Origin of the sequence: Halopseudomonas yangmingensis (genome assembly GCF_900114825.1) — a bacterium.
In the GTDB taxonomy this organism is placed as follows: Bacteria; Pseudomonadota; Gammaproteobacteria; order Pseudomonadales; family Pseudomonadaceae; genus Halopseudomonas; species Halopseudomonas yangmingensis.
This window is the reverse complement of the sequence record NZ_FOUI01000003.1, coordinates 1-230686: the sequence shown is the minus strand read 5'-3', so window position 1 is coordinate 230686 and position 230686 is coordinate 1. Positions and strand designations below refer to the sequence as shown.

The following is a 230686-nucleotide window of genomic DNA, read 5'->3' as shown; positions in this document are numbered from 1 at the left end:
TTTGCCAGGTCACTCATGCCGATCCACCAGCCCCATTCCCCTGCCCTGTTGCGTGGCCGCCCCCTGTGGCTGCTGGCTGCCACTCTGCTGCTGACCGGCTGCGCCGGCCAATCGACACAGGCTCTGGCCAGTGCCCAGCCGGCGGCACAACCAGCCGTCATTCAGACACCTGCCAGTCAGCCGACTCAGGCTGTTGCAGTAATCCCCGTGGAACAGAGCATGCAGGACTGGTTGTCTGCCTTGCGTGGCGATGCCCTGGCAGCAGGCATTGATGCCGCACTGTTCGATCGCGTGACCGGCGGCCTGGAACCTGACCCGGTGGTGCTGCGCGCCGACCGCAGTCAGCCGGAGTTTACCCGCCCGGTGTGGGAGTACCTGGACGGAGCGCTGTCAGCGCACCGGGTAAATCGCGGTCGCCAGCTGCTCGGCAACCATGCACAGACACTCGGGGCAATTGAGCAGCGCTACGGGGTGGACCGGCATATTCTGGTTGCCATCTGGGGGCTGGAAAGCAATTTCGGCAGCCATATGGGCAACCATTCGGTAGTCCGCTCATTGGCCACGCTGGGCCATCAGGGCCGGCGCCCCGAGTTTGCCCGCAGCCAATTGCTGGCGGCACTCGACATCTTGCAACGCGGTGATATCAGCCCCGAGCGCATGCTTGGCTCCTGGGCCGGCGCCATGGGCCAGACGCAGTTCATCCCGACCACCTACAACTCCCATGCGGTGGATTTTGACGGCGATGGCCGACGGGATATCTGGCAGTCATCCGCTGATGCCCTGGCCTCGGCAGCCAATTACCTGACTGCCAACAACTGGCGCAGCAGTCAGCCGTGGGGCATCGAAGTGCGACTGCCAGACAGCTTTGATTATTCGCGTGCTGACATGTCGATCCGGCTTCCCTTGAATCAGTGGCAGACACTGGGCGTTCGCAGCGCCAGCAATATGTCCATGCCCGGCGATGGCGAGCTTGAAGCCAGCCTGTTACTGCCCGCCGGCCATCAGGGACCGGCGTTTCTGGTATTCGGCAACTTCCGCAGCATCCTGCGCTACAACAATTCCACCAGCTATGCACTGGCCATCGGCCTGCTCAGCGAACGCCTCCAGGGCGGTGGCCAGATCCATGCCAGCTGGCCAATGAACGAGCGACCACTGTCACGCTCCGAGCGGGTAGAGCTGCAGGAACGCCTGCATCAGGCAGGCTTTGACCCCGGTGGCATCGACGGCATCATAGGTGCGAATACCCGACACGCCGTTCGCGATCTGCAACAACACCTGGGCAAACCGGCTGACGGCTATCCGTCGGCCACCCTGCTCGAACAACTGCGCGGACTCTGACCGGGACCGCTGCTGTGCTAGAATCCGGCGCGCCAGCCCCGCGGCGCCCGCCGCGTATTGCCGAGGAGCCCTGCAACCATGTCCGATACTCCGCGCAAACCCGCCAGCGGCGAGAAATTCCGCACAGCCGAAGGCATTACCGCGATCAAGGACGGACAAAAGCGCCGCGCCGGCAGCGAGGCGCCCAAGACCTTCGAACCCAAGCCCAGGTGGCTACGGGTCAAGGCCGCAGGCGGTGAGCGCTTCGAGGCTGTAAAGCGCAATGTGGCAGAGCATCGGCTGAGTACTGTCTGTGCTGAATCACACTGCCCGAACATGGGCGAATGCTGGTCCAGCGGCACGGCCACCATCATGCTGATGGGCTCGGTATGCACCCGCGCCTGCCGTTTCTGTGCGGTGGATACCGGCAATCCGAATGGCTGGCTGGACCTTGAGGAACCGCAAAATACGGCCCGTTCGGTGGAACTGATGGGGCTACGCTATGTGGTACTGACCTCGGTCGACCGTGACGATCTGGATGATGGTGGTGCCGCCCACTATGCAGCCTGCATCCGTGCCATAAAGCAGAACACCCCGCAGGTAGTGGTGGAGGCGCTGACGCCGGACTTTGATGCTGATCCGGCGGCGGTTGAACAGGTGGTGGATTCAGGGCTTGAGGTATTTGCGCAGAATGTCGAAACCGTCGAGCGCCTGACCCATGAGGTGCGTGATCCGCGGGCCGGCTACGGCAAGACCCTGCAGGTACTGGCGCATGCCAAGCGCCATCGCCCCGAGGTATTGACCAAGACCAGCCTGATGCTCGGACTCGGGGAAACTGATGATGAGGTACTGCAGACCTTCCGCGACCTGCGTGCGATTGGGGTGGACATTGTGACCCTCGGCCAGTACCTGCAACCGACCCGCAACCACCTGCCGGTGCAACGCTGGGTCAGCCCCGAGGAATTCAACCGGTTGCGTGACATTGGCCTGCAGATGGGCTTTATGGAGGTGGCTGCCGGACCGCTGGTGCGCTCCAGCTACCGGGCCGACCGGGTATTCGAAAAAAACAACCTGGGACTGGCTGCTCCGGCCGTAGTGCCCGGGCAAGTCGTGGAAGTGCAGCCGAAGCTTATTCCACTGCACGCCCTGGATCAGGACAACGGATAACCAAGCTGGCGGCGCAGGGCCTGCTCCAGACGCCGGCTGACCTCTTGCATGTCAACCGGTTGCGCTGTCTGGTCACACAGACGGGTCATCTGCAGTCCGCTGTAGCCACAGGGATTGATACGGCTGAAGGGTGACAGGTCCATATCCACGTTCAGCGCCAGGCCGTGAAACGAGCACCCCCGGCGCACGCGCAATCCTAGCGAGGCAATCTTGGCATTGCCGACATACACACCGGGCGCATCGGCCCGCGCCGCCGCCTTGACCCCGTAGCTGTCCAACAGTTCTACCAGCGCCTGTTCGAGTGCCGTGACCAGCTCGCGCACGCCAATCCCCAGCCGGCGCAGATCCAGCAACACATAGCCGACCAGCTGGCCCGGACCGTGGTAGGTCACCTGCCCACCGCGCTCCACCTGCACCACAGGAATATCACCCGGTGCCAGCAGATGCTCCGCCTTGCCAGCCTGCCCTTGGGTAAATACCGGCGGATGCTGCAACAGCCAGATCTGGTCTGGTGTCTCGGCATCGCGCTCGGCGGTGTAGGTGCGCATCGCCTCCAGAGTCGGCAGATAATCCACCAGGCCAAGACGACGCACGTCAAGGGCCGGCATCAGAGCACCATATGCACGCGGCCAGTGGCCTTGAGTTCTGCATGCAGCGCCTGCAACTGCTCGGCGCCAGTGGCATGTATCTCCATCCGCAGCGACAGAAACCGGCCGTTGCTGCTGTCACGCACATCGATACAGGTCGCATCAAAACCGGGCGCATGTCGCTCGACAATCGACACCACCAGTTCGGTAAAGCCCTCGCCAGCCGAGCCAATCACCTTGATAGGGTACTGGCAGGGAAACTCGATCTTCGGCGCTTCGGGGGTCTGTATAGCCATGCCTGGACCTCAGTTGAACAGGTTATGGAAGAACAGCCGGATGCTGTCCCACAGCCGACCAAAGAAACCAGCCGCCGGCACCTCGTTCAGCGCCACGACCGGTGCACTGTGCAATACCTGGTTGCCATTACGCACTTCGACTGTGCCCAGCCTGGCACCTGCTGCAATCGGGGCCTTCAGCGCCTTGTCCAGCTCGATTGTCGCTTCCAGGTTGTCAAACTGGCCGCGCTGCAGGGTCAGGATCAGGCCATCGGCAAGCCCTACATCAACCTGCATGCTCTCGCCTCCCCATACCCGCGCCGAGGACAATACCTGACCAGGCTGGTAGAAACGCCGGGTTTCATGGAAACGAAAACCCCAGGTCAGCAGCTTCTGGGTTTCTGCGGTGCGCACGGCATCACTGCTGGCGCCCATCACTACCGAGATAAGACGCATCCCCTCACGCTCGGCGGAAGCCACCAGACAATAGCCGGCCGCTTCGGTGTGGCCGGTTTTCAGGCCATCAACGCTGGAGTCGCGCCACAGCATGCGGTTGCGGTTGGACTGGGTGATGCCGTTCCAGGTGTATTCCTTTTCCTTGTAGATCGGGTAGTAGTCGACATCATCGCGAATGATCGCCTGGGCCAGGATCGCCATGTCGCGGGCGCTGGAGTACATATTGTCATCCGGCCAGCCGGTGGCATTGGTGAAATGGCTATTGCGCAGACCGAGCCGCTCGGCGTGGCGGTTCATCATGTCGGCAAAGGCATCTTCGCTGCCGGCCACATGCTCGGCCAAAGCGATGCTGGCATCGTTGCCGGACTGGATGATAATGCCGCGCTTCAGGTCGATGAAGGGCACCCGGTCACCGACCTTGACGAACATCTTCGAGCCGCCCTTGCGCCAGGCCGTTTCACTGATCAGTACGCCATCCTGCTCATTGATGCGCCCCTCGATCAGCTCCAGGCTACCGATATAGCTGGTCATCATCTTGGTCAGGCTGGCCGGCGGCAGACGCTCGTCGGCATTATGCTCGACCAGCACGGCGCCACTGCTGGCATCCATCAGAATATAGCTGCTGGCGGCAATCTGCGGCGGCGCCGGCACCGCCGGCTGGATCATCGCCGGCGTCGGCTGCGGAACAGGTGTGGGCGTCTGCGCTACGGACAGCGAAGCCAGCATCAGGGTACAGCCCACAACAGCGGTTTTGCACAGGGATTTCAGCATGTCACTCTCTGGCTATCAAAGATCATCAGAAGACCATACGCCACGGCATACGGCCACAGGGTGTTCAGTTTCGGGTTACCAGTACCGGTGTTCCCAGGTTAGCCAGTCGCAGGGCTTCGATCAGCTGCTCTGCTTCGGCCTGGCTGTTGATCGGCCCCAGGCGGACGCGATGCAGCGTTTGCGCGTCGCCCTGTGTCGGTGACACAAACACGCTGGCCTGAACCATTGACTGCAAGCGCTGGCGCAACTGCTCGGCAGCCTGCGGCGAGGCGAAGGCGCCGGCCTGTAGATACAGGTTCTGACCAGACGACACGGCTACCGGTGCGGGTGCGGGTGCACGCGCGACCTGTCGCTGCGTCGGCGCGCCGCGATTTTCGCGCTGCCAGGCCACCGGATCAATACCCTCAACCCTGACTCTGGCTGTGCCGCTTTCGGCAAAGCCGAGTTTTTTCGCGCCGGCATAGGACAGATCGATAATCCGGTTCGAATGGAACGGGCCACGGTCGTTGACCCGCACAATAATCTGCCGACCGTTATCCAGATTGGTCACACGCACATAGCTCGGCAATGGCAGTGTCTTGTGTGCGGCTGTCATGCCGTACAAATCATAGGCTTCGCCATTGGCCGTGAGCTGGCCGTGGAACTTGGTGCCATACCAGGACGCCAGACCTGTCTCGCGATAATTGCGACCATCCTGCATCGGCACATAACGCACACCGAACACTTGATAGGGGCTGGCCTTGTAGGGACCGTTATGCGGAGTGGGCACGGCATCCGGAATTTTTGACACATCAATCTGGTGCAACGGAGGGCCATCGCGGTCAGGGCGAGTCTGCATACCGGCAGGCGGAAGACTGCCGACTCCCTGCTTCGGTGCTTTCGAAGAGCATCCACTCAGCAGCAGGCTGGCAGCCGCCAGCACCACCATCAATAGTTGCAGGGATTGCCGATTGATCACTGTCGCGCCTCTTTGAGCAGCTCCGCCAGTTGATGCACCACCATCGCGTACATCACGCTGCGGTTGTATCGGGTTATCACGTACAGGTTATCCAGTCCCAGCCAGTATTGCATCCCGTCGCCTGCATCGAACTCAAAGGCCATGACCTCCTGCGAGTCCGCCAGCTCGACCTGAGGCTGCCAGCCCAAGGCTCGCAGCTCGCCGAGGCTACGCCGGGCTTCCAGTCCGTCCGGCACGGTCACACCCTCGGCAAAGCGCTCGCCAGCCACCTCGGCAGCGACTGCCACTGTGGCGCCATGCTGCCAGTTGTGCTCGCGGAAATAATTGGCCACGCTGCCGATGGCATCGGCCGGGTTGTTCCAGATATCGACCTTGCCATCGTCGTCAAAATCCACGGCAAAGGCCTGATAACTGCTGGGAATGAACTGCGGATAGCCCATGGCGCCGGCGTAGGAGCCGGTTAACGCCAGCGGGTCCATCTGCTGCTCGCGGGTCAGCACCAGAAACGACTTGAGCTGGCGACGAAAGAACTCGGCCCTTGGCGGATAGTCAAACCCCAGGGTGGTCAGCGCATCAATCACCCGGTGACTACCCTTGATACGGCCGTAGAAAGTCTCCACACCGAGAATCGCCAGAATCACCTCAGCCTCGACACCGTACTCGGCTTCGGCACGCGCCAGGGTCTCGGTGTGCGCGTCCCAGAACGCCAGCCCCTCTCGGATGCGCTGGTCGGTAATAAAGATAGCGCGGTACTCATGCCAGGGGCGCACACGCTCAGCCGGACGCGAAATGGCATCCAGAATGGGTTGGCGACGCTCGGCATTGGCCAATAGCGAGCGCACGTACTCCTGACTGAACCCGTGCTCCTGTTGCATTTCCTGCACAAAGGGCTGCACCTCAGGGTGCTCATCCGTGTAGTTCTGTGCCAGGGCCAAGGGGCTGCACAGCAGCGCGCCCATCCACCATCCATGCCATGCGCCGGTTTTCAATCGAACTGCTCCTCGCCGCTGCCTCAGACAGTCGGACTCATCCATTTGCGGTGGGTATGCACGGACATCAGGATACCGAACCCGCACAACAGGGTTACCAGTGATGTGCCGCCATAGCTGATCAGTGGCAAGGGTACCCCGACCACCGGTAACAGGCCACTGACCATACCTATGTTGACAAAAACATATACAAAGAAGGTCAGGGTAATGCTGCCGGCCAGCAACTTTCCGAAGCTGTCCTGGGCTTGCAGGGTAATATACAGGCCGCGGGCTATTACCAGCACATAGACCATCAACAGCAGCGCAACGCCAATCAGACCAAACTCCTCGGCCAATACCGCGATAATAAAGTCGGTATGCCCCTCTGGCAGGAAGTCCAGGTGGGACTGGGTGCCATGCAGCCAGCCCTTGCCATAGACCCCGCCAGAGCCTATCGCTGCTTTCGACTGGATGATGTTCCAACCGGCACCCAGCGGATCACTCTCAGGGTTCAAAAAGGTCAGCACCCGTTGTTTCTGGTAGCCGTGCAGCACAAACATCCACATAGCCACGGCCGCCGGCACCAAAGCCACCAATGCGCCCAGAATGTAACGCCAACGCAGTCCTGCCAGCAGCAAGACGAAAATACCGGACGCAGCGATCAGCAGTGAGGTGCCCAGATCAGGCTGCTTCAGAATCAGCAGCACCGGCAGGGCGAGAATTAGCAGCGTCCCGCAAACATGTTTGAAGCTCGGCGGCATGCTGCGACTTCCCAGGTACCAGGCAACCGCCATTGGCATTACCAGCTTCATCAATTCTGACGGCTGGAAACGCATGACCCCGGGAATGGTCAGCCAGCGCTGGGCGCCCTTGGCTTCGGTGCCAACCAGCAGCACCGCCAATAACAGCAAGGTCCCGCCCAGGTAGGCCAGCGGTGTCCAGCGCTGCATGAAGCGCGGCTGGAACTGGGCAATCACCAGCATCGCGGCCAGGCCTACGGCCCAGGCCGCGGACTGCCGGTACAGCATGCCCATATCCTTGCTGCTGGCAGAATACAACACCACTCCGGCGACCACCGCCAGCAGCAACACCAGCAGCAGCAACCAGGGATCCACATGGATACGCTGCCACAGGGGCATGCGACGACGCAGCGGGTCAGTGCTGCCCGCCGTGATACGGCTCAACAGGTTCATGGCTGTATCTCCCAGTAGAGTTCCGGCTCGTCTTCTTCCGGCTCCAGCAACCAGGCATCAAACACCTCTCGCGCCACCGGCGCTGCCACCCGTCCACCGGACTCGCCATTCTCCACCATCACTGCCACGGCAATTTTCGGATCATCTGCCGGGGCAAAGCCGACAAACAAGGCATGGTCGCGGTGACGCTCCTGCAAGGCGGCCGAATCGTATTTGGCCCCCTGGGCAATCCCTACCACCTGGGCTGTACCTGTCTTGCCGGCAATCCGGTAGGCTGCGCCCTGGGCCGCAGCACGGGCCGTGCCACGCTCGCCATGCATGACATCCGCCATGGCGTCGATAATGAACTCCCAATCGGCGGGGTTCTTCAGCACAATATTCTCCGGGGTACCGCTTTCGTCCGGCTCCAGCCCGTCAGCTTCCTTGAGCAGCCGCGGTCGTTTCCAGACGCCGCGATTGGCAATCAGCGCGGTTGACTGCGCCAGTTGCAACGGCGTTGCCAGCATGTAGCCCTGTCCGATACCGGCAATAAGGGTTTCACCGGGGTACCAGGGCTGACGACGGTTGATGCGTTTCCATTCCCGCGACGGCATCAATCCAGCCGACTCCTCGAACATGTCCAGGGACACCCGGGTGCCGATACCGAAGCGGGTCATATAGTCATGCAATCGGTCGATGCCCAGCTTGTGTGCCAGATCGTAGAAGTAGGTGTCATTGGAACGCACAATAGCCAGCCGCATATCCACCCAACCGTCGCCGGTCCGGTTCCAGTTGCGGTATTTGTGACTATGGTTGGGTAACTGATAGAAACCGGGGTCGAATACCCGGCTGCTGCGGGTTACTGCGCCGCTATCCAGGCCGGCCAGTGCGACCATCTGCTTGATGGTTGAGCCCGGCGGATATAATCCGCGCAGCACCCGGTTAAACAGCGGCTGATCCAGCGAGTCACGCAATTCGGCATAGTCGGCAAAGCTGATCCCGGTGACGAACAGATTGGGATCAAAGCCTGGCTGACTGACAAAGGCCAATACGCCCCCTGTCGCCGGCTCTATGGCAACTACTGCACCCCGTCGCCCACCCAGCGCCCGCTCGGCGGCAGCCTGCAGGCGCACATCCAGGTGCAGGGTAAGATCACGTCCGGCTACCGGATCAGTGCGTTTGAGCACCCGCAGTACCCGACCCCGGGCATTGGTCTCGACCTCTTCATAGCCGACCGTACCGTGCAGCCAGTCCTCGTAGTGACGCTCCACGCCGGTCTTGCCGATGTAGTGGGTGCCCGCATAGGCCACGGTATCGATACGCCGCAGGTCCTGTTCGTTGATCCGCCCGACATAACCGACAGCGTGGGCAAAGTGCTCGGCATGCGGGTACCAGCGTACAAAACTGGCCTGCACCTCGACACCCGGCAAACGGAACTGGTTGACCGCTATTCGGGCAATCTGCTCCTCGCTCAACTCGGCCATCACCGGCACCGCCTCGAACGGCCGTCGCGGCTGTTTCAGACGCCGTTCGAAACGCTCCAGCGCCTCATCATCCAGTTCCAGTAACTGACGCAGCAACTGCAGATTGGCCTGCATGTCGGGCACCCGTTCGCGGGTAATCGTCAGACTGAAGCTCGGACGGTTCTCGGCCAGCACTTCACCGTTACGGTCGTGGATACGCCCACGTGGTGGTGGCACCGGCTGCACATGGCGGCGGTTGTTTTCTGACAGGGTCGAGTGATATTCGTGTTGCACTACCTGCAGAAAATACATGCGCGCCAGCAAACCACTGATCAACATCAACATGCAAAACGCAGCCAGCAACAGGCGTCGCTGGATAATGCGGCTGTCGTTGGTATGGTCACGAATATGCAGCGGAGCGGGCATGTATCACTTATGGTAAGGATGGCGATTAAGAATGGTCCAGGCCCGGTAGAGCTGCTCGGCCAACAGGATGCGTACCAACGGATGCGGCAAGGTCAACGGGCTGAGCGACCAGCGCTGCTCGCTGCGCGCGCAGACTTCCTCGGGCAATCCTTCAGGACCGCCCACCATCAGGTTGACGGTGCGGGCCTCAAGCCGCCAACGCTCCAGTTGCTCAGCGAGTTGCTCGGTTGACCAGGCACGACCATTGACCTCGAGGGTAACGATTCGTTCCCCCGGCTGCACCGCAGCCAGCATCTGTTCGCCCTCGCGGCGAATCAGCCGGGACACATCGGCATTCTTGCCGCGGGTATTCAACGGAATTTCCAGCAACTCCAGTGGTAGCTCCGGCGGCATGCGCCGGGCATACTCCTGATAGCCTTCCTCGACCCAGCGCGGCATGCGTGACGCCACGCTGATCAGGCGCAGTTTCACCCGACCTCAGTCCTGCGGCTGCTGCAGCTGCGCACGGCGCGACTCGGCGCTCTGCCACAGTCGCTCCAGGTCATAGAACTCACGGGTGGCCGGCTGCATGATATGTACTACCACGCTGCCCAGATCGACCAGTACCCACTCGCCACCTTCCTTGCCTTCCACGCCCAGCGGCTGCACACCGGCTTCCTTGGCCTTTTCCACCAGATTGTTGCTGAGTGCCACCACCTGACGGTTCGAGGTGCCGCTGGCAACCACCATATAGTCGGTAACACTGGTCTGCTCACGCACATCCATGACCACCAGATCCTTGGCCTTGAGTTCAGCCAGGGCATTTTCGACCAGTTGCAGCAGTTGTTGATTTTCCATGAAGATTTCCGAGTGATTCACGGCCGATAGAGGCCATGTTGATTGATATAGTCGAGTATCGCGTCCGGCAACAGATAGCGCACACTGCGCCCGCTGCCCAACAACTCGCGAATTCGCGTGGCAGATATTGCCAGCGGTGTTTGTGCCAGACAGATGATCTGGCCATGACTGGCGTCGGCTACCGCCGCTTCGGTTGTACGCGCCGCCAACAGATCCTTGAGCACCTCCGGCAGGTCCAGATCACAATCCGGGCGCTGCAACACCACCAGATTGGCCAGTTCCAGCAACTGTTCCCAGCGTGACCAACCGGGCAGTCCGCAGAAAGCATCCCAGCCCAGCACCAGAAAGATCGCTGGCTGCTGCCCCAGTTCCTCACGCAGCGAGTGCAGGGTATCCACTGTCCAGGACGGCGTCTCTCGCCGCAGCTCACGGTCGTCCACCTGCAACCCTGACGCACCCTGAATCGCCAGCCGGACCATCTGCAGGCGCTGTTCGGCGCTGCACCCAGGCTGGCCGCGATGCGGCGGACGGGCACTGGGCAGCAGCCGCAATTCGTCGAGGGCCAGCGCCTCGTGCACCTCAATGGCGCTGCGCAGGTGGCCGAAATGCACGGGATCGAAGGTGCCGCCAAGCACCCCTATGCGTTGTTTCACCGGCACATCACTGGCGCACGTGGCCGTCACCGAACACCACATATTTCTCGCTGGTCAGCCCTTCCAGACCAACCGGACCACGGGCATGAATCTTGTCCGTAGAGATGCCAATCTCGGCACCCAAGCCATACTCGAAACCATCGGCAAAGCGGGTCGAGGCATTGATCATCACCGAACTGGAATCCACCTCGGCGAGGAAGCGTCTGGCGCGCGTGTAATCCTCGCTGACCATCGCATCGGTATGCTGCGAGCTATAGCAGTTGATGTGCTCGATCGCGGCGTCCATGTCGTCCACCACACGCACCGACAGAATCGGCGCCAGATATTCGGTGTGCCAGTCCTCTTCGCTGGCTACAAGCGCCTGCGGCAGAATCGCCCGGGTCGTCTCGCAGCCACGCAGTTCGACGCCCTTCTCGGCATAGCGGCCAGCCAGTCGGGGCAGCAGTGCGGCGGCGACACTACGGTGCACCAGCAGGGTTTCCATGGCATTGCAGACGCCGTAGCGATGGGTCTTGGCGTTCACGCAGATGGCTTCGGCCTTGTCCAGGTCGGCACGATCATCCACATAGACATGGCAAATGCCGTCCAGATGCTTGATCACCGGCACCCGGGCATCCCGGCTGATACGCTCGATCAGGCCCTTGCCGCCACGCGGCACTATCACATCGACAAACTCCGGCATGGCAATCAGGCTGCCCACCGCCGCCCGGTCAGTGGTTTCCACCACCTGCACCACCTCGGCCGGCAGGCCGGCGGCGGCCAGCCCCTGCTGCAGGCAGGCGGCAATCGCCCGATTCGAGTGGATCGACTCGGAGCCACCGCGCAGAATACAGGCATTGCCTGATTTCAGGCACAGACTGGCAGCCTCGACCGTCACATTCGGACGCGACTCGTAAATGATGCCGATCACCCCGAGCGGCACGCGCATGCGCCCGACCTGGATGCCCGAGGGCATGAATTTCATGTCGCGGATGGTGCCGACCGGATCATCCAGCGCCGCCACCTGGCGCAGCCCCTCGAGCATCGTCTCGATACGTGCCGGGGTCAGTGCCAGGCGATCCAGCATCGCCTCGTCCAGGCCGTTCTCGCGACCAGCCTGCAAATCCAGGGCATTGGCCACCTGCAACTGCTCACTGGCCGCCTGCAGGGCCTCGGCCGTGGCCAGCAAGGCACGGTTCTTCTGCGCCGTACTGGCCCGGGCAATAACCCGCGAAGCGCTACGCGCCTGCTGCCCGAGCCCGATCATGTATTGGTGAATCTGCGCCTCACTCATCCGGTCATCCGCCGTTAACGCAAAAGGCGCCATTATAGCGATCCGGCCGGTCACTTGACAGCGCAGCAGCCTGCTATCATCCCGGCATGTTCAACGCAGTCTATCGGCCTTTGCCCGATCTCCCGGATAACGCATGGAAGAATTGCTGAGCGGCCCCCTGCTGGCATGGCTTGAGCAACACCGGCACTGGACAGGTGCGGTGATCTTTGCCATTGCCATGCTCGAATCCGTCGCCATTGCCGGCCTGCTGGTCCCCGGCGTAGTCCTGCTGTTTGCTGCAGCGGCACTGGCCGGCAGCCAACAGATGGGGCTGATTGAAATTCTGGCCTTTGCCTTTGCCGGCGCCGTCTGTGGAGACCTGCTGAGCTTTGCTCTGGGCCGTTGGCTGCATCAGGACATCCGACGCATCTGGCCGCTGCGTCGCTATCCGGAATGGGTCGACCGCGGCGAGGTATTTTTCCGCAGGCACGGCATGCTGAGCATTCTGATAGGGCGTTTCGTCGGCCCGGTACGGCCTGTAATACCCCTGGTTGCCGGCATGTTCGACATGCCGTTCTGGCGCTTCCTGCTGGTCAATCTATTCTCGGCCCTGCTCTGGGCACCCGTTTATATTTTGCCCGGTTATGCCACCGGCAGCGCCCTGCACTGGCCGGTACCCGAGCATTTCTGGAATGCCGCCGGCGTACTGCTGATCGAATTACTGGCTATCGGCATCGGTTGTTTCTGGTTGCTGGCCCGCCGGCAACGCTGGAGCCCCCTGGCCAGCGCCGCCCTGTTGCTGGCCAGCGCCGGCGCACTGCAGTTCACCCTGCCATTACAACAGGTACTTGACCACACACTGGCCAACTGGCTGAACGGCATGCAGCCGTGGCCAGTACCTGCCGCAATGGGCACTCTGTGGCTGCTGGCCGGTCTGCTGCCAACCCTTGGCAGGTCACCTCGCCCTGCGCTGCTGATGCTGCTGGCCGCCCTGCTGAGCAGCGCCACCCTGTGGCTTGCTGCACACGACACCTCCACCCTGCTACTCGGCAGTATTCTGGCGTGGCTGCTGGCCGCACTGGTCAATGCCACCCGCGACCTGCAGTTGCACTGGCAAGCACTGGCACTGTTCTGGCTTGTCCCTGCGGCGGCGGTCTGGGTAAAACTGCTGGCATTGCCGGCCGACTTCCCGCTAAGGGCTTTGCTACTGCCCTTGCTGCATGCCGCCGCCGGGTGTGCGCTGGCCAGCTGGTTGCTGCAACGCAGCGCCCCGCTGCCGCCCCTCAATGCCTACCGACGCCTTGGGCTGCTACTTATCCCGCTGGTGCCTCTGGCCAGTTTGCTGCTGCCACGCTGAACACTGATGAGCATGCGCCAGCATTCAGCTCGGCAATACAGCAGCCCAACGCATTGACCCGCAGCGAGACACTTGGAAACATGCTGGCCAGTACCCTGTGATGCAGGTATAAACACTGCAAAGGGCCAGGGAAGCAACTTGCGACAGGCCCACTACAACGACAACAACCGCACTGGAGAATCCCATGAGCGCAACCGTACCCGCCAGCGAGCTATCGTCCTTTATTGGCAAGGACCTCGGCCACTCCGACTGGATGACTATCGATCAGGAACGCGTCAACCAGTTTGCCGAATGCACCGGCGACCACCAGTTCATCCATATCGATGAAGAAAAAGCCAAGCTGACCCCGTTCGGCGGCACCATTGCCCATGGTTTCCTGTCGCTGTCACTGCTGCCGGTATTGTCGGCCGGCCTGCTGGTCAAGCCGCAGGGCCTGAAGATGGCAGTCAACTATGGTCTCGACAGCGTGCGCTTTATCCAGCCGGTACGTGTTGGCTCGCGAGTGCGCCTGCAAGTAACAGTGCTTGACGTGACCGAAAAGAAACCCGGCCAGTGGCTGCTCAAGGCACGCTCCACTCTGGAAATTGAAGGCAGCGACAAACCGGCCTTCATTGCTGAAAACCTCAGCCTATATTTCGTCTGATCCGTTGCATTGAATACGCGAAGACTCTGTTCCGGGGTCTTCGTGCAGACGCCGACAGGCCAGAGGCTGTACCAGCAGAATCAACAGAACGGCTTACAGCCTGACCCCGACATTCACCATCAGTGCTGCTGCGCCAAGAAATACCAGGTCAGCCCCAACCCGCTGGTAACTGACACCCACCGACGGAATGATCACCGGCGCCACGCCAAGCTGGTTCAACGGAATTTTGTCCCGGTACTCCCCCCGATAGCCCTGCAACAAACCGCCAGTCAATTTGGCATTGAACGGAGTGCCACCAAAGCCGAAACGCTTGCCAACATAAACATAGTTGGCCCGCTCGCTGAACGAATGCCGGAAGGTGGCCGCACCCCACAGGTAACTGTCATCGCGCCACCGCTCGACACTGATCAGATCCTGATTGTTGTTGTGGTCCGGCTCGGGACTGTAATGGCTGGTCCAGACACTGGTCTGCACGTACCAACCGTCTTGCGCCGGCTCCGGGCCAAACAACTGCAGGGTGGTATCACGGGCATGCTGCCAGCCGCGCTGCAAGCTGCCATCGGCAGGCGTGTCGTCGGCCAGCACAGGCGCGACCAGCGCCCCCAGTAGAAAAGCAAGTAAGGTTTTAGTCATTGATATTCCATAAATTGCGACTGGCTCACTCACCCCAGCGAGCCAGCAATTGCTGTTCAATACCCAGCTGATCGAGGATACGCGCCACCACGAAATCGACCAGATCAGCGATGCTGCGCGGCTGGTGGTAGAACCCCGGACTGGCCGGCAGTATCAGCGCACCCAGGCGGCTCAGCTTGAGCATGTTTTCCAGATGGATCTGCGAATAGGGTGATTCACGCGGCACCAGTATCAGTTGCCGGCGCTCTTTCAGCGCCACATCGGCGGCCCGTTCAATCAGATTATTGCTGGCACCACAGGCAATCGCCGACAGGGTTCCGGTGGAACAGGGACACACCACCATGGCCGACGGCGCGCCCGAGCCCGAGGCCGGCGGCGCCATCCAGTCCTGTTTGCCATAGACCCGCAGTTGACCCTCGGGCACGGCAAAATGTTCCGCGAGAAAAGCCTGCAGCGCCTGCGGCTTGGGCGGCAGTTGCCAGTCGGTTTCGGTGGCCATGACCAACTGCGCCGCCTGGGAAATCATCAGGCTGACCTCAACATCGGCACGCAGCAGGCACTCCAGCAGGCGCATGCCGTACTGCGCACCCGAGGCCCCGGTGATGGCCAGGGTAACCCGCCGACGTTCAGGCATGACGTGCCTCCAGAGCCTGCAGCAACTTGCCGTGAATACCGCCAAACCCGCCATTGCTCATGATCACCACCCGGGTCCCGGGGGTGGCACGGGCCAGCACCGCATCGATAACTGCATCAATACTGCCCTGCAATGACGCCGGCACCGGACTCTGGGCGACGGTGTCCTGCAGCGACCAGTCGAGCCCCTCCGGCTGGTACCAGACCACCTCGCTGGCATCCGCCACGCAGCCGGCCAGCGCTGCCTTGTGACTGCCAAGGCGCATGGTATTCGAGCGCGGCTCGATCACTGCCAACAGCGGAGCATCACCGATCTGTGCGCGCAAACCGGCCAGGGTGGTGGCAATCGCCGTCGGATGGTGAGCGAAATCGTCATACAGACGAATACCATTGACCTCGCCGAGCAGCTCCATGCGCCGCTTGACGCTGGCAAAGCTGCCCAGCGCAGCAATCCCCTGCGCCGGAGCAACGCCAACATGCCGGGCGGCAGCCAGTGCCACCAACGCATTGGCCACGCTGTGCGCCCCGGTCTGGGCCCACTCGACCACGCCCTGCAGTTCTCCAGCAAGCCATACCTCGAAACGTGACCCATCGGCGGACAACAGCCGCGCCTGCCAGTCGCCGCCCTCCCCGGTGGTCTGCCGCGGTGTCCAGCAGCCCATGCTGACCACCCGCTGCAGGGCGACATCGGCCTGCGGATGGATGATCAATCCGGAACCCGGCACCGTCCGCACAAGGTGATGGAACTGCCGCTCAATGGCGGCCAGATCAGGAAAGATATCCGCATGGTCAAACTCGAGATTGTTCAGGATGGCGGTGCGTGGGCGGTAATGCACAAACTTCGAACGCTTGTCGAAGAAGGCGCTGTCGTATTCGTCGGCCTCAACCACAAAGAAAGGCGTCTCGCCCAACCGTGCGGAAATCCCGAAGTTCTGCGGCACCCCGCCAATCAGAAAGCCCGGCGCCATGCCAGCCTGCTCAAGAATCCACGCCAGCAGACTGGAGGTAGTGGTCTTGCCATGGGTGCCAGCCACCGCCAGCACCCAGCGCCCCTGCAGCACATGATCAGCCAGCCACTGCGGCCCGGAGACATAGGGCAAACCCTGATCCAGCACATACTCCACCGCCGGATTGCCGCGCGACAGGGCATTGCCGATCACCACCAGATCCGGCGCCGGTTGCAGGTGAGCAGGGTCATAGCCCTCCATCAACTCGATCCCCTGCGCCTGCAGCTGGGTACTCATTGGCGGATAGACATTGGCATCCGAGCCGGTCACCCGATGCCCGAGCTCCCGCGCCAGCAACGCCAGCGAGCCCATAAAGGTGCCGCAGATACCGAGAATATGCAGATGCAACGAAAGAACTCCTGTTCACTGATTAGGGTTCAGGCGAAAACCGCCGCTCCAGCTTTCCAGCTTTCAGCAGCTTTTATAAACCCGGGATCTTAGCACGCCCGTCCGCTGCCCATGCAAAGCGTCCGGCTTTCGGCTATCATGCGCGCCATTGTTGGCCCCGACAGATTTCGGGGCCTGTTCCATTTGCCTTCCGTGGAGTCCGCATGACCGTCAAGAATGCCTTTTATGCCCAGTCCGGTGGTGTCACCGCCGTGATCAACGCTTCCGCCGCCGGCGTCATCGAAACTGCCCGCCAGCATCCGGATCGTATCGGCAAGGTATTTGCCGGCCGCAACGGCATCATTGGTGCGCTGACCGAAGACCTGATCGACACCAGCCTGGAATCGGCAGAGAACATTGCTGCCCTGCGCCACACACCGTCCGGCGCCTTCGGCTCCTGCCGCTACAAGCTGAAGAGCCTGGAAGCCAACCGCGCCGAGTACGAGCGACTGATCGAGGTGTTCAAAGCGCACAATATCGGCTACTTCTTCTACAACGGCGGCGGCGACTCCGCCGACACCTGCCTGAAGGTCTCGCAGCTGGCGGAAACCATGGGTTATCCGATCCAGGCCATCCATGTTCCCAAGACCGTCGACAACGACCTGCCGATCACCGACTGCTGCCCGGGCTTTGGCTCGGTGGCCAAGTACGTCGCCACCTCGATCCGCGAGGCCGGTTTCGACGTCGCCTCGATGGGCGCCACCTCAACCAAGGTATTCATCCTTGAGGTGATGGGCCGCCACGCCGGCTGGATCACTGCCGCCTGCGGCCTGGCCAGCGAAGGTGAAGGCCAGCCGCCACACATCCTGCTGTTCCCCGAGGTGCAGTTTGACCAGGCCAAATTCCTCGCCCGGGTCGATGAATGCGTCAAGACCTACGGCTACTGCGTGATTGGCGTCTCCGAGGGCATCAAGAACAGCGACGGCAAGTTCCTCTCGGAAACCGGCCTGACTGACGCCTTCGGCCATGCCCAGCTGGGCGGCGTGGCACCGACCGTAGCCAAGCTGGTCAAGGATGCGTTGGGCTACAAATACCACTGGGCAGTGGCTGACTACCTGCAGCGCGCCGCCCGCCACATCGCCTCCAAAGTCGATGTCGAGCAGGCCTATGCACTGGGCCAGGCAGCGGTGAACATCGCCCTGCAAGGCAAGAACTCGGTAATGCCAGCGATCCGCCGTTTGCAGGATGCACCCTACCAGTGGGACATCATCGAGGCTCCGCTGAAGGACGTGGCCAACGTTGAGAAGTTCATGCCGCGCGACTTTATTACCGAGGACGGCTTCCATATCACCGACGCCTGCCGTACCTACCTGTCGCCGCTGATCCAGGGTGAGGACTACCCGCCGTTCAAGAACGGTCTGCCCGACTATGTGCGTCTGGGCAACCACAGCATCGAGCGCAAGCTGCCGCCCTTCTCTGTGTAATCTTGCTCTACTCTGGCCGGGAACCTCCGGCCAGAGCTATCCATCGACCCACTCCCGCATTCAGCGCCACTGCTTGCTGCTTGAAGAATGTCTCGCGCTGAGGCACGATTTGTCATGTCTGACTGCTATAACGGCATCAGACACACTCTGACTGAAAATGAGGAAAGCGTATGCGTATTGTGCAGGCCGGTGCTGAGCGCCTTGACGAAATCACTCCGCTGTTCATCAAGTACCGCGAATTCTACGGCCAACTGCCCAAGCCCGAGGCATCCCGTCGCTTTCTTGAAGACCGCCTGAAGCACGAACAGGCCATCATTCTGGTCGCCGAAGACGAGACCAGTGGCAAGGTGCTGGGCTTCTGCCAATTCATCCCCAGCTTTTCGGCACTGACACTGGCACCCAGCTGGGTGCTCAAGGGCATCTATGTGATCGAGGAAGCCCGCCGCCAATTGGTCGGTGACAACCTGATCAATCATGCCAAAGACATGGCCCGTGCCGCCGGCATCAAGCGCATGACGGTGATGACCGGTGAAACCAACGATGTTGCCCAGAGCCTGTACCGCTCACTGGGCTTTACCGACGACGTGGACTTCCGCTACTTCGCCCTGAAGCTCTGAGCCCTCTCCGGCGGAGCGCAGCCGGGCTGCGCTACAGCACACCCCACACCACCCGCAGCGCCAGGCCCAGCAAGACCACCCCGGTCAGGCGCTGCAGCCAGTGTGCCTGGCGCCGTACCAACGGCAGAATGCGAGAATTGGACAGCGTCAGCGCCACCAGCACGTACCAGCTGGCATCAATCAGCATGGCGGTCAGCACGATGATCAGCTTGCCGGCCAGTCCCAGATCCGGAGTGACGAACTGGCTGAGCAGGGCAACAAAGAACACCACCAGCTTGGGGTTGCCAAAGGCCACCAGCAGCCCATCGCGGGCAGCGCGCAGCCTGGCCGTGGCCTGTTGCTGCGGCTCGATGAACTCACCCGGACGGCTGCGCAGCGCCTGGATTCCCAGCCAGGCCAGATAGGCCGCGCCGGCCCAACTGATCAGCTGGAACAGCAGCGGCTGACGGGCCATCAGTGCGCCCAGACCCCAGACCGTCAACAGCGCATAAACGCCTACACCGAAGGCATGCGCGACCCCGGCGCTGACACCGCTGGCGCGGCCGCCACCCAGTGTGTGCCGCAGCACCAGCGCCAGACTCGGGCCGGGTGACATCGCCCCGAGGGCACAGACTGCCACCAGCGACAACCACAGACTCAGACTCACGGACAATCCCCTCGACAAAATGCATGGCGCCGGTCAGCGGAACTGACCGGCGCCATCATACGGGTCGGACAACAGATTCAGATGATACGCGAGAAGCGCTGCTGGTTGTCCGCTGCCAGGTAGGCATCAAACACCATGCACACCGAACGCACCAGCAAGCGGCCAGCCGGTAGCACTTCGATACCCTGCTGATCCAGACGGATCAGGCCGTCGCGGTGCATCTGCTCAAGCAGCGGCCAGGCATCGGCGAAGTAGCTGCGAAAATCGATGGCAAATCGCTGCTCGATATCGGCAAAGGCCAGCCGGAAATTGCAGATCAGCTGGGTGATCACCGCGCGCCGCAGGCGGTCATCGGCGTTGCGGATCAACCCGCGGCGTACTGCCAGCTGGCCGTTGTCGACGGTTTCCTGGTACAGGTTGACGTCGGCGGTGTTCTGGCAGAACAGATCACCCACCTGACTGATCGAAGACACGCCCATGCCCAGCAGATCGCAATGATCGTGGGTGGTGTAGCCCTGGAAGTTGCGTTGCAGCTCGCCATTGTCCTGGGCCTGACTGAGCAGGTCGTCGGGTAGCGCGAAGTGATCCATGCCGATATAGCGATAACCGGCTTCGGCCATCTGGCGGATGCTGTTCTCGAACATCAGCAGCTTGTCTGCCGGGCTTGGCAGATCCTCGGCGTTGATCCGCCGCTGCGGCTTGAAGCGCTCCGGCAGGTGCGCGTAGTTGAAGATCGACAGGCGATCGGGGCGCAGGGCGATGATCGCCTCCAGGGTTTTCGCAAAGCCCGCCGGCGTCTGCTTCGGCAGGCCATAGATCAGATCGATATTGATCGAGCGGAAGCCCAGTTGACGCGCCGCCTTCATCACCGCCTCGGTCTGCTCGAAACTTTGCAGCCGATTGACCGCGCGCTGCACCTCGGGGTCCAGATCCTGCACGCCGAAACTGACGCGGTTGAAACCGATTTCACGCAGCACGCCCATGGTCGCCCAGTCGGCCTCGCGTGGATCGATTTCGATGCTGTAGTCGCCACCGTCATCGCTGCGCAGGCTGAAGGATTCGCGCAACTTCAGCAGCAGTTCACGCAACTGCTCATTGCTCAGGAAGGTCGGCGTGCCGCCACCCAAATGCAACTGCTCAACCTGCTGTTCGGGGCTGACGTGCGACTTGAGCAGGTCGATCTCACGGTACAGGCTATCCAGATACGGCTGTGAACGGCTGCGATCCTTGGTGATCACCTTGTTGCACGCGCAGTAGTAGCAAATGTTCGCGCAAAACGGGATGTGGATATACAGCGACAGCGGGGTGCGCTGCTCGCAAGATTTATCCAGCGCCGCCAGCAGGTCGGACGGGGTAATGCCGTCATGGAACTGCACAGCGGTCGGGTAGGAGGTATATCGGGGACCGGCCTTGTCGTAGCGACGGATAAGCTCGGCATCCCACTGAATCGGATTGAACATGGTCATGACTCCGCAAAAAGGCTGTTAAAAACTGGCAGGCGTCTGGTGGCCGCTGCCGGTTCCATCGCCGGCGGCACTGCGTCTGTTCGAATGGGCCAAGTCTGCTGACAGAGTGGCCTGGGTACTTTGATGCACATCAACGTATAGGGTTTTGGCTGCGTGATCATTTGATTGCCAACCTGCGCGCCAACTTGTGCAGGTTACTGGAATCCACGTCCAGCAAACGCGCTGCCGAGGCCCAGTTGCCCTCGGCCTGCTCCAGAGCCAGTACGATCTGCTCACGCTGACAGGCATCCACTGCTTGGCGCAACGGCATCAGCGGACGTGGCGCGAGGGCGACCGGCGCTGCAACAGCCATCCCTTCAGGCTGGGCGACAGCACTAATATCCAAATGCGAGCTGTCGAGCGTCAGAATCGCCTGACGCTGGCCATGCCGGCCAATCGCCTTGAGTGCCGCACGGCTGATCACATGCTCCAGCTCGCGCACGTTGCCCGGCCAGCTGTAACCGAGCAGCAATTGCTCGGCGTCTGCTGACAGGCGCAGGCTGCGCACACCCAGCCGACTTCTGTTAAGTTCCATAAAATGTCCGGCCAGCAACAGAATGTCGTTGCCGCGCGCACGCAATGGCGGGATGGGCACAGGATACACCGACAGGCGGTGATACAGGTCGGCGCGAAAATCACCACTGGCAACACTGTCGGCCAGATTACGATTGGTCGCCGCCACAATGCGGACATCCACGCGCAGCGGTTTGTCAGCCCCCAAACGCTGGATTTCTCCGTTCTGCAGGGCACGCAGCAGTTTGGCCTGTACGCTCAAGGGTAACTCGCCCACCTCGTCCAGAAACAGGGTGCCACCGTTGGCCGCATCAAAGCGCCCACTGCGATCCGTGTTGGCACCGGAGAAGGCGCCACGCACATGGCCGAACAGCTCGCTTTCCGCCAGGCTCTCGGGCAGGGCCGCACAGTTCACATGCACCAGCGGCTTGGCGGAACGTCGGGAATTGCGGTGCAACCAGCGGGCAAACAACTCCTTGCCGACGCCTGTCTCACCGGATAACAGCACCGGCAGGTCTGACTCTGCCACTACTCTCAACTCATCCAGCAGGGTAGTAATCACCTTGCTGCGACCGATGATGCCCTGCTCGTCTACCTCGACAGGCGCCTCGCCTTCGTGGCTGCGCGACAGCCGCAGGCTGCGGTTTTCCTGCTCCAGACGGGTAACCCGTACAAAGGCTTCGACCATAGGCACCAGCCGCTGCAACTCCAGGCGTGCTGCTTCGTCAAAGGTTCCTGCCTCCAGCGCATCCAGTGTCAGCGCCCCCCAGATCCGGCCTTCCACGTACAGGCTGACGCCCATGCAGTCATGCACTGGCAGCGGCTCCCCGGGCGAGTCATCGAGCAACCCGTCGTAGGGGTCGGGTAACGGACTGCCCGGGTCAAACCAGGTCGGCTCACGACGTGACAGCAAGGCAGCCAGCCGCGGGTGGCGGGCGGTCTCAAAGCGCCGACCCAGAGCCTCCTGCACCAGCCCCACGGCTGCCAGCGGACGCAGGCAGTCATCTCCATGCTGCAGCAGCACCACGGCGCCGCAACGAAAATGGTTGCGCAGGCTATGCACCAGCCGCTGCAAACGCACGGCAGCTGGCAATTCAGCAACAAGGTCTGCCATCAGCAGGGTTTCAAGCATGGTATAAAAAACCCTTTAAAGGTATCTCTGACCCGAAATCCTACGGGTAGATTAAACCCATGTAAAGCCTGAACAGAAAACCAGACTTGATGAAACCCGGCTTGCCGGAAGCTGGCAGGAGCCCCTTGATGAGCGGCAAGCCAGGCGGGCAAAGGCCCGCAGCAGAGCCATAGCGACCAGATGTCGCAGGATTCGGTCACAACACACCTATCTGCCTCTGCTTTCCACGCTGGCACGCTGCTTGCTGTGTAGAGAGCAGCCCTGTCATCCAACGACCTACACTGGAAGCTTTTGCATGCACATCGATTACCTGAAAAGCAGCCTTGGCACCCTCGCCACCCAAATTCCCGGTGCTACCGGTGTTTTCCACCAGCACAATCTGAACTTCTGTTGTGGTGGCCATCACAGCCTCGCCGAAGCCGCCGCTGAAAAGGGTCTGGATCCCCAACAGATCATCAAACAGCTGCAATCACTGGAACAGCAGCCCGGCAGCGGTCGCGACTGGACCCAAGCCAGCGAAAGCGAACTGATCGAGCACCTGCTGCAACGCTATCACGACCGCCATCGCGAGCAGCTACCGGAACTAATCCGTCTGGCACGCAAGGTCGAGCAGGTACATAACGATCACCCGGCATGCCCGCACGGGCTGGCCGATCACCTCAGCGACATGCTGCAGGAACTGGAAAGCCATATGCTCAAGGAGGAACAGATTCTGTTTCCGATGCTCGCTCGTGGCCAGATCGCCATGGCCGGCGGCCCCATCAGCGTGATGCGTTTCGAGCATGACCAACACGGGGAAGCACTGGCACAACTGCAACGCCTGAGCAACGATGCCTGTCCGCCCGAAGGGGCCTGCCGCACCTGGCAGGCGCTCTATCTCGGATTACAGGAACTGCGCCAGGACCTGATGGATCATATCCATCTAGAAAACAACATCCTGTTTGCCAGCAGCCCTCGTCCGTCCTGGAGCTGATCTGTGCTGCGGTGGCGGGGATAACCCGCCACCCGAGGTCAAAGTACGAACATCGCCTTGGCGCACACCACCAGCAGCACGGCATGCAGGAGCAGACTCAGATTGATCAGACGCATACCACGCTCACCTGCCGCATTGCGCATGCGCAACACAATCAGCAGCACGTAATGCCCGACAATCAGCACGGCCAGCAGAATCTTCAGGCTCAACAACAGCGCGAAATTACTGGCAAAGGGATCGTTCAACAACTGCCGGTAAGGCCACACCAGCAGGATGCCGCAGCCGTACAGCACCAGGGCCACAATATGGATGACATGTCTGGCGCGCTTGCCCAACGCCTGCGACAGGCGCGTCCTGTCTGACTCATCCAGGGCGTGACGGGAAGCACCGAGTATCGCCACCTGAAAGAACAGCGTACCGATAAAAGCGATAGCTGCCAGCAGGTGCAGCGTTTTGATCAACAGATAGGACATGCTCACCTCGGACCCGCAAAAGTGTCAGAATACCCGATAACGACCTGTGCAGCAGCGCCCGTGCGCGGCTGAAATACGGATCGCAAACACCCACAGGGCTCATGCCGAGCCACCCGTGCCGGAGTTCCGGCTGCTGGAGTAGACCATGCACGCTTCATCCAAACCTGCTGCCCTGCTGCAATTGGGTTTCAGGCCATTCTTTCTCGGCGGCGCCCTCTATGCTGCCCTTGCCATTCCGCTATGGATTGCCGGTTTTTTTGGTCATCTTGGCGGTCTGCAACCAGCCGGTGGCTGGCTGATCTGGCATCAGCATGAAATGCTGTTCGGCTTTGGTGGCGCTATTGTTGCCGGTTTTTTGCTGACCGCCGTGCAAAACTGGACCGGCGTACCCGGGCTGGCTGGCCGCCCCCTGGCGTTGCTGGCGGGTATCTGGCTGGCGGCACGTCTGGCCTGGCTGCTGAATGCTCCGCTTTGGCTGCTGATCCCGCTGGATCTGGCATTTTTCCCGGCAGTTGCCATTTCCATGGCGATCAGCCTGGGCAAGGTCAAACAGACCCGCAATTACCCCATAGTACTGGTGCTGGCACTGCTGGCCGTAGCCAACCTGGTGGCACTGATCGGCCTGCAACAGGGCGACTACAGCCTGCTGCGCCAGGGTTCGCAAGGCGCCCTGTGGCTGGTGGTGGCGCTGATGAGCCTGATTGGCGGCCGAGTGATTCCCTTCTTCACCTCTCGCGGGCTGGGACGCAACACACAACCCCAACCGATAGAATGGCTGGACAACGCCCTGCTGGTTGGCAGCATAGTACTGTCTCTGCTGATGCTGTCCGGCTTTGGCCTCAAGCAACAGCTTTGGCAAGCCCCGCTGTACGCCCTGCTGGCTGCCGGACATGGCGTACGCCTGCTGCGCTGGCATGATCGCGGCCTGTGGCAGGTACCCCTGCTATGGTCACTGCATCTGGCCTACGCCTGGCTGGTGATTGCACTGCTGGCCATGACCTGCTGGCATCTTGGCTGGTCAATCGGCTTCAGTCAGGCCACCCATCTGCTGGCAATCGGCAGCATGAGCGGGCTGATTCTGGCAATGACTGCACGGGTCACCCTGGGCCATACCGGCCGACCCCTGCAACCCCCTGCCAGCATGTCGGTGGCATTCCTGTTCATTAACCTGGCCGTACCGGCACGTGTCTGGCTGACCAGCGTCTGGCCCCAGCCCGGTTACTGGGTAGCTGCCATCTGCTGGGGCATTGCTTTCGGTCTGTTCCTCTGGCATTACGCCCCGATGCTGACGCGCATGCGCATTGATGGCCGCCCGGGATAAACCACACAATATTGCTGCGTATTGTCGCAGCCAGCCTTCTGCACGACGGACCGTGCTAGGCTTGGCGTAGCGGCAATCGCAGACGGTGTGGACCTGATTTCGTCGCAGCGCTGGACGAAATTTCGGGCCATCTCTAGGATGTGCTTGACGGACATCAAAACCACAATCATGAAGACGCACACGGGCCTTAACATGACCCTCAGCAAGGAACAACGCACGCAAGTCCTGATGCATCCGATGTTCTCCGGTTTCAGCACGGAGATACAGGATGAGCTGCTCTCGGAAGCGCAGTACCGGGAACATCACCCTCAACACCTGATTCTGCGCCAGGGCGACACCGCCGAGCGTTTTTTTCTGGTGCTGGAGGGCAAGGTCAAACTCTTCCGGATTTCTGCTGACGGCAAGGAAAAGGTCGTCGAAATCATCCAGCCCGGGCACACCTTCGCCGAGGCGGTGATGTTCATGAACAAGCCGCTGTATCCAGTGTGCGCCGAGTCACTGGATGCAGTGAAACTGATCAGCTTTTCCAACCGCATGATGCTGGATTATCTGGAACGCTATCCGAAAATCTGCCTGCATCTGCTTGGCCATCTGAGCATTCGCCTTCACCAACGTCTGGATGAGCTGGAAAACCTCACGCTGCAGAACGCCACCCAACGTTTTGCCCTGTATCTGGTCAGCCAGATCAAGGATCGCACCGAGGATTGCGTGGAGATGGACCTGATGCTGCCAAAGGGCCTGATCGCCGCCCGTCTGTCGATCAAGCCGGAAACCCTGTCCCGCGTGATGGCTACCCTGCGCGGTGATGGATTGATTGAAAGCCGTGGCCGGCACATCACCATTCCCAGTGTAAGCCGGCTGCTCAGCGAGTTTTCTGCTGAGGCTTAAGGCTACCCGATAGCCGGGAGTGACGCATGCTGATACGACTCTTGTGGCGCGCGCTGGCTTCACTGTCACTGGGGCTCGGCGCGCTGGGCGTATTGCTGCCTGGCCTGCCGACTACCCCCTTCCTGCTGGTCGCTGCCTGGGCCGGCTCACGCGGCTGGCCCAGCCTGGAAGCCCGTCTGCTGGCACACCCGACCTATGGCCCGAGCATCCATCACTGGCGCACCAGCCGGGCGGTGCCACGCCAGGCCAAATGGCTGGCCAGCGCGCTGATGGCCAGCAGCCTGCTGATGATCTGGCTACTGCCTGCCCCGCACTGGCTGCGTATCGCCCTCAGCCTGTTCCTGCCACTAGTCGCCCTCTGGCTGTGGCGCCGCCCGGAAGCCTGAACACAACAAGCATCACGCAACGACACCTATCAGCACAGCCCGGTATCCGCTGGCGGATAGCGGGCTGTGCACGGCACTCGAGCTGATCAGGCCTTATCTGACAGATCAACCGGCAAGCCCTGCTGAAAAATCGACAATACCCGCATAAAGCTCTCCTCTGGCGCGGCTCGCAACTGCATCGGCTGCCCGGTGTGCGGATGTACGAAGCCCATACCGGTGGCCGCCAGCATCAGCCGGCCGCCGCCGAAACGCTCGGCAAAATAGTGGTTGTGGCGAGTCCTCCCGTAATTGGTATCACCAATAATCGGATGACTGATGTGTTGCATATGCCGGCGCAACTGGTGCTTGCGCCCGCTGTGCGGGGTCAGCGCCAGCAGGCTGTAGCGGCTGCACGGATAACCCTCGATAGCCACCGGCAGCTCAGTGGTCGCCAGCCGCCGGAAGCTGGTACTGGCCTCGCGCAGTGGCTGCGGATCCTCCTTGCAACGCCGGTCAACCGCCTGCTCACGCAGGGCGTGCTCGATAAGCCCTTGCTCCGCCGGCCAGCCGCGCACCAGCGCCAGGTACTCCTTGTGTACCTCGCCGGCCATAAATGCCTTGCCGAGCAGACTGGCGGTCTGCGCATCGCGGGCAAACAGCAGCAGCCCGGAGGTCGGACGATCCAGTCGGTGTAACGGATAGACATGCGCCCCGCCATTCAGCGTCCGGGCATATTGCAAGGCAAACTCGGTCTCGTGCCGATCAATCGGGCTGCAGTGCAGCAGCAAGCCGGCCGGCTTGTGCACCGCCAGCAACCAGCCATCACGGAAAATTTCGCGCAGTGGATTGGCCAACGTCTCAGTCATCGCCAGCCTGCTCAGCCGCCGCAATGCAGACCGCACACAGGCAGGCACAGCCGCGCTGCTGCTCCGGCACGCTCTGCAGCAGCGCCGTCTCAACCTTGACCTGGCGGCACCAGCAATCGACCTCGAAACTCCCGGCCAGGGCCGGGGCACACTGATTCGGCTGACCGCACAGCGGGCAGTGCAACGCAGACTGTGGCTTCATGGAACTGCCTTCCGATTGATCATGATCTGCGCGGCATTTTGCAATCAGATGGCTTTCAATTCAACGAAGCAACGGAAGATACCATGCACCTGAAAAAAACGGGCCGCAGCAGCGGCCCAAAGGGAGAGATAGTGGTTGGCAGCGGCCTCAGCCGCCACTGGCATTCATGAAACGCACCACCTGCACTTCGTTGACATCGAACTCATGGCGCGCCGGCTTGCGTTGCAGGGCGGCCTGCAGGGCCTCCAGCACCGGGGTGTCAGTGGTCGGATGACGGCGCAACAGGCCGCGCATGTCGATCGAATTCTCATGCCCAAGGCACAGCAGCAGCCGGCCCTCGGCGGTCACCCGTACGCGGTTGCAGGTGCTGCAGAAATTGTGCGAGTGCGGTGAAATAAAACCGATGCGGCTGTCCGGATAGCCTTCAACACGCATATAACGGGCCGGGCCACCGCTCTGTTCGGCACTGTCGATCAGTACATGCGAGCGGCGGATGATCTCGCGTACCTCGTCGCTCGAACAAAACGCCTCGGCACGCGAACGACCGACATGGCCGAGCGGCATTTCCTCGATAAAACTGATATCCAGACCACGCTGCAGGGCATAGTCGACCAGTGCCGGCACCTCATCGGCATTGCGCCCCTTCATCACCACCACATTCAGCTTGATGCGCTGGAAACCGGCTTCGCGTGCCGCCTCGATGCCATCCAGCACCTGCTGCAACTCGCCGGTACGGGTAATGGCGCGAAAGCGTTCGGCATCCAGGCTGTCGAGGCTGATATTCAGCCGCTTGACGCCTGCCTCGGCCAGCGGCCTGGCCAGCTTGACCAATTGCGAGCCGTTACTGGTCATCACCAGTTCACGCAGCCCCGGCAGCGCACTGATGCGCGAACACAGGTCAACTATGCCCTGACGCACCAGCGGCTCGCCGCCGGTCAGGCGGATTTTCTTCACACCCTGAGCCACCAGAATACCGGCCAGTCGCTCGATTTCCTCCAGCGTCAGCACCTGCTGACGCGGCAGGAAAGTCATGTCCTCGGCCATGCAATAGACACAACGGAAATCACAACGGTCGGTCACCGACAGGCGCACATAATCAATGCGCCGCCCCAGTCCGTCGATCAGCTGTTGTTCGGCCATGGCCATCTCCTCGTTATTGCACCAGCGGTGAATCGGCGGCACGCAACTGGATACCCTTGATATCAGCCTCACCGATAAGGGTTTCCAGATACTGCACCACAGCTTTCTGCCATACGCGTCCATCCAGCTCTTCAGAAATGGCATCACGCACCATCTCGAAGGGCAACTGACGGCCGTCAATACGCTGATCGACAAACACTATGTGTAGCCCGTAGCGGGATTCCAGCGGACGCTCGCACAGGCCTTCTTCAAGACGCAGCAACTGTCGCTCGAACTCTGGAACCGTCTGGCCCTTGCTGATCTGGCCCAGTGCGCCACCCTGCTCCTTCGACGGGCAGCCGGAATGACGCTTCGCCAGATCAGCAAAGCGATCCGGATTGGCTTTCAATTGCTGGATGATTTCTGCCGCGGCCTCACCCAAACGGCTGCGCTCGATCTCGTCATCCGGAGCCGCCGCCAGCAGTATATGCCGGGCCGCCACTAGTGGTGCGGTCTGGTAACGCGCCTGATTGGCCTGATAGAAACGCTGCAGGCTGTCTTCGTCAGCCAGCGGGATCTGCACCTCGCGCTCCAGCAGGCAGCGTACCAGCGCGTCGTGTTCAGTTTCCCCTTCGTGACATTCAACATTCAGGCCCAGGGCTGAAGCCCGTTGTTCCAACAGGGTCTGGATCACCAGTGCCTGGGCAGCCAGATACACCGCATCGTCACGGTTCTCGGCGGGGTGGTACTGCATTTCCCTGGCAATCGCCTGCGGATCGAGCGCTACGCCATTGACCCGTACGTCGGGCCACTCCGGGCGTTCACTGGTGGCGATGATGGCTGAGTTGTTCATGGGGGAATCCTGTATTGCGAAAATTAGGGATATTCTAAAGAAAGCCGTGAATCGTCACTCCCGCGAAGGCGAGAGCCCAGGTAATTCGAAAACTCTGGATTCCCGCCTGCGCGGGAATGACGGCATTTTCAGAAATTCCTTTGTGCGCCAGCGTCCGATCGAGATAGCTCCCCGACCGGACGCAAACGGCTCAGCCCTTCTGGCGGACAATCTGGTAACGGCGTCCCAGATACCATACCGGAGCACTGATGATGTGCACCAGACGGGTGAACGGGAACAGTACGAACAGCGTCAGGCCAAGGAATACATGCAGCTTGTAGACCAGGCTGACCGGCTCGATCGACGCCGCCGCCATCACCGGCTGGAAGGTTACGGTGTACTGGGCCCAGTTGGCCAGCATCACCATCACCGAGCCATCCATATGACCGGCAGAAGCCGGAATGGTAGCCAGCCCCAGCAGCAACTGCGCCAGCAGAACCCAGAGGATCATGATGTCGGAGAAGCTCGACTGGGCACGTACGCGCGGGTTGGTCAGCCGGCGATGCAGCAGCATGACCAGACCCACCAGACACATCAGGCCAGCGATACCACCAACGATCATCGCTACCAGCTGCTTGCCGGAAGTGCTGATGACATGGTGATAGATCGACTCGGGCACCAGCAGACCAACAAAGTGACCGCCCAGAATCAGCAGAATGCCGACATGAAACAGGTTGCTGGCCATGCGCATGCCCTGGGTCTGCATCAACTGGCTGGAATGCGCCTTCCAGGTGTATTGCGACAGGTCAAAACGCGCCCAGCTGCCGATAATGCAGACAGCCAGAGCGATATAGGGATAAACCCCGTACAGAAGAAAATTGAAGTTGGACATCACTGCCTCCTACGCCTTGCTCGCCGGCACGGCGCTGTTGTTGAAATCTACCCAGTGCACAGGAACAGCACTTTCTTCGCGGGCCTTGCCGGGGCTACGCGAAACGCCGCAGTCACCCTGGCTGTCGCCATTCAGGAAAGTTACCTGCTCCTCTTCCCATTCCTTGTCCAGCGCCTCAAGGCTGTTGTCCGGCACCTCGGCGGCCACCTTCTCGCGCAACTCGCCCAGGGCTTGCTGCGGATCGGCTCCGGCAATCTGCAGCAGCGCCGTAAAACAGGCCGCGTAAGGACTCTCACGCTCCTGCAAACGGGCTGCCAGCAGGGCCAGCAGGTGCTCGACATCGGCCAGGCCTTCGCGCGCTTCGATATCCTCACGACTGGCCAGATACTCCAGATACAGCGGGATATAGTCAGGCAGCTCCTTGACACCAATGGCAAAGCCGGCTTCTTCGTACTGGGCCATCAGGTCAACCATGGCCTGGCCACGATCACGCGATTCGCCATGCACATGCTCGAACAGCAGCAGTGACAGATAGCGGCCGCGCTCGAACAGCTCGGTGTAGTTTTCCTGAACGTCCATCAGCTCGCCACGGGACAGGTACTGAAGCAGCTCGCCAAGGGCCTGACGCTGCTCAGGACTGATCTCGCGCGCCGCGTCAATCGCCGCGGCGAGCTCGTCCCGGGCCGCCACAAGGGCGGCCTCGGGGTAATCCATCAACAGCGATATCACCTTGAGAATGCGCATGCTCATTCCTCCCAGAGCTGGACGGTCTTCAGCACATCACGACGAGTGGCCTTCTTGCCACCGAACATGTTGACGTCGGAAGAGCCACTGCAGCCGCTGCCGAAGCTGAAGCCGCAGCCATTACGCTCGGCAAAGGCTTCGCTCATGGCTTCTTCACGGTGCGCACTGGGGATCACGTAGCGGTCCTCATAGTTGGCAATGGCCAGGTAGCGGTACATGTCCTCGGCCAACGCCCTGGTCAGGCCCACCTCTTCCAGTGCCTTGAGGTTTTCCACGCCATCCACCTGCTGCGAACGCTTGTAGACACGCATCGCCAGCAAACGCTTGAGGGCCAGTTTGACAGGCTCTTCATCACCGGCAGTCAGCATGTTGGCCAGATAGCGCAGCGGAATCCGCAGGCTGTCAACGTCCGGCAGAATGCCGTTCATGCCCACCTTGCCAGCCTCGGCAGCGTTCTGGATCGGCGACAGCGGCGGCACGTACCAGACCATCGGCAGGGTGCGATATTCCGGGTGCAGCGGCAGCGCCAGCTTCCAGTCAACCGCCATCTTGTATACCGGCGACTGCTTGGCCGCCTCGATCACGGACATCGGCACGCCATCGGCCAGCGCCTGCTTGACCACCTTGGGGTCATGCGGGTCGAGGAAGATTTCCAGCTGCTTCAGGTACAGATCCTTCTCGTTCGGGGTGCTCGCCACCTCATGGATGCGGTCGGCATCATAGAGCAGCACGCCGAGGTAGCGGATACGACCTACGCAGGTTTCCGAGCACACGGTGGGCATGCCGGCTTCGATACGCGGGTAGCAGAAAATGCACTTCTCGGACTTGCCGCTCTTCCAGTTGAAGTAGATCTTCTTGTACGGGCAGCCGCTGATACACATGCGCCAGCCGCGGCACTTTTCCTGGTCGATCAGGACGATACCGTCTTCTTCACGCTTGTAAATCGCACCGCTTGGGCAGGCTGCAGCACAGGCCGGGTTCAGGCAGTGCTCGCACAGGCGCGGCAGGTACATCATGAAGGTGTTTTCGTACTGGCCGTAGATATCTGCCTGTACGGCGTCGAAGTTCTTGTCCTTGCGGCGCTTGGCAAACTCGGTACCGAGAATCTCTTCCCAGTTCGGGCCCCACTCGATCTTCTCCATGCGCTTGCCGGAAACCGCCGAACGCGGACGGGCAACCGGCTGGTGCTGACTGATCGGCGCGGTATGCAGGTTCTGGTAGTCGAAGTCGAACGGCTCGTAATAGTCGTCGATGGTCGGCATATCCGGGTTGGCGAAGATATTCGCCAACACGCGGAACTTGCCACCAATCTTCGGATTGATCGAGCCATCCTTGTTGCGGACCCAGCCGCCCTTCCACTTGTCCTGGTTTTCCCACTCTTTCGGGTAGCCGATACCGGGTTTGGTCTCGACGTTGTTGAACCACGCATATTCCATGCCTTCACGGCTGGTCCACACGTTCTTGCAGGTGATCGAGCAGGTATGGCAGCCGATGCACTTGTCCAGATTCAGCACCATGCCCACTTGTGAACGAATTTTCATGGCTGTCTCCTCAATCGATATCCTGGGGCAAAGGCTGCGGCAGAGCGTCCCCGTTGGGGCCGTCGAGCCAGTCAACCTTGCTCATTTTGCGCACCACCACGAACTCGTCGCGGTTGCAGCCGACGGTGCCGTAGTAGTTGAAGCCATAGGACTGCTGCGCATAGCTACCGATCATGTGAGTCGGCTTGAGCACTACCCGGGTAACCGAGTTGTGGTGACCACCACGGGTACCGGTGGTCTCGCTGCCAGGCACGTTCACGATACGTTCCTGGGCGTGGTACATCATGACCATGCCTTCCTTGACCCGCTGACTGACTACCGCGCGGGCGGTCAGGGCACCGTTGGCGTTGAAGCACTCAACCCAGTCGTTATCTTCAATGCCGGCCTTCTTGGCATCGATTTCCGACAACCAGATGATCGGACCACCACGACTCAGGGTGAGCATGATCAGGTTGTCCGAGTAGGTGCTGTGAATACCCCACTTCTGGTGCGGAGTGATCCAGTTCAACACGATCTCGGTATTGCCGTTGGGCTTCTTGCCTTTGACGTAACCGATGGAGCGGGTGTCGATCGGCGGACGGTAGCTCATCAGCTGCTCACCGAAGGCCTGCATCCACGGGTGATCCTGATAGAACTGCTGACGACCGGTGATGGTGCGCCACGGAATGTACTCGTGAACGTTGGTGTAGCCGGCGTTGTAGCTGACATTCTCGTCTTCCAGGCCTGACCAGGTCGGGCTGGAGATGATCTTGCGCGGCTGCGCCTGGATGTCACGGAAGCGGATTGCCTCGTGCTCCTTGCTGGTAGCCAGGTGTGTGTGATCAAGACCGGTCATCTTCGACAGTGCGCCCCAGGCCTTGACTGCCACGTGACCATTGGTCTCCGGTGCCAGACTGAGAATCACTTCTGCCGCATCGATCGCCGAGTTGATCCGCGGACGGCCCTGGCTGACACCCTCATCCTGCTCCAGATAGTTCAGCTTGCCGAGGAACTCGACTTCATGGTCGGTGTTCCAGGTAATGCCCTTGCCGCCGTTGCCGAGTTTTTCCAGCAGCGGACCCAGCGAGGTGAACTTCTTGTAGGTATTCGGGTAATCGCGCTCGACCACCGCCATGTTCGGGAAGTTCTTGCCCGGAACAGGCGCTTCACCAGCGGTTTTCCAGTCGCTGCCACCAAAGGGCTGCGCCAGTTCGCCGGGGGTGTCGTGCTGGGTCGGCACGGTGACCAGATCCTGCTCCACGCCGAGCACGCCCTCGGAGACTTCCGAGAACTTCTTGGCGATCAGCTTGTAGATCTCCCAATCCGACTTGGCTTCCCAGGCCGGATCAATGGCTTGCGACAGCGGGTGAATGAAGGGGTGCATGTCCGAGGTGTTCATGTCGTCCTTCTCGTACCAGGTCGCGGTCGGCAGCACGATATCCGAGTACACGCAGGTCGAGGACATGCGGAAGTCCAGGGTAGTCACCAGGTCTACCTTGCCGGTAGCACCGTCATCCACCCACTCGGCTTCCTGCGGCTTGAGACCGTCGCGCTTGCCCACATCCTCGTTCATCACGCCATGCTTCTCGGCACCCAGCAGGTACTTGAGCATGTATTCATGGCCCTTGCCGGAGGAGCCCAGCAGGTTGGAACGCCAGATGAACATGTTGCGCGGGAAGTTGGCCGGGTTGTCCGGCTGTTCGCAGGCATACTTCAGGCTACCGTCCTGCATCGACTGCAGTACATAATCCTTCGGATCCATGCCCTTGGCAGCCGCTTCGCGGCAGATCTGCAGCGGGTTACGCGCCAGCTGAGGGGCGCTCGGCAACCAACCGGCACGCTCGGCACGGATGTTGTAGTCGAGCATGTGCTCGGGCATCTGCGACTTGTCAGCCAGCGGCGACAGCACCTCGTGGATGCTCATCTTCTCGTGACGCCACTGCGAACTGTGGTTGTAGAAGAAGCTGGTGCCGTTCATCTGGCGCGGCGGACGGCTCCAGTCCAGACCAAAGGCCAGCGGCAGCCAGCCGCACTGCGGACGCAGTTTCTCCTGACCGACATAGTGTGCCCAGCCACCACCGCTCTGACCCACGCAGCCACACAGCATCAGCATGTTGATCAGACCACGGTAGTTCATGTCCATGTGGTACCAGTGGTTCATCGCCGCACCAACGATGATCATCGACTTGCCACGGGTCTTGTCGGCGTTGTCGGCGAACTCGCGGGCCACCTGGATGACTTTCTCGCGGGATACACCGGTAATCGCTTCCTGCCAGGCCGGCGTACCCGGAACGCTGGCGTCGTCGTAGGTGCTGGCAACGTTCTTGCCGCCCAGACCACGATCGATACCCAGACCGGCAGCCTGGATGTCGAACACGGTGGCGACTTTGACCTGACTGCCATCGGCCAGGGTCAGGCTGCGCGCCGGTACGCGACGGAACTGGATTTCCTCGCCTTCGACGTGCTGGAAGTGCTCGTGCAGTTGACCACCGAAGTACGGGTAGGCAACTTCAACGGCCTCACCGGCTTCAATCTGCGACAGTTGCAACTCGACATCGCGGCCTTCGCGGCCTTCGCGGGCCTCGATATTCCACTTGCCGGATTCGCCCCAGCGATAGCCAATCGAACCCAGCGGCGACACCAGCTCGCCACTCTTGCTGTCGACGGCAACGGTCTTCCACTCGGGATTGTTATCCTGACCCAGCTTGTCGCTGAGGTCGGAAGCGCGCAGGAAGCGGGTCGGCTTGAAGCCGCCATCGAAGTCTTCCAACATCACCAGCATCGGCAGGTCGGTATAACGACGCACGTAGTCGGTGAAGTAGGCGCTCGGCTTCTCCAGGTGGAATTCCTTGAAGATCACGTGGTTGAACGCCTGAGCCAGCGCCGCATCGGTGCCCTGCTTGGGGTTCAGCCAGAGATCGGTGAGCTTGGAGACTTCCGCATAGTCCGGGGTAACCGAGACGGTCTTGGCACCCTTGTAACGGACTTCGGTGAAAAAGTGCGCATCCGGGGTACGGGTCTGCGGAACGTTGGAACCCCAGGCAATGATGTAGTTGGAGTTGTACCAGTCGGCCGATTCCGGCACGTCGGTCTGCTCACCCCATACCTGCGGAGAGGCGGGCGGCAGGTCACAGTACCAGTCGTAGAACGACAGGCAGACACCACCGATCAGCGACAGGTAACGGCTGCCGGCAGCATAGCTGACCATCGACATGGCCGGGATCGGTGAGAAGCCGATGACCCGGTCCGGACCGTACTGCTTCACGGTATAGACGTTGGCTGCGGCGATGATCTCGGTCACTTCATCCCAGCTGGAGCGAATGAAACCACCCAGACCGCGCTTGCTCTTGTAGGAATCGGCCTTGGCCTTGTCCTCGACGATGCTGGCCCAGGCATCGACCGGGCTCATGCTGGCCCGCGCCTCACGCCACAGCTTGAGCAGCGGCTTGCGTACCTTGGGGTACTTCAGACGGTTGGCGCTGTAGATGTACCAGCTGTAGCTGGCACCGCGCGGGCAACCACGCGGCTCGTGGTTGGGCAGGTCCGGGCGGGTACGCGGATAGTCGGTCTGCTGGGTTTCCCAGGTGATCAGGCCGTTTTTCACGTAGATCTTCCAGGAACAGGATCCGGTGCAGTTCACCCCGTGGGTGGAACGCACGATCTTGTCGTACTGCCAGCGGGCACGGTAAACGTTCTCCCAGTCACGGGACTCCTGGCGGGTCTCGCCGTGACCATCGGCGAATTCACCCTGCTTCTTCTTGAAGAAGCGCAGTTGATCGAGCAGGTGGCTCATGGTTTCTCTCCTCATTCCGGTTTGACGCAGGGTCTGACCGGGTGGCTGTCAAGTCGTTGGCCGCCGGCCCCACGGTGGGCCGGCAGGCAAAAATAATTTCAGGTCGCTTGCTGTCTTTGTGCCTCCAGTTCCCGATCCACCGAGGACACGTAATATTCTTCGGAGAACGCACCTTCGGGTTCCTTCAGCCAGACAAAGCACAGGGCGAAGCTGATAAAGGCCCCGGCAGCAATGATCATGAAAAACTGTGAGGGTGTGACAAAGGTGTACAGGGTCAGGTAGCAGACCGCGCCGACGTTGCCATAGGCCCCGGCCATACCGGAGATCTGCCCGGTAATGCGCCGCTTGATTGACGGAATGATGCCGAAGGTGGCGCCTTCTGCACCCTGCACAAACACCGAGCAGGCGACGGTGACAGCCACAGCAATCAACAGCGGCCACTTCTCGTTCATCAGGCTCATCATCAGGAAGCCCACACCGATGCCGAACATATAAGCCAGCATGACAAAGCGGCGGTTACCCATACGATCGGACACCAATCCACCCATCGGGCGCGCCACCAGATTGACGAAAGCAAAGGACGCGGCAATCAGACCAGCAGTGGTCGGCGTCAGACCCCAGGTCAACTCGAAGAACATCGGCAGCATGGAAACTACCGCCAGTTCCGCACCGAAGTTGGCGAAGTAGGTTGAATTCAGCGCCGCCACGGTATTGAAAGGATACTTGTCATCCTCGGGCACACCCTTTTTCAGGATCGGAATATTCACCCGCAGGATCTGTACCACCTGATAGGTCACTACCAGTGCAATGGCTAGGTAGCAGATCAGGGCTCCGGTAGCACTGAGATAACCCATGCCCTCAATACGCCAGACCAGCACCGCCAGCACCCCGACCATCGGGATGGTCCAGAGGATCAGTTTGATCATGTCAGCCCAGCTGCTGACCTCCATGGCGCTGGCCTTCTTCGGCTTGTGATGTACGGTGCCGGGCGGGCCATCGGTCAGGGCAAACCAGTAATAAACGCCATAGACGGCCATGATGATCGCCGAACTGGCAACTGCCCAACGCCAGCCCTCGGGGCCACCGAAGATATGGATAGCAATAGCCGGCAAGCTCATGGCAGCGGCGGCTGAACCGAAGTTGCCCCAGCCGGCATAGAAGCCCTCGGCAAAGCCGATATCCTTGGGCTTGAACCACATGGCGGTCATATGGATGCCGACCACGAAGCTGGCACCGATCGAGCTGAGTACCAGACGCGACACCAGCAACTGCGTGCGGCTGTCACCAAAGGCAAAGAAGAAGGCCGGCAAGGCCATGACCACCATCAGCACCGAGAACACCCGGCGCGGACCCCAGCGATCCAGCGCCATACCGACAATGATGCGTGCCGGAATGGTCAATGCCACGTTGCAGATGGCGAACAGCTTGAGGTCATCCGGAGTCAACCAGTCGACGCTCTTCAGCATGCTGGAGGCCAATGGAGCCATGCCAAACCAGACAAAGAAGCAAATGTAGAATGCCAACCAGGTCAGGTGCAGCGCCCTGATCTCCGGATTACTCCACTTGAACACGTCCGATACTTTCACTTGTCTCTACTCCGTAAAGCCGGGTCAGGGGCAGGACTGGATCAACACCGGGCACGAAGCCCGGCGCGCCAGAAATGCACTGACACTGCCGAAGGTCATGTAGTCGAGCTCGTCAACCAGCAGGTTGAGCGAGCGTGAAATAAAACCACCGTCGGGCTCGTTACTGTGGCGGGCAATCACCAGCAGATCCGGCTTCTTGTTTTCCGAGGCTTTCAGAAGCATCTTGCGTGCATCACCCTCGGCGAGAATGACATCCACATCCAGCCCTTCGGCCGCGACCTGGTCCGCCGCCTCACGCAAGAACCGGCGGAACTCGCTCTTCTGTGCCTCATGTAAATCGTTACTGGAGTCGCTGCTGTCCAGCGAGCCCTCAACCACACCGACCAGCATGATCAACGGCTTCAGCGGCTTGAACATCTCCAGCGTGGCCCCCAGGGCCTTGCGTGCGTTGCGCGATCCGTCGTAGGCGATCATGATTTTCATGGCTGTGCTCCCGTTGTGTCAGGGGTTCTTCACGTAGGCATTGCTACGCAGGTAGAACCACCAGTTGAGTACCAGACAAAGAGCATAGAACACCGCAAAACCATACATGGCTATTTCAGGGGTGCCGGCACGCACCTGCTCACCAATCACGATAGGCGCAACAAAGGAGCCGTAGGCGCCCACAGCCGAGGTCCAACCGAGCACCGGGCCTGCCTGTTCGCGGTTGTAGATCACGCCAATCGAGCGGAAGGTTGAACCGTTACCGATACCACTGGCAGCGAAGAGCACCAGGAAGATCAACAGGAAGCTGAAGAAAAACTGCTCGGGCTGTTCCGCCACATAGGCCTGCTGCATCACATAACCGGCAGCAATAGAAGCCAGCACCATGACCACCGAAATCACCTGGGTCACGATGGAGCCGCCAACCTTGTCGGAAACCCAGCCGCCCAGCGGACGGATCAGCGCACCGATAAAGGGTCCGATCCAGGCATAGGTCAGGGCGCTCGGGGCATTCGGGTTGGCTACACGGGTTACCGTGCCATCCGCTGCCACTTCATTCATGAAGCCGAAGATCACCGTAATCGACAGCGGGAGTGCCATCGAGAAACCGATAAAGGAACCAAAGGTCAGGATGTACAGCACGGTCATCGACCAGGTGTGCTTGTCACTGAAAATGGCGAACTGACGCTTGATGTTCGGCTTGATGCTGCCCGGCAGCATACGCAGCATGCCAAGGGTCAGACCGATGGTCAGCAACATCACCAGCCACATATTGATCACACCCAGGCCGGTCGGCGCTGGCAGGTACAGATACAAACCGATAGCTGCCGCGATAAAACCGACACCGTACAGACCAAGGATCTTGCCAAAAGCACCCATGGCATTACCCGGATTTGGGGTAATCGGCAGCAGGTTGTTCATGCCGAACCAGCCGGCGAAGGCCAGCGGCACCAGAAACAGCAGCCAGACAAAACCGGCGTTCTGGATCCAGGTATCAGTGCCGGCGAGGATTCGGCCGATCAGGGTTCCGCTGTCCTGAACCAGCACCATGGAGCCACCGGCAAAGGCACCGAATACGCCGGCAGTCATCACCAGCGGAATCAGGATCTGCATGGTGGTCACACCGAAGTTGCCAAGACCGGCATTCAGACCAAGCGCCAGTCCCTGCTGGTTTTTCGGAAAGAAGGTGCTGATATTGCTCATCGAGCAGGCAAAGTTACCGCCACCGATACCGGAGAGGAAAGCCAGCAACTGGAATACCCACAGCGGCGTATCAGTGCTCTGCAACGCCAGACCGGCACCAAAAGCCGGTATCATCAGCATGGCGGTGGTGAGGAAGATGGTGTTGCGGCCACCGGCGATGCGGATCATGAAGGAGGCCGGAATCCGCAAGGTCGCACCGGTCAGACCGGCAATTGCAGTCAGGGTAAACAGGTCTGCCTGGGCAAAGGGAAAGCCAAGGTTGATCATCTGTACAGTGATGATCCCCCACATCAGCCAGATGGCAAAGCCCATCAGCAGACTGGGGATGGATATCCACAGGTTACGGTTGGCAATTTTCTTGCCGGTGGACTCCCAGAACGACGGGTCTTCCACATCCCATTTCTTGATGTCGCTCATGCTGTTTCATTCCTCACTGGAGACTGTTCGGCCTGCCACGTACAGCAATGGCAGGCTCCATGGCTGTAACGCTATAGCTCAGAGGCGCGACGATGGTTGATCCAAGTCAACTTTTCCAGTTCAGCTTTGTGACAGAAAGCCGTCCAATACCACTTACTGAGTACTTATATTTATAAAATTTTTCCTTTTAAAACATAAGCTTAAATCAGAACAAAGAGACACCCCTGAAAGCTTCTGACAGAAGCAATGCATTGGGGTATTCCCCTGACGACTAGGCAAAAACAACCGGGGCCGTCACACTGGCAAAACCTGACCTGCCCGATCGGATAATCGTCAGTAATGGCGCCGTAAAGGTGCAGCTTTTCCATTTGCAGCGAGCCAGTCAGACATGGCGCAAACACTCCACGACAATCTCACACCCCGTCACTCGGTTGTCTTCAATACCCTGCTGGCTTTTGTGGTCATCATCAGCGTGTCCCTGCTTAGCATGCTTGGCAGCCTGTACATGGCCGATGCCCTACAGGGTGACGCGGCAGCCCTGAACCAGGCTGGCAGTCTGCGCATGCAGTCCTATCGACTGGCAATGACCGCCCGTAGCGGCGACATGCAACAACTTGACCGACATATCGCCAAACTTGAAGAAACCCTGGTCGCCCCTGCCTTGCAGTCCGCCCTGAGCCGCCATAGCCGCACCGAACTCCCGGCGCGCTACACGCTGGCAGTCGAGCACTGGAAAGAGGTCATGCACCCACTGATCAGCGTCCGCCCACCACGTATTGACGACTACCGCGAAGAAGTAGGCAGCTTCGTTGATGAGCTGGATGCACTGGTCAAATCACTTCAGGAAGCCTCCGAGAGCCGGCTTGAGGTGATACGCGGCCTGCAGGTCGGCACCCTGTTTATCATCGTGATCATTGCCTTCCTGCTGATCTACGGGCTGCACAACAACCTGGCAACGCCGCTGCGCACCCTGACAGCCATAGCCCGGGACATTGGGCGCGGGCAATTCAACCGACATATCCGGGTAGACGGTGATACCGAGCTCAGCCTGCTGGCGCGCACCATCAATCAGATGAGTCAGGAGCTGGCCGGCCTGTACGCGGATATGGAAGACAAGGTGCATGCCAAGACGCTGGAATTGCAGCACAGCAATTCCAGCCTGCAATTGCTTTTCGATAGCGCGCGAATGCTATACGGACAACCCGATGACCCTAGCCAGATCATGGGTCACATGCTGGCCAAGGTACAAGGTGTGCTGGGCTGCGGTCCTATTACGCTGTGTCTTAACCAGCCTTCCGAAGCCGGCAGCCATACTGCCATGACCTCCCAGGACATGTTGCCGCCCAATTACTGCAACCTGCCCAAATGCGACAGCTGTCCTGCCCTGCAGGATAATGGTCAACTTCCCGACGGCCGCCAGTTGCTCAGTTTCAGCCTGCGCTCGGGACCAACCGAGCTGGGCAGCCTGCGGGTAGAACAGCGGCGCGGCCATGAACTCGACAGCTGGCAGAAACAGCTTCTTGAAACCCTCGCCGACCTGTTCGCCGCCTCGCTGAGCCTCTCCCACCAGTCGCGCCAGCAAGCCAGCCTGGCGCTGATGGAAGAGCGCGCAGTGATTGCCCGTGAACTGCATGATTCGCTGGCGCAAGCGCTGTCGGCACAGAAACTGCAACTGGCACGCCTGCGCCGACAGATGCTTAAGGATTGCAGCAGCGAGGAGCTGGGCGCCACCCTGGAGCAGATCGAGCAGGGGCTGAATGCCGCCTACCGGCAGTTGCGCGAGCTGCTCACCACCTTCCGCATCCAGGTCAATGCCCCCGGTCTCAAGCCGGCGCTGCTGGCCACCGTGCAGGAATTCAGCCAGCACTCGGGCGTAGCCATTGAACTGGACTACCGGCTGGATCACTGCCCGCTGACCCCCAACGAGGAAATCCACTGCCTGCAGATTATCCGCGAGGCCCTCAGCAATGTGATCAAGCATGCACAGGCGAGCCGCTGCAATATCCAGCTGCAGCAGGACAGCCATGGCACCATCGATATCCGCATCGAGGATGACGGCATCGGCATCGGCGAAGCCATCAGTCCTGGCGGCCACTATGGTCTGAGCATACTGCACGAGCGCGCCGCCAGCCTGCACGGCACGCTGGCCATCAGCAACCGCAATGTACGCGGTACTCGCGTCTGGCTGCGCTTCCCGCCACAATACCGGCACATTCCCCTGGTACAGGAGACCACCCCATGACCGACGCGGAGATCACCCGCATACTGCTGGTGGATGATCACCCGATGATGCGCCGCGGCCTGCGCGACCTGCTGGAGCTGGAAGACGACCTGAAGCCGGTCGGCGAGGCTGGCAGTGGCGAACAGGCGCTGGAGCTGGCCGACAGCCTGGAACCGGACCTGATTCTGATGGACCTGAACATGCCCGGCATGGACGGTCTGGAAACCGTGCGCTGCCTGCGTCAGCGCGGTGTGGATGCACGCATTATCATGTTCACCGTCTCGGATGATCAGGGGCACGTGCTCGAGGCCCTGCGTAACGGAGCCGATGGCTACCTGCTCAAGGATATGGATGCCGAACAGCTGGTCGAACATATCCGCCTGGCCGCCCATGGCAAACTGGCACTGAGCCCCGAGCTGACCATGGTGCTGGCGCAAGCCATTCGAGAGCGCCCCAAGTCCGCCCAGCAAAACCAGGCAGTCGCTCTGACCAAACGCGAAAAGGACGTGCTCAAACTGATCGCCAAGGGCTACAGCAACAAGATGATTGCCCGGCGTCTGGATATCACCGAAGGCACCGTCAAGGTCCACGTCAAGCGCCTGCTCAACAAGCTGGGGATGCGCTCGCGAACCGAAGCGGCAGTCTGGGTTGTCGAGAACAATCTGCAATAAAAAACGGGCGCTGTCACCAGCGCCCGAATACCTGAGATTTTCCCATGAAACGGGAGCGCCACAAGGCACTCCCCAGCCCGGTTACAGGCTGTACTGCAGTTGCAGCCAGAGTTTGTCGGTATCCACTGTGCGACCGGCCACAGCATTACCCTGCTTGCTGTCGTAGCTGGCATACTTGACCAGCGCCTGAAGCCCTTTAACGCCAGGCACTGCCCTGCCCCAACCAAGGTTCACTTCGTTGCCATAACGCTGGCTGCCCTTGTCAGCACGGAAATCGTGATACCACGCCTGCAGGCGACCACCGAGCACCGGGTAGCTACCGCCAATCCAGGCATCGGTAATACCTGCTGCCGGTGTGGTAAGGAACACATCAGCCCAGCCCTGGAACATATGCCTGGTGGCCAGCGGGGTCTGGAAGGCACGGTTGCCCGTACGGTTATCACCGCCCAGCACCTCATAGCCGGCCTTGACCGCCAGATCGGCAAAATTGGTACCGGCTTCAACCAGATAGTACTTGCTGCTGAGGTTCAGCGGATTGTCCGCCCAGTCACGCTGACGCGCATACTCGGCAGCGTAGTCCCAGCCCTGCACCTTGCCGGCCACCCGCACACCGGTGGTCTTGCTGGATTGTGCTCCATTCTGCAGATTATCCAGCCCCAGGCGGTACTGGTACAGGGTCACTGTAGCCTCAGGGCGCAGCTGGTAGCTGGCATTCAGCAGGTGGCTGTGGCCTTCGATATTCGCCGGGTTATTAGGGAAGTTGTTGGTGCCATCCGGACCAAAAATACTGTTGACCTGATCGATATAGCCATAGGTCAGGGTCAGTCCGTCCAGCGGCTTCAGTGCCAGCAGCGCACCGTCGTAGGTCTGTTCGTTCTGCCGCCAGGCCACACCACCGACAAAACGCTGGTTGTCCAGGTTGATGCGCTGGCGGCCCACAGTAGCCTGACCCAGTTCATGGGTATAACGCAGCAACGCCTGATTGATCTCAGTACCATCCGGGTCAGCCACCACGGAGTATTGTCCCTGGCGGTTGCGGGTAGAGTTGTACTTCATATCGCCAATACGGCTGACATTGTCTGCCTCAATCAGCGCGGAGAAACCGGCAAAGCTACCGGTCTGGTAACCGATCCGGGTACGCAGGGTCTGGGCATTGGCATTGTTCAGGGCATTATTCTGGTCTACATGCTCATAGCGATAGCGCATATCCAGGGAAGCTTTGCCATCGGCGAACAGCTGCGACGGTGATTCGGCGGCCAGGGCCGGCACGGCAAGACTGCAGCCCATCAGGGCAAGGGTCAGTTTACGCATCAGGCATACCTCGGTGTGGTTGGCTTGGGTGAGCCACCGATACATGCCTGGTGGCTCGTCAGTCTATTGACTGCTTCTCGTTGAGGGTGTCGACAATCCGCAACAGCTCGGCTTCCAGTTCATCAATCTGGGCTTCGCTGCAATCCTCGCCGTAACGCTTGCGTACACCGAAATCGCTCAAGGTCAGATGCACATCCGCCTGCACCTCACAGCCTTCCAGACAGGCCTTGGCACAATGCAACATGCATCCATCGATGGCGATAATCCGGCGGCCGGATTTCGCGTCCTTCACCAGCTTTGGCACCTTGCCACCAACTCCGGCAATACAGGACATCTCTGCCTTGCCGGCGCGGTCCAGACGTACTGCCAGCGTGTTGGCCAGTTGCGCCACGTTGGAGCAACCGGAGCAGGAGTAGATCAACGGCAAGTCCTTGCGGACCATGGCAACCCCCTTGCGTTCAAGTCTCGTTGCAGCCTGATGATCAGGCCTTGATGACTGTCAATATTCTGTAACACTTGGCTGTCGCAATTTGTCGCACCCTCAGAGCACAAACTCAGCAGTACGCTGCTGCAGTGTCTGCATACTGCCAATGATGCCCTGACTGCTTTGCTCCACCTGCTGGGTCGCGGCAACGGCCTTGTGCGACACTTGGGCAATCCGGCTGAGCGACTGGTTCATATCCTCGGCCACCTGCGACTGCTCCTCTGCCGCAGTGGCTATTTGTGTCGCCATACCACGGATTGACTGTACCGCATCGACAATTGGGAGGTCGCCAGCATTTCATTCATCGCCGTGGCGACCTGATCAATTTCCGCCTGCTGCCCCTGCACGTCACTGGCACTGCGGGCAGCCGCCTTGCCCATCTCGGCACTTTGTTGGCCGGCTTCATCGGCCGCCAGACGCACCGCACGGATCATGCTGCCGACCTGCTCCAGCAACTGGTTGTAGGCCAGCGTGATCTGGCCCATTTCATTGTCGGGATAACGTGCCTGCAGGGAGCGGGAAAAGTCCCCACGACTGACATCCTCCAGCCGGTGACGCAGCTCATCGATCTGTTTCATCAGCCAGCTCATGCCACACACCCGACTGAGAACCACCAGCAGCAGTATACTCAGGGTTGCCAGCAGCGATACCCAGCGCTGGATCGCCGCCAGGCGGTTGTTCTCCGCCGCCATCAGGGTGACTGCCGCATGCATTTCACTGAGCAGGGCCTCGGACTCGCTGCTGACCTGGCCCAGTCGTCCCAGCTCACCCCCGGCCAATGCCAGTACCGCCGGCCGGTAGCTTTGCCAGAGCCGATCCACCGCCTGCAGGTGCGCCAATGCCTGCGGCTTGCTGACCGCCGGTTGCCCGGTGGCGGCATCGCCCTGCAACAACTGCCGGTGTACCTGATCAAAACGCTGCACGGTCGCCTGCAGGGTCGTCACCGGCATCAGCCCCTGCTGCACCAGCAGACTTTCCTTGGCCATTTTCTGGCTGAGCATGCGCTGGGCGCCAGCCCGATCAATCTGCCCGGCATCGCGCTCCAGCAAAAACAGCACACCGACCGTAGTCGCAGCACAGACAAAAATCAGGCTATAGGAAAAAAATGAACTGCATGTTGATGCTGCGCAAGCCAAGCAAACGCAGCAGCTTTTGTATCAACGAGGCCAGAGCATCCATCATGGTGCAACTCCTTCAACCAACTAACGAATGTCGGCTGGCCCCATCGCTGTTGCCGCCGACGCTTTAGCCAGCCCTTGGCTTGAGGGCCTGGCTGGATTGTTTGGCACGCTGTGCCGTTACCTCTTCGCGGGCGGCCTGCCCCAAGCAGGGTCAGCAGCTGCCACAGGCGTGGCGGTAGCTGATCCGGGTCCAGACTGTCCATCAGGTTCTTTACCGCCAGCCCCAGATCAGTGTCGCCCTCGATCACCAGCCGGCGCCGGAAGAACAGCGTATCCGGATCTTCCTGACGGCTGGCCAGCAGCAGAAACTCGCGCCAGTTGCCCTTGATGCAGACATCCACCGGTGCCTGTTTTGCCAGGCGCAGGCCACGCAGATCACGGGTTACGCACCAGGCCAGACCAAGATCCAACACCTCCAGACGCAACCAGCGGCCCTGCAATACATCAAACTCACCCTCCTTCAACGGCTGGGCAAACAGATGCGCCATCACCCGCTCCAGCACCACACGCTGCAACAGGAAGGGTACGTGCTGCCCCAGTGGCAGCAAGGGATCACCGGCACGTAACGCCAGTTTGGCAAGCTTCAGCATAGACCAGCCTCCTCAACACGCAGCATTCCGGGTTTGCCATGCCAGTAACCGTTACAGCCATCCACCGCCAGCGGTGCCGGTTGACCACGGCGTACCTGATCAAAGGCCTGAACTACCGACTGCATGTCCTCGGCCCGCGGGCTCAGGCGCAGCAGGTCGATACCCAGCGCCTCGATGCGCGGGTACTCGGCCAGCAGGTTGCAGGCATCCGCTGACATGGTCTGGATGCCATTGATGGTGAACAGCGGCTGGTTTTCCTGACTGTGCAGGGGCAACCCGTCCGGGTAATCCTGACAGATGAAACCGCAGTCATCCTTTGGCCGGTTTTCCGCCCGTGCGGTAAAGCAGCGTGCCGAGTAGGCCAGCGGCAACTTGCCCCAGGCAAACAGCTCGATTTCCGGCAGTGTGATACCTGCTTCGCGGGCCTGCTCGATCAGGTGTCCGATCAACTCACCGGAGCATTCCACCGGCGGTACCCAGCGGCGCATGCCAGCCTCGCAAAGCTCCTGCATGGCATAGGCGTTGTAGATATTCAGTGCCGGACCGCCAACAAAGCTGACACCATTCTGACTGAGGCGCTGAATCGCACCCATGTCGTTGGCTTCAACGGTGATCTCGCCGTTGTCGCACAGTCGGCGCAGACTCGACAGCTCGGACGCCGCCTCGATCAGCGCCAGTCCGGACACCACCACCTCTCGCTCAGGGTTCATCTGCCGCAGTTCGCGGGCCAGCCCCAGCCAGTCGTCCAGCGACAGCGCCCGGCGCTTGGAGCACACGGTTTCACCCAGGTAGATGACGTCCAGTGGCTGCTCCGCCATGTCGGCGTAGAAATCCATGATTTTCTGCCGGTCCCAATAGAACAGGATGGGACCCATAGTCAGTTTCAACATATCAGGCCCTCACTGCCAGGCACGGTGGTAGGCACCCAGGGTGGTCTGGCTGCCCTCGGAGACATTTGCCAGCACATCACTCCAGGCCGGATCAACGGCAAAGCGTTGCGGGTTGGCCTTGTAGCTGTCCAGCGCCTTGCGCCAGGCCCCGGTGACCTGCTCGACATAGGCCGGACTGCGCTGACGGCCTTCAATCTTCACCGCTACCACACCTACCGCATCCAGTTGCGGAATCAGGTCCATGGTATTCAGACTGGTCGGCTCTTCCAGCGCATGGAAGCGCTTGCCATTGACCATAAAGCGGCCCTTGCACAGGGTCGGATAACCGGCCGCCTCGCCATCTTCGTAACTGTCAATCAGCACTTCGTTGAGACGTGAGGTGAGCCGGCCCGGCTCCTCCTGCCAGCGCACCGCACTGGCCGGCGAGCAGACACCGCAGAGGTTCGGCGACTCGCCGGTAACATAGGACGACAGGTGGCAACGCCCCTCGGCCATGATGCACAGGCTGCCGAAGGCAAACACTTCGATTTCCACCGGACTGCCAGCGGCTACCTGGCGCACCTGGTTCATCGACAGCACACGCGGCAGTACCGCGCGCTGAATGCCATAGCGCTCATGATAGAACGCCAGCGCTCCGGCATTGGTCGCCGAGCCCTGTACCGACAGGTGCAGGCGCAGGTCTGGATGATGCTTGCTGGCATAGGCGAGCACACCGGGATCGGCACAGATCAGCGCATCCACACCCAGATCGGCGGCACGGTCGACCGCCCGCTGCCAGCGCTTCCAGCCATCCGGCAGGGCGTAGGTATTCACCGCGATATAGAGTTTGCGGCCCTTTTCACGCACCAGTTGCAGCCCCTGTTCAAGCTGCTGGTCGGTAAAATTCAGGCCGGCGAAATGACGGGCATTGGTGTCGTCACGAAAGCCGGTGTAGATGGCATCCGCACCCTGGCGTACGGCGGATTTGAGGGCAGGCAGGCTGCCTGCGGGACACACCAGTTGCATGGGGACTCCTCACTCGGGATGTACAGGACAGCCGGGTAGTCTGCCGCAGGGCGCCCGGCAGTTCCTTGACCGTCATCAATGCCCGGGTCTGCCGGCCGCATCGACAACCACTATCCGGCCCCCAGCATGCGCCGCTGACGACGGCAGTCCCATTCCCCCTTGGGGGTAGCCGAACGGGGCATTGGTGGGCCGCAGGCAAGAAAAAACCCGGCACCTTGCGGTACCGGGTTTTTCCGGGTCACTGGTGTGACGGGCTGCTTACATCATGCCGCCCATGCCACCCATACCACCCATGCCGCCCATGTCCGGCATGGCCGGCTTCTCTTCCGGCAGCTCGGCGATCATCGCCTCGGTGGTGATCATCAGGCTGGCCACGGAAGCGGCGGCCTGCAGCGCGCTACGGGTGACCTTGGCCGGATCGAGGATACCCATCTCGATCATGTCGCCATACTCACCGGTCGCCGCGTTGTAACCGAAGTTGCCTTCGCCGGCCTTGACCCGCTCCAGCACCACGGCCGCTTCTTCACCGGCATTGGTGACGATCTGGCGCAGCGGCGACTCGATGGCACGACGCAGCAACTTGATACCAACATTCTGGTCTTCGTTGTCACCCTTCAGGCCTTCCAGCGCCGCCAGGGTACGTACCAAGGCAACACCACCGCCAGGTACCACGCCCTCTTCCACCGCCGCACGGGTCGCGTGCAGAGCGTCTTCAACGCGGTGCTTCTTCTCTTTCATTTCCACTTCGGTGGCCGCACCGACCTTGATTACCGCAACACCGCCAGCCAGCTTGGCCAGACGCTCCTGCAGCTTCTCCTTGTCGTAATCCGACGTGGTCTCTTCGACCTGCTTGCGGATCTGCGCCACACGGGCTTCGATGTCGGTTTGCGCGCCGGCACCGTCGATCACGGTGGAATTGTCCTTGTTAATCTGTACCCGCTTGGCCTGACCCAGGTGCTCAAGGCCGGCGCTTTCCAGACTCAGACCAACTTCTTCGCTGATCACGGTACCGCCGGTGAGAATGGCGATGTCCTGCAGCATGGCCTTGCGACGGTCACCAAAGCCCGGGGCCTTGACCGCAGCGACCTTGACGATGCCACGCATGTTGTTGACCACCAGGGTAGCCAGGGCTTCGCCTTCGACGTCCTCGGCAACGATCATCAGCGGACGGCCGGACTTGGCGACAGCTTCCAGAACCGGCAGCAGCTCACGGATGTTGGAGATTTTCTTGTCGACCAGCAGGATGAACGGGTTGTCCAGCTCGGCGGACATGGTTTCCGGCTTATTGACGAAGTACGGAGACAGGTAGCCACGGTCGAACTGCATGCCTTCAACCACCGACAGTTCGTTGTCCAGACCGGAACCTTCCTCAACGGTGATCACGCCTTCCTTGCCCACGCGGTCCATGGCTTCGGCAATGATCTTGCCGATGGAGTCGTCGGAGTTGGCGGAAATGGTGCCAACCTGGGCAATCGCCTTGGAATCGGCGCAGGGCTTGGACAGGTTCTTCAGCTCGGCAACCACGGCCGCAGTGGCCTTGTCGATGCCACGCTTCAGGTCCATCGGGTTCATACCGGCGGCAACCGCCTTCAGGCCTTCGGTAACAATCGCCTGGGCCAGAACGGTAGCAGTAGTGGTACCGTCACCGGCGTCGTCGTTGGCACGCGAGGCAACGTCCTTGACCAGCTGGGCGCCCATGTTCTCGAACTTGTCCTTCAGCTCGATTTCCTTGGCTACGGACACGCCGTCCTTGGTGATCATCGGCGCACCGAAGCTGCGCTCGATCAACACGTTACGGCCCTTCGGACCCAGGGTAGCCTTGACCGCATTGGCCAGGGTGTTGACGCCGTCGAGCATCTTGTTGCGACCGGAAATACCGAATTTGACTTCTTTGGCAGCCATCTTTGCTTTCCTTCAATGAATTCGTTCGTTGGGATCTGGTGCGGAAACGGCTCAGCCTTCGAGGATGCCGTAGATTTCCGACTCGCTCATCATCAGCAGCTCTTCGCCATCGATCTTGATGGTGCTGCTGCCGGAATACGGGCCAAATACCACCTTGTCGCCTTCCTTAACGGCCAGTGCGCGCACCTCACCGTTATCCAGCAGACGCCCGGTACCCACAGCAATCACCACGCCGGTGTTGGGCTTTTCTGCGGCAGAGCCCGGCAGAACGATACCGCCAGCGGTCTTGGTCTCTTCTTCGCTGCGACGAACGACTACGCGATCGTGTAACGGACGGATTTTCATCGTTATGAGTCTCCCACTGTGAATGTCATTGGCCGGCAACGCCGGCATTTCGTTGATAAAGGGGTCTTGCGACCCGAGGACCGGCCCGCAGGCCGCGTCACTGTCCTGTGCAGCCCGCCGTGGCGAGCCCGCTGATGAACAAGTGAGGCCTAGATGGGGCTGGCCGGATGCATTTCAAGGGCCGGATGAAAAAAATTTCAGTCGCGATCGATGCGCGGGCCTGACGAATCACGCGGCTCGGCGCTGCGCCATTCACCCTCGATAATGGTGTGCTCGCCGCGCTGCCAGACCTGCGGCCCGCCCGGCTCACCCGGGCCTGGCCGGTTGCGATTGCGCCAGGCCAGCAGCAGACAGGGCAACGCCAGCGCATCGGTGATCAGCCCGGGAAACAGCAACAGCAACCCGGCCAGCACGCCCCACAACCCGGCCTGCAAAATGCCGAACGGCGAACGCTCCTGGGCCATGCGCTGCTGCACCTGCTGCAACATGCTCCAGCCCTGGCGCTGGATGATCAGCACCCCGAGCAGACCGCTGGCCAGCACCCACAACAGAGTCCAGGCCACCCCGACCCGCTGCCCCAGCAGAATCAGCGTGGCCAGCTCGATCAGCGGCAACAGCAGCAGCAAAAAACGCACAAAGGCCATGGGCACCTCAACGGTATTGGCAAAATCCCTAGATGGGGGAAGCCCCGCGACTTTTCAACCCCGAAAACCAGTCAAAAGGTGACCAATAACGCGTGACGGGCCTTCTCAACAACCATCACTCTGTTGCAAGCTTGCGCCCCGACGCATTTGTTCAACCGTGGCTATGAGGAGTGCCCAGCAATGCAACTGAAAGACAGCGTGATCATCATCACCGGCGGCGGACAGGGCCTTGGCCGCGCCATGGCCGAATACCTGGCTGGCCGTGGCGCCCGCCTGGCACTGGTCGATCTTGGCCAGGAACGCCTCGACGACGCGGTTGCCGCCTGCCAGGCCGCCGGCAGCGACGCCCGCGCCTATGTTTGCAACGTAGCCGACGAAGAGCAGGTCAGCCATATGGTTGCACAGGTCGCCAGCGACTTCGGCGCCATCAACGGCCTGATCAACAACGCTGGCATCCTGCGCGACGGCCTGCTGCTGAAGAGCAAGGACGGCGAGATCCAGAAAATGAGCCTGGCCCAGTGGCAATCGGTGATCGACGTCAACCTGACCGGCGTATTCCTGTGCACCCGCGAAGTCGGTGCAAAGATGATCGAGCTGGGCAACCAGGGCCTGATTATCAATATTTCCTCGATCTCCCGCGCCGGCAACATGGGCCAGTCAAACTACTCCGCCGCCAAGGCCGGGGTTGCCGCGATGACCGTGGTCTGGGCCAAGGAACTGGCACGCTACGGCATCCGCGTGGCCGGCATCGCCCCCGGCTTTATCGAGACCGAGATGACCGGCAGCATGAAGCCCGAAGCGCTGGAAAAGATGTGCGCCGGCATACCGCTCAAGCGCATGGGCAAGCCCGCCGAAATCGCCCACTCGGCCGCCTACCTGTTCGAGAACGACTACTACACCGGTCGCATTCTGGAACTCGATGGCGGCCTGCGGCTTTAAGGCAACGCTGATCAAACAGGAATTGTGACAACGCGAGAAGCGCCGACCTGTTCTGGACACGCTGTAAATACATCCTTGTACGCTCGGCGATGCCCATCCAGGGCATCGACGGTCCAGAACAGGTCGGCGCTTCTCGCGTTTCGACGCAGTTATGCGACCCGACTACCAGTTGATTCCCATGCCCAGCCGATAGCGGCGATAGTTGATATCGCTACCATCGGTGGCATTCAGGTAATCCCAGTCGGCAATCAGGCTCAGGGATGCCCAGCTGTTAAGTAGATAGCGCAGGCCCAGCTCGGCATCCACCGACCAGCGAATCTCGCTGGCATCGGGTATCAGTGTCTCCGCCGTGTGGTACAGCTCGAAGCGCTTGCCGAACAGAAAGCGCCGATAATCCCATTCCAGCGCCAGCGCGCTGGCATGCCAGGCGGAGCCGTCTCGCCGATCCAGCCGCAAATGTCCAAGCCGTGCCGCCGTTTCAAAGTGGCCCAGACTGTTGTTCCACCACTCATAACCCGGCCCCACACCCAGCTGTCGACGGCGTGCCACCTCTTCCAGAAAATCACGCCGGTAGCCCAGACTGGTCTGCCAGAACCACTTGTCCGCAAAAAACCAGCTCAGATCGTACTCTGCTTCCCAGACATGCCGGCTTTTCTGCTCGTTACGAAAATCCCGCTCGAACTCGTAGCCCAACTCATGCCGCCAGTCGCCATGCCGCGCCTTGGTATCGACAGAAATATCCAGATCACGGGTATCGCTATCCGCCTGCTTTACATCCAGCGCCGCTGCTGCCTTGCCGCTCCACTGCCAGTCCTCGATCAGCGGACGCGGCTCAAGCAACTGACGAATATCGCGCAGGGCCAGCGATTGCACGGCGCCGTTCACCAGCAACACCTCGCCAGGGGTCTCGCTGGCACGTAGCGAGAGCGCCCGTTCAGCGTGATCATGTGTTTTTATCAGCAAGCCGCGATCACTCTCCAGGGTCCGGATACGACTGACACTGACAGTCACGGTACCAGCCAGCTCGGTGGCCATCACCAGACGACCGCCCTCGATCAACTCGATACGGCCGCTCAGACGATCCCCATTGTCCAGCCACACGGTATCGGCGAGACTGTGGCCGCTGAACAGACAGATCAATATGAAAAACCAGGAACGCAACAGCATGTTTACCCCCAAACGGCTAGCGCCGGCCATTATCCATGCCGCAAAGCCCCTTGTCAGTGCCAACCGTTGAGGCGGCTGACCAGCCACAGCAGCGTTTTATGCTGGTGCTGTCACAGATACCACCCGGACGCGTGTGCAGTTACGGGCGTCTGGCCGAGTTGGCCGGACTCGGGCGTGGTGCCCGACTGGTGGCGCGCTGGCTTGGCCAGTTGCCGGCGGGCAGCCGCCTGCCCTGGCACCGCGTGGTGAATGCCCAGGGTCGCATCAGTCTGCCCGCCGATCACCCATCCCATGCGGAACAACTGCAGCGTTTGCAGGACGAAGGCATAGTGCTGCGCAATGGCCGTATCGACCTGCGTCGCCATGGCTGGCCCGACACCCACTGATTGAATTGCCACGGAAGCTCCTGATGCACGATAGCGCCACTCCCCATGCCCGCCCCGAAGGCCTGCGCGTTTACCTGCGTCCGCGGGTGATCGGCATGCTGTTCCTTGGCTTCTCCGCCGGCCTGCCGCTACTGCTGGTGGGCGGCACCTTCAGTGCCTGGCTGCGCAGCCTGGGTATCGAACTGGCGGCTATCGGCTTTCTCAGCTGGGTCGGCATGGCGCATTCGATCAAGGTGCTCTGGGCACCACTGGTCGACCGCGCGCCACTGCCACTATTGAGCCGCTGGCTGGGTCGCCGGCGCAGCTGGATGCTGCTGGCCCAGCTGTGCATAGGCACGGCCCTGCTCGGCATGGCACTCACCGACCCACGTGACAACCTGACTCTGGTAGCGGTATTCGCGGTGCTGGCGGCCTTCGGTTCGGCAACCCAGGACATCGCCATCGACGCCTACCGGGTCGAAGCCGAGGCGCGTCATCGTCAGGCCGCGATGGCTGCTACCTACGTTGCCGGCTACCGGGTTGCGGTGCTGGCTGCCGGTGCCGGCGCCCTGCATCTGGCACACATCCAGGACTGGGGTCTGGCCTACGGGGTAATGGCGCTGCTGATGGGTGTCGGCGTACTAACCACCCTGCTGATTAGCGAGCCCGAGGTGCATGTCAGCCAGACCACTGCGCGGCTGGAGCAACGGGTTACCGATTATCTGGCCAGCACGGCACATGCCGGCTGGCGCCGTTCCCTGACCGCCTGGTTTATTGGTGCGGTGGTCTGCCCGTTTGCCGAGTTCCTGCAGCGTTACGGCAAGGCCGCCATCATCATCCTGCTGTTTATCGGCTGCTTCCGGGTCAGTGACATCTTTATGGGGGTGATGGCCAATCCGTTCTACCTGGACCTGGGCTTCACCAAGGCACAAATCGCCAATATTGCCGCCGCCTTCGGCCTGGCCATGACCTTGGCCGGTGCCGCCATTGGTGGCGTGCTGGTAGCGCGCTTCGGCATTGCGCCTATCCTGCTGTTTACTGCTTTTATGGCCCCGGCGACCAACCTGACCTTTGCCTGGCTGGCCGGTATCGGCGCTGAACAATACGGACTGGTAATCGCCATCATCGCCGACAACATCACCGGCGGGCTGGCGATCTCGGTGTTTATTGCCTATCTGTCGAGCCTGACCAACAGCGCCTACACCGCCACTCAATACGCCCTGTTCAGCTCGCTGATGACCCTGCCCGGCCAGTTTGCCGCCGGCTTTACCGGCGTACTGGCCGAGCATGTGGGCTGGGAGATGTTCTTCGTGGTCACTGCCGCCACCGGACTGCCGGCAATCCTTCTGGCCTTCCTGCTGCTGAAGGTGGCCCACCCGGACCACACACAGCGGCCCGGGATTCAAGGCTGAACCTGTCAGTCCTGGTGTTGTACCAGATGCACGGTCCGCTGCGGGAAGGGAATGGTAATGCCGTTGGCATCGAAGCTTTCCTTGGCCTGCTCCTGAATATCCCAGAACACACCCCAGAAGTCCTCGGTCCGGGCCCACATGCGCAACGACAGGTTCACCGAGTTGTCGCCCAGCGAAGCCAGCCAGACTACCGGCTCCGGGTCCTTGAGCACACGCGAGTCAGCCTGGGCAAGCGCCAGCAACAGCGAGCGTGCCTGCTTGACGTCGTCGCCATAGTCAATCCCAAGATTGATATCGACGCGGCGGGTCGGCTGGCGTGAATAGTTAACGATATTGCCATTCGACAGGCTGCCGTTGGGCACTATCACGGTCTTGTTGTCCGGGGTTTTCAGTACCGTGTGGAAAATCGAGATGGTATCCACGGTACCAGCCACACCCTGGGCCTCGATGTACTCCCCAGCCTTGAACGGACGCAGGAACAGGATCAACACGCCGCCGGCAAAGTTCGCCAGACTGCCCTGCAAGGCCAGGCCAATCGCCAGACCGGCGGCACCCAGCACGGCAATGAACGAGGTGGTCTGCACACCGACCATGCCGGCCACACTGATCAGCAGCAGCACCTTCAGGCCCATGCCCAGCAGGTTGCCGACGAAGCCGTGCAGGGTGCGATCAATATTGCGCTTTTCCATAAGCGCCAGCGCCCTTCCAGTGATACGGCCGATGATCCACCAACCGACCAGCAATGTCAGCAACGCCAGCAGCAACTGGCTACCGTATTGCAGGATTAATGGCAGCCAGGCGTCCTGCAACTGCTCTACCTGAGTTATCAGATCGTCCATCGTCTTTCCTCCGGATTATCGCCCTGAAAAAGAAAAGGGCGGACAAGTCCGCCCCTTTCAACACGGGCATTTTGCGAGTTCATTCGCGAAAATTATCGAACTGCAGCGGCATGCCCAGTTCTGCACCACGAAGCAGGGCAATAACCTCCTGCAGCTCGTCACGTTTTTTCCCGGTGACCCGTACCTGGTCCCCCTGGATTGCCGCCTGCACCTTGATTTTCGACTCTTTGATCAAGGCCACGACCTTCTTTGCCAGCTCCTTGTCGATCCCCTCACGCATCAGCACATCCTGCTTGACCACCTTGCCGGAAGCAAAATGCGGTTTGATCTCCAGACATTGAATGTCTATCTTGCGTTTGATCAGATTGTTACGCAGGATCTCAAGCATTTGCTCAAGCTGGAATTCGACCTCTGCCGTCATCTGCACGGTCAACTCCTTGTCCTTGAACTCGAAGCTGCCCTTGCCGCGAAGATCGTAGCGACGGTCGAGCTCCTTGATCGCATTGTCGACCGCATTGGTTACTTCGTGACGGTCAAGTTCGGATACCACATCGAAAGATGGCATGGAATTACCTCAAAAAACGATTTGTCTGGTCCCAATCGACCAATAAGCGTTTAAGCTTGGCATTATAACGATATTGCCCGTAAAGCGAAAAACGGGCCCCCTGGCAAGCCGGAGCCTTGCAATGCTCAACCCACAACTCAGTATTCTGGTTGTTGACGACACTAAATTCAGCAGCGCAGTCATCGGGCACACCCTGACCCAGGCAGGCTACCGCAACATACGCTTTGCCGCCTCGGCCATGGCAGCGCTTGAAATGCATGCCCAGCAACCGGCCGGCATCATGATTGCCGACTGGCTGATGCCTGAAATGGATGGTCTGCAACTGACCCAGCGCATCCGCCAGAACGACGAGCAAAGCAGCCACTACACCTATGTCATCCTGCTTACCGCCCGCGAAGGCAACAACGCCTTGCGGGAAGCCTTTGATCGCGGCGTCGACGACTTCATCAGCAAGTCAGCCATGAGCGAGCAACTGCTACCGCGCATCTATGCTGCCGACCGCACCTCGCTGCTGATCAACCGTCTGCTGGATGACAACCGGCACCTGACTGAAAGCCTGGCACTGTTAGAAGACAACAACCTGATCGATCCGGTAACCGGGCTTGGTAATCGTCGCTACCTTCTGCAACGTCTGGATAGCGCGCTTCGCAGCGTGGATTCGCGCGGCGGCGCCTGCAGCCTGCTGTTGATTGGCCTGCAGAACCTTCCTGAACTGGATGAACGGCACAGCCAGGGTGTTATTGAAGAATTGCTCAAGGGTGTCACCCGACGCATACAGCAACTGCTGCGCCCCTGCGACGTAATCACCCGCATCAACAACGACACCTTTGCCCTGCTGGCAATCGCAGACAATACCGAAGAGCTCAAGCCCGGCAGTTTTCGCCGATTGCATGACGGCATCAACCTGAAAGCCTTCAAGACCAGCGAGGGCTATCTGACCCTGCGAACCGGCTTGGCGCTGTGCAACCTGCCCGGCAACAGCGAAATAGCGGATACCTCCCGCTTGCTGGCATCCCTCGAAGACCAGCTGAAAGAGGCCTATAGCACCGGGCTGATTAGCGAACTGCGCTGGCCGCCGGCACCTGCCTTGCAGGCATGATCTACATTCTCGGGGCTGGCAGCCTCGGCTTGCTGTGGGCGGCACGGCTGGCTCGCAAAGGCCAGTCTGTGACCCTGCTTGTGCGTGACGCCCGACAACAGCGCCTGTGGCAGGCAGCAGGCAACCGGCTGGAACTTCAGCAGAACGGCCAAACGCAATCCTTCCAGGTAATTACAGAGCACCTGTCCGGGCACCAACCGATTGATTATCTGCTGGTCTGCACCAAGGCCACCGACAGTCTGGCGGCAGTCCAGAGTTTGCGTCCCCGTCTTGCTCCCGATTGCGAAATACTCCTCATGCAGAATGGTCTGGGCAGCCAGCAGGCAATCAGCCGTCTGCTGGCGCCGCACCGTGTTCTCTGGGCCAGCGTAACCGATGGTGCCTGGCGAAACGGCAGACACCGGGTGGTCTGGGCAGGAGCTGGCCAGACACTGATCGGTGACCCGCAGCAAGGCCCGCCTGCTGGCTGGCTGAGGCAGTTCGACGGCAGCATCGACTGGCTATGGGTGGATGACATAGAGCAGCGTCTGTGGCTGAAGCTCGCTGTCAATTGTGCTATCAACCCTTACACAGTGCTGTTTGACTGCCATAACGGCGAGGTTCCCCTGCACGCCGGCGCCGAACTAGACGCTGTGATCCTTGAACTGCAGAGCCTGTTGCAGCATCAGGGTCTGTCGCTGACGCCCGCCGCACTCGGCGAGCTGGTTCACAGCGTGATAGTCAAAACCGCCGCCAACAGCTCATCCATGCGCCAGGATGTGCATGCCGGTCGACAAACCGAGATCGACTACATTCTTGGCCATGCGCTGCGCCAGGCCCGCCAGCACGGATTGCGCACGCCCTTGCTGGCCGACCTGCATTCCCGGCTCCGTACACACCTGCAACAGGCCGGCATCCCGACAGGATAAGAACAGGCTGTCACCACGAGGATTTTCCGGCTAGTCTTGCACGCCAACGCAAGAACTGGAGAGCATCATGGGGTTCAGAGTAAGCAAGGTATACACCCGCACCGGTGACCGCGGCGAGACCGGGCTGGCAGATGGCAGCCGGATCGCCAAGCAGCATCCGCGCATCGAGGCCATGGGCGATGTTGATGAACTGAACAGCCAGCTTGGCATGCTGCTGGCCGAGATGAACGAACAGGGACTCTCCGAGCTGGCCGAAGCGCTTCAACCTGTCCAGCACCGGTTGTTTGATCTGGGTGGCGAGCTGGCCATCCCCGGGTACGTCACACTGGGCGAGCAGGACAGCAACGATCTGGAAAACCTGATTGACGACTGGAACGGTGAACTGGAGCCACTGCGCGACTTCATTCTACCCGGCGGCTCGCGCATCATCGCCCAGGCCCACCTGGCCCGCAGCCTGTGCCGCCGCGCCGAACGCCGGCTACTGGCAGTGGCTGCAGATGCAACGCAACAGATCAATCCGGCAGCCTGTATCTACCTCAACCGCCTCTCGGACCTGCTGTTTGTAGCAGCCCGCCTGATCGGCAAGCGTCTGGGCACCCCGGAAGTACTCTGGGCTCCGCGTCGCAATACAGAGCCCAAAAGCTGATCACACCTTGAAGGCGCTGATGATTTCCTGCAGCTGGCGAACACGCTCACTCATCTGCTGACTGGACTGCTCGGCACGCAGGGCACCCTCGGCAGTCTGCTCGCCAGCCTGGTTGATCTCGACAATATTCTGGTCAATATCATTGCTCACTGCGGTTTGCTCTTCGGCCGCGGTAGCAATTTGCTGACTCTGGTCAACGATCTGCCCGACTGCTGCCAGAATGCGCTGCAGCGCCTCCTGAACGCGGTGTGACTGATCCACCGAAGCGCCGGTCAGATCATGGCTGGCACCCATCGCCTTTACGGCAGCACCGACGCCGGACTGCAGGCGGCCGATCATCTGCTCGATCTCCTCGGTTGACTTGTGGGTGCGCTGGGCAAGCGTGCGAACCTCATCAGCCACCACGGCAAAGCCTCGACCCTGCTCACCGGCTCGCGCCGCCTCGATAGCTGCATTGAGCGCCAGCAGGTTGGTCTGCTCCGCCACCCCCTTGATCACATCCAGTACCTGGCTGATCGAGGCACTGTCAGCCTTCAACTGGTTGATCACCTGCACCGAGTTCTCGATCTCGCTGGCCAGCCGGTTGATGCCACTCACCGAAGACTCGACCAACCGTTGGCCATCCAGTGTCTGGTCATTCACTTCACCGGCACTGGACACCGCCATTGCGGCACTGCGTGCGACCTCCTGGGAGGTTGCCGACATCTCGTTCATGGCAGCCGCAACCTGCTCGATCCGGCTGAGCTGGGCGGAAACAGCCTCGCTACTGCTGGTGGAAATGCTCTGCACTTGCTGCGCCTGCTCACCCACCTCAATGACCGTCTGGCTGGCCTGGGCAATCAGGTTGCGGATACGCGCCACAGTGTTGTTGAAATGGCTCGCCAGATCGCCCAACTCGTCACGGCTGTCAACCTCAATATTGACGCGCATATCCCCGGCAGCCACTTGCTCCATCAGCACAGAGAGTCGGCTGAGGGTTCGCCGTGTAGCCATGTAGAAACCGGCATACAGATAGATAATCAACAAGGTTACCAGTGACAAGGCGAGGATCAGTAGCGTCATGGCGCGCGTGTTTTGGGCCAGGCGCTGCTGCAGCAAACCATCAAGCACACTGAGGATGTCACGATTCATCACATAGGTCTGGTCGATCTGCCCGGTGACTCGCTGGAAGAACTGATCCCAGGTACCTTCCAAGGTGTCAGCCATGACCACTTCGTCCTCAAACATCATCGCTGCTGTAGCCAGTGTTTCAAGGCTGGCATTAGCCACACCCTGCAAGGATGAGAGCCGCTGATCAGAAAAGGTTGCATTCAGTACCTGGGCATAATCGGTAGACAGCGCCTGCAGAGCTTCAATGAGATCATCCATCTCACGACTGGCATCGGAATTCAGGTAACCCACACCTGTCGAGTAGGCGCCTACCGCTCGGCCATGGCCGAGCGTAGAAGTAACCCGTGGCGTGACATTGATCAGCAGATCGGAAAGCTGGCGTACATTGCGGTCGAAGTCTTGCGGTAATCCGGCGAAGGCAGCACCGAAGGTGTAGAGGGAAGTCATCTCGTTGTAGGCCTGGACAGACATCGGCGCACGGTTGCGGGAAGACTCTTTGCCGATTCTCTGCTGTGTTTCCAGCAAGGTATCACGCAAGGCCAGCAAGTCAGCCTGGCCAGCATCGCCTACATCCAGCGGCAGGGCTTGCAGGGACGCGACAACATGCTCGCGCAATTGCTGGCTCTGGCGCTCGATGGTCTCGGCGTACTCACCCTGACCGAGAATGAAAAGCACTGCATCAAGATCGCGCAGCGTCTCGGCATCACGCACCAGCTCCATGCCCTGACGCACCAGCTCCATACCGTCCAGGGCGCGCTGGGTAACCTGTACACGCTCCCATGATTGCTGCACCAGCATGGCGCTGATAATCCCCAGAGGGACGAAGAACAACACACTGATCAAACTGAACTTCATGCCATAGGACAGTCGGTTCATCAGCGCAATAGCCGGTGCCAGAATTGTCTTCACGTGGTTACCCCTGAGAGCTGCAAGGCGCACATCCCGGCCGGACAAGGCAACGCTGCCGGACGACGCTGTATTTTTATAGTGATGCCACCCTGGCGTAGTTCGGCCTCCAAAGCCGTCATCAGTCATTATCGGCGCACCGAACAAGGACTTGACCGATTGTAAACCGGCCAGCCGCTTATGTGTGCATTACGGAAATACATTACCACCAATGAGTTCAACCCAACACGGCAATGAATGCCAACACCACCGCCCATACCAGTAATGCCTTGAGCAGCAGCCGACGGCCGGCCAGTGGCCCCGCCACCGGCTCCGCACCCTGTTCAGCCGCTGCAGCAGCTTGCGCCAGCAGTTCGGCACTGTCGATATCCCAGTCCAGCATATAGCGGCGCAGCACCGCCAGCACAGCATCGAAGTTGCCGGTCAACGCCAGACTCAACACCAGCAAACGCGCCGGCAGCCAGGCCAGCGCATGTACCAGCATGCCAGCCAGACGTGCACCTGACGCCTGCGGATAAGCTGTCAGACGGGTACAGAGTGCTGCTGCCAGTGCAGCCAAAGGTCCCAGCAGCAGGTACCAGAACAACGGCAGCAGATAACCTTGCAGCGATTCCAGCAGCACGCGGTCTCGCACACGGTCCAGCAACATTACGGGATCATCGGCAACCACTCCGATATCACGCTCAGCCAGCAAGGCGGCCGCCTGATGATCGCCACGCCACCAGGCATGGGCAAACCCCTCGATCAGGCTGCGCAACGGGTCGCGTGGCGTCAGTGCCAGCAACAGCAACAACAGGTGCATCAACAACACCGGAAATGCCCAGAAACGCTGGTCAGCCCAGTTCAACAGCCACCACAGCGGCACCAAGGGTAACAACAGCAGCAGCACCTGACGCCATCCAGGGGCCGCTGCTGTGCGCTGCAGCACCGCGTCACACCAGCGCTGTAGCGGCTGCAGGGGCACACCATGGCGCAAGGGTGTCCAGATCAGCAGCGCAGCTGCCAGCAGCACAACCAGAAATTGCATGAAAACCCCTTGTCCCGATCAGTCGAACCGGCCGCATTCAGCCGCCAGCGCCGCAAAATACCTTTGCCAGTCAAACGCAGGCCCCGGATCTGTCTTGCGCCCCGGCGCAATATGCTCATGGCCGGTGATACGCCAGGTGTGCAGGGCCGGATAGACCTTTTGCAGGGCCATGGTCAGTTCAACCAGCGTCCGGTATTGCTGATCACTGTAGGGAAGCTCATCTGTCCCTTCAAGCTCGATACCAATGGAAAAGTCGTTACAAGCCTCACGCCCTGCATAGCGGGAACGACCAGCGTGCCATGCACGATCATTACAGGAAACAAATTGACTGGGCGCGCCATCACGCTCGATGAAAAAATGCGATGAAACCCGCATGCCGGCAATGCCGGCGAAATAAGGATCAGCCGACGGATCCAGCTTGCCGGCAAAAAAGCGCTGCACATCTCCCGTGGCAAAACGCCCGGGAGGCAGACTGATATTGTGGATTACCAGCAGGGATATTTCGGTATCCGATGGTCGCGCATCAAAATGCGGCGAGTGACAGATAGTGGCCTGGTCAAGCCACCCACTGCGGGGATTGAGCTGCATGCATTGCCTCGGCAAAGGGATCAGGTACAGGGCCTAGGCTCCATGCCACACCACCCAGCGTCAAGGCCCGATCCGACACTAAATCAGTGACGCTGCTCATGCAGGCTGCGCAAATTGCCAATGACCGACTGCAACGCCCTGTCGAACAGCAGGTTATCGTCCAGCTGGCGAATCAGCCCCCGGTCAAACAGGCGTGTCAGGTCATCACTCAGGTATTCAGCCACCTTGATGCCGGTCCGGTTAACGAATACGTGTTTGCCGCTGAAACTGATAATGGCTACCAGCTTGCAACGAATCGGCGGCTCACCCTGCTCAAGGGTCAATTCAAACCAGGAGCCTGCCCGCAACCCTGTTAACCAATGCTGGGCGGCTGTACTGGGAAGATCCTCGACCGTTTGCGCTTGCGCAGCCTGACCCGGCACCTCCAGCAAGGGTGCTTCGATAGTAACTTCCTGGAGCACCTGCGAAACTGCTGGTGGTTCTGCAGGCCCGACCTCCGAGCCTGCAGCCATGTCATCCAGCGTTTCTGCAGCGACATCAGACACACGCACGTCCGAAGGCGCAGCGGCCAGCAACACCCGCTGCAGTTCCTGCATGCCGTCAAGCAACCGCTCTCGCTCGGCCAGATCCATTCCGATGCGTTCAAAGCCCTTGGCCAGAGCAGTCAGCAACGCTGCATTCAAACGCACACGCAGCTCCCTGTCAGCCTCGGTACGCAGCGGTGTCATGCTGTCGAGCAACCTGCGTGCAACCTCACAGACCGATCGCCAGGCATCCGACTCACTGCCTTCACGCAACCAGGCTGCCTGCATCACCTGGGTCCAGCCATTGCGCAGCAGATCCACCACGAATACCGGCAGGGTCTTGCCCAGCAGCATGGTGTTCATTTCGGCAGCCACCGCAGCGCGCGCAGCCTCCAGGCGCGCCCTGCCTTCCTCGGTATCACAGGTACGCTGCTCGATTCGCTCCGCGCGGCGCTGTTCCTGCTGCACACGCTCACTGAGCTCGGCATGCAACCCGGCAAAAAGTTCAGCTGTTGGGTGAGCCTCCTCAAGCAGGCGCTGTACCTGCCCCTCCAGCACAGCGTACAACTGGTCGCGCCCCGGATCATCCTGGTCATTCCAGCCCATGGCCGCCCGCGCCAGCTCGTTCAGCAATCGACGGGCCGGGTGACCGCTGTGACTGAACATCGCCTTGTCACTGATTGCCACACGCAATATCGGCAGTTGCATGCGGGCAATCAGTGCCTTCAGTGCAACCGGCAGCTGGGGATCATCCAGAATAAAATCAAACAACATGGAAACCAGACTGATCACATCGTCATCGCCACGCTCAAGACTGTGACGGTGACCCGTCATCTGCTGGCGATGTTGCAAATGCTGCTGTATCTGACCGCGCAGGGCTGCCACTGTCTGGCCGGACTGTCCCTGGGTTTGCATGGGCATATCTGCCAGCAGATCAAGCAGTTCGTCACTGGCAATCGAGCGAGCCGACGAGGCATCCAGCAATGACATGGCAGCATCGCCACTGGCTTCGCGCCACTTGCCAAGCAGACTGCTGAACAAGCCGAGCACCTGGTGCTCGGCAATGCCCTCTTCCCGACTTGCCCCGGTCAACCGCCCTTCGCCGCCGACAGCCCCTGAATCTCCCCGCGAAGGGCGCACAACGGAGCGGCGACGCCCTGCAGCGCCCAGATCGGGCAACACGCCTGCCTCGGCCAGCAGCTCATTGGCCTGCTGGTAAAGCTCATCGACCGGATTGAACACATAGCGCTCGAAGAGCTTGAACATGATCAGGCGGACGCGGATATCCATGTCCAACGGCGTTACCGCATCAATGAATATGTCAGCCAGGACTGCCGGAGCCAGGGGGTTATCGCCGGCTTCGACCTGACGCTTGACCATGCTGTTGATGCGGGTTGCCAGCTGCGCCAGAGGCTCGTCGTTGCGCTCGGCCACACGCTTCACCATGGACTCCACCGCAACCGTCTGCTCCAGCTCATCCGGCTGCACCAGCGACAGAGTATCGAGATGATAGCCAGCGAAGGTCTCCGGCGTTACCGGCAGATTGAGCTTCTCCAATCGTTGAGCAAGCCCGTTGCAGCAGTCGCTGATGATACGCTCGCGCTCAAGACGGATATTGCGCAGGGTATCGAAATACAGGTTCTGTTCGGCATTGGTGGCAGCACGACCAGCCAGCTCGAACAGTGAGTCGTCGGTATTGTCGAACAGCCGGGACAGACTGACCTTGAAAAACCCCAGCGCGCGCTTGCGAACCGCCTGCATCGGGTAAGGCAAGCTGCTTTGCTGCGCAGACTCCGAAGCCGGCGCAGCCGTCTTGTCGATCATCGGCTTGATCGGAACTACTTTGGGATCCTGCGCCATGATGAATATTCTCCGGACAATAAATGGGGAGGGTGCAACGTCACCGGAGCCTGCCTGCTAAAAATTCCCTGAACGACTTTTTATTGACGCCAATTTGCTGATTTTAAGTATACCCTAATGCTTTTTACAGCATCAGGATTCACTCGAATCCATGACGAAGTTCACAAAATCCCGGAAATTTATGCCAACACCGCTCCAAAAAAAAACGGCGAGCGACACGCATTCGCATACGCAAGGTGCTGATGTGTGGTTTATGCTTCGCCTGTCAAAAAAACAGATGTACTCATCATAATAACGCACTGCGCGCCTGCCCGAGCACCGGACGACAGCGCGCCATCTGAACACTCAGGAGCTTTCGATGGATTCCATCATTTCCGCAATCAATACAATCAACGGCGTGGTCTGGGGGCCACCCATGCTGATATTGCTGGCCGGTACCGGCCTGTTCCTGACCTTCGGTCTGAAGCTGATACCGCAACGCAAGCTGGGTTACGGTTTCAAGATGCTATGGAGCGGCCGCAAGAGCAAGGAAGAAGGCGATATCAGCCCGTTCAATGCGCTGATGACGGCTCTCTCTGCCACCGTTGGCACCGGGAATATCGCCGGCGTTGCCACCGCCGTATTCCTCGGTGGCCCGGGTGCGCTGTTCTGGATGTGGGCGATTGCCGTGGTCGGCATGGCCACCAAGTTCTCCGAGGCGGTCTTGGCAGTACATTTTCGCGAGAAGGACGCGCTCGGCAACCATGTTGGCGGCCCGATGTACTACATCAAGAACGGCCTCGGTGAAAAGTGGAAATGGCTGGGCATTCTGTTTGCCATCTTCGGCATGCTGGCCGGCTTCGGTATCGGCAACACCATCCAGTCCAACTCGGTAGCTGGCGCGCTGGAAAGCACCTTTGGCGTTCACCCACTGGTCACCGGCATCATCATCGCGGTACTTGTGGCACTGGTGCTGATCGGCGGCATTCGCCGCATCGGCGAGGTGGCTGGCAAGCTGGTGCCACTGATGGCGCTGTTTTATGTTGGAGGTGGCCTGATCATCCTGATTACCCATGCCGAGAAACTGCCGGAAGCCTTCGGCATGATTTTCTACTACGCCTTCAACCCGATTGCCGCCAGTGGCGGCTTTGCCGGCGCTGCGGTATGGGCCGCCATGCGCTTCGGTATTGCCCGCGGCGTATTCTCCAACGAGGCAGGCCTGGGCAGCGCGCCGATCGCCCATGCTGCCGCGCAGACCAACAACCCGATCCGCCAGGGCACGGTGGCCATGCTCGGCACCTTTATCGACACCATCATCATCTGCTCTATTACCGGCTTGGTAATCATGGTTACCGGCGTCTGGGACAGCGGCGCCAACGGCGCTCCGCTGTCGGCCATGGCCTTCAATGCCGGCCTGCCGGGTGGCTGGGGCCAGTACATCGTCAGCATCGGACTGGCGGTCTTCGCCTTCACCACCATCATCGGCTGGAGCTTCTATGGGGAAAAATGTACCCAGTTCCTGTTCGGCGAGCGCTCCAACGTGCCCTTCCGCCTGCTCTGGGTACTGGCCATTCCACTCGGCACCCTGCCCGGCGTCGACCTAAACAGCCTGTGGCTGGTTGCCGACACGCTCAACGCCATGATGGCACTTCCCAACCTGATCGCCCTGCTGCTGTTGAGTCCGGTAGTGTTCAAACTGACCAGGGACTATTTCAGCAAGCAGTAACTGCAATGGCCGGAGCGCCTGCGGGCGCTCCGGCTGCCGACCATTCGGGTATACTTGCGGCCTTTTCCACGCCCACCGGAGAGGCCGCATGCCCAACCTGCAACTCGACAGTCTGCGCGACAGCATCAGCCAGGACGTCACCCGCGCACTGGCCGAGGACATCGGCAGTGGCGACATCACCGCGCAACTGATCGACGCCGAACAAACCGCCAGCGCGACCATCATCACCCGCGATCAGGCAGTGTTTTGCGGCCGCGCCTGGGCCGACGAAGTATTCCGCCAGATCGACCCGCGCGTGCATATCGACTGGCAGGTCGAAGATAGCCAGCCAATCAGCCCCAACCAGCTGCTCTGCACTCTGCAGGGGCCGGCGCGGGCACTGCTAAGCGGCGAACGCAGCGCGCTGAACTTTCTGCAGACGCTGTCTGCCACCGCCACCCGCAGCCGACAACTGGCCAATCTGGTGGCCGACCTCCCGGTGCGCTTGCTGGATACCCGCAAGACCCTGCCCGGCCTGCGTCTGGCACAGAAATATGCGGTGACCTGTGGCGGCTGTGACAACCACCGCATCGGCCTGTACGACGCCTTTCTGATCAAGGAAAACCACATAGCCGCGCGCGGCGGTATTGCTGCCGCTGTGTCAACCGCCCGGCAACTGGCGCCGGGCAAGCCGGTGGAAGTCGAAGTGGAGAATCTGCAGGAACTGCATCAGGCCCTGGAAGCCGGTGCCGACATCATCATGCTCGATGAGCTGAGTGACGCCGACATGCGTACTGCGGTGCAACTGGCCCACGGCAAGGCCAGGCTGGAGGCCTCCGGCGGTATCAATGAGCAGAGCCTGCGCCGGGTCGCGCAGACCGGGGTCGACTATATATCGATCGGCAGCCTGACCAAGGACATCAAGGCGGTCGATCTGTCGATGCGCCTGCGTATGGATTGAACTCAGCGGCGTAGCGCTGGCTCGAAACGCTGGCGCGCCTCCTCAAGAACGCGCAGCAACGGCAACATATGCGGCTGCAGCAGCCAGCCACCGGCCTCGGTCTGGTTCAATCGCCCTTGCAGACGCAGCATCTCGTAGTGGCTGCATTGCTCGGCCAGCAACAGCCGCCTTGCTGTCCGCTCGCCAAGCTGGCGTGCCTCATCAGCCAGTGCCTGCAACTGGTCAAGTACCGCTGCCGGCAACTCCCAATTGCCGACCACCACTGCACTGAGTTGGCGGGCCAGCAAATACCACTCCAGATGGAACTGTTGCGAGCAAGGCGTATGGGTGCCATCAAACAATTCATCGAGCACCCGACAGCCAACCAGCAAACCCAGATTGCTGCTGATGCCTGCCAGGTAGGCCGTGAACTCGTCTTCGCCATCGCTGCGTGCCAGCCCCGCAGCAAGCAATGCAGTCAGCTCGGCCTGCTCCCACAGCATCTGCCCGGCCAATTTGCTGAAATGCCCTGTCCGGGCACTGAACAACGGGCGCATCAGCAGATTGGCCACCACTTGGCGCAAGCCGCGCTGCCCCAGAACAAGTACCGCCTGTTCCAGACTCTCGACCGGTTTGCTGCGTCGGTAGTAGGGCGTATTGGCCAGGCGTACCACTTCGGCCACCGACACCAGATCGCGGCCTATCAGCTCCGCCAGATCACGGCTGGTCGCCATGGGATCGCGAAAACTGCTGAGCAGTTTGGGCAGCACACTGGGCATGCGCGGCACCAGTGTGGATACCTTGTGCTCATCCTCCAGCAGCCGCCCCAACCGCTTGAGGGCATGCCGCTCAAAGGGGTTGGACGGAAGCTCCAGAGGCGAGTTGACGCCGAGCAACATGCCGATCCAGGCATCACGCAGACGCCCGGCCATCGCACCGCTTTCCTCGGTAAAGGCCGGCTCGAGTAAAGGAACCCCTGAAACAAGCGACCCGGAATGCTGGCGACGTGATGGAAACAGCAGACTGCGCAGGCGACTCAGCATGGATCTCTCCGTGACTGGAATGTGATGACAGCCAGGACCGCACGGCAGCCGGGTACCAGATAACACGTGTCGGAAAGTGTATCAGTTGCCTGCCAGAATAGTGTCAAGCAAATGCGAGCAATCCTGCCTGTGCCAATCTGCCAGCGCCGGCCAGAGGTTCTGCCCGGCCAGCAGGCAGGTACGGCAGCCAGCGGCGCGACCAGCCTCCAGGTCAAAGCGGTAATCACCAACCATGATCGCCTGCGGCGGCGCCAGCGACCACTGCCCGAGCACCTGCAGCAGACCCTGCGGGTGCGGCTTGGGCAAGGCCTGTTCACGGCCGATTACTGCCGCCTCGGCAAAGCAGTCCCGCACCCCCAGGGTATCCAGCGTGTGTAGCGCAACGGCGCGGAGGTTGCGCGTAACAATACCCAGCGGCAGTTGCTGGCGCTGCAGCCAGCGCAGCAGCTCGACCGCCCCCGGTGCAGCCTGCACCGAGGCGGCCAGATCATGCTCGATAGCATCCAGCTGCCGGGTCAGTCGCTGGCGTTCGGCAACCGGCCGGGCTGCAATGAAGTCGAGAATATCCTCCTCGGCAGGGATCTCCAGCTCCCGGCGGATCGCAGCAAAATCATGCTGCGCCAGGGTCAGGGTGCCGTCAAGGTCGAAGATCCAGCCCTGCGGCAAGTTCATCTCAAACCTTGCGCATCAGCGATTCCTGGGTCACCGAGGCCACCAGTTCGCCCTGACGATTGAATATCTGCCCACGCGACAGACCGCGCGAGCCGCAGGCGGTTGGGCTCTCCATGGCATACAGTAACCAGTCATCCATGCGCAGCGGACGGTGATACCAGAGTGCATGATCAAGGCTGGCAATCTGCATCGAGGGCGTCCAGGCCGACACCGCATGCGGCAGCAGCGCGGTACCCAGCAGATGGAAATCGGAGGCATAGGCCAGCATGTAGCGGTGCACCTGCGGATCATCCGGCAGACTGCCGGCAGCGCGGAACCACATATAACGGCGCGGATCGGCCGGCTGCGGATTGAACGGATTGAAACGCCCCACCGGGCGAATCTCGATCGGCTTGCCCACCAGCACCTTGTCACGCACCGCCTCAGGAATCAGGTGACTGTTGCGCTCGGCCAGCTCCTCTTCACTGGGCAGCTCGTCGGGACCCGCCACTTCCGGCATCTGGCACTGGTGCTCAAAGCCTTCCTCGTCACCCTGAAAGGACGCGCTCATGGCAAAGATCGGCTTGCCCTTCTGGATTGCCTGTACCCGACGCGTAGTGAAGCTGCCGCCATCGCGCAACATGTCAACCTGATAGACGATCGGCAGGGTGGCATCTCCGGGACGCAGGAAATAGCCATGCACCGAATGCACATGGCGCTCGCTGGGCACCGTGCGGCTGGCCGCCGACAGTGCCTGCCCGAGCACCTGACCGCCGAACAGCTGACGGAAGCCAAGGTCCTGGCTGTTGCCGCGAAACAGGTTTTCCTCGATCTTTTCCAGCGCCAGCAGGCGCACCAGATCATCCAGCACTTTGGTCATGCACGTCTCCGCAAAAACCCTTGACTCTGCGACCCGATGTCGCAGTCATGAGACGCCAAGTGTAACCCGATACAGCCCGACCCGCAGCACCAGCCTGCCCGACATCAACGCCATGAATGGCAACAGGCCGCTTGCCTGCAGCGTCACCGCGGCAATTGTGGCAGGATGGCGACTGATTCCCGACCAGCTCCAGGAAACCTGCGTGCCCAGCAGCCCTCCCACTCCCATCCTGATCATCGGCGCCGGCCCGGCCGGCCTGATGGCCGCCGAAACCCTCGCCACTGCCGGCTGGCCGGTGGAAATCTGCGATGCCATGCCCAGCGTCGGCCGCAAGTTCCTGCTGGCCGGCGTCGGCGGCATGAACCTGACCCATAGCGAGCCCGCCACTGCCTTTCGCAGTCGTTACCGCGAAGCCCGGGACTGGGTGGGCGACTGGCTCGAGCAACTGGATGCCGATCAGTTGCGTGAATGGGCGCAGGGGCTGGGCATCGACACCTTTGTCGGCAGTTCCGGCCGGGTATTCCCGCGCGACATGAAGGCCGCCCCATTGCTGCGCGCCTGGCTGCGCCGACTGCGCGCCCTCGGCGTACAGATCCACACCCGCCAGCGCTGGCTCGGCTGGAGCGATGACGGCCAGTTGCGCTTTAGTGGCCCCGGTGGCGACAGCCTGCGCCAGCCACGCGCCACCCTGCTGGCGCTTGGCGGCGGCAGCTGGGCTCGGCTGGGCTCGGACGGCAGCTGGGTCGCCCTGCTGCGAGAACGGGGCGTTGAGGTTCGCGACTTGCTGCCAGCCAACTGCGGCTTTCTCTGCAACTGGAGCGAGCACCTGCGCCAGCACTGCGCCGGCCAGCCGCTGAAAAGTGTCGAAGTGCATCTGCACAACAACCAGGGCCAGCCCCTGCAGCGCCGTGGCGAGTTCATGCTCAGTCAGGATGGCGTCGAGGGCAGCCTGATCTACGCCGTATCTGCCGAGCTGCGCGAGCAACTGCTGCGCGAGGGTCAGGCCCGATTATGGCTGGACCTTACCCCGGACCGCAGCCAGGCACAGCTGCAACAATGGCTGGAGGCGCCGCGCAACGGCCGCAGCCTGGGCAAGCTGCTGCGCGGCAAACCCGGTCTGGACGCCAGCAAGATTGCCCTGCTGCACGAACTGACCAGCGCGGCCCAGCGCAGTGACCCGGCGCAACTGGCGGCCTGCATCAAACGCCTGCCACTGACCCTGACCGGCCTGCGCCCGCTGGATGAAGCCATCAGCAGCGCCGGTGGCATCTGCCGCCACGCACTGACCGACGGCCTGATGCTGAAAGCCCTGCCCGGGGTCTTCTGCGCCGGCGAGATGCTCGACTGGGAGGCGCCCACCGGCGGCTACCTGCTGACCGCCTGTTTTGCCAGCGGCAAGCACGCCGCGCTGGGCATGCTTGACTGGCTCAACGACTCGACTTGATCCCGGACAGGCGTGGCACCATCCAGCGCTCGAACAGGCGCGGGAACAACCGCGCCAGCAGCCGTGCCCGCCAGTCGACATTCGACAGCACCAGTTGCCGGCGTCGGCGCACAGCTCCCTGATAAACCGCATCGGCGACATCCGCCGCCGCCGCCACCTTGAACGGGGCCGCCGGGCTCTGCTGGATAATCGAGCCATCGCCCTTGAGCGCATTCTTGCGGATATCCGTGGCGGTATAACCGGGGCTTACCAGCATCACATTCACTCCGCTGTCCTGCAGCTCCAGCCGCAGCGTCTGAAACAACCCGTGCAACGCATGCTTGCTGGCGTTGTACGCGCTGCGATAGAGCAAGGGGGCAAAGCTCGACAGCGAACTCATCACGATAATCTGCCCCTTGCGCTGCACCAGACTGTCGAGCGCCGGGCGGGTACAGTGCAGCGCGCCGAAGTAGTTGACGCCCATGATACGTTCGAACACCTTCAGCTCGGTCTCGGCAAAGGCGCTGCGATGGGTAATCGCGGCATTGTTGATCAGCACGTCAATCCCGCCAAAGTGCTCGATCACATGGCCGATGGCCTGTTCGCACTGCTGGTGATCGGCGACATCACAGGGCAATGCCAGTACCTCGACATTCAGTTTGCTCTGCAGTTGCTGACGGAAGGCCTCCAGCGCCTCACACTGAATATCCAGCAGCGCCAGCCGTGCCCCGGCCTGGGCAAAGCGCAGGGCCAGCGCCCGTCCGATGCCGGCACAACCGCCGGTAATCACCACCACCTTCTGCTGAAATGCACTGCGCGCCATGCGTTTCTCCGTATTCGGGTCCTGCCTTGCAGAAATAAATCGACTCCTGCCCTGAGTGCAAGCATAGCCGTCTTTCCTGACTCACAGCCGCGAAGCACAGAACTAACTGATGCGTACCCGGGGTCAGCCCCCTCGCGGCTTGGCCCGCCGGGTCGGCTCGGCCTGCAGCGGGTCATCCGGCCAGTAGTGTTTCGGGTAGCGGCCCTTCATATCCTTCTTCACCTCGGCATAGCTGCCACGCCAGAAACCGGCCAGATCACTGGTGACCTGCAGGGGGCGCTGCGCCGGCGACAGCAGGTGCAGTTTCAGCGTAACCCGGCCATCGGCAATACGCGGCGACTCGGCACTGCCGAACAGCTCCTGCAAGCGTACCGCCAGCACCGGTGGCGACTCGGCATAGTCGATGCGGATGCGCGAACCGGTGGGCACCGTCCAGTGGGTGGGCGCCAGCTCATCCAGCCGTTGCGGCAGCGGCCAGGGCAGCAGCGCAGTGAGAATCGCCGGCAGATCCAGACTGGCGAAGTGGCTGAGCCGGGTGACCCGTTCCAGATAGGGCGCCAACCACTGCTCCAGCGAATCCAGCAAGGTCTGATCGGACAAATCCGGCCAGTCACTCGCCTGCCCGGCCTGCAGGTCCAGCCCGCGCAACAGGGCAATTCGCGCCTGCCACTGACGCAGTGCCGGAGTCCAGGGCAACAGAGTCAGGCCCTGTTTGCGCACCACTGCACAGAGCGCCCGGCTGCGCTGCGCCGGGTCAATCGAGGCCAGCGGTTCGCGCGCCAGTACCAGCGCACCCAGGCGCAACTGTCGCTCGGCCAGCAGGGTTTCCGAGCGCGGGTCCCACGCCAGGGCATCCTCGCTGCTCAGCAGTTCGGACAGATGACTGCGAATCAGCCCCTCGTCCAGCGCCGCCGCCAGAAAGATCCGCGCCTGACGCTGCGCGGCATGCCCGCCCAGACTGGCCACCACCAGCCAGCGCTGCTGGCGCAGTGCATCAACCTCGGCAAAGGCCGCCGCACGACCATTCGCCAGCCGATAGTCACTGCCGGGGTCACCGCGCCGCTGCGCCACCCGGTCCGGATAGGCCAGCGCCAGCAACACCCCGATCCAGTGTTCCGCCGCAGGATCCGGCACCGCCTGGTGCACCGGCAGGCCGTCGATCAGCCGTTGCCACTGCCCGGCCAGTTGCCGCGCACGTTGCAGGGCGCCGCGATCAACTGCCGCCTCAGCACGCGGATCATCAAACAGCGCCAGCCGGCGCTGGATATCCGCATCCGCCACGCCGCGCAGCAGGTCACGCTCGCCCAGCAGCGCCGCCAGCCGGCAGGCCTGCCGACCCAGCCCGAGCGCCTGACCACGCAGCAGCATATGCGCCAGCCGGGGGTGCATCGGCAGGCCGAGCATGGCCTGGCCGTGCTCGCTCAACTGCCAGCCACGGGCATCCTGCTGCAGGGCACCGAGACGCTGCAGCAGCTCACGCCCCTGGGCCAGTGCTGCCGCTGGCGGCTGATCCAGCCAGGCCAGTTCGCTCGACTGCTGGATACCCCACTGCGCCAGCTGCAGGGCCAGCGGCGCCAAATCGGCCTGAAGGATTTCCGCCTCGGCACGCGGCGCCAGCTGCTCATGCTGGCTGGCTGACCACAGCCGATAGCACACCCCCGGCTGCAAACGCCCGGCCCGCCCGGCGCGCTGCTCGGCGGAGGCACGCGATACCCGGCGCGTCTGCAGCCGGCTCATGCCGCTCTGCGGATCAAAGGCCGCCTCACGCGCCAGCCCGGCATCCACCACCACGCGGATGCCCTCGATGGTCAGGCTGGTTTCAGCAATATTGGTTGCCAGTACCAGCTTGCGTCGGCCGTCCGCCGCCGGACTGATTGCCCGGCGCTGCTCGGCCAGCGTCAGATCGCCATACAGCGGCGCCAGCACTATGTCGGGGCGCTGCTGCAGCCGTTCAGACAAGTGTTCGTGTACCCGGCGGATTTCTGCGGTGCCGGGCAGAAACACCAGCAGGCTGCCCGGCTCCTCGTCCAGCGCCTGCATCACCGTCTGCAGCACCCGTGACTCGATCCGTTCACCGGTCTGCCAGGGCGCGCCCCAGCGCACCTCCACCGGGTACTGGCGACCGTCGCTGCGCACCAGCGGCGCCTCCCCCAGCAGGGCGCAGACCGCTGCGCTATCCAGCGTCGCCGACATCACCAGCAGTTTCAGTGGCGGCGAATCGCGCAGGTACTGCTGGGTTTGCAGGCACAGCGCCAGCCCCAGATCGGCATCCAGACTGCGCTCATGGAACTCATCGAAGATCACCAGCCCCACCCCGGGCAGCTCCGGATCGGCCTGCAGCAGGCGCTGCAGGATGCCCTCGGTGACCACCTCGATGCGCGTCTGCGCGCTGATGCGGCTTTCCAGACGAATGCGATAGCCAACCGTCTGCCCGACCTCCTCGCCGAGCAACTGTGCCAGGCGTTCCGCCGCCGCGCGTGCGGCCAGCCGGCGAGGCTCGAGCAGGATGATTTTCTGCCCGGCCAGCCAGTCGGCCTGCAGCAGCGCCAGCGGCACCAGGGTGGTCTTCCCGGCGCCCGGCGGCGCCTGCAGCACCACCGACGGATGCGCCGCCAGCTGCTGCTGCAACGCCGGAATGACCTGACTGACCGGAAGATCCTGCATGCCTGCTACACCCAATTGAAAGACGCGGCATTATACTCTGTGCCTGGAGCCTGTCCGATTGAGTTCCCCAAGGAGAATCCCATGCGTCTCAAACCCCTTGCCAGCCTGCTGCTGAGCGCCACCCTGATCACCCAGCTGAGCGCCTGTGGCACGGTGTTCTACCCCGAGCGTCGCGGCCAGATCAGCGGCGAGATTGATCCCGGTGTGGCCATTCTGAATGGCATCGGCTTGCTGTTCTATCTGGTGCCTGGCATCGTCGCCTTCGCCGTGGATTTCGCCACCGGCGCCATTTACCTGCCGGATGCCCGCTTTTCAGTCGCCCCGCAACAACTGCAACAGGCGCTGGATGCCAACGGCGAGGTCGATCTGCAAAAACTGCAGGCAATCCTCGAGCAGCATACCGGCCAGCAACTGCCGCTGGAGCAGGCCCACGCCTGTGGTGAGCAGGTACGCCAGCGTATTGAACAACGCTTCCCGCAGGCCGATGTGCTGGTACACAAGGATCCGGCCTGAAACGAACAGGGCCGACGCATAGCGCCGGCCCTGTTCGTGGTGTCCGCTGTCGATCGTATGGATCGCTGCCTGCTCCGCGGCCTTGTGGGCTGCAGTGACCGGCTGGTGTGGCACCCGGTAGGGTGTGTAACCCCGGACCGCCTGGTGGGCGGGCCGGCTGGACTGCCGGTCGTGACGTTGTTCGATGGTTGATATCTTATAAAGAATCGCTGGACATTTCTTGTCTTTTATTGCACATATAAACCATCAAAGCGCAACAATTAACCAAATATATAGACAAATGAGCAATTAATGACAGAGCACACCCTGGATCGCCACGATCTGAAGATTCTTGCCGCACTGCAACACGATGCCAGCATCAGCAATCAGGATCTGGCCGAACGTATCGGCCTGTCACCCTCGCCCTGCTCACGACGGGTCAAGCAGCTTGAAGAAAGCGGCTATATCCGCCGCCAGGTGGCGCTGCTGGAGCCGGCCAGACTCGGCCTTACGCTCACCGCCTTTGTCATGATCGGCATGGACAAGCACACCCCCGAGCGTTTTGCCGGCTTCGAGGCAGTGATCAAAGGCTGCCCGGAAGTGCTCGACTGCTGTCTGGTCACCGGCATGGAGGCCGACTATCACCTGCGCGTCGTAGTGCCGGACATGGCCCATTACCAGCAATTTCTGCTCGGCACCCTGACCCGGATTGAAGGCGTTTCCAGCGTGCGCTCCAGCTTCGTGCTGAATCAGGTGGTCGCCAGCACCGAACTACCCCTGACACACCTCAAGCCCTGACCCCCGGCAACGTCTGCGCTATAATCGCCACCCATTTACCTCAGGAGGCACGGGATGGACTACGAACAGTTCGAAGCCTTGGCCATGCCGATCATGATCTTCGCTCTGGTCGCCTTTATGGGCTATATCGTCTGGGACCTCGCCAAGCAGTCCAAGGCTGGCCGCTACGGCACTCTGGTGCTGTTTTTTGCGCTGGGTCTGGGCGTGCTGGGCTTCGTCATCAAGGCCCTGATTGTCGGGCAGATTGACAACTGATGGTTTACCGGGTCACCGAAGCTCGCCTGCAACGGGATCGTGTACTGCGCGAACGCATCCTCGACTGCGCCCTGCAGCAGGTCGCCGAAGCCGGCTTCGCCAGCCTGGCAATGACCAGCCTGGCGCGTAGCGCCGGCGTTGCCACCGGTAGCCTGTACCGGCACTTTTCCGGCAAGGACGAAATTGCCCGGGAAATCTTTACCCGCGCTACCGATCTCGAAGTCAGCCAGTTGCGCCAGCAATTGCAGGCACCCGGCACTGCCGCTGAACGCCTGCACAGAGGCATACGCACCTTTGCCGCGCGTGCCTGGCATAGCCGTCAACTGGCCTTTGCATTGATTGCCGAACCGGTGCCGGGTGAAGTCGACGCCTGCCGCCTGCACTACCGGGAAATCTATGCCGAACTCTTCAGCCAGCTGCTGGAACAGGGTAACCGTGATGGCAGCCTGCAGGTCGGCAATATCCCGCTGACAGCTGCCTGCCTGGTCGGCGCGACTGCCGAAGCACTGGTAGGCCCGCTTTCTCCGCAAGCAATCAAATCAAGAGCTGAAGGAGATTCCGCAGCCGACTTTGAACAGGTCTGCAGCGCCCTGCTGGAGTTTTGCCTGCGCGCCGTCGCCGCCCGTCTCGACTGACTTAGCCCAAGACAATCTCGCGCCACTGGCCCGGCTGCAGATCATCCAGCGCCCAGTCGCCAATCCGCACCCGCACCAGCCGCAAGGTCGGCAATCCCACCGCAGCGGTCATCCGTCGAACCTGACGGTTGCGCCCTTCACGCAGGGTAATCGCCAGCCAGCTGGTGGGAATCTGCCGGCGAAAACGCACCGGCGGATCTCGCGGCCACAAATCCGGCTCGGCAATCCGCTCGACCTGTGCCGGCCTGGTCGGTCCGTCATTCAACACCGGGCCGTCGCGCAACTGCTGCAGTTGCGTCTCGCTCGGCTCACCCTCGACCTGCACCCAGTAGATCTTTGCCAGCTTGTGCTGCGGGTCGGTAATGCGCGCCTGCAGGCGGCCATCGTTGGTCAGCAGCAGCAGGCCCTCGCTGTCGCGGTCCAGCCGCCCTGCCGGATACACGCCCGGCAGCGCAATAAAGTCAGCCAGGGTGGCGCGGCCATCGGCATCGGTGAACTGGGTCAGCACATCGAACGGCTTGTTGAAGGCAATCAGCCGTGGCTGTGCCGGCGGCGGGGCTGGCTGGCGCCGTGGGCGAAAGGTCTTGCCGGCAGCAGGTCGGTGACGCATGCGCACTCCGCAAACAACACAACGCCGGCCAGCGCCGGCGTTGCCAGGATGGATATCGGGCCGCCGAAGCGGCCCGCACTCAGGCGCTGAACACCAGTGCCTCGCCCTCGACCTCGGCGTGGATCTGCGCCCCCGGCGCAAAATCGCCGGACAGAATCCGCTGCGCCAGCGGGTTCTCGATCCAGCGCTGGATCGCCCGTTTCAGCGGGCGGGCACCATACACCGGGTCGTAGCCCACGGCAATCAGCTTTTCCAGCGCCGCCGGCGACAGCTCCAGATTCAGCTCGCGCTCGGCCAGACGCTGGCGCAGACGTTGCAGCTGGATCTGTGCAATGCCGCCGATCTGCTCCTTGCCCAGCGGATCGAATACCACCACCTCGTCGACCCGGTTGATGAACTCCGGCCGGAAATGTCCGTGCAGCGCATCCATCACCGCCGCCTTCTGCGCCTCCGGATCGCCGACCAGCTCCTGGATCTGCGTAGAACCGAGGTTCGAGGTCATCACCACCACGCTGTTGCGAAAATCCACGGTACGCCCCTGACTGTCAGTCAGGCGACCATCCTCCAACACCTGCAGCAGCACGTTGAACACATCCGGGTGGGCCTTCTCCACCTCGTCCAGCAGGATCACCGAATAGGGTTTGCGGCGCACTGCCTCGGTCAGGTAACCGCCCTCCTCGTAGCCGACATAGCCGGGCGGCGCGCCGATCAGCCGGGCCACCGAATGCTTCTCCATAAACTCCGACATATCGATGCGCACCATCGCCTCTTCGGTGTCGAACAGGAATTCGGCCAGCGCCTTGCACAGCTCGGTCTTGCCCACCCCGGTCGGGCCAAGGAACAGGAAGGAGCCGCTCGGCCGATTCGGGTCACTCAGGCCGGCACGTGAACGGCGCACCGCATTGGCCACCGCCACCACCGCCTCGTGCTGACCCACCACCCGCTTGTGCAGGGCGTCCTCCATGCGCAGCAGCTTGTCGCGCTCGCCCTCAAGCATCTTGCTCACCGGAATGCCGGTCCACTTGGACACCACCTCGGCGATTTCCTCGTCAGTCACCTTGTTGCGCAGCAGCTGGTTCTCGCTCTTGCCGTGCTGATCAACCATCTGCAGGCTGCGCTCCAGATCCGGAATGATGCCGTACTGCAGCTCGGCCATGCGGTTCAGGTCACCACGACGGCGCGCCTGCTCCAGCTCGGCACGCGCCTGCTCGATCTTCTGCTGGATCTGTGCCGAGCCCTGCACCTCGGCCTTCTCGGATTTCCAGATCTCTTCCAGATCGGCGTATTCCTTCTCCAGCCGGACGATGTCCTCCTTGAGCTTTTCCAGCCGCTTCAGGGCCGCATCGTCGTCTTCCTTCTTCAGCGCCTCGCGCTCGATCTTCAGCTGGATCAGCCGGCGTTCCAGCCGGTCCAGCGCCTCCGGCTTGGAGTCAATCTCCATGCGAATGCGGCTGGCCGCCTCGTCGATCAGGTCGATTGCCTTGTCCGGCAACTGGCGATCGGTGATATAGCGGTGACTGAGCTTGGCGGCAGCAATGATCGCGCCGTCGGTGATGGTCACCCCGTGGTGCACCTCGTAGCGCTCCTTCAGACCGCGCAGGATGGCAATGGTGTCCTCCTCGCTGGGCTCATCCACCAGCACCTTCTGGAAGCGCCGCTCCAGCGCCGCGTCCTTCTCGATGTACTGGCGGTATTCGTCGAGGGTGGTAGCGCCGACGCAGTGCAACTCGCCACGCGCCAGCGCCGGCTTCAGCATATTGCCGGCATCCATCGCGCCCTCGGCCTTGCCGGCGCCGACCATGGTGTGCAGTTCGTCGATAAACAGAATGATCCGCCCTTCCTGCTTGCCCAGCTCGTTGAGCACCGCCTTCAGGCGCTCCTCGAACTCGCCACGGAACTTCGCCCCGGCAATCAGCGAGCCCATATCCAGCGCCAGCAGGCGCTTGTCCTTCAGGCCGTCCGGCACCTCGCCATTGATGATGCGCTGGGCCAGCCCCTCGACAATGGCGGTCTTGCCGACCCCCGGCTCACCGATCAGCACCGGGTTGTTCTTGGTGCGCCGCTGCAGCACCTGAATGGTCCGGCGAATCTCGTCATCCCGGCCGATCACCGGATCCAGCTTGCCCTCCTCGGCACGCTTGGTCATGTCGACGCAGTACTTGTCCAGCGCCTGACGTGACTCCTCGGCATTCGGATCATTCACCGCCTCGCCACCACGCAGGTTGTTGATGGCGTTCTCCAGCGCCTTCTGCGAGACACCCTGTCCCAGCAACAGCTTGCCCAGCGCGGTGCTGTCATCCATTGCCGCCAGCAGCACCAGCTCGCTGGAAATGAACTGGTCACCCCGCTTCTGCGCCAGCGCATCGGCCTTGTTCAGCAGGCGCGCCAGCTCCTGCGACAGGCTGACATCGCCGGTCGGACTGCTGACGGTGGCCAGCTTGTCCAGCGCCGTGGACAGCGCCTGCTTGAGTTGATTGATATCGAAGCCGGTCTGCATCAACAGCGGGCGCACCGAGCCACCCTGCTGGTCAATCAGGGACAGCATCAGGTGCAACGGGTCGATCTGGTTATGGTCGCGACCGACAGCCAGGGACTGGGCATCGGACAGGGCAACCTGAAGCTTGCTGGTAAGGCGGTCTATACGCATGGAGTTCGATCCTGTCTGGCAGGCCGGCACAGGGCCGGCACTGATTCATGTGACTATGAACGCTAGATGGGATCGATTATTGCCCTTTCAAGGGCGAAGGCGTTGATGCCGATCAAGAATCCTGGCGGCTGTCAAGCCAGATCAGGCTGGCCATGCGCCCGGTCTGCTCGCCATCGCGGCGGTAGGAATAAAAACGCGCGGCATCAGCATGGGTGCACAAGCCACCGCCATACAGGTGCTGCACGCCGACACGCTTGAGGCGCAGGCGTGCCAGCTGGTACAGATCGGCCATGAAGTGCGCCTCACGCGCTGCCGGCTCGAAGGCCTGGTCAGCATAGTCATCGTGATCCAGAAAAGCCTGCATCACCTCTTCGCCCACCTCGAAAGCCTGCGGGCCGATGGCCGGACCAAACCACACCAACAGCTCGGCGGGGTCGGTATCCATAGCCGCCACCGTCTGCTCAAGAATCCCATCGGCCAGTCCGCGCCAGCCGGCATGCGCTGCGGCTACGCGGGTGCCCGCGCGGTCACAGAGCAGCACCGGCAGGCAATCAGCAGTCAGTACCGCACAGGCAATCCCGGGCTGATCAGTCCAGCTGGCGTCAGCATCGGCAAGCTGCTGCGGATCGGCCTGCACCACCCGCGTGCTGTGGGTCTGCTGCAACCAGGTCGGCTGGCACCCGAGCTGCTGCTGCAACAGCTCGCGGTTGGCTGCTACCGCCGCGGCATCATCCCCGACATGGGTAGCCAGATTAAAGCTATCCCAGGGCGCCTTGCTCAGGCCCCCGGCACGGGTAGTCACACAGGTTCTTACATGGGCAAGGGCAGGCCACTTGGCCGTCAGCCAGTCACGAGTCATTCGTCGATTTCTCCGTCTTCCTTGAGCAGAGCCAGCAGCTCAAGCATGTCCTCAGGAAGAGGAACTTCCCAGTTCATGCGCCTGCCGTCAAGAGGGTGCAACAATTCAAGACGCCGGGCATGCAACGCCTGGCGTGGAAATTCGCGCAGCAGACGAATCAGTTCGGGGCTGGCCCCGGCCGGAATGCGCAAGCGGCCACCATAGGTTGCATCACCCACCAGCGGGAAGTGGATATGACTCATGTGCACGCGAATCTGGTGGGTACGCCCGGTTTCCAGGTTGACGCGCACATGGGTATGCGCACGGAAACGCCGCAGCACGCGATAATGGCTGACCGCTGTCTTGCCCTCGGCAACCACCGCCATCTTCTGGCGGTTGACACCGTGCCGGGAAATCGGCGCATCCACCTTGCCACCGGCAGTCATCACCCCGACCACCACACACTCGTATTCACGGGTCACGCTGCGCGCCTGCAACTGCTTGACCAGATCGGTCTGCGCCTCCAGGGTCTTGGCTACCACCATCAGCCCGGTGGTGTCCTTGTCCAGTCGGTGCACGATACCGGCACGCGGCACTGTGGCCAGTTGCGGCGCATGATGCAGCAAGGCATTCAGCAGGGTGCCATCCTGATGCCCGGCAGCCGGATGCACCACCAGACCGGCCGGCTTGTTGATCACCAGCAGGCTGTCATCCTCGTACACCACATTCAAATCAATCGCCTGCGGCTGCCAATCGCCCTGCACATCACGCTCGGCCTCCAGTTCCAGATGCTCGCCACCGTACAGGCTGTCGCGCGGCCGCAAGGTCTTGCCGTCAACGGTCAGCCGCCCATCCTTGATCCAGCCCTGCAAACGTGACCGAGAGTGGTCCGGGAACATTTGCGCAGCAATCTGGTCAAGACGCTGACCACCCAGCTCGACGGGGACCCGGGCGGACAATCGAATGGTTTCTGACATGCGGAACTCGCTGAGGCAGGCAGTGACCAGAAAGGATTCCCTTTTGGTTTCAGCACCGCGCTGTGGTTAAATACGGCTTCGCTGTCTGCGCAACGGCCGGGATCGGCGGGGCAGGCAGCGCTGTTGAGCGCCAACTATAACAGGACGCCCCAGTGCGCAACAGCACAGGGCAACCCCTTCGGAATCATGCTATGCCGCTGAAACATCTTCTGCTGGTCGCCCTGCTGTCCCTGCTTGCCGCCTGCTCCAGCAAAACCCTGGACGAGTCGCTCAGCGAGTCGGAAATCTATGTAATGGCCCAAAAGGACCTGGACGCCAAAAGCTACGGTGCTGCCGTAGAAAAACTGCGCGCACTGGAGTCCCGCTATCCGTTCGGCCGTTTTGCCGAACAGGCGCAACTCGAACTCATCTATGCCTACTACCAAAACTTCGAGCCGGAAGCCGCGCGTGCTGCTGCCGACCGCTTTATCCGCCTGCACCCGCAGCACCCTGATGTCGACTACGCTTACTACATGCGTGGTATGGCCTCCTTCACCCGTGACCGTGGCATTTTCGAACGTTTCCTGCCACTGGACATGACCCGTCGTGACCCCGGTGCCGCTCGCGACTCCTTCAACGAATTCGCCCAGCTGGTCAGCCGCTACCCGAACAGTCGCTACGCTGAAGATGCTCGCCTGCGCATGGTCTACCTGCGCAACCTGCTGGCTGCCTATGACGCCCACGTCGGTCACTTCTACCTCAAGCGTGGCGCCTACGTCGCCGCTGCCAACCGTGGCCGCTATATCGTCGAGAACTACCAGCAGACACCGTCGGTAGGTGACGGACTGGCGCTGATGGTCGAAGCCTATACCCGCCTGGCGATGGATGATCTGGCCGAGTCAGCCCTGCTGACCTTGCAAGCCAACTATCCCGAGCATCCCAGCCTGACTCGCGGCAGCTTCCGCCATCACGTTGAACCTGCCCAGCGTGATGCCCGCTGGTTCGAGCGCATGACCGTCGGCGCACTGGACAAGGTCTTGGCACCGCCACAGAGCATGGGCAGCACCCAGATGGAACGCGAGATCCGCCAGCAGCACGACAACCTGCGTGCCGCCCTGCCTCGCGAGATCCGCTCGCCACAGCAGCCCAAGCGCTCGTTCTGGAGTCGCCTGACGTTCGGCTTGCTTGACTGACAACACACCCACAAAAAAACCGGCCTGGCCGGTTTTTTTGTGCCTGACCGATAGTCCCGCCTTAGCCGGCAGTTGTCACCCTGGCAGCTCGTGCTGCATGCAGCTTGTGGTAACTGGCCAGCAGACGCTGGTGCCGGTCCAACCCCTCCAGCTGCAGGCTGCTGGGCGTCAGGCCATGAAAGCGCAGCTCACCACGCACCGAAGCAATCACCTCATTCAGCGTCTGCACCCCAAACATGCGTCCCAGATTGAACTCGAAGTCAGCCAATTCCAGCTCTTCGTCCAGCTCGATTTCCAGCACGGCTCTCACCGCCTGATAGAACAACCCACGCTGCACAGTGTTGTCGTTGTACTGCAGGAACATTTCCACCAGCTCCAGTGCCGCCTCAAGCTGCCCCAGCGCCAGATTCAGCAGCAACTTCAGTTCAAGAATAGTCAGCTGACCCCAGGCAGTATTCTCGTCAAACTCGATACCGGTCAGAGTGGTGATGCTCATATGCTCGTCAAGCTGACTGTCTTCCAGGCGCTCTAGCAGGTCAGCCAGCGCCGCGTCATCCAGCGCATGCACACCGAGAATGTCGGCGCGGAACGCCAGCGCCACGTTGGTGTTGTCCCAGATCAGGTCTTCCACCGGATAGACCTCGGAATATCCCGGCACCAGAATACGGCAGGCCGGTGCGCCCAGATCCTCACGCACCATCATGTACACCTCGTGGCCCATCTCATCAAGAATGCCCATCAGGGTCGCCGCTTCCTCCTCATTACTGCCGGAGAAGTCCCACTCGCAGAAGTCCACATCCGCACGCGAACTGAAAAAGCGCCAGGAAATCACCCCGGACGAATCAATAAAATGCTCAACGAAATTGTTCGGCTCGGACACCGCCAGCGAATTGAAGGTAGGTGGCTGCAGATCATTCAGCCCCTCGAAGCTACGCCCTTGCAGCAACTCGGTAAGGCTACGCTCAAGCGCCACCTCCAGCCGTGGATGCGCGCCGAAAGAGGCAAACACCCCACCGGTACGCGGATTCATCAGCGTCACGCACATCACCGGAAACTGTCCGCCCAGCGAAGCGTCCTTGACCAGCACCGGGAACCCCTGTGCTTCCAGCGCCTGAATGCCCTCGACAATCGCCGGATAGCGCTGCAACACCTGCGGTGGCACATCAGGCAGAACCAGCTCTTCCTCAATGATCTGCTTCTTCACCGCACGCTCGAAGATTTCCGAGAGGCACTGCACCTGCGCCTCGCACAAGGTATTGCCCGCACTCATGCCATTGCTCAGATACAGGTTCTCGATCAGATTGGACGGGAAATACACCGTCTGACCATCCGACTGGCGGACAAAGGGCAAAGCCACGATGCCACGATCTGCCCGACCGGAATTGGTGTCGATCAGATGCGAGGCACGCAACTCACCTTCGGGGTCAAAGATCGCCAGGCAATGCGCATCCAGAATACCTTCCGGCAAGGCATCCTCCGGACCTGACTGGAACCAGCGCTCCTCGGGGTAATGCACAAAGTCCCGGTCAGCGATCTGCGGCCCGAAATACTGGTCGTTGTAAAAGAAATTGAAATTCAACCGCTCGATAAACTCGCCGAGTGCCGAGCACAGCGCACTTTCTTTGGTGGCACCCTTGCCGTTGGTAAAACACATCGGCGACGCGGCATCGCGCAAATGCAGTGACCAGACATGCGGTACCAGATTTCGCCAGGAGGCGATCTCGATTTTCATCCCCAGCCCGGCGAGGATACCGGTCAGGTTGGCGATCGTTTGTTCCAGCGGCAGATCCTTGCCCTCGATCCAGGTCGCCCCGTCTCCAGCCGGACTACCCAGCAGCAACGCCTGGGCATCATCGTCGATACTGTCAACCACCTCGATGACAAACTCCGGCCCGGCCTGCACCACCTTCTTCACCGTGCAGCGGTCAATCGAGCGCAGAATACCCAGGCGGTCGCGCTCGGAAATATCCTCAGGCAGTTCCACCTGTATCCGGAAGGTCTGGCGGTAGCGGTTTTCCGGGTCGACAATATTGTTCTGTGCCAGCCGGATGTTCTCGGTCGGAATATTGCGCGCGTTGCAATAGACCTTGACGAAATAGGCGGCACACATCGCCGAGGAAGCCAGAAAATAGTCAAAGGGCCCCGGCGCCGAGCCATCCCCCTTGTAGCGGACCGGCTGGTCGGAGATGACCTTGAAGTCGTCGAAACAGGCCTCCAGACGGAGGTTGTCGAGATAGTTGACCTTGATTTCCATTAAGAGATACCGAAGCGTGGCGTAGGCAAAGCCGGTGATTATCCCGTATTTGCTGCCAGCTGTCTGTGACCGACCTGCAAGCGCAAACCGGCAGCAGTTGCGATGGAACGGCAACAGCCCCTAGGATGAAGCCATCCGGAACAACAACCACGGCCACCCATTGACGTCACCGAGCAACCAGACCCCATATCGCCGACACCCGGTTCGCTGGCTGGGCGTACTGGCGATCCTGCTGGGCAGCCTGCCAGCACTTGCCAGCCAGTCGCTCACACTGCGGCTCGGTGCCTTGAACAACGTCGACTACCTGGCCGAACTCCTGACCCGGGTTCTACAGGACGACGGCCTTGTCGTGGACGTCATCACAATTCCGGGGATTCCCACCACACGTCTTGAACGCATGCTTGAGCAAGGAGCCATCAGCGCCATGCTGCTGGGAGAAACCCCGGCACGCAACCAGCGCCTGCTGCCGATATACGTGGAAATGACCGACAACCTGATGAACCAGCGCATCCTGTTTATTCCACGCGGCCAGCAGGAGCGCTACAGCAGAGTGCATACGCTCGAGGATTTTCGTGCACTGGGTGTCGTTGCCGGCATGGGTAGCGACTGGCGCGACCTGCAAATCTGGCAGGCCAACAACCTGCCGGTAACCAGCATCAGCGGTGACTGGCGACGCCTATACGAGATGTTGGCCAGCGGCGGCCGAGGAATCGACTATCTGCCACGGGGAGCCATGGAGATGGCCGGAGAATGGTCACTCCATCGCAAGCTGCAGATGGAAGAGAAGCTGGTGCTGGTCTATCCGCACGACCATATTCTGTACATCTCGCCACAACACCCCGAACTGCACGCCAGGCTGGCCCGGTTACTGCCTCAGGCACACGCCAGCGGACTGATTCGCCAACTGGCACACAAACACTTCCAGGCCGTGTTCAAGGCGCCAGTCAATCTGCAGCAACGCCGGGTTATTCATCTGACGGAATAACGCTGCCCTGGCGCAGCCTGGGCTATCGCCCGAATCAATACCCGCCCTGGCGCTCAACGCAGTAGACAAACGAGCGACCGGGATCACGGGGATCGGCAACCAGCGAAGGGGCCTCGCCAGCCAGTGCCGGTACCGATAACGCAAAATCAATCCCGAAACGCGCCGTCAGCACCGGCTTGGCCTCAGTTGCCGGCACATCAAACACGGCCATATGGAAATTCTGGGTTCCCGGCACCACCAACTCTACCACCGGCAACCCAAAGAGCTGCTCCTGCACGTGAAAATGGTACAACCCGTCACGCTCCTTGTAGGGCTTGAGACCACGTTCAGAAAAAAAGCTGTGGGACGGGTTTCTGTCAGGCTCGTCATAGTAGAAAAAATCAAACTGGCAAACATCCAGCCCGGCAAACAACTGGTCAAGATCAGCAGCTCCCACCGGGGAGGCAAGCAGCAAACCGGCCAGTGCGGCTTTATGGACAGATCCTTTCATTGGCCCTCCAGGGCAGACACAGTATTTTTCATCGCTGGACACAGTCGCCACAGGAGTGTGGCGACTGTTTCAGTCCGAACTCAGGGACACACTGATCCAATCAGACAGCTGCAAACACGTCACCTTATGGCAAGCGTTCCGGATTTCCCGCAGACACAGTAAAGACAGAGGTTACCTGGCTGTTATCAAGATCGAGCAACTGGTAATGGTCGCCGGCATCAAGAACCTGATAACACTTTCGCATGCCACGGCGAGTCTGCCGATACTGGTTGCAGAACTCACCTTGCGCAGCAATTTCCCACTCACCGGTATCAATATTCCCCTCGAAGTTACGAATGGTAAGCGTACCGTCAGCCTTGACATAGATCGTAAAGGTACGCACTTCCTCGCGTTCAAAACGCGCCAGGCGCGTTTCGCTGTGAAGTGTGTTTCCGGCAATCAGCTGCTCTATCTGACCGGCGTTCAGCGCCGGGCCAGGTTGAGCGGCGTGCGCTGTGCCGGTCACAGCTATCAGGATTAAAGTGATGGCAAGGGTTACTCTGATCATCATGACATCTCGACGGTAATTGGATAAAAATACTGCCCACAGGGCCTGCAAATAAACTGGTATGACCTGTGCATCATCACATCCTGACAGGGCACGCGTACAGGGTTGATGTGATGCCCCCCCCAGGGCATCCGGAAAACACCCTGGGTCGCGGTTCAGTCATCCATGCGCCAGCCGGATGTGATCGGATAGCGGCGATCCCGGCCAAAGCCACGCTGGGTAATGCGTGTACCCACAGCAGCCTGGCGGCGCTTGTATTCATTCAGGTCGACCAGCCGCACCACCTTGCGCACCATATCGGGGTCATGGCCAGCGGCAATGATGGCACTGGCCGAGAGATCCTGCTCCACATAGAGCCGGAGAATGTCGTCCAGCACCGGGTAGGCCGGCAGCGAGTCCTCGTCCTTCTGGTCGGGTGCCAGTTCGGCTGACGGCGGCCGTTCGATAACCCGTTGCGGGATCGCCGCTGACAGCGTGTTGCGGAACTCAGAAAGGCGGAACACCAGCGTCTTGGGGACATCCTTGAGCACATCAAAACCACCGGCCATGTCGCCGTACAGCGTGCAATAGCCGACCGCCACCTCGCTCTTGTTACCGGTGGTCAGCACCAATGCACCGGTCTTGTTCGAGATGGCCATCAGCAGGGTGCCCCGGCAGCGTGCTTGCAGGTTTTCTTCGGTAGTATCACGTCCGCGCCCTGCAAACACCGGTGCCAGGGTCTGCATAAAGGACTCGACCATGGGAGCGATCGGCAATACCCGGTAGTGCACGCCAAGCAACCTGGCCTGCGCCTCGGCATCTTCCAGGCTCATGCCGGACGTGTAGTGATAGGGCATCATCACCGCCTCAACACGATCCGCGCCCAGGGCATCTACTGCAATTGCCAGAGTCAACGCCGAGTCGATCCCGCCGGACAACCCCAGCAGCACACCCGGAAAACCGTTCTTGCCAACATAGTCGCGCACACCCATGACCAGTGCCTGATAAACGCTGGCCTCCAACTCCGGCAACTCTGCCACGCCACCCTGGCGGAGTTCGACTTGCTGCTCATCCCAATGCACATCAACCGGATACAGTCCCTCAGCACAGGCCGGCGCCCTGACCGCCAACCGGCCATCGGCATTCATTGCCAGCGAACCACCGTCGAACACCAGCTCATCCTGCCCCCCTACCTGGTTAACGTAGATCACCGGCATGCCACCTTCGACACAACGCTGGCGAACTACCGCCTCACGCTCGTTCTGCTTGTCCATGTGGAAGGGCGAGGCGTTCAGGTTAAGCATCAGGCGCGCACCGGCGGTACGGGCCTGCGCCATGGGGGCCGGGTGCCAGATATCCTCACAGATGCTCAGGGCGACTGGCAGGCCGTCTATCTCGACCACGCAGGCGTCGCTACCGGGGGTGAAATAGCGTTTTTCATCAAACACCTGGTAATTGGGCAACTGCTGTTTGGCATAACTGGCAAGCAGACTGCCGTCGGCCAGCACGGCAGCCATGTTGTAGCGCTGGCCGTCCTGTTGCCAGGCGTAGCCAACCACCATATGTATGCCACTGACTGTGCTGGCCAGTTGCTGCAAGGCACGTTCCGTTCGCGCCTGCATGCTTGAACGCAGCAGCAGGTCTTCCGGCGGGTAGCCGCACAGCGAGAGCTCGGAAAACAGGATGATGCGCGCATCCATTTCGTCACGGGCATGCCGGGCGGCTTCGACCATGCGCTCCAGGTTGCCGGCAATATCGCCGACCCGCAGGTTCAGTTGGGCCATGACGATCCGCAAGGTGGCACTCATCACATATTCTCCGGCTGGGCAATCGGCCTATTGTCAGGGATGCCGGCGTTCGCGGCAATCATCGCCCGGCTGCTTTGGTGCTGGCGGGTCGATAAGCTACACTGCCCCTTTGATTTACCGGGAGCCTCTGGCCATGGGTCTGATTCGTCTGGTCTTGTTACTGCTGCTGGTGTTTGCCGCGATCACCCTGTGGAAGCGTTTCAAGCTCTGGCAACAGCAACGCAATACGTCACAGGATAGCGAGCAGCCTGCCTTGATGGTCCGCTGTGCGCACTGCCGGGTGCACCTGCCGGCCGATCAGGCGTTTCCGGGTAACGGCCGCCACTATTGCTGCCCGGAGCACCGGGATGCCGATCAGCAGCCCTGAAGCAGGCCTGACGCTGCACGAACGTGTGCTGCGCCTGTTCAATCTGTATCGCGTGGTGCTGGGCTTCGGTCTGGCCCTGCTGACCAGTCCGCGTCTGCGCGAAGGGCTGCTCAGCCTGCATGATCCGGATCTGTATGAGGCCGCGAGCTGGATCTACCTGTTTATCGGCCTGATGACCGCGCTGATGCGCCATGACGGCAGCCGCGACATCCATCTGCTGGTACTGGCCAGTGTCGATATTTTTTTGCTGGGACTGGTGTTCTATGCCGTTGGCGGCGTCAGCAGCGGTTTTGGCAGTCTGCTGCTGATCCCGGTGGCGGCCGGCAACATCCTGCTGCACGGGCGTACCGGTCTGTTGCTGCCAGCCTTTGCCAGTCTGCTGCTGATCTATCTGACCTTCTTTCTCAGCCTCAACGACAGCAACAGCGGACAGAACTACCTGCAGGCTGGCGTGCTGGGCAGCATCCTGTTTGCTGTTGCCCTCTTCGTTCAATGGCTGAGCCGACGCCTGCGCCAGTCGGAATCACTGGCCGAGCGCCAGGCCGTCAGTCTGGCCAGCCTTGAACAGCTTAATCAGGCAGTGATCCAGCGTATGCGTACCGGCATTCTGGTACTCAACCCGCTGCAGCAGGTACATCTGTTCAACGAGGCCGCCGCACAATTGCTGGGACGAACCATTATCCCCGGCATTCGACTGGCCGAGCTGTCGGATACGCTGGCTGATCGCCTGCACAGCTGGCAGGACAACCCGCAAAGCCGACTGGGCAGTTTTCGCAACCAGAGCAACGGCCTGGACATCATGCCCAGTTTCAAGCCGCTGCCGCTCGGTGAAAGCAGCAACCTGCTGGTGTTTCTGGAAGACAACAGCCATCTGGCCCAACAGGCACAGCAACTCAAGCTCGCCTCGCTTGGCCGCCTGACGGCAAGCATCGCCCACGAAATCCGCAACCCGCTGGGTGCCATCAGCCATGCCGCGCAACTGCTTGGCGAGGGCAGCGCACTGGATGCCCAGGACCGCCGCCTGGTACAGATCATCCAGCAGCACTCAAAGCGCATGAACCGTGTGATCGAAACGGTGCTGGAGTTATCACGCCGACGCCCGAGCGAGCCGCAACTGATCGACCTGGGCATGTGGCTGCAACATTTCCGTGAGGATTTCCTGCACGGCTGCGCCGAGGGCGACGAGCTGATCCTGCATCTGCCCGAGGAAGAACTACTGACCCGCTGCGACCCTCAACAACTGACCCAGGTGGTTGGCAATCTCTGCCAGAACAGCCTGCGTCACAGCGGGGCGGCAGGTGAAGCCCGCCGCGTTTGGCTACGACTGTCCCGTCAAGCCGAGACAGAGTTGCCACAACTGGAGGTAATTGATCAGGGCGGAGGTATTGCTGCAGAGCATCTGGAGCAGATCTTCGAGCCTTTCTACACCACTGAAAGCAGTGGCACCGGACTTGGACTGTATATTTCACGCGAGCTGTGCGAGAGCAACCAGGCGCAGCTGCAATGCCTGCCTGCAGAAAACGGCTGTTGCATGCGGATCACCTTTGCCCACCCGAAACGGCTGGTATGATGTAGCGATTTTCTGCCTGAATGGATCACCATGAGCAAACCTCTGGCCCTCATCATTGATGACGAACCCGACATTCTCGAACTGCTGGACATGACGCTGGCACGGATGAATCTGCAGTGCCGACGCGCCGGCACACTGCAACAGGCGTTGCAGTTGCTCGACAGCGAAGAGTTCGATCTGTGCCTGACCGACATGCGCCTGCCTGACGGTGACGGATTGCAGATTGTGCGCCACATCCAGCAGCAGCACCCGCGCCTTCCGGTGGCGATGATCACCGCCTATGGCAGCCTGGATACCGCCATCAGCGCACTCAAGGCCGGCGCCTTCGACTTCCTGACCAAACCGGTGGATTTGCAGCGACTGCGCGAACTGGTCAACCAGGCACTGCGGCTAGGGCAAACCGACAACGACAGCCAGCATGCCGAACAGGACGACCAGTTACTCGGCATATCGCCACCCATGCAACACCTTCGCCGACAGATCGACAAGCTGGCGCGCAGTCAGGCACCCATCTATATCAGTGGCGAGTCCGGTAGCGGCAAGGAACTGGTCGCCCGCCGCATTCACCAACTGGGGCCGCGACGCAGCCAACCCTTTGTACCGGTAAATTGCGGTGCAATACCTGCCGAGTTGATGGAAAGCGAGTTTTTCGGCCACCGCCGGGGCAGCTTCAGTGGTGCCGTAGCGGACAAACCCGGCCTGTTCCAGGCTGCCGAGGGTGGCACGCTGTTCCTCGACGAAGTCGCCGATTTGCCCTTGCACATGCAAGTCAAGCTATTGCGGGCAATCCAGGAAAAGGCCGTACGGCCGGTTGGCAGCCAGCAGGAACAACCGGTGGATGTCCGGTTGCTATGCGCCACCCACAAGGATCTGGCAGAGCAGGTAGCCAACGGGCATTTCCGGCAGGATCTGTTTTACCGGCTGAACGTCATCGAATTACGCGTCCCGCCACTGCGCGAGCGCCGCGAGGACCTGCCACTGCTGTGCGACAGTATTCTGTCCCGCCTGGCCGAGCGCAGCGACATGACGCCACCTCGCCTGACACCGGCTGCCGTGGAAAAACTTGCCAATTACCGCTTCCCCGGCAACGTGCGCGAACTGGAAAACATACTGGAACGCGCCTTTACCCTGTGCGAAGGCTCACTGGTTGATGGCCAGGATTTGCAACTGGAGCAGTTGAGCCCATCGACAGGGGACAGTGACAACCTGACCCACATCGATTCACTGGAAGACTATCTGAACGATATCGAGCGTCGGGCCATCACCCAGGCACTGGAGGAAACCCGCTGGAACCGCACCGCAGCCGCCAAGCGGCTGGGCCTGAGTTTCCGTTCACTGCGTTACCGGCTGAAAAAGCTCGGCCTGGACGACTAGGGACTGTACCCGGCGTGCCGCTCAAGCGGCACTGCCAATACCCCGTGTGGCCGGATTGTAGGGTGCCGCATCCAACTCAGCGGGCTGGCCATCCATCAGCGCCGCCAACAGGTGGCAGGACGCTGGCGCCAGTACCAGACCATTGCGGAAATGTCCGCAGTTCAGCCACAGCCCCTGAACCTGCGGCAACTCGCCGATCCACGGCACGCCATCCGGCGAGCCTGGCCGCAAGCCTGCCCACTGCATGACCGGCTCGATGCCGGCCAGTGCCGGCAGCATACGTTCGGCGGCGGTCTTCAGGGTTGCCAATGCCTGATCATCGGTAGTTTTGTCAAAACCACTGTATTCCAGGGTACTGCCCACCACGATATGACCGTCACGACGGGGAATGGCGTAGCGGCCGTCGTACATCACCATGCATTCCAGCCAGCCCGGCGGCATCTTGTACAACAGCATCTGGCCCTTGACCGGTTCTACCGGCAGTTCCACACCCAGCGGCTGCAGCAGCCCGGCACTCCAGGCACCGGCAGCCAGCACAACGGCATCGGCAGTAAAGGTTTGCGGTCCGCTGCGGACCCCCACACAACGCCCCTGCTCGACCAGCAGACTGCTGACCGGGCAATGTTCCTGCAACTCGAAACCGGCAAACTGGCGCAAGCGGGCACGCAGCGCCTGCATCATCCGCGGGTTACGCAGGTTTGCCAGATCAGCCTGCCACAACGCACCGGAAAAGCCCGGCGCCAACTGTGCCACCCGCGAGTACAGCTCGGGCTGTTCCAAAGCCTGCAAATCACGCTCATTGCGCTGCGCCCAGTCCAGCGCCAGATCGCGCTCCTCGGCATCCAGCCACATCAACCCGCAAGCGGTCAGCTCCGGGTCAATACCGGTAGCCTCAGCCAGGGACGCGGCCAGTTGTGGATAAGCACGCTGCGACCAGTTGGCCAGCGCACTGATGGCCGTGCAGTAATGCCAGGGATATAAGGGAGTAACCAGTCCGCCTGCAGCCCAGGAGGCTTCACGGCCGGTTTCCCCGGCCTCCAGCAGGGTTACCTGCCAGCCACGCTGCAACAACTCCAGCGCACTCAGGCAACCCATTACACCACCACCCACCACTATCGCCTGTCGCATCCGCACTCCCCGCATCGAAGCTGATGACGTACCGGCCGAACGGTCGGCACCGAAAAACGTATGACAATAACCCAGGCACCGAATATCCCGCCATGACCAAAAGCATGGAAAATCCTGTCAGAACCTGCATCAGACGCGACTTTCGTACCCCTGTCGACAGAGTGCCTCACCGACCGGAAAGGAGTATCATTGCCGGCAGTTTCACCCAAGAGGCGACATGTTAATGACAGCAAAAGATATCGACGTATTGCTGGTCGGTGGTGGCGTCATGAGCGCTACCCTGGGAATGTTGCTCAAACAGCTCGATCCAAACATGACCATTACCCTGGTCGAACGCCTGGATCACGTTGCCCACGAGAGCACCGATGGCTGGAACAACGCGGGTACCGGCCATGCCGGCTACTGCGAGTTGAACTACACACCGGAAAATGCCGACGGCAGCATCAGCATTGATCGTGCACTGGCGATCAATGCGGCCTTTGAGTCCTCCCTGCAGCTGTGGTCCTGGCTGGTCGAACAGAACATCCTTCCGCAGCCGCACAACTTCATCAACCAGACACCGCACCAGAGTTTTGTCTGGGGCGAGAAGGACGTGGCTTTCCTGCGCAAGCGGCATGAACTGCTGAGCGCCCACCACCTGTTTGCCGGCATGCAGTACAGCGAGTCACCCGACACCCTGGCTGAATGGATGCCGCTGGTGATGGAGCAGCGCAAACCCGGCACGCCGATCGCCGCCACCCGTGTTGATCACGGTGCCGACGTCGACTTCGGCTCACTGACCCGCAGCATGATCGACTGGCTTCAGCAGCAGGACAACTTCGAACTGCTGCTGTGCCATTCCGTGGACAGCCTGCACAAGAGCTCAAAGGGCTACTGGAAGGTCAAGGTCGAGGATGACCGTGAGGGTGAGCACAAGCTGTTCAATGCGCGGTTCGTGTTTATCGGTGCCGGTGGTGGTTCACTGCCGTTGCTGCAGAAATCGGATATCGACGAGAGTCAGGGATACGGCGGCTTTCCGGTCAGCGGCCAATGGCTGGTGTGCCAAAATGAAGAGATCGTCGAGCGTCACCATTCCAAGGTGTATGGCAAAGCTCCGGTCGGTGCTCCGCCCATGTCGGTACCACATCTGGACACACGCATCATCAACGGCAAACCGGCACTACTGTTTGGTCCCTTTGCCGGGTTCACCACCAAGTTCCTGAAAAAGGGCTCGGTGTTTGACCTGTTCTCTTCGGTGCGTGCACAGAACATTCGCCCGATGATGTCGGTCGGCATGGACAACATGGACCTGACCCGCTATCTGATTGCCGAGTCATTCCAGTCGCACAAGGACCGGGTAGCGTCCCTGAGCAACTTCTGCCCCCAGGCTCGCGAAGAAGACTGGCGCCTGCAGGACGCCGGCATGCGCGTGCAGATCATCAAAAAGGATGCCAACGGTCAGGGCAAGCTGGAATTCGGCACCGAAATCGTTGCGGCAAAGGATGGCAGCCTGGCTGCCCTGCTGGGTGCCTCACCGGGCGCCTCGACCGCCGTGCAGGCCATGCTCGATGTGCTGCAGCGCTGCTTCCCGCAGCGCCTCGCCAGTCCCGAGTGGCAGGCGCGCCTGCGCGAACTGGTGCCGGCCTACGGTCAATCGCTGATCGAGGATGCCGACCTGCTCGAGAAGGTACGCAGCCGCACACTCGATACCTTAGGCCTCAAGCGTAAGGCCTGAGTATCAACGGCGGCAACTCGGGTTGCCGCCGCTTTTTCCGACTCACCCCCACCACCTTGTTGCCCGCACTGGCCAGACCTGTTCAGGGCCGGGCCTGCTCCTCAGCCTGCTCAAAGCGTCGAATACGTTCACCGGTGGACGGATGGGTAGACAGCAGCATTTTCAGGCCACGCCCAGCTTCCTGATCAGTATCTGGCGGATCAAGCCGGCGCATGATGTTGCTGAAATGCACCGGCGAAATACCCTGCTGTAGCAAGTACTGGAGAGCGAAATCGTCCGCTTCACGCTCCATATCCCGTGAATAGCCGAGCTGACTAAGCGCCAGTGGCAAGGCGGCAGCAATTTCCGAGGCAGCCGACAGGTCACCGGTTACGGAAATCATCAACCAGGCCACCAGCGAGGTCTGGATAATGCCGCGCAGGTTGTGCCGGTGCACCACATGCCCCACTTCGTGGGCAAGGATTGCCAGCAACTCGTCATCGTGCCCGGCAAGGGCCACCAGCTCATCGGTAAAAATCACAACACCAGCCGGAAGAGCCAGTGCATTAGCCCCAATGCCGCTCTCACCGGAGCGGAACAACAACTCAATGCCATGCCCAGGGTAGGATGCCGACAACAGCTCCAGGTGCTCCGCAAAATAGGCACGGATTGCCTGTTCGCGCTGAGGGTCCAGCTGACTGGGCTTCAGCCAGAATCGATCCAGTGCCGACAGCGTCTCGCGACCCAGATAAGTCTCGACCTCGACCGGCAGAGCGTGGGCAATCATCCTGGAAGCCCAGGGCACGCCCCAGAACACCCCGCCCAGCAGCAAGCCGACCAGCAGCACCACACTGAACAGGATCAGCCGCAGATTGGACTCCAAACGGCGCAACAAGCCTGCCCCGTGGTACCCGGGCAGCCCTTGCAGGACGTCGCCCAGGCCGGGCTGGTCAGCGCACTCGAATACGGCTCCATCCGGCAGGTGCAGGTAGTAACGGCCACTGCCTACCTGCATACCATGCCTGATCTGCTGCAACTCAAGTCGCCGCTGAATACCATCCACTTCAAGCAGCAGAACAGCACCCAGACGACGTATAGAGGCGGCTTTCGGGAGGCTGCTGCGGCCGTCCAGAAAACTGCCTTGCACATACTGATCAGACGCCAAGGACGCCGACATCGAAGGCCTCGCCCAATTCCATGCCCAGCGCCCTCTGCTGGCGTTGCTCAGCCGCCAGGAACTGGTCCAGATCGCCATTCACCAGCACATCGGTGCAACTGGCACGGTACCGGGCCATACGCACCTTGGCCCAGGGAGTGAACAGCCCCAGTGTGAGCACAATAAACAGGGTGTTGCTAAAAAATATCCAGACCATGCGACGCTTGCCCAGACGCGACTCAAAACCATGCGTACCCAGTTTCAGGCTCCTGTAAACCATGTTTGGCAGTGCCGCCATAAAATAACCGAACGCCAGAAGGTAGGCGGCAAATATCAGCAACCCGCCAAGCGGGCCAATCACCGGCACCAGCATGAACAAGGAACCACCAATGACCAACAACAGCACCATACCCAGCATTTTCAGCACAAACAGGTAATAGTCACCGGCCGTCAGCTGCAGGCTGAACGGGGTGGTACCGAAACGGGTGTTATCCAGCACAAACTTCTGGCTGCGATACATGCTGTAGGGCACCAGCAGACCCAGCGTCAGGATGCTCAGCAGCGGCCAGACATAAAGCACCATAAAAGCTTGCCAGTAGCTGCCATCAAAGCCGAAGCGGATATTGCGCCAGGCACTGTTGTGCATATTGAAGCGCAACGCTGCCACAACCACCCAAGGTGCCAGAGGAATAAACAGCAGCATCAGGACCAGCGCACCCACCATGCTCAGGTTGGACACCACAACCCAGACAATCAGTGCGACCAGCGCGATCAAACGTCCGCGAAAAATCACCCAGGGATCAGCCAGATACTGGAAGCTTGAGCCTTCAACGCTGGTATGGCCGTAGAAATACTGGTTATTGCGCACCTTGGCCCAGGGCGCATAGAAACCCAGTGTGAGTACCATCAGAATGATATTGACGATCCAGATACCGAAATACTCGGCACCCTGACCGCTGAATTGCACTGGCGACACCCGCTGGGCAGAGTCAACAGCATCCTTTACGGGTGGCGTCGAAGATACGACAGGTGCGACTTCAGCGGGCTGCTCGGCCTGACTGGTCTGCTCGACCAGCTCAACCACCAACCCTGCTCCGCGCAGTCGCTCGGCCCACTGCTCGGCTTGCGCCAGACTCAGGCCGCTACGCAGCACCGCAGAACGGGATTGTAGTAACTGGCGCGCCTTGTCGGCGGGCATACCGAGCTTTTCAAGCGCGGCAACAATCTGGTCGGATGAAAAACCTTCGACGGTGTCGCCACTGAAGCGCACCTTGAAAAAAGTGGTCTGCATGACTGGCATCCCTGTGTTGTTGTGGCGGGCCGTCCCCCGACGACCCTTTTGAACTTCCCTGACCGTCACTTCTGATGGCAAAGCTGTTGCCCTGCGCCGAACAAAACCGCAAGCCTGACGGATCAACGGTCATTCAAACAGTCACCACCGAGCATTGCAAGTTACTCCACCAGATCTTCCCAGCGGTAGCGCAAATCGAGTGATTCGCCCCGCTGATGCAGCCTCACCCAGGCCGCATCCAGATCATCACGCAACTGTTCGGCTCGCGGCGAGTGCCTAGAGATCAGCAGTCGCATACGCTCACTGGATACAATTTGCAGGGGAAGCATCGGCATGCCGCGCGCCTGCAACAAAGGGCCAACCTGGGCAACATACTGCAGCAGATAGTCGCCCCGGCCACGCAGCAACATCTCAAGGGCGCCAGCATGCGAGTTGCTGTGATGTCGCAACAGGCCGTCAACGCCCGCCAAGGCATTCAGCAGCGGCTCGGTATAGGTGTAATTGGTGATGGTGATCAGCGAACTGCCTTCAAGTCCGGCAGGCCAGTCAACGGCGGGTGTTCCCGGCCGCCGCAGCAGGGCTATCTCGATCAACCCGAGATCGCCGCGAGTTACCAGTGTGTGCTCTTCAAGGAAGGGCTTGTTGAGCATGCCCGGCCAGATCTCCACACTGCCGTCAGCCAGTCCACCCAGCACGCGTGCCGGTGGTAGCAGGCGAACCTCATAGTCGTAGCCTGCCTCTTCAAGCAGTCGCACTACAATATCAACACCGGCACCGGTTGCCTGGCCAGCTGCGCCCATCTCGGCATAACCGGCAAACGGCATCATGCCCACCCGAACCGGATCGGGTTGGGCATGGGTACTACTGCAAGCCGTGATCAACAGCAGATACAACAAAACTCTCTGCATACTCACCCCCGTTCAGCACAATGCGGGTGAGCCGGCGAATGGCTCGTGACCACCCGCCGCAGCCACTGCACTGTCAGTCGCGGTATACCGGATGACGCGCACAGATCGCCTCGACCTGCCCACGCACACGCTCGATTACCGACTCGTCACCCATGTTCCCGAGAATATCGCAGATCCAGCCAGCCAGGTCACGGCAGTCCTGCTCGACAAAACCGCGGGTAGTCACCGCCGGAGTGCCGATACGCAGGCCCGAGGTCACGAAGGGTGAACGCGGATCGTTAGGCACGGCGTTCTTGTTCACCGTGATATGCGCACGACCAAGGGCGGCATCCGCATCCTTGCCGGTAATGTCCTGTTTGATCAGCGACAGCAGGAACAGGTGGTTCTCGGTGCCGCCAGACACAACGTCAAAGCCACGGCTGATGAATACCTCGGCCATGGCCTTGGCGTTCTTCACCACCTGCTGCTGGTAGACCTTGAACTCGGGAGTCAGGGCTTCCTTGAAGCAGATCGCCTTGGCCGCGATCACATGCATCAACGGGCCACCCTGGCCACCGGGAAATACCGCCGAATTGAGCTTCTTCTCCAGCTCTTCGTTGGCACGCGCCAGGATCAGGCCGCCACGCGGACCACGCAGGGTCTTGTGGGTGGTGGTGGTAACCACATCGGCGAACGGCACCGGGTTCGGGTAGACACCGGCCGCCACCAGACCGGCAACGTGGGCCATGTCGACAAACAACCAGGCGCCAACCTTGTCGGCGATGGCACGGAAGCGGGCAAAGTCCAGCACCTGTGAGTAGGCGGAGAAACCGGCAATGATCATCTTCGGCTTGTGCTCGACGGCCAGACGCTCGATCTCGTCATAGTCGATCAAGCCAGTGTCGGGGTTCAGACCGTACTGCACAGCGTGGTACTGCTTGCCGGAGAAGTTCACCGAGGCGCCGTGGGTCAGGTGTCCACCGTGTGCCAGGCTCATGCCGAGGATGGTGTCGCCGGGGGTCAGCAGCGCCTGGAACACCGCAGCATTGGCCTGGGAGCCGGCATGCGGCTGCACGTTGGCATAATCGGCACCGAACAGCTGCTTGGCGCGGTCGATGGCCAGTTGCTCGGCGATATCGACATATTCACAGCCGCCGTAGTAACGCTTGCCCGGATAGCCTTCGGCATACTTGTTGGTCAGCACACTGCCCTGAGCCTGCATGACCGCCGGACTGGTGTAGTTTTCCGAAGCGATCAGTTCGATGTGCGCTTCCTGACGCTGCGCCTCCTGCTGCATGGCAGCCCAGAGATCGGCATCAACACTGGCAATATCATTGGAACGGCTGAACATGTCACGGCCCCCTGTCAGGACGGTATAAGGCAAAAATGAGGCGTGCATTCTACCTCATGCGAATGCGGCTGGCACATGAAATGCGCTCACTCACCGGATGAACGCGACAGCAACGCAGCCAGTGTTGCCGCCGGCATCGGCCGACCCAGCCAATACCCCTGCACCTCGTCGCAGCCAAAGCTTGCCAGCAATTCGAACTGTTCAGCGTCTTCCACACCTTCTGCCAGAACCCGCACACCCAGACCGTGAGCCATGACGACCATGGTCTGGGTCAACTGCGCATCACGTCCACCGGCGGTCATTGCCTGAATAAAACTGCGATCGATTTTCAGGGTATCGATCGGCAACAGCTTGAGGTAACTGAGCGAGGAATAACCGGTTCCGAAATCATCGATAGCCAGACTGACACCCAGCTTTTTGAGTGACTGCAAGGTATCCCTTGAACTGTCGATATCCTTTAACAGGGTTGACTCGGTAAGCTCCAGCTCGATCTGCGACGGATCCAGTTGATGGCGTTGCAGCGCTTGCCGGAGTTGTGACACCAAACGCTGGTCAGCCAGCTGCCGGGCGGACAGATTGATCGCCAGCCGTGGCATGTGCAGACCCCGCGCCTGCCATTCCGCCAACTGGGCGCATGCACGCTCCAACACCCAGTCACCGAGCACACCGACCAATCCGAGTTCTTCGGCCATGGGCACGAAATCCGCCGGCGATACTGCACCACGCTGGGGGTGCTGCCAGCGCACCAGCACCTCGGCACCCGTCAACTGGCGGTCGGCACAACTGAACTGAGGCTGGAAGTTGAGATGCAGCCCACCCTCCTGCAGGGTACGACGCAAATCATTCTCCAGACTGAGTCGTGCCATGGCGCTGGCATTCATGCCGTCATGAAAAAACTGGAAGGTATCCTTGCCCTGCCCCTTGGCGTGATACATGGCCGTATCCGCATGCTGCAGCAGTTCTGACTCGTTACCGCCGTCCTCAGGGTACAGCGCAATCCCGATACTGGCGCTGATATAGCACTCCCTGCCCTGCAATACGAAAGAAGGCGCCAGCCCCACCAGCACTTTTTCCGCGACATGCGCTGCCACCGACATGGCGCTGTCACGCCCAGCCAGATTCCCCAGCAACAGGGTGAACTCGTCCCCGCCCATCCGCGCAACCGTATCGGTATCACGCACGCAGGACTGCAGCCGCTGCGCCACCTCGCGCAGCATGGCGTCACCGGCCGCATGCCCCAGGGTGTCGTTGATCGGCTTGAAGCGATCCAGATCGACAAACAACACCGCCAGCCAGCTCTGGTCCCGCGCTGCCTGGCGCAACGCCGCCGCCAGCCGATCCTGGAACAAAGAGCGATTCGGCAATCCGGTCAGCACATCGTAGTAGGCCAGACTTTCGATGCGCTGCTCACTGGCCTTGCGCTCGCTGATATCGACAAAGAACCAGACGTAGCTAACCAGATCGCCTTCGCTGTCACGTACCGCAGTAATACCGGTCCATGCTGGAAACTCTTCACCATCTCGACGCCGCAACCACAACTCCGCTTCCCAGCGCCCCTGCCTCAGGAGCTGCTCGTGCAGCCCGGCAAACCAGTTCACATCATGCACGCTACTGGCCAGCATTTCAGGCTTTTGGTCCACCACCTGATCAGCGCTGTACTGGGTTATCTGACTGAAGTTTTCGTTGACCTGGACTACATAGCCGGCCGGATCGGTGACCATGATCGCGCCTGTGGTGTTCTCGAACACCGTGGCCGCCATGCGCAGGCGGTTTTCCGTACGCCGCTGCTCGGTTATGTCGCGGGCAATTCCAAGCAGACCAAGGAACTGACCGTAGGCATCCCACATCAACGAAACCCTTAACTCCAGGGGGCAACGATGACCGTCGGCTTTGACGCAGTCGAAACTGATTTCACGATAAAAACCATGCCGACGCAGACGTGCAGATGCCTCGTTATCAACGACCCGATGGCGTAATTCACGAATCAGATCAACCATGAAGGTACGGTACCGGTCACCGGCAACAAAATCGGCAAAGCCCCGCTCAATCACCTGATCGGGGGTATAGCCCAACGTGTGTCGTACCGAGGGGCTGACATAGTCCAGGCGGAAGTCACTGCCGGTAGACCAAATAACATCAGAAATATTTTCTGCCAGCAAACGATAGCGCTGTTCGCTTGTCGTCAGCCGCAAAGAGCTCTCGACATGCTGATGAATATCCCGCACCAGGCCTATCACCAGCTTCGGCCTTCCGCCGGCATCCCGCGACATTATCCGGCAGCGGATACTGAACCAGCGCCAGCTTCCGCTCTGATGACGCCAGCGCACCCGCCACTCGTGCTCTCGCTCCCCCAGTACCTGCAACAGGTTCTGGTTGATCGTCATGTACTCCTGGTCATCGGGGTGCAGCAAACGGAACACATAATCTTGCGGCAGTTTTTTCTGCTCCTCAGCGGTATAGCCAAGTACCCGGGCAAGATGGCGGTTAAAGAAGGTATAGCGCCGTTGCTGAAGATCCTGGATATACAGAATATCCGGCACCTCACGCAGCACTTCACTCCAGAACTGTTCACGCTGCATCAGCGTCAGCTCAACCTGCCTACGGGTGCTGATATCACTGATACTGAGGGTGACAGCCGAGTAATCTTCGAGCTGCTCCGGCAGCTTCATTACCACCCAGATATGCCGCATACCACCGCCGGGCGAAGGCAGCGGAGTTTCCAGCTCCAGCCGTTGCGTGCGGTCAGCCACCGCACACAACAGTCGATAGCGCGCCCCACCAGGTCGCAAAGGGCGAACGCTGTGAAGCAGATCCTCAATCTGGCTACAGCTATCAACACCAAGCATCTGCAGCAGCTCAGGATTGGCATCCAGAACATGCAAGGTACTCACCAATAGCTGCTCTCTCTCTGGATGCCCTTGCAACCACTGCTGCAACGCCTCGGCATCGTGGATCTGCAAACGGTCCAATAGCTCACGCAAACGCCGCAAATCCAGCAAACCCACGGCAATGCCAACCCCGGAAAAAATATCGTGGTAGCGCCTCTCGCTGTCACGCAAACTCAGCAGCGAACGCTGGCTGCTATGTTGCAGGTTGCGGTTGATACGCATCAGCAAGGTAATCAGCCAAATGCCGGCCAGCATCAACAAAATAAAGCCAATCACCACCACCAACTTGCTGCGCATCAGTTGCAACCGGTAGCTGTCGAGAAATCGCTCGTCAGCCAACGCATGAATCTGCCAGAGCGTTCCAGACAACGGTGCGCTGACTCGCACCCTGGATCGCATTGCAGCATCCAGCCCCATATCCCTTGGATACTCCAGCAACTCACCTTGCTGAATCACCAGCACACGCCCCTTGCCACTGTCCTCAACCATCCACAAAAAGCCGCTCCCAGGCTGGACGGGCAAGAGTTCATCCAGGAAACGCACATCCAATTGCAACACCCAAACATGCCCGATACGCTGACTGGGCAACAGCCAGTAAAGCACCGGTGCATTGAAGGAATGTTCCAGATAATGACCGTAACCTTGCAGCACCAACAGGCGCGCCGCCGGCAGCCACTCCCAGGTCATCAGAGGATCAGGGTCAGTGACATCCACCAGCTGCAGCTGCTGTAACTCCGGGCGTAATGTCTGCACCAGCTCGAACATGCCTTTTTCATCTGTCATGACGGCAAGCTCATCAAGCAGCAATTGCAGGCTGAGTGCACGCGCACCCAGACTTCCATCCGCCTGATCAGCCAGCAACCAGACGCTCTCCTCCATCTGCTGCTGGTGGCGTTCGGTGAACAGGCGCAAATCGGTAGCCATCTGCCAGGCCATCAGCAATGAGAGCAATAATGTGGCGCACAGCGTCAACATTAAACCGTGACGCGCACGAAACTGCATCTGCCGGGTATTCGGCAAATCTTCAAAGCCTGTCGTCAATCGCTCTTGATGTTTGGTACTCAAAGGGCTGCGTGCTCCCGTCATACTACGCTGGCCTTATCGGGTAGTTTGTCCGGGCAAGCGTTTGCCCTTGCCTGCCAGTTCAGCTAGCCTAACCGGCATTTGCCGTCTGCCACCCATGGCGGTTACATCCGGCAAGAAAATCCCTGCTTACTTTACTCGTCATACAGGTTCGCCACCATGGCTCAATACGTTTACAGCATGCATCGGCTCAGCAAGGTAGTACCGCCGAAGCGTGAAATCCTGAAGAACATCTCGTTGTCGTTTTTTCCTGGTGCCAAAATCGGCGTACTGGGCCTGAACGGCGCAGGTAAATCCACCCTGTTGCGCATCATGGCCGGTGTCGACAAGGAGTTCGACGGCGAAGCTCGCCCTATGCCCGGCATCAAGGTCGGCTACCTGCCACAAGAGCCTGAGCTGGACCCGAGTAAAACAGTGCGCGAGATTGTCGAGGAAGCTGTCGGCGAGATCAAGGACGCCCAGGCGCGCCTGGATCAGGTGTACGCCGCCTACGCCGAGCCTGACGCCGATTTTGATGCACTGGCCGCCGAGCAAGCCAAACTGGAGGCAATTCTGCAGGCTGCCGATGGCCACAACCTAGAGCGTCAGCTGGAAGTCGCTGCCGATGCGCTGCGCCTGCCGCCGTGGGATGCGCAGATCGAACACCTGTCTGGCGGCGAGAAGCGCCGCGTGGCGCTCTGCCGCCTGCTACTGTCGGCCCCGGACATGCTGCTGCTGGACGAACCGACCAACCACCTGGATGCCGATTCGGTAGCCTGGCTGGAGCGCTTCCTGCACGACTTCCCCGGCACCGTGGTAGCGATCACCCACGACCGCTACTTCCTCGACAATGTGGCCGGCTGGATCCTCGAACTGGACCGCGGCCACGGCATTCCGTTCGAGGGCAACTACTCGCAGTGGCTGGAATCCAAGGCCGCACGCCTGGACCAGGAAGCCAAGCAGGAAGCAGCCCACAGCAAGGCAATGAAGGCCGAACTGGAATGGGTACGCAAGGGTGCCAAGGCTCGCCAGGCCAAATCCAAGGCGCGTCTGGCACGCTTCGAGGAAATGCAGTCGCAGGAGTTCCAGAAGCGCAGCGAAACCAACGAAATCTATATACCGGCCGGTCCGCGCCTGGGCGACAAGGTCATCGAGTTCCACAACGTGTGCAAGTCCTTTGGCGACCGCGTGCTGATCGACAACCTGACGTTCAGCGTACCCAAGGGTGCGATTGTCGGGGTGATCGGTGGCAACGGCGCCGGCAAGTCGACCCTGCTGCGCATGATCACCGGCAAGGAGCAGCCTGACACTGGCAACATCGTCATCGGTGATACCGTACAGGTAGCCAGTGTCGACCAGAGCCGGGATAACCTCGACGGCAGCAAGACCGTCTGGCAGCAGGTATCCGACGGCTTCGACATGATCAAGGTCGGTGGTTACGAAGTGCCCTCACGCGGCTATGTCGGACGCTTCAACTTCAAGGGCGCCGACCAGCAGAAGTTCGTCAAGGACCTGTCCGGTGGTGAGCGTGGTCGCCTGCACCTGGCGCTGACCCTGAAACAGGGCGCCAACGTGCTGCTGCTCGACGAACCCTCCAACGACCTTGACGTGGAGACCCTGCGCGCCCTGGAAGAGGCGCTGCTGGACTTCCCCGGCTCGGCCATCGTGATCTCCCACGACCGCTGGTTCCTCGACCGTATTGCCACCCACATCCTGTCCTACGAGGATGATGGCCAGGTGACCTTCTTCGAGGGCAACTACACCGAGTTCGAGGAAGACCGCCGCAAGCGACTCGGTGAAGCCGCTGCCCAGCCGCACCGGGTACGCTACAAAAAGCTTGCCTGAGCCTGACAAGCTGCGCCCCATGATGGGGCGCAGCCATGACCAAAACCTTAACGCACGGCATTTTTCACACAGGCGACATTGCACCATAAAAGTGCGACACCTGTTTTTCTTGCTTCGCGACTTTGTGTCACACCCGCTAAAACCCCCGCAAAGCCTGCAATTTCCAAGCCCGCACCAGATTTGTGCGCTCATTTTTTTGTCAAGCACTATTTCGAAGCAACAAATCCTCTGTTAGAGTTGCGCCAATTCGTCGCAAACTTGCAAAAAAGAGACCTATCCAAATGACCGATACACTTGGCGCCTGCCTCGCTCATCTGAAACTGCGTGACCCGGACCAGCCTGAATTCCATCAGGCGGCCGAAGAGGTCCTGTCCAGTCTGTGGCCGTTCCTCGAAGCCAACCCCAAGTACCTGAAAAGCGGCATCATCGAGCGCCTGGTCGAGCCCGAGCGGGTCATTCTGTTCCGCGTGCCGTGGGTCGATGACAAAGGTCAGGTACACGTCAACCGCGGCTACCGCGTACAGATGAGCAGCGCCATTGGCCCCTACAAGGGCGGCCTGCGCTTCCATCCGTCGGTCAACCTCGGTGTGCTCAAGTTTCTGGCCTTCGAGCAGGTCTTCAAGAATGCTCTGACCACCCTGCCGATGGGCGGTGGCAAGGGCGGCTCCGACTTCGACCCGAAAGGCAAGAGCGATGCCGAAGTAATGCGCTTCTGCCAGTCGTTCATGACCGAATTGTCGCGCCATATCGGTGCTGACCTTGACGTTCCGGCTGGTGATATCGGTGTCGGCGGCCGCGAAATCGGTTACATGTATGGCCAGTACAAGCGTCTGCGCAACGAGTTCACCTCGGTACTCACCGGCAAGGGCATGACCTACGGCGGCAGCCTGATCCGCCCGGAAGCTACCGGCTACGGCTGCGTGTACTTCGCCGAGGAAATGCTCAAGGAACGCGGCGACAGCTTCAATGGCAAGCGCGTAACCATCTCCGGCTCGGGCAACGTAGCCCAGTATGCCGCGCAGAAAGTCATGGAACTGGGCGGTCTGGTTATCTCGGTATCCGACTCCGGCGGCACCCTGTACTTCCCGCAGGGCATGAGCGAACAGCAGTGGCATCAGTTGATGGAACTGAAGAATGAAAAGCGCGGCCGCCTGCAGGAAATGACCGGCGACAACGCCGAGTTCCAGGCCGGCAAGACGCCGTGGCACCTGGCCTGCGACATCGCCCTGCCCTGCGCCACCCAGAACGAACTGAACGAACAGGACGCCAAAACCCTGGTCGCCAATGGATGCTTCTGTGTCGCCGAGGGCGCCAACATGCCGTCGACCCTGGAAGCCGTCGATGTATTTATCGAGAAGCGCATCCTGTTTGCGCCGGGCAAGGCAGCCAACGCCGGCGGTGTTGCCGTCAGCGGCCTGGAGATGAGCCAGAACGCCATGCGCATGCTGTGGACAGCCGGTGAAGTGGACGAAAAACTGCACAGCATCATGCAGTCGATCCATGCCGCCTGCGAGCGCTACGGCAAGGAAGAAGACGGCTTCATCAACTACGTCAAGGGCGCCAACATCGCCGGCTTCGTCAAGGTTGCCGACGCCATGCTGGCCCAGGGCATCGTTTGATAACCGGGCAGTAAAGACGGGTAAAAGGCGCTATAGTGCAGATCAGTCACTAACCGATTGCACAGGAGCACAGGCAGATGAGTGACGATCGACGCCGTTTCAGTCGCATCCCCTTTGATGCCCCCGTCATGCTGTCTGGCGACAACTGGCATTGCCAGGCTCGCCTGCTCGACATTTCCCTGCGCGGCCTGCTGGTTATCCGGCCGGCCGACTGGAACCCTGCTTACGGCAAAGCTCTTGTGGAAGCACGAATAGAGCTGTCTCCCGGCTGCCAGATTGTTATGCAAATCCGCCTGGCACACGCCGAAGACGACATGCTCGGTTTTCTCTGCGAACACATCGACCTCGATTCGATCAGCCACCTGCGTCGTCTGGTTGCCCTCAACCTCGGTGATGAAGCCCTGCTGGAGCGTGAACTGGGCGCACTGCTGTAGCTACTCGAAGATCGCCGACAGCGCCTGATCCAGCCTGGTAACCGGCACCACCGTCATGCCCTTCGGCGCCTCCTTGGGCGCATTCGCCGCCGGCACTATAGCGCGCTTGAAGCCGTGCTTGGCAGCCTCCTTCAGACGCTCCTGACCACTTGGTACCGGGCGTATCTCGCCGGACAGCCCTAGCTCGCCAAACACCATCAGATCCATCGGCAGCGGCCGGCTGCGCAGGCTCGACATCACCGCCGCCAGCAACGCCAGATCCGAGGCGGTTTCCAGCACCTTGACCCCGCCGACCACGTTGACGAACACATCCTGGTCGTAAGTCGCCACCCCGCCATGCCGGTGCAGCACCGCCAGCAGCATCGCCAGTCGGTTCTGATCAAGACCCAGAGTCACCCGCCGCGGATTGCCCAGATGACTGCTGTCGACCAGCGCCTGCACCTCCACCAGCATCGGCCGCGACCCTTCCCAGGTGGACATCACCACGCTGCCGGGAATCGGCGTTTCATAGCGCGACAGGAAGATCGCCGAAGGGTTGGCGACCTCCTTGAGACCCTTGTCGGTCATGGCGAATACGCCCAGCTCGTTGACTGCGCCAAAACGGTTTTTCACCGCCCGCAACAGCCGTAGCCGGCCGTCCGACTCGCCCTCGAAATACAACACGGTATCAACCATGTGCTCGAGTACCCGCGGGCCGGCCAGCGCGCCCTCCTTGGTCACATGCCCGACCAGAAAGATTGCCGTGCCACTCTGCTTGGCATAACGCACCAGCAGCGCGGCACTCTCGCGTACCTGGGCCACCCCGCCGGGTGCCGATTGCAACTGCTCGGTAAAGATGGTCTGGATCGAGTCCACCACCATCACCTTCGGCTGTTCCTGCCGGGCGGTGGCGATGATCGACTCGATACAGGTCTCGGTCATCACCTTCAAGCTATCCTCCGGCAGCCCCAGCCGTCGGGCGCGCATTGCCACCTGCTGCTGCGATTCCTCTCCGGTGACATACAGTGCCGGCATCGTCTGCGCCAGGCGACACAGGGTCTGCAGAAGGATGGTTGACTTGCCGATCCCGGGATCACCGCCAATCAGCACCACCGAGCCGGCCACCAGACCACCGCCGAGCACCCGATCCAGCTCCGACGAGCCGCTCGGCTGACGTGGCATTTCCTCGGTGGACACTTCGGCGAGGGTCTTCACTGTGGCTTGCTGGCCTGTCCAGCCGGCGGCCCGGGCTCCCGGACTACCGCCAGTCGGCGTAAGGTCAACGACTGTTTCCACCAGCGTGTTCCAGGCCTGGCATTCACTGCACTGACCCGCCCATTTGCTGAAAGTGGCCCCGCATTCCGTGCAACCGTAGAGTCGTTTCTGTCTGGCCATGCCCTGTGCTTCCAATAGAAAACGGCAACCATATTCATAGCCATGATTGCCTGATGACAGCATTCGCTTTGATCTATACTGCAGCCACTATTTTGCCCTCGGGAATCTCCACTGATGACTCCAGAAGATCTCAACATTCCACCCTGCAGCGCTTGCCAGAGCAGTGAGCCGCTCGGCTTCGAATTCAGCATGGCGTTCCAGCCGATCATTGACCTGCGCGACAACAGTCTGTTTGCCTGCGAGGCACTGGTACGGGGTACCGATGGCAGTGGCGCGGCGAGCATTCTGGCACAGGTCAACGCTGATAACCGCTACAAGTTCGACCAATCCTGCCGCGTCAAGGCGGTGGAGCTGGCCGCGCAACTGGGCATTGATAGCCATGTCAGTATCAACTTCCTGCCGAATGCGGTGTATCAGGCCGCCACTTGCATCCGTGCCACCCTGGAGGCAGCCCGCCGCTTCAACTTCCCGACCAGCCGTCTGATCTTCGAGATCACCGAAAACGAGAAACTGGTCGACAAGCAGCACCTGAAAAACATCATCGAGGAATACCGCCGGCAGGGCTTCAAGACCGCCATCGATGATTTCGGCGCCGGCTATTCCGGGCTAAATCTGCTGGCCGAGTTCCAGCCGGACATCATCAAGCTGGACATGGCGCTGATTCGTGACATCCACAAGGATCGGGTACGCCAGGCGATTCTCTTGGGCATTCTCGGCGTGTGTCGCACCCTTGACATCGAAGTGATCGCCGAGGGCATCGAAACCGTCGAGGAACTGGATTTTCTGCGCGACCAGGGTATCTATCTGATGCAGGGCTACCTGTTTGCCAAACCGGCCTTCGAGCAAGTCCCACCGGTAGCCTGGCCAGCCGCCGATGACTGAGGAAGACAAGGCATCCAACAAACAACGCAAGGCCGAACGCGAGCAGCTGCGCGAGGAACTGCTGGAAGCCCAGTTCGAGCTGAATCGCCAGCAAAAGGGGCCGGTGCTGCTGCTGATCAGCGGCAACGACTTCGCCGGCAAGGCTGAGGTCATCCACAGCTTTTATGAGTGGCTGGACAATCGTTACCTGCACACCCGTGCCTTTAGTCTGCCGCAAGGTATCGAGCGACGCATGCCGCGACTGTGGCGCTACTGGCGCACCCTGCCGCCCAGCGGCGAGCTGGGTTTCTATCTTGGCTCCTGGTATCACCAGCCGCTGATGCAGCTGAGTCGTGGCAAGCTGAGCAACAACCGTTTCCAGTCACAGATGCAGGACATAGCGCGTTTTGAACAGCTGCTCTGCGATGGCGGTGCTGCTGTACTGAAAATCTGGCTGCACCTGACCGACGACCAGCAGGACAAGCACCAACCGCCAGCACCGGCACTGCTTCGGCAAACGGTGGCAATGCGCGAGTGGGGTGATTTCAGCGCCGCCGACTATGAAAAGGTACGTGCCGGCGCCCGTCTGATGAGCGAGCTGACATCCACCGAGCGCGCGCCCTGGGTCAGGGTATCCGCCAGCGACCCGCATCAGCGAGACATGGAGATTGGCCAACTGGTACTGCAGACCATCCAGCACCACCTGCAATCAAAGGCTGCCGAGCCCGTGCCTGCAACATGGCGCAGTGCCGTCGACAATCGGCTGCAGCAACTGGATTACCAGCAAACGCTGGACAAGGCAGAATACCAGCGCCAACTGCAATACTGGCAAACCCGCCTGCGCAACCTGATGCAACACCCGCGATTTGCCCGGCGCAGCCTGTTGCTGGTGTTCGAAGGCAGCGATGCCGCCGGCAAGGGCGGCACCATCCGCCGGATCACCCAATGCATCGACCCGCGCCTGCTACGCGTACACGGTACCCGAGCACCGACCGACGAAGAACGGCGCATGCCCTACCTGTGGCGTTTCTGGCGACGCATACCGGCCCCCGGCAATGTCGTGGTATTCGATCGCAGCTATTACGGCCGGGTGCTGGTAGAGCGGGTCGAGGGCTTCTGCAGCGATGCGGACTGGCAACGCGCCTATGGTGAAATCAACGACTTCGAGCGCCAGCTCAGTGACAGCGGCACCCTGGTGATCAAGTTCTGGCTGGCAATCAGTGAAGAAGAACAGCTCAAGCGCTTCCAGGAACGCGAAGACTCCGCCGTGAAGCGCTACAAGCTGACCGAGGAAGACTGGCGCAACCGCAAGCGCTGGCCCGCCTATGTCGAGGCGATGAATGACATGCTGGAGAATACTTCCAGCGTTGACGTCCCATGGCATCTGGTGGTTTCCGAGGACAAGCGGCATGCACGCATCGAAACCCTGAAAATTCTCTGCCGGCAACTGGCCAGGGCGCTTGAATAAACACCCGGAAATAATTGGTTGCATTTATCCGAAAACGGCTATGATCGTCTGCACACCATGTGGTGTTGATCAACAAGGATAACCCGATGAAACTTCTGGATGAATTCAAGGCGTTCGCCATGCGCGGCAATGTCATCGACATGGCCGTGGGCATCATAATCGGTGCTGCCTTCGGCAAGGTGGTATCGAGCTTCGTCGCCAATATCATCATGCCGCCGCTGGGGCTACTGATCGGCGGCGTCGACTTCAGCGACTTGCGTGTGATCCTCAAGGAAGCCGAGGGCGAACTGGCTGCAGTCACGCTGGACTACGGCATTTTCATCCAGACGCTGGTGGACTTCCTGATCATTGCCTGGGCCATCTTCATTGCCATCAAGGTCATGAACAGCCTCAAGCGCAAGGAAGAAGCCGCACCGCCAGCACCGCCGCCTGGCCCGAGCAACGAGGAGCAACTGCTCGGCGAAATCCGCGACCTGCTCAAGCAGCGCAACGGCTGAGCCAGAGAACCCCGGTGCCCTGACCCCCTTGGATCAGGGCACCGGGTGGCATTCTGACGCACTCACTACGGCTGCTGGACAAACTGCTATGATTGCCGCAGGGATGAGCGGGCCATGGTGGCCGGCCAGCAGACGGATGCGGGCATTTCTATGAACACCAGTAATACTCCCGATTCGGCCTACTGCATTGCCCTGCAGCCTATCTGCGATGCACAGTTACGGCATGTGGCCGACGAAATGCTGTATCGCAGCCATGCCGGTGCAAGCCAGGCGATTATTGACAATCCCGTTACCAGCTCTGCCAGAGTTTGGAATACCGCATTCCACGAAATCGGCCTGGAAGCGCTGGTCGGTCAACGTGACCTTTACTTCAATGCACCCCGTGAGTGGCTGCTGGACCCTGACCTGCTACCCGCCGGCAGCGAGCAGCTGGTTATCGAGGTGCTGGAAAACATCAGTGTCGACCAGCCGCTACTGGAATCCCTGCAACGCTTGCGTACCGCCGGCTTCCGTATCGCGCTGGATGATTTCTGCCTGGATGATCAAAGCCGGCCCCTGCTGGCCCATGCCGATATCGTCAAGCTCGACATGCTGCAACCAGGCTGGGAAAACTGGCTTCCCGAAATCCGCGATCATGGCGTCACACTGCTGGCAGAAAAAGTTGAGCAGCCTGAGCTGTTCGAGCGTTGCCGCGATCTGGGTTTCTCGCTGTTTCAAGGCTATTTTTACGCTCGCCCGCAGGTTCAGGGAGACAGCCAGCGCAAACGCGCCAGCAACCACTCAGCCCAGATCCAGCTGCTATCCGCCCTCTATCAGGAAACCCCCGATCTGCAACAGCTGGAACGTCTGCTGGTTCAAGATCCACAACTCTGTATCTCCCTGCTGCGTCTGAGCAACTCGGCAGCCTTTCGTCGCTCGCGGGAGATATCCAGCATTCGCCAGGCATTGCAATTGCTCGGCACTCTGCGTCTTCGCAGCCTGGTGCTTACCCTGATGCTGGCCCAAAACGGCCCCGCCAGCCTGCTGATGCTGCCGAACCTGCTGATTCGTGCCGCTATGTGTGAAGACCTGGCCGGCTCGTTGACTGATGCAGACCCACATGCGGCGTTCACAGTAGGTGCTTTTTCGATGCTTGACCAACTGCTCGATGATGATCTGCCAAGCTTGCTGCAGAGCGCATCGCTTAGTGCCGAAATACGTACTGCCGTCCTGCAACAAACCGGCAAACTGGGCAAGATCCTCAAGCTGGTGCTAACGCACGAACAGGGACTGGCGAACCGTTTGTCCGCCAGTCTGCTGGAACGGGTCAATCACAGCTATCTGGTTTCGGCCAGCTGGGCTAACCGGCTGCTGGGCAGCCTCTGAGCATATGCTGTCTGACGGCCTTTAGGTGACAGATAAGCCAGGATTGATGCGCATCATGGCCTGTCCTGTTAAAAAACCGTCCAATACAAGCCGGTCATTGTTGATGGATGCCTTGCAATGCGCGCTATTCGCTTGTCCTTGTGGTTGATCATTGGCCTGCCTGTGTTGCTCTGGCTGCCCTTCGAGCAGATCCAGGGGCAGGGGTTCTTTGCCCTGCGTGGTTCAGTGGTGCAGCTGACCGGCCTGCTTGCACTCAGCTGCATGGCCGCGGCGCTGCTGCTGGCAATTCGGCCCCGCTGGCTGGAGCGGCCACTGAGTGGGCTGGACCGCATGTACCGGCTGCACAAATGGCTGGGTATCGCCGCACTGGTGCTTTCGGTGTTGCACTGGCTGGCGGCCAAGGGCCCGAAATGGGCAGTCGGCTGGGGCTGGCTGGAGCCACCGAAACGCCACGGACAAACGCAGCTGGAAGGTCTGCATGGCTGGCTCAACAGCCAGCGCGGGTTGGCCGAAAGCCTTGGCGAGTGGGCTTTCTATGCGCTGCTGTTGCTGGTAGCCCTGGCACTCTGGAAGCGCTTTCCCTACCGGCACTTTTTCCGGCTGCACCGGCTGCTCGGGCTGGTCTGGCTGGTACTGGTCTGGCATTCGCTGGTGCTGGCCAAATTCAGTTACTGGAGCACCCCGGTCGGCCTGCTGCTGGCCGGGCTGTTGCTGACCGGCAGCTTGGCTGCACTGGTTTCGCTGAGTGGGCGTATTGGTCTGGGACGGCGGGCTGTGGCCCGTATCGAGAACCTCGAGTACCACCCGGACAACCGAGTGCTGGGAGTGGCATTGCAGCTACTGAGTGACTGGCACGGACACCGCGCCGGGCAGTTTGCCTTTGTCACCTTCGATCCGGCCGAAGGGCCGCACCCATTCAGCATTGCCTCGGCCTGGCAAGGCGATGGCCAGCTGCGCTTTCTGATCAAGGGTCTTGGGGATTACACCAACACATTGCCGGACAGCCTGCGTAACGGTGATCTGGCTGTGGTCGAAGGCCCCTATGGCTGCTTTGACTTTAATGACGACTGCCCGACACAGGTCTGGGTGGCCGGCGGCATTGGCATAGTGCCCTTTATTGCCCGTCTGCGGGCACTGGCGGCGCAACCCGACGGGCGTCAGGTGACGCTGTTCTATTGCACCAATATGCCGGATCAGGGCTTTATCAACAGACTGCAGCAACAGGCAACAGAGGCTGGCGTACAATTGCAGGTGCTGGATACCCGGCTACAGACCAAGCTGGACCTGCCGACGATCCGGCAACAGGTGCCAGGCAGCCAAGCCGCCAGTCTTTGGTTCTGCGGCCCCAGCGGATTTGGCCAGTTGCTGCGCCGGCAGTTGCGTGACGAAGGCAGCCGCGGGCGCTTCCATGCCGAGTTGTTCGAGATGCGCTGAGGCTGTCGCTCAGCCATCCAGTTGCTGCAGCGCCTGCAGCAGGTCGGCAATCAGATCACCGGCCTCCTCAAGGCCAACTGACAGCCGCAACAGACCGTCGCTGATGCCACGGCGCCGGCGCTCATCGGCTGGCATATCATGGTGGCTGGTGGTACAGGGTTGTGTCACCAGACTCTCGACGCCGCCCAGGCTCGGCGCCAGCAGGAACAACTGCAGCGCCTCGGCCACTTGCCGCGCGGCTTCACCACTCTCCAATTCGATGCTCAGCATGCCGCCAAAACCGGACATCTGCCGGCAGGCCAGCGCATGCCCGGGGAAGTCTGGAAGTCCGGGATAGCAGACCTGGCGTATCCGTGGGTGACCCTGCAGCGCCATGGCCACGGCCAGTGCATTGGCATTGTGCAGACGCACCCTGGGCACCAGGGTACTCAAGCTGCGCGCCAGCAGCACGGCGGTCTCGGGCGCCGGCATCTGGCCCAGCGCCCGACGCCAGTCGGCCAGTGGCGCCAGCAGTTCGGCGCGTCCCAGCACCACACCGGCGGTCAGGTCACTGTGCCCGCCCAGGTACTTGCTGGCGCTGTGCAGCACCAGGTCGGCGCCGAGGGTCAGTGGCTGCTGGTTGACCGGTGTGGCGAAGGTATTGTCGATCGCCACCAACGCGCCGCAGGCCTGCGCCCGGCGGCTGATAGCGGCAATGTCCAGCAGCGCCAGGGTCGGGTTTGCCGGTGTCTCGAAGTACACCAACCGGTAGCCCTCGGCCAGCACCTGCTCAAGCTGCTCCAACTGTTCAGCGGCTAACAGGCGGTGGCGAATACCCAGCGCAACGCCCTGACGTTGCAGGAAGTCCTGGGTGCCGCCGTACAGGTCGCCGATACACAGCACCCCCTGCTGGCCGTGGGCAAAGAACAGACTGCTGATGGCCGCCATGCCGGCGCTGAACAGCACACCCTGTTCGGCCTGCTCAAGCGCTGCCAGGGTCTGTTCAACCGAGACGATGTTGGGATTGCCACCAAAGCGGGTATAGATGCAGCCGGGCTTTCGCCCCTCGACCACATCCAGCAGATCGGCGGTACTGTCATGCCGGAAGGCGGTGGTGTTGTAGAGCGGCAAACGCAGGGCGCCGTGCGGGTCACGCGGCTCCTGCGGATGAATGCAGCGGGTGGCCGGGGATACGGGCTTGTCAGTCATGCTGCCTCCGCTGGCTGATAGAAACAGGAGACCGCAGCCCGTTCATTGCCCGTGCAGGGCAGCAAACCACTGCAGATCCTCGGGACGGGTGATTTTCAGGTTATCGGCCCGGCCTTCCACCAGGCGCGGTGACTGCCCGGTCCATTCCAGCGCACTGGCTTCATCGGTAATCCGCACACCGGCGGCCAGGGCGGCGGACAGCGCCTGTTGCAACGGGCCAAGACGAAACATCTGTGGCGTGAAAGCCTGCCAAAAGCAGCTGCGATCCGGGGTGTCCAGTACCCGGCCATCGGCCCCGGCACGCTTCAGGGTGTCGCGCACCGGCACCGCAAGCAGGCCTCCGACCGGATCCTCAGCCAACTGCTGCAGCAAGCGCTGCAGATCGCTGTGCGCCAGATTCGGCCGTGCCGCATCATGTACTAGCACCCAGTCCTGCTCGGCGGCGCCCAGCCCGCGCAGGCGCTGCAAACCGGAAAGCACTGAGTCGGCACGCTCGGCACCGCCTGCGGCACGCTGAATGCGTGGATCCTTGGCACAGGGCAACTGCGGCCAGTAGGGATCATCAGCAGCCAGACAGACCACCAGCCCGCGCAGGTCGGGATGCGTGAGAAAGCAGTCGAGGGTATATTCGATCAGGCAGCGCCCGGCCACCTCAAGGTATTGTTTGGGACGGTCAGCGGCCATCCGTGCGCCGACCCCGGCCGCCGGTATTACCACCCAGAACGGCAGGCTCATTCGTTACTCAGCTGGAACAGCGTCTCGCCATCGCGGATCATCCCCAGCTCGTGGCGGGCACGCTCCTCAACGGTTTCCAGACCCTGCTTGAGTTCAACGACTTCCGCCGCCAGCACCCGGTTACGCTCTTCGAGCTGCTCGTTTTCCTGGCGCTGCTCGGCGATCTGCTGTTTCAGCTGCGCCACGTGGGCAAGGCTGCCCTCGCCGATCCACAGACGATACTGCAGGCCGGCCAGCAGGGCCAGCGTGACTATCCAGAGCCATTTCACGGTCGGGTGCCTGTGGGGTCAGAATGCCCCCTCGCACTGCTGCAAGGGGGCCGGGGCATCAGCCGCGGAACTCGGCACGACCCTTGTACGGCGCCTTGGCGCCCAGCTGTTCTTCGATACGCAGCAGCTGGTTGTACTTGGAAACGCGGTCCGAGCGGCACAGCGAGCCGGTCTTGATCTGGCCAGCGGCGGTGCCTACGGCCAGATCGGCGATGGTGCTGTCCTCGGTCTCGCCGCTGCGGTGCGAGATAACAGCGGTGAAACCAGCCGCCTTGGCCATCTGGATGGCTTCCAGGGTTTCGGTCAGCGAGCCGATCTGGTTGAACTTGATCAGGATCGAGTTGCCGATCTGCTCGTCGATGCCGCGCTTGAGGATTTTGGTGTTGGTGACGAACAGGTCGTCGCCCACCAGTTGCACCTTGGCACCGATCTTGTCGGTCAGCACTTTCCAGCCGGCCCAGTCAGACTCGTCCATGCCGTCCTCGATCGAGATGATCGGGTAGCGCTGGCTCAGACCGGCCAGGTAATCGGCAAAACCGCTGGCATCAAACACCTTGCCTTCACCAGCCAGATCGTAGTTGCCGTCCTTGTAGAACTCGCTGGAGGCGCAGTCCAGCGCCAGGGTCACGTCGTCACCCAGGGTGTAACCGGCATTGGCCACGGCCTCGGCGATGGCGCCCAAGGCATCCTCGTTGGAACTCAGGTTGGGGGCGAAGCCACCCTCGTCACCCACTGCGGTATTCAGACCGCGGGCCTTGAGTACGGCCTTCAGGTGATGGAAGATTTCCGCGCCCATACGCAGTGCGTCGGCAAAGGTCTTGGCGCCAACCGGCTGCACCATGAACTCCTGGATATCGACGTTGTTGTCGGCATGCTCACCGCCGTTGATGATGTTCATCATCGGCACCGGCATCGAGTACACGCCGGGGGTGCCGTTCAGCTCGGCAATGTGGGCATACAGTGGCATGCCCTTGGCCTGGGCGGCAGCCTTGGCCGCAGCCAGCGAAACTGCAAGGATCGCGTTGGCACCCAAAGTGGCCTTGTTCTCTGTGCCATCCAGTTCGATCATCGCCAGATCCAGGGCGCGCTGGTCGGTGGCATCGCGGCCCACCAGCAATTCACGGATCGGACCATTGACGTTGGCCACCGCCTTCAGCACGCCCTTGCCCAGATAGCGGCTCTTGTCACCGTCGCGTAGCTCCAGGGCTTCACGCGAACCGGTGGAGGCACCGGAGGGTGCGCAGGCGCTACCAATAATGCCGCCCTCAAGGATGACGTCGGCTTCAACAGTCGGATTACCGCGGGAATCGAGAACTTCACGTCCCTTGATATCAATGATCTTGGCCATGCTTGCTGAATGCTCCATTGGTTTGCAAAGGAAAATCGGGATTGCTCAGGCGGTTTCCAGCGGCGGGAAACCCTTGACCAGCTCGTCGAGTGCCTTGAGCTGGGTGAGGAAAGGCTCCAGTTTGTCCAGGCGCAGGGCACAGGGGCCGTCGCACTTGGCATTATCCGGGTCCGGATGCGCCTCGAGGAACAGTCCGGCCAGCCCCTGGCTGAGTCCGGCCTTGGCCAGGTCGGTGACCTGGGCACGCCGTCCACCGGCGGAATCACTGCGACCACCCGGCATCTGCAGGGCGTGGGTAACATCAAAAAACACCGGGTATTCGAACTGCTTCATGATGCCAAAGCCCAGCATGTCGACCACCAGATTGTTGTAGCCGAAGCTGGAGCCCCGCTCGCAGAGAATCAGCCGGTCATTGCCGGCCTCCTCGCACTTGGTGAGGATGTGCTGCATTTCCTGCGGCGCGAGAAACTGCGCCTTCTTGATATTGATCACCGCACCGGTCTTTGCCATAGCCACCACCAGATCGGTCTGGCGCGAGAGAAACGCCGGCAACTGGATGATGTCGCAGACCTCGGCCACCGGAACAGCCTGATGCGGCTCATGCACGTCGGTGATTACCGGCACCTTGAAGGTCTGCTTGATCTCCTCGAAGATCTTCAGACCTTCATCCAGCCCCGGACCGCGGAAGGAGTGGATGGAAGATCGGTTGGCCTTGTCGAAGCTGGCCTTGAACACGTAAGGAATCTGCAGCTTGCCGCAAACCTCGACATAGGTTTCGCAGATGCGCAACGCCAGATCACGCGACTCCAGCACATTCATGCCACCGAACAGCACAAAGGGCAGATCATTGGCGATGCGGATATTGTCGACGACGACGGTCTTGTTGCTCATGGCTGCGCCTCAGTCCTTGCTGCTGCGCTGGGTCAGCGCCGCATTGACGAACCCGGTAAACAGCGGATGGCCGTCACGCGGGGTGGAGGTGAATTCGGGGTGGAACTGGCAGGCGACGAACCACGGATGATCCTCGACTTCGACCACTTCGACCAGCGCGCCATCCACTGAACGACCGGTAATTTTCAGACCACCAGCCTGCAACTCGGGCAGCAGGTTGTTGTTCACCTCGTAGCGGTGACGGTGACGCTCGACAATGGTGTCCTTGCCATAGCAGGCATGCGCCCGCGAGCCAGGCTCCAGCGCACATTCCTGACCGCCAAGACGCATGGTGCCACCCAGATCGGACGCCTCATCGCGCTGCTGGCGGTCACCGGTCGCGGTCTGCCACTCGGTGATCAGACCCACCACCGGATGCGTGCTGGTCTTGTCGAATTCACTGGAGTTGGCGTCAGCCCAGCCCAGGACATCACGCGCGTATTCAATCACGGCCACCTGCATGCCCAGGCAGATGCCCAGGTAAGGAATGCGATTTTCACGGGCATACTGCACGGTGCGAATCTTGCCCTCGACCCCGCGCAGACCGAAGCCGCCAGGCACCAGAATGGCATCCACCCCTTCCAGTACTGCAGTGCCCTTGGTCTCGATATCCTCAGAATCGATATAGCGCACATTGACCTTGGTGCGGGTCTGGATGCCGGCATGACTGAGCGCCTCGATCAGCGACTTGTAGGCATCCAGCAGCTCCATGTACTTGCCGACCATGGCGATGGTCACTTCATGCTCGGGATTCAGTTTGGCATCCACCACCCGCTCCCACTCATCAAGGTCGGCCTGACCGCATTCCAGACCGAAACGCTCGACGACGAAATCGTCCAGCCCCTGGGCATGCAGGACGCCGGGGATCCGGTAAATGGTGTCGACATCCTCCAGGGCAATCACCGCACGCTCTTCAACGTTGGTGAACAACGCGATCTTGCGCCGTGAGGACAGGTCGATCGGGTGGTCGGAACGGCAGACCAGCACGTCCGGTTGCAGGCCGATGGAGCGCAGCTCTTTCACCGAATGCTGGGTCGGCTTGGTCTTGGTTTCGCCGGCAGTGGCGATATAGGGCACCAGGGTCAGGTGCATCAGCATGGCACGCTTGGCACCGACCTCCACACGCAACTGGCGAATCGCCTCAAGGAACGGCTGTGATTCGATATCGCCGACCGTTCCGCCGATTTCCACCAGCGCCACATCGGCGCCGGCAGCACCCTTGATGATGCGGTCCTTGATCTCATCGGTGATGTGCGGAATTACCTGAATGGTCGCACCCAGATAGTCACCCCGGCGCTCCTTGCGCAGCACGTGCTCATAGACGCGGCCGGTGGTGAAGTTGTTGTTCTGGGTCATGGTGGTGCGCACGAAACGCTCGTAGTGCCCCAGATCCAGATCGGTTTCGGCGCCGTCATGGGTGACGAAAACCTCGCCGTGCTGGAACGGACTCATGGTCCCGGGATCCACGTTGATATAGGGATCCAGCTTGAGCATGGTGACCTTGAGTCCGCGCGCTTCCAGTATGGCGGCCAGGGATGCAGAAGCAATGCCCTTGCCCAAAGAGGAAACAACACCACCCGTGACGAAAATGTAGCGCGTCATGAAAAATCCGTGTTTGAACTGTGGCGGCCGGGCCGCAAGGGAACGAAGGGAGCCGGGAAAGTAACCTTTCCCAAAGTCTCGTCAAGATGGGACGTCAGGATACCAGACCCCCCCGCCTTGCTCAATCCGAAACACCACCATCGATCAATACAAACGGGCAAAATCCGGAGCGCGCTTGCCCTTGAAGGCCGCGATACCCTCAGCCGCCTCGGCTGAACCAAGCGCCACCGCCATCAAGTCGCGCTCACGATCAAGCTGGCGCTCAAAGACCTCACGCTGGGCACTGTCGAGCAGTTCAAGGATTGCCGTCTGCGATTGCCGCGCGCCACCTGCCAGCTGCTCACCCAGCTGCAAGGCCACTGTCAGTGCCTGTCCCGGCTCCACCAGACGATTGACCACGCCTGCCGCTGCCAGCCGTTCGATCGGCAGGCGCTCACCAAACAGGGCAATTTCCGCCGCCAGCTGATGCGGCAGCGACAGTGCCAGAAATGCCGAACCGCCGCCGTCGGGAACCAGCCCGGCCTTGACGTAGGCCAGCGACACATAGCTGTCACGCGCCGCCACCACCAGATCACAGGCAAACGCCAACGAGGCACCGGCACCCGCCGCGCCACCCTCGATGGCGGCAATCACCGGCTTTGGCGATGAGCGCAGGCGCCGTACCAGCGTATGCAGGTGTTCGATCAACGCCGCGCGCTCCTCCACCGCCAGCGCGGCCCGGGTTTCCAGTGCCAGCAAATCACCGCCCGAACAAAAGAAATCTCCGGCTCCACGCAGCACCAGGTTAGCAACCGTCGGGTCATCCAATGCCTCATCCAGATAGCGGTTCATCAACTGATAGGTGGCGGTTTCCAGCGCATTGCGCCGCTGCGGACGGTTCAGGGTAAGAATGCAGGTGGCGCCACTGCGCTGGCAGAGAACGATATCGTCCTGTGAACAAGGCTGGCTCATAAGGGCTCCATGAAGGGTTCTGGCACTGGCATCAAAATACTGGCGATGCGCCGTACTTTACGTTATGGTCAAAGGGTTTTTTGCCACAGACCGGCACAAGACCACAATTTGCCATCATATGCATAGGGAATGTGTAGTATGAATATCGTAAGGATACTCATCGCCATAGTGCTCACGCTGATCGTCGTCCAGATGGTCCACAGTCATAGCCTGCTGAAGCGCCCCGACATCAGTCACTTCGCCGAAGTACGGATCAACTACCTGATCACCCGACACAACGCCATAGCCGACTGCCTGAAGGCTTCCGATCTTGGTGCCAGTGATATCCATCAGGCCTGTGAGCAACAGGTCAATGAAAGCCTCGGCCCCGAGCCAAGCAGGAGCGATCGCAGCACCTGGCAACTGCCCTGAACCAGGTCAGCCAGCGGGAAACCAGTGTACGCACCAGCTGGCCGGTGCATTTGCCGCTTGCCAGCGTCCACCGACACTCACCAGTTCTCCCTGGTAGTGGATCAGCGGCACCGCCGGCCGCAACCAGGCTGGAATGCCCGCCTCCTGAAACAGTTTTTTGAGGGTTTGCGTCGGACGTCCGGCCATTCGGATAAGTTCACCCCCGGTACGATAGCGTATCTGCCACTCGCCGGATGGACGTTCACCTGACTGCCTGAGCAGACCATTACCCCCTGACAGCCGCAACTCAGCCACATCAGGCAATGGCTCTGACTGACCTGCCGGCATGCCACCAGCCGGAAGCAGCCACAACTGCTCTACTCCACCCAGCACACAGGCATCGTCGATTTCCCAGCGCAGCCCAGCTGTAGAGCCCCGGTCAAACTGCTGCTGCAACGCCAGCAGATGACGCTGGTCCGGCAAACGGCACCCCTGAGCCAGCAACCAACCGCGTAACAGGTTACGTTGGCGCGGCGCCGACAAGCGTCGCAGTCCAGGCAATTGAAGCGCAGGCCACTGCTTCAACCAGGGGTCGGTATCAACATGGGCCAGCGCACCCATATCTGCCTCGGCCAATTCATCCAACAACGCGCCTGCTTCAGCTACGTGCCCTGCCAGTCGTAACAAGCTCCGGTCGGTCTGCGGCCACTGCCGACGCAAGGCCGGCAAGGCCGTGTGGCGCAGCCAGCTACGCGCAAAACGCGGATCGGCATTGGCCGGATCCTCAACCCATTGAAGGTTACGCTGGTGTGCAGCTGTTTCGAGTTCGGCACGGCTGACATCCAGCAGGGGTCTGAGCAAATGGCCCCGCCCCAACGGACGCTGACGCGGCATGCCTGCCAGCCCGCGCAGGCCGGCACCACGCAAGGCACGGAAGATCAGGGTCTCCAGTTGATCATCGGCATGCTGAGCCAGCAACAGCAGATCGCCTGGCCCGAGCAGACGCTCATAGACGGCATAGCGAGCGTCCCGTGCCGCCTCCTCAATAGAGGCCTGCCTTGCCAGAACCACCCGTTCAACCTGTAATGGCACGCCATATCGGGCACAGGCGCGAACACAGAGCGCTGCCCACTGGTCAGCCAGCGGATGCAGGCCATGGTGCACATGTATGGCGCGCAAGGGGGGGCATGTCGAGGTACTGGTCAGTTCGGCCAGCAGATCCAGCAGCAGCATCGAGTCAAGGCCGCCGGATAACCCCAGCCAGAGCGCCGGGGCGTCGGAGTGGGCGCTCAGCTGGTGCTGAAGCGCCCGCAACAGGGACGGGTCAGACGGTGCCAAAGGACATCAGGCGCTCGTAACGTTGCTCCAGCAGCCCGTCAACGTCATAGCTGTCAAGCTCGGCCAACTGCTCAAGCAACGCGGACTTGATCCGTGCCGCCGTATCCCTTGGATGCCGGTGCGCACCACCCAGAGGTTCGGGCACCAGTTGATCGACCAGCCCCAGCTCCTTCAGACGCGGCGCCGCCATACCCATGGCTTCGGCGGCGTCGGGAGCCTTGTCGGCCTTTTTCCAGAGAATCGAGGCACAACCCTCCGGGGAAATGACCGAATAGGTGGAATATTGCAGCATCATCAGGCGGTCACAGACACCGATCGCCAGTGCCCCGCCGGAGCCGCCCTCACCGATCACTGTGGAGATGATCGGGGTTTTCAGCCGAGCCATCACCTGCAGGTTCCAGGCAATCGCCTCGCTTTGCCCACGCTCCTCGGCATCAATGCCGGGATAAGCACCGGGCGTGTCGATAAAGGTGATGATCGGCATGCGGAAACGCTCGGCCATCTGCATCAAGCGGCAGGCCTTGCGATAGCCCTCGGGCTTGGGCATACCGAAATTACGACGTACCTTCTCCTTGACGTCACGCCCCTTCTGATGACCAATGACCATTACCGGGCGGTCATCCAGACGCGCAATACCACCGACAATGGCCGCGTCATCGGCAAAATGCCGATCACCATGCAGCTCTTCGAAGTCGGTAAAAATATGCTGGATGTAATCCAGTGTATAGGGCCGCTGCGGGTGCCGGGCCATCTGGGCGATTTGCCAGCTGTTCAGATTGGCAAAGATGCTTTCAGTCAGAGCCCGGCTCTTGTCCTGCAGCTTGCTGATCTCTTCACCGATGTTGAGCGAGTTGTCACTGCCGACCAGCCGCAGCTCCTCGATCTTCGCCTGCAGGTCGGCAATTGGCTGTTCGAACTCCAGGTATTTCTGGCTCTTGCTCATACGCATCCATATCCGCTGTGCGGCCCGCAGGCCTTCTTGAAGTTGTCCGGCAATACCTTACGGGATTGCCGCATGGCAGTCGAGAACCGGACACCCTTGCCGGTATCCGGGTATGCCGGAACTTTAGCTGCCCACTATCTGTAGTGCAGGGAGACGCTGTCTTTGCCGAACTGGTCACGCAGACTCTGCAACAACTGGTCAGCCGGCTCGACCCGCCAGTCGTCACCCAGTCTCAGTAACGCGACTGCCCCTGCACGTTGCACCTGGGCCGTTACCGGGCAGTCACCGGCGTGTTGACGCAGAATCTGCTGCAAGCGTTGCATGCTGGCAGCATCCTGCGCGCGACTGTCGAGACACAGACGCACACTGTCGAGCAGCGTGGTGCGCGCCTCCTCCAGACTCATCACCCGCTTGGCGCGCATGCGCATGCCGCCGGAGAAGTCGTCAATCGCCACCTCACCCTCGACCACCACCAGCGCATCCTTCTGCAGCAGGTTCTGCGCCGCAGCAAAGGCTTCGGCAAACAGCGACACCTCGATGCGCGCAGAGCGATCATCGAGCATCACAAAACCGACCTTGTCGCCGCGCTTGTTCTTCATCACCCGCAGGTCGAAGACCAGTCCGGCGATGGTCTGGCTGTCACGCGAGGGTTTCAGGTCGAGAATGCGCTGGCGGGCAAAACGCCGCACTTCCTGCTCATACTCGTCAATCGGATGACCGGTCAAGTAAAGCCCGAGGGTGTCCTTCTCGCCGCGCAGACGCTCCTTGAAGGTCCACTCGCGCACGCTGCTGTAGCTGGCGTACACATCACGCTCGGTGGAGGGGCCGAGCAATTCACCGAACAGGTCGTCGTGACCACTGTCGGCGCTGCGCGCGGTCTGCTCCGCCGAGGCAATCGCCTCCTCCATCGCCGCCATCAGGGCGGCCCGGTTACGGTCAATAAGCTTTTGGTAGGCCTGCGGCTCATCATCGTAGAAGGGGCCGAGGCGGTCCAGTGCGCCACTGCGAATCAGCGCTTCCATCACCCGCTTGTTGATCCGCTTGTGGTCAATGCGTGCGCAGAAATCGAACAGGTCACGGAACGGGCCACCGGCCTGACGGGTTTCCACGATGGTTTCCACCGGCCCCTCACCCACACCCTTGATCGCGCCCAGGCCATAGACCACGTCACCCTGGCCATCGACCGTGAACTTGAACTCCGAGACATTCACATCCGGCGCACGCATGCGCAGCTTCATGCTGCGGCATTCCTCGATCAGCGTGACCACCTTGTCGGTGTTGTGCATATCCGCTGACAGTACCGCCGCCATAAAGGGCGCCGGATAGTGCGCCTTCAGCCAGGCGGTCTGGTAGGAGACCAGGCCGTAGGCCGCCGAGTGCGACTTGTTGAAACCATAACCAGCGAATTTTTCCACCAGATCAAAGATATTGCCGGCCAGATCAGCATCGATACCATTCTGCGCACAGCCCTCGATAAAGCCGCCGCGCTGCTTGGCCATTTCCTCGGGCTTTTTCTTGCCCATCGCCCGGCGCAGCATGTCGGCGCCGCCGAGGGTGTAGCCGGCCATCACCTGGGCGATCTGCATCACCTGTTCCTGATACAGAATGATGCCGTAGGTCGGCTTCAGCACCGGCTCCAGCCCGGCGTACTGGTAGTCCGGGTGCGGATAGGACAACTCGGCACGCCCGTGCTTGCGGTTGATAAAGTCGTCAACCATCCCTGACTGCAGCGGGCCGGGGCGGAACAGCGCGACCAGGGCGATCAGGTCTTCCAGGCAGTCCGGCTTGAGTTTCTTGATCAGCTCCTTCATGCCGCGCGATTCCAGCTGGAACACCGCGGTGGTTTCGGCACGCTGCAGCATCTGATAGGTCGGGCCGTCATCCAGCGGGATGAAGTCGATATTCAGCGGCTCCTTAGCCTGCTGGGCGCGGTCACGGTTGATGGTTTCCATCGCCCACTTGATGATGGTCAGGGTGCGCAGGCCAAGGAAGTCGAACTTGACCAGACCGGCCGCCTCCACATCATCCTTGTCGAACTGGGTCACCAGACCGCCACCGGCCTCGTCACAATACAGCGGCGCAAAATCGGTCAGTTTGGTCGGCGCAATCACCACGCCACCGGCATGCTTGCCAACATTACGGGTGATGCCTTCGAGTTTCAGCGCCATGTCCCAGATTTCCTGGGCCTCCTCGTCGGCGGCGAGGAACTCGCGCAGCGGCTCCTCCTGCTCGAAGGCCTTCTCCAGGGTCATGCCGACCTCGAAGGGAATCATCTTCGACAGCTTGTCGGCCAGGCCATAGGACTTGCCCTGCACCCGCGCCACATCGCGCACCACCGCCTTGGCCGCCATGGTGCCGAAGGTGATGATCTGTGATACCGCGTTGCGGCCATACATGTCGGCCACATAGTCGATCACCCGGTCGCGCCCTTCCATGCAGAAGTCGACGTCGAAGTCGGGCATCGACACCCGCTCCGGGTTGAGGAAGCGCTCGAACAGCAAGTCGTACTGCAGCGGGTCCAGATCGGTGATCAGCAGCGAGTAGGCGACCAGCGAGCCGGCACCCGACCCGCGTCCCGGACCCACAGGGACGCCGTTCTGCTTGGCCCACTTAATAAAGTCCATGACGATCAGGAAGTAGCCGGGAAAACCCATCTGATTGATGATATCGAGCTCGAAATTCAGCCGATCAACATACAACTGACGGCGACTGTCGCGATCCGGCGCACCCTCCGGCAGTATCACCTTAAGCCGTTCCTCCAGCCCCTCGAAGGACACCTTGCGGAAGAACTCCTCGATGGTCATGCCCTCGGGAATCGGGAAATCCGGCAGGAAGTGCTTGCCCAGCTGCACCTCAAGATTGCAGCGCTTGGCAATCTCCACCGAGTTGGCCAGCGCCTCGGGGATGTCGGCAAACAGCGCGCACATCTCCTCTTCGCTTTTCAGATACTGCTCTTCGCTGTACTGGCGAACCCGCCGCGGATCCCCCAGCGCGCGGCCCTCGCCAATGCATACGCGGGTCTCGTGGGCCTCGAAGTCTTCGCGGCGCAGAAAACGCACATCATTGGTCGCCACCACCGGACAGCCGCTACGACTGGCCAAGGCGACGGCTGCATGCAGGTGTTCCTCGTCATTCAGCCGACTGGTGCGCTGCAGCTCCAGGTAGAAACGCTGGGGAAACACACCCATCCAGTACGCCAGTAGCTGGTCAGCGAGCGGCTGGTTGTCAGCCAGCAGGGCCTGGCCGATTTCGCCTTCACGGGCCCCGCACAGGGCAATCAGTCCGTCACTGGCGCTCGCCAGCCACTCGCGCTGCAGGGTTGCCAGACCATTGCGCTGACCTTCGGTAAACCCCCGGGAGATCAGTTCAGTCAGGTTGCGGTAGCCCTGCTGATCCATCGCCAGCAGGGTCAGGCGCCCAAGCTGGTCGGGCTCGTCGCGGCCCAGCAGCCAGACATCGGCGCCGCAGATCGGCTTGATGCCGGCACCCATGGCGGTCTTGTAGAACTTCACCAGACTGCACATGTTGCTCTGATCGGTCACCGCCACTGCCGGCATACCAGCCTGCTCCAGCGCCTTGATCAGCGGCTTGATCTTGACCAGCCCGTCAACCAGGGAGAATTCGGTGTGCAGACGCAGGTGAATAAAACGGGGTTGCATGGCAGGCCTGTACAGATCGGAAGTTGAAGCTGGATTGTAACGGCGGGGTCGGCTGGCGGCCAGTTCAGCACTCAAGCAATGCGCGCACCGGAGCAAAGGAGCGCCGGTGGATCGGCGTCACGCCAAGCTGGCGCAGGGCGGCCAGGTGCAGCGGTGTCGGATAGCCCTTGTGTTTGGCCAGCCCGTAGCCCGGATAGCGTAGATCCAGCTCGCCCATTTCACGGTCGCGCGCCACTTTGGCCAGAATTGAAGCCGCGGCAATCGCCGGCACCCGGCTATCCCCCTTGACCACCGCCGCCGCCGGCATCGGCAGCGTCGGGCAACGGTTGCCGTCGACCAGCACCCGCTGCGGAGTGATCGACAGCCCGGCAACCGCCCGCTGCATGGCCAGCAGAGTGGCCTGCAGGATATTCAGCTGGTCGATTTCCTCAACCTCGGCGCGGGCAATGCACCAGGCCAGCGCCTGCTGCTGGATCAGCGGAAACAGTGCCTCACGACGTGCCTCGCTGAGCTTCTTGGAGTCGTTCAGACCTTCAATCGGGCGGCTTGGGTCGAGAATCACCGCAGCGGTTACCACCGCGCCACACAAGGGCCCACGGCCAACCTCATCAACCCCGGCGACCAGTTCACCCTCGCCCGGCAACAGCCAGTCGATACTCAGCTGAGTCACAGCCGGCCCTTGTCACGCAGCAGTTCGAGAATGGCATTGGCCGCCGTCTGATCAGCATCGCGGCGCAGCAACTGGTGCAATTCGAGGAAGGTACGTTCGGCATCAGCACGTTCCGGGCTGGGTTGCAGCCGAGCCAGCAAGGCTTCGCCAAGCGCCTCGGGAGTCGCCGCATCCTGCAGGAACTCCGGGGCCACCTCACGTCCGGCGAGCAGGTTGGGCAGCGCCACATGGCCAACCTTGACCAGCCGTTTGAGTATGCGGAAGGTCAACCCGGCCATGCGGTAGGCCACCACCATCGGCCGCTTGAACAGCATCGCCTCCAGCGTGGCGGTACCCGAGGCAATCAGCACCGCATCACAGGCGGCCAGCGCCTCTTGGGCCTGGCCATCGAGCAGGGTCAGCGGCAACTTCAGACCGGACTCGGCAAGGATCGCCTCCATCTGGGCACGGCGCTCGGGGTTGGCGCAGGGCAGCACAAACTGCAGATCCGGCTGGCGCTGCAGACACCAGTGCGCCGTGTCCAGAAACAACCGGCCCAGTTTGCGCAGTTCGCCATTGCGACTGCCTGGCAGCAGTGCCAGCAGACGCGCGTCATCGGCAATACCCAGGGTCTGACGTGCCGCCGCTCGACCCGGCTGCAGTGCAATACGATCGGCCAGGGTGTGTCCGACACAGCGCACGCGCACGCCATGGCGCTGGTAGACCGCCTCCTCGAAGGGGAATAGCGTCAGCATCAGGTCGGTGGACTGGCGAATACCCAGCACGCGTTTCTCGCGCCAGGCCCAGACCGAAGGGCTGACATAATGCACGGTGGGAATGCCGGCCTCACGCAGGCGGCGCTCGACCCCCAGGGTGAAATCCGGCGCGTCTATGCCGATGAATACATCCGGCTGCTCGGCCTTCAGGTAATCCACCAGCTCCCGGCGAATACGCAGCAGTTCGCGCAGGCGCCCAAGCACCTCGACCAGCCCCATCACCGACAGGCGCTCCATTGGCACGCGGGTCTGCATGCCCTCGGCCAGCATGCGCGGACCACCGATACCGATAAAGCGTGCCTGCGGATACTGCTGGCGGAGAGCACGAATCAGCCCGGCACCCAGGGTGTCCCCGGAGGCTTCGCCGGCAACCAGGGCAATACACAGGGGACGATCGGACATGCCGTTCAGCGGGTGATGCCGCGGGTAGAGGCAAGGATGGAGTCGCGGTACAGGGCGATCTCCGGATACTGCTCAGCTGCCTGTTGCAGTTCGACCAGCGCATCCTGCAAGGTCAAACTCTGGCGATAGACCACCTTGTAGGCGCGGCGCAGGGCGCTGATCAGTTCGGGACTGTAACCACGCCGGCGCATGCCCTCGAAGTTCATGCCATGCGCCTCGGCCGGATTGCCACCAACCATGACGAACGCCGGAATATCCTTGAATACCGCACTGTTGGCCGCGCTCATGGCGAAATCACCGATGCGGCAGAACTGGTGCACTGTGGTGTAGCCGCCGAGGATGGCGCCATTGCCAACATGCACGTGCCCGGCGATGGTCGCGTTGTTGGCCATGATGATGTGATCGCCGACCACGCAATCATGCGCCACATGCACATAGGCCATCAGCAGGTTGTGACTGCCGATGCGGGTAATGCCCTGATCCTGCACGGTGCCGCGATGGATGGTGCAGCCCTCACGGATCACGTTGTGGTCACCGATTTCCAGTCGGGTCGGCTCGCCGGCGTACTTCTTGTCCTGGCAGTCCTCCCCCACCGAGGCGAACTGGAAGATCCGGTTACCGGCACCAATACGGGTCGGCCCACGGATGACCACATGCGGCCCGATCACACAACCGGGACCGATTTCCACATCGGCACCGATCAGCGTCCAGGGGCCCACCTCGACGTCATCCGCCAGCCGGGCGGACGGGTCCACAATGGCCAGGGGATGAATTCGACTCATACCTTGTGTTCCGCGCAGATGATTTCGCCGGAGCAGGCTTCCTTGCCGTCAACCAGTGCACGACAGGCAAACTTCCAGATGCCGCGCTTGTTGCTCAGCCACTGGGCTTCCAGTTGCAACTGATCACCCGGCACCACCGGCTGGCGGAATCGTAGTTTGTCGGTGCCGACAAAGTAGTAGAGGGTGCCATCCTCAGCCTTGGTATTCATCATGCGAAAACCCAGTAGACCGGCTGCCTGGGCCATGGCCTCGATAATCAACACGCCCGGCATGATCGGATGACCGGGGAAATGGCCGTTGAAAAAGGGCTCGTTGACCGACACATTCTTGTACGCACTGATACGGCGCTGCTCCAGATCGAGCTCAACCACCCGGTCTACCAGCAAAAACGGGTAACGGTGTGGCAAATACTCTCTGATTTCATTGATATCCATGAATGCGAAGGCCTTGCAGAAATAATGGGGATAGGTAGCGCACTGCGCCGTTCAGGTCTCAGATGAATCTGCTGACCCGCTGGTCACGCCCTGCAGCTGTTTTTCCAGCTGCTGCACCCGCTTGAACAGGCTGTCAATCTGGCGCAGGCGTGCCGCGCTTTTCTTCCAGTCACCGGCAGTCTGCATGGCAGTGCCCGACGAATAGGCTCCCGGCTCGGTGATAGAGCGGGTAACCATGGTCATGCCGCTGACGAACACGTTATCGCAGATATCGATATGGCCAACCATGCCCACACCGCCGGCAATCATGCAATGCCGGCCGATACGGGTACTGCCGGAAATACCGACACAGGCAGCCATTGCCGTGTGATCGCCGACCTGAACGTTGTGGGCAATCTGGATCTGGTTGTCGAGCTTGACGCCATTGCCGATCAGCGTATCGGAAAGCGCGCCACGGTCGATACAAGTATTGGCACCGATTTCCACATCATTACCGATACGCACACCACCGATCTGGGCAATCTTGTGCCACTCACCCTGCTGGTTGGCAAAACCGAAGCCTTCGCCGCCAATCACAGCGCCGGACTGAATAACTACCCGCTCGCCAATGCTCACATCGTGGTACACGGTTACCCGGGGAGCCAGCCAGCCGCCAGCACCGATACAGCTTCGTGCGCCGACAAAACAGCCAGCCCCAAGGGTTACGCGAGGTCCTACAACGGCATCAGCCTCGATCACTACATGCGGGCCAATACTGGCAGATTCGTCGACCCGTGCCCGAGCGTGCACCACCGCTGTAGGATGGATGCCAGCATCTGCCTGCGGCTTGCGATCAAAACGGTGGGAAATCCGCGCATAGGCAAGATAGGGGTCGGCAACGACCAGTGCATTGCCGGCAAACCCGTCCAGATCGTCTTCACGCAGCAGCACAGCGCCCGCTGCCGTTGTTGCCAACTGCTTGCGGTACTGCGAGTTGGCCAGAAAACTCAGCTGGGCCGGCCCGGCGTCCTGCAGCGAGGCCAGACCGGAAATTTCCGCCTGACCATCACCGCGCAGCCGTGCATCCAGCCATTGAGCCAACTCGGCAAGTTTCATCTGCTCTACTCCGCAGCAATCAACGCAGACTGTTCAGACGTTCGATCACCTGGCGGGTGATATCGAACTGCGGCTTGACCTCAACCACGGCGGCACGATCAATGACCATGTCATAGTCACCCGCCTTGAGAACAGCTTCCACCGACTGATCCAGCTTCGGCTTGAGGGTCTCCAGCATCTCGCGGTCAGCACCGGCCTTGGCTTCGTTCAGCTCGCGGGACTGCACCTGGAACTCGCGGGCCTTTTGGCGAAATTCCAGTTCGAGCTTTTCCAGTTCGGTCTGTGTCAGCTTGCTGCCGTCACGCTCCATGCGCTCTTGCAGGCGCTTGGCTTCGGTTTCCAGGTTTCGCAGTCGCTGCAACTGTGCGGCAAACTTCTTCTCGGTATCGGTCGCGTAACGCTTGGCCGCATCCGATTCGAGCAACGCCATCTGGTAGTCCAGCACGGCAATCTTCATCTGCGCTGCAGCAGGGAAGCTGGCCATGGCCAGTACCGACAAAATTGCAACCGCTATGTACTTTTGCACTCTCTATAACTCCTGCTAGGCAGTGATGGTTGTTGTTGGTTCAGAAAGTCTGGCCCAGGGTGAACTGGAATACCTGGGTCTTGTCACCCGACTGCTTGTTCAGCGGCACGCCCAGACTGAACCCCAGCGGACCCAGTGCGGTCAACCAGTTCAGACCTACGCCGACGCTATAGCGCAGGTCACCCAGATCGACACCTGTGGTGCAGTTCGGGTTGCCGCGCAGACAGGTATCGGTATAGACGTTGCCGAAGTCGGCAAACAGCACGGTACGCATGGAGCGCTGATCCTGCACAAAGGGCAGCGGGAATATCACCTCGGCACCACCGGCAACCTTGATATTACCGCCAAAGGGCAAGGCATCCCGGTCCGGATCAAGGTCACTTGGCGTACTGCGCGGACCTACACTGCTGTCACGATAACCACGCAGCGAGCCTATGCCGCCCACATAATAATGTTCGAAAAAGGGTACCTGGCTGGTTGAGCCATAGTTCTTCACCACACCCAGATCACTGTGCAGACGCAGGGTCAGGTCATCACTCATGCGGAAATACTTCTGCGCCCGGTAATCCACCGAATAGAAGCTCAGGTCGCTGCCGGGAAGGGTTGTTTCGAAACGTACCGACTGGGAGTGTCCGCGATCTGGGAACACGCCGCGGTTCAGCGTCGACTGGCTCCAACCGGTACTGAACTTCAGGCTGTTGAAATTATCTCCCTCTTCATCAAGAAACCCAATGATTTCCTTGACGGTAAAGGTACCAGTCTTGACCTTGTCATTCTGTACGCTCAGCCCGAAATTCAGGCGCGAGGTATCACTGACCGGATAACCAAAGTTGAAACCGGCGCCGTAGGAATCCACCGCATAACTGGACACATCAACGTTCAGGCGGTCGTAATCGGTGGTGCGGTAAAAGGCATTGTAGCCAAGGCTGACGCCATCCACGGTGAAGTAGGGGTCGACAAAGCCGAAGGACAGGGCCGTCTGGTATTCCGAGCGGTTGGCACTGAAGCTGACACGGTTGCCGGTACCGAAGAAATTGTTCTGGCTGATCGAGCCACCCAGGATAAGACCGGTACCCTGGGCAAAACCAAGGCTGGCAGTTACCGAACCGGAAGGCTGCTCCTCAACCGTGAAATTGACATCGACCTGGTCGTCCACACCGGGCACAGGAAGGGTCTCGACATTCACTTCCTTGAAGAACCCCAGCTGTTCCAGACGGGACTTCGAGCGATCGATCTGGTGGGTCGAGGCCCAGCCACCTTCCATCTGGCGCATCTCCCGGCGCAGCACCTCGTCATCGGTCTTGGTGTTGCCACGGAAGTCGATACGGTTGACATAGGCGCGCTTGCCCGGATCAACAAAGAAATTCACGCTAACCGTACGATCTTCCTCGTGCACCTCGGGAACGGCGTTGACGTTGGCAAAGGTATAGCCCTCGTTGCCCAGACGCCGGGTAATCAGGTCTGAACTGGCCGTCATCACCTCGCGCGAGAAAACCTGGCCCTGCTCGATCAGCAGCAGGCTGCGTACCGCCTCCTCCTCGACGACCAGATCACCGGACAGGCGCACGTCGCGAACGCTGTACTGCTCGCCTTCATTGATGTTGACGGTGATGAACACGTGCTTTTTATCAGGACTGATCGATACCTGGGTGGAGGCGATATCCATGTTGATATAGCCACGGTTCAGATACCAGGAACGCAGGCGCTCAAGATCGCCTCCGAGCTTTTCCCGCGAGTATTTGTCTGCACTGCTGAAAAAGCGCCACCAGCGGCTGCTTTTCAGCTCGAACAGTGCGGCCAGATCCTCATTGCTGAATACCGTATTGCCAACCACGTTGACGTGGCGGATGGAGGCTACCTTGCCTTCATCAATAGTGATTTTCAGTGACACACGGTTACGCGGCTCGGCAATCACCTCAGCCTGGATATCGGCCGAGTAGCGGCCCTGGGCCACGTACTGGCGCAGCAACTCGTTACGCACCCCTTCCAGGGTCGCCTGCTGGAAAATCTCGCCTTCGGCCAGGCCCGCCAGACGCAAGCCATTGAGCAGATCTTCGCTCTTGATTGCCTTGTTGCCCTCAAGTTCGATGGTGGCAATTGACGGGCGCTCTACCACGTTGATCACCAGCACATCACCTTCACGACCCAACTGGATATCCTGGAAAAAACCAGTGGAAAACAGCGAGCGACTGGCTTCAACCAGCCGTTGCTGGTCCAGCTGGTCACCGATATTCAGCGGCAGGGCAGAAAATACACTGCCAGCCGAGACGCGCTGCAGACCGTTAATGCGGATGTCGGAAACCTCGAAGGTATCGGCCTGGGCTGCCGAAGCCAGCAGGCTCAGCAGTAATGCGGGCAAAAGGTAGCGTTTCATGAAATCCGTTCTGACTGAAATGTTGCAGTGGCGCAGACATTCTCGCCACCCTGAAGCCGGGTCAACCGCCCAGCCGACTCAAATCGTTGTATATGGCAAACAGCATGATGCAGAGAATCAGCGCCAGGCCGATCTGCAGCCCCCAGGCCTGTATCCGCTCCGATAACGGCTTGCCACGCACCCATTCGGCTGCATAAAACAGCAAATGCCCACCATCCAACACCGGTATCGGCAACAAATTGAGCACACCAAGACTGATACTCAGATAGGCAATAAAACTGAGAAAACTTTCCAGTCCTGATCTGGCCGAGGCGCCCGCCACTTTAGCAATGGTTATCGGGCCACTCAAGTTTTTTGCCGAGACCAGTCCGGTCAGCATCTTCTGCAGGGATTCCAGTGTCAGGACTGTCATGTCCCAGGTTCTGCCGGCGGCAACCGGAATGGCCAGCAGCGGGTTGTAGCTGATTCGCCGCAACATGTGATCAGGCCACTCGAAGGCAGCCACGCCGACACCGGCAAAACCCTGCAACCCCTGATCACTTTCGCGCCCATCTGGAACAAGGGTCAGTTCGATCAACCGGCCTCCCCGTTCGACCTCCAGCGCCAACGGTTGCCCGGGCGACGTCTGGATCAGCGGCACCAGCCCGGTCACCCAGTCATTCACAGGCACACCATCAACACGAACAATCAGGTCATCAACCTGCAGGCCGGCCCGCTGTGCGGCGCCATCCGGATTAACCTGACCTATGCGCGGCAATACCTGCGGCTGCCAACTGGTCAAGCCAAGGGCGCCAAGCGGGTCCGGCTGATCCACACCGCGCAGCCATCCATCCAGCACCAGACTGTAGTTTTGCGGTTCACCGCCGGCCAGCTCGCGAGCACTTATGCCCAGCGTACCGCTTTCGCCAAGTCTGCGGATCAGTCGTAGATTGATGTCATGCCAGCTGCTGACTGTCGCACCGTCGACGGCAACGATTTCCAGCCCCTCGCGCAGACCGGCACGCTCGGCAATACTGCCCGCCTCAGGCACACCGGTAACCGGCTTTACGGTGGTCAGGCCGACCACGGCCACCACCCAGAATGCCAGCAAGGCCAGCAGGAAGTTGGCCAGAGGGCCTGCTGCCACTATGGCAATACGCTGCTTAACCGACTTGCGGTTGAATGCCTGATCCAGCTGCTCGACAGGCACCTCGGCCTCTCGTTCGTCAAGCATTTTCACGTAACCGCCCAACGGAATGCTGGCAATCATGAACTCGGTACCATGCCGATCATACCAGCGATACAGCGGTGCTCCGAAACCAATCGAGAAACGCAACACCCGCACACCGCAACGGCGCGCCACCCAGAAGTGGCCGTACTCATGAATGGTAACCAGCAAGCCCAGAGCGACCAGGGTTGCGAGCAAGGTAAACAGCAAGTCCATCAAGACTCCCGTAGCCGGTTAAGCTGCATCAGTGGTGCCGCCCGAGCCAATCCCGGGCCGACTGGCGCGATCGCCGATCAGCATCCAGCACCTGATGCAAGTCTGTGACAGGCTCTGCCGGCAGGGAGTTCAACACCGCCGCATTCAACTCGGCTATCTCGACAAAGCCGATACGCTGCTGCAGAAAAGCCTCGACTGCCACCTCGTTGGCCGCATTCAGCACAGCACAGGCCGTCCCGCCGGCATGCATCGCCTGGCGGGCCAGATCAAGACAGGGAAAACGTTCCGGATCAGGGGCGCGGAAGTCCAGGCGCGAAACTGCCAGCAGATCCAGCGGACTGACTCCCGAGTCAATACGCTCTGGCCAGGCCAGTGCGTGGGCAATGGGGGTGCGCATATCCGGATTGCCCAGCTGGGCCAACACCGAGCCGTCGACATAATCGACCAGCGAGTGGATTACACTTTGCGGATGCACCAGCACCTCGACCTGATCGGGCGTGGCATCGAACAGCCAGCAGGCTTCGATCAGCTCCAGCCCCTTGTTCATCATGGTCGCGGAATCCACTGAAATCTTGCGCCCCATGGACCAGTTGGGATGGGCACAGGCCTGCTCCGGAGTGACTGTTGCCAGTTGTTCCAGCGGCCAGTCACGGAAGGGGCCGCCGGAGGCGGTCAGCAGTATGCGACGAACTCCGGCACGTGCCAGTCCGGCGTGTGTCGTCGGCGGCATGCACTGGAAGATTGCGTTGTGCTCGCTGTCTATCGGCAGCAACAGGGCATCATGTTCACGCACCGCCTGCATAAACAGGGCGCCGCCCATCACCAGGGCTTCCTTGTTGGCCAGCAGCACGCGCTTGCCGGCCATCACCGCAGCCAATGTCGGCTCCAACCCGGCAGCACCTACTATCGCAGCCATTACTGTATCTGACCGGGGATCTGCTGCCACCTCGCACAGTGCCTGGGCACCCCAGAGCACTCGGGTAGCAAGGCCGTCGCGCTGAAGTCTGGCCTGCAACCAGTCAGCCTGTTCGCTGACGCCCACCACGGCACAGACCGGCCGATGGCGGACACACAACTCGGCCAGCAACTCGATACGGCTGTGCCCGGTTAACGCATGCACCTGATAGGACTCAGGGTGGCGCGCCAACACATCCAGGGTGCTCAGGCCGATCGATCCGGTAGCACCCAGTACCGTTACCTGTTGCAGACTCACCCGAGACGCGCTCCGAACAGCAGCCACAACAGACTGAAGGTGGGAATGGCTGCCGTCAGGCTGTCAATACGATCCAGCACACCACCATGCCCGGGCAGCAGCTTGCTGCTGTCCTTGAGCCCTTGTTCACGCTTGAACAGGCTCTCGGTCAGATCACCCAGCACCGATACCAGTACTACCAGCAGCGCGCCACACAGGGCCACCAGAATTGAAGCCAGACTCCAGCCCAGCCAGAGCAGCGCCGCCAGCGCCAGCAACTGGGTCAGCAGCACCCCGCCCAACAGCCCCTCAAGGGTCTTGCCGGGGCTGACACGCGGCATCAATTTGTGTTTTCCGAAGGTTTTGCCGGCAAAGTAGGCGCCAATATCGGCAGCCCATACCAGCACCACCAAGGCCAGAATCAGCCACAAACCATGCTCCTGGCCACGCAGCCAGACCAGTCCGTACCAGGCTGGCAACAACACCAGCAGACCGAACAGCTGGGCGATCATCGAGCCGACCCAAATCCCCCTGCCTGCGGGATAACGCACCACCAGGAAGGCCGCCAGCAACCACCAGCCCATTGCCGGCCATAACAGATACTGTGGCGCCCAGCTGTCACGCCAGAGACCGGCCATCAGCAACGCCACGGCCAGGGCATAGACGATTCGACCCTTCTGCCCCTGTTCACCGGCCAGTCGGGCCCACTCCCAGGCCCCAAGGGTAACGATGGCACCGACAAACAGGGCAAACCAGCCGTCCTGCAGCCAGACAAAGCCGGCAATCGCAAGGGGCGCCAGTATCACGCCGGTAATCACCCGTTGTTTGAGCATCAGGACTCCGCTGCTATCTGTTCGCTGGTCTTGCCGAAACGGCGCTGCCGCCCGGCATAATCGGCCAGCGCCTCGCGCATGGCCGCATGCCGGAAATCCGGCCAGAACAGTTCGGAAAAGTACAGCTCGGCATAGGCCAGCTGCCACAGAAGAAAATTACTTATACGCCGTTCGCCGCCAGTACGGATACACAGATCCGGCAACGGCCACTCGGCGGTGGCCAACTGCGCCTGTATCTGCGCCGCATCGATTTGCCCGGGCTGCAGGCGACCGTCGGCCACCTGCTGCGCCAGGCGACAGGCAGCCTGGGTAATATCCCATTGCCCGCCATAATTGGCCGCCACCACCAGAGTCATGCGCTGACCGCTGGCGGTCAGCGCCTCGGCATCGGCCATGGCCTGTTGCAGCTCGGGGGAAAAACGCGAACGCTCGCCAATGATACGCAAACGAATATCGTGCTCTGCAAGACGTCGCACTTCCCGACGCAGGGCACCAAGAAAAAGGTCCATCAGGGCGCCGACCTCATCTGCCGGTCGCTGCCAGTTTTCACTGGAGAAGGCGAACAGGGTCAGCACCTCAACACCGCTTTCGGCGCACACTTCGATCGCGGCACGCACCGCACTGACGCCCGCCTTGTGGCCGGCAACACCCGGCAGCAGGCGCTTGCGCGCCCAGCGGTTGTTGCCGTCCATGATGACCGCCACATGGCGTGGCACAGCCGCTGAACCGGTGATATCTGTCATAGGGATGCTTCGATGACGGTCAGACCGCCATCAGATCCGCTTCCTTGGTTTCAAGGGCCTTTTCGATCTCGGCGACAAACTTGTCAGTGAGTTTCTGCACCTCATCAGCGGCACGACGCTCTTCGTCCTCGCTGATCTCCTTGTCCTTCTGCAGGTCTTTCAGCTGGCCCAGTGCATCGCGACGGATATTACGTACTGCCACCCGGGCATTTTCTGCCTCGGATCGAGCCTGCTTGGTGAAGCCCTTGCGGGTTTCCTCGGTAAGCGCCGGCATGGGCACACGAATGGTGGTGCCGGCAGTCGCCGGATTCAACCCCAGGTCCGACGTCATGATAGCTTTCTCAACAGCCTGGATCATGCTGCGGTCAAAAACAGTCAGTGCCAGGGTGCGGGAATCCTCAACGATAACGTTGGCGACCTGGCGCAGCGGAGTATCAGAGCCGTAGTAAGAAACCATGACGCTGTCGAGGATGCTCGGATGCGCGCGGCCGGTACGAATCTTGGCAAAGGCATGGTCCAGCGCCTCAACCGACTTTTTCATGCGCGTCTGCGCTTCCTGCTTGATGTCATTGATCATTGTTCAACCCTCGATCAGAGTTCCTTCGGCGCTACCCACCACGGCATTCAGCAGGGCGCCAGGCTTGTTCATATTGAAGACCCGCAACGGCATCCGGTGATCACGGATCAGGCAGATGGCAGTCAGGTCCATGACGCCGAGCTTGAGGTCCAGTACCTGGTCATAGGTCAGGGTATCGAAACGCTCGGCATTCGGATCCTTCATCGGATCGGCATTGTACACACCATCGACCTTGGTTGCCTTGAGCACCAGGTCGGCATCCATCTCGATACCGCGCAGACAGGCTGCGGTATCCGTGGTAAAGAACGGGTTACCGGTACCGGCGGAGAATATTACCACGTCACCACCGGCCAGATAGCGCATGGCCTTGCGCCGGTCGTAATGCTCGGTCACGCCCTCCATGGTAATCGCCGACATCACCCGGGTCTGGATATTCGAACGTTCCAGGGCATCACGCAGCGCCAGCGAGTTCATCACCGTGGCCAGCATCCCCATATGGTCGCCGGTGACCCGGTCCATACCGGCCGCGCTCAGGGCCGCACCGCGGAACAGGTTACCACCACCGATGACCAGACCAACCTGCACACCGATACCGATCAGCTGTCCGATTTCCAGCGCCATGCGATCCAGCACCTTGGGATCGATACCGAAGTCTTCGGTACCCATCAGGGCCTCACCGCTGAGCTTGAGAAGGATACGCTTGTATTTGGGCTGACGACTGCTGGGGGTATGGACCATGACTCATCTCCTGCTGGAATTGGAGAAACACTCAACACGTTGCACTGACTGCTCGAATGACAACTTGTTCAATGCTTCTTGAAAAAGAGGCCTCCCGTTTGCACGGGAAGCCTCCTGAACTGCTCAACGGGCAATTGCCGGATAAATGCCGGACATTGACCGATGTAATGCCAATCGAGTGATCACTGCTTGGCAGCGGCCACCTGGGCAGCCACTTCGGCAGCAAAGTCGCTCTCGGCCTTCTCGATACCCTCGCCCACTTCAAAGCGGACAAAGCCAAGAATCTCGGCACCAGCCTTCTTCGCCAGATCACCAACCTTGACTTCCGGATCCTTGACGAACGGCTGCTCGACCAGACTGCCCTCGGCGAGGAACTTGCTGATGCGGCCCTTGACCATGTTCTCGACGATATTTTCCGGCTTGCCGGCAATCTTGTCGGCGTTCAGCTGCAGGAAAATTTCCTTTTCCTTGGCCACGGCTTCCTCGGACACCTGCGACGGGTCAAGGAACTGCGGGTTGCTGGCTGCCACGTGCATGGCGATATCGCGTGCCAGTTCCTCGTTACCACCCTTCAGGGTTACAGTCACACCGATGCGATGACCGTGCAGGTAAGCACCCACAACCTCGCCTTCAACACGGGTCAGACGACGGATGTTGACGTTTTCGCCACACTTGGCAACCAGCGCTTCGCGGGCGGATTCCTGATCGGCGATCAGCGGTGCAGCGTCGCTGTAACCGGCCTCAACTGCGCGTTCAAGACTCGCGGCAACAAACGCCTTGAAGTCATCCTGAATGGCCAGGAAGTCGGTCTGTGAGTTCACTTCGATAATCACCGCAGACTTGTTGTCAGCGGCAACCTTGATAGCAATCGAACCTTCGGCGGCAATGTTGCCAGCCTTCTTGGCGGCCTTGATGGCACCGGAAGCGCGCATGTCGTCGATGGCCTTCTCGATGTCACCGTTGGTGGCAACCAGGGCCTTCTTGCATTCCATCATGCCTTGGCCGGTACGCTCGCGCAGTTCTTTGACCAGGGCTGCAGTAATCTCTGCCATGAGTGATTCCTCTAGATGCGTATTTGATGGGAGGCTGCCGGGTCACGTGGGCAGCCGAATCATGATGCTGTCAGGATATTGCAAAAAGGGGGCATGGCCCCCTTTTCGACTTGGCAATACGGGACAAATGCCCGATCAGCCCTCGGAAGCCTCGGAGGCCGAAGCTTCTTCTACAAACTCGTCACCAGCGCCGCCGTTGTTCTTGCCACGCAGAACCGCGTCAGCAATAGCAGAGGCATACAGCTTGATGGCGCGGATGGCGTCATCGTTGCCGGGGATCACGTAATCAACGCCTTCCGGGCTGCTGTTGGTATCGACAATGCCGATAACCGGAATGCCCAGCTTGTTGGCTTCAGTGATCGCAATACGCTCATGTTCAACGTCGATCACGAACAGCGCATCCGGCAGACCGCCCATGTCCTTGATACCGCCCAGACCACGATTCAGCTTCTCCAGATCGCGCGAACGCATCAGGGCTTCTTTCTTGGTCAGCTTGGTAAAGGTACCGTCCTGGGACTGGACTTCGAGATCACGCAGGCGCTTGATCGACTGGCGGATGGTCTTGTAGTTGGTGAGCATGCCGCCCAACCAGCGGTGATCAACGTAGGGCATGCCGGCACGGGCTGCTTCGTCGGCAATGATCTTGCTGGCAGCACGCTTGGTACCGACAAACAGGATCTTGTTCTTGCCGGAAGCCAGCTTTTCCACGAAGCCCAGCGCTTCATGGAACATCGGCATGGTCTTTTCCAGGTTGATGATGTGGATCTTGTTACGCGCGCCGAAGATGAACTTGCCCATCTTCGGATTCCAGTAACGGGTCTGGTGGCCAAAGTGGGCACCGGCCTTGAGCATGTCGCGCATTGAAACTTGGGTCATGATAACTCCGTAGGTATTCTCGGGTTGAGCCTCCACGCATCCCGTTATCCAACCCCGAGGGGCACCCAGAATAACGTGTCGATACGTGTGCGGTTTCAGTGTTGCTCACCGGCCCTATCCTGCGCGGCCGATCAAGCGCGGCGCTTTATACCACAAACCAGCCTCGCGGATAAAGCACAAGCTGCCGAACGGAGAGCATTCGGCAACCACCCGCAGGCTCTGGTAAACTGCTCCATCTGCCCGGAACCGCTTACCCTCAGCGGCAACACTCCGGCCTCAGATCCAACCGAGAGAGCACGACATGAGCGTCAGCATCAAAACCGCCGAAGACATCGCCGGCATGCGCGTGGCTGGCCGCCTGGCCGCCGAGGTTCTGGAAATGATCGGCGCGCACGTTCGCCCCGGCGTGACCACCGACGAACTCGACCGGCTCTGCCATGACCACATCGTCAATGTGCAGAAGGCCATCCCCGCCCCGCTCAACTACGGTGCCGCCCCTGGCCGCCCAGGCTTTCCCAAGTCAATCTGCACCTCGATCAACCATGTGGTCTGCCATGGCATACCCAACGACAAGCCGCTGAAGAGCGGCGATATCGTCAATATCGATGTCACCGTGATCAAGGACGGCTACCACGGCGACACCAGCAAGATGTTCATGGTCGGCGAGGTTCCCGAGTGGGCCGAACGCCTGTGCAAGGTCACCCAGGAATGTCTGTACAAGGCCATTGAGGTGGTTCGTCCCGGTGCCCGCCTCGGTGATATCGGCCAGGTGATCCAGGACCATGCGCATGCCAACCACTACACGGTGGTGCGCGACTACTGCGGTCACGGTATCGGCAAGGTATTCCACGAAGAACCCCAGGTGCTGCATTACGGCCGCGCCGGCACCGGACTGGAACTGCTGGAAGGCATGACCTTCACCATCGAACCGATGATCAACCTGGGGCGCGCCGAAACCCGTTTGCTCGGTGACGGCTGGACTGCGATCACCAAGGACCGCAAGCTGTCGGCGCAATGGGAACACACCATTGTTGTCACCGCCGACGGTTGCGAGGTGCTGACCCGCCGCCAGGAAGAGCAGTTCGGCTAAGCCGTCAACAACAGGGTCATCCCGTGGACAACGAACTTTTCGACAGCGCGCGTTTTGCCAGTGAACTGGCCAGCGGCAAGCCGCCGATCAGCCTGTTCCGCAGGACTATCGAGAATGCCAACAGGGTGCTTGAGGCACGCTTTCGCGGCGGCCGCGACATCCACAAACTGACCCATGATCGCGCCTGGTTTACCGACTGCCTCCTGCGCCAGGCCTGGCAACTGCATTTCCCCGAACAACCGGCAGGCATTGCCCTGCTGGCCGTTGGTGGCTACGGCCGCGGGGAGCTGCACCCGCACTCGGACATTGACCTGCTGATCCTGTTGCAGAACGATCACCAGCCGTTCAGCACCCCCATTGAGCGCTTCCTGCTGTTGCTCTGGGATATCGGCCTGGAAGTCGGCCAGAGTGTGCGAAATATCGAAGAATGCGCCGAACAAGCCCGCGCCGACCTGACAGTCATCACCAACCTGATGGAATCACGCACCCTGTGTGGCGACGAGCAATTGCGCCAACAGATGCTGGTCGCCACCGGTCCGGATCGCATGTGGAGCTCGGCCGAGTACTTTCGTGGCAAGCGCGCCGAGCAGCAGGCCCGGCACCGCAAGTACAACGACACCGAATACAACCTTGAGCCGAACGTAAAGACCTCGCCCGGTGGCCTGCGCGATATCCAGACCATCGCCTGGGTTGCCCTGCGCCACTTCGGCACCAACGACCTGGGCGAACTGGTGGAGCGTGGTTTTCTTAACCAGAGCGAATACAGCATTCTCGCCGCTGGCCGCGCTTTCCTCTGGCAGGTACGCTTTGCCCTGCACATGCTCGCCGGCCGTGCCGAGGACCGTCTGCTGTTCGACCACCAGCGCGCGCTGGCGCGCCTGATGGGATTCGACGACAAGGACGAGAAGCACGCCGTGGAGCGTTTCATGCAACGCTACTTCCGCGCCGTGATGTCGCTGTCGGAGCTGAACGACCTGCTGCTGCAGCACTTTGACGAGACATTGCTGCGCGATGCAGAAAATGCCGACATCCAGCCGCTGAACAGTCGCTTCCAGATTCGCAACCACTACATCGAGATAATCCAGCCACAGGTATTTCGCCGCACACCCTCGGCCATGCTGGAAATCTTCCTGTTGATGGCGCAGAACCCGGAAATCCGCGGCGTTCGTGCCGACACCATCCGCCTGCTGCGTGACAACCGGCACCTGATTGACGACCGCTTCCGCGCCGACATCCGCAACACCAGCCTGTTCATGGAGCTGTTGCGCTGCCCGCAGGGTGTGCACCGAAACCTGCGGCGCATGCACCGCTACGGCATTCTGGGCCGCTACCTGCCGGAGTTCGGCCGGATTGTCGGGCAGATGCAGCACGACCTGTTTCACATCTATACGGTGGACGCGCACACGCTGAACCTGATCAAGCACCTGCGCAAGCTTGGCTACCCTGACTATCAGGAAAAATACCCGCTGGCCTGGAAAATTTTCAGCCGGCTGCCGAAACCCGATTTGCTGTATATCGCCGGCCTCTACCACGACATCGCCAAGGGGCGCGGCGGTGATCACTCGGAACTCGGGGCCGAAGACGCGCGCCTGTTCTGCCAGCGTCACAAGCTGCCAGCCTGGGATACCCACCTGGTCAGCTGGCTGGTGGAAAGCCACCTGCTGATGTCGACCACCGCCCAGCGCAAGGACATTTCCGACCCGCTGGTAATCCATGATTTTGCCGTACTGATGGGCAATCAGGTACGCCTTGACTATCTGTATGTGCTGACCATCGCCGACATCAACGCCACCAACCCGAGCCTGTGGAACTCCTGGCGCGCCGCGTTGCTTCGCCAGCTATACACCGAAACCAAGCGCGCCCTGAGGCGGGGTCTGGAGAATCCGCCGAACCGTGAGGAGCAGATCCGCCAGACCCAGCAGGCAGCACTGGACATCCTGGTGCGCAGCGGTATTGATGAGGACGATGTCGAAGCACTCTGGACCCAGCTTGGCGAGGACTACTTTCTGCGCCACACCGCCAGTGACGTAGCCTGGCATGCCGAGGCAATCATCCAGCATCCGGCCAGTCTGGGCCCACTGGTACTGATCCGCGAAACCGCCCAACGCGAGTTCGAGGGCGCCACCCAGGTCTTCATCTACACCCCGGACCAGAATGACCTGTTCGCCGCCACCGTGGCCGCCATGGACCAGCTCAACCTGAGCATTCAGGATGCGCGCATCATCACCTCGACCAGCCGCTTCAGCCTCGACACCTATATAGTGCTTGACGCCGATGGCGATTCGATCGGCGACGACCCCCAGCGTATCCGCCAGATTCGCCAGAGCCTCACCGAGGCGCTGGCCAACCCTGATGAATATCCGGCAATCATCCAACGTCGGGTGCCGCGCCAACTCAAGCACTTCGCCTTCCCCGCCGAGGTCAACATCTTCAATGACCCGCAGGGACTGCACACCATCCTTGAGCTGAGCGCACCGGATCGTCCCGGTCTGCTGGCGCGCATGGGACGGATCTTCCTGGATTTCGACATCAGTGTGCAGAACGCCAAGATCGTTACCTTGGGCGAGCGCGTGGATGACGTATTCGTGCTGACCGACGCTGACAATCAGGCGCTCTCCGACCCTGAACTGTGTCGCCGACTACGCGAAACCATCATCAGCACTCTGGACGACAGCAACCAGCCCGCTACCGATCATTCGGCGCCGATACGTATCGGCCACTGAGGACAGTCATTGATGAACCACGACCTGCAACTGCTGCAGCCCTATCCCTTCGAAAAACTGCGTGAACTGACTGGCGGTGTCACACCCAACCCGCAGTTGCGGCCGATTTCGCTGTCGATTGGCGAGCCCAAGCACCCGTCCCCGCAGCCGGTACTGGACACACTGGCAGCCAATCTGGACAAGGCCGCGGTATACCCCACCACTCTGGGTCTGGCCGAATTGCGCCAGGGCATCGCCGACTGGCTGTGCCGGCGCTTTGCACTGCAGGACATCGACCCAGCCAGCCAGATACTGCCGGTCAATGGCACCCGCGAGGCGCTGTTTTCCTTTGTCCAGGCGGCGGTAACCCGTGACCCGCAGGGGCTGGTGGTCAGCCCCAACCCGTTCTACCAGATCTATGAGGGTGCCGCCCTGCTCGCCGGGGTGCAGCCGCACTACCTGGCCTGTGATGCCGGCAACGGCTTTATCCCGGACTTCGATAAGGTCCCCGTGGACATCTGGCAACGCTGCCAGCTGCTGTTTATCTGCACCCCGGGCAACCCGACCGGCGCAGTGATACCGCTGGATACCCTGCAGCAACTGATCCACCTGGCCGACCAGTACGACTTCGTGATTGCCTCGGATGAGTGCTACAGCGAAATTCACGCCCCCGGCCAGCCCGGCCCGGTCGGCCTGCTGCAGGCCTGCGCCGCCATCGGCCGGCATGACTATGCGCGCTGCGTGGTGTTCCACAGCCTGTCGAAGCGCTCCAACCTGCCGGGCCTGCGCTCCGGCTTTGTTGCCGGCGATGCGCAACTGCTGGCGCCGTTCCTGCAGTACCGAACCTACCACGGCTGCGCCATGCCGGTGCAGACCCAGCTGGCCAGCCTGACTGCCTGGCAAGACGAGACCCACGTCGAGGAAAACCGCCAGCAGTACCAGGCCAAGTTCGATGCGGTGCTGGACATCCTTGGCGACGTAATGGATGTGCAGCGTCCGGACGCCGGCTTCTACCTCTGGCCACGCACACCAATCGACGACGAAAGCTTTACCCGCCGCCTGCTCGCCGAGCAGAACGTCGCGGTGGTACCGGGCCGTTACCTGTCCCGCGAGGTTGACGGGTATAATCCCGGCGCCGGGCGAATCCGCCTGGCACTGGTGGCGCCGCTGCAGGACTGTATCGAAGCGGCGCAGCGCATCCGCACGCTGATCGAGAGCCTGTAGCCCATGATCACCCTGTATGGCATCAAGGCCTGTGACACCATGAAAAAGGCCCGCAACTGGCTGGATCAGCAAGGCGTGGCCTACCAGTTCCACGACTACAAGAAAGACGGTATCGACGCCGAACGGCTGAGAGCCTGGTGCAACGAGCACGGCTGGGAGATCCTTCTCAACCGTCAGGGCACCACCTTCCGCAAACTGGATGATGCGGACAAACAGAACATCGACACCGACAAGGCCATTGCCCTGATGCAGGCCAACCCGTCGATGATCAAAAGACCGGTACTGGATACCGGCGAGCGGCGTCTGGTGGGCTTCAAGCCCGAGCTGTACGCCAGCGCCTTCGACTGACACTCCATGCACCTGCAGCCCAAGGAATCACCCATGAGCGAATGTTTCAGCCTGGCCTTCGGTATCGGCACCCAGAACAGTGCCGGTGACTGGCTTGAAGTCTTCTACCCGCAGCCACTGCTCAACCCCGAGCCGGCACTGGTCAAGGTCATTGCCGAACAGCTCGGCTACACCGGTGGCAATCAGGCGATCGCCTTGGCCACCAGCCAGTGCGGCACCCTCGGCAAGCAACTGGAAGCCGCCGGCTTTGCCGAACAGGGCGCCCTGGCTACCCAGCTGGAAGGCAGCGACCGCCCGCTGGTGGTGACTATTCTCGCCACCGATGAGGCACCGAGCTCGACCCCCGAGGCCTATCTCAAGCTGCACCTGCTGTCACACCGACTGGTCAAGCCGCACCAGGTGGTGCTGGCCGGCATTTTCCCGCTGCTGCCGAACGTAGCCTGGACCAACCAGGGCGCCATCGACATCAGCGAACTGCCGCAGCGCCAGCTGGCCGCGCGCATGCGTGGTGAAACCCTTAACGTGCATGGTGTCGACAAGTTCCCGAACATGACCGACTACGTGGTGCCCAGCGGCGTGCGCATCGCCGACACCGCCCGCGTGCGCCTCGGCGCCTATGTGGGCGAAGGCACCACGGTGATGCATGAAGGCTTTATCAACTTCAATGCCGGTACCGCCGGCACCAGCATGGTCGAAGGCCGCATCTCCGCCGGCGTATTTGTCGGCAAGGGCTCAGACCTGGGTGGCGGCTGCTCGACCATGGGCACCCTGTCCGGTGGCGGCAATATCGTTATCTCGGTGGGTGAAGGCTGCCTGATTGGCGCCAACGCCGGTATCGGCATTCCGCTGGGTGACCGCTGCACCGTCGAGGCCGGCCTGTACATCACCGCCGGCATCAAGATCGCCCTGCTGGATGACGCCGACAAACTGGTCAAGGTGATCAAGGCCCGCGAACTGGCCAACCAGAGCGACCTGCTGTTCCGCCGCAACTCGCAGACAGGCGCCATCGAGTGCAAGACCAACAAGAGTGCCATCCAGCTCAACGAAATGCTGCACGCGCATAACTGATGGCAACTGCCTGAACTTTTCAGGCGCCCACAAAAAAACCCGGCTTGCGCCGGGTTTTTTGTGCTCTGGACTCAGTAACCGAGGGCGAAGTCGTCTTCGGCCATGGCCATGAGGTTGTCGGCACCGGACAGCATGGCGTCAACGTGGGTGCGGGTACGCGGCAGGATGCGCTGGAAGTAGAAGCGCGCAGTCTGCAGCTTGGCCTTGTAGAAGGCCTCCTCAGTGGTACCGGCAGCCAGCTTCTCGGCCGCCAGACGTGCCATGTCAGCCCAAAAGTAGGCCAGGCAGGCGTAGCCGGAGTACATGCAGTAGTCCACCGCAGCAGCACCGACCATTTCACGATCCTTCATCGCCGCCATGCCGATCTTCATGGTCAGCTCGCCCCACTCCTTGTTCAGCTGGGCCAGCGGAGCAACAAACTCCTTGACCGCGTCGTTGGCTTCATTGGTCTGGCAGAACTTGTGCACGATCTTGGTGAAGCCTTTCAGTGCCTCGCCCTGGGTCATCAGTACCTTGCGGCCCAGCAGGTCAAGGGCCTGGATGCCGGTGGTGCCTTCGTACAGCATGGAGATACGGGCATCACGCACGTTCTGCTCCATGCCCCACTCGGCGATAAAGCCGTGGCCACCGTAGATCTGCACGCCATGGTTGGCCGCTTCGAAACCGACCTCGGTCATGAATGCCTTGGCGATCGGGGTAAGGAAGGCCAGCAGGGCGTCGGCCTGCTTCTTCTGCTCGGCATCCTGGCTGTTACGGATGATGTCGACCTGCTTGGCGGTGAAATACACCATGGCACGGTTGCCTTCGGCAAAGGCCTTCATGGTCAGCAGCATACGGCGCACGTCAGGGTGCACGATGATCGGGTCGGCCGGCTTTTCCGGCGCCTTGTTGCCAGTCAGCGAACGCATCTGCAGACGCTCACGGGCATACTTGATGCCGCCCTGGAAGGCCACTTCAGCGTGGGCCAGGCCCTGCAGCGCGGTACCCAGACGGGCAGTGTTCATAAAGGTGAACATGGCGTTCAGACCCTTGTTCGCCTCGCCGATCAGGTAGCCGGTGGCGCTGTCGAAGTTCATTACGCAGGTAGCGTTGCCGTGGATACCCATCTTGTGCTCAAGCGAACCACAGTTGACGCCGTTACGCTCGCCCTTCTCGCCGTTGGCGTCGGGCAGGAACTTGGGCACGATGAACAGCGAGATACCCTTGGTACCGGCCGGTGCGTCAGGCAGGCGAGCCAGCACGATGTGCACGATGTTCTCGGCCATGTCGTGCTCACCGGAGGAGATGAAAATCTTGGTACCGGACACCTGGTAGGAGCCGTCAGCCTGCGGCTCGGCCTTGGTGCGCAGCATACCCAGGTCGGTACCACAATGCGGCTCGGTCAGGCACATGGTGCCGGTCCACTGGCCGGATACCAGTTTGGTCAGGTAGACGTGCTTCTGCTCGTCGGTACCGTGCAGATCGATGGTGTTCATCGCGCCATGCGACAGACCGGGGTACATGCCCCAGGACCAGTTGGCCTGACCGACCATTTCACTGATTGCCAGACCCAGCGAGTCCGGCAGACCCTGGCCGCCGTGGGCCGGGTCGTGCGACAGGCTCGGCCAGCCGCCTTCTACGTACTGATCATAGGCCTCTTTGAAACCGGTCGGGGTCTTTACGCCTTCCGGACTCCAGGTGCAGCCTTCGGTGTCGCCGACACGGTTGAGCGGAGCAATTACCTGCTCACAGAACTTGGCACCTTCCTCGAGGATGGCATTGACCATGTCCGGGGTGGCTTCTTCGCAGCCTGGCAGGCTCTGGTAGTGTTCTTCATAACCCAGCAGTTCGTCACGAACGAAACGGATGTCACGCAAGGGAGCCTTGTAATCGGGCATGGTTCCAGACCTCAACAGTGTTATCGGATTGCTTGGGGAGGCAGCCTGTGGCTGCAGTTTTATTTGCACCGCTCGGGCGGTGTTTCAAACGCACGTTTGAAACTTACGTTTAGGTCAGACCTTTGTCAACCCCCACATGAATGATTGTGTATCGACAGAGGTGATCGCCCGCCCCCAATACGCCGGCCGGGATAGCAAAACAGGGTGTATCAGATAGTGAGGGAAATGCCGGAAGCAGTCTGGCTACTGGCAGCCACTGCACGGTAATCGTCAAGCTGTGCTGCAACCGAGCGGGGCACGGGATCAGCTTGTGATTCTGCTGTCTCGTCTTCAGCGGGTGAGGTGGCAGGGGAAGCTCCGTCATCTTGTTGCTGCAACAATTGCGCGCGTGCTTCGATCATCTGGCGGCCCGCCTCGGCGGCAATCGAGCGATCGGCTGCCGAGGGTTGCAGTGGCGCCAGCGCAGCCCGTTGGACCTGCTGCATTTTTTGCAATGTTGCAGCCGGGTCACCCGGAATCGGGCTGATATCAATGGGTACCGAACCGCCGATGGCATACATGCGCCCATCAGGGCCGCGCTGGTAGTTGTAACTTGGTGCGCCAGCATACTGCCCGCCAACCGCCTTGTGCGCCTGTTCATGGGCTCGCACCTCGCGGTCACGCATCGCCAGCTCGCGGATTTCCTGTTGCATTTGCTCAAGCACCCGAGCCTCGGCACGGGCCAGTGCCGATTCAGCCTGACGTACGCGCACATCATCGGCATCCGACCGGCCACCCTCTGCAGGGGGCGGGCTTTGAGCAGCTGCATCGGCTTGCGGGGAAGCAGTTCCTGTCGCAGAAACAACAACACCCCCGGCTGCAGGGCGCAACCCGGAGGTGTTGGGGATATAACCGACCGCAGCCGGAGCAATACCGTTCATATCGGTGGGGATGTCAGCCTGCGGTCAGGCGGTAACATCCAGCAGGGTACCGAGCACTTCATCGGCCGTATCGATTACCGAGGCACCGGCCTCAACTTCGCGACGGCCCTGTTGCAACTCGACCAGACTGTCCACCAGGTTGACCGGACGATTGGTCTCGACTGGCGTGCTGGCAACCGGTTGCGGGTTGGCAGGCTGGGCCGGAACGGCGCTTGCCGCAGCAGGATCTTCCGGCATCGACACACGGGCAATGTCGCTTGCCGCATTGGTCATCCGGTACTGGCCTTGACGTACACCGTTGAGGCCCGCAGACATCACATCAAGCATGGCCATAGGATTTCTCCACTGAGAGGTTCGAACTCATTCAAGCACAAGAGCACGGCAAGTGGTACCGCCGCCGGTCGGATCACACCAGCGGCGCGATATCAAGATGTGTCGCCACGACGTCTGCGGTAGCGTTCGGCAGCCAGGGCACAACACCCAGACAGGGTGCCTTGAGCAGTTGCCGCAGAGTCTGCAGATTCTCCTGCGGACGACTCATCTGCGGGTCGACATGATTGGCCACCCAGCCAGCCAGGGTCAGGCCGCTGGCGGCAATCGCCTCGGCGGTCAGCAGCGCGTGGTTGATGCAGCCGAGGCGCATACCCACCACCATGATCACCGGCAGGCGCAGATCCACCGCCAGATCGGCAAGGGTCTGCCGGGTGTTCAGCGGCACCCGCCAGCCACCCGCCCCTTCCACCAGCGTCAGGTCGGCGTTGCGGTCAAACACCTGCAGGCAGGCACCGGCGAGCAGCTCCATGGTCAGCGCCACACCCTCCTCGGCGGCGGCAATATGCGGTGCAATAGCCGCTTCCAGAGCAATCGGGTTGATCAGTTCGTAGGCCAGCGGCGGCTGGCACTCGGCCTGCAACGCCAGCGCATCATCATTGCGCAAGCCTTCGGCGGTCTGTTCGCAACCCGCCGCCACCGGCTTTACCGCAGCAGTGCTCAGCCTGCGGCCGCGCGCTGCATGCAGCAGAGCTGCCGCAACAGTGGTCTTGCCAATTTCGGTATCGGTACCGGTAACAAAGTAACGTCTGGCCATCTCACGCCTCCTGTTTCAACAGTATCTGAGCCACCTGCCAGCTGGCCGGCAGGCCCCGATCGGTTCGAAAGGCTTCATAGGCTGCCGTCAGCGCCTGCAGGCGGGCACGCCCGGTCAGCCCGCCGGGTCGCCCCGGATTGATATTGTGGGCGCCCAGCGCCTTCAGTTCGCGGGTCAGTCCGGACAGCTGCGGGTAGTGCATGACATGGGTTTCAATCTCACAATGCACCTCGGCAAAGCCGCTGGCCTCAAGCATCTGCTGCAGGGACTGGCGGGGACTGAAACGGTTCACATGCACATACCCATCCACCTGCTGCCAGCTGTCACGCAGCTCGACCAGCGAACCATCGACCAGGGTGGAAAAGGCCATGATGCCGCCAGCACGCAACACCCGGCGGGCCTCGGCCAGTGCCTGTGGCAGATCATTGCACCACTGCAAGGCCAGACTGGAGAACAACAGGTCCTGACTGGCGCTGCGCAGCGGCAAAGCCTCGGCATCGGCGGCAACCCAGCCGGCTGCCGGTGGTAACGAGGGCTGCTGCCGCGCATGCCGCAGCATGCCCTCGGCCAGATCCAGCCCCAGAACCGGGCGGCCATAATGACTGGCCAGCGCCCGGGTGAAATACCCGGTCCCACAGCCCAGATCGACCAGTGCCTGCGGTTGCAGACCCGCCGGCAACCGGGCCAGCAGGTTGTGTCCCACCCGACGCTGGAAGGCCGCGGCCTGATCATAGGTGGCCGCCGCACGACCAAAGGAGTCGGCGACCTGCCGCTTGTCGAACAACGGCTGGTTCATGGCGCGCCCTGCAGAAAGCCGGCAATCTGCCCGGCCAGCCAGTCCGGCTGCTGCAGTGGCAGGGCATGACAGGCTTGCCCATGCAGCAGCACCTGTTGCTGCGGTGCCAGTTGCCGCAAGGCCTCTGCAGCCGCCGCCGGCACCAGCTCATCCTGACCAGCCAGACAATGCAGCTGACTGCCCGCAGCGGCGCCACGCATGGCCGCACGGTTGTCCAGCAGACCAAGCAGGGAAAGTGCCTGCAGGCGTTGCAGCGGATCGGCCTGATCCCACTGCAGCTGCTTGACCAGTTCACGGGGCTGCTCCGCACCCTGGGTCACCAGCAGGCCAAAGCGCCGCAGAGTGCGCTCCGGGCTATCGCGCATGTTCTGCAGAAAAGTCTTATAGGTATCCACCGGCATGGCTGCTGACCAGTCGGCGCGGGCCACAAAACAGGCATTGCTGGCCAATGTGACCACCCGGGTAAAGCGCTGCGGAAAACGCCGTTGCAGTTGCACCGCCAGCATGCCGCCCAGCGACCAGCCGATCAGCGGACCATCCGGCAGGGCGGCGGCCAGCGCCTGCAGGTCATCCTCCAGGCTCGACAACTGCAGCGGCGGCAGTTCGCAGAGCCCACAGCCGACACCCGGCAGGCGCTCGACCAATGCATCGGCCAGCGGCTCCAGATTGCTGGCGGACAGCGCCCAGCCGGGCAACAGGCTTATTTCAGTCATTTGTTACCTCCGGCAATTCCTTGATTGAATCAGCCAGAGCTTGCAGCAAGCGGTCGATATCCTCCAGCTGGTGTTCGGCCGACAGTGTTACACGCAGTCGGGCAGTGCCGCGTGGTACGGTAGGCGGGCGTATGGCGCCGACCAGCAGACCACGACGACGAAGCGCCGCAGACAGTTGCAGGGCACGCTCGCTACTGCCCAGCACAATCGGCTGGATCGGCGTCGGGCTGTCCATCAGACTCAAACCCAGCTCGCTAACCCCGGCACGCAAACGGACTATCAACTGCTGCAGGTGCTGGCGGCGCCAGCCTTCCTCGCGCAGCAACTGCAGGCTGCGCAGACTGGCACAGGCCACCGCCGGTGGCTGGCTGGTGGTGTAGATATAAGGGCGGGCAAACTGGATCAGCGTCTCGATCAATGCTTCGCTGCCGGCAACAAAGGCGCCGGCGCTACCAAAGGCCTTGCCGAGGGTGCCGACCAGTACCGGCACCTGCTCAATACCCAGCCCGAAGTGCTCGACGATGCCGCCGCCGTTACGCCCCAGACAACCGAAGCCGTGGGCGTCATCGACCATCACCCAGGCGTTGTGGTTACCGGCCATGGCGCACAGCGCCGGCAGCTCGGCCAGATCTCCGTCCATGCTGAACACACCGTCGGTGACCACCAGGGTATTGCCTTCGGCACGACTCAGGCGTTTGCCCAGGCTATCAACATCGTTGTGCAGGTAGCGCGAAAACCGTGCGCCACTGAGCAGGCCGGCATCCAGCAGCGAGGCGTGATTGAGACGATCCTGCAGCACCGTATCGCCCTGCCCGACCAGCGCGGTAACGGCAGCCAGGTTGGCCATATAGCCGGTGGATAGCAGCAGCGCCCGGGGCCGGCCGGTAAACTCGGCCAGGGCTTCCTCAAGAGCATGGTGCGCAGCACTGTGACCGGCCACCAGATGCGAGGCGCCGCCACCCACTCCCCAGCGGCGCACCCCCTCGATCAGCGCCTCGCGCAGCTGCGGATGACTGGCCAGACCCAGATAGTCATTGCTGCAGAACGACAGCAGCGCCTGACCATCCACCACCACCCGCACCCCCTGCGGTGATTCGAGCAGCGGGCGCTGGCGGTACAGGTGGGCGGCATGGCGCTCGGCCAGGCGGGCAGACAGATCAAAGGGCATAGGGCTCACGCAGCGGCAGGCAGTCAGCGACAGACATCAAGCCGCGCCAACGGCAGGTGGATTGATCAATAGGTATATCAGCGCCGTCACACTGGCCGCCGGCAACCTTTCACCAGCGGCATCCAGCAGGCATCAGACCGCTGCGTTGACAAACAGGGCGCTGTCGCGCTGCTCCACCAGTGCCTGTTCGATAGCCGCCTGGTGGACCTCGTCATCATGCTCTTCGCGCTCCTCGGGCTTGATGCCCAGACGCTGAAACAGCAGCATGTCGCGGTCTGCCTGCGGGTTGGCGGTGGTCAGCAGCTTGTCGCCGTAGAAAATCGAATTGGCCCCGGCAAAGAAGGCCAGCGCCTGGGTCTGGTCGTTCATTTGTTCACGCCCGGCGGACAGGCGCACGTGGGACTTCGGCATCATGATCCGGGCAACCGCCAGGGTGCGAATAAAGTCGAACGGATCAACATCCTGCTCCTCGGCCAGCGGCGTACCCTTGACCTTGACCAGCATATTGATCGGCACGCTTTCCGGATGTTCCGGCAGGTTGGCCAGCTGGATCAGCAGACCGGCACGATCCTGCAACGACTCACCCATACCGAGAATGCCGCCGGAGCAAATCTTCATGCCGGCATCGCGAACATAGGCCAGCGTTTGCAAACGGTCGCTGTAGGTACGGGTAGTGATGATATTGCCGTAGAACTCCGGCGAGGTATCCAGGTTGTGGTTGTAGTAGTCCAGCCCGGCCTCGGCCAGGGCGGCAGTCTGTTCCCTGGTCAGCTTGCCCAGGGTCATGCAGGTTTCCAGCCCCAGCGCCCGCACCCCACGCACCATCTGCAGCACATAGGGCATGTCCTTGTCCGAGGGATGTTTCCAGGCCGCGCCCATACAGAAGCGGGTAGCACCGATGGCCTTGGCACGCGCAGCCTCGTCCAGCACCTTCTGCACTTCCATCAGCTTTTCCTTGTCCAGCCCGGTGTTGTAGTGGCCGGACTGCGGGCAATACTTGCAGTCCTCCGGGCAGGCACCGGTCTTGATCGACAGCAGGGTCGACACCTGCACACGGTTCGGATCGAAATGCTGGCGGTGCACACTCTGGGCCTGAAACAGCAGGTCGTTGAACGGCTGTTGGAACAGGGCCAGTACCTCGGCCTGGGTCCAGTCATGGCGAAGTGCGGATTGCGTCATGGAATGCATCTCTGGTGATTGCCGCCAGCCGGCGACGGGTTCAGTCTGTGCGCCAATCATAATGTCAGCATGGAGACTGTCAACCATTTATGGTGCTAAAGGTTTACAACTGGCTAAAAAACAACCTATCGCAATCCTGCATGCTCTGCCTTAGCCGTACCCGGCTGAATCACCACGGGATCTGCGATGGCTGCCTGGGTGAGCTGCCCTGGCTGCTGCATGCCTGTCGCCAGTGCGCCCTGCCGCTGGATGGCATGGCCGACCTGTGCGGGCAGTGCCTGTCGCACCCGCCGGCGTTCAGCCGCAGCCTGGCAGTGTTCAGCTACAGCTTCCCGGTGGATCGGCTGATTGTGGCCTTCAAGCACCACGACCAGCTGGGCTATGGCCGCCTGCTGGCGGAACAGTTACTGCAGCAGGTACGCCATGCCGATCGCGAACTGCATCCTTTGCCTGACCTGTTGCTACCGATGCCGCTGCACCCGCGCCGGCACGCCCGACGCGGCTTCAATCAGGCACTGGAACTGTGTCGACCACTGGCTGCTGGCCTGCACCTCCCACTGTCGCGCAACCTGCTACTGCGCACCCGCAACACCCGCACCCAGCAAAACCTTAACGCCAGTGAGCGCCAGCACAACTTGCATGGCGCTTTCCACTGCCCGCAGCCGGAAAAACTTGCAGGACTGCATCTGGCATTAATTGATGACGTAATGACCACCGGCACCAGCGCCGACGAGGCCGCGCGCACGCTGATGCAGGCCGGCGCCGCGAGTGTCAGTATCTGGTGCGTGGCACGCACCCCGGAGCAGCAGGCAAACCGTTAGCAATCTATTGCCGGACAACTGCTGGACGGCAATAGATTGCTTCAGGCCTGCGGCCTTCGCCATGACGGCGGCGTAACTTCGCACCAGCTCAATGAAGCAACAGCCAGACTCGACCTGCTGCTGCGCAACCTATAGCCTATGCCCCGACGCCCGCGCGCCCTGCCCGGTCGCATCCCGTTGCGGAGTTCCCCCATGTCCAGCCACCCGTTTGCCAGCCTGACCCCGGATACCGTGCTGGATGCGGTGGAGTCGCTCGGACTGCGCAGCGATGCGCGGATCATGGCGCTGAATAGTTACGAAAACCGGGTCTTCCAGGTCGGTATCGAGGATGGCGAGCCGCTGATCGCCAAATTCTATCGGCCCGACCGCTGGAGTGACGCAGCGATCCTTGAGGAACATGCGTTTGCCTTTGAACTGGTCGAGCGCGAGATCCCGGTGATTGCGCCCAACCAGTACCAGGGTCAGAGCCTGTTCGAGCATGCCGGCTTTCGTTTCAGCCTGTTCCGCCGCTTCGGTGGACGCGCGCCGGAGTTCGACGATCCCGATCAGCAACTGATGCTCGGACGCCTGCTCGGACGCCTGCATGCGGTGGGCGCCATGCGCTCGTTCGAGCATCGCCCGGCACTGGATATTGACAGCTTTGGCGATCAAAGTCTGGCCTGGCTGCGTGAGCATGACAGCGTCCCGCAGGCCCTGCGCGCCGCCTACTTCTCGGTGGCGGACGATCTGCTGGCACAGATCCGCCAGCGCTTTGCAGAACACCCCTACAATTCGATCCGTCTGCACGGTGACCTGCATGTCGGCAATATCCTGCAGCGAGATGAACTGCTGTACATGGTCGATCTGGACGATTGCCGTATGGGCCCGGCGATCCAGGATCTGTGGATGATGCTATCCGGCGAGCGCGACCAACGTCAGGCGCAGCTGGCCGAACTGGTCGATGGTTACAACGAGTTCCACGATTTCGACCCGCGCCAGCTGCAGCTGATCGAATCACTGCGCAGCTTGCGGCTGATCCACTACAGCGCCTGGCTGGCCCGGCGCTGGGAAGACCCGGCATTTCCCATGCACTTTGGCTGGTTTGCCAGCGAACGCTACTGGGCCGATCAGATTCTTACCCTGCGCGAACAGCGTGCAGCACTCGACGAGCCGGTGTTGCGCCTGTTCTGAGCCCGACCGCCACACCGACTGGATTGCCACGGCACTGTGCGCTTGGTAATGACAGTGCAGTCTGGTCTGGCCTGATCCGCCTGCATAAGGGTTATCAATGCCGGTTTTCAGCCGGGTGGCAGTGCGCATACACTCGACCGGCTATCAACAGAGGTGACCGTCATGACCGACATTCTGCCCGATGCCCGCAATCTGGCCTTTGAACTCTACGAAGTACTGGACGCCGAGGCGCTGACCCGGCGCGAGCGTTTCGCCGAGCACAACCGCGAGACCTTCGATGCCGCGATCCAGACTGCCCGCAGCATCGCCGAGAAGTATTTCCTGCCGCACAACCGCAAGAATGACGAGAACGAGCCACAGTATGTCAATGGTGCCGCCGAGCTGATCCCCGAGGTCAAGCCGGCGGTCGATGCCTTCCTGGAGGCCGGTTTCCTCAACGCTACCCGTTCCTTTGAGCAGGGCGGCATGCAGCTGCCCAACCTGCTGTCGCAGGCCTGCTTTACCCAGTTCCAGGCGGCCAACATTGCCACCTCGTCCTACGCCATGCTGACCATGGGTGCGGCCAACCTGATTGAGAACTTCGGCAGCGAGGAACAGAAACAACGCTACCTGCAACCGATGATCGAGGGCCGTTTCTTCGGCACCATGGCGCTGACCGAACCGCATGCCGGCTCCTCGCTGTCGGACATCCGCAGCAAGGCCGAGCCGCACGCCGATGGCAGCTACCGCCTGAAGGGCAACAAGATCTTTATCTCCGCCGGCGACCACCCGCTGTCGGAGAACATTGTGCACATGGTGCTGGCCAAGCTGCCCGACGCACCGCCCGGGGTGAAGGGCATCAGCCTGTTTATCGTGCCGAAGTTCCTGGTCAACGATGATGGCAGCCTGGGCGCACGCAATGACGTGACCCTGGCCGGCCTGTTCCACAAGATGGGCTGGCGCGGCACCACCTCCACCGCACTGAACTTCGGTGACAATGGCAACTGCGTTGCCTATCTGGTCGGCAAGCCGCACCACGGTCTGAACTACATGTTCCAGATGATGAACGAGGCACGTATCGGCGTCGGCATGGGCGCGGTGATGCTCGGCTATGCCGGCTACCAGTATTCGCTGGACTACGCGCGCAACCGCCCGCAGGGCCGCATGCCCGACGGCAAGGACCCGACCAGCCCGCAGGTGGCCATCGTCGAGCATGCTGACGTCAAGCGCATGCTGCTGACCCAGAAGGCCTATGTCGAAGGGGCCTATGATCTGGGCCTGTACGCCTCGCGCCTGTTCGACGACACCGAAACCCTGCCCAGTGAGGAAGAGCGTCGCACCGCGCTGGAGCTGCTCGACCTGCTGACACCGATCGTCAAGTCCTGGCCCTCGGAGTTCTGCCTGAAGGCCAACGAGCTGGCGATCCAGATTCTTGGTGGCCACGGCTACACCCGTGAATACCCGGTCGAGCAGTACTACCGCGACAACCGCCTGAACCCGATCCACGAGGGCACGCACGGCATCCAGTCGCTGGATCTGCTCGGGCGCAAGGTGGTGATGAACAATGGCGCGGCACTCAAGCAGCTGTCGGCACTGATCCAGAACTGCTGTCGCAAGGCGGCCGAACACAGCGAACTGGATGCCCTGCGCCAGCCGCTGGAGGCACTGCACACGCAGATCGGCAAGGTCACCCTGACGCTGCTCGGCAATCTCGGTCAGGGCAAGGTCAACGAGGCGCTGGCCAACTCGGCGCTGTACCTGAATGCCTTCGGCCATATGGTGATCGGTTGGCGCTGGCTGGAGCAGGCGATCCGTGCCCAGCAGGGGCTGAACGCCGGCAATCCGGCGGATGCCGACTTCTACCGCGGCAAGCTGCAGGCGGCACGCTACTTCCTGACCTGGGAAGTGCCCGGCTGCGCGCATGCACTGACCCTGCTGGAAAGCCTCGACCCGACCTGTCTGGACATGCGCAACGAGTGGTTCTGAGCCCGTCCCCGGAACCTTTTGCCGCTGTGGCACTCCGAGTGATCCCGGAGTGCCACAAGGTCCAGCCCCATCTGCTTCCCTTGCGCCCTCCGGCAGTCTAACCTTCGTTTTTCGATTGCCCGGTAGCCAACCATGCGTCTGACCGCTTCCCTCCAACTCCTGCTGCTCGCCCTGTGCCTGCTGTGTACGCCCGCACGGGCCCAGCAAGCCGACCTGAATGAAGCGCTACAGAGCGTCCGGGCCAGCCTTGAAGCACTGCCCGACAGCGGTGCCAGCGAGGCCGAACGCCGCGAACTCCAGGAAATCTTCCAGCAGACCATCGGCTTTCTGCAACGTAGCCAGAGCCTGCAGGGCGAACAAGTTGCTCTTCGCGAGCAGATCGATCGGGCTCCCCAGTCCAGTCGCGACGTTCGCCTGCAACTGGAGCGGCTGAAAACTGTGGACGGCGAGACGCTCCGCCGCAATGCCGGGCGACAGGATCTGGTAAGCCTGGAGCAGGCACTCGAGCTGCGTGTCACCCAGATGTTCAACTGGCAGAACGAACTGACCGCCGTCAACAGCGAACTGATTGCTGCACAAACGCGTCCTGAACGCACCCAGAACAGCGTCACCGCCAACCAGAATCGCGAACTTGCGATCAATGAACAGCTGCGCAACCTGCAGCGCCAACCGAGCTCGAACATCAATCAGGCACGCATCGGGCTGTTGCGCTCGGAGCTGCAAAGCCTGCAAATATCAACGGAGCTGCTACAACAGCGACTGAACAACAATGCCGTACTGCAAGACCTGGCTAACCGCCGTCGCGACCTGCTGACCCGGCAAATTGCCGATATAGAGCAGGAAATCCAGATATTTCAGGAGCTGATCAACAACAAGCGCCTGGCAGATTCGGAACAGACCTTGAGTGAAGTCAGCGCTGGGCTTGATGCCGACAACCACCAACTGCTTCGTCAACAGGCCAGTATCAACCGACAACTCAGTGAAGAATTGCTGCGTGCAACCACCGAAGTCGGTGAATTGACCCGGAAAAACCTGCAGACCCGACAGCAGATTGACAGCCTCACGCAGATCGACCGCGCCCTCGAGCAGCAGATCGATGTGCTTAAAGGCAGCCTGCTATTGTCACGCATACTGCATCAGCAAAAGAAAGCTCTGCCACAGCTCAGGGTGGATGGCTCGCTGGCAAACCGGATTGCCGACCTGCGCCTGCGCCAGTTCGAACTTAACCAGATCCGCGAGGAACTGGCCAATCCTGCCGAATATGTCGAGCGTCAACTGGCCTCACTGCCAGAGCAGCAGCGCGAGGGACTGGTCAGCGACCTGCAACAACTGGCCAACCATCGCCTACAACTTTCAGAGCAACTGAGCAGCAATATTGACAGTCAGCTCAGCCTCGCTGTCAGCCTGCAGATCAACCAGCGTCAACTGCAACAACTCAGCAGCGACCTGCAACGGACTATCGACGACCAACTGTTCTGGGTAGCCAGTAACCGCCCGATCGACCGGCACTGGCTTCATGCTCTACCGACGCAGCTGGTCGACGAGTTGCAGAAACTGCATCTGCACCGGCTGGCAGTCGAGTTACTGCATCTGTTGCTGGGTGAATGGCCATGGTTCCTGCTGTTGGCATTACTGATGGGTGTTTATGCCTGGCGCCGCCCGCTGCTGCGACAGCAACTGCACAGACTTCATCAGGATGTCGGACATTTCCGCGAGGACAGCGGCTGGCATACGCCCAAGGCCCTGTTACTGACTACCCTGCTTGTCCTGCCGCTACCCCTGCTTATGCTGACCTGCAGCTGGCTACTGTGGCGTGGCGCGCAGCCGGCGATGCCACTGATGTCAGCTGTTCTGTTGCAAATGGCACTGGCCTGGCTGGTAATCCACCTGATGTATCGGGTACTGGATCCACAAGGCATCGCAGGCCGACATTTCCGTTGGGATAACGCGTTGGTACAAAGACTGCATCGACTGACCGGTCGTGGCAGCTGGGTATTGCTGCCATTGGTGATTGTGACCACGTTGGGCATGCAACAGCCTGATCAACTGAGCAGTTCAGTACTGAACCGTATGGTTATGATTGGTGGGCTGATCGGCTACGCCTGGTTGCTTGGTCGTCTGCTCTGGCGCAGCCAGCCCCTCTACAGTTCACGGCTGGTCCACCTGAGCATCACGCTGATTCTTACTGCGGTACCGTTGATACTGGCTGGCATGACCTGGCTGGGCTACCAGTACGCTGCGGTCAAGCTCGCCGCACGCTTTATCGACAGTCTGTATCTGATCGTTCTGTGGATGCTGCTGGACGGTACGCTGGTCCGCAACCTGAACGTTGCCGGTCGCCGGCTGGCCTGGCAACGGGCGATGAGCAAACGTGCCACGACTACCCGAGAGGGTATTGAAGGAGAAGTCCAGGTTGAAGTTCCCGAACTGGATATCCGCCAGGTCAATCAGCAATCCCTGCGCCTGTCGCGTCTACTGCTGACACTGGGCTTCGGCGTCGCATTGTATTTCACTTGGTCCGACCTGATCAGCGCCACGTCCTACCTTCAATCGGTGACTCTGTGGGAATACAACAGCGGCACAGCCGATAATCCGCTACTGGTACCCATGAGCGCCGCCGATGTGCTGGGCGCGCTGGTAATAGTGCTCCTGACAGTGACCCTGGCGCGCAACCTGCCGGGCCTGCTGGAAATACTGCTGTTGTCCCGCCTGAACCTGGCGCAGGGCAGCGGCTATGCCATAACCACCCTGCTCAGTTATGCCATCGTCAGCATCGGCGTGATTACCACGCTATCGGCTTTGGGGGTCAGCTGGAACAAGTTGCAGTGGCTGGTGGCGGCACTCAGTGTTGGTCTGGGTTTCGGCTTGCAGGAAATCTTCGCCAACTTTGTTTCCGGCCTGATCATCCTGTTTGAGCGGCCGGTACGCATTGGTGACGTGGTGACCATCGGCAACCTGTCCGGCACGGTCAACCGAATCCGTATCCGCGCCACCACCATCACCGATTTCGATCGCAAGGAAATCATTGTCCCGAACAAGACCTTCGTCACCAGCCAGCTGATCAACTGGTCGCTGAGTGACACCGTCACCCGCGTCACCATACGCATTGGCGTGGCCTACGGCTCGGATCTGCAGAAGGTCCGTGAACTGCTCTACCGGATTGCCAATGGCAACTCGCGGGTACTGCGTGATCCGGAACCCATGGTGCTGTTCCTGAATTTCGGCGACAGCACCCTGGACCACGAACTGCGCATTCACGTTCGCGAGTTGCGTGACCGCAACCCGGCCATCGACGAGATCAACCGGGAGATTGACCGGCTGTTCCGCGAGCACGGTATCGAGATCGCCTTCCGCCAGATGGATATCAACCTGCGCAACAGCGAAGGACTGGAGCGGCTGGTACTCAGCAGCAAGCCGCAGGCGGCGAGCTAAAAGACAGGGGAATGCGGGGCAGTTGCACAGGCGTTCAGCAACGCGGCCACCGGCAACCTGTTCAGGACCGTCGATAGCCATGGATGGCTATCGCGAGCCCCCAGGGATGGGTTTACGGCGTGTCCAGAACAGGTTGCCGGTGGCCGCGTTTACACACCAGCTGTTTGACTCGCAGGCAAAAACTTGCCGTTCAGACCCGGATAAAGTGTTCGCGGTAGTACTGCAGCTCGGCAATCGAGTCACGGATGTCATCCAGCGCCAGGTGGCTGCTGCTCTTGCTGAAGCCGTCACGGATACGCGGGGCCCAGCGCGCCGCCAGCTCCTTGAGGGTGGATACATCGAGATTGCGGTAATGGAAGTACTTTTCCAGTTCCGGCATGCCGCGGTAGAGAAAGCGCCGGTCCTGGCAGATGCTGTTGCCGCACATCGGCGAACGGCCGGCCGGCACCCACTGGCGCAGGAACTCGATGGTCTGGCGCTCGGCCTCGGCCAGATCGACGTCACTCTCCAGCACCCGTTGGGTCAACCCGGACTGGCCGTGCTGGCGGGTATTCCACTCATCCATCGCCGCCATTACCGCCTCCGGCTGATGAATCGCCAGCACCGGCCCCTCGGCCAGGGTATTGAGATTGGCATCAGTGACCACCGTGGCTATCTCGATAATGCGGTCGTTATCAGGATCAAGACCGGTCATTTCCAGGTCGATCCAAATCAGGTTATCCGGGTGCAGCATGGCAACTCCTGTGCGCTAGAGAGCGGTTTTGGCAGAGCTGCAGTATAGCCGCATCATGCTACACTGCGGCCACTCTCAGCCAGCAGACCATCCATGAGCAAGCGCCACTTGACCCGCCGCCAGAACTGGCGAATCCAGAAGATCCAGGACGAACGAACCGAGCGGGCCAGCCGGCGTGCCGAAAAGGCGGAACAGACCCTCATCGGTGGTGATCTGGGTGAAGAACGCGAAGGACTGGTGATTGCCCACTTCGGCGTACAGGTTGATGTCGAAGCCCTCGACGGCGGGGACGCCGGCGAGGTTCGCCGCTGTCACCTGCGCGCCAACCTGCCGGCACTGGTCACCGGTGACCGGGTGGTGTGGCGAGCGGACAATGCCGGCAGCGGCGTGATTGTCGCCCAGCTGCCACGCCAGAGCGAGCTGTGCCGTCCGGACATGCGCGGCCAGCTGAAACCGGTGGCAGCCAACGTCGACCAGCTGGTGATCGTCTTCGCCGTCGAGCCTACCCCCTACACCAACCTGATCGACCGCTATCTGGTGGCCGCCGAGCAACACGGCCTGCAGCCGTTGCTGCTGCTGAACAAGGCCGACCTGCTGCGCGCGCCGGAGCACGACTGGCTGCAGCAATGGCTGGCGGATTATGCCGCACTCGGCTATCGCACCCTGCGCCTGTCGGCCGATCGCGGTGAAGGGCTGGAGCCCCTGCATGAAGCACTGAAGGATCACGTCAGCGTGTTTGTCGGCCAGTCCGGGGTCGGCAAGTCGTCGCTGATCAATGCCCTGCTGCCGGGCGTCGACCTGCGCGTCGGCGCACTCTCGGAAAGCACCGGCAAGGGCACCCATACCACCACCACCGCCAGACTCTTTCACTTCCCCGTCGGTGGCGACCTGATTGACTCGCCCGGCATCCGCGAGTTCGGTCTGAGCCATATCAGCCAGGATGATCTGCTGGAGGGTTTTATCGAGTTTCGCCCGCACCTGGGACGCTGCCGCTTCCGCGACTGCCGGCATCTGCACGAGCCCGGCTGCGCACTACTGCAGGCGCTGCAAAACGGCGAGATCAGCCAACGGCGGATGGACAGCTACCGGCATATCCTGTCCAGCCTGGCCTGAGATTCAGTCCTCGCGCAAGCGCTGCAGCGAGCGCGCATCCTCGAACAGGTTGAGGGTTCTTGCTCCATCCTGCGTCGCAGGCGCAGCATCCTCGGTTGTCTGCTCTGGCTGGCCGGCGTCTGCCGGCTCTGGCGTTGCCGGGGTTGCAGGTACTGGCAGGCTGATAGGCTGATCCGGCAGGTCACCGGCTGCCGACGAGCCGGCCCCGGCCGGTTCCTCAGTGTCCACCGCCTGATCAACCGGTGGCTGGTCAACCTCCTCCGGCTGCTGCCCCTCGTACAACTGTTCTTCAGCGCGCTTGTTCAGCACCACGATGTCGATGCGCCGATTGACCGGGTTGAATGGATCTGCCCGGTCAAACAATGCCGAATCGGCAAAACCGACCACCCGGGCCACCTGCGCCTCAGGATAACCGGCTGCCAGCAAGGTGCGCCGCGCCGCATTCGCCCGGTCACTGGACAGTTCCCAGTTGCCGTAGTCGCGCCGGCCAACAAAAGGCTTGGCATCGGTATGTCCGCTGATGCTGATCTTTTTCGGCACCCGGGCAATGGTGTCACTCAACGCCAGCAATATGCCCTCGAAGTAGCTCTGCAGCTGGGCGCTGCCACTGGCGAACATCGGCCGGTTCTCGGCATCGACAATCTGGATGCGCAGACCGTCCTGGGTGATTTCCAACAGTATCTGGTCCTTGAAGCGTTGCAGCACCGGCTCCTGGTCGATCTTGTTCTGCAGTTCCTGCAGCAGCAAATCCAGTTCCAGGCGCTCGACCTCCTCGGCCAGGCTCATGATCGACTGGCTATCCAGGGTCTGCAGGTCAGCGTCACTCTGCTCATTCAGCGTGCGCTGCGGCGCCACTGTCGGTGATCCACCAAGATCTATCGCAAAGGGACTGCCACCTTCGCTAAAACCGACAGGATCGTTGAAATAGCCTGAAATCATTTTCAACTGTTCCGGTGTCGCGCTGGCCAGCAACCACATCACCAGAAAGAACGCCATCATCGCCACGGCAAAGTCGGCAAAAGCAATTTTCCAGGAACCGCCATGGTGGCCATCGGCCTTGCGACTGATGCGCTTGACGATAATCGGCTGATTGTTGTCCACGCTCAGCGTCCCCGCACCGACTCTTCCAGCTCAGTAAAACTGGGACGATGGTCGGAGATCAGCGCCTTGCGGCCAAACTCGACGGCCAGCGCCGGCGGTAGCCCCTGGGCGCTCGCCACCAGGCACATCTTGATGGCCTCATAGCTATTGGCCTCCTCGTTCGCTTCATGGGTCATGGCAGCGGCAAAGGGACCGACAAAACCATAGGCGGCCCAGATACCAAGAAAGGTACCCACCAGAGCTGTCGCCACCTTCTCGCCGATTTCGGTGTTGTCGGCATCACCAAGAATACCCATGGTGATCACAATACCCAGCACCGCAGCGACAATACCGAAACCCGGCAAGGCATCGGCAACGCGGGTTACCGCATGGGCCGGCTCCTGTAACTCTTCGCTGAGCGTGGAGATTTCCACATCGAACAGGGCTTCCAGTTCATGCGGAGCCATATTGCCGGTAGTCATGATGCGCAGGTAATCGCAGATAAAGGCTGTCATCCGCTGATCCTTGAGGATCGCCGGGTACTTTCCGAAAATCGGACTCTGGTCCGGTGCCTCGATATCTGCCTCGATGGCCATCATGCCTTCACGGCGACTCTTGTTCAGTACCTCGTAAAGCACACCAAGCACGTCAAGGTAGTAAGCCTTGCTGAATTTGTGACCAAACAGTAATACCGGAATCTTGCCAAACACCTTTTTAATCGTGCCCATGGTGTTCGCCACCATAAAGGCTCCAAAGGCCGCACCGCCAATAATCAGAATTTCAAAGGGATGCCAGAGCGCCAGCAAATGCCCACCGGAAAGTACAAAACCGGTGAGCACGCTGGCAATAACCACGACAAAACCTGCGATTTTCAGCATTGCTACATTTTTCCCTATCTCAATCCGGTAAGCGGTCGTGACTCAATCAAAACAGCCGCGCTATAGTTTGCACAATTCCGGAGCCTCTAGCTGCCAAAATCAATGAGCAATCATCAAGCGACCGACGCACGATCCATATTAACCGAGGATATCGGCAGTCTGGCAAAAACCCTGAGCAGGGATTTGCTGCCTGTTTCTGCCTCGCAGCGCAGTCAATTACTGTCGATGCTTGCCAACGAGCAATTGAGCCTTGCGGAGTTTTCCGCTCGCCTGCACGAATCACCGGCCGCAGCGCTGCAGTTGTGCCGCGCAGCGGGCGACATTGCGCGCAAACGGGATATTGACGTGCTGACCCTTGAACAGGCCTGCAACCTGCTCGGCACCCAGCGTATCCGTCAGGCCATCGAAGCCTTGCCTGTAACGGAGGACGCGCAACTACCCGCTGCCTGCCGGCAGATGTTACTGATCAGCCAGCATGCACTATTCCAGTCCCAGGGCCTGTTTGCCCAGCGCATGGCACGCGTCTGGCCAGAACTGGCGCTGGCAAGCCTGCTGTTTCTGGCACCTTGCTGGCTGCTGGCACGCCGTCATCCGGCAATATTCGACCATTGGGACAGTCACAACCTGTTACCGCGCATTGATGATGGCAGCGGCCCCGGCCACGATGGCCAGTGGCTGCTGCAATTATCCCGACAGCTGGCCGAGGAATGGTGGCTGTCTCCCTGGATTACCCGGGGATTGAAGACCCTGGCCGAACACCGGCGGCAGATGGTACGCGCCCTGCGTATCGCCCATGACAGCGCGCACCCGCGCCAGCAACAACTGGCGCTGGACAACGACCGCCAACTATACCGCTGGCTGGTTCAGCCCGCCAATGCCCCCTTGATTGCCAATGGCATTGCATTGGGCGCCCTGCATACCTGGCAAGGCCACCAGACGCTGCGCTGGCAAAAACTGGCGGCACTCTACCTGGGCAGCGCGCTGGAAGACATCTGCAGCCTCAACCACCAGCAGGCCGTCAGTCTGTGCCAGCGGCGCTACCCAGAAGGCAGCAGCGACCTCTGGTTGCCTGCCGCCGCCCTGCCCTGGCCCGACGGGGGGCGTCTGCCACAACAGCAACCCCAGGCCACCCGCTCACCCGATACGCCAGCACCCGGCAAGACCGGCAAACCCGCCACCCCGGCAGCAGACCTGGATGTACAGTGCTGGCGCAACGCCTGCCAGCAACTGCTCAACAGCCCGCAGGGCTTTCATAATCTGCAAGCGTTACTCGGCTGCGCAACCGAAGCACTACACCAGGGGCTTGGCCTGCCGGCACACTGGATCGCCCTGTACAACGCGGGCAAGGAACAGCTGCTGGTCGTGGCAGCCCACGGACAACCCGCCGGAAGCCGGGTTATCGGGCAAAGTTTTGCTTGTAGCCGCAACACCCAGTGGTACCGCTGGCTGAGCGAAAATCCGGTTGCCCTGATAGAATCCGCTTCCCGACCGGAACTTGGTGCCTTGCTGCCGGGACCGCTGAAACTGTTGCTCGGCGAGCACCGTCACTGTTTGCTGCCCCTGTGGAAGGATCAGCAACTGATCGGAATGATTGCCTGCGACCAGCAATCCCTTGATCCGCGCCAGCGCCAGCAACGCCTCACACCGCTGCGTAAAACCGCCGAATGCCTTCAGAAGGCACTGATTGCCTTCCGCCGCTGACCATCAATCTGGAGTACCCATGACCGAAAAACTGCCCCGACTGCTGGAGCCGGAACAGCTGGCAATGCCGATTGATCCCTTGCGGATACGTCTGGTCGACCTGTGCCCCAACGAGCAATATGCCGCCGCACATATCCCCGGTGCCGTGCATGTCGACCCGATGCTGACCACGGCTGGCGCACCGCTGCCGGGACTGGTGCCTGCGCCTGCACAACTGACCCGGCTGTTCGCCGAGCTCGGTCACCATCAGGATATTCACTATGTGGTCTACGACGATGAAGGCGGCGGTTGGGCCGGACGCTTTATCTGGTTGCTGGACAGCATCGGCCATAACAACTGGAGCTATCTAAACGGCGGCCTGCATGCCTGGCATGACGCCGGCCTGCCACTGCAAAACGGGACCGAAAGGGTCGCCGCGACCAGCCCTCAGCTGCAACTCAACCAGAATTTTACGATCAGTGTCGAGCAGCTGCTGGCCAACCTCGACAATCCCGAACTGCTGGTATGGGATGCCCGCTCACCGGCCGAACATACCGGCCAGCGGGTGTTTGCCAGCAAGGCCGGGCACATCCCCGGTGCGGTCAACTTCGAATGGACGGCGGCGATGGATCCGCAACGCCAGCTGCGCCTGCGCAGTGACATCGCCGAGTGCCTGCAGGCGCTTGGCATTACCCCCGACCGCGATCTGGTTACCCACTGCCAGACCCATCACCGCTCCGGCTTTACCTACCTGATCGCCCGCCTGCTCGGTTATCCGCGCATCCGCGCCTATGCCGGCTCCTGGTCGGAATGGGGCAACCACCCCTCCACCCCTGTGGAACTCTGAGGACAACCCATGCGTGACACCCTGTTTATCGCCCTGCAGCACCTGCTGCCGCACCACCTGCTGTCGCGTCTGGCCGGCTGCATTGCCGAATGCCGCTGGGCCTGGCTGAAGGACCCGTTCACCCGCTGGTTCGCCAAGCGCTATCAGGTCGATATGAGCGAAGCCGTGCAGGAAGACCCGACCGCCTACGCCTGCTTCAATGACTTCTTCACCCGTGCACTGAAGGATGGCGCACGCCCACTGGCTGAGGGGAATGGAGTGCTCTGTCCGGCCGACGGCGCAATCAGCCAGCTCGGCCGCATCGAACATGGTCGGGTATTCCAGGCCAAGGGCCAGAGTTTCAGCGTGCTGGAACTGTTGGGCGGCAACCCCGAGCATGCCGCGCAGTTCCAGGGCGGCGAGTTTGCCACCGTGTACCTGTCACCACGCGACTACCACAGGGTGCATATGCCGCTGGCCGGTACCCTGACCGACATGATCTATGTCCCCGGCAAGCTGTTTTCGGTCAACCAGACCACCGCCGAGAACGTTCCCGAGCTGTTTGCCCGCAACGAGCGGGTGGTCTGCCTGTTCGACACCCCCGCCGGCCCGATGGCCGTGGTGCTGGTCGGCGCGATGATCGTCGCCTCGGTGGAAACTGTCTGGGCTGGTCTGGTAGCACCGCCACGCCGGCAACTCAAGGCACAGCGTTACGGTGAGGCGGCACCGCAACTGGAGCGCGGTGCCGAGATGGGGCGTTTCAAACTGGGCTCAACCGCGATAGTGCTGTTTGCACCCGGCGCGGTGCAGTGGAACCCTGAGCTGCTGGCCGGCAGTGCGGTACGCATGGGTCAGGCGATGGGCGAGCTGGTTACTGCTCCCACGGCTCCCCACGAGTCCGCTTGACCCGACGCAGTTTCTGATGCATGGCAGCCTTGGCCAGCATGTTGGCACTGACCGGGGCAGTCATGAACAGGAAAATGGTGATCAGCAGCTCATGCACGCTGATGCCGTCGCCACGGGTGCTAAAATACAGCATGGAGCCTATCACCAGAGCCCCCACCCCCAGGGTGGTGGACTTGGTCGGTCCATGCAGGCGCATAAAAAAGTCCGGCAGCTTGAGCAAAGCAATCGAGCCGGTCAGCGCAAAAATGCTGCCGATCAGCAATAGCGCCGCCGCCAGCCAGTCAAACAGGGAAATATCTGCCACAGGCCCTCCTCACTCGATGATGTTGCCGCGCATCAGATGCTTGGCTACCGCCACTGTACTGACGAAGCCCATTACCGCAATCAGCAAGGCAGCCTCAAAGAACAGATCCGACTTCAGGTACAGTCCCAGCAGCATGATCAGGGCGATGCTGTTGATATACAGGGTATCCAGAGCCAGTATCCGGTCAGGCAGGTCTGGTCCGCGAAAAATACGGATCAGCGTGCATAGCAACGCCAGCGTAATCAGGCCGAGGCACACCAGTATCACGATGTCGAGCATTCGAACACCTCCTTCAGCGGCCATTCGTAGCGCTGCTTGATCAGTTGCACAAGCGCCTGCTCGTCCTCCAGATCAAGCACATGGATCAACAGCGTGCAGCGGTCATCACTGATGTCTGCCGACACCGTACCCGGCGTCAGCGACACTGTGCTGGCCAGCAGACTGATGGTAAAGCTGTCCTTCACTTCCAGCGGGTACTCGATGAATGCAGGACGCAACTTGCGCGAACGCCCGTAAACCAGTCGTGCCACCTCGACGTTTGCCTCGGCAATGTCCCACAACACCCGCGCACAGAAACGCAGGAAAACCAGCGGATGACGCAGTCCCGGCGGGTTTGGCCAGAATACATGGGTCATACGCGGAATAGCCCACGCCAGCACAATACCGAGCAACAGCACGCCCAATGACAGATCCTTCATCAGCAGCAGCCAGATAACCAGCATCACGCCGCTCAACCAGGGATGCGGCCACAGAGGCTTCCTGTCACTCATAGATCACCTCCATCAAGGCGAGTACCCAGCACTTGGCGCACATAGCCTGCAGGGTCAAGCAGCTGCTGGGCGGTCGCCTGCAGGTATTCCAGCAGGGGTGCCGCCACCAGTACCAACAGCGGACTACCCAATAGCAACATCAGCACCGCCAGCAGGCGGACTCGATCCAGCGGCTCGGCCACTGTTGTCGTCTCATCGCGTCGCCAGAACAGCGTGCTGCCAGCACGACTCAGCGCCAGCAAGGCACAGAAACCACCCGTCAGCACCACAGCGAACAGCCAGGCAGCGGAACTGCCCCCGCCCGCCGCCTGCAACAGCATCAGTTTGCCGATAAAGCCCGATAGCGGCGGCAGACCGGCAATCGATATGCCAGCAACAAAGAACAGCGCCCCCAGCAACAAAGGCAGCGGTGGACCGGCGATCAGACGTGTGCTGTGCCGTGGGCCACGGGCACGGGCCAGCAAACCTGCCAGCAGGAACAGCGCGGCACTGATCCAGGTGGAATGAATCAGATAGTAGAGCACCGCCACCAGCGCATCTTCCGTGCCTATGGCAATACCCGCCAGCAACGTACCCACCGAAACCACCACCAGATAGGCAATCAATACGTTGAGCGTACTGGCGGCCAAGGTGCCAATCGCGCCCAGCACCAGTGTCAACAGTGCCAGCGGCCACAGCCAGTCCAATGCCATATTGGCCAACAGGCCGGCATTCTCGCCAAAGATCAGCAGGTAAACCCGCAAAATGGCATACACGCCAACCTTGGTCATGATCGCAAAGAGTGCCGCCACCGGTGGCGTGGCAGCGGCATAGGCACGCGGCAACCAGAAATACAGCGGAAACACCGCTGCCTTGAGCGCAAACACCACCAGCAGCAACATGCCAGCAGCCCCGACCAGCGGCGCATCAGCCCCATCCAGCGCAGCAACGCGCAGGGCCAGGTCAGCCATATTCAGGGTGCCCAGCACACCATACAAAGTGCCAACCGCAATCAGGAACAGTGCCGAGCCCGCCAGATTCAGCAGCACATAGTGCAAACCGGCACGCAGACGCCCAGGGCCCGCGCCATGCAACAACAGCGCATAGGAGGAGATCAGCAGGATTTCGAAAAACACGAACAGGTTGAACAGGTCCCCTGTCAGGAAGGCACCATTGATGCCCATCAGCTGGAACTGGAACAAGGCGTGGAAATTACGCCCCAGCGCATCATCACCGCGCCGCGCATAAAGCACTGCGGCCAGTGCCAGCACCGCCGTCACCATCAGCATCAAGGCCGCCAGCCGGTCAACCACCAGTACTATGCCAAACGGCGGGCGCCAATCACCCAACGCATAGACACTGATGCCTTCGCTAGCCGACAGCATCAGCAGCATGGCCAGCGGCACCTGCAACAGGGTCGCCAGCAGTGACAGGTTGCGCTTCATACGCAGCCGGGTACGGGCGATCAGTAACAGCAACGCCCCCATAAACATTGGCAGCAGGATCGGTAGAACCGGCAAATGACTCATTCGCTATCCCCCCGCCCGTCGACATGGTCATTTTCCAGTTCACCACGGGCGCGCAAAGCCAGCACCAACGCAAAGGCGGTCATGGCAAAACCGATCACGATGGCTGTCAGCACCAGCGCCTGTGGCAAAGGGTCAGCATGCTCAGCTGCCCGCCCGATCACCGCCGGCATACCGGTCGCCAGCCGTCCCATGCCAAACAGGAACAGGTTCACGGCATAACCGATCAGGGTCAGACCGACCACCACCGGAAAGGTCCGCGCCCGCAGCAGCAGATACACTCCGCAGCTTGTCATGATCCCGAGGGTCAAGGCATACAACAACTCCATCAGATGCGCTCTCCCTGTACATGGACATTCGACAGCTTGCCCAGGTTGGCCAAAATAAGCAGCGTCGCACCCACTACCGTGAGATACACGCCAAGGTCAAAAGACAAGGCACTGGCCAGTTCGAACTCACCAACCAATGGCAGATGGAAATGATCGAAGGTGCTGGTCAGGAACGGATAGCCAAACAGCCAGCTTGCAAGCCCGGTAACACCGGCGATAATCACGCCAATACCGGCCAGATGGTGGTAGTTGACGCCCAGGCGCTGGGTAGTCCACTTCTCGCCACTTGCCACATACTGCAGAATCAGTGCCACTGCGGTAATCAGGCCGGCAATGAAGCCCCCGCCCGGCAGATTGTGTCCGCGCAGGAAAATAAACACCGACACCAGCAAGGCCAGCGGCAGAATCATCCGCGACAGGTTGATCAACATCAGCAGATGGCTGCCGCGTGCCCAACGCTGACCCAGCACATCGAACTGCGGGCGGCGCAATTGCAGACCATCGATCAGCGCATAGATGGCCACCCCGGCAATCGCCAGCACGCTGATTTCGCCGAGGGTATCTAAGCCACGGAAGTCGACCAGAATCACGTTGACGACATTGGTACCACCACCCCCGCTGACACTGTTCTCCAGGAAGAATCCGGCAATGGTTTCATAGGGCCGGGTCATCACCGCCAGTGTCAGTACCGCCACCAGCGCACCGCTACCCAGCGCCAGCAGCAGGTCCCGGGCACGCCTCAGCCCATTGGATTCACGGGGTGTCTGTCGCGGCAGGAACAGCAGGGTCAACATCATCAGTACCACGGTGACCACCTCCACCGACAACTGGGTCAGCGCCAGATCCGGCGCCGAGAAGCGCGCAAAGGTCATTGCCACCAGCAGCCCCACCACACTGAGCATCATCAGGGCGGTCAACCGCTGGTGATGCCAGATCACAGTCGCCATGGACGCCACCGCCAGCATCATCGCCGCCAGCAAGGTAAAGGGATCAATCGGTGACAGCGCCACCTCGCCCTGCACCACCGGCAATTGCAGCAACCAGCTGCCGCTGACCACCAGGGCCGAAACCAGCACCCAGGCCATGTAGCGCTGCAGCGAGGCATTTTCCAGCAGCAGGGTAAAACGGCCAGCAGCCCTGCCAACACGCTGTACGGCAGCCTCGAAGATCAGCTTGGCATCGATTTCCGGCCGAGCGGCGGCCCAGCGAAACAGCGGTTCACGCCGCCAGTAGAGCAGCACCCCTAACACCAGCGCCAGCGCACTCATCAGCAGCGGCACGTTGAATCCATGCCATATCGCCAGACTGTATTCCGGCAGATCACCGCCAAGCGCCGCACCCGCAGCCACCGCCAGCAAGCCACCAACCACCACGCCCGGCAACAACCCGACCAGCAGGCACAGCACCACCAGCACCTCAACCGGCACCCGCATGAAACGCGGCGGCTCATGGGGCGGGAAATGCGGCACATTGACTGGCTTGCCGTTAAAGAACACCTCGTTGATAAAGCGCAGGGAATACGCCACCGAGAACATCCCGGCAATGGTTGCCAGCAGGGGAACCAGCCAGCTGGCCGAGCCATATACCTGCTGCTGCAAGGTCTCGGCAAAGAACATTTCCTTGCTGAGGAAACCGTTCATCAGCGGCACCCCGGCCATCGAGGCCGCTGCCACCATGGCCAGGGTTGCCGTAATCGGCATATAGGGCCACAACCCGTTCAGCCTGCGCATGTCCCGGGTACCGGTTTCATGGTCGATAATCCCGGCCGACATAAAGAGTGCAGCCTTGAAGGTCGCATGGTTGATGATATGGAACACCCCGGCAACCACCGCCAGACGCGTATCCAGGCCAAACAACAAGGTAATAAGGCCCAGATGACTGATGGTTGAATAGGCCAGAAGACCCTTCAGATCATGCTTGAACAGCGCCACACAGGCGCCCAGCAGCAGTGTTGTCAGACCGACACTGCTGACCAGCCAGAACCACAGATCGCTCTGGGCCAGCGCCGGATAAAGACGCGCCAGCAGGAACACGCCTGCCTTGACCATGGTTGCCGAGTGCAGGTAGGCCGACACCGGCGTGGGTGCCGCCATGGCATGCGGCAGCCAGAAATGGAAGGGAAACTGTGCCGATTTGGTAAACACACCCAACAACACCAATACCAGCAAAACCGGATACAGCGCATGGGCACGTATCAGGTCACCTGACTGCAATACCACGCTGAGTTCATAACTGCCCACCACATGACCGATCAGCAGCACGCCCGCAAGTAACGCCAGACCGCCGCCACCGGTGACTGCCAGCGCCATTCGGGCACCCTTGCGCGCCTCACTGGAGTGGGACCAATAGCCGATCAACAGGAACGAGGACAGGCTGGTCAGCTCCCAGAAGAACATCATCAGCAACAGGTTTTCGCTCAGCACCACACCGAGCATGGCTGCCATGAACAGCAGCAGATAGGAGAAGAAACGCCCCATCGGGTCGTTATTTGACAGGTAATAACGGCCATAAAGGATAACCAGCAGGCCGATTGCCAGAATCAGCAGCGCAAACAGAAAGCCAAGACCATCCAGCCGCAGCGAGAGATTCAGCCCTAGCCCCGGCAACCAGTCCCAATGACTGACCAGCACCTCACCGGCAAAAACCCTGGGCGCCTCGCGCAACAGCAACAACAAGGCAAGCAATGGTGCCAGAGCCGTAGCCAGCGAACAGGCATTGCGACCGAAGCGGTCGGTCAGCACCGGCAACAGCATGGCAATGATGGGCAAACATACTATCAGGGCCAGATTCATGCGGAATCCCACTCCATTGACGGCCGGCGTTCAGGCCGGAACAGCACTGGCGCAGACCGCAGCGCTGCGCATGGCACTTGCAGAACGACGGACAGCAGCCGCAATGGGAGGAAATCGACCACATCCGGCTCTGGAAGGCCGGCATTCGGTCTGGCGGGCACATATCTGAATACTGACATCGCCTGAAGCGTGGACATTATCCACATCACTTGACTGACTGTCATTGGAAAATTCCGACTAGCGGAAAGCGTCGCCGGGCAAAGCCTGATCAATACATGGCAAAAACGTCAGGAGCGACGACGATCCTGCTTGCCGGCCAGCGCATCACCCAGTTGCGCGACCTTTGGTCGCACCCCGGCCCGGTGAGCGGCGCGACTGATCGCATGAGCCGCCAGCGGCGCGGTTACCAGCAACACGGCGATTGCCAGCAACACCGCCGGCCAGGACTGCCCGCCGGTAGCACAAAGCACCCCCAGCAGTGTCAACACCGCGCCCAGAGCACCGGCCTTGCTCGCCGAATGCATGCGCGTGTAGGCATCCGGCAGGCGCCACACCCCCAGTGCACCCAGCAAACTGAACAACGCCCCCAACAGAATCAGTGCCGACCCCGTCCAGGCCAGAATCACCTCAGTCATCAGTCACCTCCGCCTGCTCCGACCGGCCCTGGCCATGCGCCTGATCGCTGTGATGGGTGCCGGTAAACAGCAGCGAAAAAGCCACACTGCCGAGGAAGCTGACAATTGCCAGCACCAGCGCCACATCCAGCAGCACGGCCTGCTGGCGCACCAGTGCCAGAATCGACACCCCGGCCACGCCAATCAGCGTCATGGCATCCACCGCCACCGCCCGGTCAGGACGCTCCGGACCAATCAGCAAGCGCAGCATCACCAGCAACACACTGACCACCAGCATGCCCCCGGCCAGCGCCAGCACCCAGTCGGCACCTGCCAGCTCCACCGTCATTGCCCATCTCCCAGCGGCCATACCCAGGCCATCAACCGACATTCAATTTCTGCCAGCGCATCCAGTGCCGGCTGTGCAGAACGGGCATCCAGCACATGCACATACAACAGGCCATCTTCCTCGACGTATTCCAGCGCCAGAGTACCCGGCGTCAAGGTGAGCAGACAGCTGACCACAGTCACCAGGCGCCGGTCATGCAACTGCAGCCTGGCTGCAATAACCGCCGGCTGCGCCTGGCGCCGCGGGTCCAGCACCAGGCGTGCCACATCCAGCGAGGCCGCCAGTATCTTCCAGGCAAACCAGGGCACAAACAGGGTGCCGGCCACTACCCGCATGGCATACAGACGGCACGCCGGCAACCGCAGCCCGGCCAGCCTCAGCAACAGATAACCGGCAACAAAACCAAGCAACCAGCTGCCGACCGTCAGGCCGTCAATCAACCAGCCCAGCAATACAGCCAGCAATCCATGCAGCAGCAACATCAGCGCCCCTCCCGTACGATCAACGCCAGATGCCCGGGCGCCTCGGTCAACTGGTCAGCTGCGGCCATCGCATAGTCCATCACCGGACCCGCAGCAAAACCGATAACCACGGTAATCATCGCCAGTACCGCCACTGTCGCCCAGGCCCCGCGAGGCCCATCACCGGCGGCCAGCAACTGCGCCGGCTGCGGGTGCGGCTTGAGAAAGCTTTCATTCCAGATCTTGCTCATCGACAGCAAGGTAAACACGCCAGTCAGCAGGATAAAGAAGGCCGCCACCCAGGCGCTGACATCCAGACTCGCCTTGACCAGCACGAACTTGGCCCAGAACCCCGACAACGGCGGAATACCCGCCAGCGACAGCGCCGGAATGGCAAACAGCAGCGCCAGCAACGGCCGGCTGGCATACAGCCCGCCCATCGCCGCCAGCCGTTCGGAACCGGTCAGGCGCGCGGCAATGCCGCCAACGAAGAACAGGTTGGCCTTCACCACGATATGGTGGATCAGATAAAACACCGCCCCGGCCAGTGCCAGTGGCGTGGCCAGTGCCAGCCCCAGCACCATGTAACCGACCTGGCTGACGATATGGAACGACAGGATACGGCGCACCTCGGTTTGCGCCGCCGCACCCAGCACACCGATGATCATGGTCGCGCAGGCAACCCACAGCAGCACCTGATGCACCACACCCGGCTCCGGCCAGAGCAACGTCACCATGCGGATCAGTGCATACACACCAACCTTGGTCAGCAAACCGGCAAACAAGGCCGACACCGGTGTCCAGGCCACGTGGTAACTGGTCGGCAACCAGCCAAACAAGGGGAACAGCGCCGCCTTGATGGAAAACGACACCAGCATCAGCAACACGCCGAGCCAGGCACCGTCGGTCGCCTCACCGGCGCGGAAGATCAGCGCCAGCTCACCCATGTTCAGCGTGCCGCTGGCGGCGTACACCAGCCCCGCCGCCAGCAGGAACAGCAGGGTGGCCAGCATGTTCAGCACCAGATAGGTCATCGCCCCGGCCAGCCGGCGTTCACCACCGCCCAGGGCAATCAGGGCGAAGGAGCCAATCAGCAGCACCTCGAACCAGACATACAGGTTGAACACGTCGGCAGTGATAAAGGCACCACAGATACCCGCCAGCAGCCCCTGCACAAACAACTGCATGTCGCGCAGGAAATCCGCGGGCATAGGCTGGCGATGCGCATACACCAGGGTCGCCAGACCGACGATACCGGTAATCGCCACCATGACCGCCGCCAGCCGGTCGATCACCAGACTGATGCCATAGGGAGCCGCCCAGTTGGCCATCTGGCCGCTGAGCACCACATCATCCGCCGCCAGCCATACCAGCCAACCGCCAACCAGCGTCAGGGCCAGCGCCGACAGCAAGCTGATCAAACTGACCAGTGCATGACTGCGCTTGACCATCAGGGCCAGCAACAAGCCTGACAGCGGCACCACCACCGGCAGAACCAGCAAAAGCTCGTTCATGCATCACCCTCCCGGCGGCTGGCCGCAACCGTCGGCGAGCTGTCCTCACAACTGTCCGGAGCTGGTTGTTCGGTCACTTCACTGACCTTGTCGGTATCCTTGTCACCGTGCAGCTCATGGGTCCGTTTGAGTACAGCCAGAGCAAACACGAAGAGCGCAAAGCCGATCACAATAGCCGTCAGCACCAGCGCCTGGGGCAGCGGATTGGCCGGATTCGCCAGCGACTGGCCGGCTTCAACAAAGGCGGCCTGCCCGCTACCCAGACGACCACCGACCAGCACGCCAAGATTTACCGCATTACCCAGCACGGCAATGCCCAGCACCACCCGCATCAACTGGCGATCCAGCATCATCCAGATACCCAGCGCCGCCATCACACCGGCAGTAATTGCACCTATCCATTCCATCAGCCTGCCCTCCCGACCAGGTTGCGCAGCATGTGCATCACTGAACCGAATACAGTGAGGAACACACCCACATCGAACAGCAGAGGAGTGCCAAGCTTCAGGTCACCCACAGTAATCCACAGCCCGGTCATGTACGGCTGACCCGCAGCCAAACCAAAGAAACCTGCTCCCAGCGCCAGCGCCAGCCCCAGACCGATCAGGGTGGGGGGAGACACGCGGCTCAGTTCGCGCTGCATGCCGCGACCGTAGGTCAGAACCAGCAAGGTAAAACCGGTCGCGGCAACCAGCCCGCCGATAAAGCCGCCGCCGGGCAGGTTGTGCCCGCGCCAGAGCACCAGCAGCGACACCACCAGCAACAGCATTGCCAGCGGACGCACGCCCTGGCGCAGCAATACCGAATTGAACTCCGGCAGCCCGCGAGGCTTGGGATCGGCTGTCTGGCCGGCGCCCAGCAGGGTTGCCGCCCCCAGGGCCGCCAGCGCCACCACCACAATCTCGCCCAGCGTATCGACCGCACGGAAATCAACCAGGATCACATTGACCACGTTGGCGCCGTAGCCGCCCGGCAAACTGTTGGCAAGGAACCACTCGGCCAGATCGCCCGGTAACGGCAGACTGACCGCAGTCATGATCAACAGGGTTACCGCCACACCAAAACTGATTGCCACCAGCGCATGCCACAGATTCAGCCAGCCGACACCTGTCCCGCTGGGCGGCACACGCGGCATACGGCGCAGCACCATGGCCAGGAACACCACGGTAAGGGTCTCCACCATCAACTGGGTCAGAGCCACATCCGGCGCATTAAGGGCAACGAACAGCAAGGCCAGCCCCAGACCACTGGCGCCCAGCGAAGCCACCAGCGCCAGACGCCCGGCCATAAAGGCCGCTCCGGCCGCCCCACCCAAGGCCAGCAAACAACCGAGCACACCTACCACCGAGATACTACCGAGCTGTTCGGCCTGCCAGGGCGTCGCCCCCGACAGCCACAACGCCAGCAAGGCGCCCAGGCTGACCACCAGCGTCATCAGCGACAGATGCAGGCGCAGGGAGCCATGCTGGAACTGGCGAGCCACCAAACCGGCAAACTGGAATACCCGACGCAACCACCAGTCCCACAGCATGTCACCGCTGAAGCGTCCCAGCCGGGTCAACTGTTGCGCGACGCCGCGTACATCAGCAGCATGCCGGTAGAACCACACGCCCATTGAAAGGGTCAGCAGGCTGGCAATCACCGCCGGGGTCAGGCCGCCCCACAAATAGAGCTTCACGTCGATCGGTGCGGTTGCCACACTTTGCACGGCGGTATTGACCAGCCAGGTTTCCGGCCAATGGTTCCAGGCACCCAGGCTGAAGCCAGCCACCGCCAGCATCAGAGGACCGAACCACATAAAGGGGGACACCTCGTGGGGTTGCTGCGGCCAGTCACCACGCGGCCCGAAGAAACTGCGCAGAAAAATCAGACCGGCTGCAGCCACCAGCAAGGCATTGGTGACGATCATCACCAGGGTGACCGTCCAGCCCAGGGCGCCCATCTCAATCAGACCCGCATACTTGAATTCCTTGGCGATAAAGCCGAAGAACGGCGGCAGGCCTGCGTTCGAAAAAGCAGCCAACCCCACCGCCAGGCCAGTCAGTGGCATCAGGGTAAAGAGTCCGCCCAGCTTGCGCAGGTCGCGGGTACCCGCGGAATGGTCGATAGCACCTACCGCCATAAACAGGGCGCCCTTGTACAGCGAATGGGCCACCAGATAGAGGACAAAGGCCTGCAGGCCGTAGGTGGTATTGGTGCCGATCAGCATGGTCAACTGACCCAGAACGGTCACCGTGGTATAGGCCAGCATGCGCTTGAGATCATATTCGCGGATAGCCAGGATCGCCCCGATCAGCGCCGTCAGTGCGCCAAAACCGATCAGCAGGGAACTCCAGACGATTTCGCCGCCCAACACCGGGTTCAGGCGTGCCAGCAGGTACACGCCGGCCTTGACCATGGTCGCCGAGTGCAGATAGGCCGACACCGGCGTGGGCGCAGCCATCGCATTGGGCAACCACAGATGGAAGGGGAACTGTGCCGACTTGGTGAAACAGCCAACCAGCACCAGCAGCATGATCGCCGGGAACAGCACATGCCCCTGCACGGTAGCGGCCTCCAGCGCCGAGAACTGCCAGGCCTCACCGGCAATCCCCAACAGCACCAGACCGGCGAGCAGCGCCAGACCGCCTCCCCCGGTAATCAACAGCGCCTGCAACGCAGCCCGTCGCGATTCAGGCTTTTCATGCAAAAAGCCGATCAGCAGGTAGGATGCGACACTGGTCAGCTCCCAGAACACGAACATCGCCAGCAGATCATCTGCCAGTACCAGCCCGAGCATCGCCATCATAAAGGTCAGCAGATAGGCCAGAAAACGCCCCAGATGATGGTGGCCATGCAGATAGGCGGCTGCATACACAACAATGAGCGCACCAATCCCGGTAACCAGCAAGGCGAACAACAACGCCAACCCGTCAAGACGCAGATTCAGCGTCACATCCAACGCCGGCACCCAGGCCAGCGAAGCGAACTGCGGCTCGCCCCCGGCCACCAGAGGGATCTGCAGTACAAACCAGGCAAAACAGGCCGCCGGAACCAATGCCAGCAACCAGCCAACATGGCGCGGCGCCAGTCGCCAGACAAGCGGCGCCAGCAGAGCAGCCAGAGCAATGGCCAGCAGGGTCAGATACATGTATGAAACGCTTCCTGTGTTCAATGTGGCTGCATCGCTATATCAACGCATGCATTGACCACCATCAATTCTAATGGATCTTATTCTTATCACAGTTAGGCACACCGACAACATCTTGACAGCAGGCAAGATTACCGGGTGCCTGCGCCGACCAGTTCAGCACATAAATAAGAAGGCCGCCATCAGGCGGCCTGTAGCACTTTGAAGCAATTTGCCAGCAGACAGATCAGCGGGTGACCCGGGATGTGCCATTTACGGTAAGAATCCGGACACGGTCTCCAGGGGCAAAAAGCTGGCCGTCCGACACTTCCTGCACGTAGGCACGCAACTGTCCGTCGTCCTCGCGCACGGTAATTTCAACGCCCTGGCGACGGGTAATGCCTTCCTCGGCCGCCGCACCGGCCATACCACCGGCCACGGCACCTATCACAGTCGCCACCGCACTGCCGCGCCCGCCACCAATGGTTGAACCGGCAATACCACCGACTGCAGCGCCTGCCGCCGGACCTACCACCGTTTTGGTCCCTTCAATCTGGACCGCACGAACCGACTCGACAGTACCCATTCTCACCGTTTGCACAGTGCGGGCCTGATCACGGGTATAGACATCACCGCCGAGATTGGAAGCGCAGCCGCCAAGCATCAGGCTCGCAGCAAGAACCCCACCAGCAACAATAAAGGTTTTCATCATCAATGCTCCTCCAAGCCCCCGGCACAACCTCGCAAGCCATGCCTTTCCGGGAATTAAGACCACAAAAGCCAAAGAATGTTGCAGCCCGGAGACTCGCAACCACTCATCCCTCCACCCCGACATGACTGATCACCGGATTGGCATATTGCAGCAACCACCAGCGCCGCAGGTTTTCCGGACACGCCTGCAAACGCTGACGAAAACGTTCCAGTTCGGCTGCCAGTTCAGCCGCCGACCACTGGCTACGCCAGTCAGGCAGTTTCAGGGATGGCAATTCTGGCAAGTGCTCGAAGGCCAGCCAGTTGCTGGGATACAGGCGGTAATTGCCGAGCACCTGACGATCCACCTCCGCAGCAACCGCCCTGGCATCAGTAAAGCCGGACTCCAGCGGCGTGCCAAAAGCCACATGCACACGCCCCTTGTAGCCGGTCAGCCCCATGGCAATCGAGCGGTCATCCTCACCAGGCGCCTTGGTATAGCTCCCGGTGCGTTCACGCGCCTCCAGCTCACCGGCCTTGAGCAGGTCACAGGGGTCCCATTCGTAGGCAATGGACACCGGCACCAGACGCAGCGAGCGGATCACCTCGTCAAAGGCCTCCTGGCGGCGACTCATGCAGAACATCTTGATAATCGCCGAATCGGTCCGATCCACCCCGTCCTTGGCACGACCCTCGCTCTGGGCAATCCAGACCGACTGCCCTTCGCCCAACGAATGGTTGATGTAGGCCGACAACTGCTGATAGGCCGCCAGCTTTTCGCGCCGGCCGGTAATCGAACGTTGCACGATAAAGCTCTTGTTCAGCCGCATCAGATCAGCCACAAAAGGGCGCTGCAGCAGGTTGTCACCAATCGCAATGCGTGGCGTCGGATGCCCTGCATGAAAGAGTGCATAGTTGACAAACGCCGGGTCCATCACGATATCGCGATGGTTGGCCACAAACAGATAGGGGGTACCCGGCTGCAGGCGTTCCAGACCACTGTAATCAGTCTGCAACGTAGTCGAGCGAATCAGGCGGGTCAGACGTGGCTTGAGCCTGCGCTGCAGGGCATCCACAGTGTCGATGCCGCTCAGTTCACGGCGCAAGCGCCAGCTCAGCAGCGGCCTGAGCAGCCCCCCCAAAGACTGGCCGACTCGGCCAAAGCGCTGCAGCAACAACAAATCAAGCAGCCCACGGTCATGACACAGACGCTGCAGCACACCGGGTACATCGGCGTCATCATAGGGTTTTATCGCATCAAACTCGCCCATCTTGTCCTCGCCAGGCTAGGGATGCCGCGCATTATGCGACCAGCAACCCGCCGCTACAATAATAGCGCCACATACGCTGCGGATTTGCCGCTAAGACGCATGCAGGTACACTGCAGTCACCCTCCAGCCAACGGATTGCCGATGCCGACCTTGCAACACTGCCCACGCACCGGAAAACTGCAACCATGAGCGGACGTCTGGTGCAGTTTACACCGCCGGCAACGCCGCTGGCGGACTGGCAGCCAAGCTGGAACCTGTCTCCGGGGCAGCAGTTGATGATTCTGCGCCGCGAAGCCGGCAAGACCCAGCACGCCCGTGTGCTCTGGAAGCTCACGCCCGGCTGGCTGAAAGACCTGAGCCGGGCCCCTTTCAGCGTGCAGGCTGAGCACTTGCAGGACAAACCCATGCTGCGCCAGCCACTTGAACAGCGGCGCTGCCTGATACCAGTGGATGGCTATTATCTGTGGGCCGAGCGCAATGGCAGACGCCACCCCTGGTATCTGCGGGCCGAGCAGGGACAGCTGATGCTGGCCGGCCTGTGGGAACGCTACCAACTGGACGACCGCACTTTCTGGGACAGCTGCGCGCTGATCAGCGTCCCTGCCCTTGATCTGGCCGCCAGCCTTGCCACACGCATGCCGGCCAGCCTGGACAGTGCCGGCTGCTCTCTCTGGCTGGCCAGCGGCAACACCCCGCAAGCACTGCAGACCCTGCTGCTCAACAGCCGCCACACTGCCGACATCGCGCACCCGGTTCACCCGTCAACCAGCGACCCGGCACGCCAGGGCCCCCAGTGCTGCAGTCCGACCGGCCCCCTCCTGCGCCGACCGCGGAACCCCTGAACGCCGGGATTGTCTGATCAACTGTCCGGGGCTATGCTCGCGCCTCCTCTATACCCAGAAAGGACTCCCACCATGCGACTGCTTGCTTCTGCCACCCTGTTATGCAGCCTGCTGCTGGTCGGCTGTGAAACCGTTCAGACCACCCAGGGTGGTGCCGTCGGCGTACAGCGTCAGCAATTCATGTTCAGCGCCCTGTCCAGCGCCGAAGTCGACCGTATGGCTGCCGAGTCCTACGCCAAGATGCTTGAGGAAGCACGTGCAAAAAAAGTGCTGAATACCGACGCCGCCATGCTCAAGCGCCTGCGCCGCATTGCCGACGACCTGATTCCCCAGGTTGTGCACTTCCGCCCCGACGCCGTGAACTGGGCCTGGGAAGTCAACCTGATCAAGAACGACCAGCTCAACGCCAGCTGCATGCCCGGCGGCAAGATCCTGTTCTACACCGGGATTGTCGAAAAACTGAAGCTGACCGACGACGAAATCGCCCAGATCATGGGCCATGAAATTGCCCATGCCCTGCGCGAGCACGGCCGCGAGGCCATTTCACGCGCCTATACCACCCAGCTGGGCACCTCGGTGGCCGGCGCCCTGCTGGGCCTTGGCGAAGGTGGCAAGCAAATGGCCGACATGGCTGTGCAATACGGTCTGAACCTGCCGAACAGCCGCGCCAACGAAACCGAAGCCGACCTGATCGGCCTGGAACTCGCCGCCCGTGCCGGCTACAACCCACAGGCCGCCGTCAGCCTGTGGCAGAAGATGGGCAGCGCCTCACAAGGCCAACCGCCCGCCTTCCTCAGCACCCACCCGTCCTCCAGCGGCCGTATCCAGAACCTGCAGGCCACCATTCCCCGCGTACAACCGCTCTACGAAGCGGCACGGCGTTAGGGAACCATTCAGGCGCGACTGAGCGGAAAGGCCATCACCTGGTCAATCCGCTCGGCGCCCAGCGCCAGCATCACCAGCCGGTCCACCCCCAGCGCCACACCGGCACATTCCGGCAGACCACTGCGTAACGCCTCAAGCAACCGCAGATCCTGCGGCAGCGCCTGCAACCCCATGGCCTCGCGCTGACGCTGGTCAGCAGCAAAACGCCGGGCTTGCTCGCCGGCATCAGTCAGTTCGAAATAGCCGTTGGCCAACTCCATGCCGCGCACAAACAACTCGAAGCGCGCCGCACTCGGCACCGCGTCATCACCTTCGACCACCCGCGCCAGCGCCGCCTGCGACGCCGGAAAGGCATACACCAGGGTCGGTGCCTGCAGCTCAGGTTCAATGCAGTGGGAAAACAGCAGATTCAGCCAGCCGTCCCGTTCCAGCTCACCGACAAAACCACATCGCTCGCGCCCCAGCGCCTGCAAGTCCTGCAACGAACAGCTATGGATATCCAGCCCCAACCACTCCAGGCACAGCGCCGCATAGGTGACCCGCCGCGCCGGCAGAGTGCCGAGCACCAGCCTGACCAGCTCATCCAGCTCATCCATCAAGCGGTGATGGTCAAAGCCCGGCTGATACCACTCAAGCATGCTGAATTCGGGATTGTGACGCCCGCCGGTCTCGCCATTGCGATAGACCTTGCACAACTGCCAGATAGCCCCGCTGCCAGCCGCCAGCAGGCGCTTCATCGGGTATTCCGGCGAGGTATGCAAAAACAGCTGCTGCGCCGCCTCGGCAGGCGCGCCTTCCGGCAGGTACGAGGTAACGAAGGGAAACAGCTGCGGATCGCTCACCGCCGCCGGCGACAGGCTCGGCGTATCCACCTCCAGCACCCCGCGCTGCTCGAAGAAGTCACGGATCTGCCGGATGATAGCGGCGCGCCGCCGCAGGTTGTCGATGCTCGCCGTGGGCTGCCAGTCATTCATGGATATAATCCCCAAAACGCAAACCGGGGCCCAAGGCCCCGGTTGATTGAGTCACCAAAAACTCAGTTGGCGCGGCCCACATACTCGCTGCTGCGGGTATCGACCTTGAGAATATCGCCGGTATTGATGAACAGCGGCACCTTGACCACTGCACCGGTTACCAGATGAGCAGGCTTGGTACCACCACCGGAGGTATCACCACGCACGCCCGGATCGGTCTCGACCACTTCCAGCTCAACGAAGTTCGGCGGACTGACAGCGATCGGCGCACCATTGAACAGGGTCACCTGATAGATCACCTGCTCCTTCAGCCATTGCTTGCAATCACCCACCGCCTTCTCGTCGGCAGCCACCTGCTCGAAGGAACCGTCAGTGGCCATGAAATGCCAGAACTCGCCATCGGCGTACAGGTATTCCATTTCCCGGTCCATCACATCGGCGCCTTCCAGGCTATCGCCCGACTTGAAGGTACGCTCGTTGACCCGACCGGTCTTCAGGTTGCGCACCTTGACGCGGTTGAAGGCCTGACCCTTGCCCGGCTTGACGTACTCGTTCTCAAGGATCGAGCAGGGGTCACCATCGAGCATCACCTTGAGACCCGGTTTGAATTCGTTGGTAGAATAGCTGGCCATACATTTCCCACTGTCAGTTGTCGGTAGATCCGGAATCGCGCCCGGATGCACTGCCACCCTTGCGCGGAAAAACGCCAATGATACATGGAACTGCGACGCCTGTTGAGTCTGTCGGATGGCAGGCCCAGCTGGCCGGCAGCATCACCAGCCTGCCCCTGCTGCTGCAACGCCTAGAACTGGATCCGGCCCTGCTGGAGCCCGGCCTGGCGGCAAGCCGCGATTTTCCCCTGCGGGTACCGGAACACTACCTGTCGCTGATGCGCAAGGGCGACCCGCATGACCCGCTGCTGCGCCAGGTACTGCCGATCGCCAGCGAACTTGAGGAGCAACCCGGCTTCCTGCTCGATCCGCTGGCCGAACAGCACAGCAACGCGCGCCCCGGCATCATCCACAAGTACCACGGGCGGCTGCTGCTGATCGTTAGCGGGGGCTGCGCGGTGAACTGCCGCTACTGCTTCCGTCGACACTTTGCCTATGACGACAACAACCTCAGCAGCAGCGAATGGGATCAGGCCCTCGACTATGTCCGCCAGGATCAAAGCATCCGTGAAGTCATTTACAGCGGCGGCGACCCACTGGCCGCCAGCGACAAGCGCCTGCACTGGCTTACCCGGCAAATTGCCGCCATCCCCCACGTGCGCCGGTTGCGCGTACACACGCGGCTACCGGTGGTCATTCCTCAGCGGGTTACCGATGAACTGATCGAGGCGCTGGCCGGCACCCGTCTGCCGCTGACCCTGGTACTGCACTGCAACCACGCCAACGAACTGTCCGCCGAGCTGCAGCAGGCCTGCACCCGCCTGCGCCGCGCCGGCATCAACGTACTCAACCAGGCGGTACTGCTGCGCGGCGTCAACGAGCAACTGCAGGATCAGCTGGATCTGTGCGAAGGACTGGGTGATCTGGGCATACAGCCCTACTACCTGCACCAGCTTGATCCGGTACAGGGCGCCGCGCATTTCCAGGTCAGCGATGCGCAGGCCACTGCACTGCACGGGCAGATGCTGGCGCGACTACCCGGTTACCTCGTGCCCCGACTGGTTCGCGAAGTCCCCGAACGCCCTGGCAAGACGCCGATCCCCACTGCATTGCCCGATTGAGCAAAGACAGCAGCTACACCAAGTGACCAGTGCGATATCTACTGCTATGCTCTGCTCGTTAAGCCAACGCCCCGTATAGAGACGTTGCCGGGATCTGCCCTGAACCGCATTGGACAATTGACTCATGGACAGCAGAACAGCCCACGCCGCATTGCGCATCCCCCAACAGACGCTCGCTCGCCTGAGCTTTGCCGAGGCCAGCGAAAAGGGCATCGCCCAGTGGCTTGGCAGTCTGCCCAAGGCCAACATAGGTGAAACCGCCCGCCAGCTGTATCAGGGAATGATCGAGCTGAACCAGCTGCAGACAACACCTGAACGCCGGCTGGCCATGCTCGAACTGGTTCGCCACGATGTCGACTTCGTCTGCAAGGCACTGGCGCGGCATTATCTGGGACACTCCATCGTTCTGGAAGACAAGCCGCGCAAGGTCGCCAACCTGTGCCAGGCACTGGAAAACCATCTGGCCAGCGGCTACAAGATCCTCGTCAGCCAGTCCATGGCAAGCCGCAACAACAAGGATGGCCGGCTACTGGCAACTGCCCTGCAGCGCGGCATCCGCTGCCTGAGCGGCCCCTTGCTGCGCGCCTACCAATTGTACTGTCCGGTTAGCGACAGTCTCTGGCTTGAACTGCACCTGCTTTATCAGATCTCGCGCGAATACAAACTGCACCAGCAACCGGTTAATGACAGTCTGAGCCTTGCCGGGCGCAGCCTGACTCCCGAGCACAGTTACCTGGTCGCGTTGCTGCTTGGCTGTTCGCGCCCGAACCAGGTCCGTCAGAGCAGCCTGGAACAACTCTACCGTGCGCTGGATTCCTGGGCCGGGCATGTACGCCTGACCACTGCAGATGACCCTGAAGCGCTGTTCATCATCAACCCCTTGCTTGACTGTCCGCCCCGCTATCGCTCGCTTGTGCAGGGGGAAACCCTGGACAACAGTCTGGGGCTGGATACCAGCGGCCTGGTGGATGCGCTGAAGCATCACCTGCTGGACGAAACTGATAACTCGGACATTCAGGTCCCCAAAACCCTCGGCCTGGAAATCATCCAGCATCTCAGCCACTCCTGGGGAAATCTTGCCGAACGCAGCTTCAGCCGGGTGCCCGGTCGCGGAAAACTGGAATTGAGCATCGGCATGAGTGCATGCCACTACCATTTGAGTGGCGTCAGCTTCGTGCGTTTTATTGATGCCGACGAAACCCATGCCAACCCGTTCAGCGACAAGGCCCTGCGCAATCGACAGGAAGGCTGGAGCAACGCCTTTGATGGCGACAGCAAGATCGACTGGCATACAGCCAGCGTCGAAACCATCGACTATTCCGGCAAAACCCATGAACAAGAGGAAGACATCAGCATCTACCCGGTTCACAGCTTGCCGATCGTCAATCACAGCCCGGGCGGTTTTTGCCTGAGCTGGCCGCGCGAAGTCCCCCGCCAACTGCAAGCTGGTGAACTGCTGTGCGTACGCGAAGCCGGCGAAAGCGACTGGAGTCTGGCTGTAGCACGCTGGATCCGTCAGGTTCGCGGCGGCGGCACACAAATGGGTATTGAACTGATAGCACCGCACTGCACGCCCTGCGCCGCCAAACTGCTGCGCAAAACTGAAGAGCCCAGCCAGTACCTTCGCGCCCTGATGCTGCCGGAAATCCGCGCCATTGATCGCCCTGCCAGCCTGATTACGCCACGCATGCCGTTCCAGCTAAACAGCAAGGTAATGGTGATGCAGGGCAACCAGGAAACACGCATGCAACTGACCGCGCGCATGGCCGCCACCGGAAGCTTCACCCAATTCGAGTACAAGGTACTAGAACAGTCTGCCAGCCCCGGAGATCAGACGCGCAAGGAAACCACCGGCAGTGGCCTGCAAATTGCCGGTGATGACGACTTTGACTCACTTTGGAAGTCGCTGTAGATTGCAGCCCCCCAGGGAACAGAGAAACGCGCCACGCAGAAGGACACCATGGCCAAAGAAAAAAACACCATACGCCTGCTGATCCTCGATGATTCGCAAAACGATGCTGAGCAACTGGTCAGCGTATTGCGCAATGCCGGTCACGCCACCCGTGCCCACCGCATCACCTCGGTGGATGACCTGCAGCAGTCTCTGCAACAAAACTGGGACCTGTGTCTTGCCGTCCCGCAAACCAGCTTTATCAGTGCAGCCGACGCCTGCAACCAGATAGCCCGCCAGTCACGGGACATCCCCTTTATCTTGTTACCGGAAGCGGTCGACGAACAAACCCGGATCGATGCCCTGCGCCAGGGTATGCAGGATGCTGTTCCGGTCAGCGCAGAAAGTCTGCTGGTACTGGTTGTCAACCGCGAGCTGGCCAGTCTTGAAGCCCGCCGCCAGCGCCGTATTGCCGAGCAGTCATTACGTGAAACCGAAAAACGTTGCCAGCTGCTGCTGGACAGCTCGGTGGATGCCATCGCCTACGTGCATGACGGCATGCACATCTACGCCAACCGCGCCTATCTGGAACTGTTCGGCTACGAAGATGCCGACGAGCTGGCCGCCGAACCCATGATCGGCCTGGTGGCTGCAGCCGACCAAGCCGGTTTCAAGGGATTCCTGCGTGACTACGCCAGTCGGGGCGGCGATAACGAAATGCAGTGCAAAGGTCAGACCGCCACCGGCGAGGAATTCGCCATGCGCATGAGCTTCTCACCGGCCAGTTACGACAGTGAGCCTTGCACCCAGGTCGTTATTCGCAAGGAAACCGCCAGCGCCGAATTCGAGGAAAAGCTGCGCCAGATGGCCAGCCAGGATCTGGTTACCGGACTGCTCAACCGCAATGCTTTCCAGGAAAAACTCGAAACCCTTAGCGAACAGGTGGTTCGCGAGGGCCGCTTTGGCACCCTCGCCTATCTGAGCATCGACAATTTCAACAGCCTGCAGACCAGCATTGGTCTTGGCGGCACCGACCTGCTGCTGGCCGATCTGGCTCAGCTGCTACGCAACGAACTGGCCAGTGACAATACCCTGCTGGCCCGTTTCGGCGACGACTCCTGCAGCCTGTGGGTCGCCGACAGCGAGCCTGACCGGGTAGCGCCGCAACTTCAACAACTGCTCAAAAAGATTGAAGGCCACCTCTTCGATATCAGTGGCCGTACCGTACAGATTACCGCCAGCATCGGCATTGCCGCCATCAGCGAGACCTGCCCGCAACCGGCCGAAGCCATCAACCGGGTACTGCGCCTGTCCGAACAGTGTGTCCAGGATGGCGGCAACCGGCTCAAGGTATTTGACCCGGTCGAAGAACTGGCACGCCAGGCCAGCCGCGGCAATCTGGTAGCCCTGATCAGCCATGCAATCGAGACTGACAACCTGCGGCTGATGTACCAGCCGGTAGTCAGCCTGCAAGGTGACAGCAGCGAACACTACGAATGCTTTTTGGAGCTGCTCAACGCCGAAGGCAAGGCAGTCCCCCCCGGCGAATACCTGCCAGCCGCCACCGAGGCGGGGCTGGCACTCAAGCTTGACCGCTGGCAGCTGGAGCGCGGCCTGCGTGAACTGGCTGTACAGCGTGGCAAGGGGCACGACACCCGCCTGCTGATCAACCTCAACGCCTCCAGCCTGCAGGACCCGCAACTGCTGCAATGGCTGGCTGAGCAACTGAAACAGATCCGCCTGCCACCGGACTGCCTGATTTTGCAATTCAGTGAAAACGACGCCACCACCTACATGAAACAGGCCAAAGCCTTCAGCGACGCACTGCATACGCTGCATTGCCGCCTGTCACTGCGCGACTTTGGTGGCGCACTGAATCCCTACGCGCTGCTCAAGCATGTTCAGGCTGACTACCTGCGCCTGGAAGGCTCGTTCAGCAATGACCTGGGGAACCCGGAAGCCGTGCAGACACTCAAGGAGATGGTCAGCAGCCTGCACAAACTGGGCAAGCTGTGCATAGTCCCCGGAGTTGACAGCGCCTCGACCATGCCCACGCTCTGGCAGGCCGGCATCAATTACATCCAGGGCAGCTACCTGCAACCCCCGATGCCGACCATGACGTTCGACTTCAGCGCCGAATAAGTCAGATCACTCGGGTTCCAGCTCGCAACCATCGCGATCCCGGAACCCGAGCAGGTAGAGAATGCCATCCAGCCCCAGGGTAGAAATTGCCTGTTTGGCCGACTGTTTGACCAGCGGCTTGGCGCGGAAAGCCACCCCCAGCCCGGCAATCGACAGCATCGGCAGGTCATTGGCACCATCACCCACTGCTATGGTCTGCTCAAGACTGATCCCCTCACGGGCCGCCAGTTCGCGCAGCAGATCGGCCTTGCGCTGACCATCGACGATCGGCTCGATTGCACGCCCGGTCAGTTTGCCATCGACGATTTCCAGCGTATTGGCATACACATAATCAATACCCAGGCGTTGCTGCAGCCGCTCGGCAAAATAACTGAAACCGCCGGACAGGATCGCCGTCTTGTATCCCAGCCGACGCAACTGGGCTATCAGGGTTTCCGCGCCCTCGGTCAGGCGCAGCGACTCGGCAATCCCCTGCAGCACATCCTCGGGCAGCCCCTTGAGCAGCGCCATGCGCTCGCGGAAACTGGCCTTGAAATCCAGCTCGCCACGCATCGCCCGCTCGGTAATTTCCGCCACCTGCTCACCAACGCCAGCAGCCTTGGCCAACTCATCAATCACCTCGGCATCAATCAGCGTGGAATCCATATCGAACACCACCAGACGCCGGTTACGACGGAACAGGCTGTCCTGCTGGAAGGCGATATCGACGTTCAGCTCCTGACCGATAGCCAAAAATTCTGCGCGCAGCGCCGCTGCATCGGCCGGCTCGCCACGTACGGAAAACTCTACGCAGCCCTTGCCCTGATCGGCCGGCAGCCCTTCCGGAATGCGCCCGGAGAGGCGATCGATATGATCGATATTCAGAGAGAAACGCGCAGTAATCTCACTCACCCTGGCAATATGCTCAGCGGTAATACGCCGCGCCAGCAACGTAACGATATGCCGCGACTTGCCCTGCCCCGTCACCCAACGCCGATACTCCTCTGCCGACACCGGCGTAAAGCGCACCTGCTGGTCCAACTCGTAACCACGGAACAGCACATCCTTGAGCACATCCGACATACCGGCCTGGTCCGGCATTTCGACCAGAATGCCGAACGACAGGGTGTCGTGGATGACAGCCTGTCCGATATCCAGAATATTCACCCGTGCACGCGCCAGTACCCCGGTAATCGCGGCAGTCAGCCCGGGGCGGTCCGGCCCGGTTATGTTGATCAGGACAATTTCCTTCAAGGCAAGGCTCCAACAGATCGGATTCAGCGCATTCTACCCGCTGGCGGACGGACTGTGCAGCTCGCACCGGCAATCGGGCCGAACGCCGGCCGGCGCTTTTGTCGTCACCAGCGAATGGCTATACTCGACGCATGCCGCAGTCCGCTTGCCTTGTCACCATGGAAGGAGCCAGCCTGCAGTCCGCCACCCCATTGCCAAATCCGGAATCCGACTTGAATCCGCCCGAAGAACCCACTGAAAACCTGTATTTGCGCGGCTATGCCGCCTGGCGCAACCACAGCCTGACACTGCGTAGCCGTCTATTGCTACTGGTTATGCTGCCCATGCTGATGTTGCTTGGTGGATTGCTCTGGTATGCCATGCTCAGCGCCCCGGCTGAACAGGCCAGACAGGTCGACGCTGTCGGCCAGCAACTGGCCCGGCAACTGGCGGGCACTCTCGCAGAACCACTCAAGGCAGGCGACCACCTGAGCCTTAACCTGCAACTGGCACAGTGGCAGCAGAACCCGCTGATCATCCATGCCAGCGTCAGCAACCCCGAGCAGCGTATTATTGCCGAAGCTGGCCAGCGCCCGTCAGAAGAGCAACTACCTCCTGGCAAGGGGCGCTTTAGCGCAGACATCAATACCAACGACACCCGCCTTGGGCAGTTACAACTATCACTGGCAGCTGAGCCCTGGCGCAGCACAACAGAGCTACTGTTTTCGGGACTCTTCCAGCTATGGCTGATTGTGCTGGCAGCAGCCCTGTTGCTGGCATGGCGTCTGGCCGAGAGCCAGAAATCGCTGCTCGAAGCGCTTGGCCTCTGGGATCCCGAACAGTCCAGAGCTCCCGGGCTGCAACGACATGACGAGTTCGGTGTTCTTGCCAGACGCCTCAACCAGCGCTTCGGGCCACCTGAACCAGAACCCGAACCCCAACCGGAGCCGGAACCCGTGCTGCACACGGATTCACAGGAAAACGACGAACTGAATGCGGATGACATACCAGTAGACGGTCTGCAAGCGATCGATCCGCCGGATGCCAAGACAGTCGCACCGGACCAACCCGGACCGCAAACCACCGGGAGCGAACCGTTCGATACCGCACAGGATGTTTCTCAGGAAGCCGGGACACCTGAAGCAGCTATTGAATCTGCCACCGACACTGCCATGCTCTGCGTGCGTATCGGCAACCAGGAAGCCCTGCGCAGGCTCTCTCGCGAACGGCTACTCGGCCTGCTTGAGCGCTACCGCCATCATCTGGAACGTGCCTGCCAGCTGTACCGCGGTGAGCAGCACACACTGCATGACGGCACCGCCGTTCTGCTGTTCCATGCCGCCACCTGCAACCAGGACGAGCTGACACACGCCCTGTGCTGTGGCGAGTTGCTACGGGTGCTGGCTCACGACCTGCAGATCGAAATCGCCGACACCGGCATCACGCTTAACCTGCAACTGGTGTTGGGCCACGGCAGCAGCCCGATGAACCAGCCCGGCCTGCCACTGGAACAGGATGAAACACTCACAGCAGCCCTTACCCAGCTGGAGCACAGCCGTAACCTGCTGCTGCTGGACGCCGAACTGGCTGCCAGCAGCCTGCTGGCCCAGCGCGCCGCCACCCGCCGCCTGGCCAGCCAACCGGAAGTCCGCTGCGTCGAACGCCTGCGCGAGCCCTGGCAAAGTGCCCTTGAGCGCCAGATTAACCAGCTCTACCGCGAACGGCGCGGCTAGACAAAGGCTGCATAGCAAAAAGGCGCCTGCGGGCGCCTTTTTGCTGGACCATTCAGATCAGAACATCTGACGCAGAATGATGGTTTCGTTACGGTCAGGACCGGTAGAGATGATATCGATAGGTGCACCCACCAACGCCTCGATACGGCGGATATAGGCCCGCGCATTCTCCGGCAGTTGCTCCATGGTCTGGGCACCCAGGGTCGACTCGCTCCAGCCGGGCATTTCCTCGTACACAGGATCCAGGCCGATATAGCTGTCGGCATCGGTCGGCGCTTCGATCACCGCACCATCGGCATTGCGGTAACCGACGCAGATACGTATCACTTCCAGACCGTCCAGCACATCCAGCTTGGTCAGACACAGACCGCTGATACTGTTGATCTCGATGGCGCGGCGCAGGATTACCGCATCGAACCAGCCGCAACGGCGCGCACGCCCGGTGGTCGAACCGAACTCGTGACCGCGTTCGGCCAGACGAGCACCCACCTCATCGAACAGCTCGGTGGGGAAGGGACCGGAACCCACGCGGGTGGTATAGGCCTTGGTGATACCCAGCACATAATCCAGATACAGCGGACCGAAACCCGAACCGGTGGCAGTCCCGCCGGCCGTGGTGTTGGAACTGGTAACGAACGGATAGGTGCCATGGTCGATGTCCAGCAGCGACCCCTGGGCACCCTCGAACATGATATTGGCACCCTCGCGGCGCAGTTCATGCAGGCGCGCGGTGACATCGGTCATCAGCGGACGCAGCCAGTCAGCAAATTCCATGGCTTCATCCAGCGTCTTCTGGAAGTCGATCGGGTCAACCTTGTAGTAATGCTGCAGGGCAAAGTTGTGGTAATCCAGCACCTCACCCAGCTTGGCAGCAAAACGCTCACGGTGGAACAGATCAGCTACCCGCAGACCGCGGCGTGCCACCTTGTCCTCGTAAGCCGGGCCGATACCGCGACCAGTGGTACCTATCTTGGCCTCGCCACGGGCCTTCTCGCGAGCCTGATCCAGCGCCACATGATAGGGCAGGATCAGCGGACAGGCCGGACTGATACGCAGGCGCTCACGCACCGGTACACCACGCGCTTCCAGCTGCTTGAGCTCCTTCAGCAGCGCCTCCGGGGACAGCACCACACCGTTGCCGATGTAACACATCACGCCCTCGCGCAAGATGCCGGAGGGGATCAGGTGCAGCACGGTTTTCTCGCCATCGATCACCAGTGTGTGACCAGCATTGTGCCCGCCCTGGTAACGCACTACTGCCGATACCTGATCGGTCAGCAGATCGACGATCTTGCCCTTGCCCTCATCGCCCCACTGGGTACCCAGGATGACAACGTTCTTGCCCATGTGTGTCTTGCCTCGTTGAGAAATAACCGGCCTTGCGGCCAACAATCAGGAATTCAGTTCACGCACCTGCCAGTGCCCGTCAATCAGTCGCAGCATCCGCGTGCAGCCATGCATCGCCGCTGCACTGTCGGGCTGGCCCGGCAGCGCAGCAATCACCCGTTCGCCGCGCGCGCGCAACTCACGGATAGCCTGCAGCAGTCCGGGCTGGGTCGTCTGTGGCGCCCAGATACTCTCAGGCGCAGGCGATTCGCAGTGGCCACGTTCGACCAGCAGTCGCATGTCGGTGGAAAATCCGGTGGCCGGGCGCGCGCGGCCAAAGTCACGACCGATCTCGTCATAGCGGCCGCCCTGGGCAATACTCTGGCCAGCACCGGGAACAAAGGCAGCAAACACCATACCGGTGTGGTAATGGTAGCCGCGCAACTCGCCCAGATCGAAATACAGCGGAATGTGTGGATAGGCCGACTGCAGCGCGGCAGAGACTTCAGCCAGATCATCCAGCGCTGCCAACACCATCTCCGGAGCGCCATCCAGCAAGGCATGGGCACGATCCAGCACACTGCGGTCACCGGCCAGATCCACCAGACTGCAGAGCATCGCGGCAATCTGTCCCTGGCCTACACCGGCAACCAGCGTCTGCACCTCGTCCAGTGCCTTGCGCTGCAGGGCATCGAACAACGCCTGTTCGGTGGCCTCATCCAGGCCGGCGGCCTGTACCAGCCCACGGTAAATACCGACATGACCGATATCCAGATGCACATCCGGCACGCCGCACACTGCCAGAGTCTCCAGCATCAGGCTGATGATCTCGATATCGCTGGCACTGGAGGCATCGCCATAGAGCTCGGCGCCCAACTGGATCAGGCTGCGCGCAGTTGACAGCGGACGCGGACGGGTATGCAACACACTGCCGCAGTAACAAAGACGGCTGGGTTCATCACGCTTGAGCGTATGGGCGTCAATCCGCGCCACCTGTGGCGTGATATCGGCACGCAATCCGAGCATGCGCCCGGACAGCTGATCGATTACCTGGAAAGTCTGCAGTTGCAGATCATGTCCGGTGCCGGTCAGCAGGGATTCGAGGTATTCGATATGCGGGGTGATGACCAGGTCATAGCCCCAGGCGGAGAACAGGTCCAGCAACCGGCGTCGGGCGGATTCGATACGCGCGGCCTCGGCTGGCAGCACCTCGTCAATCCCATCCGGCAACAGCCAGCGGTCTACAGTCGGCATAACACTACCTTGTCTATGGTGATGGCACGCTCAGCGGATCAGGTACAGCAGGCCGGTACCCGTCAGCATGGCGATCAGCCCGGCCACGCGCAGGCTGCGTTCATCCATGGCGGCGACGCTCGCCAGCATGCGTTTCCAGTATCGCGGCGCAAGAAAGGGCATCAGCCCCTCCAGCACCAGCAACAGACAGACGGCAATTGCCAGTTCCTGCCACATGCGGCCCCCGCAGCCATGCTGCCGACTTACAGCCGGCAGCAGTCACAAAAAAGCCGGGATTCCTCCCGGCTGCGCAAGTGTAACACGTTTTTCCGTCGGCCAAAGCCGCTTTGCCAGCGGCTCAGCCGAACGGCGGACAGATCAGTTGCTGCGATTTTGCAGGTAGCGGAAGAAGTCGCTCTGCGGATCCAGCACCAGCACATCCGACTTGCTGGTAAAGCTCTCGCGATAGGCCTGCAGGCTGCGGTAGAAGGAGTAGAACTCCGGCTCCTTGTTATAGGCCTCGGCATAAATGGCAGCTGCGGCCGCGTCACCGTCACCGCGAATCTCCTCGGCCTCACGGAACGCCTCGGCCAGAATCACCCGCTGCTGGCGATCAGCATCGGCACGGATACCCTCGCCCAGCTCACGACCCTTGGCGCGATGCTCGCGCGCCTCACGCTCACGCTCGGTACTCATCCGCTCGAATACGCTGCGGTTCACCTCACGCGGTAGGTCGATGGCCTTGACCCGCACATCCAGCACCTCAATACCCAGCTCACGCTGCGCGCTGGCATCCAGAGTGGCGGTTATGTCAGCCATCAACTGATCACGCTCACCGGATACCACCTCATGCAGGGTACGCCGCGCCACCTCGTTGCGCAGGCCGGACTCCAGCTGGCGCGACAGGCGTTCCTCGGCAATGCTGCGCAAGCCCGAAGTGGCGGTGTAGAAGCGCTGCACATTGGCGATACGCCATTTGGCGTAGGAATCCACCATCAACGCCTTCTTTTCCAGCGTCAGGTAACGCTGGGTCGCGGTATCCAGGGTCAGCAAGCGACCATCAAACAGCCGGACTTCCTGCACAAAGGGCAACTTGAAGTGCAGCCCCGGCGGCACATCATCCTTCACCACCCGACCGAACTGCAGCACTATGCCGCGTTCTGTCTGGCTGACCACGTAAAACGAATTCCATCCGACCGCCAACGCCACCAGCGCCACGATCAACCCGAAAACCATCTTGTTGCTCATCAGCGGCTCTCCCTCGAACGCAGATCACGTGATTGCAGCTGGGCCGGCAGGCGCCCCAGAGCATCGCCGGAAGTTCCCGCAGTAGCAGAGCTGCCGCCAGCCGCAGGCGCGCCCGACTGCTGCATCAGCTTGTCCAGCGGCAAATACAGCAGGTTATTGTTGCCCTCACCACCGGAGACCATGATCTTGCTGGTATTGCTCAGCACTTCCTGCAGCGTCTCGATATACATACGCTCGCGCATCACCCCAGGCGCCAACTGGTACTGCTCGACCAGCAAGTTGAAGCGTTGAGCTTCACCCATCGCCCGCGCCACCACCTCGTCGCGGTAACCATTGGCCTCTTCCAGCAGGCGCTGGGCCTGACCGCGGGCTTCCGGAATCACGCTGTTGGCGTAGGCTTCCGCCTGATTGCGCTCACGCACCTCGTCCTCACGGGCACGGATCACATCATCGAAGGCATCCTGCACCTCACCCGGGGCCTGGGCGCTTTCGATATTGACCTGCACCACGGTAATCCCGGTGTTGTACAGATCCAGGTAACGCTGCAGACGCTCGGTCACCTCGACACCCATCTGCTCACGCCCCTCGGTCAGCACCTGGTGCATCGAGGTGGAACCCACCACATGCCGCAGGGCACTCTCGGTGGCATGGCGCAGACTGGTTTCCGGGTCCTCGACCTTCAGCACGAAGTTCTCCAGGTTGGAAATACGGTATTGCACCGCCAGCGGCACCTCGACGATGTTCTCGTCCTCGGTGAGCATCTGGCCCGCCTGACGGTAGGAACGCACCTGGGTCACATTACGCTGGAACTTGCGCTCGATAGGCGGCAGATACAGATGCAGGCCCGACTCCACGGTACGGTGGTATTCACCGAAACGCAGAATCACTGCCTGCTCCTGCTCGTCGACCATATACACGGCGTTGAACAGCCAGAACACCAGCAGGGCCAGACCACCCAGCCCCCAGACACCCTTGGGAATGCCCGCACCGCCGCCGATATTGCGCGGCCCACCGTTATCGTTGCGGCGCTTGCCGCCACCGAACATCTTGTTCAGATTGTCCTGCAGTTTGCGCAGGGCCTCGTCCAGGTCCGGTGGTCCCTGATTGCCGCCGCCGCGCTTACCGCCACCGCCGCCTCCCCAGGGGTCCTGGTTGTTCGAATTATTGCCGCCACCAGGCTCGTTCCAGGCCATAGCCTTCTCCGTTGTTGATTGACTCACATTTGCCGATCGGCAAAAAAGATGCTGCCATCCTACCGCAATTGCCGAATAACGCGCGACCGAGCGGGCCAGGCATTATTGCAAAACATGTTGCTCAAGGAATTGCTCGGGTTGCAGCCCCGCCCGCTTGAGCAGGCGATTGAAATCGCTACGTGGCAAACGCAGCTCCAGTTGCTGGCGCCCATCCTCGGTCATTGCCTCGCCAAGCACTGCACCGGCAGCGTAGAACTGTGCACGCAACCGGCCCTGATCATGTCCAAGCACCACCTGCTGCTGCAGCATGTCCTCGCCAAGCCGTTCGGCAATCGCCCGACCCAGCAAATCCATTCCCTGCCCTTGCTGCGCCGACAGCCAGACCCGCTCCGGACAACCGGACTCATCGGACTGAACATTCGGCTCGACAGCCTCGAGCAGGTCAATCTTGTTGTAGACATCCAGCATCGGTAACTGGTCGGCACCGATTTCACCCAACACCAGATGCACCTGTTCGATATTCGCCTGACGCTCGGGATCAGCGGCATCCACCACATGCAGTAGCAGATCGGCCTGACTGGATTCCTCCAGCGTGGCACGAAAGGCCTCAACCAGCTTGTGCGGCAGATGCCGGATAAACCCCACAGTATCGGCGACAATCACCGGACCTATGTCAGGCAGCTCAATACGCCGCAGGGTCGGGTCAAGGGTGGCAAACAGCTGATCGGCGGCATACACCGCCGACTCGGTCAGGCGATTAAACAGGGTCGACTTGCCGGCGTTGGTATAACCGACCAGCGACACCACCGGAATTTCCGCCCGGCGGCGACCGCGTCGCGCCTGCTCACGCTGGCTGCGGACTTTCTCGAGTCGCTTGGTGATCTGCTTGATCCGTGCACGCAACAAGCGGCGGTCGGTTTCCAACTGGGTTTCCCCCGGACCGCGCAGACCAATACCGCCCTTCTGCCGCTCAAGGTGAGTCCAGCCACGTACCAGACGGGTGCTCAGATGCTCAAGCTGGGCCAGTTCGACCTGCAGCTTGCCCTCATGGGTGCGTGCACGCTGGGCAAAAATATCGAGGATCAAGCCGGTACGGTCAATCACCCGGCACTTGAACTCGCGCTCGAGGTTGCGCTCCTGACTGGGCGTCAGGGTGTGGTTGAAGATCACCACATCGGCCTGCTCGGCCGCCACCAGGGCAGCCAGCTCCTCAACCTTTCCGGCCCCGATCAGGAACCTGGGACTGGCATGATGGCGGGTGACAGTGACAAAGCCGGCGACATCGGCACCGGCTGAACGAACCAGTTCGAGGAACTCGTCAGCATCTTCACGCGTCTGCTCGTCCAGCCCTTCGAGGTGAACCAGCAGTGCCCGCTCACCTCCTTCATGGCGCTCGAAAAACAATCAGGCCTCCATCATCAGGCGTCGGGTGCCTCGTCTTCTTCACCAGGTTGTGCCGGCAGACGCACTGGGCGACCGGGAACCACGGTGGAAATGGCATGCTTGTAGACCATCTGGCTGACAGTATTCTTCAGCAGAATGACAAACTGGTCGAAAGACTCGATCTGGCCCTGCAGCTTGATGCCGTTGACCAGATAAATGGATACCGGGACACGTTCCTTGCGCAGAACGTTCAGGTAAGGGTCTTGTAGAGAATGCCCTTTTGACATTGCCTCACTCCTTAATGGACGCGGTAACCCGCATTAAATTGTTTTGCTCGCACAGAGCATAGCAGCCAATCCACTCTTCGCCATCCGCGACTGGTACTGCCCCGACTCCGTCTATATGGTGATATCCGTCAGCGCTTTCAAGGCGTTGTCAAAGCGCCGCGAGTCCAGACTGTCGAGCCAGTCGACAGGCGCAAGCCAGCCGCGCAGCCAGGTGAACTGCCGCTTGGCCAGCTGCCGGGTGGCAATCACGCCCCGTTCGACCATCGCCTCGTGCGAGAGGTTCCCCTGCAAATAATCCCATACCTGCCGGTAACCCACTGCGCGAATGGATGGAAGCCCCGGATGCAGATCGCCACGGGCATACAAACGCTCGACTTCGTCAACAAATCCCTGCTCGATCATCAGCGAAAAACGCTGGGCAATCCGCTGATGCAGCACCTGACGCTCATTTGGCGCTATCGCCAACCAGCGCACAGTATACGGCAAATTGCCGCCGTCGCCTGTGCCCACCGAAACATTTTCCTCGCGCTGCAGCGCGTGCCAGACGCTCAGCGGCCGACCACTGAGCAGATAGACCTCCAATGCGCGCTGGATGCGTTGCGGGTCGTTCGGATGGATACGTGCCGCCGCCTCCGGGTCGACTGCCGCCAGCTCCGCATGCAGAGCCGGCCAGCCCTGCTGCGCCGCGCGCAACTCGAGACTGGCACGCAGGGCCTGATCGGCCGCCGGCATGCTCGCCAGCCCGGCCGACCAGGCCCGATAGTAGAGCATGGTGCCGCCAACCAGCAGCGGGATGCGTCCACGCCGGTGAATATCACTGATCAGCGGCTCGACATCACTGACAAAACGCGCCGCCGAATAGGCCTCGGCGGGATCGAGAATATCTACCAAATGGTGCGGAAAAGCCTGCAAGGTGGCCGCATCCGGCTTGGCAGTGCCAATATCCATACCCCGATAGACCAGCGCCGAATCGACACTGATCAGCTCACAGGGCAAACGTTCGGCCAGATACAACGCCAGATCGGTCTTGCCGGCGGCAGTTGGCCCCATCAGGCATATCACCGGTGGCTTCGCCGTGGGCTGCAGATCCGCGTCCATGCCTCAGCGCCCGCGCAGGAACAGTCGGTCCAGCTCGGCCAGGCTGAGCCGGGTCCAGGTCGGACGACCATGATTGCATTGGCCGCTGCGCTCGGTGGCTTCCATGTCGCGCAGCAGGGCATTCATTTCAGTCAGGGTCAGGCGCCGGTTGGCACGCACCGCACCATGGCAGGCCATGGTCGCCAGCAGCTCGTTGCGATGGGCCTGAATACGGTCGCTGCTACCGTACTCCAGCAGATCCGCCAGCACATCGCGCACCAGCTGCGCGGCATCCGCCTGGCGCAGCAAGGACGGAATCTCGCGGATCGCCAGGCTTTCCGGCCCCATGCGCTGCAACTCGAAGCCCAAACGGGCAAACCAGTCGGCATGCTCATCGGCGCAGTCGGCCTCACGCTGGCTCAGGGCCATGGACTCCGGCACCAGCAGCGGCTGACTGCGCAGCCCCTCGCTATCCATCGCCTGCTTCAGCCGCTCATAGGTGACCCGCTCGTGGGCCGCATGCATATCCACCAGCACCAGCCCCTCGGCGTTCTCCGCCAGAATGTAGACACCATGCAGCTGGGCCAGCGCATAGCCCAGCGGCGGTATCTCGCCCGGCTCGCTGACCGGCAGCGGCTGGCTCGGCACTGGCTCGGCATACAGCTGGCGCAGCCCCTGCAACTGCTGGCTGACCTCGCCAGCGGCAGGCCGCTCGGGTGGCGTCCAGTTCGACCATTGGCTGCCGGCACCGCTATCCAGGGCGATGGGCTGCTGCCCGGCAAATTCACCCGCTGCCAGCCCGCCCGGGCGCGCCGTTATTAATTCCGGCACAGTGGTTTGGGCCGGCGCCGGACTGTCACCCGGGCGCTGCTCGGCCAACGCCCGGTGCAGGGTACTGAACAGAAAATCGTGCACCATACGGCTGTCACGGAAGCGCACCTCATGCTTGGTCGGGTGCACATTCACGTCAACCACCGCCGGGTCCAGCTCCATAAACAGCACAAAGGTTGGATGCCGGCCGTTGTACAGCACATCACGGTAGGCCTGGCGCACCGCATGGGCCACCAGCTTGTCGCGGATCAGCCGGCCATTCACATAGAAATACTGCAGATCAGCCTGACTGCGAGAAAAGGTCGGCAGTCCAACCCAGCCCCACAGACGCAGCCCGCCGCGCTCGCTGTCGATTTGCAGGGACTGCTCGACAAACGCCGGGCCACAGACACTGGCTACCCGTCGCCGCGCCTCAGCCTCGCTCTGCGCGGCGCGCAGCGCCAGCACCGGCTTGCCGTTGTGACGCAGGTTGAAGGCCACATCAAAACGCGACAGCGCCAGCCGTTTGACCACTTCCTCCAGATGGGAAAACTCGGTCTTCTCGGTACGCAGGAACTTGCGGCGGGCCGGGGTATTGAAAAACAGGTCACGCACTTCCACCGTGGTGCCACGCGGATGCGCCGCCGGCTGCACCCGTGGCTGCATGTCGCGGCCCTCGGTTTCCACCTGCCAGGCCTGCTCGGCGCCTTCGATGGCCGAGGTCAGGGTCAGTCGCGATACCGAACTGACCGAAGCCAGCGCCTCGCCACGAAAGCCCAGAGTGGCGACCCGTTCCAGGTCATCCAGCTCGACAATCTTGCTGGTGGCGTGGCGCGACAACGCCAGCGGCAGGTCGTCCGGATCAATACCGCAGCCATCATCGCGCACCCGCAACAGCTTGACACCGCCTTCCTCGACATCGATATCGATACGGGTAGCACCAGCATCCAGGCTGTTTTCCAGCAACTCCTTGATCACCGAGGCGGGACGCTCAACCACCTCACCGGCGGCAATCTGGTTGGCCAGCCGCGGGCTGAGCAAATGAATCTTCGGCATGAATCCTCGTAATGCAATGGCCAAACCGGCCTTCAGTTCTGCACCAGCATGCTGGATGGCGGAATCTTCAGTACCTGACCGACACGAATACTGTCGTTGCGCAGATTGTTGGCCTGACGCAGGCTGGCCAGCGAAACGTTGTAGCGTGTGGCGATCAGCGACAGGGTATCGCCACGTGCCACCAGATGCTCGCCGGGGGCACTGGCCTTCAACTGGCCACTGTCACGCAGTGCAGCCAAACGGGTACCGGGCGGCGGGTTGCGCTGGAAGTAGTCGCGAATGCCCGCGTGCATGGCACGCGCCAATGCCTGCTGGTGGCTGCGAGTCACCAGCTTCTGCGCCTCGCCGGGATTCGAGATAAACCCGGTTTCCACCAGAATCGACGGAATATCAGGAGATTTCAGCACCATAAAGCCGGCCTGTTCCACGCGCCGTTTGTGCAGCGGGGTGATCTTGCCGATCGAATTGAGCACCTGCTGGCCAACATCCAGACTGGCCGCCAGCGTTGCGGTCATCGACAGATCCAGCAGCACACTGGCCAATACCTGATCGCGATTATCCAGACTGACACCGCCAACCCCGCCAATCAGGTCAGAGCGGTTTTCCCGGTCCGCCAGCAGGCGCGCGGTTTCCGAGGTAGCACCCCGGTCCGACAGCGCGAATACCGAAGCCCCGAAAGCGCTGGTGCGGGTAAAGGCATCGGCGTGGATAGAGACAAACAGATCAGCATTGTGCTTGCGGGCTATCTCGGTGCGCCGGCGCAGCGGAATGAAGTAATCACCGGTACGCACCAGTTCGGCACGGAAACCCGGCTCGGCATCGATCAGCGCCTTCAGATCACGGGATATCTGCAGCACCACATCCTTTTCCCGTGCGCCCTTGAACCCGATGGCACCCGGATCCTCGCCACCATGCCCTGCATCCAGCGCCACCACGATATCGCGCTGGCCTGTGCTGGCCGTGCGCGCCGGTTGCTGCGGCAGCGGCGAGGCGCTGGGCGTGGGCGGTGTCTGCAGGTTGGCGGTGGGGGCTGGCGGCTCCTGGTCATACAGGTCGATGACCAGACGATGGCCGTACTGCTGGTTTGGCGCCAGAGTAAAGCTGCGCGGATTGACGGCCTTGTTCAGATCCAGCACCACCCGCAAATCGCGATCGCCATCGCCGCGCGGGGCCGAGCGCACGCCGGTCAGCGGAGTATTGTCCAGCGCCAGGGCGCGGGTATCGGCGGTGAAGCGGGCATTGTTGATGTCGATGACAATCCGTTCGGGGCTCGACAGGGTAAACAGGCTGTGGTCGGCTGGCCCGGTCAGATCAAACACCAGACGGGTGTTGTCCGGAGCCCGCCACAGCCGCACATTGTTGACTTCCGCCGCCTGCAACGCCGGCACCAGCAGCATGCTCAACCAGACCAGTGCTACCAGCGACAGTCGCATGCCAATCCCCTTAGATCCCTTCATGCCTCACCCTGCAGCCGTTTGCACGCGGTCTGTCCGGCACTGCTGCCGGCACTGATGTGCAGGCGGCGGCCGGAGCCTTGTGTGGCTATGGTAATCTGCAGATCGGGGCTTGGCAAAATACCCGCACCCTTGTCAGGCCATTCCACCAGGCACAAACTGTTCTCAGTGAAATAATCGCGGATCCCGAGAAACTCCAGCTCCTCCGGATCGGCCAGCCGGTACAGGTCGAAATGGTAGATATCGCCGGTTGCCAGGCTATAGGGCTCGACCAGGGTAAAGGTCGGACTCTTCACCGCACCGACATGTCCGGCAGCACGGATCAGGCCGCGACTGAAAGTGGTCTTGCCAGCGCCCAGATCACCCTCCAGCCAGATACTGCCACGCCAGCCAAGGGCCTCGCCCAGTTGTCCACCGAGCGCCTGCATGGCGCTTTCATCGAGCACTTCAAGTTCCAGAGTCACGCCTGTTGTTCCCGTTGGTTGATAATGTCCCGCACTACCGACAGCAGATCGCCGGCCAGCATTCCAACCCGTCCATGGCGCATAGCTATCCGGTCACCCGCCTGCGCATGCAGCAACACGCCCAGCGCTGCCGCCTGCCCCGCCGTCAATCCCTGCGCCAGCAGCGCGGCACAGATACCGCTCAGCACATCGCCCATCCCAGCCACCGCCATGCCCGGATTGCCGTCACTGCACAGCCAGGGCCCGCTGTCCGGACTGCCGACCAGCGAGCCGGCGCCCTTCAGCACCACCGCACAGCCATAACGCTGCTGCAGTTGCTGCAGTGCCTGCGGGCGATCCGCCTGCACAGCGCCTGTGGCAACCCCCAGCAGCCGCCCGGCCTCGGCCGGATGCGGAGTGATCAGGCAGCTTGTTCCCAATAACCCCGGTGACTGAGCCAGCAGATTCAGCGCGTCGGCATCCAGCAAGCGCGGACAATCCAGCGCCAGCACCGCCTGCAACAGTTGCCGGCCCCAGTCGCCCTGCCCCAGCCCCGGCCCCACGGCCACGCAATCAGCCTGCTCAAGCAACGCCGGCAGTGGCGTATCGCCCTCCCAGGCATGCACCATCACCTCCGGGCAGCGCGCCAAAAGTCCCGCCACATGCCGGGTACGGGTCAGCACACTGACACGACCCGCGCCACTGCGCAGCGCCGCCTCGGCGGCCAGCGCCACGGCGCCACCCATGCCATGCTCGCCACCAATCAGCAGCAGATGACCAAACAAGCCCTTGTGTGCACTGGGCCGGCGCAGTGGCAGCCAGCCAAGGCATTCATCCATAGTCAAACGCCGACCCCAGGGCTGCACGGCAGCCGCCGGCGCCTCAGCCAACGCAGCAAACTGCAATTCACCCGACAAATCCGGCCCGGCACCGGTCAGCAGACCCGGTTTAAGCCCGACAAAACTCACGGTTACCTCAGCCCGCACCGCCACCCCGAGCACACAGCCGCGATCGGCATCCAGACCGCTGGGAATGTCCACCGCCAGCACCGGCAGGCCACTGGCATTGATCGCTTCAATTGCCTCGCGCCAGGGACTGCGCACCTCACCCTGCAGGCCAGTACCCAGCAGGGCATCAACCACTACGCCGTGCAATGCTGTTGCAGCCTGCCAGGGGCGAATCGGCACACCGGCCTCCCGCGCCGCCTGCCAGGCCAGCGCCGCATCGCCCTGCAGCCGTTGCGGCTCCACCAGCGTCAGCACCTCGACCTGCCAGCCGGCCTGCTGCGCCAGCCGGGCGATCAGATAACCATCACCGCCGTTGTTGCCACCGCCGCAGAGCACAGTAATTTGCCGGTGCTGCGGCCAGTGCTGCTGCAGTGCCCGCCAGCCCGCGCGGGCGGCACGCTGCATCAGCTCGAAGCCGGGAGTGCCGGCCTGAATGATTGCCGCATCCAGCGCACGGGTTTGCGCGGCAGTGTACAACTCGACGGGTAGCCTGTCCGACATTGCGGGTTACCATGTGTTTCGCTTCTGGCACAATGCGCCGGACACCCCTCCTGCAGGATGTGTCCATAGCGCCATCCTGTCCACAGACTGCCGCCAAGCGGCTTTGCATGCAACCGGCCAGCACACCGATATGAGCGATTCCAGCAAAGATCCGCAGCAACTGGCCGAACAGATACGGCGCATCGCCAGTGAATTGGGCTTCCAGCAGGTCGGCATCAGTGATGTCGACCTGGGCGATCACGAACAGCGGCTACAGCAGTGGCTGGATGCCGGACTGCATGGTGAAATGGAATGGATGGCCAGCCACGGCAGCAAGCGCACCCGGCCCGAGGAACTGGTTCCCGGCACCCTGCGGGTCATCAGCGTGCGGCTGGATTACCTGCCGGGCGACACGCGCATGGCCCAGCGTCTGTCGGAACCGGACAGCGCCTATATATCCCGCTACGCGCTGGGCCGCGACTACCACAAAATGATGCGCAGGCGACTACAGCAGCTGGCCGAGCAGATCCAGCAGCTGATCGGCCCATTCGGCTACCGCGCCTTTGTCGACAGTGCCCCTGTGATGGAACGCGCACTGGCCAGTCGTGCCGGGCTTGGCTGGGTCGGCAAAAACACCATGCTGATCAACCGCAAGGCCGGCAGCTACTTTTTCCTTGGCGAGCTGTTTACCGATCTGCCGCTGCCACTGGACACCCCGGACAACAGCAACCACTGTGGCCGCTGCGAGGCCTGCCTGACCCGCTGCCCGACCGATGCCTTTATCGGCCCGCATGTACTGGATGCGCGGCGCTGCATTTCCTACCTGACCATAGAGCTGAAGGGCAGCATCCCCGAAGATCTGCGCAAACCGATGGGCAACCGGGTATTTGGCTGCGATGACTGCCAGCTGGTGTGCCCGTGGAACCGCTTCGCCAAGCCGAGCGCGGAAACCGACTTCAGCCCGCGTCACCAGCTGGATCAGGCAGACCTGGTCAGTCTGTTTCGCTGGAGCGAGGAAGAATTCCTCAGCCGCACCGAAGGCTCACCAATCCGTCGCATCGGCTACCAGCGCTGGCTGCGTAACCTGGCCGTCGGCCTGGGCAACGCGCACAGCAGCATCCCGGTGATCGAAGCCCTGCGCAGCCAGCGCGACCACCCCGACCCGCTGGTGCGAGAACACGTGCAATGGGCGTTGGCGCAACATGGCGAGGGCTGAGCCAGTCTCCAGCCCGCATGGACTGCTTCAGGCCTGACGGCCTTCGCAATGACGCCTCTGCTCCGCCCTCAGGCGCGTGACATAAACTTGCCGGTCTCGGTATTCACGCGCACCACCTCGCCGGTTTCCAGATACTCGGGAATCTGGATTTCCAGGCCGGTGGCAAAGTGCGCGGTCTTGGTGCGGGCGCTGGCGGAGGAGCCCTTGATTGCCGGCGGGGTTTCCTCGATAGGCATTTCCACCGAGGCCGGCAGCTCAACACCAACCAGATCGCCCTCCACCAGCAGGCCGTACAGCCCCTGAATCCCCTCGTGCATATAGGGCAACTGCTCTTCCAGCTGCTCGGCACCCAGGGTGAATTGGCTGTAATCCTCATTATCCATGAAGGTATAACCGTCGGCATCCTGATAGAGGAAGTTGACCGAACGCTTCTGGAAATCCACCAGCGTCAGCAGGTCATCCCCGGTCAGGCTCTGATCGACCTTCTGCTTGGTCTGCACATGGTTGAAACGCACCTTGTACAGGGTGGTGCCGCTGCGCGAGGACGGGCTTTTCACCTCGATCTGCGAAACGATATGCGGCTGGCCGTTGACCTGGACGATCTGGCCTTTCTTCAGTTCGGATGCTCTTGGCATGTTCTGGCCTGTTACAGACATTGGACGGGCGCACATTCTGCTCCCGGCGCCGTGGCACGGCAATATACCCACATCGACAAAACCCTCAAGAGCACCGAACTGCCTGCAAGTAAGCCACCCTCAAGAGCACCGAACCGCCTACGAGCACGGCCCTCTGGGACCGCCGACTTCAGTCGGCCAGCACGGCGCAGCCGTGCGCCGGGGCTGGCTGAGCGTGCACTGAACCCCGGCAGCCTTGCGGCTGCTTTGCCGAATGAATTCGGCGGTCCCAGAAACCCAAACCCGGCAGTCCTGCGGGCTGCTTTGCCGAATGAATTCGGCGGTCCCAGAAACCCAAACCCGACAGTCCTGCGGGCTGCTTTGCCGACTAAAGTCGGCGGTCCCAAAAACCTGACCATCGCCCGTGCGCAGGACTGGCAGACTGCACGCCCCCGTGACCGCCGGACTGCCTGCAAGTAAGCCACCCTCAAGAGCACCGAACCGCCTGTGCGCACGGCTTTCTGGGACCGCCGACTTCAGTCGGCCAGCACGGCGCAGCCGTGCGCCGGGGTTGGCTGACCGTGCACTGAACCCCGGCAGCCTTGCGGCTGCTTTGCCGAATGAATTCGGCGATCCCAAAAACCCAAACCCGACAGTCCTGCGGGCTGCTTTGCCGACTAAAGTCGGCGGTCCCAAAAACCTGACCATCGCCCGTGCGCAGGACTGGCAGACTGCACGCCCCCGTGACCGCCGGACTGCCTGCAAGTAAGCCACCCTCAAGAGCACCGAACCGCCTGTGCGCACGGCTTTCTGGGACCGCCGACTTCAGTCGGCCAGCACGGCGCAGCCGTGCGCCGGGGTTGGCTGACCGTGCGCCAGGGGTTCAGCCGTTATCCACCGCCAGCCCGTCGACCTTCTGGAAGCCGCGCGGCAGCTTGTTGCCGCGCCGGCCACGCTCGCCACGGTAATGTTCCAGATCAGCCGGCTTGAGGGTCAGGGTGCGCTTGCCGGAATTCAATACCAGATTGGCGCCGGCCGGCAGCACCGCCAGCGCCAGCAGGAACTCCTCGCGACTTTTCACCCGCGCCGAAGGCACTGAGAGGATCTTGTTGCCCTTGCCCTTGGCCAGTTGCGGCAACTCGGCCAGCGGGAACACCAGCAGCCGGCCCTCATTCGACAACGCCGCCAGCAGATCGCCCTGCAAATCATTGATCGGCTGAGGCGCCATCACCCGCCCACCCTCCGGCAGACTCAGCAGCGCCTTGCCGTTCTTGTTCTTTGCCTGCAGATCGCTGCCCTGTACGACAAAGCCATAGCCGGCATCCGAGGCCAGAAGGTACAGGCGACTGTCCTCCGGCATCAGCACATGCTCGAAGGCGGCACCGGCCGGCGGCGCCAGACGCCCGGTCAGCGGCTCGCCCTGCCCGCGCGCAGACGGCAGCGTATGCGCCGCCAGCGAATAACTGCGCCCGGTCGAATCAAGGAACACCGCCTGCTGGTTTGAACGTCCGGCAGCCTGGGCGAGGAAGCCGTCACCGGCCTTGTAGGACAGCCCGCTGCCATCCACCTCATGGCCCTTGGCGCAGCGCACCCAGCCCTTCTCCGACAGCACCACGGTAACCGGCTCACTGGGCACCAGCTCGGTCTCCGACAGAGCCTTGGCCTCGGCACGCTCGACCAGTGGTGAACGGCGCTCATCGCCATAGGTCTCGGCATCGGCAATCAGTTCGTCGCGTACCTTGTTGCGCAGCAGTTGCTCGTCGCCAAGGATGCGCTGCAGTTCGTCTCGCTCCAGCGCCAGCGCATCCTGCTCGCCACGGATCTTCATCTCTTCCAGCCGCGCCAGCTGACGCAAACGGGTATCCAGGATGTAGTCGGCCTGCAGCTCACTGAGCGCGAAACGCGCCATCAGTTCGGCTTTCGGATGCTCCTCGTTGCGGATGATCTGGATCACCTCATCCAGATTGAGGAAGGCCACCAGCAAGCCATCCAACAGGTGCAGACGCGCCAACACCTTGTCCAGCCGGTACTGCAGGCGCCGGCGTACGGTACCGACGCGAAAACCCAGCCACTCGCCAAGCAGGCTGCGCAGGTCCTTGACCGCCGGCCGGCCATCGGTGCCGATCACGTTCATATTGACGCGGAAGCTGCTCTCCAGATCGGTGGTGGCGAACAGGTGCTGCATCAGCTCGTCCAGATCGACGCGATTGGAGCGCGGCACTATGACGATACGGGTGGGGTTCTCGTGGTCCGACTCGTCACGCAGGTCCGCCACCAGCGGCAGCTTCTTCGCCTGCATCTGGCCGGCAATCTGCTCCAGCACCTTGGCCCCGGACACCTGATGCGGCAGCGCGGTGATGACGATGTCACCGTCCTCGCGATTCCACACTGCGCGGCAACGGATCGAGCCGCGCCCACTGGCATAGAGTTTCAGCAGGTCCTGGCGCGGGGTGATGATTTCCGCCTCGGTGGGAAAGTCCGGCCCCTGGATATGCTCCATCAGCTCATCCAGCCCGACACCCGGATCATCCAGCAGGCGCACACAGGCCGCCGCCACCTCACGCAGGTTGTGCGGCGGCACATCGGTGGCCATGCCCACGGCAATCCCGGTGGTGCCGTTGAGTAGCAGATTGGGCAGACGCGCCGGCATAACCCGCGGCTCGTCGAGGGTGCCGTCGAAGTTCGGCTGCCAGTCCACCGTGCCCTGCCCCAGCTCGCTGAGCAGCACTTCGCTGTAGCGCGCCAGACGTGCCTCGGTATAACGCATGGCGGCAAACGACTTGGGATCATCCGGCGCACCCCAGTTGCCCTGACCGTCCACCAGCGGATAGCGGTAGGAGAACGGCTGAGCCATCAGCACCATCGCCTCGTAACAGGCCGAATCACCGTGCGGATGGTATTTGCCGAGCACGTCACCGACGGTGCGCGCCGACTTCTTGTGCTTGGAGGCAGCGCTCAGGCCCAGCTCGCTCATGGCGTAGATGATGCGCCGCTGCACCGGCTTCAGGCCGTCACCGATATGCGGCAGCGCACGGTCCATGATCACGTACATGGAATAGTTGAGGTAGGCCTCTTCGGTAAAGGACGCCAGCGAACGCTGCTCCACCCCTTCCAGACTCAGATCCAGACTGTCACTCATGCTCATCCTCGGTCAGCGCCAGTGGCGCAGAATCAGTTCGCCGCCCTGCTGGCTGAATTCCAGCTGCCTGAGCGCACTCATGCCCAGCAGCACCTCGTCGCCGGCCATGCCCGGCACCAGCCCGGCATCCACACCTTGCAGACGTATGTCACCCAGCACCAGGCTATCGATGCGGGTGGTAAAACTGTCAGTCTGGCCGTTCGCGGTATTCACCAGCGTGCGACGCCCCGGCTGCAAACCCAGCGCCGGACCCAGACTGGCCGGTACGGCGACAAAGGTCGCCCCGGTATCCAGCAAAAAGGTCACCGGCTGGCCGTTGATCAGCCCGCTGGCCAGATAATGTCCCTGGCGATTGGCACGCAGGCGCACCTCGATCACCTCGTTCTGGCGCAGCGAGTCAACCTGCATGTTCGGATTGCGCTGGCGCTGTTCGACGCCGGAAAACCACTGCACGGCGAGGAACATACCGGCCAGCCAGGCCAGAAACAGCATGATCTGCCCGACACGTCGATTGCTCGCCGGCTGGCTCACGGCCGGTAACCCTGCTGCCAGTCTTCCGGCAGGGCGAAGCGGTACAACCAGGGTCGGCTATCGCCATCGGCGCGCGCACGGCCGTTGTTGTCGATACCCAGAAAAATGCCGTCCTCATCAATATGCAGCGCCTCGGCCAGGCCGAAACGGGCATTCGGGTACAGGTGCGGCTCGGCCAGCAAAGAAGTAGCAAATGACCAGCAGCGCTCGCGCTGGGCCGATACTGGATGCCGGCGGCAGACTTGGTGGGCATTGCGCTCCAGCGTCCACAACCGACCCTTCCAGTAGACCAGCGCAGAAAAGTCCAGCGGCATCAGTTCACGGTCCAGCACCCCGGGACCGAAGGGCTCAGTGGGCAGATAGCGACGTTCGGCCAACAGCACGCAGCCACCGATCGGACAGCGCCAGCCATCGTCCTGCCGCTCCAGCATCAACAACCCGCGCGACAGTCGCTCGGCAGCCAGCCACAGCTGCTGGCCGTCGCTGCTCACCGCCACGCCCTCGACCAGCGCATTGGCCTGTTGCCACAGTCCGCGCGCCTCGCCCTCGGCATACAGTGCCGGGTCAAGATCCAGCCAGCGCGGCGTGCCCTCACTGGCTAGCGGCGGCAACTTGAGTACCGCCAGCAGACTTTCGCTGGCCAGATAACGGTTGCCCTCGGCATCACAGCTGATCGCCTCAAAATCCATCGAACCGCTGCGCAGACCGCGCAGCCAGGCGCCGGCCAGCAACGGCAGCGGCAAGGGTGAATTGTGTTCGGCTGGCACACTGAACAGCTCAGGCGTGGCCTGCCAGGCCTGTTCGCCCGGCAGCAGCTCGAACAGCCGGTCATCCTCACGGTCGGAGACCGCCAGCCAGCGCCCCTGACACAGGGTCAGCCCGGACAGATTACCCTTGGCCATGCCCTCCACCGGCAGGGCCTGCAGCAAGCGCAGCTCCGGCGCGCGCTCGAAAGCGGCGGCCGCCGCAGACAACAACAGCGCCCCAAGCCCGGTCAACAAACCCGCCAGCACCTGCCTCACAGCAGCGTCTCGGCCAGATTACCCTTGCTTTCCAGCCAGACCTTGCGGTCACCGGAGCGCTTTTTCGCCAGCAGCATATCCATCAGCGCCTCGGTGGCCTCGCCATCCTCCACCGTCAACTGCACCAACCGGCGGGTATCCGGGGCCATAGTGGTCTCGCGCAGCTGCAGCGGATTCATCTCGCCCAGCCCCTTGAAGCGGGTCACCTGCACCTTGCCGCGCTTGCCTTCGGCCTCGATACGATCCAGCACGCCCTGCTTCTCGGCATCATCCAGCGCGTAATAGACATCCTTGCCGATATCGATGCGGTACAGCGGCGGCATGGCAACAAACACATGCCCGGCCTCGACCAGACTGCGAAAATGCCGAACAAACAGCGCACACAGCAGCGTGGCGATATGCAGGCCGTCGGAGTCGGCATCGGCGAGAATACAAATCTTGCCATAGCGCAACTGGGCCAGATCATTGCCGCCCGGATCCACGCCAATCGCCACCGCAATATCGTGTACTTCCTGGGAACCCAGCACCTCGCCGGAGTCGACCTCCCAGGTATTCAGGATCTTGCCGCGCAGCGGCATTATCGCCTGGAACTCCTTGTCACGTGCCTGCTTCGCGCTGCCACCGGCCGAGTCGCCCTCGACCAGAAACAGCTCGGAACGCCGGGTGTCCTGCCCCACGCAATCGGCCAGCTTGCCAGGCAAGGCCGGGCCCTGGGTAATGCGCTTGCGCTCGATCTTCTTGCCCGCCTTGAGCCGGCGCCCGGCGTGACTGATGGCCATTTCGGCAATCTGCAGGCCGATCTCGGCATGCTGGTTCAGCCACAGACTGAAGGCATCCTTGACCACCCCGGAAACAAAGGCCGCCGACTCGCGGGACGACAGGCGTTCCTTGGTCTGGCCGGAAAACTGCGCCTCGGCCATTTTCAGCGACAGCACATAGCTGACGCGCTCCCAGATATCCTCGGGCGCCAGCTTGACCCCGCGCGGCAGCAGGTTACGGAATTCGCAAAACTCGCGGATCGCCTCCAGCAGACCGGCACGCAGGCCGTTGACATGGGTGCCACCCTGGGCAGTCGGGATCAGGTTGACGTAGCTTTCCTGCACCAGTTCGCCGCCCTCGGGCAGCCACAGCACCGCCCAGTCAACCGCCTCCTGGCGCGCCGCCAGCGAGCCGACAAAAGGCTCCTCCGGCAGTTTCGGCCACTCGCTGCAGGCATCCAGCAGGTAATCACGCAGTCCGTCCTCGTAGTACCAGCTGGTTTTCTCGCCGTTCTGGCGATCATCAAATTCGACCTTGAGCCCCGGGCAGAGCACCGCCTTGGCCTTGAGCAGGTGCTTGAGCCGGCTGATGCTGAATTTCGCCGAATCAAAGTACCTGGCATCCGGCCAGAACTTCACTGTGGTACCGGTATTGCGCTTGCCAACGCTGCCGACCACCTCCAGCTCGCTGACCTTGTCGCCATTCTCGAAGGCCATGGCGTATTCATTGCCATCGCGGCGAACGCGTACCTCGACGCGCAGCGACAGGGCGTTCACCACCGAGATACCGACACCGTGCAAACCGCCGGAGAACTGGTAGTTCTTGTTGGAGAACTTGCCGCCGGCATGCAGCCGGGTAAGGATCAGCTCAACCCCGGACACGCCCTCTTCGGCATGCATGTCCACCGGCATGCCGCGCCCGTCATCAGTGACTTCCAGCGCGTTGTCCGCGTGCAGCACCACAGTAATCTGCCGCGCATGCCCGGCCAGCGCCTCGTCGACACTGTTGTCGATGACTTCCTGGGCCAGATGGTTGGGACGGGTGGTATCGGTATACATGCCGGGCCGCCGGCGCACCGGGTCCAGCCCGCTGAGCACTTCCAGCGCATCGGCGTTGTAGGTCGATTGACTCATGGCGGGTGACATTGTCCTTGTTGGCAGTGATGCGGATGACCGGCAATAGTACAAGCCCGCAGGCGCCGGCGGCTAGTTTCTGGCCCAAACCAGGCACCGACTGGATTGCCACGGCGCTACGCGCCTCGCAATGACGGCGGGGTTGGCCTCAGGGTTTCGCCCACTGCCTGATCAGCGGCACCGGCGGCTGGTGCCCTGGCCCGGAAGGCCGGTACTCTGCCGCCAGCCAGCCCTGATAGCCGGCAGCACGCAGGGCCGCGCAGGCACCTGCAAAATCCAGCGACCCGCTGCCCGGCTCACCACGACCGGGGCAATCGGCAAACTGCACATGGCCGATGCGCCCGGCCAGCCGGGCAATGCTGTCCGGCAACCGCTCGCCCATGCGTGCCATATGGTAGAGATCCAGCTGCGCCTGCACACGCGCATCGCCAACCCGCTGCAGCAGCTCATCCAGCTCCTGCGAACCGGCCACCAGAAAGCCTGGCATGTCATACCGGTTGATCGCCTCACAGACCACCCCGATACCCAGCCCGGCAAAGGCCTCGGCGGTTTGTCGCAAACGCCCGGCCAGACACTCCAGTGCCTGCTCGCGGAGCACCCCTTCGGCAAGCCGCCCGGGCAACAGATTGACCCGCAGCGGCCGCAACAGCTCGGCATAGCGCAGCGCCTGCTGCAGCGCCTGTTCGAACTCGGCAGCACGATCCGGCACGCCCCCCAGCCCCGGACCACCCTGCATCAGATCTGCCGCCGGCAGATTCATCAGCACCAGCGGCAAACCACAGTGATCCAGCGCCTGGCGTAATGCCTGAGCCGGCAATTCATAGGGGAACTGGATTTCCACCCCGTCAAACCCCGCCTCAGCCGCCGCCATAGAACGCTCTGGCAAGGGCATCTCAGCAAACAGCATGGACAGATTGGCAGCGATAGGCCAAGGCATGGCATGACTCCGGTTCAGAATCCTAACAATGCCGCAATTGTGCCAACAGACTGCCAAGGATGGCGAGGGCGGCATGACATCCACCCGGCTCGGCAGTAAACTTGCGCCACGCACCGGGCGGCTTCGACACCCGCCCGGTAGTCATCCGCTATTGAACCGGAGAAATCACATGTCGATGATCAAACGACCGCTGGCCGTGCTGGCTGGCGTCTGCCTGTCTGTTGCCACCCTGTTTTCCACTGCCCAGGCCCAGGACGTGCTGCGTGTCTCGGCGATCCCCGATGAAGCGCCGACCGAACTGCTGCGCAAGTTCAAGCCGCTGGGCGAATACCTGGAACAGGAACTGGGCATGACCGTGCAGTTCCAGCCGGTATCCGATTACGCCGGCGTGGTTGAAGCCCTCGGCGCCAAGCGCCTGGATCTGGCCTGGCTGGGCGGCTTTACCTTTGTGCAGGCGCGCCTGCGCACCGGCGATGCGATTCCGCTGGTGCAGCGCGAGCAGGACGAGGTATTCACCAGCACCTTTATCACCGCCGATCCGGCCATCAACAGCCATGCCGACCTGAAGGGCAAGAGCTTTGCCTTCGGCTCGGTATCCTCCACCTCCGGGCACTTGATGCCGCGCTACTTCCTGCAGCAGGAAGGCATCGACGCCGACAGCCACTTCAGCCGCATCGGCTTCTCCGGGGCGCATGACGCCACCGTGGCCTGGGTCGAATCCGGGCGGGTGGATGCCGGCGTGCTGAACGCCTCGGTCTGGGAAAAACTGGCCGCCGAGGGCAAGGTCGACACCAGAAAGGTGCGCGTCTACCAGACCACCCCGACCTACTTCGACTACAACTGGACGGTGCGTGGCGACCTTGACCCGGCACTGGTCGAGCGCCTGAAGGCGGCCTTCCTCAAGCTGGATCCGGCCAACCCCGAGCACAAGCCAATTCTCGACCTGCAGCGCGCCAGCCGCTTTATCGAAACCCGCGTGGAAAACTACGACGGCATCGAACAGGCCGCACGGGCAGCCGGCCTGCTGCAGTGAGCATCCGGCTTGACGGCGTGGGGCTTGCCCACGCCAACGGCTTTGTTGCCCTGCAGGACATCAATCTGCACATAGCAGACGGCGAGCGGGTTGCCATCATCGGCTCCTCGGGGGCCGGCAAGACCAGCCTGCTGCGCCTGCTCGGCACCAGCCTGACGCCGTCTGCCGGCAGCCTTGCGCTGCTCGGCAGCCAACCGGCACAACTGCGTGGACGCGCCCTGCGCCGCTTGCGCAGCCGGATCGGCCTGATCCACCAAAGCCCGCCGCTGCCCCCGCGCCAACGGGTGATCACGGCGGTACTGGCCGGACGTCTGGGCCAGTGGTCGCTGCCCAGGGCGCTGCTGTCGCTGTGCTACCCGCTGGACATTCCGGGCGCACGCGCCGCGCTGACGCCGCTGGATCTGCAGGACAAACTGTTTGCCCGTTGCGACCAGCTGTCCGGCGGCCAGCTGCAACGGGTCGGCATTGCCCGGGTGCTGTACCAGAAGGCCGAACTGCTGCTGGCCGACGAGCCAGTGTCGGCGATGGACCCGGTACTCGCCGAGCACATCCTGGCGCTGCTCTGCCAGCTGGCCAGCCAGCGTGGCAGCACCCTGGTTGCCAGCCTGCACGCGGTGGATCTGGCGCTACGGCACTTCCCCAGGGTGATTGGCCTGCGCCAGGGTCAGTTGCTGTTCGACAAGCCGGCCGCCGAGGTCAGCGAGCAGGACCTGCACCAGCTGTATGCCAACCAGAGTCTGGGTACCCCGCCAGCTGAAGCGCCAACCATGGATGCCGACAGTCACGGCAACAGCGCCATCCCCCGGTGCTTCTGATGCAGCCCGGCCGACCCGCACACTGGCGCGACCCTGCGGCCCTGCCGCGCGCACTGATCACCCTCGGCGCGTTGCTGCTGTTGTGGCCGGGACTGCTGATCACCGAATTCAACCTGGCGACCCTGTTCGACCCGCGCAATGCCGACACCTTCGGCCGCTTCCTCTCAGGCTTCTGGCCGCCGGATCTATCCGCCGAGTTCCTTGGCCTACTCGCCACGGCCACCCTGGAAACCCTGGCGATGGCCACTGCCGGACTGGCGCTGGCGCTGCTGCTGGCGATTCCCCTGGGTCTGATCGCCACCCGTGCGCTGTCGATCTCCGCCCTGCAGTCCGGACGCCCGGCACTGCGCAGCGGACTGATCCGCTACCCGGTACGCCTGCTGCTGATCATTCTGCGCAGCGTCCCGGAAATCGTCTGGGCCCTGCTGTTCGTGCGCGCCGTCGGACTCGGGCCGACCGCCGGGGTGCTGGCCATCGCCATCACCTACAGCGGCATGCTCGGCAAGGTCTATGCGGAAATCTGCGAATCGGTCGACCAGCGCCCGGCCCAGGCCCTGCTGCAGGCTGGTAGCGGCCGGCTGGCGGCGTTCTGCTACGGCATTCTGCCGGCCGCCGCCCAGGAGCTGACCTCCTACACCCTGTACCGCTGGGAATGCGCCCTGCGCGCCTCGGTGATCATGGGTTTTGTCGGCGCCGGCGGACTGGGGCAGATGATCGACCTGTCGATCCGCATGTTTGCCGGCGGAGAAGTTGCCAGCATCCTACTGACCTTCCTGCTGCTGGTGTTGCTGGCCGACCAGTTGAGCAGCCTGCTGCGCCGGAGGCTGGCATGAAGCGGCGCGTCGAAGGGCTGTTCTGGCTGCTGCTGATCGGCGCGACAGTGGTCGCAGCCTTCAGTTACCTGCAACTGGACCTGCCCGGGCTGGTACAGGGCGACAGCCTGGCGCAGATGCGCAGCTACGCCGGCTCGTTCTTCCCGCCGGACAGCTCCCCCGGCTGGCTGCAACAGGTTGGCCGTGGTGCCCTGGAAACCCTGGCCATTTCGGCCATCGGCACGCTGCTGGCCGCCCTGCTCGGTGCCGCCCTCAGCCTGCTGGCCGCCGGCCGCCTCGGCGCTGTCGCCAGGGCCGTGGCCCGACTGTTACTGAACGCCCTGCGCTCGGTGCCTGAACTGGTGTGGGCGGCACTGATGGTACTGGCCGCCGGGCTCGGCCCCTTCGCCGGCACCCTGGCCATCGCCCTGCACACCGCCGGGGTGCTTGGCCGGCTATTTGCCGAAGCACTGGAAAACACCCCGACAGAACCGGCCAACGCCCTGCGCGAGGCCGGCGCCGGCGCACTCGCGGCGTTCTGCTACGGCACCCTGCCGGGCGTGCTGCCGCAGTGGCTGTCCTACACCCTGTACCGCTGGGAAAACAACATCCGCATGGCTGCCGTGCTTGGCTTTGTCGGCGCCGGCGGCCTTGGCCAACTGCTTTACGTCACCCTCAGCCTGTTCCAGCAATCCCGCGCCGCCACGGTGATTCTGGCGATGCTGCTGATGGTCCTGCTGGTCGATGCACTAAGCGCCTGGCTGCGGCGGAGGCTGGGCTGACAGATTGTCGATGGCACCAAAATTCAGTACCATCCAAGCATGAAACAAAAGCACCGCAGGACTCTGGAGTAGATATTCAGCCGCCCCGTCAGCGGCAATATCCAATGGCGCGACATTGAAGCGCTGTTTCTTGAGCTCGGTGCCGACATCAGTGAACGTGAAGGCTCGCGTATCGGTGTCCGCTTGTTTGGTGAACGGCGGGTATTCCACAGGCCCCATCCATCACCGAATACCGACAAGGGCGCAGTAGCAAGTATCCGTGAGTGGCTGGCAGTCCATGGAGTGCAACCATGAAAAACATGATGAGCATCGACGGCTACAAGGCTGTCATCGAGTTTGATCCGGAAATTGAGCTGTTCCGTGGGGAATTTATCGGCCTGAACGGCGGCGCGGATTTTTATGCCCGTGATATTGAGGGCCTCAAGCGTGAAGGCGCAGAATCGCTGCGCATCTTCCTGCAAATGTGTAGCGAAGACGGCGTAGAGCCACGCAAGCCTTTCTCCGGACGCTTCAATGTGCGCGTCCCGCCGGAACTGCATGCTGATATGGTTGCCGCTGCAGCGGCGGCCGGGCAAAGTCTGAATCAGTGGGTGGTGGCAACACTTGAGCGAGAAACCCACGCCTGACCTGTAGCAGGGTATATCTATGCAACACCCGCAACCCGATCAACCGGAGATCCCATGAGCCACCCGTCGCTTCCCAAGCCCCCATACGACGACCACGCCACCCCGGCCCTGTGCCTGCTGGAGGATCAGGGCGTGCTGGCGGTGAGCGGGCCAGATGCCGCCAAATTCCTTCAGGGGCAGGTCACCTGTGACGTCAACGCCCTGGCCATCGGTGCCAGTGTTGGCGGCGCGCGCTGTACCCCCAAGGGGCGCATGCAGGCCAGCTTTCGGCTGCTGCGACAAGACGAACACAGCTATTTGCTGGGCATGCCAGCCGAACGGGTCAGCGCCCTGCAGGCCGAACTGAGCCGCTATGCGGTGTTTTTCAAGGTAAAACTGGAGGATGCCAGCGCGCAGTGGATTCGTCTTGGCCTGCTCGGTGAACTGCAACCGCTGCTGACGCAACTGCCGGAACACCACAGCGCACTGGCAGTGCAGGATAACGCCGGCCTGCCGGAACTCTGGCTGCCGCAGGAAGCCGCAACCAGTGCCGACACCCTGACCCGCCTGAGCGAATGCTGCGCCAGCGCCAGCCCAGATCGCTGGCAACTGGCACGCATTCGCGGCGGTTTTGCCGAAGTCTGCGCCGACACCAGCGAGCACTTTATTCCGCAGATGTTCAACCTGCAGGTGCTCGGCGCCATCAGCTTTCGCAAGGGTTGCTACACCGGCCAGGAAATCGTCGCGCGCATGCAGTATCTGGGCAAACTCAAGCGCCGCCTGTACCGCTTTGCCCTGAGCCAGGGCCCCTGCCCGGCACCCGGTGAAGACATTGTCGATGCCGACGGCAAGGTGATCGGCGAGGTCGCCAATGCCGCCAGCCATGCCGACAGCCTTGAAATGCTGGCCGTAGTGCAGACAGATGCGGCACAATCGGCAGCACTGAGCCTTTGCCAGCACCCGCAAACGCAGCTGCAGTTACTGCCGCTGCCCCAGGACGCACAGCTGGCCGCCGCCTTGCAGCAGCAACAGGAAGAGAAAAGCCCATGAGCAGCACTGCCGAACACGTACAACAACAACTGCTGAACGCCATCGACAAGGACCAGTTGACCCTGCCGACCCTGCCGGAAGTCGCCCTCAAGGTCCGCGAAGTCGCTGAAGACCCAAACGTCAACCTCGCGGATCTGGTTCGTGAAATCAGCAACGACGCCGCCCTCAGCGCACGCCTGATCAAGGTAGTGAACAGCCCGCTGCTGCGTACCCGCACCGAAATCACCGACCTGTCGATGGCCGTCAGCCGGCTGGGCATGACCTACACCGCCAACCTCGCCACGGCCCTGGCCATGCAGCAGATGTTCCAGGCCACATCAGACCTGGTTGACCGCAAGATGCGTGAAATCTGGCAGCGCAGCACAGAAGTGGCCGGTATCGCCCATGTACTCTGCCGCCACTACACCCGCCTGAAGCCCGATCAGGCCACCCTCGGCGGACTGGTTCACATGATCGGCGCCCTGCCGGTGCTCAGTTATGCCGAGGAACACGATCTGCTGCTGGATGACCCGCAGGCACTGGACCAGGTGATCAACGCCATTCACCCGATCATCGGCGACCGCATCCTGCAAGCCTGGGACTTCCCGGCACCGCTGCGCCCGATTCCCGGACAGCACCTGGACTTCACCCGTAATTCCGACAGCGTGGATTATGTCGACATTGTCCAGGTAGCCCTGCTGCAAAGCCTCGACGGCAGCGACCACCCCCTGACGCAGCTGGACTGGAGCCAGATTCCCGCCTTCGCCAAACTGGGCATTGACCCGGGTGAAGAGGAAGAAGATCTGTCGGCAGAAATGGAAGCAGCCATGCAGCTGCTCAATTGAACTCAGGCCACCCCGCCTCGCGCATCTGCGCCAGCTTGTAACGCAGCGTGCGCGGGCTGATATCCAGGCGTCTGGCAACCTCGGCCCGGCGTCCATCCAGCTCACGCATTACCTGGGCAATCAGCTCGAACTCGCGCTGACGCACCCCGTCCCCCAGCGGCACATCGGCAGGCAAACACCGGGGCTGGCCCGCCTGCACAGACGGAACAGCAGCACAGGCCAGCGTCTCAACCACCGGCAAGCCCTGCAGGCACAGATCCGCCACCTGTACTTCACCCCCCTGCTGCAGCACCGCCGCCCGCTGCAGGGCGTTGTCCAGCTCACGCACATTGCCCGGCCAGTCATGCCGCAGCAACGCCTCGCGCGCCGCCGCCGACAACGGCACATCAGCCTGCCCCAGCCGCCGTACATGACGCTGCAGCAACTGGGCCGCCAGCGGCAGAATATCCCCCGGCCGCTGTCGCAGCGGCTGCCACTGCAGCACAAACACCGCCAGGCGGTAATACAGATCCTCGCGGAAGCGCCCCGCCGCCACCTCGGCCTGCAGGTCACGGTTACTGGTGGCCAGCACACGCAAATCCAGACTCACCGGCCGCCGGCCGCCAATCCGCTCCACTTCGCGCTCCTGCAACACCCGCAACAGCTTGGCCTGCAACGCCGGGCTCATCTCGGAAATCTCGTCCAGCAGCAAAGTACCGCCGTTGGCCTGCTCGAACTTGCCCGGCTGACTGCTCAGCGCCCCGGTAAAGGCACCCTTCTCATGCCCGAACAACATCCCTTCCAGCATGCTCTCGGGAATTGCCGCACAGTTGATCGCCACAAACGGCTGCGCCGCACGCGCTGACTGCTGGTGAATATAGCGCGCCAATACCTCCTTACCGGTGCCCGATTCGCCACAGATCAGCACAGTGGCCTCGCTGCGCGCAATACGCGCTGCCAGCGCCAGCAACTGCACACTGGACGGCTCACAAGCCACCGGCGCATCGGCCTCCAGCGCACGCGCCGGCAAGCGCCGCAGCGCCTCGATCGCATTCAGCAGCACCAACTGGCCCGGCTCACCCGCCAACGGACAAGTCGCCAGGCTCACGCGCAAACCGCTGTTCAGTTGCAACCACTGACCATCGGCCGCCGCCTCGGCAAAGCGCTGCTGTACCAGATCGCGCCACAACTCGCCCAGCAGCGGCTCACCCAGTAAACGGTGCGCAGCGGGGTTAGCCTCGGCCACCCGGCCACGCCCGTCCAGCACTATCACCCCGGCCGGCAACAGATCCAGCACGCTTTGCAGGCGATCAGCCAGTCGCGCCTTCTCTGCCTGCTCACGCGCACGGGCCTCACGGCTACCCGCCAGCTCGGCATGCAGTCGCTGCACCTGCAGCGCCAGCAACTGCTCGGAATCCTCAAGACGCGCCGACACCTGGGCCAGACGCAACTGCTCCTGCCGCAAACGGTCGGCATCGGCTGTCGTGGTGGCAGCACTCAAGGCGGGGTTGGACGGTGCAGACATGTCAGGCTCCTGGCAAAAAACTGCTTCAGAAGCCAAAATGCAAGGGCTGTGCCATGACGCACAAACCCTTGCATATCAATGAATTACAAAGAAGAAAGACAGACCGGATCAATCATCCGACGATTCATTGGCGCGACCCAGGCCATACTTGCGCATTTTTTCCACCAGCGTGGTACGGCGGATACGCAGGCGCTCGGCAGCCCGCGCCACCACACCGGCGCACTCGTCCAGCGCCTGCTGGATCAGCGTCTGCTCCAGACCACCCAGGTACTCCTTCAGGTCCAGTCCCTCGGGCGGCAGATAGGCCGGCGAATCCAGCCCGACCAACCCGCCAAACGCCTCATTGCGCTCATCTTCCTGCTCGCCCAGCTCGCGCAGGTCCTGCTGATCATCGTCCACATAGCGGAACTTGTGCGGCAGCTCGCCTACCCCGATCACCCCGTGCGGGTGCATGATCGCCATGCGTTCGACCAGGTTGGCCAGTTCACGCACGTTGCCCGGCCAATCGTGCCGGCACAGCGACATGATCGCCGAGGTGCTGAAACGGATGGAGCCGCGCTTTTCGGTTTCCAGCCGGGTAATCAGCTCGTTGAGCAGCAACGGCAGATCCTCGATGCGCTCGCGCAGCGCTGGCATCTCGATCGGGAACACATTCAGCCGGTAATACAGGTCCTCGCGGAAGCTGCCATCGGCAATCATCTGCTCCAGGTTCTTGTGGGTCGCCGCGATGATACGCACATCGGCCTGCTGCACCTTGTTGCTGCCGACCCGCTCGAAGGTGCGCTCCTGCAACACACGCAGCAGCTTGACCTGCATCGGCAGCGGCATGTCACCGATCTCGTCAAGGAACAGGGTGCCGCCCTCGGCCAGCTCGAAACGCCCGGCACGGCTAGTGATGGCGCCAGTAAAGGCACCCTTCTCGTGACCGAACAGTTCGCTTTCCAGCAGTTCGGCGGGAATCGCCCCGCAGTTCACCGGAACAAAGGGCTTGTCCTTGCGCGCCGAATGGTAGTGCAGGTTACGCGCCACCACTTCCTTGCCGGTACCGGACTCACCGAGGATCAGCACAGTCGCCTCGGTATCGGCCACCTGCTGCATCATCTGGCGTACCGACTGGATGCTGCGACTGGTGCCGACCAGACTGCGGAACAGGTTGGGTTCGCGCTGCGACTTGCGACCGGCGCGCTCGTCGAACACCTCGCGGTAAACCTGGGCGCGGTGCAGACTGTCGAGCAGCTGGCTGTAGTTCAGCGGTGGGCGCAGGGTCGCCAGCAAACGCTGACGCAAATGCTCCGGGCAGTCGGCAGCCTGCTCCGGCTCCACCAGCAGCAACGGCAGGTTGGCATCCCAGCGCTCCAGCTGGCTCAGCAGCCCGGCAAAACCCGCCTCCAGATTGCACTCACCCAGCAGCACACACTTGAATAGCAGGGATTCACGCCCGTCCAGCGTGGCTTGCCACTGGTCACTGGTGGCGACCAGCGCCTCCTCGCCAAGAAAAGCCAGGATCACTCCCAGGTCATGCCGGCGCGCGGCATCGTCATCGATCAGCAGAATGTGGCTGTTGGGCTGCATAGGGGCGAAACTGTCCTGTTCGCGGGGGCTGACCGGTCGCCATACTGGCGCCGGGCCATGCCGGGTGGTAGACGGGTCAAAGGTAGACAGTTTCGTCAGCGCAGTCAAATAGTTGGCGCAGCAAACACGCCAAAGCCGGACAGAAAGTCCGGCGACAGGCAAAAATCAGGAAAACAACTGGTAAACCCTGGCGCCCTGACGACCACGCTGTAACCCGCCCAGCTCCTCAGCCAGACGCGCCTGCACGGCACGGCACACCTCGATCAGCTCGCGGTAGGTTTCCAGCAGGGCATCCAGCGCATCGGCCAGCGCCTGATCCTCACGGGCATCCGCATCCATGGCGCGGGCCACCAGCGCACGGCACTGGCTGTCCAGCTCACCCACGCGCTCCCAGTCACCCGTTTGCAAGGCAGCCAGCAGCGCCTCGCGGGTATCGTGCAGTTGTTCCACAGCCAGCATAGTCTTCTCCCCGGATCAGGACTGACGGATACCGTCCCAACCTTCCTTGACCTCGCGCAGCAGGCCCGACACCTCGTCCAGCATCGCCGGATCGTTACGCAGGTTAGCCTCGCTCAGGCGGCGCGTCATGAAATCATACAACCGCTCAAGGTTGGCGGCTACCTCGCCCCCCTTGTCGTGGTCCAGCGCAGCACGCAAGCCACCAATAATACCCACGGTCTTGCCGATCAGCTCACCCTTCAACGGCATATTGCCATGCTGCATCGCCCCGCGCGCCTGCGCCAGGCGCTGCAAACCACCCTCCATCAGCATCTGGATCAACCGGTGCGGATCAGCCTCGGACACCTGCACATTGACGTTGACAGACTGGTACTGCTTCATTGCGGCGTAGGCATTCATAAGGACATCCTGCAGATCGGGTTGCACATGGTGCTGTTATCGGCAGGTGGGTGGGGAGCTTTAGCGACAGCCTGTAAATTAAGCTGCCGCCATACAGGGGAGAGAATCAGGGGGTATGGGTGCAGGTAGCAGTATTCATATCGCAGTTAACTGTCCCTGTGCCAGGGGTGCGCGGCGTAGCGGTGATATTTACGCCAACCGCGGTAGCGGTTTCGATCGCAGAGCAGGCGGCGGCATGAGTTACCACAGGTACGGGAGCCAGATTGCCTGAAATCAACTCAGCCAGAGCGACACCCGCATACATACGCGCTTCGAAGAGGCAAGCACTTCCGGCGGCATCTCTCGTATACTTTTGATAGCTCGGCAGGGCTATGGCCGCCAGCAAGCCAATGATAGAGATGACAATCATCAACTCAATCAAAGTAAAACCACGTGCATAGCGCATCGCGAATGCCCCTCAAATCAACAGTGCTTTGACTAAAGCAATGCAATCATCGCGCCATTGCATCAATCAGCTCGCCAAACACATTACCCGAAAAACACCCTAGCAAGCGGACTGACAATTTTCGTCACTAACGGCCGCTAAATTGTCGCGTAAAGTAACACCTCGGCGAAACCACTCAGATCAGACTTGCTGGAACAGCCGAATTCCCCCACCCCTAACTCTCGACCAAACAACCTAAACAAGCACCATGCGGCACATCCTCGCAAGTCGTTTCCACGGTGGCAGAAACTAGCAGCCTGTTGAAATTCGCCGCGATGATTACGCCCACTGCTTCTGGCAGCAGCGGTCGCGCTCGTTTACTTCCCGTTTAGGGCGCCAATCGAT

Annotated in this window: 210 protein-coding genes and 1 pseudogene; 68 read left to right on the top strand and 143 right to left on the bottom strand. The window is 61.3% G+C overall.

Features of this window, described 5'->3' with window-relative positions:
- Positions 1 to 15: 15 nt before the first annotated feature.
- On the top strand, positions 16 to 1338 hold the full coding sequence (locus BMZ23_RS05195; protein WP_093473606.1) for a lytic murein transglycosylase: 1323 nt from the start codon (positions 16 to 18) through the stop codon (positions 1336 to 1338).
- A gap of 78 nt (positions 1339 to 1416) precedes the next feature.
- On the top strand, positions 1417 to 2484 hold the full coding sequence (gene lipA / locus BMZ23_RS05190) for a lipoyl synthase (protein WP_093473604.1): 1068 nt from the start codon (positions 1417 to 1419) through the stop codon (positions 2482 to 2484).
- Here the strand turns inward: lipA and lipB are convergent.
- The 11 genes from lipB to BMZ23_RS05135 all read right to left on the bottom strand — a co-directional run bounded on the left by lipB (position 2469) and on the right by BMZ23_RS05135 (position 12323).
- Positions 2469 to 3095, bottom strand: a complete 627-nt coding sequence (gene lipB, locus BMZ23_RS05185) for a lipoyl(octanoyl) transferase LipB (protein WP_177197225.1) — start codon at positions 3093 to 3095, stop codon at positions 2469 to 2471. The two genes, lipA and lipB, sit on opposite strands and share 16 nt — an antisense overlap.
- Positions 3092 to 3367, bottom strand: coding sequence for an HP0495 family protein (locus tag BMZ23_RS05180; protein WP_093473599.1), 276 nt, complete (start codon positions 3365 to 3367; stop codon positions 3092 to 3094). The genes lipB and BMZ23_RS05180 overlap by 4 nt, the downstream gene beginning before the upstream one ends.
- A 9-nt stretch (positions 3368 to 3376) precedes the next feature.
- Positions 3377 to 4543 (bottom strand): D-alanyl-D-alanine carboxypeptidase family protein, encoded by a 1167-nt coding sequence (locus tag BMZ23_RS05175; protein WP_425431660.1) that lies wholly within the window; start codon positions 4541 to 4543, stop codon positions 3377 to 3379.
- A gap of 94 nt (positions 4544 to 4637) precedes the next feature.
- Positions 4638 to 5501 carry a septal ring lytic transglycosylase RlpA family protein gene (locus tag BMZ23_RS05170; protein ID WP_093473677.1) on the bottom strand — a complete coding sequence of 288 codons (864 nt, stop codon included), beginning with the start codon at positions 5499 to 5501 and terminating at the stop codon, positions 4638 to 4640.
- 26 nt (positions 5502 to 5527) lie between these two features.
- Entirely contained in the window at positions 5528 to 6490 is a 963-nt protein-coding gene (gene mltB / locus BMZ23_RS05165; protein WP_093473595.1) for a lytic murein transglycosylase B, read from the bottom strand.
- A gap of 53 nt (positions 6491 to 6543) precedes the next feature.
- The gene (gene rodA, locus BMZ23_RS05160; protein WP_093473593.1) at positions 6544 to 7692 is read right to left on the bottom strand and encodes a rod shape-determining protein RodA; all 1149 of its coding nucleotides are present in this window, start codon (positions 7690 to 7692) and stop codon (positions 6544 to 6546) included.
- Positions 7689 to 9560: a penicillin-binding protein 2 gene (gene mrdA, locus BMZ23_RS05155; protein WP_093473590.1), complete on the bottom strand. Its 1872-nt coding sequence runs from the start codon at positions 9558 to 9560 to the stop codon at positions 7689 to 7691. The genes rodA and mrdA overlap by 4 nt, the downstream gene beginning before the upstream one ends.
- Positions 9561 to 9563: 3 nt before the next feature.
- The gene (gene rlmH, locus BMZ23_RS05150) at positions 9564 to 10031 is read right to left on the bottom strand and encodes a 23S rRNA (pseudouridine(1915)-N(3))-methyltransferase RlmH (RefSeq protein WP_093473588.1); all 468 of its coding nucleotides are present in this window, start codon (positions 10029 to 10031) and stop codon (positions 9564 to 9566) included.
- Between the two features lie 6 nt (positions 10032 to 10037).
- The gene (gene rsfS / locus BMZ23_RS05145) at positions 10038 to 10397 is read right to left on the bottom strand and encodes a ribosome silencing factor (protein ID WP_093473586.1); all 360 of its coding nucleotides are present in this window, start codon (positions 10395 to 10397) and stop codon (positions 10038 to 10040) included.
- 17 nt (positions 10398 to 10414) lie between these two features.
- Positions 10415 to 11050: a nicotinate-nucleotide adenylyltransferase gene (gene nadD / locus BMZ23_RS05140; RefSeq protein ID WP_245748123.1), complete on the bottom strand. Its 636-nt coding sequence runs from the start codon at positions 11048 to 11050 to the stop codon at positions 10415 to 10417.
- 7 nt (positions 11051 to 11057) lie between these two features.
- The gene (locus tag BMZ23_RS05135; RefSeq protein ID WP_093473582.1) at positions 11058 to 12323 is read right to left on the bottom strand and encodes a glutamate-5-semialdehyde dehydrogenase; all 1266 of its coding nucleotides are present in this window, start codon (positions 12321 to 12323) and stop codon (positions 11058 to 11060) included.
- 133 nt (positions 12324 to 12456) lie between these two features.
- Between BMZ23_RS05135 and BMZ23_RS05130 the strand changes: the two genes are divergently transcribed.
- On the top strand, positions 12457 to 13659 hold the full coding sequence (locus tag BMZ23_RS05130) for a DedA family protein (RefSeq protein ID WP_093473580.1): 1203 nt from the start codon (positions 12457 to 12459) through the stop codon (positions 13657 to 13659).
- A gap of 184 nt (positions 13660 to 13843) precedes the next feature.
- Positions 13844 to 14302, top strand: coding sequence for a MaoC family dehydratase (locus tag BMZ23_RS05125; RefSeq protein ID WP_093473578.1), 459 nt, complete (start codon positions 13844 to 13846; stop codon positions 14300 to 14302).
- 93 nt (positions 14303 to 14395) lie between these two features.
- Here the strand turns inward: BMZ23_RS05125 and BMZ23_RS05120 are convergent, their stop codons facing one another.
- Genes BMZ23_RS05120 through mpl form a run of 3 tightly spaced genes read right to left on the bottom strand, consistent with a single transcriptional unit; the run spans position 14396 to position 16923 of the window.
- A complete protein-coding gene (locus BMZ23_RS05120) occupies positions 14396 to 14935 on the bottom strand; it encodes a sn-glycerol-3-phosphate transporter (RefSeq protein WP_245748122.1) in 540 nt (179 codons plus the stop codon).
- A 25-nt stretch (positions 14936 to 14960) separates the two neighbouring features.
- Positions 14961 to 15569 carry a flavin prenyltransferase UbiX gene (locus tag BMZ23_RS05115; protein WP_093473576.1) on the bottom strand — a complete coding sequence of 203 codons (609 nt, stop codon included), beginning with the start codon at positions 15567 to 15569 and terminating at the stop codon, positions 14961 to 14963.
- Positions 15562 to 16923, bottom strand: coding sequence for a UDP-N-acetylmuramate:L-alanyl-gamma-D-glutamyl-meso-diaminopimelate ligase (mpl, locus tag BMZ23_RS05110; protein WP_093473574.1), 1362 nt, complete (start codon positions 16921 to 16923; stop codon positions 15562 to 15564). Before mpl ends, BMZ23_RS05115 begins: the two co-directional genes overlap by 8 nt.
- 203 nt (positions 16924 to 17126) lie before the next feature.
- Here mpl and BMZ23_RS05105 point away from each other — a divergent pair, with 203 nt between their 5' ends.
- Positions 17127 to 18386: a 6-phosphofructokinase gene (locus tag BMZ23_RS05105; RefSeq protein WP_093473572.1), complete on the top strand. Its 1260-nt coding sequence runs from the start codon at positions 17127 to 17129 to the stop codon at positions 18384 to 18386.
- Between the two features lie 170 nt (positions 18387 to 18556).
- Positions 18557 to 19003, top strand: a complete 447-nt coding sequence (locus tag BMZ23_RS05100; protein WP_093473570.1) for a GNAT family N-acetyltransferase — start codon at positions 18557 to 18559, stop codon at positions 19001 to 19003.
- A gap of 31 nt (positions 19004 to 19034) precedes the next feature.
- Here the strand turns inward: BMZ23_RS05100 and BMZ23_RS05095 are convergent, their stop codons facing one another.
- The 3 genes from BMZ23_RS05095 to norR form a co-directional block, all read right to left on the bottom strand.
- Positions 19035 to 19649, bottom strand: a complete 615-nt coding sequence (locus tag BMZ23_RS05095) for a LysE family translocator (RefSeq protein WP_177197222.1) — start codon at positions 19647 to 19649, stop codon at positions 19035 to 19037.
- A 77-nt stretch (positions 19650 to 19726) separates the two neighbouring features.
- On the bottom strand, positions 19727 to 21109 hold the full coding sequence (hemN, locus tag BMZ23_RS05090) for an oxygen-independent coproporphyrinogen III oxidase (protein WP_093473568.1): 1383 nt from the start codon (positions 21107 to 21109) through the stop codon (positions 19727 to 19729).
- Positions 21110 to 21272: 163 nt separating this feature from the next.
- Positions 21273 to 22799, bottom strand: coding sequence for a nitric oxide reductase transcriptional regulator NorR (gene norR, locus BMZ23_RS05085; protein ID WP_093473566.1), 1527 nt, complete (start codon positions 22797 to 22799; stop codon positions 21273 to 21275).
- 295 nt (positions 22800 to 23094) lie between these two features.
- Here norR and ytfE point away from each other — a divergent pair, with 295 nt between their 5' ends.
- On the top strand, positions 23095 to 23772 hold the full coding sequence (ytfE, locus tag BMZ23_RS05080; RefSeq protein WP_093473564.1) for an iron-sulfur cluster repair protein YtfE: 678 nt from the start codon (positions 23095 to 23097) through the stop codon (positions 23770 to 23772).
- 38 nt (positions 23773 to 23810) lie between these two features.
- On the opposite strand, the gene BMZ23_RS05075 is transcribed toward ytfE, so the two are convergent.
- Positions 23811 to 24245: a hypothetical protein gene (locus tag BMZ23_RS05075; protein ID WP_093473562.1), complete on the bottom strand. Its 435-nt coding sequence runs from the start codon at positions 24243 to 24245 to the stop codon at positions 23811 to 23813.
- A gap of 145 nt (positions 24246 to 24390) precedes the next feature.
- On the opposite strand from BMZ23_RS05075, the gene BMZ23_RS05070 reads away from it, so the two are divergent.
- The 3 genes from BMZ23_RS05070 (at position 24391) to BMZ23_RS05060 (ending at position 26840) form a co-directional block, all read left to right on the top strand.
- Entirely contained in the window at positions 24391 to 25566 is a 1176-nt protein-coding gene (locus BMZ23_RS05070; protein WP_093473559.1) for an NnrS family protein, read from the top strand.
- A 192-nt stretch (positions 25567 to 25758) separates the two neighbouring features.
- Positions 25759 to 26454 carry a Crp/Fnr family transcriptional regulator gene (locus BMZ23_RS05065; protein ID WP_177197221.1) on the top strand — a complete coding sequence of 232 codons (696 nt, stop codon included), beginning with the start codon at positions 25759 to 25761 and terminating at the stop codon, positions 26452 to 26454.
- 26 nt (positions 26455 to 26480) lie between these two features.
- On the top strand, positions 26481 to 26840 hold the full coding sequence (locus BMZ23_RS05060; protein WP_093473555.1) for a YbaN family protein: 360 nt from the start codon (positions 26481 to 26483) through the stop codon (positions 26838 to 26840).
- Positions 26841 to 26926: 86 nt separating this feature from the next.
- Here the strand turns inward: BMZ23_RS05060 and BMZ23_RS05055 are convergent, their stop codons facing one another.
- The 11 genes from BMZ23_RS05055 to BMZ23_RS05005 form a co-directional block, all read right to left on the bottom strand.
- A complete protein-coding gene (locus BMZ23_RS05055; RefSeq protein ID WP_218143566.1) occupies positions 26927 to 27685 on the bottom strand; it encodes a pseudouridine synthase in 759 nt (252 codons plus the stop codon).
- Positions 27678 to 27887 carry a cysteine-rich CWC family protein gene (locus BMZ23_RS05050; RefSeq protein WP_093473553.1) on the bottom strand — a complete coding sequence of 70 codons (210 nt, stop codon included), beginning with the start codon at positions 27885 to 27887 and terminating at the stop codon, positions 27678 to 27680. The genes BMZ23_RS05055 and BMZ23_RS05050 overlap by 8 nt, the downstream gene beginning before the upstream one ends.
- A gap of 147 nt (positions 27888 to 28034) precedes the next feature.
- Positions 28035 to 29027, bottom strand: a complete 993-nt coding sequence (moaA, locus tag BMZ23_RS05045) for a GTP 3',8-cyclase MoaA (protein WP_093473551.1) — start codon at positions 29025 to 29027, stop codon at positions 28035 to 28037.
- 13 nt (positions 29028 to 29040) lie between these two features.
- Complete coding sequence (locus tag BMZ23_RS05040) at positions 29041 to 29859, bottom strand: peptidylprolyl isomerase (protein ID WP_093473549.1); 819 nt, start codon at positions 29857 to 29859, stop codon at positions 29041 to 29043.
- 190 nt (positions 29860 to 30049) lie between these two features.
- A complete protein-coding gene (narI, locus tag BMZ23_RS05035) occupies positions 30050 to 30730 on the bottom strand; it encodes a respiratory nitrate reductase subunit gamma (protein WP_093473547.1) in 681 nt (226 codons plus the stop codon).
- Positions 30731 to 30739: 9 nt separating this feature from the next.
- Positions 30740 to 31474, bottom strand: coding sequence for a nitrate reductase molybdenum cofactor assembly chaperone (gene narJ, locus BMZ23_RS05030; protein WP_093473545.1), 735 nt, complete (start codon positions 31472 to 31474; stop codon positions 30740 to 30742).
- 2 nt (positions 31475 to 31476) lie between these two features.
- Entirely contained in the window at positions 31477 to 33015 is a 1539-nt protein-coding gene (gene narH, locus BMZ23_RS05025; RefSeq protein WP_093473543.1) for a nitrate reductase subunit beta, read from the bottom strand.
- A 10-nt stretch (positions 33016 to 33025) separates the two neighbouring features.
- Complete coding sequence (locus BMZ23_RS05020; RefSeq protein ID WP_093473541.1) at positions 33026 to 36787, bottom strand: nitrate reductase subunit alpha; 3762 nt, start codon at positions 36785 to 36787, stop codon at positions 33026 to 33028.
- Between the two features lie 98 nt (positions 36788 to 36885).
- Positions 36886 to 38373 (bottom strand): MFS transporter, encoded by a 1488-nt coding sequence (locus BMZ23_RS05015; RefSeq protein WP_093473539.1) that lies wholly within the window; start codon positions 38371 to 38373, stop codon positions 36886 to 36888.
- Between the two features lie 24 nt (positions 38374 to 38397).
- Positions 38398 to 38856, bottom strand: a complete 459-nt coding sequence (locus BMZ23_RS05010) for a universal stress protein (RefSeq protein ID WP_093473537.1) — start codon at positions 38854 to 38856, stop codon at positions 38398 to 38400.
- Between the two features lie 18 nt (positions 38857 to 38874).
- Positions 38875 to 40476, bottom strand: coding sequence for an MFS transporter (locus BMZ23_RS05005; protein WP_093473535.1), 1602 nt, complete (start codon positions 40474 to 40476; stop codon positions 38875 to 38877).
- A gap of 388 nt (positions 40477 to 40864) precedes the next feature.
- Here BMZ23_RS05005 and BMZ23_RS05000 point away from each other — a divergent pair, with 388 nt between their 5' ends.
- Together BMZ23_RS05000 and narL are read left to right on the top strand one after the other, a co-directional pair.
- Complete coding sequence (locus tag BMZ23_RS05000; RefSeq protein ID WP_245748121.1) at positions 40865 to 42718, top strand: histidine kinase; 1854 nt, start codon at positions 40865 to 40867, stop codon at positions 42716 to 42718.
- Positions 42719 to 42762: 44 nt separating this feature from the next.
- Complete coding sequence (gene narL, locus BMZ23_RS04995) at positions 42763 to 43368, top strand: two-component system response regulator NarL (RefSeq protein WP_425431659.1); 606 nt, start codon at positions 42763 to 42765, stop codon at positions 43366 to 43368.
- A gap of 81 nt (positions 43369 to 43449) precedes the next feature.
- Here the strand turns inward: narL and BMZ23_RS04990 are convergent, their stop codons facing one another.
- The 10 genes and pseudogenes from BMZ23_RS04990 to BMZ23_RS04950 all read right to left on the bottom strand — a co-directional run bounded on the left by BMZ23_RS04990 (position 43450) and on the right by BMZ23_RS04950 (position 51720).
- Positions 43450 to 44679 carry an alginate export family protein gene (locus tag BMZ23_RS04990; protein ID WP_093473669.1) on the bottom strand — a complete coding sequence of 410 codons (1230 nt, stop codon included), beginning with the start codon at positions 44677 to 44679 and terminating at the stop codon, positions 43450 to 43452.
- 58 nt (positions 44680 to 44737) lie between these two features.
- On the bottom strand, positions 44738 to 45121 hold the full coding sequence (locus tag BMZ23_RS04985) for a putative zinc-binding protein (protein ID WP_093473531.1): 384 nt from the start codon (positions 45119 to 45121) through the stop codon (positions 44738 to 44740).
- Positions 45122 to 45220: 99 nt separating this feature from the next.
- Entirely contained in the window at positions 45221 to 45370 is a 150-nt protein-coding gene (locus BMZ23_RS15140) for a hypothetical protein (protein WP_245748120.1), read from the bottom strand.
- A gap of 26 nt (positions 45371 to 45396) precedes the next feature.
- Positions 45397 to 46221 carry a type IV pili methyl-accepting chemotaxis transducer N-terminal domain-containing protein gene (locus BMZ23_RS04980; protein ID WP_245748119.1) on the bottom strand — a complete coding sequence of 275 codons (825 nt, stop codon included), beginning with the start codon at positions 46219 to 46221 and terminating at the stop codon, positions 45397 to 45399.
- A 257-nt stretch (positions 46222 to 46478) separates the two neighbouring features.
- Positions 46479 to 46934 (bottom strand): annotated as a pseudogene (ubiT, locus tag BMZ23_RS04975) (ubiquinone anaerobic biosynthesis accessory factor UbiT); the annotation flags it as partial.
- The gene (locus tag BMZ23_RS04970; RefSeq protein WP_093473667.1) at positions 46928 to 47821 is read right to left on the bottom strand and encodes a U32 family peptidase; all 894 of its coding nucleotides are present in this window, start codon (positions 47819 to 47821) and stop codon (positions 46928 to 46930) included. The pseudogene ubiT and the gene BMZ23_RS04970, both read right to left, overlap by 7 nt.
- Positions 47822 to 47833: 12 nt before the next feature.
- Entirely contained in the window at positions 47834 to 48829 is a 996-nt protein-coding gene (gene ubiU / locus BMZ23_RS04965; protein WP_093473529.1) for a ubiquinone anaerobic biosynthesis protein UbiU, read from the bottom strand.
- A 258-nt stretch (positions 48830 to 49087) separates the two neighbouring features.
- Entirely contained in the window at positions 49088 to 50731 is a 1644-nt protein-coding gene (gene groL / locus BMZ23_RS04960; protein ID WP_093473527.1) for a chaperonin GroEL, read from the bottom strand.
- 51 nt (positions 50732 to 50782) lie between these two features.
- Positions 50783 to 51076: a co-chaperone GroES gene (locus tag BMZ23_RS04955; protein ID WP_093473525.1), complete on the bottom strand. Its 294-nt coding sequence runs from the start codon at positions 51074 to 51076 to the stop codon at positions 50783 to 50785.
- Between the two features lie 197 nt (positions 51077 to 51273).
- Positions 51274 to 51720, bottom strand: a complete 447-nt coding sequence (locus tag BMZ23_RS04950) for an FxsA family protein (RefSeq protein WP_093473523.1) — start codon at positions 51718 to 51720, stop codon at positions 51274 to 51276.
- A gap of 180 nt (positions 51721 to 51900) precedes the next feature.
- Here BMZ23_RS04950 and BMZ23_RS04945 point away from each other — a divergent pair, with 180 nt between their 5' ends.
- Positions 51901 to 52659, top strand: coding sequence for an SDR family oxidoreductase (locus BMZ23_RS04945; RefSeq protein WP_093473521.1), 759 nt, complete (start codon positions 51901 to 51903; stop codon positions 52657 to 52659).
- Positions 52660 to 52821: 162 nt separating this feature from the next.
- On the opposite strand, the gene BMZ23_RS04940 is transcribed toward BMZ23_RS04945, so the two are convergent.
- Entirely contained in the window at positions 52822 to 53826 is a 1005-nt protein-coding gene (locus tag BMZ23_RS04940; RefSeq protein ID WP_177197220.1) for a DUF481 domain-containing protein, read from the bottom strand.
- Positions 53827 to 53924: 98 nt separating this feature from the next.
- Between BMZ23_RS04940 and BMZ23_RS04935 the strand changes: the two genes are divergently transcribed.
- Positions 53925 to 54212: an MGMT family protein gene (locus BMZ23_RS04935; protein WP_245748129.1), complete on the top strand. Its 288-nt coding sequence runs from the start codon at positions 53925 to 53927 to the stop codon at positions 54210 to 54212.
- A gap of 23 nt (positions 54213 to 54235) precedes the next feature.
- Positions 54236 to 55603: an AmpG family muropeptide MFS transporter gene (locus BMZ23_RS04930; protein ID WP_093473515.1), complete on the top strand. Its 1368-nt coding sequence runs from the start codon at positions 54236 to 54238 to the stop codon at positions 55601 to 55603.
- 5 nt (positions 55604 to 55608) lie between these two features.
- On the opposite strand, the gene BMZ23_RS04925 is transcribed toward BMZ23_RS04930, so the two are convergent.
- The gene (locus BMZ23_RS04925; RefSeq protein ID WP_093473513.1) at positions 55609 to 56442 is read right to left on the bottom strand and encodes a mechanosensitive ion channel family protein; all 834 of its coding nucleotides are present in this window, start codon (positions 56440 to 56442) and stop codon (positions 55609 to 55611) included.
- Positions 56443 to 56521: 79 nt separating this feature from the next.
- On the bottom strand, positions 56522 to 57007 hold the full coding sequence (locus BMZ23_RS04920; RefSeq protein WP_093473511.1) for a YajQ family cyclic di-GMP-binding protein: 486 nt from the start codon (positions 57005 to 57007) through the stop codon (positions 56522 to 56524).
- A 121-nt stretch (positions 57008 to 57128) separates the two neighbouring features.
- Here BMZ23_RS04920 and BMZ23_RS04915 point away from each other — a divergent pair, with 121 nt between their 5' ends.
- From BMZ23_RS04915 to BMZ23_RS04905, 3 genes are all read left to right on the top strand, one after another.
- Complete coding sequence (locus tag BMZ23_RS04915; RefSeq protein ID WP_093473509.1) at positions 57129 to 58106, top strand: GGDEF domain-containing response regulator; 978 nt, start codon at positions 57129 to 57131, stop codon at positions 58104 to 58106.
- On the top strand, positions 58103 to 59014 hold the full coding sequence (locus tag BMZ23_RS04910) for a 2-dehydropantoate 2-reductase (protein ID WP_093473507.1): 912 nt from the start codon (positions 58103 to 58105) through the stop codon (positions 59012 to 59014). The genes BMZ23_RS04915 and BMZ23_RS04910 overlap by 4 nt, the downstream gene beginning before the upstream one ends.
- A gap of 67 nt (positions 59015 to 59081) precedes the next feature.
- On the top strand, positions 59082 to 59660 hold the full coding sequence (locus BMZ23_RS04905) for a cob(I)yrinic acid a,c-diamide adenosyltransferase (protein WP_093473505.1): 579 nt from the start codon (positions 59082 to 59084) through the stop codon (positions 59658 to 59660).
- Here BMZ23_RS04905 and BMZ23_RS04900 read toward each other — a convergent pair whose 3' ends face one another.
- From BMZ23_RS04900 to BMZ23_RS04885, 4 genes are all read right to left on the bottom strand, one after another.
- Positions 59661 to 61679 carry a methyl-accepting chemotaxis protein gene (locus tag BMZ23_RS04900; RefSeq protein WP_093473503.1) on the bottom strand — a complete coding sequence of 673 codons (2019 nt, stop codon included), beginning with the start codon at positions 61677 to 61679 and terminating at the stop codon, positions 59661 to 59663.
- A gap of 214 nt (positions 61680 to 61893) precedes the next feature.
- Complete coding sequence (ampE, locus tag BMZ23_RS04895; protein ID WP_093473501.1) at positions 61894 to 62703, bottom strand: regulatory signaling modulator protein AmpE; 810 nt, start codon at positions 62701 to 62703, stop codon at positions 61894 to 61896.
- Positions 62704 to 62721: 18 nt separating this feature from the next.
- On the bottom strand, positions 62722 to 63291 hold the full coding sequence (gene ampD / locus BMZ23_RS04890) for a 1,6-anhydro-N-acetylmuramyl-L-alanine amidase AmpD (RefSeq protein WP_093473499.1): 570 nt from the start codon (positions 63289 to 63291) through the stop codon (positions 62722 to 62724).
- A gap of 83 nt (positions 63292 to 63374) precedes the next feature.
- Positions 63375 to 65675, bottom strand: a complete 2301-nt coding sequence (locus BMZ23_RS04885) for a DUF1631 domain-containing protein (protein ID WP_093473497.1) — start codon at positions 65673 to 65675, stop codon at positions 63375 to 63377.
- 358 nt (positions 65676 to 66033) lie between these two features.
- Between BMZ23_RS04885 and BMZ23_RS04880 the strand changes: the two genes are divergently transcribed.
- Both BMZ23_RS04880 and nadC read left to right on the top strand, forming a co-directional pair.
- Entirely contained in the window at positions 66034 to 67380 is a 1347-nt protein-coding gene (locus tag BMZ23_RS04880) for an alanine/glycine:cation symporter family protein (RefSeq protein ID WP_093473495.1), read from the top strand.
- 88 nt (positions 67381 to 67468) lie between these two features.
- Complete coding sequence (nadC, locus tag BMZ23_RS04875; protein ID WP_093473493.1) at positions 67469 to 68320, top strand: carboxylating nicotinate-nucleotide diphosphorylase; 852 nt, start codon at positions 67469 to 67471, stop codon at positions 68318 to 68320.
- A gap of 2 nt (positions 68321 to 68322) precedes the next feature.
- Here the strand turns inward: nadC and BMZ23_RS04870 are convergent, their stop codons facing one another.
- The 3 genes from BMZ23_RS04870 to tesB all read right to left on the bottom strand — a co-directional run bounded on the left by BMZ23_RS04870 (position 68323) and on the right by tesB (position 70873).
- Positions 68323 to 69342, bottom strand: a complete 1020-nt coding sequence (locus tag BMZ23_RS04870; protein ID WP_093473491.1) for an HDOD domain-containing protein — start codon at positions 69340 to 69342, stop codon at positions 68323 to 68325.
- A gap of 81 nt (positions 69343 to 69423) precedes the next feature.
- On the bottom strand, positions 69424 to 70014 hold the full coding sequence (locus tag BMZ23_RS04865) for an HAD family hydrolase (RefSeq protein WP_093473489.1): 591 nt from the start codon (positions 70012 to 70014) through the stop codon (positions 69424 to 69426).
- A gap of 1 nt (position 70015) precedes the next feature.
- On the bottom strand, positions 70016 to 70873 hold the full coding sequence (gene tesB / locus BMZ23_RS04860) for an acyl-CoA thioesterase II (RefSeq protein WP_093473487.1): 858 nt from the start codon (positions 70871 to 70873) through the stop codon (positions 70016 to 70018).
- Positions 70874 to 71075: 202 nt separating this feature from the next.
- Here tesB and BMZ23_RS04855 point away from each other — a divergent pair, with 202 nt between their 5' ends.
- Entirely contained in the window at positions 71076 to 72317 is a 1242-nt protein-coding gene (locus tag BMZ23_RS04855; protein ID WP_281242300.1) for a TIGR03862 family flavoprotein, read from the top strand.
- Here the strand turns inward: BMZ23_RS04855 and BMZ23_RS04850 are convergent.
- Both BMZ23_RS04850 and hrpB read right to left on the bottom strand, forming a co-directional pair.
- Positions 72301 to 73119, bottom strand: a complete 819-nt coding sequence (locus tag BMZ23_RS04850) for an SDR family oxidoreductase (protein ID WP_093473483.1) — start codon at positions 73117 to 73119, stop codon at positions 72301 to 72303. The two genes, BMZ23_RS04855 and BMZ23_RS04850, sit on opposite strands and share 17 nt — an antisense overlap.
- A 123-nt stretch (positions 73120 to 73242) precedes the next feature.
- Positions 73243 to 75783: an ATP-dependent helicase HrpB gene (gene hrpB / locus BMZ23_RS04845; protein WP_093473481.1), complete on the bottom strand. Its 2541-nt coding sequence runs from the start codon at positions 75781 to 75783 to the stop codon at positions 73243 to 73245.
- Positions 75784 to 75864: 81 nt separating this feature from the next.
- Here hrpB and BMZ23_RS04840 point away from each other — a divergent pair, with 81 nt between their 5' ends.
- From BMZ23_RS04840 to BMZ23_RS04825, 4 genes are all read left to right on the top strand, one after another.
- Positions 75865 to 76296 carry a cation transporter dimerization domain-containing protein gene (locus tag BMZ23_RS04840; RefSeq protein ID WP_093473479.1) on the top strand — a complete coding sequence of 144 codons (432 nt, stop codon included), beginning with the start codon at positions 75865 to 75867 and terminating at the stop codon, positions 76294 to 76296.
- A 291-nt stretch (positions 76297 to 76587) separates the two neighbouring features.
- Positions 76588 to 77073: an Lrp/AsnC family transcriptional regulator gene (locus BMZ23_RS04835; RefSeq protein WP_093473477.1), complete on the top strand. Its 486-nt coding sequence runs from the start codon at positions 76588 to 76590 to the stop codon at positions 77071 to 77073.
- 54 nt (positions 77074 to 77127) lie between these two features.
- A complete protein-coding gene (locus tag BMZ23_RS04830; RefSeq protein ID WP_093473475.1) occupies positions 77128 to 77328 on the top strand; it encodes a DUF2788 domain-containing protein in 201 nt (66 codons plus the stop codon).
- Complete coding sequence (locus tag BMZ23_RS04825; protein WP_093473473.1) at positions 77328 to 77963, top strand: TetR/AcrR family transcriptional regulator; 636 nt, start codon at positions 77328 to 77330, stop codon at positions 77961 to 77963. The genes BMZ23_RS04830 and BMZ23_RS04825 overlap by 1 nt, the downstream gene beginning before the upstream one ends.
- A 1-nt stretch (position 77964) precedes the next feature.
- Here BMZ23_RS04825 and BMZ23_RS04820 read toward each other — a convergent pair whose 3' ends face one another.
- From BMZ23_RS04820 to rluD, 4 genes are all read right to left on the bottom strand, one after another.
- Positions 77965 to 78573, bottom strand: a complete 609-nt coding sequence (locus BMZ23_RS04820; RefSeq protein WP_093473471.1) for a pseudouridine synthase — start codon at positions 78571 to 78573, stop codon at positions 77965 to 77967.
- Positions 78574 to 78652: 79 nt separating this feature from the next.
- Positions 78653 to 81220 carry an ATP-dependent chaperone ClpB gene (gene clpB / locus BMZ23_RS04815; protein ID WP_093473469.1) on the bottom strand — a complete coding sequence of 856 codons (2568 nt, stop codon included), beginning with the start codon at positions 81218 to 81220 and terminating at the stop codon, positions 78653 to 78655.
- 112 nt (positions 81221 to 81332) lie between these two features.
- Entirely contained in the window at positions 81333 to 82079 is a 747-nt protein-coding gene (gene pgeF, locus BMZ23_RS04810) for a peptidoglycan editing factor PgeF (RefSeq protein ID WP_093473467.1), read from the bottom strand.
- Positions 82076 to 83035, bottom strand: a complete 960-nt coding sequence (rluD, locus tag BMZ23_RS04805) for a 23S rRNA pseudouridine(1911/1915/1917) synthase RluD (RefSeq protein ID WP_093473465.1) — start codon at positions 83033 to 83035, stop codon at positions 82076 to 82078. Before rluD ends, pgeF begins: the two co-directional genes overlap by 4 nt.
- 191 nt (positions 83036 to 83226) lie before the next feature.
- Here rluD and BMZ23_RS04800 point away from each other — a divergent pair, with 191 nt between their 5' ends.
- Positions 83227 to 84207 (top strand): outer membrane protein assembly factor BamD, encoded by a 981-nt coding sequence (locus tag BMZ23_RS04800; RefSeq protein ID WP_093473463.1) that lies wholly within the window; start codon positions 83227 to 83229, stop codon positions 84205 to 84207.
- A 61-nt stretch (positions 84208 to 84268) separates the two neighbouring features.
- Here the strand turns inward: BMZ23_RS04800 and BMZ23_RS04795 are convergent, their stop codons facing one another.
- Positions 84269 to 86461, bottom strand: a complete 2193-nt coding sequence (locus BMZ23_RS04795; RefSeq protein ID WP_093473462.1) for an OsmC domain/YcaO domain-containing protein — start codon at positions 86459 to 86461, stop codon at positions 84269 to 84271.
- A 160-nt stretch (positions 86462 to 86621) separates the two neighbouring features.
- Between BMZ23_RS04795 and BMZ23_RS04790 the strand changes: the two genes are divergently transcribed.
- Entirely contained in the window at positions 86622 to 87446 is an 825-nt protein-coding gene (locus tag BMZ23_RS04790) for a hypothetical protein (protein WP_093473460.1), read from the top strand.
- 34 nt (positions 87447 to 87480) lie between these two features.
- Here the strand turns inward: BMZ23_RS04790 and BMZ23_RS04785 are convergent, their stop codons facing one another.
- The 3 genes from BMZ23_RS04785 to BMZ23_RS04775 form a co-directional block, all read right to left on the bottom strand.
- Entirely contained in the window at positions 87481 to 87936 is a 456-nt protein-coding gene (locus BMZ23_RS04785) for a hypothetical protein (protein ID WP_093473458.1), read from the bottom strand.
- Between the two features lie 124 nt (positions 87937 to 88060).
- On the bottom strand, positions 88061 to 88483 hold the full coding sequence (locus BMZ23_RS04780) for a hypothetical protein (protein WP_143069564.1): 423 nt from the start codon (positions 88481 to 88483) through the stop codon (positions 88061 to 88063).
- 155 nt (positions 88484 to 88638) lie between these two features.
- The gene (locus tag BMZ23_RS04775) at positions 88639 to 90270 is read right to left on the bottom strand and encodes an NAD+ synthase (RefSeq protein ID WP_093473453.1); all 1632 of its coding nucleotides are present in this window, start codon (positions 90268 to 90270) and stop codon (positions 88639 to 88641) included.
- Between the two features lie 133 nt (positions 90271 to 90403).
- Here BMZ23_RS04775 and BMZ23_RS04770 point away from each other — a divergent pair, with 133 nt between their 5' ends.
- The 3 genes from BMZ23_RS04770 to BMZ23_RS04760 are packed head-to-tail and all read left to right on the top strand — an operon-like array spanning position 90404 to position 93581.
- Entirely contained in the window at positions 90404 to 90637 is a 234-nt protein-coding gene (locus BMZ23_RS04770) for a PP0621 family protein (protein WP_245748118.1), read from the top strand.
- A complete protein-coding gene (locus BMZ23_RS04765; RefSeq protein ID WP_093473451.1) occupies positions 90618 to 92207 on the top strand; it encodes an ATP-binding protein in 1590 nt (529 codons plus the stop codon). The genes BMZ23_RS04770 and BMZ23_RS04765 overlap by 20 nt, the downstream gene beginning before the upstream one ends.
- Before the next feature lie 30 nt (positions 92208 to 92237).
- Positions 92238 to 93581, top strand: coding sequence for a sigma-54-dependent transcriptional regulator (locus tag BMZ23_RS04760; RefSeq protein ID WP_093473449.1), 1344 nt, complete (start codon positions 92238 to 92240; stop codon positions 93579 to 93581).
- Between the two features lie 21 nt (positions 93582 to 93602).
- Here the strand turns inward: BMZ23_RS04760 and thiO are convergent, their stop codons facing one another.
- Positions 93603 to 94709, bottom strand: coding sequence for a glycine oxidase ThiO (thiO, locus tag BMZ23_RS04755; protein ID WP_093473447.1), 1107 nt, complete (start codon positions 94707 to 94709; stop codon positions 93603 to 93605).
- A 223-nt stretch (positions 94710 to 94932) separates the two neighbouring features.
- Between thiO and mqo the strand changes: the two genes are divergently transcribed.
- Positions 94933 to 96423 (top strand): malate dehydrogenase (quinone), encoded by a 1491-nt coding sequence (gene mqo / locus BMZ23_RS04750; protein ID WP_093473445.1) that lies wholly within the window; start codon positions 94933 to 94935, stop codon positions 96421 to 96423.
- 82 nt (positions 96424 to 96505) lie between these two features.
- Here mqo and BMZ23_RS04745 read toward each other — a convergent pair whose 3' ends face one another.
- The 5 genes from BMZ23_RS04745 to BMZ23_RS04725 all read right to left on the bottom strand — a co-directional run bounded on the left by BMZ23_RS04745 (position 96506) and on the right by BMZ23_RS04725 (position 104899).
- Complete coding sequence (locus tag BMZ23_RS04745; protein ID WP_177197219.1) at positions 96506 to 97579, bottom strand: M48 family metallopeptidase; 1074 nt, start codon at positions 97577 to 97579, stop codon at positions 96506 to 96508.
- Positions 97557 to 98849 (bottom strand): YjgN family protein, encoded by a 1293-nt coding sequence (locus tag BMZ23_RS04740; RefSeq protein WP_177197218.1) that lies wholly within the window; start codon positions 98847 to 98849, stop codon positions 97557 to 97559. The genes BMZ23_RS04745 and BMZ23_RS04740 overlap by 23 nt, the downstream gene beginning before the upstream one ends.
- 161 nt (positions 98850 to 99010) lie before the next feature.
- Positions 99011 to 99757, bottom strand: a complete 747-nt coding sequence (locus tag BMZ23_RS04735; protein ID WP_143069563.1) for a type 2 periplasmic-binding domain-containing protein — start codon at positions 99755 to 99757, stop codon at positions 99011 to 99013.
- Positions 99758 to 99830: 73 nt separating this feature from the next.
- Positions 99831 to 101087: a serine hydroxymethyltransferase gene (gene glyA / locus BMZ23_RS04730; protein WP_093473436.1), complete on the bottom strand. Its 1257-nt coding sequence runs from the start codon at positions 101085 to 101087 to the stop codon at positions 99831 to 99833.
- A gap of 86 nt (positions 101088 to 101173) precedes the next feature.
- Complete coding sequence (locus BMZ23_RS04725) at positions 101174 to 104899, bottom strand: sensor domain-containing protein (protein ID WP_177197217.1); 3726 nt, start codon at positions 104897 to 104899, stop codon at positions 101174 to 101176.
- Positions 104900 to 105217: 318 nt separating this feature from the next.
- Between BMZ23_RS04725 and ettA the strand changes: the two genes are divergently transcribed.
- The 3 genes from ettA (at position 105218) to BMZ23_RS04710 (ending at position 108935) form a co-directional block, all read left to right on the top strand.
- The gene (gene ettA, locus BMZ23_RS04720; protein ID WP_093473432.1) at positions 105218 to 106882 is read left to right on the top strand and encodes an energy-dependent translational throttle protein EttA; all 1665 of its coding nucleotides are present in this window, start codon (positions 105218 to 105220) and stop codon (positions 106880 to 106882) included.
- A gap of 281 nt (positions 106883 to 107163) precedes the next feature.
- A complete protein-coding gene (gdhA, locus tag BMZ23_RS04715; RefSeq protein WP_093473430.1) occupies positions 107164 to 108501 on the top strand; it encodes an NADP-specific glutamate dehydrogenase in 1338 nt (445 codons plus the stop codon).
- Positions 108502 to 108578: 77 nt separating this feature from the next.
- A complete protein-coding gene (locus BMZ23_RS04710; protein ID WP_093473428.1) occupies positions 108579 to 108935 on the top strand; it encodes a PilZ domain-containing protein in 357 nt (118 codons plus the stop codon).
- Here BMZ23_RS04710 and radA read toward each other — a convergent pair whose 3' ends face one another.
- Positions 108936 to 110309: a DNA repair protein RadA gene (gene radA / locus BMZ23_RS04705; RefSeq protein WP_093473663.1), complete on the bottom strand. Its 1374-nt coding sequence runs from the start codon at positions 110307 to 110309 to the stop codon at positions 108936 to 108938.
- A 114-nt stretch (positions 110310 to 110423) separates the two neighbouring features.
- On the opposite strand from radA, the gene BMZ23_RS04700 reads away from it, so the two are divergent.
- The 5 genes from BMZ23_RS04700 (at position 110424) to BMZ23_RS04680 (ending at position 115934) form a co-directional block, all read left to right on the top strand.
- Complete coding sequence (locus BMZ23_RS04700; RefSeq protein WP_218143565.1) at positions 110424 to 111191, top strand: EAL domain-containing protein; 768 nt, start codon at positions 110424 to 110426, stop codon at positions 111189 to 111191.
- Positions 111184 to 112638 carry a polyphosphate:AMP phosphotransferase gene (gene pap / locus BMZ23_RS04695; protein ID WP_093473426.1) on the top strand — a complete coding sequence of 485 codons (1455 nt, stop codon included), beginning with the start codon at positions 111184 to 111186 and terminating at the stop codon, positions 112636 to 112638. The genes BMZ23_RS04700 and pap overlap by 8 nt, the downstream gene beginning before the upstream one ends.
- Before the next feature lie 86 nt (positions 112639 to 112724).
- Positions 112725 to 113135: a large-conductance mechanosensitive channel protein MscL gene (mscL, locus tag BMZ23_RS04690; protein ID WP_093473424.1), complete on the top strand. Its 411-nt coding sequence runs from the start codon at positions 112725 to 112727 to the stop codon at positions 113133 to 113135.
- A 150-nt stretch (positions 113136 to 113285) separates the two neighbouring features.
- Entirely contained in the window at positions 113286 to 114500 is a 1215-nt protein-coding gene (locus BMZ23_RS04685; RefSeq protein WP_177197216.1) for an EAL and HDOD domain-containing protein, read from the top strand.
- A gap of 117 nt (positions 114501 to 114617) precedes the next feature.
- Positions 114618 to 115934 carry a ferredoxin reductase family protein gene (locus BMZ23_RS04680; RefSeq protein WP_093473421.1) on the top strand — a complete coding sequence of 439 codons (1317 nt, stop codon included), beginning with the start codon at positions 114618 to 114620 and terminating at the stop codon, positions 115932 to 115934.
- 9 nt (positions 115935 to 115943) lie between these two features.
- Here BMZ23_RS04680 and BMZ23_RS04675 read toward each other — a convergent pair whose 3' ends face one another.
- The 7 genes from BMZ23_RS04675 to BMZ23_RS04645 form a co-directional block, all read right to left on the bottom strand.
- Complete coding sequence (locus BMZ23_RS04675) at positions 115944 to 117122, bottom strand: trans-sulfuration enzyme family protein (RefSeq protein ID WP_093473419.1); 1179 nt, start codon at positions 117120 to 117122, stop codon at positions 115944 to 115946.
- A gap of 42 nt (positions 117123 to 117164) precedes the next feature.
- Positions 117165 to 117857 (bottom strand): 2-C-methyl-D-erythritol 4-phosphate cytidylyltransferase, encoded by a 693-nt coding sequence (gene ispD, locus BMZ23_RS04670; RefSeq protein WP_093473414.1) that lies wholly within the window; start codon positions 117855 to 117857, stop codon positions 117165 to 117167.
- The gene (ftsB, locus tag BMZ23_RS04665; protein WP_093473411.1) at positions 117854 to 118126 is read right to left on the bottom strand and encodes a cell division protein FtsB; all 273 of its coding nucleotides are present in this window, start codon (positions 118124 to 118126) and stop codon (positions 117854 to 117856) included. Before ftsB ends, ispD begins: the two co-directional genes overlap by 4 nt.
- Before the next feature lie 58 nt (positions 118127 to 118184).
- Complete coding sequence (gene eno / locus BMZ23_RS04660) at positions 118185 to 119474, bottom strand: phosphopyruvate hydratase (RefSeq protein ID WP_093473408.1); 1290 nt, start codon at positions 119472 to 119474, stop codon at positions 118185 to 118187.
- 45 nt (positions 119475 to 119519) lie between these two features.
- A complete protein-coding gene (gene kdsA, locus BMZ23_RS04655) occupies positions 119520 to 120365 on the bottom strand; it encodes a 3-deoxy-8-phosphooctulonate synthase (RefSeq protein WP_093473405.1) in 846 nt (281 codons plus the stop codon).
- Positions 120366 to 120374: 9 nt separating this feature from the next.
- On the bottom strand, positions 120375 to 122006 hold the full coding sequence (locus BMZ23_RS04650; protein WP_093473402.1) for a CTP synthase: 1632 nt from the start codon (positions 122004 to 122006) through the stop codon (positions 120375 to 120377).
- 144 nt (positions 122007 to 122150) lie between these two features.
- Complete coding sequence (locus BMZ23_RS04645) at positions 122151 to 122957, bottom strand: enoyl-CoA hydratase family protein (protein WP_093473399.1); 807 nt, start codon at positions 122955 to 122957, stop codon at positions 122151 to 122153.
- A 138-nt stretch (positions 122958 to 123095) separates the two neighbouring features.
- On the opposite strand from BMZ23_RS04645, the gene BMZ23_RS04640 reads away from it, so the two are divergent.
- Entirely contained in the window at positions 123096 to 123368 is a 273-nt protein-coding gene (locus BMZ23_RS04640) for a hypothetical protein (RefSeq protein ID WP_093473396.1), read from the top strand.
- A gap of 6 nt (positions 123369 to 123374) precedes the next feature.
- Here BMZ23_RS04640 and tilS read toward each other — a convergent pair whose 3' ends face one another.
- From tilS to rpsB, 18 genes are all read right to left on the bottom strand, one after another.
- Entirely contained in the window at positions 123375 to 124685 is a 1311-nt protein-coding gene (tilS, locus tag BMZ23_RS04635; protein ID WP_093473393.1) for a tRNA lysidine(34) synthetase TilS, read from the bottom strand.
- Positions 124672 to 125628, bottom strand: a complete 957-nt coding sequence (gene accA, locus BMZ23_RS04630) for an acetyl-CoA carboxylase carboxyl transferase subunit alpha (RefSeq protein WP_093473391.1) — start codon at positions 125626 to 125628, stop codon at positions 124672 to 124674. Before accA ends, tilS begins: the two co-directional genes overlap by 14 nt.
- Positions 125629 to 125762: 134 nt before the next feature.
- Positions 125763 to 129287 carry a DNA polymerase III subunit alpha gene (gene dnaE, locus BMZ23_RS04625; RefSeq protein ID WP_093473388.1) on the bottom strand — a complete coding sequence of 1175 codons (3525 nt, stop codon included), beginning with the start codon at positions 129285 to 129287 and terminating at the stop codon, positions 125763 to 125765.
- Positions 129288 to 129351: 64 nt separating this feature from the next.
- Positions 129352 to 129948: a ribonuclease HII gene (gene rnhB / locus BMZ23_RS04620; RefSeq protein ID WP_093473659.1), complete on the bottom strand. Its 597-nt coding sequence runs from the start codon at positions 129946 to 129948 to the stop codon at positions 129352 to 129354.
- 5 nt (positions 129949 to 129953) lie between these two features.
- Entirely contained in the window at positions 129954 to 131114 is a 1161-nt protein-coding gene (gene lpxB, locus BMZ23_RS04615; RefSeq protein WP_093473385.1) for a lipid-A-disaccharide synthase, read from the bottom strand.
- Between the two features lie 5 nt (positions 131115 to 131119).
- Positions 131120 to 131896, bottom strand: coding sequence for an acyl-ACP--UDP-N-acetylglucosamine O-acyltransferase (gene lpxA, locus BMZ23_RS04610; protein ID WP_093473381.1), 777 nt, complete (start codon positions 131894 to 131896; stop codon positions 131120 to 131122).
- Positions 131893 to 132330, bottom strand: coding sequence for a 3-hydroxyacyl-ACP dehydratase FabZ (gene fabZ, locus BMZ23_RS04605; RefSeq protein ID WP_093473378.1), 438 nt, complete (start codon positions 132328 to 132330; stop codon positions 131893 to 131895). The genes lpxA and fabZ overlap by 4 nt, the downstream gene beginning before the upstream one ends.
- Positions 132331 to 132381: 51 nt before the next feature.
- Entirely contained in the window at positions 132382 to 133425 is a 1044-nt protein-coding gene (gene lpxD, locus BMZ23_RS04600; protein ID WP_093473375.1) for a UDP-3-O-(3-hydroxymyristoyl)glucosamine N-acyltransferase, read from the bottom strand.
- Between the two features lie 19 nt (positions 133426 to 133444).
- Positions 133445 to 133909: an OmpH/Skp family outer membrane protein gene (locus tag BMZ23_RS04595; protein WP_093473657.1), complete on the bottom strand. Its 465-nt coding sequence runs from the start codon at positions 133907 to 133909 to the stop codon at positions 133445 to 133447.
- Between the two features lie 82 nt (positions 133910 to 133991).
- Entirely contained in the window at positions 133992 to 136325 is a 2334-nt protein-coding gene (bamA, locus tag BMZ23_RS04590) for an outer membrane protein assembly factor BamA (protein WP_093473372.1), read from the bottom strand.
- Between the two features lie 61 nt (positions 136326 to 136386).
- Positions 136387 to 137748, bottom strand: a complete 1362-nt coding sequence (rseP, locus tag BMZ23_RS04585) for a sigma E protease regulator RseP (protein ID WP_093473369.1) — start codon at positions 137746 to 137748, stop codon at positions 136387 to 136389.
- A 28-nt stretch (positions 137749 to 137776) separates the two neighbouring features.
- Entirely contained in the window at positions 137777 to 138961 is a 1185-nt protein-coding gene (gene ispC / locus BMZ23_RS04580) for a 1-deoxy-D-xylulose-5-phosphate reductoisomerase (protein WP_093473366.1), read from the bottom strand.
- Positions 138958 to 139773 carry a phosphatidate cytidylyltransferase gene (locus tag BMZ23_RS04575; RefSeq protein ID WP_093473363.1) on the bottom strand — a complete coding sequence of 272 codons (816 nt, stop codon included), beginning with the start codon at positions 139771 to 139773 and terminating at the stop codon, positions 138958 to 138960. The genes ispC and BMZ23_RS04575 overlap by 4 nt, the downstream gene beginning before the upstream one ends.
- Entirely contained in the window at positions 139773 to 140516 is a 744-nt protein-coding gene (gene uppS / locus BMZ23_RS04570) for a polyprenyl diphosphate synthase (RefSeq protein WP_093473360.1), read from the bottom strand. Before uppS ends, BMZ23_RS04575 begins: the two co-directional genes overlap by 1 nt.
- 19 nt (positions 140517 to 140535) lie before the next feature.
- A complete protein-coding gene (gene frr / locus BMZ23_RS04565; RefSeq protein ID WP_093473357.1) occupies positions 140536 to 141093 on the bottom strand; it encodes a ribosome recycling factor in 558 nt (185 codons plus the stop codon).
- A gap of 3 nt (positions 141094 to 141096) precedes the next feature.
- Positions 141097 to 141831: a UMP kinase gene (pyrH, locus tag BMZ23_RS04560; RefSeq protein WP_093473354.1), complete on the bottom strand. Its 735-nt coding sequence runs from the start codon at positions 141829 to 141831 to the stop codon at positions 141097 to 141099.
- Between the two features lie 182 nt (positions 141832 to 142013).
- Positions 142014 to 142883 (bottom strand): translation elongation factor Ts, encoded by an 870-nt coding sequence (gene tsf / locus BMZ23_RS04555; RefSeq protein WP_093473350.1) that lies wholly within the window; start codon positions 142881 to 142883, stop codon positions 142014 to 142016.
- A 135-nt stretch (positions 142884 to 143018) separates the two neighbouring features.
- On the bottom strand, positions 143019 to 143759 hold the full coding sequence (gene rpsB / locus BMZ23_RS04550; RefSeq protein WP_093473347.1) for a 30S ribosomal protein S2: 741 nt from the start codon (positions 143757 to 143759) through the stop codon (positions 143019 to 143021).
- A gap of 301 nt (positions 143760 to 144060) precedes the next feature.
- Here rpsB and map point away from each other — a divergent pair, with 301 nt between their 5' ends.
- From map to dapD, 5 genes are read left to right on the top strand one after another with little or no spacing between them, the layout of a single operon-like run.
- The gene (gene map / locus BMZ23_RS04545) at positions 144061 to 144849 is read left to right on the top strand and encodes a type I methionyl aminopeptidase (RefSeq protein ID WP_093473344.1); all 789 of its coding nucleotides are present in this window, start codon (positions 144061 to 144063) and stop codon (positions 144847 to 144849) included.
- Positions 144850 to 144872: 23 nt separating this feature from the next.
- Positions 144873 to 147572, top strand: a complete 2700-nt coding sequence (locus BMZ23_RS04540; RefSeq protein ID WP_245748116.1) for a [protein-PII] uridylyltransferase — start codon at positions 144873 to 144875, stop codon at positions 147570 to 147572.
- Between the two features lie 12 nt (positions 147573 to 147584).
- The gene (dapC, locus tag BMZ23_RS04535; RefSeq protein WP_093473338.1) at positions 147585 to 148775 is read left to right on the top strand and encodes a succinyldiaminopimelate transaminase; all 1191 of its coding nucleotides are present in this window, start codon (positions 147585 to 147587) and stop codon (positions 148773 to 148775) included.
- Between the two features lie 3 nt (positions 148776 to 148778).
- Entirely contained in the window at positions 148779 to 149123 is a 345-nt protein-coding gene (locus BMZ23_RS04530; protein WP_093473335.1) for an ArsC family reductase, read from the top strand.
- A 33-nt stretch (positions 149124 to 149156) separates the two neighbouring features.
- On the top strand, positions 149157 to 150191 hold the full coding sequence (dapD, locus tag BMZ23_RS04525) for a 2,3,4,5-tetrahydropyridine-2,6-dicarboxylate N-succinyltransferase (RefSeq protein WP_093473332.1): 1035 nt from the start codon (positions 149157 to 149159) through the stop codon (positions 150189 to 150191).
- Positions 150192 to 150262: 71 nt separating this feature from the next.
- On the opposite strand, the gene BMZ23_RS04520 is transcribed toward dapD, so the two are convergent.
- The 8 genes from BMZ23_RS04520 to bioB all read right to left on the bottom strand — a co-directional run bounded on the left by BMZ23_RS04520 (position 150263) and on the right by bioB (position 157931).
- Positions 150263 to 152068 carry a phenylacyl-CoA dehydrogenase gene (locus BMZ23_RS04520; protein WP_093473329.1) on the bottom strand — a complete coding sequence of 602 codons (1806 nt, stop codon included), beginning with the start codon at positions 152066 to 152068 and terminating at the stop codon, positions 150263 to 150265.
- A gap of 209 nt (positions 152069 to 152277) precedes the next feature.
- Complete coding sequence (locus BMZ23_RS04515) at positions 152278 to 152820, bottom strand: putative metalloprotease CJM1_0395 family protein (protein WP_245748115.1); 543 nt, start codon at positions 152818 to 152820, stop codon at positions 152278 to 152280.
- Positions 152821 to 153012: 192 nt separating this feature from the next.
- Entirely contained in the window at positions 153013 to 153321 is a 309-nt protein-coding gene (locus tag BMZ23_RS04510; RefSeq protein WP_093473324.1) for a hypothetical protein, read from the bottom strand.
- A gap of 73 nt (positions 153322 to 153394) precedes the next feature.
- Entirely contained in the window at positions 153395 to 154075 is a 681-nt protein-coding gene (bioD, locus tag BMZ23_RS04505) for a dethiobiotin synthase (protein ID WP_093473322.1), read from the bottom strand.
- Position 154076: 1 nt separating this feature from the next.
- Positions 154077 to 154871 (bottom strand): malonyl-ACP O-methyltransferase BioC, encoded by a 795-nt coding sequence (gene bioC, locus BMZ23_RS04500; protein WP_093473319.1) that lies wholly within the window; start codon positions 154869 to 154871, stop codon positions 154077 to 154079.
- Positions 154868 to 155584, bottom strand: a complete 717-nt coding sequence (locus BMZ23_RS04495; protein ID WP_093473316.1) for an alpha/beta fold hydrolase — start codon at positions 155582 to 155584, stop codon at positions 154868 to 154870. Before BMZ23_RS04495 ends, bioC begins: the two co-directional genes overlap by 4 nt.
- The gene (bioF, locus tag BMZ23_RS04490) at positions 155577 to 156752 is read right to left on the bottom strand and encodes an 8-amino-7-oxononanoate synthase (RefSeq protein ID WP_093473311.1); all 1176 of its coding nucleotides are present in this window, start codon (positions 156750 to 156752) and stop codon (positions 155577 to 155579) included. The genes BMZ23_RS04495 and bioF overlap by 8 nt, the downstream gene beginning before the upstream one ends.
- A gap of 132 nt (positions 156753 to 156884) precedes the next feature.
- Complete coding sequence (gene bioB / locus BMZ23_RS04485; RefSeq protein WP_093473655.1) at positions 156885 to 157931, bottom strand: biotin synthase BioB; 1047 nt, start codon at positions 157929 to 157931, stop codon at positions 156885 to 156887.
- A gap of 140 nt (positions 157932 to 158071) precedes the next feature.
- Between bioB and BMZ23_RS04480 the strand changes: the two genes are divergently transcribed.
- The 4 genes from BMZ23_RS04480 (at position 158072) to mscK (ending at position 165319) form a co-directional block, all read left to right on the top strand.
- On the top strand, positions 158072 to 158752 hold the full coding sequence (locus BMZ23_RS04480) for a ComF family protein (RefSeq protein WP_245748114.1): 681 nt from the start codon (positions 158072 to 158074) through the stop codon (positions 158750 to 158752).
- Between the two features lie 192 nt (positions 158753 to 158944).
- Positions 158945 to 159922, top strand: coding sequence for a serine/threonine protein kinase (locus tag BMZ23_RS04475; RefSeq protein ID WP_093473305.1), 978 nt, complete (start codon positions 158945 to 158947; stop codon positions 159920 to 159922).
- A gap of 162 nt (positions 159923 to 160084) precedes the next feature.
- Positions 160085 to 161887 (top strand): acyl-CoA dehydrogenase, encoded by a 1803-nt coding sequence (locus BMZ23_RS04470; RefSeq protein ID WP_093473302.1) that lies wholly within the window; start codon positions 160085 to 160087, stop codon positions 161885 to 161887.
- 132 nt (positions 161888 to 162019) lie between these two features.
- Positions 162020 to 165319, top strand: coding sequence for a mechanosensitive channel MscK (gene mscK / locus BMZ23_RS04465; protein WP_093473299.1), 3300 nt, complete (start codon positions 162020 to 162022; stop codon positions 165317 to 165319).
- A 190-nt stretch (positions 165320 to 165509) separates the two neighbouring features.
- Here mscK and orn read toward each other — a convergent pair whose 3' ends face one another.
- Positions 165510 to 166052, bottom strand: a complete 543-nt coding sequence (gene orn, locus BMZ23_RS04460) for an oligoribonuclease (RefSeq protein ID WP_093473296.1) — start codon at positions 166050 to 166052, stop codon at positions 165510 to 165512.
- A gap of 93 nt (positions 166053 to 166145) precedes the next feature.
- Here orn and rsgA point away from each other — a divergent pair, with 93 nt between their 5' ends.
- Entirely contained in the window at positions 166146 to 167165 is a 1020-nt protein-coding gene (gene rsgA, locus BMZ23_RS04455) for a small ribosomal subunit biogenesis GTPase RsgA (RefSeq protein ID WP_093473293.1), read from the top strand.
- A 3-nt stretch (positions 167166 to 167168) separates the two neighbouring features.
- Here the strand turns inward: rsgA and motB are convergent, their stop codons facing one another.
- Together motB and motA are read right to left on the bottom strand one after the other, a co-directional pair.
- On the bottom strand, positions 167169 to 168266 hold the full coding sequence (motB, locus tag BMZ23_RS04450) for a flagellar motor protein MotB (RefSeq protein ID WP_093473290.1): 1098 nt from the start codon (positions 168264 to 168266) through the stop codon (positions 167169 to 167171).
- Between the two features lie 2 nt (positions 168267 to 168268).
- Entirely contained in the window at positions 168269 to 169123 is an 855-nt protein-coding gene (gene motA / locus BMZ23_RS04445) for a flagellar motor stator protein MotA (RefSeq protein WP_093473287.1), read from the bottom strand.
- Between the two features lie 102 nt (positions 169124 to 169225).
- On the opposite strand from motA, the gene BMZ23_RS04440 reads away from it, so the two are divergent.
- From BMZ23_RS04440 to asd, 3 genes are read left to right on the top strand one after another with little or no spacing between them, the layout of a single operon-like run.
- Positions 169226 to 170824, top strand: coding sequence for a hypothetical protein (locus tag BMZ23_RS04440; RefSeq protein ID WP_093473285.1), 1599 nt, complete (start codon positions 169226 to 169228; stop codon positions 170822 to 170824).
- Between the two features lie 19 nt (positions 170825 to 170843).
- Positions 170844 to 171650 carry a rhodanese-like domain-containing protein gene (locus BMZ23_RS04435; RefSeq protein WP_093473283.1) on the top strand — a complete coding sequence of 269 codons (807 nt, stop codon included), beginning with the start codon at positions 170844 to 170846 and terminating at the stop codon, positions 171648 to 171650.
- 9 nt (positions 171651 to 171659) lie between these two features.
- Complete coding sequence (gene asd / locus BMZ23_RS04430; RefSeq protein WP_093473281.1) at positions 171660 to 172535, top strand: archaetidylserine decarboxylase; 876 nt, start codon at positions 171660 to 171662, stop codon at positions 172533 to 172535.
- Here the strand turns inward: asd and BMZ23_RS04425 are convergent.
- The 14 genes from BMZ23_RS04425 to BMZ23_RS04360 form a co-directional block, all read right to left on the bottom strand.
- A complete protein-coding gene (locus tag BMZ23_RS04425; RefSeq protein ID WP_218143570.1) occupies positions 172501 to 172830 on the bottom strand; it encodes a Na+/H+ antiporter subunit G in 330 nt (109 codons plus the stop codon). The two genes, asd and BMZ23_RS04425, sit on opposite strands and share 35 nt — an antisense overlap.
- 18 nt (positions 172831 to 172848) lie before the next feature.
- Positions 172849 to 173118 carry a K+/H+ antiporter subunit F gene (locus tag BMZ23_RS04420; protein WP_093473277.1) on the bottom strand — a complete coding sequence of 90 codons (270 nt, stop codon included), beginning with the start codon at positions 173116 to 173118 and terminating at the stop codon, positions 172849 to 172851.
- Entirely contained in the window at positions 173103 to 173609 is a 507-nt protein-coding gene (locus BMZ23_RS04415) for a Na+/H+ antiporter subunit E (protein WP_093473275.1), read from the bottom strand. The genes BMZ23_RS04420 and BMZ23_RS04415 overlap by 16 nt, the downstream gene beginning before the upstream one ends.
- Complete coding sequence (locus tag BMZ23_RS04410; RefSeq protein WP_093473273.1) at positions 173606 to 175117, bottom strand: monovalent cation/H+ antiporter subunit D; 1512 nt, start codon at positions 175115 to 175117, stop codon at positions 173606 to 173608. Before BMZ23_RS04410 ends, BMZ23_RS04415 begins: the two co-directional genes overlap by 4 nt.
- Entirely contained in the window at positions 175114 to 175443 is a 330-nt protein-coding gene (locus BMZ23_RS04405) for a Na+/H+ antiporter subunit C (RefSeq protein WP_093473271.1), read from the bottom strand. The genes BMZ23_RS04410 and BMZ23_RS04405 overlap by 4 nt, the downstream gene beginning before the upstream one ends.
- Positions 175443 to 178235 carry a monovalent cation/H+ antiporter subunit A gene (locus BMZ23_RS04400; RefSeq protein ID WP_093473269.1) on the bottom strand — a complete coding sequence of 931 codons (2793 nt, stop codon included), beginning with the start codon at positions 178233 to 178235 and terminating at the stop codon, positions 175443 to 175445. The genes BMZ23_RS04405 and BMZ23_RS04400 overlap by 1 nt, the downstream gene beginning before the upstream one ends.
- A 287-nt stretch (positions 178236 to 178522) precedes the next feature.
- A complete protein-coding gene (mnhG, locus tag BMZ23_RS04395; protein ID WP_093473267.1) occupies positions 178523 to 178870 on the bottom strand; it encodes a monovalent cation/H(+) antiporter subunit G in 348 nt (115 codons plus the stop codon).
- Positions 178863 to 179198 (bottom strand): MrpF/PhaF family protein, encoded by a 336-nt coding sequence (locus BMZ23_RS04390; protein WP_093473265.1) that lies wholly within the window; start codon positions 179196 to 179198, stop codon positions 178863 to 178865. The genes mnhG and BMZ23_RS04390 overlap by 8 nt, the downstream gene beginning before the upstream one ends.
- A complete protein-coding gene (locus BMZ23_RS04385; RefSeq protein WP_093473263.1) occupies positions 179195 to 179680 on the bottom strand; it encodes a Na+/H+ antiporter subunit E in 486 nt (161 codons plus the stop codon). Before BMZ23_RS04385 ends, BMZ23_RS04390 begins: the two co-directional genes overlap by 4 nt.
- A complete protein-coding gene (locus BMZ23_RS04380; protein ID WP_093473261.1) occupies positions 179680 to 181173 on the bottom strand; it encodes a proton-conducting transporter transmembrane domain-containing protein in 1494 nt (497 codons plus the stop codon). The genes BMZ23_RS04385 and BMZ23_RS04380 overlap by 1 nt, the downstream gene beginning before the upstream one ends.
- Positions 181170 to 181580, bottom strand: a complete 411-nt coding sequence (locus BMZ23_RS04375) for a sodium:proton antiporter (protein WP_093473259.1) — start codon at positions 181578 to 181580, stop codon at positions 181170 to 181172. The genes BMZ23_RS04380 and BMZ23_RS04375 overlap by 4 nt, the downstream gene beginning before the upstream one ends.
- On the bottom strand, positions 181580 to 184303 hold the full coding sequence (gene mbhE / locus BMZ23_RS04370; RefSeq protein ID WP_093473256.1) for a hydrogen gas-evolving membrane-bound hydrogenase subunit E: 2724 nt from the start codon (positions 184301 to 184303) through the stop codon (positions 181580 to 181582). Before mbhE ends, BMZ23_RS04375 begins: the two co-directional genes overlap by 1 nt.
- 226 nt (positions 184304 to 184529) lie before the next feature.
- Positions 184530 to 184991: an outer membrane lipoprotein gene (locus tag BMZ23_RS04365; protein WP_425431657.1), complete on the bottom strand. Its 462-nt coding sequence runs from the start codon at positions 184989 to 184991 to the stop codon at positions 184530 to 184532.
- Between the two features lie 106 nt (positions 184992 to 185097).
- Entirely contained in the window at positions 185098 to 186243 is a 1146-nt protein-coding gene (locus tag BMZ23_RS04360; protein WP_093473247.1) for a 1-acyl-sn-glycerol-3-phosphate acyltransferase, read from the bottom strand.
- A 185-nt stretch (positions 186244 to 186428) separates the two neighbouring features.
- Between BMZ23_RS04360 and BMZ23_RS04355 the strand changes: the two genes are divergently transcribed.
- Positions 186429 to 187085, top strand: a complete 657-nt coding sequence (locus tag BMZ23_RS04355; protein ID WP_093473244.1) for an SOS response-associated peptidase — start codon at positions 186429 to 186431, stop codon at positions 187083 to 187085.
- A 72-nt stretch (positions 187086 to 187157) separates the two neighbouring features.
- Positions 187158 to 187970 (top strand): M48 family metallopeptidase, encoded by an 813-nt coding sequence (locus BMZ23_RS04350; RefSeq protein ID WP_093473241.1) that lies wholly within the window; start codon positions 187158 to 187160, stop codon positions 187968 to 187970.
- 8 nt (positions 187971 to 187978) lie between these two features.
- On the opposite strand, the gene epmA is transcribed toward BMZ23_RS04350, so the two are convergent.
- Together epmA and efp are read right to left on the bottom strand one after the other, a co-directional pair.
- The gene (epmA, locus tag BMZ23_RS04345) at positions 187979 to 188944 is read right to left on the bottom strand and encodes an EF-P lysine aminoacylase EpmA (RefSeq protein ID WP_218143564.1); all 966 of its coding nucleotides are present in this window, start codon (positions 188942 to 188944) and stop codon (positions 187979 to 187981) included.
- Positions 188945 to 189006: 62 nt separating this feature from the next.
- Positions 189007 to 189576, bottom strand: a complete 570-nt coding sequence (gene efp, locus BMZ23_RS04340; RefSeq protein ID WP_093473238.1) for an elongation factor P — start codon at positions 189574 to 189576, stop codon at positions 189007 to 189009.
- A gap of 77 nt (positions 189577 to 189653) precedes the next feature.
- Between efp and epmB the strand changes: the two genes are divergently transcribed.
- The 3 genes from epmB to BMZ23_RS04325 all read left to right on the top strand — a co-directional run bounded on the left by epmB (position 189654) and on the right by BMZ23_RS04325 (position 194709).
- The gene (gene epmB / locus BMZ23_RS04335) at positions 189654 to 190676 is read left to right on the top strand and encodes an EF-P beta-lysylation protein EpmB (protein WP_093473235.1); all 1023 of its coding nucleotides are present in this window, start codon (positions 189654 to 189656) and stop codon (positions 190674 to 190676) included.
- Between the two features lie 124 nt (positions 190677 to 190800).
- A complete protein-coding gene (locus BMZ23_RS04330) occupies positions 190801 to 192588 on the top strand; it encodes a hypothetical protein (protein WP_093473232.1) in 1788 nt (595 codons plus the stop codon).
- Positions 192589 to 192636: 48 nt separating this feature from the next.
- Complete coding sequence (locus BMZ23_RS04325) at positions 192637 to 194709, top strand: EAL domain-containing response regulator (RefSeq protein ID WP_093473229.1); 2073 nt, start codon at positions 192637 to 192639, stop codon at positions 194707 to 194709.
- 6 nt (positions 194710 to 194715) lie between these two features.
- Here BMZ23_RS04325 and serB read toward each other — a convergent pair whose 3' ends face one another.
- Positions 194716 to 195942, bottom strand: a complete 1227-nt coding sequence (gene serB, locus BMZ23_RS04320) for a phosphoserine phosphatase SerB (RefSeq protein ID WP_093473226.1) — start codon at positions 195940 to 195942, stop codon at positions 194716 to 194718.
- A gap of 212 nt (positions 195943 to 196154) precedes the next feature.
- Here serB and BMZ23_RS04315 point away from each other — a divergent pair, with 212 nt between their 5' ends.
- On the top strand, positions 196155 to 197654 hold the full coding sequence (locus BMZ23_RS04315; RefSeq protein ID WP_143069561.1) for a hypothetical protein: 1500 nt from the start codon (positions 196155 to 196157) through the stop codon (positions 197652 to 197654).
- Between the two features lie 57 nt (positions 197655 to 197711).
- On the opposite strand, the gene BMZ23_RS04310 is transcribed toward BMZ23_RS04315, so the two are convergent.
- The 12 genes from BMZ23_RS04310 to BMZ23_RS04255 all read right to left on the bottom strand — a co-directional run bounded on the left by BMZ23_RS04310 (position 197712) and on the right by BMZ23_RS04255 (position 210672).
- Positions 197712 to 199001 (bottom strand): adenylosuccinate synthase, encoded by a 1290-nt coding sequence (locus BMZ23_RS04310; RefSeq protein ID WP_093473220.1) that lies wholly within the window; start codon positions 198999 to 199001, stop codon positions 197712 to 197714.
- A 45-nt stretch (positions 199002 to 199046) separates the two neighbouring features.
- Positions 199047 to 200234: an ATP phosphoribosyltransferase regulatory subunit gene (locus BMZ23_RS04305; protein ID WP_093473218.1), complete on the bottom strand. Its 1188-nt coding sequence runs from the start codon at positions 200232 to 200234 to the stop codon at positions 199047 to 199049.
- Positions 200235 to 200264: 30 nt separating this feature from the next.
- Positions 200265 to 200450, bottom strand: a complete 186-nt coding sequence (locus tag BMZ23_RS04300) for a DUF2065 domain-containing protein (protein WP_093473216.1) — start codon at positions 200448 to 200450, stop codon at positions 200265 to 200267.
- Positions 200451 to 200591: 141 nt separating this feature from the next.
- The gene (gene hflC / locus BMZ23_RS04295) at positions 200592 to 201461 is read right to left on the bottom strand and encodes a protease modulator HflC (protein ID WP_093473214.1); all 870 of its coding nucleotides are present in this window, start codon (positions 201459 to 201461) and stop codon (positions 200592 to 200594) included.
- On the bottom strand, positions 201461 to 202654 hold the full coding sequence (hflK, locus tag BMZ23_RS04290; RefSeq protein WP_093473212.1) for an FtsH protease activity modulator HflK: 1194 nt from the start codon (positions 202652 to 202654) through the stop codon (positions 201461 to 201463). Before hflK ends, hflC begins: the two co-directional genes overlap by 1 nt.
- Before the next feature lie 102 nt (positions 202655 to 202756).
- Complete coding sequence (gene hflX, locus BMZ23_RS04285; RefSeq protein WP_093473210.1) at positions 202757 to 204058, bottom strand: ribosome rescue GTPase HflX; 1302 nt, start codon at positions 204056 to 204058, stop codon at positions 202757 to 202759.
- Positions 204059 to 204072: 14 nt separating this feature from the next.
- A complete protein-coding gene (hfq, locus tag BMZ23_RS04280) occupies positions 204073 to 204324 on the bottom strand; it encodes an RNA chaperone Hfq (protein WP_093473208.1) in 252 nt (83 codons plus the stop codon).
- Positions 204325 to 204435: 111 nt separating this feature from the next.
- Entirely contained in the window at positions 204436 to 205422 is a 987-nt protein-coding gene (gene miaA, locus BMZ23_RS04275; protein WP_093473206.1) for a tRNA (adenosine(37)-N6)-dimethylallyltransferase MiaA, read from the bottom strand.
- 3 nt (positions 205423 to 205425) lie between these two features.
- A complete protein-coding gene (gene mutL / locus BMZ23_RS04270; RefSeq protein ID WP_093473204.1) occupies positions 205426 to 207267 on the bottom strand; it encodes a DNA mismatch repair endonuclease MutL in 1842 nt (613 codons plus the stop codon).
- 32 nt (positions 207268 to 207299) lie between these two features.
- Positions 207300 to 208700 (bottom strand): N-acetylmuramoyl-L-alanine amidase, encoded by a 1401-nt coding sequence (locus tag BMZ23_RS04265; protein WP_093473202.1) that lies wholly within the window; start codon positions 208698 to 208700, stop codon positions 207300 to 207302.
- A gap of 20 nt (positions 208701 to 208720) precedes the next feature.
- Positions 208721 to 209185: a tRNA (adenosine(37)-N6)-threonylcarbamoyltransferase complex ATPase subunit type 1 TsaE gene (gene tsaE, locus BMZ23_RS04260; protein WP_425431656.1), complete on the bottom strand. Its 465-nt coding sequence runs from the start codon at positions 209183 to 209185 to the stop codon at positions 208721 to 208723.
- Entirely contained in the window at positions 209182 to 210672 is a 1491-nt protein-coding gene (locus tag BMZ23_RS04255) for an NAD(P)H-hydrate dehydratase (RefSeq protein ID WP_093473200.1), read from the bottom strand. The genes tsaE and BMZ23_RS04255 overlap by 4 nt, the downstream gene beginning before the upstream one ends.
- A 130-nt stretch (positions 210673 to 210802) precedes the next feature.
- Here BMZ23_RS04255 and queG point away from each other — a divergent pair, with 130 nt between their 5' ends.
- Positions 210803 to 211867, top strand: coding sequence for a tRNA epoxyqueuosine(34) reductase QueG (queG, locus tag BMZ23_RS04250; protein ID WP_093473198.1), 1065 nt, complete (start codon positions 210803 to 210805; stop codon positions 211865 to 211867).
- A gap of 68 nt (positions 211868 to 211935) precedes the next feature.
- On the opposite strand, the gene efpL is transcribed toward queG, so the two are convergent.
- The 6 genes from efpL to BMZ23_RS04215 form a co-directional block, all read right to left on the bottom strand.
- Positions 211936 to 212502 (bottom strand): elongation factor P-like protein EfpL, encoded by a 567-nt coding sequence (gene efpL / locus BMZ23_RS04245; protein ID WP_093473196.1) that lies wholly within the window; start codon positions 212500 to 212502, stop codon positions 211936 to 211938.
- Positions 212503 to 213364: 862 nt separating this feature from the next.
- On the bottom strand, positions 213365 to 215620 hold the full coding sequence (parC, locus tag BMZ23_RS04235; RefSeq protein WP_093473192.1) for a DNA topoisomerase IV subunit A: 2256 nt from the start codon (positions 215618 to 215620) through the stop codon (positions 213365 to 213367).
- 12 nt (positions 215621 to 215632) lie between these two features.
- A complete protein-coding gene (locus tag BMZ23_RS04230) occupies positions 215633 to 216151 on the bottom strand; it encodes a retropepsin-like aspartic protease family protein (RefSeq protein WP_245748113.1) in 519 nt (172 codons plus the stop codon).
- Positions 216148 to 217173 (bottom strand): esterase-like activity of phytase family protein, encoded by a 1026-nt coding sequence (locus BMZ23_RS04225; RefSeq protein WP_093473191.1) that lies wholly within the window; start codon positions 217171 to 217173, stop codon positions 216148 to 216150. The genes BMZ23_RS04230 and BMZ23_RS04225 overlap by 4 nt, the downstream gene beginning before the upstream one ends.
- Positions 217170 to 219065, bottom strand: a complete 1896-nt coding sequence (gene parE, locus BMZ23_RS04220) for a DNA topoisomerase IV subunit B (RefSeq protein WP_093473189.1) — start codon at positions 219063 to 219065, stop codon at positions 217170 to 217172. The genes BMZ23_RS04225 and parE overlap by 4 nt, the downstream gene beginning before the upstream one ends.
- Positions 219066 to 219213: 148 nt before the next feature.
- Complete coding sequence (locus BMZ23_RS04215) at positions 219214 to 220002, bottom strand: hydroxypyruvate isomerase family protein (protein WP_093473187.1); 789 nt, start codon at positions 220000 to 220002, stop codon at positions 219214 to 219216.
- Between the two features lie 175 nt (positions 220003 to 220177).
- Here BMZ23_RS04215 and BMZ23_RS04210 point away from each other — a divergent pair, with 175 nt between their 5' ends.
- From BMZ23_RS04210 to phnE, 4 genes are read left to right on the top strand one after another with little or no spacing between them, the layout of a single operon-like run.
- Complete coding sequence (locus BMZ23_RS04210; protein WP_093473647.1) at positions 220178 to 221035, top strand: putative selenate ABC transporter substrate-binding protein; 858 nt, start codon at positions 220178 to 220180, stop codon at positions 221033 to 221035.
- Complete coding sequence (locus BMZ23_RS04205) at positions 221032 to 221850, top strand: phosphonate ABC transporter ATP-binding protein (protein ID WP_093473185.1); 819 nt, start codon at positions 221032 to 221034, stop codon at positions 221848 to 221850. The genes BMZ23_RS04210 and BMZ23_RS04205 overlap by 4 nt, the downstream gene beginning before the upstream one ends.
- Positions 221850 to 222683 (top strand): PhnE/PtxC family ABC transporter permease, encoded by an 834-nt coding sequence (locus tag BMZ23_RS04200; protein ID WP_093473183.1) that lies wholly within the window; start codon positions 221850 to 221852, stop codon positions 222681 to 222683. Before BMZ23_RS04205 ends, BMZ23_RS04200 begins: the two co-directional genes overlap by 1 nt.
- Entirely contained in the window at positions 222680 to 223444 is a 765-nt protein-coding gene (phnE, locus tag BMZ23_RS04195) for a phosphonate ABC transporter, permease protein PhnE (protein WP_093473181.1), read from the top strand. Before BMZ23_RS04200 ends, phnE begins: the two co-directional genes overlap by 4 nt.
- Here phnE and BMZ23_RS15135 read toward each other — a convergent pair.
- Positions 223412 to 223654 (bottom strand): hypothetical protein, encoded by a 243-nt coding sequence (locus tag BMZ23_RS15135; protein WP_245748112.1) that lies wholly within the window; start codon positions 223652 to 223654, stop codon positions 223412 to 223414. The two genes, phnE and BMZ23_RS15135, sit on opposite strands and share 33 nt — an antisense overlap.
- Between BMZ23_RS15135 and BMZ23_RS15360 the strand changes: the two genes are divergently transcribed.
- From BMZ23_RS15360 to BMZ23_RS04175, 4 genes are read left to right on the top strand one after another with little or no spacing between them, the layout of a single operon-like run.
- Entirely contained in the window at positions 223592 to 223738 is a 147-nt protein-coding gene (locus BMZ23_RS15360) for a hypothetical protein (RefSeq protein ID WP_425431658.1), read from the top strand. The genes BMZ23_RS15135 and BMZ23_RS15360 overlap by 63 nt on opposite strands.
- Positions 223735 to 224070 carry a type II toxin-antitoxin system HicB family antitoxin gene (locus BMZ23_RS04185; RefSeq protein ID WP_093473179.1) on the top strand — a complete coding sequence of 112 codons (336 nt, stop codon included), beginning with the start codon at positions 223735 to 223737 and terminating at the stop codon, positions 224068 to 224070. The genes BMZ23_RS15360 and BMZ23_RS04185 overlap by 4 nt, the downstream gene beginning before the upstream one ends.
- A gap of 54 nt (positions 224071 to 224124) precedes the next feature.
- Positions 224125 to 225099, top strand: a complete 975-nt coding sequence (gene ygfZ, locus BMZ23_RS04180) for a CAF17-like 4Fe-4S cluster assembly/insertion protein YgfZ (RefSeq protein ID WP_093473177.1) — start codon at positions 224125 to 224127, stop codon at positions 225097 to 225099.
- Positions 225096 to 225923 carry an HDOD domain-containing protein gene (locus BMZ23_RS04175; protein ID WP_093473175.1) on the top strand — a complete coding sequence of 276 codons (828 nt, stop codon included), beginning with the start codon at positions 225096 to 225098 and terminating at the stop codon, positions 225921 to 225923. Before ygfZ ends, BMZ23_RS04175 begins: the two co-directional genes overlap by 4 nt.
- Here the strand turns inward: BMZ23_RS04175 and BMZ23_RS04170 are convergent.
- The 5 genes from BMZ23_RS04170 to BMZ23_RS15280 all read right to left on the bottom strand — a co-directional run bounded on the left by BMZ23_RS04170 (position 225916) and on the right by BMZ23_RS15280 (position 230302).
- Positions 225916 to 227427: a sigma-54 interaction domain-containing protein gene (locus BMZ23_RS04170; RefSeq protein WP_093473173.1), complete on the bottom strand. Its 1512-nt coding sequence runs from the start codon at positions 227425 to 227427 to the stop codon at positions 225916 to 225918. The genes BMZ23_RS04175 and BMZ23_RS04170 overlap by 8 nt on opposite strands.
- A 108-nt stretch (positions 227428 to 227535) precedes the next feature.
- Complete coding sequence (locus tag BMZ23_RS04165; protein WP_093473171.1) at positions 227536 to 228999, bottom strand: sigma-54 dependent transcriptional regulator; 1464 nt, start codon at positions 228997 to 228999, stop codon at positions 227536 to 227538.
- Between the two features lie 165 nt (positions 229000 to 229164).
- On the bottom strand, positions 229165 to 229458 hold the full coding sequence (gene fliT, locus BMZ23_RS04160; protein WP_093473169.1) for a flagellar protein FliT: 294 nt from the start codon (positions 229456 to 229458) through the stop codon (positions 229165 to 229167).
- 15 nt (positions 229459 to 229473) lie between these two features.
- Complete coding sequence (fliS, locus tag BMZ23_RS04155) at positions 229474 to 229857, bottom strand: flagellar export chaperone FliS (RefSeq protein WP_093473167.1); 384 nt, start codon at positions 229855 to 229857, stop codon at positions 229474 to 229476.
- Positions 229858 to 229963: 106 nt separating this feature from the next.
- Positions 229964 to 230302, bottom strand: coding sequence for a pilin (locus tag BMZ23_RS15280; RefSeq protein ID WP_093473165.1), 339 nt, complete (start codon positions 230300 to 230302; stop codon positions 229964 to 229966).
- Positions 230303 to 230686 lie beyond the last annotated feature (384 nt).

What these genes read in the sequence shown, in the direction of transcription:
- BMZ23_RS05195 (WP_093473606.1), top strand. Translation starts at nt 16, where the DNA reads ATGCCGATCCACCAGCCCCATTCCCCTGCCCTGTTGCGTGGCCGCCCC.
- lipA (WP_093473604.1), top strand. Translation starts at nt 1,417, where the DNA reads ATGTCCGATACTCCGCGCAAACCCGCCAGCGGCGAGAAATTCCGCACA.
- BMZ23_RS05180 (WP_093473599.1), bottom strand. Translation starts at nt 3,367, where the DNA reads ATGGCTATACAGACCCCCGAAGCGCCGAAGATCGAGTTTCCCTGCCAG.
- BMZ23_RS05170 (WP_093473677.1), bottom strand. Translation starts at nt 5,501, where the DNA reads ATGGTGGTGCTGGCGGCTGCCAGCCTGCTGCTGAGTGGATGCTCTTCG.
- mltB (WP_093473595.1), bottom strand. Translation starts at nt 6,490, where the DNA reads ATGGGCGCGCTGCTGTGCAGCCCCTTGGCCCTGGCACAGAACTACACG.
- rodA (WP_093473593.1), bottom strand. Translation starts at nt 7,692, where the DNA reads ATGAACCTGTTGAGCCGTATCACGGCGGGCAGCACTGACCCGCTGCGT.
- mrdA (WP_093473590.1), bottom strand. Translation starts at nt 9,560, where the DNA reads ATGCCCGCTCCGCTGCATATTCGTGACCATACCAACGACAGCCGCATT.
- rsfS (WP_093473586.1), bottom strand. Translation starts at nt 10,397, where the DNA reads ATGGAAAATCAACAACTGCTGCAACTGGTCGAAAATGCCCTGGCTGAA.
- BMZ23_RS05135 (WP_093473582.1), bottom strand. Translation starts at nt 12,323, where the DNA reads ATGAGTGAGGCGCAGATTCACCAATACATGATCGGGCTCGGGCAGCAG.
- BMZ23_RS05130 (WP_093473580.1), top strand. Translation starts at nt 12,457, where the DNA reads ATGGAAGAATTGCTGAGCGGCCCCCTGCTGGCATGGCTTGAGCAACAC.
- BMZ23_RS05125 (WP_093473578.1), top strand. Translation starts at nt 13,844, where the DNA reads ATGAGCGCAACCGTACCCGCCAGCGAGCTATCGTCCTTTATTGGCAAG.
- BMZ23_RS05120 (WP_245748122.1), bottom strand. Translation starts at nt 14,935, where the DNA reads ATGACTAAAACCTTACTTGCTTTTCTACTGGGGGCGCTGGTCGCGCCT.
- BMZ23_RS05115 (WP_093473576.1), bottom strand. Translation starts at nt 15,569, where the DNA reads ATGCCTGAACGTCGGCGGGTTACCCTGGCCATCACCGGGGCCTCGGGT.
- BMZ23_RS05105 (WP_093473572.1), top strand. Translation starts at nt 17,127, where the DNA reads ATGACCGTCAAGAATGCCTTTTATGCCCAGTCCGGTGGTGTCACCGCC.
- BMZ23_RS05100 (WP_093473570.1), top strand. Translation starts at nt 18,557, where the DNA reads ATGCGTATTGTGCAGGCCGGTGCTGAGCGCCTTGACGAAATCACTCCG.
- hemN (WP_093473568.1), bottom strand. Translation starts at nt 21,109, where the DNA reads ATGTTCAATCCGATTCAGTGGGATGCCGAGCTTATCCGTCGCTACGAC.
- norR (WP_093473566.1), bottom strand. Translation starts at nt 22,799, where the DNA reads ATGCTTGAAACCCTGCTGATGGCAGACCTTGTTGCTGAATTGCCAGCT.
- ytfE (WP_093473564.1), top strand. Translation starts at nt 23,095, where the DNA reads ATGCACATCGATTACCTGAAAAGCAGCCTTGGCACCCTCGCCACCCAA.
- BMZ23_RS05075 (WP_093473562.1), bottom strand. Translation starts at nt 24,245, where the DNA reads ATGTCCTATCTGTTGATCAAAACGCTGCACCTGCTGGCAGCTATCGCT.
- BMZ23_RS05070 (WP_093473559.1), top strand. Translation starts at nt 24,391, where the DNA reads ATGCACGCTTCATCCAAACCTGCTGCCCTGCTGCAATTGGGTTTCAGG.
- BMZ23_RS05065 (WP_177197221.1), top strand. Translation starts at nt 25,759, where the DNA reads ATGACCCTCAGCAAGGAACAACGCACGCAAGTCCTGATGCATCCGATG.
- BMZ23_RS05060 (WP_093473555.1), top strand. Translation starts at nt 26,481, where the DNA reads ATGCTGATACGACTCTTGTGGCGCGCGCTGGCTTCACTGTCACTGGGG.
- BMZ23_RS05055 (WP_218143566.1), bottom strand. Translation starts at nt 27,685, where the DNA reads ATGACTGAGACGTTGGCCAATCCACTGCGCGAAATTTTCCGTGATGGC.
- BMZ23_RS05050 (WP_093473553.1), bottom strand. Translation starts at nt 27,887, where the DNA reads ATGAAGCCACAGTCTGCGTTGCACTGCCCGCTGTGCGGTCAGCCGAAT.
- moaA (WP_093473551.1), bottom strand. Translation starts at nt 29,027, where the DNA reads ATGGCCGAACAACAGCTGATCGACGGACTGGGGCGGCGCATTGATTAT.
- BMZ23_RS05040 (WP_093473549.1), bottom strand. Translation starts at nt 29,859, where the DNA reads ATGAACAACTCAGCCATCATCGCCACCAGTGAACGCCCGGAGTGGCCC.
- narI (WP_093473547.1), bottom strand. Translation starts at nt 30,730, where the DNA reads ATGTCCAACTTCAATTTTCTTCTGTACGGGGTTTATCCCTATATCGCT.
- narJ (WP_093473545.1), bottom strand. Translation starts at nt 31,474, where the DNA reads ATGCGCATTCTCAAGGTGATATCGCTGTTGATGGATTACCCCGAGGCC.
- narH (WP_093473543.1), bottom strand. Translation starts at nt 33,015, where the DNA reads ATGAAAATTCGTTCACAAGTGGGCATGGTGCTGAATCTGGACAAGTGC.
- BMZ23_RS05020 (WP_093473541.1), bottom strand. Translation starts at nt 36,787, where the DNA reads ATGAGCCACCTGCTCGATCAACTGCGCTTCTTCAAGAAGAAGCAGGGT.
- BMZ23_RS05010 (WP_093473537.1), bottom strand. Translation starts at nt 38,856, where the DNA reads ATGAAAATCATGATCGCCTACGACGGATCGCGCAACGCACGCAAGGCC.
- BMZ23_RS05005 (WP_093473535.1), bottom strand. Translation starts at nt 40,476, where the DNA reads ATGAGCGACATCAAGAAATGGGATGTGGAAGACCCGTCGTTCTGGGAG.
- BMZ23_RS05000 (WP_245748121.1), top strand. Translation starts at nt 40,865, where the DNA reads ATGGCGCAAACACTCCACGACAATCTCACACCCCGTCACTCGGTTGTC.
- narL (WP_425431659.1), top strand. Translation starts at nt 42,763, where the DNA reads ATGATGCGCCGCGGCCTGCGCGACCTGCTGGAGCTGGAAGACGACCTG.
- BMZ23_RS04990 (WP_093473669.1), bottom strand. Translation starts at nt 44,679, where the DNA reads ATGCGTAAACTGACCCTTGCCCTGATGGGCTGCAGTCTTGCCGTGCCG.
- BMZ23_RS04985 (WP_093473531.1), bottom strand. Translation starts at nt 45,121, where the DNA reads ATGGTCCGCAAGGACTTGCCGTTGATCTACTCCTGCTCCGGTTGCTCC.
- ubiU (WP_093473529.1), bottom strand. Translation starts at nt 48,829, where the DNA reads ATGCAACTGGTGTGTCCCGCAGGCAGCCTGCCTGCCCTCAAATCCGCC.
- groL (WP_093473527.1), bottom strand. Translation starts at nt 50,731, where the DNA reads ATGGCTGCCAAAGAAGTCAAATTCGGTATTTCCGGTCGCAACAAGATG.
- BMZ23_RS04955 (WP_093473525.1), bottom strand. Translation starts at nt 51,076, where the DNA reads ATGAAAATCCGTCCGTTACACGATCGCGTAGTCGTTCGTCGCAGCGAA.
- BMZ23_RS04950 (WP_093473523.1), bottom strand. Translation starts at nt 51,720, where the DNA reads ATGGCCTTTGTGCGTTTTTTGCTGCTGCTGTTGCCGCTGATCGAGCTG.
- BMZ23_RS04945 (WP_093473521.1), top strand. Translation starts at nt 51,901, where the DNA reads ATGCAACTGAAAGACAGCGTGATCATCATCACCGGCGGCGGACAGGGC.
- BMZ23_RS04940 (WP_177197220.1), bottom strand. Translation starts at nt 53,826, where the DNA reads ATGCTGTTGCGTTCCTGGTTTTTCATATTGATCTGTCTGTTCAGCGGC.
- BMZ23_RS04935 (WP_245748129.1), top strand. Translation starts at nt 53,925, where the DNA reads ATGCTGGTGCTGTCACAGATACCACCCGGACGCGTGTGCAGTTACGGG.
- BMZ23_RS04930 (WP_093473515.1), top strand. Translation starts at nt 54,236, where the DNA reads ATGCACGATAGCGCCACTCCCCATGCCCGCCCCGAAGGCCTGCGCGTT.
- BMZ23_RS04925 (WP_093473513.1), bottom strand. Translation starts at nt 56,442, where the DNA reads ATGGACGATCTGATAACTCAGGTAGAGCAGTTGCAGGACGCCTGGCTG.
- BMZ23_RS04920 (WP_093473511.1), bottom strand. Translation starts at nt 57,007, where the DNA reads ATGCCATCTTTCGATGTGGTATCCGAACTTGACCGTCACGAAGTAACC.
- BMZ23_RS04915 (WP_093473509.1), top strand. Translation starts at nt 57,129, where the DNA reads ATGCTCAACCCACAACTCAGTATTCTGGTTGTTGACGACACTAAATTC.
- BMZ23_RS04910 (WP_093473507.1), top strand. Translation starts at nt 58,103, where the DNA reads ATGATCTACATTCTCGGGGCTGGCAGCCTCGGCTTGCTGTGGGCGGCA.
- BMZ23_RS04905 (WP_093473505.1), top strand. Translation starts at nt 59,082, where the DNA reads ATGGGGTTCAGAGTAAGCAAGGTATACACCCGCACCGGTGACCGCGGC.
- ampE (WP_093473501.1), bottom strand. Translation starts at nt 62,703, where the DNA reads ATGCAATTTCTGGTTGTGCTGCTGGCAGCTGCGCTGCTGATCTGGACA.
- ampD (WP_093473499.1), bottom strand. Translation starts at nt 63,291, where the DNA reads ATGCAGCTCAATCCCCGCAGTGGGTGGCTTGACCAGGCCACTATCTGT.
- BMZ23_RS04885 (WP_093473497.1), bottom strand. Translation starts at nt 65,675, where the DNA reads ATGGCGCAGGATCCCAAAGTAGTTCCGATCAAGCCGATGATCGACAAG.
- BMZ23_RS04880 (WP_093473495.1), top strand. Translation starts at nt 66,034, where the DNA reads ATGGATTCCATCATTTCCGCAATCAATACAATCAACGGCGTGGTCTGG.
- nadC (WP_093473493.1), top strand. Translation starts at nt 67,469, where the DNA reads ATGCCCAACCTGCAACTCGACAGTCTGCGCGACAGCATCAGCCAGGAC.
- BMZ23_RS04870 (WP_093473491.1), bottom strand. Translation starts at nt 69,342, where the DNA reads ATGCTGAGTCGCCTGCGCAGTCTGCTGTTTCCATCACGTCGCCAGCAT.
- BMZ23_RS04865 (WP_093473489.1), bottom strand. Translation starts at nt 70,014, where the DNA reads ATGAACTTGCCGCAGGGCTGGATCTTCGACCTTGACGGCACCCTGACC.
- tesB (WP_093473487.1), bottom strand. Translation starts at nt 70,873, where the DNA reads ATGACCAAAGTGCTGGATGATCTGGTGCGCCTGCTGGCGCTGGAAAAG.
- BMZ23_RS04850 (WP_093473483.1), bottom strand. Translation starts at nt 73,119, where the DNA reads ATGGCGCGCAGTGCATTTCAGCAGAAGGTGGTGGTGATTACCGGCGGT.
- hrpB (WP_093473481.1), bottom strand. Translation starts at nt 75,783, where the DNA reads ATGCAGGATCTTCCGGTCAGTCAGGTCATTCCGGCGTTGCAGCAGCAG.
- BMZ23_RS04840 (WP_093473479.1), top strand. Translation starts at nt 75,865, where the DNA reads ATGCGTCTCAAACCCCTTGCCAGCCTGCTGCTGAGCGCCACCCTGATC.
- BMZ23_RS04835 (WP_093473477.1), top strand. Translation starts at nt 76,588, where the DNA reads ATGACAGAGCACACCCTGGATCGCCACGATCTGAAGATTCTTGCCGCA.
- BMZ23_RS04830 (WP_093473475.1), top strand. Translation starts at nt 77,128, where the DNA reads ATGGACTACGAACAGTTCGAAGCCTTGGCCATGCCGATCATGATCTTC.
- BMZ23_RS04825 (WP_093473473.1), top strand. Translation starts at nt 77,328, where the DNA reads ATGGTTTACCGGGTCACCGAAGCTCGCCTGCAACGGGATCGTGTACTG.
- BMZ23_RS04820 (WP_093473471.1), bottom strand. Translation starts at nt 78,573, where the DNA reads ATGCGTCACCGACCTGCTGCCGGCAAGACCTTTCGCCCACGGCGCCAG.
- clpB (WP_093473469.1), bottom strand. Translation starts at nt 81,220, where the DNA reads ATGCGTATAGACCGCCTTACCAGCAAGCTTCAGGTTGCCCTGTCCGAT.
- pgeF (WP_093473467.1), bottom strand. Translation starts at nt 82,079, where the DNA reads ATGACTCGTGACTGGCTGACGGCCAAGTGGCCTGCCCTTGCCCATGTA.
- rluD (WP_093473465.1), bottom strand. Translation starts at nt 83,035, where the DNA reads ATGTCAGAAACCATTCGATTGTCCGCCCGGGTCCCCGTCGAGCTGGGT.
- BMZ23_RS04800 (WP_093473463.1), top strand. Translation starts at nt 83,227, where the DNA reads ATGCCGCTGAAACATCTTCTGCTGGTCGCCCTGCTGTCCCTGCTTGCC.
- BMZ23_RS04795 (WP_093473462.1), bottom strand. Translation starts at nt 86,461, where the DNA reads ATGGAAATCAAGGTCAACTATCTCGACAACCTCCGTCTGGAGGCCTGT.
- BMZ23_RS04785 (WP_093473458.1), bottom strand. Translation starts at nt 87,936, where the DNA reads ATGAAAGGATCTGTCCATAAAGCCGCACTGGCCGGTTTGCTGCTTGCC.
- BMZ23_RS04780 (WP_143069564.1), bottom strand. Translation starts at nt 88,483, where the DNA reads ATGATCAGAGTAACCCTTGCCATCACTTTAATCCTGATAGCTGTGACC.
- BMZ23_RS04775 (WP_093473453.1), bottom strand. Translation starts at nt 90,270, where the DNA reads ATGAGTGCCACCTTGCGGATCGTCATGGCCCAACTGAACCTGCGGGTC.
- BMZ23_RS04770 (WP_245748118.1), top strand. Translation starts at nt 90,404, where the DNA reads ATGGGTCTGATTCGTCTGGTCTTGTTACTGCTGCTGGTGTTTGCCGCG.
- BMZ23_RS04765 (WP_093473451.1), top strand. Translation starts at nt 90,618, where the DNA reads ATGCCGATCAGCAGCCCTGAAGCAGGCCTGACGCTGCACGAACGTGTG.
- BMZ23_RS04760 (WP_093473449.1), top strand. Translation starts at nt 92,238, where the DNA reads ATGAGCAAACCTCTGGCCCTCATCATTGATGACGAACCCGACATTCTC.
- thiO (WP_093473447.1), bottom strand. Translation starts at nt 94,709, where the DNA reads ATGCGACAGGCGATAGTGGTGGGTGGTGGTGTAATGGGTTGCCTGAGT.
- mqo (WP_093473445.1), top strand. Translation starts at nt 94,933, where the DNA reads ATGACAGCAAAAGATATCGACGTATTGCTGGTCGGTGGTGGCGTCATG.
- BMZ23_RS04745 (WP_177197219.1), bottom strand. Translation starts at nt 97,579, where the DNA reads ATGTCGGCGTCCTTGGCGTCTGATCAGTATGTGCAAGGCAGTTTTCTG.
- BMZ23_RS04740 (WP_177197218.1), bottom strand. Translation starts at nt 98,849, where the DNA reads ATGCAGACCACTTTTTTCAAGGTGCGCTTCAGTGGCGACACCGTCGAA.
- BMZ23_RS04735 (WP_143069563.1), bottom strand. Translation starts at nt 99,757, where the DNA reads ATGCAGAGAGTTTTGTTGTATCTGCTGTTGATCACGGCTTGCAGTAGT.
- glyA (WP_093473436.1), bottom strand. Translation starts at nt 101,087, where the DNA reads ATGTTCAGCCGTTCCAATGATATTGCCAGTGTTGATGCCGATCTCTGG.
- BMZ23_RS04725 (WP_177197217.1), bottom strand. Translation starts at nt 104,899, where the DNA reads ATGGCTACCGATTTGCGCCTGTTCACCGAACGCCACCAGCAGCAGATG.
- ettA (WP_093473432.1), top strand. Translation starts at nt 105,218, where the DNA reads ATGGCTCAATACGTTTACAGCATGCATCGGCTCAGCAAGGTAGTACCG.
- gdhA (WP_093473430.1), top strand. Translation starts at nt 107,164, where the DNA reads ATGACCGATACACTTGGCGCCTGCCTCGCTCATCTGAAACTGCGTGAC.
- BMZ23_RS04710 (WP_093473428.1), top strand. Translation starts at nt 108,579, where the DNA reads ATGAGTGACGATCGACGCCGTTTCAGTCGCATCCCCTTTGATGCCCCC.
- radA (WP_093473663.1), bottom strand. Translation starts at nt 110,309, where the DNA reads ATGGCCAGACAGAAACGACTCTACGGTTGCACGGAATGCGGGGCCACT.
- BMZ23_RS04700 (WP_218143565.1), top strand. Translation starts at nt 110,424, where the DNA reads ATGACTCCAGAAGATCTCAACATTCCACCCTGCAGCGCTTGCCAGAGC.
- pap (WP_093473426.1), top strand. Translation starts at nt 111,184, where the DNA reads ATGACTGAGGAAGACAAGGCATCCAACAAACAACGCAAGGCCGAACGC.
- mscL (WP_093473424.1), top strand. Translation starts at nt 112,725, where the DNA reads ATGAAACTTCTGGATGAATTCAAGGCGTTCGCCATGCGCGGCAATGTC.
- BMZ23_RS04685 (WP_177197216.1), top strand. Translation starts at nt 113,286, where the DNA reads ATGAACACCAGTAATACTCCCGATTCGGCCTACTGCATTGCCCTGCAG.
- BMZ23_RS04680 (WP_093473421.1), top strand. Translation starts at nt 114,618, where the DNA reads ATGCGCGCTATTCGCTTGTCCTTGTGGTTGATCATTGGCCTGCCTGTG.
- BMZ23_RS04675 (WP_093473419.1), bottom strand. Translation starts at nt 117,122, where the DNA reads ATGACTGACAAGCCCGTATCCCCGGCCACCCGCTGCATTCATCCGCAG.
- ispD (WP_093473414.1), bottom strand. Translation starts at nt 117,857, where the DNA reads ATGAGCCTGCCGTTCTGGGTGGTAATACCGGCGGCCGGGGTCGGCGCA.
- eno (WP_093473408.1), bottom strand. Translation starts at nt 119,474, where the DNA reads ATGGCCAAGATCATTGATATCAAGGGACGTGAAGTTCTCGATTCCCGC.
- kdsA (WP_093473405.1), bottom strand. Translation starts at nt 120,365, where the DNA reads ATGAGCAACAAGACCGTCGTCGTCGACAATATCCGCATCGCCAATGAT.
- BMZ23_RS04650 (WP_093473402.1), bottom strand. Translation starts at nt 122,006, where the DNA reads ATGACGCGCTACATTTTCGTCACGGGTGGTGTTGTTTCCTCTTTGGGC.
- BMZ23_RS04645 (WP_093473399.1), bottom strand. Translation starts at nt 122,957, where the DNA reads ATGAGCCAGCCTTGTTCACAGGACGATATCGTTCTCTGCCAGCGCAGT.
- BMZ23_RS04640 (WP_093473396.1), top strand. Translation starts at nt 123,096, where the DNA reads ATGAATATCGTAAGGATACTCATCGCCATAGTGCTCACGCTGATCGTC.
- accA (WP_093473391.1), bottom strand. Translation starts at nt 125,628, where the DNA reads ATGAGCAAGAGCCAGAAATACCTGGAGTTCGAACAGCCAATTGCCGAC.
- dnaE (WP_093473388.1), bottom strand. Translation starts at nt 129,287, where the DNA reads ATGCAACCCCGTTTTATTCACCTGCGTCTGCACACCGAATTCTCCCTG.
- lpxB (WP_093473385.1), bottom strand. Translation starts at nt 131,114, where the DNA reads ATGTCCGATCGTCCCCTGTGTATTGCCCTGGTTGCCGGCGAAGCCTCC.
- lpxA (WP_093473381.1), bottom strand. Translation starts at nt 131,896, where the DNA reads ATGAGTCGAATTCATCCCCTGGCCATTGTGGACCCGTCCGCCCGGCTG.
- fabZ (WP_093473378.1), bottom strand. Translation starts at nt 132,330, where the DNA reads ATGGATATCAATGAAATCAGAGAGTATTTGCCACACCGTTACCCGTTT.
- lpxD (WP_093473375.1), bottom strand. Translation starts at nt 133,425, where the DNA reads ATGAAACTTGCCGAGTTGGCTCAATGGCTGGATGCACGGCTGCGCGGT.
- BMZ23_RS04595 (WP_093473657.1), bottom strand. Translation starts at nt 133,909, where the DNA reads ATGGCCAGCTTCCCTGCTGCAGCGCAGATGAAGATTGCCGTGCTGGAC.
- bamA (WP_093473372.1), bottom strand. Translation starts at nt 136,325, where the DNA reads ATGAAACGCTACCTTTTGCCCGCATTACTGCTGAGCCTGCTGGCTTCG.
- rseP (WP_093473369.1), bottom strand. Translation starts at nt 137,748, where the DNA reads ATGGACTTGCTGTTTACCTTGCTCGCAACCCTGGTCGCTCTGGGCTTG.
- BMZ23_RS04575 (WP_093473363.1), bottom strand. Translation starts at nt 139,773, where the DNA reads ATGCTCAAACAACGGGTGATTACCGGCGTGATACTGGCGCCCCTTGCG.
- uppS (WP_093473360.1), bottom strand. Translation starts at nt 140,516, where the DNA reads ATGACAGATATCACCGGTTCAGCGGCTGTGCCACGCCATGTGGCGGTC.
- frr (WP_093473357.1), bottom strand. Translation starts at nt 141,093, where the DNA reads ATGATCAATGACATCAAGCAGGAAGCGCAGACGCGCATGAAAAAGTCG.
- pyrH (WP_093473354.1), bottom strand. Translation starts at nt 141,831, where the DNA reads ATGGTCCATACCCCCAGCAGTCGTCAGCCCAAATACAAGCGTATCCTT.
- tsf (WP_093473350.1), bottom strand. Translation starts at nt 142,883, where the DNA reads ATGGCAGAGATTACTGCAGCCCTGGTCAAAGAACTGCGCGAGCGTACC.
- rpsB (WP_093473347.1), bottom strand. Translation starts at nt 143,759, where the DNA reads ATGACCCAAGTTTCAATGCGCGACATGCTCAAGGCCGGTGCCCACTTT.
- map (WP_093473344.1), top strand. Translation starts at nt 144,061, where the DNA reads ATGAGCGTCAGCATCAAAACCGCCGAAGACATCGCCGGCATGCGCGTG.
- dapC (WP_093473338.1), top strand. Translation starts at nt 147,585, where the DNA reads ATGAACCACGACCTGCAACTGCTGCAGCCCTATCCCTTCGAAAAACTG.
- BMZ23_RS04530 (WP_093473335.1), top strand. Translation starts at nt 148,779, where the DNA reads ATGATCACCCTGTATGGCATCAAGGCCTGTGACACCATGAAAAAGGCC.
- dapD (WP_093473332.1), top strand. Translation starts at nt 149,157, where the DNA reads ATGAGCGAATGTTTCAGCCTGGCCTTCGGTATCGGCACCCAGAACAGT.
- BMZ23_RS04520 (WP_093473329.1), bottom strand. Translation starts at nt 152,068, where the DNA reads ATGCCCGATTACAAGGCTCCCTTGCGTGACATCCGTTTCGTTCGTGAC.
- BMZ23_RS04510 (WP_093473324.1), bottom strand. Translation starts at nt 153,321, where the DNA reads ATGGCCATGCTTGATGTGATGTCTGCGGGCCTCAACGGTGTACGTCAA.
- bioD (WP_093473322.1), bottom strand. Translation starts at nt 154,075, where the DNA reads ATGGCCAGACGTTACTTTGTTACCGGTACCGATACCGAAATTGGCAAG.
- bioC (WP_093473319.1), bottom strand. Translation starts at nt 154,871, where the DNA reads ATGAACCAGCCGTTGTTCGACAAGCGGCAGGTCGCCGACTCCTTTGGT.
- BMZ23_RS04495 (WP_093473316.1), bottom strand. Translation starts at nt 155,584, where the DNA reads ATGACTGAAATAAGCCTGTTGCCCGGCTGGGCGCTGTCCGCCAGCAAT.
- bioF (WP_093473311.1), bottom strand. Translation starts at nt 156,752, where the DNA reads ATGCCCTTTGATCTGTCTGCCCGCCTGGCCGAGCGCCATGCCGCCCAC.
- bioB (WP_093473655.1), bottom strand. Translation starts at nt 157,931, where the DNA reads ATGACGCAATCCGCACTTCGCCATGACTGGACCCAGGCCGAGGTACTG.
- BMZ23_RS04480 (WP_245748114.1), top strand. Translation starts at nt 158,072, where the DNA reads ATGCTCTGCCTTAGCCGTACCCGGCTGAATCACCACGGGATCTGCGAT.
- BMZ23_RS04475 (WP_093473305.1), top strand. Translation starts at nt 158,945, where the DNA reads ATGTCCAGCCACCCGTTTGCCAGCCTGACCCCGGATACCGTGCTGGAT.
- BMZ23_RS04470 (WP_093473302.1), top strand. Translation starts at nt 160,085, where the DNA reads ATGACCGACATTCTGCCCGATGCCCGCAATCTGGCCTTTGAACTCTAC.
- mscK (WP_093473299.1), top strand. Translation starts at nt 162,020, where the DNA reads ATGCGTCTGACCGCTTCCCTCCAACTCCTGCTGCTCGCCCTGTGCCTG.
- orn (WP_093473296.1), bottom strand. Translation starts at nt 166,052, where the DNA reads ATGCTGCACCCGGATAACCTGATTTGGATCGACCTGGAAATGACCGGT.
- rsgA (WP_093473293.1), top strand. Translation starts at nt 166,146, where the DNA reads ATGAGCAAGCGCCACTTGACCCGCCGCCAGAACTGGCGAATCCAGAAG.
- motA (WP_093473287.1), bottom strand. Translation starts at nt 169,123, where the DNA reads ATGCTGAAAATCGCAGGTTTTGTCGTGGTTATTGCCAGCGTGCTCACC.
- BMZ23_RS04440 (WP_093473285.1), top strand. Translation starts at nt 169,226, where the DNA reads ATGAGCAATCATCAAGCGACCGACGCACGATCCATATTAACCGAGGAT.
- BMZ23_RS04435 (WP_093473283.1), top strand. Translation starts at nt 170,844, where the DNA reads ATGACCGAAAAACTGCCCCGACTGCTGGAGCCGGAACAGCTGGCAATG.
- asd (WP_093473281.1), top strand. Translation starts at nt 171,660, where the DNA reads ATGCGTGACACCCTGTTTATCGCCCTGCAGCACCTGCTGCCGCACCAC.
- BMZ23_RS04420 (WP_093473277.1), bottom strand. Translation starts at nt 173,118, where the DNA reads ATGCTCGACATCGTGATACTGGTGTGCCTCGGCCTGATTACGCTGGCG.
- BMZ23_RS04415 (WP_093473275.1), bottom strand. Translation starts at nt 173,609, where the DNA reads ATGAGTGACAGGAAGCCTCTGTGGCCGCATCCCTGGTTGAGCGGCGTG.
- BMZ23_RS04410 (WP_093473273.1), bottom strand. Translation starts at nt 175,117, where the DNA reads ATGAGTCATTTGCCGGTTCTACCGATCCTGCTGCCAATGTTTATGGGG.
- BMZ23_RS04405 (WP_093473271.1), bottom strand. Translation starts at nt 175,443, where the DNA reads ATGGAGTTGTTGTATGCCTTGACCCTCGGGATCATGACAAGCTGCGGA.
- BMZ23_RS04400 (WP_093473269.1), bottom strand. Translation starts at nt 178,235, where the DNA reads ATGAATCTGGCCCTGATAGTATGTTTGCCCATCATTGCCATGCTGTTG.
- mnhG (WP_093473267.1), bottom strand. Translation starts at nt 178,870, where the DNA reads ATGACTGAGGTGATTCTGGCCTGGACGGGGTCGGCACTGATTCTGTTG.
- BMZ23_RS04390 (WP_093473265.1), bottom strand. Translation starts at nt 179,198, where the DNA reads ATGACGGTGGAGCTGGCAGGTGCCGACTGGGTGCTGGCGCTGGCCGGG.
- BMZ23_RS04385 (WP_093473263.1), bottom strand. Translation starts at nt 179,680, where the DNA reads ATGTTGCTGCTGCATGGATTGCTGGCTGTATTGCTGGGCTGGTTGATT.
- BMZ23_RS04380 (WP_093473261.1), bottom strand. Translation starts at nt 181,173, where the DNA reads ATGAACGAGCTTTTGCTGGTTCTGCCGGTGGTGGTGCCGCTGTCAGGC.
- BMZ23_RS04375 (WP_093473259.1), bottom strand. Translation starts at nt 181,580, where the DNA reads ATGGAATGGATAGGTGCAATTACTGCCGGTGTGATGGCGGCGCTGGGT.
- mbhE (WP_093473256.1), bottom strand. Translation starts at nt 184,303, where the DNA reads ATGTATCTGACCCTGCTGGCCATTGCTCTGGCTGCTCTGCTGGCGCCG.
- BMZ23_RS04365 (WP_425431657.1), bottom strand. Translation starts at nt 184,991, where the DNA reads ATGAAAACCTTTATTGTTGCTGGTGGGGTTCTTGCTGCGAGCCTGATG.
- BMZ23_RS04360 (WP_093473247.1), bottom strand. Translation starts at nt 186,243, where the DNA reads ATGGGCGAGTTTGATGCGATAAAACCCTATGATGACGCCGATGTACCC.
- BMZ23_RS04355 (WP_093473244.1), top strand. Translation starts at nt 186,429, where the DNA reads ATGAGCGGACGTCTGGTGCAGTTTACACCGCCGGCAACGCCGCTGGCG.
- BMZ23_RS04350 (WP_093473241.1), top strand. Translation starts at nt 187,158, where the DNA reads ATGCGACTGCTTGCTTCTGCCACCCTGTTATGCAGCCTGCTGCTGGTC.
- epmA (WP_218143564.1), bottom strand. Translation starts at nt 188,944, where the DNA reads ATGAATGACTGGCAGCCCACGGCGAGCATCGACAACCTGCGGCGGCGC.
- efp (WP_093473238.1), bottom strand. Translation starts at nt 189,576, where the DNA reads ATGGCCAGCTATTCTACCAACGAATTCAAACCGGGTCTCAAGGTGATG.
- epmB (WP_093473235.1), top strand. Translation starts at nt 189,654, where the DNA reads ATGATACATGGAACTGCGACGCCTGTTGAGTCTGTCGGATGGCAGGCC.
- BMZ23_RS04330 (WP_093473232.1), top strand. Translation starts at nt 190,801, where the DNA reads ATGGACAGCAGAACAGCCCACGCCGCATTGCGCATCCCCCAACAGACG.
- BMZ23_RS04325 (WP_093473229.1), top strand. Translation starts at nt 192,637, where the DNA reads ATGGCCAAAGAAAAAAACACCATACGCCTGCTGATCCTCGATGATTCG.
- BMZ23_RS04310 (WP_093473220.1), bottom strand. Translation starts at nt 199,001, where the DNA reads ATGGGCAAGAACGTTGTCATCCTGGGTACCCAGTGGGGCGATGAGGGC.
- BMZ23_RS04305 (WP_093473218.1), bottom strand. Translation starts at nt 200,234, where the DNA reads ATGCCGACTGTAGACCGCTGGCTGTTGCCGGATGGGATTGACGAGGTG.
- BMZ23_RS04300 (WP_093473216.1), bottom strand. Translation starts at nt 200,450, where the DNA reads ATGTGGCAGGAACTGGCAATTGCCGTCTGTCTGTTGCTGGTGCTGGAG.
- hflC (WP_093473214.1), bottom strand. Translation starts at nt 201,461, where the DNA reads ATGAGCAACAAGATGGTTTTCGGGTTGATCGTGGCGCTGGTGGCGTTG.
- hflK (WP_093473212.1), bottom strand. Translation starts at nt 202,654, where the DNA reads ATGGCCTGGAACGAGCCTGGTGGCGGCAATAATTCGAACAACCAGGAC.
- hfq (WP_093473208.1), bottom strand. Translation starts at nt 204,324, where the DNA reads ATGTCAAAAGGGCATTCTCTACAAGACCCTTACCTGAACGTTCTGCGC.
- miaA (WP_093473206.1), bottom strand. Translation starts at nt 205,422, where the DNA reads ATGGACGCGGATCTGCAGCCCACGGCGAAGCCACCGGTGATATGCCTG.
- mutL (WP_093473204.1), bottom strand. Translation starts at nt 207,267, where the DNA reads ATGCCGAAGATTCATTTGCTCAGCCCGCGGCTGGCCAACCAGATTGCC.
- BMZ23_RS04265 (WP_093473202.1), bottom strand. Translation starts at nt 208,700, where the DNA reads ATGCGACTGTCGCTGGTAGCACTGGTCTGGTTGAGCATGCTGCTGGTG.
- BMZ23_RS04255 (WP_093473200.1), bottom strand. Translation starts at nt 210,672, where the DNA reads ATGTCGGACAGGCTACCCGTCGAGTTGTACACTGCCGCGCAAACCCGT.
- queG (WP_093473198.1), top strand. Translation starts at nt 210,803, where the DNA reads ATGAGCGATTCCAGCAAAGATCCGCAGCAACTGGCCGAACAGATACGG.
- efpL (WP_093473196.1), bottom strand. Translation starts at nt 212,502, where the DNA reads ATGCCAAGAGCATCCGAACTGAAGAAAGGCCAGATCGTCCAGGTCAAC.
- parC (WP_093473192.1), bottom strand. Translation starts at nt 215,620, where the DNA reads ATGAGTGACAGTCTGGATCTGAGTCTGGAAGGGGTGGAGCAGCGTTCG.
- parE (WP_093473189.1), bottom strand. Translation starts at nt 219,065, where the DNA reads ATGAGTCAATCGACCTACAACGCCGATGCGCTGGAAGTGCTCAGCGGG.
- BMZ23_RS04215 (WP_093473187.1), bottom strand. Translation starts at nt 220,002, where the DNA reads ATGCCTTGGCCTATCGCTGCCAATCTGTCCATGCTGTTTGCTGAGATG.
- BMZ23_RS04210 (WP_093473647.1), top strand. Translation starts at nt 220,178, where the DNA reads ATGATCAAACGACCGCTGGCCGTGCTGGCTGGCGTCTGCCTGTCTGTT.
- BMZ23_RS04200 (WP_093473183.1), top strand. Translation starts at nt 221,850, where the DNA reads ATGCAGCCCGGCCGACCCGCACACTGGCGCGACCCTGCGGCCCTGCCG.
- phnE (WP_093473181.1), top strand. Translation starts at nt 222,680, where the DNA reads ATGAAGCGGCGCGTCGAAGGGCTGTTCTGGCTGCTGCTGATCGGCGCG.
- BMZ23_RS04185 (WP_093473179.1), top strand. Translation starts at nt 223,735, where the DNA reads ATGAAAAACATGATGAGCATCGACGGCTACAAGGCTGTCATCGAGTTT.
- ygfZ (WP_093473177.1), top strand. Translation starts at nt 224,125, where the DNA reads ATGAGCCACCCGTCGCTTCCCAAGCCCCCATACGACGACCACGCCACC.
- BMZ23_RS04175 (WP_093473175.1), top strand. Translation starts at nt 225,096, where the DNA reads ATGAGCAGCACTGCCGAACACGTACAACAACAACTGCTGAACGCCATC.
- BMZ23_RS04170 (WP_093473173.1), bottom strand. Translation starts at nt 227,427, where the DNA reads ATGTCTGCACCGTCCAACCCCGCCTTGAGTGCTGCCACCACGACAGCC.
- BMZ23_RS04165 (WP_093473171.1), bottom strand. Translation starts at nt 228,999, where the DNA reads ATGCAGCCCAACAGCCACATTCTGCTGATCGATGACGATGCCGCGCGC.
- fliT (WP_093473169.1), bottom strand. Translation starts at nt 229,458, where the DNA reads ATGCTGGCTGTGGAACAACTGCACGATACCCGCGAGGCGCTGCTGGCT.
- fliS (WP_093473167.1), bottom strand. Translation starts at nt 229,857, where the DNA reads ATGAATGCCTACGCCGCAATGAAGCAGTACCAGTCTGTCAACGTCAAT.
- BMZ23_RS15280 (WP_093473165.1), bottom strand. Translation starts at nt 230,302, where the DNA reads ATGCGCTATGCACGTGGTTTTACTTTGATTGAGTTGATGATTGTCATC.